Origin of the sequence: Peribacillus muralis, assembly GCF_001439925.1 — a bacterium.
Lineage (GTDB): Bacteria > Bacillota > Bacilli > Bacillales > DSM-1321 > Peribacillus > Peribacillus muralis.
This window is the reverse complement of record NZ_LMBV01000002.1, coordinates 249,405-451,070: the sequence shown is the minus strand read 5'-3', so window position 1 is coordinate 451,070 and position 201,666 is coordinate 249,405. Positions and strand designations below refer to the sequence as shown.

Here is a 201,666-nt window from a genome sequence, read left to right as displayed (position 1 = left end):
TTAATAGTGTGTGCTCACTTAAAATTTAACGTTGGCGCTTTGTTTTGTTCAGTTTTCAAAGAGCAATTTGTTGTCGTTTCTCTCAGAAGCGACCTCTATAATGTAACATAATGTGTCACGTTTCGTCAACAACTTTTTTAAATCTTTTTTTTCAACAACTTGTTAGTCGTTTGTGTTGCTGTCTTAGCGACAAGAAATAATATACCATGTACAAATAAGGTTTGCAATACGTTTTTATAACTTTTTTAAAAAAATGTTTTTCCCTTGTCCTCACCATCCTTTTTTCATCACTCCTGCCCATCTATCACCAAGCCAGCTCACTAGTTCCGCACGAAATGAAGCATATTTTCTAACTAACGCAAATAGACATATAAAGATATCTTTTTCCCATGAGGTGAACCAATGAATCTAACATTAATCGGATTACTCATTTCCTACATTATGGCCCTTTACTTATTCAGTACAGCTTTTTATGAAGCATTTAGGTTCAGCAAAGAAGAAGGCAAGGTGAATGGTACGACGTTTTTATTCAGCTTTACTTTCGCTTTGATTTTCACCAGAATCACCTGCTTGTTTCAACCTACCTAAATAAAGCAGTAAGTCGGTTCGACTTACTGCTTTTATACGGAGACTGGCGATTCTTTTTGAGCTTTGCTTTTCCTTTCATCTCTTAAGAAAATCATCAAACCGGCCAATATGACCGTACCCCCGAGAACCTGCGTCCAAAGTATCGGTTCATCTAATATGAAATAAGCGAGGATCGTGGCTCCAACCGGTTCGAGTAAGATTCCCATCGAAATCGTGGATGTGCTTAACCATTTTAATGACCAATTGAATAAAGAATGTCCCAATAAAGTAGGGAAAATGGCAAGTAAAATGAAATAAACCCAATCGGCAGTCGGATATGGCAAGAGCGGCTCTCCCTTGAAAATTACATATAGGAACAAAGTGGCCGCACTGATAGCATAGACGACAAATGTATATGTTATAGAAGATATGCGCTTTCTAACATTTTGTCCAAATAATAAATAACCGGTTACTAGCGCACATGCGATAAGCGAAAGAATGTCACCCCAGAGTGCCATGCCGCTGATTCTCAAATCTCCCCAGCTGATGACGAGACTTCCCGCTATCGCAATGATGCCGCTCAAGATCGCCTTCATTGAAAATCTTTCTTTGAAAAATAAGTACGCCCCTACAAAAGCGAATAAAGGCTGGAGGGTGACAAGCACCGTTGAACTCGCGACTGATGTGTAATTGAGTGATTCGAACCATAAAATAAAATGAAAAGCCAGGAAAACCCCTGATGCAACCGAATAAAGCCAATCCTTTTTCTCGATGAATGCCAGCTCATGGCGGTATTTCATCAAGAAAACCGGCAGCATGAAAAGAACGGTAAATAATAAACGGTAAAATGCTATGACACCCGATGGAGCGGTGGCTAACTTCACCAGGATGGCAGAAAACGAAACCGATGCCACCCCAATCGCCAACGCTGCATAGGGATTCACTCTTGGCATGTGCATCCACATTCCCTCCTTTCAATTTGAATTACCTCTCGACTATTCTACTATGTTAAAATCATTGGGGTAAGCTTTTTTGAAAAAAAGGTATATGGCATCATATAATCTTATTCTTCCATAATAGTTCGAAAGTGGTGAAACAACATGGAGTGGACATTCGACCCGCAATCAGAATTACAAATCCTTATTAAGTTGGGGATTTCAGCTCTCCTTGGACTCATTATCGGGCTAGAGCGAGAAATGAAACGAAAGCCCGTTGGCTTAAAAACGAGCCTGGTCATTTCCATCGTCAGCTGTTTACTGACGATCGTTTCCATGGAATCCGCTTATAAGTTCCCAGGGAGTGACGACGTAAACATTACGATGGACCCTTTACGTCTAGCCGCACAGATTGTTTCCGGAGTCGGCTTCATCGGAGCTGGCGTCATTCTCCGCCGTGACAATAACAGCATATCTGGTTTAACGACAGCAGCCATCATATGGGGAGCCGCCGGTATCGGAATTGCCGTTGGAGCCGGATTCTTTCTCGAAGCGATAGCCGGTGTCATCCTATTGATCATCAGTGTTGAATTAGTTCCCGCAATCGTTACATGGCTCGGACCGATGAAATTACGGCAAAAGGAAATCTTCCTGCAGCTCGTGGTGAAAGATAAAGAAGACATCGCCGTCGTCCTGAAAAAAATCAAAGACGAAAAAATATTCATAAAAAACCTTAGAATCAAAGATGTCGCAGAAGGCCACCATCTATTAACACTGAAGGTTTTGGTCGACAATAAAGTCAGGACCTCGGATGTATATTACACAGTCTCCACCCTTAAGGAAATAGCACGGGTTGAGATTGAAAATGCCTAATGTACTCCCTCAATCGTGTAGTGAATAAAAAAAAGGGGGGCGAAATCAACAAATTTCGCCCCCCTTTAACTATGAAAAGGGTTTTTTAAATGAATTTTCATTTCCGATATCAGCCTAGAAAGATAGCTCTGAAAATATCGACGCTTTTTTGCCATCAAGTTTTCTTTACTCTATTATGATGATAACTCTCTCCATTGCTTCACCATCACCGATATCATTCAGGATAAGTCGAAAAAATATTAGCTTAACCTGCTAAAATCCGACAAAGTCGGGAAGTATCTATCCGACCAAAATGGGATGAAACTTTATTTTTTTATGACTGCTTGGTCTCGTGAAAGTGAAAATATTCTTGTTACATTTGATAATGCATTTGATTTTGCAGATGAAGTCAATTCACTTACTATCCATAAATCACAAACATTCAGTGATTTGCCATGGAAATCTCTTGAAGAGGCTGACACTGTATTTACTCCATCTGCCTCCCCTATGTCTGGAGCTTACAGGGATCTTTATTTACGTGGCTTTGTTGGAGAAATGGCTCATTTTATAGACTGTTGCAAAAATAAAAGAAAACCAACTTCCAATGCAGCTGACAACGTTCATACAATGTCTCTTTGTGACCGTATTTTGTCTGAGTTAATATAAGCATTCTACAGAGAAATAATTAAAATCAAGAAGTTAGATATAAGTTTAGCTTTGACTATGCGTGAATACGTAGATAAAATTCCTATCGACCACAGTTTTAGAGAATTGCACTTTGACTGCTACATTGTACTGCAGGCGGTCCGTGAGCCTTCTCGGCTTTTTAGCCTGCGGGATTTTATCAAGTTTTCCTTAAAAAGTTTCTTTCCATCATTTTTTTAAAAAAAAGCTCATTCTTATATTGACTTTTCTTCAAAATCCGCTAAAATAATTATTGTACCTTAACACGGGGCATTAGCTCAGCTGGGAGAGCGCTACGCTGGCAGCGTAGAGGTCAGCGGTTCGATCCCGCTATGCTCCATATTTGAAAACCCTTGTGTAGCAAGGGTTTTTTTCTTTTTATAAACCACTGTCCCCCTAATATTTTCTTTGAAAATGTCCGTCTGGTCAGAATTTGGTCACACACGAAATTATTTAATAATTTCATCTAATTTACGAGCCACTTCTTCTTGCATTGATGGAAGAACGTGTGAATAGGTATCAAGTGTAACTTTTATGTTACTGTGTCCTAATCTTTCTGAGATGACTTTGACATGAACTCCATTGGAAAGAAGCAAGGTAGCATGTGTATGTCTTAAATCCTGGAAGCGGATTTCAGGAACATCAGCCATTTTGATCATCCTTTTAAAAGTCCTTCTAATATTTGCAGGATTAGGCGGTGTACCATGCTGAGTTCAAGCAACTAAATCAAAGTCTTGATAAATAGGGCCTAGGCATAGCTTTTCTTTCGAAACAGTTAATTTACGAGTTATAAGGACCTTTATAGACGACAAGGATAAATTTATTGTCTGTAGACTAGACTTGGTTTTAGCTCCGCTTAAAAATGTCTTACCGTCATGACTAAGAGTCTGTTTAATATTTAACAATCCTTTTTCCAAATTAATATCCTTCCTACGCAATCCAAGTATTTCACGTCGCATACCAGTTGTTAATGCAGGTAAATTTTATAAATCTATTTTCTTCCTCTTCATCCCATACATTCATTTCTTTCTTATTTGCCTTTGGCAATTTAATTTTTAATGTAGGATTTTTAGAATTAATTCAAAGTCCACCGCATGTTCCAGTGAATTTCTGATCACCTTGTATATCTTTTTTACTGTAGCACTACTTAATACCTCTTCACTCAAGCTATTGGTGAAAGATTGGAGCTGGATCGTAGTGAGCTTAGAAAAAGAGTAATTTCCTAATGCAGGTATAATTCTACCTTGAAGGTAGTATAAACTTTAGCTGTTTGTATACCTCTATTTTGCTTAGTTTTAAAACCATTGATCTACGTATTCTTTATATAGGGTATTTGATGGTTCAATGTAAGTACCTTTATTTAATTCATAGTTGATCTCAGCTAATGCCTTCTCTGCTTCCTTTTTAGTTTTAAAATTTCTCTGTTTCTTTTGCTTACGTTTACCGTTAATCCCCACGTCTACAACATAGTACCAACTTTTCCCGTCTTTCTTTACTGATCCCCTCATATAAAACTCTCCTCATAATAAAAATAAAAAGTGCTTAAACCGCTAAGCGGAATGAACACTTTTAGGAAGAGAGTGCTTTAAGTAACAGCACATCTCATATATTAAATCACTTACGAGATGTGACAGTTATGCAACTCTCACTGTATGAAATTGCCTGAAGAAACTAATTCATAAGCTTGACGTCGACCAACTCCTAACGTTTGAATATGGTCGTATGACGTTTTATTCTTTTTAAAGTCATGAATTAGCTCCTTGTATGTTCCGAGAACTGTTACTCCTGTAGCTAAACCAAGAACCGAGTCCTCTTTCTCTTTCACTTGCTTCAAAATGATTTCAGCTGCAAGCTTGCTCATTTCATGATAATACTTCGCTTCAATCAGCTTCATTTTCCATTACGGCATCTCTACAGCAAGCACATCCGCACTGCCTTGTTCCTGATAGCCCGTTTTTAGCAGTTTTACTTTAGCTCCCTCAGGCAAATTCGTAAAAATAACTGGTGTGATTGTTGACGCTGCATGCTTTTTAATATAGTCAAGATCAATCTTTAGAAGTGGCGTTCCCTTTTTCACAACTTGGCCTTCATCAGCAAGGGATGTAAAGCCTTCTCCGTTTAGGGAGACTGTTTCAAGGCCTACGTGAATTAAAAGCTCCAAGCCATCCTTTGACTTTAATCCTATTGCATGCTTGGTCGGAAAAACGCTCACAATTTCTCCATCAATAGGTGAAACGAGTGTATGATTAACAGGCACAATGGCAAATCCGTCTCCCATCATCTTTGAAGAAAAAACAGCATCCGGCACTTCTTCAAGAGGTTTTACCTCTCCTTCAAAGGGCATTACAAGTGAACATTCCTCAGAGATTGAGATTTCTCTCTCAGCTTCTTTTTCACCTTTCTCTTCAGCAGTATCTGCCGTATTGACCATTGCTTCTTTCGGAACACCGAAGAAATAAGTTAGAACAAATCCGCCTGCATAGCCAGCTAATAGTCCGACAATATATTTAAACCACATTCCGTCTGCTATCAAAGGAATCAATGCTACACCTGAAGGACCAATAGCAATCGAACCAATATTTCCGAAAATACCTACGATTGCACCGCCTATTCCTCCGCCAATACAGGCTGTGATAAATGGACGCCCAAGGGGCAGGATAACACCATAAATCAGAGGTTCGCCAATGCCAAGAATACCAACAGGCAGAGCACCTTTAATCAAATTAGTTAATTGAGTGTTCTTACGGCACTTGATCCAAAGTGCTAGAGTCGCACCGACTTGTCCAGCACCTGACATCGCAAGAATCGGCAGTAGCACTGTCATGCCTGAGATGTTAATCATCTCAATATGAATGGGAATTAATACTTGATGGAGTCCTAACATAACGAGTGGAAGAAAAGTTGTTCCAAGGACAAATCCTGCAAACGCACCTCCACGATCAAGTGTCCAATTAATAGCTCCAATCAGGTTGTCCGAAATCAGGCCGGCAAACGGCATGATGATAAAGATTGTTAACAGTCCAATAATTAAAAGAACAATAGTTGGCGTGACAATAATGTCAATGGCATCCGGAATCCATCTGCGCAGGAACTTCTCAACCATAGCCAGAAGATACACAGCGATTAAGACCCCAATAATTCCTCCCTGTCCTGGGGATAATGCTTCACCGGTAAAGATATTGGTGATTGGCACTTCCGGCGTCGCACCAGTCAAGAGTGTAACGCCTCCAATTACTCCGCCCAGTGCAGGTGTTGCGCCAAATTCTTTTGCTGCATTGATCCCAACATAAATGACCAGATAACTGAAAATCGCATTTTTAATAACATTTAATATCGTGACATATTGCTGCCATGTTTCTTCGGATAAGTTTCCAGCTGTAATATTGTTCGCAAGAATTGAAGCAATACCGGCAATCAGGCCAGCTCCGACAAATGCCGGGATCAGCGGAATGAAAATACTTCCGATTTTGCGGAGAAAAGTTTTAAAAGGCGTGCTGTTTTTCTTTTTCAACTCCTGCTTAATGTCAGCACCTTTTGCTTCATAATCAGATGCACTGCCTTGTCCTTTTGTTTCCTCAATCGCTGCACCGAACTGGTCAGCCACTTTTGTGACAACCCCTGGGCCAAGGATAATTTGATATGTTTCATCATCGACCACTCCGACTACTCCATCGACTTCTTTTAATTTCTGTTCGTTAATGTTCCCTCGATTCACTGGCGTTACTCGAAGGCGTGTCATACAGTTTGTATAAGAAGCAATGTTTGAACTGCCTCCAAGAGCCGTTAAGATTTCATCGGCCATTTTACGATACTTACTCATGACGTCTCCCCTCTCAGTTGCTTATTTTATGGCTTCTCTGATAAATCCTTGTGAAGCATTTAGTTTTTCTAATGCCTCTTCATAGGATAGATTGGTTAAAATCATTAGAATTGCAAGTTTAGAGTTATCCTTCGCTTTTACAAGATATTCTTTCGCTTTCTCATACGAGCAGGATGTTGCTTCCATCACTATGCGTTTTGCTCTTTCTTCGAGCTTCTTATTTGTCTGTTGAACGTCTACCATCAAGTTGCCATACACCTTTCCAACACCAACCATAGAGGCGGTTGAAAGCATATTGCAGATCAGTTTTTGTGAAGTGCCAGATTTTAAGCGTGTTGAGCCTGTCAGAACTTCTGGTCCATTGACTACTTCAATTGCTATTTCAGCTGCATTTCCCACTTCAGATCCCTTGTTGCAGCAAACAGCGATAGTATTTGCACCGATTGAATTTGCATACTCAAGCCCTCCAATAACATATGGAGTGCGGCCGCTTGCTGCAATTCCAACAACTACATCTTTACTTGTTAGCTGTATTTCCTTTAGGTCGTCTACCCCAAGCTCTTTTCTGTCTTCGGCTCCTTCAACGGCTTTTATAAATGCTTTCTCTCCGCCAGCAATCAGCCCGATCACTTCACCTGGGTCCGTTCCAAACGTGGGAGGGCACTCAACAGCATCAAGCAGCCCTATTCGTCCGCTTGTACCAGCACCCTGGTAAATCAGGCGGCCTCCCTGTTTTTTAGCCTGAATGATGGCATCCACCGCTTTTGCAATTGATGGAATCTCCACCCTCACAGCTTTAGCCACTTTCTCATCTTCTTCGTTCATTACTGTTAATAGCTCAGTTATAGACATCTCATCTAAGTTCATCGTTTTTTCATTACGAGTTTCGGTTGTTAAATGTTCAAGCATATGATCACCCTTATCTATGATTTAAAATCGGTTCCTGAAATCGTTCTCAAATAGAGAATAACACAATCTAAAATAAAATTTCAATAATTATAATATTTCACTAAAATTAAATTTCAGAATCTTACTTTGCCAAATAATACTCTTAGAATGGTTCTAAAGGAGTAATATTATTATTGGAAACATTTACATCGTTGGGTTATTATTTTCTCCTTTTTTTACTGACGAAAAGAATAAGCAGTGGCCGGAAAGAATTATTCCCACATCAAATTTAAAAGTTTTTCCACATTTTCTACTTCTGTTTTTAAGCTTTTAGCAAACAAGAAAGTAAGAAGGAGTTAGTAAATGTGTTGAATACTTCTCTCTTTATTCATTGACTACACCGGACATTGAAAGACCTTCCAAAAGACTAAAAAAACCTTCCTCGTAAGGAAAGCTCTGTATCTTGGTAAGCTATTATTACTTTTTTATTATTTGGCATACTATCTCAAAATCTTACTAATTCTCATTAAACCAGCGATTAATTTCTCATATTGGTCACAAGTGCGATATAAAGGCATTCGAGGACACCCTTGAAACTATGGGACAATTATATGCGCTACACTGGCAGCGGCGTAGAGGTCAGCGGTTCGATCCCGCTATGCCCCCTACATGAAAAACCTTTGAAATTCAAGGGTTTTTTTTCTTTTTATATACCTCTAAGTACCCGATAAAAGTCGCGGCAAGAAAGTGAAGCGATGTCAGTTATTCTTATCCAGGTGCCGCAGCATCTTAGAATATTGCGTTAGAAAGACGACTGGAGACCAAGTGGCCTTACCTCTGCCTCTCATTTTTTATAATCAGCAATCCCTTTTTATCTATAATGACATTACAATAAGAACGTTCGTTCCTTACCCAAACCTAAAAAATTAAGCTCAAGATTAAATGAGCTTAATGATTATGAGCAAATTCAAATTTAAAAAGTTTATCTACCCAGACTCTAGCTGGATAATGCATGACAAATTCCGGGTCACTATCCATTAATTTATTATAGGCGGTATTCTGTAAGCGATCCTCTGCTTCCCTCTCCGAAATGTTCAGCCTTCTTTGGACCTCTTGTACAACACGGGACGTATATCTAAGCTTCAACATGTCCTGGTTTACCTTCATTTTTCAACACCACCTTGTTATAATGAATATACTTTAAAAGCTTCAGGCGTATGAACCGAAAGCTGGTAATAGCCGTCATTGTTATCATGGTATTCTGTTAATTCCATAAGTCCATCTTGAACACTATACAACTTTCAAAGTATGCAAACGAAGTGCAGCTTCACCCGGAATTGCGTCGAATGATTCCTTAATGAAGAAAAAACCTACCCTGTTTAAGGAGTAGGCGCATTCATACAGTTACTTCGCGTCAGGCATTCTAGTAAAAAAAGGTGGGATAAGCTTCCCTAGTCTTCGAATTCCCTCGATCATTTCCTTCTTATCGGAGTAACTGAATGAGAGCCGCAGAAATTCGGTTCCTTCGTTTTGGTCCAAGAAAAAGTATTTCCCTGGAACATACGATACACCCTCAGCAAGGGCCTTTGATAATAAATCCGAAGTATCTACACCTGGGATTCTCACCCAAACAAAGTAGCCACCATCCGGTACATACCAGGAAACGGTTTCGGGAAGATATTGTTCCATCGAACGGATCAACGCAGTGCACTTGGCACGGTATATATCTTTTAGGCGCTGAAGTCGTTTCTCCAAATCGGTGTTTTCTAAGTATACAGCCATTGTACTTTGAGAGAATGGATGATCTAAATCTTTTTTAAACCACTCTAAAGCCTTGATGAATTCACTATCTCCTGCTATCCAGCCGATCCGCATTCCTGGCGCCACTACCTTCGATAATGAACCAACGTGGAGGACTCGCCCGCCTTCATCAATAGATTTTAATGGCACCGGATTTTTATCGAAGGATAATTCCCCGTATGCGTCATCCTCTAGAATGAGGAAATCAAACTCGATGGAAAGTTGCAATAATTGCTTCCGGCGCTCAGTGGTCATCGTCGTCCCGGTTGGATTTTGAAAGGTTGGGATCGTATATAGAAGTCGCGGGAGTGGGAGGCCTTTCCGTTTCCTTTCATCTAGCATTTCCTTTAATCGGTCTGTTTGGAGTCCTTGTTCATCTATAGGTATACTAATGATCTGTTTCGTATAATTTTGAAAAATCTCCAAGGCCTCCATATAGGTGGGGGATTCTACCACTACGACCGCTTGATCATCCAAGAGAATGCGGGCAATGAGATCTATCGCCTGACAAGCTCCTGATGTAATCAAAAGCTGTTCGTCCACCATGCACATTCCACGCACAGCCAGCCTTTTCAGAATTTGCTGTTTTAATTTCGTTATCCTTGGACTTCCGAGATAATGGAGCGGCAAATCGTGCTCCTCATCAAGAAGGCTTGCTACAGCTCCTTTAATCTCCTCGGCAGGAATCAGGGCCGGATCCGGATACCCTGAGCTCAAGCGAATGCAGCCATCTGGCAAATTTGACATCCACGCACCGGGCGGATCATTCTTAAGGGCCGCTTTACTATTTTCAGAATAAAAAGATTCAGCATTCACTTCAACCATACACCCTTCCATCAATAACCTTGATTGGTTTTCGTATTTTTATAGATTCAATCTTAAACCACTTCGCTTATGAAGACAGCAAATCCTCTTTTACTGTGGCAAATCAGCTTCAAGTAAATTTTATCGCCGGTGTAATGTGCGCTCTTTGAATTCACCTTCAATACTTTCTTTCGCTTTCCATACCATATAACTGCGAAACTATGCGTATATTTTTGTGAAAGTTGGACGAGACTGCTAGTAAATGAGAACTCTAGGAGGTTATCAAAATGTTCAGATTCGGAAAAGGAAAGCGCCGCAGTAAAGTAGGCAAATTAATCGATAAGCACGGATATTCACAAGAGGAGTTTGTAAGCGCGTCCGGAATATCACGCAATACGATAAGCAGAGTTTGTAGCGATCCCAAGTATGTACCTTCAGCGGGGGTTTTAAAGAAAATCATGAAGGCGGTCCGGGGTATAGATCCCCAAGCAAAGTCTGACGATTATTTTGATATTTAATGATTATGATAACGCAGAAGGCTCTTCATTAAAATCCCCCCAAAGCCAGCGGTTCGATCCCGCTATGCTCCATAACGGAAAAAACCCTGAAATTCCAGTTAGGGTTTTTTTTCATTTAAATCCCCCGCCTCTCTTCAAGCAGGGTCCATTTGTCGGTTAAGGACAAGAACTTCCGTATCTTCGCTGCACCTATTTTCGACTGAACATTTTCTTAATGAACTGGACCATAGGCGACACAATGGTTTCACGTATATTCGAGAGGACATAACCGATCAGCCCCATTATTATCAAAACCAATATTAAGCCTATTATCAATCCGGATGTTTCCCGAAGTTCTTCAAATACAGCTCCCATTCCTTATCCTCCCTCGCTTGCCGATGATGCGACATATTTTATCTTCTTCACCCATTCCTATTAATAAGGTTCATTATATCGTATTGGATGAATATGGTCGAGCAACCATTACCACTGCGCCTTTACGCCCCATATTCTAGCGTTTCACGAAAATTGAAAAATAAACCTCTTCCTCGATAAGATCCAATTAGATGAAAACCCTTTCATTTGTCCAAAACCGACAAATAGGAGACGGAATTATTGGTTTTTTCGAACATTGTGAATATTGTTGAAAAACCGTAAGCTTAATTCATGAATACATCTTCTTAGGGGGTGCGCTTTATATGGAAGCCATTACAAGGGACTTTTTCTTATTTTTATCTAAAAATAATATGCTAAATAATATTGCCAAGAAACGCGGAGGAAGTTTTGCTGCCGGAAAGATCATCGGCGGAACGGATTTCCGAAGCTCGATTAAATTCATTAAACAGCTTAATGATAGTGGCTTGTCGGTTACTGTCGATCATCTTGGGGAATTCGTTGATTCGAAGGAAGTGACTCAGGAAAGGACGGCAGAATGCATCGAAACCATTGAAATGATCAGCAGGGAAAAACTCGATTCACAGGTTTCCCTTAAGATGACTTCTTTGGGTCTTGATATCGATCATGAACTGGTTATCGAGAACATGACAAAAATTCTTGATACAGCCGAAAAGCATGGAGTGATGGTCACGATCGATATGGAGGATGAAGTTCGCTGTCAGGCGACCATCGATATTTTTAGGCAGTTCAAAGAAAAATACAACTGCATAAGTACTGTTTTGCAAGCATACTTATTCCGCACAGAGAAAGATTTGGATGACCTTGGCCAATATAAGCCTTTTCTGCGTCTCGTAAAAGGTGCCTACAAGGAATCTCCAGAAGTGGCATTTCCCGAAAAGAAAGATGTGGATGAAAACTATAAAAAGTTGATTAAGCAAAGTCTGCTTAATGGAAATTACACAGCCATCGCCTCACATGATGACAAAATCATCGAATATACAAAAGAACTGGCGAAAAGGCACAATATCCCTACTTCACAGTTTGAATTTCAAATGCTTTACGGCATGAGAAGCAAAACCCAGCACGAACTGGTCAAACAAGGCTACAAAATGCGCGTCTATGTACCATACGGTCTGGATTGGTATGGCTATTTCATGAGAAGGCTTGCTGAACGGCCATCGAACATTTCCTTTGCTTTCAAAGGAATGGTCAAAAGCTGACGTTAATTCAAACTTTTTAATTTAAAAAAATCCATGAAAAGGTGTGATGATCAATGATTTCATATAAACACGAACCATTTATCGATTTTACAAACGAGGAAAACAAAAAAGCTTATGAGGCAGCTCTGCAAACAGTTGAAGGTTACTTAGGGCAAGACTATCCCCTATACATCGGTGCCGAAAAGGTGACGACTGACGAGAAAATCGTTTCCTATAACCCTGCAGATAAAGAAGAAGTCATCGGCCGCGTATCAAAAGCGAACAAAGACCTTGCTGAACAAGCGATGCAGGAAGCCGTCACTGCTTTTGAAAGCTGGAAAAAAGTGAAGCCGGAAATCCGTGCTGACGTTTTATTCAAAGCCGCTGCCATCATTCGCAGACGCAAGCATGAATTCTCTGCTTTATTGACAAAAGAAGCAGGAAAACCTTGGAACGAGGCAGATGCAGATACGGCGGAAGCAATCGATTTCCTTGAATTTTATGCCCGTCAAATGCTGACGCTTAAAGATGGTGTGCCTGTTCAAAGCCGTCCGGGGGAATATAACCGTTATGATTACATTCCATTAGGGGTCGGCATCATCATTTCTCCTTGGAACTTCCCATTTGCGATCATGGCAGGTACAGCCGTTGCCGCTATCGTCACTGGTAACACCATTCTATTAAAACCAGCATCGACCACTCCAATTGTTGCTGCGAAATTCGTTGAAGTGATGCATGAAGCCGGACTTCCAGCAGGTGTGTTGAATTTCGTTCCAGGAAACGGAGCAGAAGTTGGCGACTACTTGGTGGATCATCCAAAAACACGTTTCATTTCCTTCACCGGTTCACGTGATGTAGGTCTGCGCATTTACAAACGTGCTTCAGAAGTGAACGAAGGCCAAATTTGGCTGAAGCGCGTCATTGCTGAAATGGGCGGAAAAGATACGATCGTCGTCGACAAAGAGGCAGATCTTGAATTGGCGGCTCAATCGATCGTCAAATCGGCTTTTGGCTTCTCAGGACAAAAATGTTCTGCTTGCTCACGTGCTGTCATCGTGGAAGATGTATATGATCAAGTATTAGATCGCGCTGTCGAGTTGACAAAACAACTTACAGTCGGTAATCCTGTTGAAAATCATTTCATGGGACCAGTCATCGACCAAGCAGCTTTTGACAAAATCATGAGCTATGTTGAAATCGGTAAAGAAGAAGGACGCATTCTGACTGGTGGAGAAGGAAATAGCTCTAAAGGCTACTTCGTTCAACCGACAATCGTTGCTGATGTCGACCCGAAAGCAAGGCTGATGCAAGAGGAAATCTTCGGACCAGTCGTCGCTTTTGCAAAAGCGAAGGACTTTACCGAAGCTCTTGAAATTGCCAACAACACTGAATACGGATTAACTGGTGCCGTCATTACGACAAATCGCCTGAACATGGAAAAAGCACGTGAAGAATTCCATGTAGGGAACCTGTATTTCAACAGAGGCTGTACGGGAGCAATCGTCGGCTACCAGCCATTCGGCGGGTTCAATATGTCAGGAACCGATTCAAAGGCAGGCGGACCGGACTACTTGCAGCTTCATATGCAAGCCAAAACAACTTCTGAAACGTTCTGATAACTGTTTCATAATGTGATTGAAAAAGAATGCCATCGTATTGCTGATGTATCTTCAACTATATGATACAATACAAAACGATGTAAAATGGAGGAAGTGACAAACAAGTTGCTTCCTCCTTTTTTCAAAAAAAGGTACGTTATCTATTTCATCCTGAAGGGAGTCTTCTTATGATCGATTTTTCATTAATACTTTCCATTAGCATTTATATGGCGGGCATGCTGTTAATCGGATATTTCGCCTACAAAAAAACCTCCAATCTAAATGACTACATGCTGGGAGACCGGGGTCTTGGCCCTGCTGTCACTGCATTAAGCGCTGGAGCTGCCGATATGAGCGGTTGGCTTCTAATGGGTATGCCTGGTGCCATGTTCGCAACAGGACTCAGCTCCATATGGATCGTAATCGGCCTGACGCTTGGTGCGTATGCAAACTGGTTATACGTGGCACCTAGATTAAGAACGTATACGGAAGTCGCTAACAATTCCATTACGATCCCTGCTTTCCTCGAAAATCGTTTTGGCGAAGGCTCACGGATCCTAAGGCTTATCTCGGCTTTAGTTATCCTAATATTCTTTACCTTTTACGTTTCTTCCGGAATGGTATCGGGTGGAGTCTTATTCCAGAGTACATTCGGCCTTGATTACCATGCTGGCCTCTGGATCTTAACAGGCGTGGTCGTGGCCTATACGTTATTCGGCGGATTCCTGGCGGTAAGCTGGACAGACTTTGTTCAAGGAATCATCATGGTCGTCGCCCTGGTACTTGTACCGATCGTTACCCTTTTCCATGTTGGCGGCTTCGGCCCTTCCATAGAAACACCGCGTTCCATTGATCCTGCCCTTTTAAATATTTTTACTGGAACGAGTCTTTTGGGGATCATCTCATTATTCGCATGGGGATTAGGGTATTTCGGACAGCCCCATATCATTGTCCGCTTTATGGCGATCAGTTCTGTTAAGGAAATAAAGAAAGCCCGTACCATCGGCATGAGCTGGATGATTTTTTCCACTATTGGTGCGATGCTTACTGGATTCATCGGAATAACGTATTATTCCCAGAACGGTCTCAAGCTAGATGATCCTGAAACGATTTTCATAGAGTTGGGTGAAATCCTTTTCCATCCATTCATTACCGGTTTCTTGATTTCAGCGATACTGGCAGCCGTCATGAGCACGATTTCTTCGCAGCTGTTAGTCACGGCCAGCTCTTTGACGGAGGATATATACAAAACCTTCTTCCGTCGTTCAGCTTCAGATAAAGAGCTTGTCTTCCTAGGAAGGCTTTCCGTACTGCTTATAGCCATCATCGCGCTTATTCTCTCTTGGGAGAAAAACGACACGATCCTTGGACTTGTCGGCTATGCATGGGCTGGCTTCGGATCTTCATTCGGTCCGCTTGTCTTACTCAGTCTCTGCTGGAAACGCATGACAAAATGGGGTGCTTTAGCTGGGATGGTCGTTGGTGCCGCGACTGTGATTTTCTGGTCGATGGCAGGCTTGTCCGATACGCTTTATGAAATGATTCCAGGTTTTGCCGCAAGCTTGATTGCCATCATCGTCGTCAGTCTGCTTACAGCTAAGCCATCTAAAGAAGTCGAACAGCAATTCGAACAATTCGAAAGAACGTTGAAAGAAAAATAAATTTCCTAATAAGGCCCGGCCCATGAAAACTTTTTCATGGACCGGGCCTTCTTTGCACTTTCCCCTATACACATCTTTGGTTTATAAGTATTATTAAGGTGTAATCCACTTCAAAAAACTGGGGGCCATATATGTCATTAGAAAAAATCCTGACTCTCACAAACATCAACGATATAACCGATATGGTCAGCACTTATTTAAAAAAACCTGTCGTCATCGAAAATGACCAATTTTTATTGCTGGCATATAGTTCATATTATATCGAACACTTCGACCAAGCCAATCGGCAAACGATCTTCACGAAGCATTGGCCGATCCCAATTCTGGAGAAATTCATGGATGAGGGAATTGTCGAGCAGCTTAAAACGCTGCAGCATCCATTCCGTGTCAAACAAATCGAGGAAATCGGCTTAAATCAAAGGGTGGTTGTAAGCGCTATCCATAAAGAGCAGGTTTTCGGGTTCATTTGGGTCCAGGAGACGGAAATGTTGCAGGAAGCCGATTTGCTATTTTTACATGAGGTTTCCCATCATATCGGCAAACTCCTCTATCAAAAAAAACAGTTGAATATGAAAAAAGACGAAGAAAAAAACGAGTTCTATCAAAAGGTCATTGATGAGGTCTATCAAACCGAAAATCAAATAAAATGGGAAGCCGCCAACATGGGGATCCTCATTCCGGAAACTTTCGTTGTGAATGTTTTTACCATCGCCCAATCCGATGCGGAGCTTTTGGATGAATTAACCGGTACAGTCAGCCTATTCGCCAATGCCTTGAACCTTTTTTCCCATGTATTCACAAACCAGATGAAGATCAATGTCATCATTGGCAGTAACGGGAAAGAAAAGGGCACGCTTGCTGATCACGCCCATGATTTCACGAAAACGGTGCTTTCGCAGTTCCATAACCATAGAATCTTCACTGGAATCGGTAATGAGTATTCAACCTTCCTTCAATTAAGCAAATCCTATCGGGAAGCGCTGGAAGTGATCAACGCAGCCAAGTTCATCGGTCACCCTGAACAGCTTCCCTTCGAATATAGCAAGCTTGGAATTTTCCGGTACCTGGAACTGATCTCCAATCATCATACGAAAACGAATTATATCAACAACGATTTACAAATTCTTCAGAAGAAGGACCAAGAAAGCCAAACCAAACTCCTTCAGACGCTGGAAATATATTTGCTGAACAATTGCCGGATCAAGCCGACAGCTGAGCAGCTCTACATTCATACCAACACCTTGAAATATAGACTGAATCAAATCGCCGATCTCACATCGATCGATTTTGACGACGTACATTCACGAATGCAGTTCTACATCGACTTACAGCTCATGAAGCAGAAAACATAGCTGGCCCCGTTATGCTACAAAACCCTTGCGACTCAAGGGTTTTTTTCGTTCGCAATTACCTAAGCACACCGATTTATTTGGGTAACAGCGAAAAAAAACAAGCATGATCGAAAGCAATAACAGAGACTGCAGCAAGTGTTTTTTCATTGTTGAAGCTTTAATTCCGCCTCATTAATTGCCCTGCTCATCGAATTCTCAGGTTGTTCCAGCATCCTCCCATGGCCTACAGCAAGTAAACCAGGTTTATAGCTTAGTAATTTCTTAGCACTTTCAAGCGCAATCCGTTTATTCCAAGTAGTAAGGGATGGGAAAGGAAATAAAGGCTTGATCACACCATTCACCGCAGTTCCCCCTCTCGTTTGCAGGGCATCGCCGACAATCAAGCTATGATTCCGAGTGTCGATAAGCGAAATCGAGCCAGGTGTATGCCCAGGGGAAAGAATAACTTCCAAAGAACCAATCCGGTCTCCCTCTTTTAGTAAGGAGTCAGGCTGAGTTTGTATATTTTTTGGAATTCCCCCACGGATTGGAGAGTTCGTTTCACTTTCCAGAAGTGTTGAATCGCCAGCAAGTAACGCCGCTTCCCTAATGGAAATGCTGACGTGCATATCGGGAAATACCTTCTTTAGCGTGTCAAGTGCACCAACATGATCATCATGCGCGTGAGTGATGATGATTCTTTTTATCGGTTTTCCAATGACTTGCGCCGCTTTCACTATGCTTTTCGTACTGTAAGGCAAGGCGGCATCTATTAATGTTAAGCTATCCTCTTCTTCAACAAAATAACAGTTCACAGGAAAAACACGTGGCATGAAGGATAATTGATATACTGTCCCCACCTTAGTCATTTTCATCTTTAAACAAACTCCTCCCGCAAAACTTCTATGTAACTAATACGATTAATCCCCTTCTAATATTCCTCGATGGAACAAACAAGACGCCAGCAACATCGCTGGCGTCTTGTTTTCATTTAGGTCACGATACTTTAATCGCACCACGTATTTCCTTTTCCAATTGATTGGTTCTTTCCACTTTCGTTGACTCCGACCATCCAAAATATCCAGCTATATAGTCGATCACGGCGCTCTTATGAGTTTGAACTAAATCGATATCGAATAAAAGGGTCCCTGTCCTGCGGAAGAAGAAGTCGACCGGCGTTGCAGCCATTTCATGATCACATGCATATTTCAGCTGTATGAACAATTTTTGCGGCAAGCTTGTTCCGCCATTTCCTTCGCTTTTTGCGATGTTGAATAACACAGGTGCGTTAGAACCGTACATGGCCAAGATTTCCTCGGAATCCTTGACAGCAAGCCCTGAATCCACTCCAACTTGAATATGTTGCTTAATATAGCTTGAGAAATTTCTCGATCCCCCAACATCGCCTCCGGAGATCGGCATGCCTTTCGTATTGCTGGCTGGGTAAGACTTAGTGAACTTCCCTGCCACAAGGTCAACCGTCGTTTTCGCCATTTTGCGATAGCCGGTCAATTTACCACCCGCTATCGTGATCAGTCCCGAATCGGACTCCCAAATTTCATCTTTCCGCGAAATTTCGGAAGGGTCCTTCCCTTCTTCAAGAATCAATGGTCGCACTCCGGCCCAGCTTGACTCGATATCGGTATCCGTTATATTCACTTCTGGAAACATATAATGAATGGACTCCAATAAATAGGCACGGTCTTTAGATGTAACGGTCGGCACTGCAGGATCACCATCATAAAAAGTGTCCGTAGTCCCTACATAAGCCTTGCCAGCTCTCGGAATGGCAAAGATCATCCGACCATCAGGTGTATCGAAATAAAGCGCCTGCTTCAAAGGGAATTTCGATTGATCGATGACCACATGAACACCCTTTGATAACTTAAGCGTTTTCCCTTTTTTCGATTGATCTTTTTCGCGGATTGAATCGACCCATGGCCCTGCTGCATTAATGACCTTATCTGCATATATTTCATAAGAGGTCCCTGATAGTAAATCGGAAACCTGGACGCCAGACACCTTTTTGTTTTCATATAACAATTTATCCACTCGCGTATAATTGATCGGCGTTGCCCCTTTATCAACTGCAGCCTTCATGACTTCAATCGTCAGGCGGGCATCATCGGTCCGGTATTCAACATAATATCCTCCGCCCTTTAGTCCTTCTTTCTTTACAAGCGGCTCACGAGCTAACGTTTCATCTATGGAAAGCATCTTCCTGCGTTCGGATTTTTTTACACCCGCCAGGAAGTCATATACACGGAGCCCAATCGAGGTACTGAACTTTCCAAATGTACCACCTTTGTGCATCGGCAGCAGCATCCACTCCGGCGTGGTCACATGCGGACCATTTTCATAGACGATTTCCCGCTCTTTTCCGACCTCAGCCACCATTTTTATTTCAAATTGCTTCAAATACCGCAAACCACCATGTACCAGCTTTGTCGAACGGCTCGAAGTACCTGCAGCAAAATCCTGCATCTCCACCAACGCCACCTTCATTCCACGGCTACTCGCATCCAAAGCGATGCCTGCGCCGGTAATCCCCCCACCAATCACCACTACATCATATTTATCCTTTTTCAAAAGACCGATCGTTTCTTCCCGATACTTATTTGAAAACTTCATGCCTAACTCCTCCTCTATCAGCTGTTTTACTACTATTTTTAGACGTTTATATGTCAGCTTGTGCTTTATCCCCGTGAATTCCGGCGCTTTATTCGTGAATTCGAGCACTTTATTCGTGAATTCGCGTACTTTATTCGTGAATTCGAGCGCTTTATTCGTGAATTCGAGCGCTTTATTCGTGAATTCGAGCACTTTATTCGTGAATTCGAGCGCTTTATTCGTGAATTCGCGCTGCACTCGTGCGTTTGCGCCTGTTACCCGCTAATTCGGACTGGTTATTCGTGAATTCGAGCACTTTATTCGTGAATCCGGGCGCTTTATTCGTGAATTCGAGTACTTTATTCGTGAAATCGGGCACTTTATTCGTGAAATCGGGCACTTTATTCGTGAATTGTTGAGTTGTATCCTTTATTTTTAATCAGTTCGTTTGTTTCAATAGTTTGTTCTTGGTCTAGCTATCGCATTCCATAATTTGGCTTTTAAGAAACAAAAAGAGACCACAAATGCACATTATCGATTTCACGATAACGCATTCATGGTCTCTCCTGTTCTCCGGCCGAGTTATTAACTTGTCTTGAGTATAACATACTCGATCACATTTTAGAAAGAGATTGCCTTGTTTTTTTATTTAAAGGCCATTGCTGCATGTACCGCTTTTTTCCAGCCTGCATATAATTCTTCGGTTACTTGTTCCTTCATATCCGGGTTAAAGGTTTTGTCTACCGCCCATTGCTTGGAGATTTCTTCTTGGTCTTTCCAGTATCCAACTGCAAGTCCAGCTAAATAGGCAGCTCCTAGTGCGGTCGTTTCGTTGATTGTTGGTCTTTCGACTGGCACTTGCAATAAGTCGCTTTGGAATTGCATTAAGAAGTCATTCTTGACCGCCCCGCCATCGACTCTCAATGTTTGTAGCTCGATGCCTGAATCGGCCTCCATGGCATCAAGGACATCTTTCGTTTGGTACGCCAAGGATTCAAGCGTGGCACGAATGAAATGTTCTTTGGATGTACCGCGCGTCAAGCCAAATACGGCTCCCCGTACTTCGCTGTCCCAATATGGAGTTCCAAGGCCTACAAAAGCCGGCACTACATATACTCCGTCCGTACTCTCGACTCGTTCCGCATAGGCCTCACTGTCTTTGGCATCATTCAGCATGCGCAGACCGTCGCGCAGCCATTGGATGGCTGATCCTGCTACGAATATACTTCCTTCCAGTGCATATTCAACCTTTCCGTTCAATCCCCATGCAAGCGTCGTCAATAGTCCGTGTTCGGATTTGACAGCCTTGGTTCCTGTATTCATGAGCATGAAGCAGCCTGTGCCATAGGTGTTTTTGGCCATCCCTTCATTGAAGCACGCTTGGCCAAACATGGCTGCCTGCTGGTCACCGGCCGCCCCTGCAATCGGAATCGATTGACCGAAGAAGTGATACTCGATCGTACGTGCATATTCTTCTGAAGAAGGTCTTACCTCCGGCAGCATCGATTTTGGAACGGTCAATATCTCCAGCAGTTCTTCATCCCATTTCAGTTCATGGATATTGTACATCAATGTCCGGGAGGCATTGGAATAGTCGGTTACGTGGGCCTTGCCTCCTGATAGCTTCCAAATCAGCCAGCTATCGATGGTGCCAAATAAAAGCTTGCCTTCATCCGCCCTTTGTCGTGCCCCTTCCACATTATCAAGAATCCATTTCACTTTTGTACCGGAAAAATAGGCATCGATCAACAATCCCGTTTTATCGCGGAATAGATCATTCAGTCCCTTTTCTTTCAATTCATCACAGATTTCGCTTGTTTGCCTCGACTGCCATACAATCGCATTATAAACAGGCACCCCTGTCTCCTTATCCCAAACGACTGCCGTTTCGCGCTGATTGGTGATGCCGATTCCAGCAACTTGCTCTGGGTTGACCCCCGATTCCGACAGCACTCCAGCAATGACCGCTAGGATCGATCCCCAAATCTCATTGGCATTATGCTCGACCCAGCCTGGTTTAGGAAAATGCTGAGTGAATTCCTTCTGGGAAGAATGGACGATTTCGCCCTTTTGGTTAAATAAAATCGCCCGTGAACTTGTCGTACCTTGATCTAAAGATAAAATATATTTTTCCATAGTGAATGTCCTCCCTTAAATTAACTAGCGATATTTTTGCTATCCAATTCATGTGACTGTTTTTTTCCAAATGTATACGCTAATGCCAATAATATCACGCTAACTCCCAGTACAGACCAAAATCCTACTGTTATATCCCCCAAAAAGATCGCGTTATAGCAAACGGCACCAAGTGAACCTCCAACGATCGGTCCAACGACCGGGATCCACGAATAGCCCCAATTCGAATTTCCTTTACCTGGTATCGGCAGCAAAAAGTGCGCGATGCGCGGTCCCAAATCGCGGGCCGGATTTATCGCATATCCTGTCGTACCCCCAAGTGACATCCCGATCACAACGATCAATAGACCGACAGCGAATGGGTTGAGACCCTCCGTGAAGTTATTGGCCCCTATGAATAATAAGCCAAGGATAAGGATGAATGTCCCGATCATTTCACTTAATAGATTTGAAAATGTATGCGGGATGGCAGGCGCTGTGGCAAACACACCAAGCTTCGCGCTTGGATCCTCAGTAGCCTTCCAATGTGGCAGATAATGCAAGAATACTAGAGCCGCACCCAAGATCGCTCCAATCATTTGAGCAGCGATATAAACTGGCACATCACTCCAAGCAACTTCTCCAATCATGGCAAACGCTACCGTGACCGCAGGGTTTAAATGGGCACCGCTTATCGAGCCCACTGCAAAAACGCCCATCGTTACCGCCAGTCCCCAGGCAATTGTAATAACGATCCAACCCGCGTCTTTAGCGTAAGAACCCTTCAAAGTCGAACCTGCTCCGATACCTGCACCGAATAAAATCAAAATCATGGTGCCTACTAATTCTCCCCAAAATGGTGTCATAGAAAAAACCTTCTTTCTTAATGAATAATAAAACTTGGTCACAAATAAAAGGAGATTCACAGCAGAACTATCCCCATAATAATATGAATAGCTCTGTTGTGAATCTCCCAGTCTCCGTCACGTATATTAACTTGTAATTACAATATACTAGGTTATGAAAACGCTGTCAAACTTTTTATGTTTTTATGCGTCCGAACCTCTCAGACGATATCCCATAACTCAGTTTTGGAAGTGGTAATCGCCGAAGCTCCTGCTTCCAAGGCGTTCAAAACTTCCTCCGAAGTCCGAATAAGACCGCCGGCAAAAATCGGTGTTTGCAACCGCTCCTTCACTTCCTTTATCATCCACGGCATGGCCCCCGGCAAAACTTCGATGTAATCCGGCTTGGTTTTCTGCACCAGCTTATAACTTTTCTCCAACGCATGTGAGTCTATTAAAAAAATTCGCTGGATGGCAATGATCCCTTTTTGCTTCGCTTTCAGAATAACGCTGGATTTGGTCGAAATCAGCCCATAGGGGTTATACTCCTGACAAATGAATTCTGTCGCGTACTCATCGCTTCTTATGCCGTGAATCAAGTCGACATGGTAAATCATCTTCTTATTATGCTGCTTGGCCATCATGCTGACATTTTTCAATTGCGAAATATGAAGATCAAGAAACACCCCTATTTCATAAGAGCTTTCGAGAAATCTTTCAAAATCCTTCATGCTTGCCGAGGCAGGCAAAATCTTCTGATCCATTCTTTTCCCCCTTTCCTAAAAAAATTCAAACTTTAAGATATTTAGTATATTTTAAAGAACTTGATTTATCAAACACATTTTCTTTGCCGAGTGATCATAAAGAAAGGTTCATTTTCATTCCGCCATCGACCATCTCAAATGATCGGATCGTGCCTATCGGGATTTTTTTCACGATGCTCCAGGCATTCAAATTCATTTTGATCATTCTATTTTCATATTCAAAAAAAGGCGGTCTATTAAATAGTTTTTGATTAATGAAGTTCTTATCAATCGGTTTCATTTCCGTTAATTCGAATGTAATCGTTCTTTTTTCCACATGAACCGGCCTTATGATGATCCGAAATGATACCTTTTTCTTGAACATCATTTTTTTCACCTCAATCGTTCCCCGAATCCTTATATCCCCCGGTGTGATCTCCACCTTAATATCATGCTCTTGTGCTTGCATTTTTATTATTTTCTCAAGCATGGCTGCCGTTAGCATGATCGGTATGCCCTTTCCAAAAAAAGTGGTTAAATCGAATGTACTCACCCAGGTTTCCTCCTCCAGAAATCCTCACATCGAACATCGGTTATAGCATATGCCGCGTCGGCTCATGAAGTTAACCGATCCCCGTCCTTTTTATAATCTCTATATTCTAAATCTTTCATCTTCAGCTCTTGACCTTTATAACAACTCCCTGTATAGTCGTAATTAATTTAATAGACAACTCTTATCCAGAGAGGTGGAGGGACTGGCCCTTTGATACCTCAGCAACAGACTTTCGATGTACTGTGCTAATTCCAGAAGTGTAATAGCTTGAAGATAAGAAGAGTACATGACTTTGTAGCCAACCCCTCTTCTTATTTTTAAGAAGAGGTTTTTTATTTTATAAAAGGAAAGAAGGAATGCAACATGTCAATCACCTTAACAAAGGCACCATTCAGGGCCGATCATGTCGGAAGTTTATTACGGCCGGAACGTCTGCATATTGCCAGAAAGCAATTCAGGGAAGGTACCCTTTCAGCAGAGCGTCTTCGTGAAATTGAAACCGAAGAAATCATTCGGATTGTCGATAAACAAATCGAAGTTGGATTAGAGGCCGTTACGGACGGAGAGTTCAGGCGCACATGGTGGCACTTTGACTTCCTCGAACATTTAAATGGCATCGAGGGATATGTCACTGAAAAAGGACTTACATTCGATGGGGTGGAAACGGAAAAATATAACGTTCGCAATACCGGCAAGGTTTCATTCAATCCTGAACATCCCTTCATTCGTGATTTCATTGAATTGAACAAGATCGTCAACGGACGTGCTGTTGCCAAGCAAACCATTCCAAGTCCGAATCAATTATTCGCAGCAGGCATTCATAATGAAGACATCTACCCTGATATCGAGGATTATGCAAAGGATATCATCAAAGCCTATCAGGATGCTTTGAAAGCCTTTTATGAAGCAGGTGTGCGTTACCTTCAATTGGATGATGTATATATCGCCAGACTTTCAGCTCCAGATTTCCAGTTCAAAGATGGAAAATATACGAGAAAACAATTAATAGATTTAGCACTTCGCGTCATGAATGGCGCATTGGAAGGCAAACCAGAAGACCTTGTCGTCACTACCCATCTATGTCGTGGAAACTACCAGTCGACATGGGCATTTGAAGGCAGCTATGCTCGTATCGCCCCAACATTATTGGCTAAAGAAAAAGTCGATGGATTCTTCTTGGAGTACGACGATCAACGCTCAGGGGACTTCAAACCATTGGAATACATCCCGAATGGCGGAGCCCGTGTCGTTCTAGGAGTCGTCACGTCAAAAAACGGTGAAATCGAAGACAAGGAAGCTGTTAAGGCACGCATTAAAGAAGCCTCGCACTTCGTTTCTCCCGAGCAACTATGCTTAAGCCCGCAATGCGGCTTCGCCTCCACCCATCACGGAAACAAGCTAACGGAAGAACAGCAATGGGAAAAGCTGAAATTCGTCGTTGATGTAGCAAAGGAAGTTTGGGGATGAACTTATCCATGATGAACCGTTGAGTAATTGATACAACAGACATATAAGTGCGATACTCTTTTACTAAAGGGTATCGCACTTTTCAGCTGAGCATGGAGACTGGAAGGGGGAATTCCCCACAGAAAAAGAACGAGCAACTTGCACGTTCCTTTTTACTTGCAGCTATCTTCATCATCCATCTTCTTAACTAAGATATCATCCGTCACCCTGTCCTCCAGTTTATTCCTTAAGGCCAAATGGGCAGCCTTCCCATCGCTGGGAGACCCGTCAGGAAAATACATCGGGAATAAAGAGAAAAACATAATATAGAAGGAAAAATAGATGAACTGATACCATATTACCGAGCTTTCGAGGATTTTCTGGAACACCAAGCTATATATGGCAAGCATACTGACTAAATTAAAAATGGCGCCCCCTAAATAAATGAGCATATTCGTCACTCGATTATCATGTTTCAATCCTTTGAATTCACAAGCTCCATTCCAGAAATAATATTTCCTTATCTCCATATTCCAAAGGGAGAAAAGTTTATTGCCACAACCGATCACGATTTTCTTTTCCGCACCGCCAAATATCGTAACGAAGAAGGCATGCCCGCTTAAATGAATGAGCGTAACGATAGGCATGATCAAAAAAAAGGAAAATAGAAATTTCATGATGTCATACAGACCAAACATAGTTAATCCACCCCCAAAGATTCCTTTTTCCGGACTGATTCCTTACATTTCTTACCCTTTCCAGATTACTTATGAACTAGAAATTTTTAACATCAGTGTTTTTATCATTCATCATGGGTTTAACGGCCATTTAGCACTTTTCAAACGTAATACGTTCTTCTGCGATTCATTTCGTCTTGCCTAATATTGGCGCATTCATCAACAAAAGGCTATCACCCTCCAATATTGGAAATGTGATAGCCTTGTTTAATTTTATTTTTCATGAAGTGTACGGAGGATTTCGGCGTTGTTTTGTCCTGGCTTACGTCCTGTATGTTTATAATCAGGGGTGAAAACGGATGATTTGATCGGACAGGCAATTTGTTTTTGAAGATTCCCTTGATCGTCAGGAACTTCGACAATCATCCCCCGTTGTTTCAATTGGGGGTGATCGGCCGCCTCGGCAAAGGTCAGCACTGGTTCTGCACAGGCATCGGAATCAGCGAATATCTTCTGCCATTGTTCAAAATCCTTTGCTAGGAACGCTTTTTGGAGGGCCTGTTTAAAGGCGACTCCGCTCGCTTTGTCGCTGGCCATGCTCATTTCATACAATTCCGGTATCCCGATTGCATCGCATAATGCTCTTTTAAATCTGGGCTCTAAGCTTCCAATCGAAAAATAACGTCCATCTTTCGTTTTGTAAAAGTCATAAAAAGATCCCCCGTTTAACATCAATTCCTCCGGTTCAAGCTCAAGCCCACCTTGTAAATGAAGCGGTGCGGATATCGCATTCATTGCGAAGCTGCAATCGGTCATGCTGATGTCGAGGGCTTGGCCGAATCCGGTTTTAGCCCTGTAGACGACGGCAGACAATATACCGATGACGGCATGCAGCGATCCTCCCGCAAGGTCGGCAATCTGGGTTCCGTTTTTTGCAGGGCCTTCCTTTTTCGTACCCGAGTAGCCTGATAGACCTGCGATCGAAAGGTAATTGATATCATGGCCCGCTCGGTCTTTATAGGGTCCGGTCTGTCCATATCCCGTGATCGAGCAGTAAATGACCTTCGGGTTGATTCGTTTTAAGGCCTCATACCCCAGTCCTAATCGTTCCATGACACCTGGCCGGAATTGCTCGACGACGATATCGTATTCCTGCACGAGTTTCTTGACGGATTCGATCGACTCAGGCTGTTTTAAATCAAGGGTAATCGATTTCTTCGATCTGTTAAGGTATTGATCGACTCCCCATGAATCGCCCGTTTCCGGTCTTTCCACCTTCAAAACGTCCGCCCCTAAATCCGCTAGCATCAACGTGGCAAAAGGGCCTGGCAGTAGCGTTGAAAAATCCAATACCTTTAAAGAATTCAATAAGGTCATCAGCTTCTCACATCCTTTTCTACCGGTTGGATACACTCAATCGGTTACAGTTTCATGTCCTCGTTCCTTTCCACAGCTGTATGGGTAAAGATTATGCTAATCATATATCATCCTTGCGTAAATTTGAATAAAATACCATCAGCAAACCAGACTCCGATAAATCCCCATTTATGAATATACTCAATTTCAAACCAAAGATCACATTTCGGAGTATTCCAAATATTACTAAAAGAATATCTGGAAATAACTTTTCTAAAAAAAGCCATTTTCCACCATTTTATTCCTTTAAATGTCAACTTTTTTACTTGTTTTCTCCATTTGATAAAATAAGGAACCGATGCAAAAATAAGGTATTCTCATGAAGGAGTTGAGTGTTATGAAAGGTAAGGTATTTTTAGGAACTGCACTATCCGTTGGTCTATTATTTTCTGCCATTCCCCATCAAGAAGCTTTAGCGGCAAAAAATGTGTTAAGTGTTGAGAAGTATAATAAGCACAAAGATTCGCTAGAATTCAAGTCTGGTAAACTGACAGATCCATCGAAGCAAACGGCAGAAGATATCATTCTTACCTTTTTTGATAAAAACACAAAATCTTACAAGCTAGAAAAACAAAAGGCGAAGGACTCCTTCATTATCCAGAAAGAAAGCAAAGATGAACTTGGCAATACCGTCGTCAGACTGCAACAAACCTTTAAAGGCGTGCCTGTCTGGAATTCTACACAAGCTGTATTGATTGACACAAAAGGTGTATTATCCGTCGTGTCCGGTACGGTTGAAGCCAATCTAAACACTAAATTGGGGAAAAAGGTTAAAAAAGGCATCAGTAAAACAGAAGCCATTAAAATAGCTGAAAAAGATCTTGGATTCACGCCTACCTACGACCACGCCCCAGAATCGGAGCTGTATGTATATTCGAGTGGCGATAAAGCCGATTACGTATACAAAGTGAACTTGAATTTCTTAAGTCCGGAACCCGGGAACCATAATTATTTCATTTCAGTCAAAACCGGAGAGATCCTGAATAAATTTAATACCCTTGATGAAGTGACCGGGACCAATTCTGTCGGAACGGGCACAGGGGTCTTAAATAATACCGTTTCATTGAACACGACCTTATCAGGCGGTAAATACTATTTACAGGACAATACACGCGGTCAAGGGATCTTCACTTATAATGCCAACAACAGGTCGAGATTGCCGGGCACACTTATGTCCAATACGACCAACGCTTTTACGACATCGACTGATAAAGCAGCCGTGGATGCTCATTTTTATGCCGGTAAAACCTATGATTATTACAAGTCGACTTTTGGACGGAACTCCTATGATGGATATGGGACAAGCCTGAAATCGACCGTCCATTATGGCTCGAGATACAATAATGCCTTCTGGGATGGCACCCAAATGGTTTACGGTGATGGAGACGGCACGACGTTCATCCCACTTTCCGGCGGTTTGGATGTCGTTGCACATGAGCTGACTCATGCCGTAACTTCCAGTGAATCCAATTTGACCTATCAAAATGAGTCAGGCGCTTTGAATGAAGCCATTTCTGACATTTTTGGTACAGTAGTAGAATTCAAGACACAAAGTTCCAAAGCCGATTATCTGATTGGCGAAGATATTTACACACCTAACACTGCTGGCGATGCACTTCGTTCCATGGCAAATCCAACATTGAATGGTGACCCAGACCATTATTCGAACCGTTATACCGGAACGGCTGACAACGGCGGTGTCCATACGAATAGCGGAATCATCAACAAAGCGGCTTACTTGCTGTCTGCAGGCGGCACTCACCGCGGCGTGACCGTATCAGGAATCGGCATTGATAAACTAGGGACAATCTTTTACCGGGCCAACACGATCTACCTAACTTCTTCGTCGACTTTTTCTCAAGCGAGAGCAGCAGTCGTACAAGCTGCCTCTGATTTATACGGTGCAACCAGCGCAGAAACGACCGCTGTCAAAAACGCCTTCACGGCAGTGGGCGTGAATTAAACAAACAAACCCTGTCAACAACCTAACCAACACCTCCCTAGCTTACCTTTAGCGGGAGGTGTTTTCGTATGTATCCAGGTAATGATATTCCGGCCGTTCCACTTCAAATTTCGAACTTCTGGCTCAGCAGGTAGAAAATGATTAATTCTCTAAAATAGTTGCTTTTCTTCCTATTAACTGTCAAGCTAAGATAATCTGGACTATAATGAAGAGAACAAGTAGGTGACGAATATGATTGAAGTTAAAACCTCCACACTCAGTGATGGTGAGTTCAATAGAGGCGTATTTGCAACACAGGACATTAAAAAAGGGGAGCTTTTGCATGAAGCACCTGTCATTGCTTACCCAAACGAGGAGCATGTTTTCATAGAGAAAACGCTGCTGGCTGATTATGCATTTGAGTATGGAATCAACCATACTGCCATGCTTTTAGGTTACGGTATGCTGTTTAACCATTCTTATACACCCAATGCCACGTATGACATTAACTTTAAGAATCACACGTTTGATTTCTTTGCTTACACCGATATTAAAGCAGGGGAAGAAATCTTGATTAATTATAATGGTGAAGTCGATAACGAGGATCCGCTATGGTTCAATAAAGAAGCAGACGATGAAGCCGAATGATCATGGCTCATGCATGAAAGCACTTGTGCTTTTGAAAGACCTGTTAAGGGTCCTCAAAAGTTACAAGTGCTTTTTCATTTTGATTATTTGCACCATGAATCTGATTTTGGCAAAAAAAAAACATTGAGGATTGCACCTATGACGGGCAATCCTCAATGGGGGTTTTCTCGATTACTGGGCAGATGCATTACTTGTTTTTGATTTTGTTATCGATTGGAGTTGGCTCTTGACCTTGTCAATCGTTTCTGGTGTAGCTAAGGATTTGATTTGACTCATGGTTTTTTCACGAGTTTTCTTATTGCGCATTAAATATGCGGCAGCTCCTATCACGACGGTTCCAATCACTTTGTTTGATGGCATTTGAGTTTCCTCCTTCATGTTAGTTATTATATAGCATTCCCTCTACCAGCAGATTTAAACAAAACTTGTAAGCTTTCCTTGCTATTTAGCCAATTCCAGGCTTTCAATATACTTTAAGCTCTCAGGACTTCTCACCACTTTTTCCGCTTGATTCGGATCAACTTTTGTATCGTTCATCGTGTAAAGCTTATACGTCAGGACCCTTTTCACAGATTGATCGATTCGCTCGATAGGAACCTTCCCCGCCTTTACGGCTTCAAGTAAGCCTTCATATACTTCAAGCTGATGGGCATATTCATGGCAGACAAGCAAAATATCAGCTCCAGCAAGGATTGCCTCCGTCCCCATATCTTTATATGAGAAATATTTGTTCACCGCCCCCATTTCCAAATCGTCCGTAATCACAAGTCCCCCGTAATGAAGCTTTCCTCGCAACAAGTCTTCTATGATGACCTTGGAGAGGCTTGCTGGTTTTTCTTTATCATAGGCGGGATATTTGATGTGGGTTACCATCACGAAGAAGTTTTGGTTATCCATTTCGCTTATGATTTTCTTGAACGGATAAATATCCGAATTCTCGAGATCGAGTTGGGTAGCTTCCACAGATGATGTTTCGACATGTGGGTCTATTTCGCTGCGCCCGTTACCCGGAAAGTGTTTCAACGCACCCGTTACCGAGGCATCATTCAAGCCCTGAATCGCCCTCTTTCCATATTCATAAGCCTTTTTAGGATCTTGTCCCACTGAACGTTTGTCGGTTTTCGATAAATCAAGTACAGGGGCAAAATTTATATTGATCCCCATCGAACTCAATTCTTTTCCATTCAGGTTAGCCACCTTGTACATGTCTTCGGAAGTTGCATATTGACCAAGGTTCTGTTGCGCAGGAAGCGGCGACACTCTTTCCTTCATCCGGATAATATCCCCGCCCTCCTGATCTACCGCCACCATGAGCGGAAGCGAAAGTGAATTTTGTTTGGCCGTTTGCTGAAGTGAATTGGATAACCTCGCCACTTGTTTTGGCGATTTCATATTGCGGTCAAAATAAATGACGCCACCTATATATTTTTTTTCAATGAGCTCGGTAATTTCACCGCTTCTTTCTGTTCCCTTGAATCCGACCATCATTAGCTGACCGACTTTTTCTTCAAGCGTCATGCTTTGGAGCATTTTTTCTATTTTTTCAGCGCTGCCCGTACTGGCGCCAACGCTTTCCTCTTTTTTGGTTTCGGACTGATTATCTTTTTGAAAAAACATGATAGCCATAACCGAGAGAAACACGATGAATAGCGCAACCATATACTTTTTCCCTTTCATTTATCCAAAAACTCCTGTCTACTTGATTTGATGCACACTACTCTACAGCTTGTTCATAAAGTGACCATTCTATATCAAACTAAGGTGGTTTTTTGCATAAAGCATCAGCGGCGTACCATACTATTTACATACACTCATGCAAAGGAGATACGCCCATGGACGGAATCTTGAGGAATTTAGCCGATACCTTCAGCTCTGCAGTCAATCATGCAAAGGAAAGAATTTCTGCCATTACTGGTTCAACCTCTGTTACGATCGGGGAATTGAGCCAACACATCATCAACCAGCCCGAAACGATACTAATCAAGAAAAACCTTTTAGGAATCCCTTTCTCTTTTTATCATTTGCAAAAAGAAGATGTTACGTATTATTTGGAAATGAAAAACTCACGAATTTTACAGCTGGATGTACAAGCACATGACCACACCATCGTGTCTTATAGATCTTACCGTGATAAGTCAGACCTCCCCGCAACCGTTAAATTCCCCAAAACCCTTTTATAGAAATAAAACTAAAAAAGCTGATACTTTGCAGACAAAAAAGTTCCGGAAGTCGCTTCCGGAACTCTTTTGTTTTTCCATTGGATTTCAATGAGCGGCACTAGCTAGCGATTTCCTTCATAATCGTAGGAGATAATTGTTGAGAGTGAAATTGAACCTGTATGCGACACTCCTGCGGGAACCGTCTCTGGATAAGGGAGCGATTGCAGTGCAATGGANACGGAAGGTGCGACACTCCTGCGGGAAATGCGCGTCTTCGTGAGACACCGCAGGCTAAAAGCCGAGGAGCGTCAAGGACCGCCTCTGGATAAGGGAGCGATTGCAGTGCAATGGAACGGTCGATGTTCAAATCCCCCAAAACTATGATCAATGAGGAGTCCATTTTGTTCTCAAGCACAGTGGAATGTAACGGAAGGCNGCGACACTCCTGCGGGAAATGCGCGTCTTCGTGAGACACCGCAGGCTAAAAGCCGAGGAGGCTCACGGACCGCCTCTGGATAAGGGAGCGACTGCAGTGGAATGGAACGATCGATGTTCAAATCCTCCAAACTTATACCATGGAGATTCTATCTTAGTTTTCATTCATTTACCTTTTTAATGATCGGTTTTGATTTTTTGCACTCAGCCGGTAACGCGAAATTTTTACACTTCGACATTAATATGGCGGCATTCATTTTTCTTGATGGCGTCAACTTTTCATATGGAATACCGATGGACATCTATATGGAATTCGCCTTATCCTACGTAAGGGTTTTATTTATCGCCGTCACTGCCATCTTGATCATAAGAAATATAGTCGATTAGGGAAAAGGAAAACAGCAATATATAAGGAAAATAAAAAACAAGAAAAACCTGGTGCTCAATGTGACATATAGGAATTATTTGGGTATATGATAGTAGAGAATGTGTGGAAAGGTGTGATTGGATGTCTGATAAATGGAATGGCGAAGAAATGGAGGATGTATCGAAGCAAATCATTGTGATTACTGGGGCCAATAGTGGACTTGGCTTCGAAACGGCTTTTGCCCTGGCCGGTAAGGGGGCAGAAATCATCCTTGCTGTCCGGAATCCTTCAAAGGGGGAAAAGGCGATCGATCGAATTTTCTCGGTCTATCCTAACGCGAACATCCGGGTCATGCAGCTGGATTTAAGCGATTTAAGCAGCATTCGGCATTTTGCTGATTCCTATAAGGAAAACTATGACTCCTTATCTGTCCTTATCAATAACGCAGGCGTGATGATCCCGCCCTACAGTAAAACGAAGGATGGCTTCGAGCTGCAATTCGGCATCAATCATCTCGGTCATTTCGCTTTGACAGGACTCCTTCTCCCGCGAATCCTTTCTACGCCGAAATCACGGGTGGTCACATTGAGCAGCTTGGCCGCCATCAACGGATTCATCGACTTTGAAAATCTAAATGGCGAGAACGGCTATAAACCAATGAAGTACTACGGTCAGAGCAAGCTCGCCAACCTCCTATTCGCCCGCGAGCTCCAGAACAAATTTAACCAGCATGGCGCAAGCCCGATTAGCGTAGCCTGTCACCCGGGACTTTCCCATACAAACCTCATGTCACGCGGATCTGGAAAACCGATCAATCGATTCGTCCATTATCTTTCAAAAACCATTACCCAACCGGCAAGCATGGGCGCACTTCCAACCCTGTATGCCGCAACGGAGCCTTCGTTAACAGGAGGCGAATATATTGGACCAGATGGCAAGAAGAGCAGAAAGGGCTTCCCTAAGCAAGACGATATCATCGATACTTTATATAATGAAGAAACATCGAAGAGATTATGGGACATATCGGAAACCTTGACAGAGGTCACCTATCATTTCACAAAAAGCGCGACGCCGAAATGAATTTCAAAAAAAAAGGGGGAGCAATAAGCTCCCTCTTTTCTCTGCGATCATTCAGCGTCAAAAATTTCGACTTTTTCCATTTTATCGCCATTTTTCATAGCTTTAGCCGTTTCAAGCCCGGAAGTCACTTTACCGAATACTGTGTGAACACCGTTAAGATGCGGTTGTGGTTCATGCACGATGAAGAATTGACTTGACCCAGTGTCTTTTCCGGCATGTGCCATCGATAAGCTGCCCGCCTCATGCTTGTGAGGGTTTCCTACTGTTTCACATTTGATTTGTGTGCCGCTTCCGCCTGCACCAGTACCTGTTGGATCTCCGCCTTGGCTTACGAATCCAGGGATGACACGGTGAAAGACCACGCCATTATAAAATCCTGTGTTGGCCAGGTTTTCGAAGTTTGCGACTGTGTTCGGTGCTTCGTTCGGGAAAAGATCGAATTCAATCTTTTCACCATTTTCCATTAATATGTATCCTTTTTTAGCCATGTAAAACATCTCCTTTAATATGAACTGAATCAATTCTTATAGTACCATTTTTCGAACGAGAAAGAAAAGCAGGCGCTACTATTTCGAACTGTCTCATTATACCTTTCGACGTTTTTTCTTTTATAATGAGGAAGATTGATGATAAAAGGGGGAACGAACCATGACACAACGATTCGATGCATTAGTCGTAAACAAGCTAGAGGATCAGTTTACCGTAAACATCCAGCAACTATCGATTGATGACCTGCCCAAAGGCGAAGTGCTCATCCGTGTCCATTATTCCGGGGTGAACTATAAAGATAGCCTTGCAAGCATTCCGAATGGAAACATTATCAGCAACTATCCGATCAGCCCAGGAATTGATATGGCAGGGGTCGTCGTTTCATCCGAAGACTCCAGATTCCAGGAAGGCGACGAGGTCATTGCCACCTCCTACGGAATTGGCGTTTCCCAATCAGGCGGCTATAGCCAATATGCCCGTGTTCCAGCAGAGTGGATCGTCCCGCTTCCTGATGGCCTTACAATGAAAGAGGCGATGATTATCGGGACGGCAGGCTTCACTGCAGCACTATCGGTTTTGCGCCTGGAAGAAAATAATCTGGCTCCTGATCAAGGAAGCGTCCTTGTTACCGGTGCGACCGGAGGCGTTGGCAGCTTTGCCGTCTCGATCCTTTCCAAGCTTGGTTATTCCGTGGAAGCGAGTACAGGAAAAGAATCGGAGCATGAATATCTGAAGAAAATCGGGGCGACGACGATCGTGTCTCGCAATGAGGTGTACGATGGCAAGCTGCGCTCACTTAGCAAACAGAAGTGGAGTGGTGCAGTAGATCCCGTCGGCGGTGAACCGTTAGCCTCCGTCCTTAGCCAAATCAAGTATGGCGGATCTGTAGCAGTCAGCGGATTGACGGCTGGTACCAACATTCCTGCCACTGTCTACCCTTTCATCCTGAGGGGTGTTAATTTACTAGGAATCGACTCGGTCAATTGCCCGATGGAAACAAGATTGAAAGTTTGGCATCGACTGGCAACCGATTTTAAATTCGCTCATCTGGAACAACTCATCCAGCAAGAAATTACCCTTAAAGAATTGCCTGAAGTACCCCCAACCCTTTTAAAAGGGGAAGCAAGAGGCAGAACGATCGTAAAGCTATAATCCAAAAAGTGACGCGGGCTTGCTCCTCGTCACTTTTCATGGTGAATTGATTAGGGTATGCAGAAGTATCGCAGTGGTCGGATAAATTATTCGCACGTTCGGTCGATTTAACTCCATCTTAGGTCGATTTATTCGCGTTTTAGGTCGAATTAACTCTGTGTTCGGTCGATTTATCTCCGTTCAGGTCGAATTGTTCGCATGTTCGGTCGATTTATCTCCGTTTAGGTCGAATTAACTCCGTGTTCGGACTGATTATTTTGCGCGGCGGACGGAATTGGGCTTATTTTCGTTATCCTATGCAGGAGAAACACAAAAAGGCCAAACCTCATAAGGTTCAGCCCCATCTCTAAAAGGTATTATAAATATTTTCACATTCATTAGCTGTTGGTTCATAAAAGCAATGAAGCTTAAAGCGGCCAACGAGAGGCTGATTATACCAGGTTGGCGGGCAATCTCCCTGAGGTCTGAAATACCAGAGGCTAAACTTCGAAGGCCATATTCTTTCACCATTTACACTCCGACGCGCAAGTCTTTTTTCCCTATCCCGTGCTCGCTGGTAAAAATACCCCTTCTGCACAGCCTCAAAGGCATGCTCCTGATAAACCATGTCCGGAATCGTCCTCAGTCCTTTGAAATCGGAGCAATTTGACCTAATCCGGTTGATCCCGACGTTCCCGATCATCAACATGCCTTGATCGCCCTCGCCCTCGCCTTCAGCCCTCAGCAATCTTGCCAGCAGAGCAATGTCGGCATCAGTGTGCTTAACGACGGTCATCCAATCACCTCCACTTATTTATCCTATGCCCAGGAGAGTGAAAGATGCTCCGATTTTAATAAAACCTTCATGTTCCGTACATGTCCTATCAACAATTCCCCCCTATACTTAAGGAAGGCTGGATAGCACGCGTGGCTATCATGGTATTTGGCGTAGGCGGGGCCAATACTTTTTCTCTACATAAAAAAACGGCATGAAATATGCCGTCTTCGATCTTACACGATTATTCCTTCGCTTCAAACGCCGCTTCAAATGCTAGAGATACCTTTTCGAACTCTTCGTCCGGTTCGATTTCGAGCAGTTCACCTTCGCCTTCGACACGGAAAAAGAAAATATCGATATCTTCCTCTGTATCTTCTTCAATATCTTCAAGCAAGCCTACTGCTACATATTCCGTTCCTTCCACATCCAATGACCCTAAAACCTCAACTTCATGAGACTCATCATTGTCATCAGTAAGTGTGAAAACCTCACCTTCACGAATGTTTCCCATACTACCTCTCCTCTCCTATCCATTCATAATGGAGTTGTGTCCATAGTATATCGACTATTCGATTCAGAAACAAATTTTTGCCCTAAAAAAAGAATATTTTTTTGTACTATTCATTGATGTACGAAAGAAAAATTTCAGTCCGGGTAATCACCCTGTTCCACCCATGAAGCCTTCATATTGTCGGAGACCGACCTAATAGCATGATTCAACAGCGTTGCCTTTCCGTCACAATGGTAACGGCATTACCTTGAAGTGTAGAAACCTTCCGTGTGCTTTTGTATAATTCTTTTTTCGATACCTATTTCATATGCTTATTCAGCCATTTTCCATTCTGAAGAATTTACTGTCTTTTGTTCAAAAGATTCAATCTCTCGCTGTTTCGCCATTTTAGAAACTTGTGACACGGACCACGTTACATTCCCAAATGCAATTATTGTCACGACCGAGATACCTAACACTTTTTTACAAAATATTTTCTTCAATGGTTACCCCCTGAGAAAAAGTAATGGAATGGAATGCTTCAAATATAAACCAACAGTGTTAAGCTAACACCAAGTAATTGTAAATGTAGCGCCTTATTTTTGTAGTTTGGATGTAAAAAAAGCTGATTGCATGTGCAACCAGCTTTTCTTTGCTTATTTATAGAACACTTTATCGACGTTGTATTTAGCTCGTAGTGAATTGATCATGTACGTTTCGTAAATTTCACGTTCCATTGGGTCTTCGACGATAAGGATGTCAATTTTTTTCACTTCATTACGGTGCTCTTTGATTGGAGAGACGTTATCTTCGAAGTGCTTTTTGACCCTTGGTCTTAGCTTACGGGCTTTCCCGACAAAAATCAGCTCGTCGCGTTCATTGTAAAACAAGATGATTCCGCCTTTATCACGGGGAATCAAATGGAAGTCGATAAATCCGAAAATTTCCGGAATGATTGCTTCGTCTCCTTCTATCACTTGTTTTCTTTGTTTAATGCTAATATCCGCTGCTGGGATTTCAATATTTATCATTAATTCACGTCCTCTATTTGTATAAGCTGAAACATTCAAACGGCTTCAACATTCCGTCTTCACGCCAGGCTCTTGGCTTAATTCTTAAAGGTAAATGGTATCATAATTTCGGACGAAAAGCCATGTATGCCGTTATAGGTCCAGAGTTCGTTGCTGTTTTATTTTACTTACCCTCGTTTATCCTGTGATAAAATATAAAGAAGAAGACTCGATAAGAGCCTCCTTCTTTGTCAGAAATATCTTTACCACCTGTGAGCCTTTGCGTTACTTCTTAGGATAATGTTTGTTTGCGATACTTCCGTATGGCCATTAACTTGAGACTTCGAACGCTTAGGTCTTGTCCAATTATGGTGAAACTTTTGAGAATGTGGATCTAAATGATCTTTATAGCTCATTCTGTGTCACCCCATCATTAGGATTTGGATATTTCAGCCGTGATAAAAAAGCTTTATCACTTGCTTAGTATTTGATTTTTGCACGGTTTCATACACCTTTTCCTTCAAAAACCGAACTCAACCAACTTCCCTTTTGCCAGGACTTTCCCTTCATCATTGACCGCATCACTTGTCATGAAGGAAATCTTCCTCACATCCGCTTTATTTATAATGAAACCTACGTTTCCGCTTTTCGAACTGTTACCGGCCATTTCGCCGTTAAGCTCTTCCAGATAAATGTCATCCTGCCATTGAAGATGTTCGCCGCTGTCTGTTTCAAGAAAAGCGACCGGGGAAAATTTGATTGTTTCAGCGTTCTTGTTTTTAATTGCAACCTCCACTTTTACGATGTCGAAATCTTCATCATGGGTATAGCCATGAAAGAAATCGATCATGCTGTAAGCCGGCGTAACATGCATGATCTTCATTTCTTTGACCGTTAGCTCGACTGGTCCAACATTAATGGTTTCATTCACTTTTTCATAGGACTTCAATGTTAATTCGCCTTTCGCATCCGAGACGTTCTCACCAATTTGGGTAAGCTTCAAATCATCAGGAAGTTGTGGATTCGGAACATAAACATCCTTCTTCACCGGTGGCGTGGCTGTCTCCTCCGTTTTTTCTTTTGCCGTCTTTTCTTCAAAGGCGGGTTGTGTATTAAGAGCACCAAATATGGTTAATATAAGGGCACCGATTATTAGCCTATTCATGGAACCCCTCCCTGAAATATCAGTTCTGTTTCTTTAATAGTTCGAAGATGATTTTCGCATGATCCGTATTATCGACCTGCCCGGCAAACCTTTCTTTATAAGGTCCGTAGGCATAGACAGGTACATCTTCACCCGTATGTCCTCCGGTGGTCCATGCCGTATTCGTCCGGTTATCGAATATTGCTTCTATCGCATTATCGATGTTCGTGACATTTTTAGTTTTGGCAGCTTCTGTTACCGATTTGATTTCATCATTAGTGAGCGTCATTTTATTTTGATTGATGGATTGCTTTAATGTCTTTTCAACATCGGCCCCTTTTATGATCGCATCCGCCATGAAGTCTGGTGTACGTTTGGCCGCTTTGATCGGTTCTCCGTACCAGTTATATATTCCCTTTGCACCGATCGAGAATCCTCCTGTTGAATGGTCTGCAGTAGCCACGACCAATGTATGTTTGTCTTTCTTCGCAAATTCTATCGCCGCTTTGTATGCTTTCTCAAAGTCCTCCATTTCACTCATGGCACCAACGATGTCATTATCATGTCCAGCCCAATCGACTTGACTGCCCTCGACCATCAGGAAAAATCCCTTCTTATTTTTATCTAAACGCTGAAGTGCTGAATTGGTCATGTCTTTCAAAGAAGGTGTTTCACTTGGGCGATCAATCATTTTCGGGAGTCCCTCGGAAGCGAACAAACCTAGCACCTGTTCATTTTTATCCTTGAGCATTTGTTTCTTATCCGTCACATAGCTATATCCGTCTTTTTTGAAGGCCTTGGCCAAATTGATGTCTGGCCGGACAAAATTGGATCTCCCGCCGCCTAATAGGACGTCGATTTTATGCTCTCCCTTGATCAGCTCATTATAATAATCATCTGCAATCGAATTCATGTTCTTCCGGCTTTCATCATGAGCGCCAAATGAAGCTGGTGTCGCATGAGTGATTTCGGAGGTGGCGACCAATCCAGTCGCTTTTCCTTTTTGCTTCGCTGCTTCGAGGACAGTCTTGACTTCGGATTTATCATTATCCACCGCAATCGCCGCGTTATAAGTCTTCACGCCGGAAGACATTGCCGTTGCGGCCGAAGCTGAATCCGTGATGTTTTGTGCAGCGTCTTCCGGGTATGTCATTTGCTGACCAACCAGGTATTTATCAAACTCTGTCCGTTCCGCCACCATCGTATTCGGATTATTTTTTAAATACCGGTAAGCGGACGTATAGGAAACACCCATCCCGTCGCCTATCATGAAAATGACATTCCTGATTTCCGGATCTTTATTCGACCTGTCCCTTGCCGAAGCAGGTTCTGGTGCAGAATATGTTAAACAACCAAATGCCAGTGCCGATGCCAGTGTAAACGGCAAAACCTTGTTCTTCCATGTACGATTCAAATGAATGACCTCCGATTAATGTTTGAATAGTTAATTAAAATATAGCGAAAAAAGATGAACACAGTGTCAAGTGTATGTAAAAATACGGTAGATTCATTGTGAAGACAAGGTAAATTCAGCCATCCACGGCGGCGCTCCAGTATCGCCGTGCAAAATGAGATCGTTCCATAAGAAAAAGGCGCCCCTTTTCAGGAGCGCCTTTTCCACTTACTTCTCACATCCACTCATCGTCCTTTTGCTTTCGGCTGTATATAGGCGTATAAATGGGACTGGTACAAAAGAGTACGAAACGTAAAATTTATAAATCCTTTTCTTATATTCAAAAACTTGTAAATTACTTAGTATTTTAAAAACAAAAAGGACACATATCAAAGTTAATATGCGTTCCTCTTACCTCAATTCTAGTTAACTTATAAAATAATCTTTATTAATGAGTTCGCTAAGCAGATAAACTGAAATGGAATATATCACGTCTCATTAGGTAAGTTACTGCAATAAATACATAGGCTACCCCAATACATATAAAAAACGTACCTGAACTCATAAATTCTGCTAACTTACCAAAGAAGAGAGCACCTATTGGCATAATACCAACACTAATTGAATATTGAGCTGAAAATACTTTACCTAATTTATTTGACGGAACGATTGATTGAATAATCGGGTGTGTTAGTATTTGAGTAACGCCTAAGAATATTGCTCCAATTAGCAAAACCAATAATATGGTATTTGAGTTAACAAAAAAGCTGGTTAATACCATCATTATCCCGAAGAAAAACGAACATAACACTAATTTTTGCCCTAAAATAAATTTACTCAATACTTTATGAGTAAACAGTGTTGCACCGATTAAAGTTCCTATAGCAATTGATGAATTTAGAAGACCGAGCATTATTGGACTATTCATATCACCAGCAATTTTTACAATAAATACATTAAAGCCTCCAAAAAAGAAGTTAACTATAGTTAAATTAATGGTTATGGTTAAAAGTGTTTTATTTTTTAGTATTTCCACAAAACCATCTCTATACTTATACCCGTTCTCTTCTTTACTTTCTTTTTTTTCTTTAACTTCTTCATATTTCATTTTATTAAAACTGAATATTGAAAGCGTAAATGAAAAAACGCTTATGGATAACAAAAATATTATTGAAAAATTTTTAATTAATAAACCAACTATAGCATTAAAAATATTATCAACGATATTGTATCCTACATTCATATAGGACTGTGCTTTTTCCAATTCTTTTTTTTGAACAATTCTTGGAATCAATGTATCTTGAACTGTATATGTATTCATCCCAAATAAGGAGGCAAAGAAAACAAAACAACAAATTATCAAAGGATTAAAACCGATAAATATATTGGTGATAATTCCAAGAACAGCTACTAATTGACCGCATTCTAAAAGGATCAGTAACCTTTTCTTATTGGTACGATCTATAATATCTCCCAATAAAAATGAAAAGATATTGGGTGAAAAATATGCTGCATTGAAAATTCCGACCCAAAATATAGAACCAGTTTGCGCCAACATGTACCATGACAGTACTACTAAATATATGCTATCCCCGGCATTACTAATTAATCTACCAGACCATAGATATTTAAAGTTATAATTATTTTTCAACATGTACATCACACATTTCCCCGAAATCCTCTAAATCTGGATAAGTTATGCTATCTATAATGTTTGAAAGTAGATTCATATTTATGTCTCCTTCAAGACTAGATTTAATATAATATCTATTAATTTCTAACAAAAGTGGATCAGACATAAACATATATGTTTTAAATGCAAGCAATTGTTTCTTAAAATCCACTAACCCGATTAATAACTCTTTTAACCTTAGCGGATTATCCAAGAATTTTTTTCTACTCTCCTGAGTGGTTTCTATTAAAAATAGTGTATAAAAACTTGTTTTAATTGATAAATCTAATGTATATCCCAAGTACAAATGATAGGGATTTAAAAATTCTCTCGATATAAGAGAATCGCTACTTTTCCCAAAAATAAATGATATAAATTTACATAGTACTAGTTGTTTTAGTGAAGAAATACCCATTGAATAGCAACCTATAATATAATTGTTCTTAATTTCCCACTTCGATTTGAAACTCGGCAGTATCACTGAATTTGCATTTTTTTCTTTCCTAAGTACACCATTTTTAAAATAAGCGATATTACATTGGCTAATAAGATCGTTAAATAATATAAGAATGGACTTCGTCTCAATTCTTTGCTCATATAAATCTAAGATATCTTCATTTGAAAAGTACGTTAAGGGCAGATACAGATACTTGTCTTCTTCTGTTAAATCTACATTATATACTTCTTGAAGAACTACTTTTTTTTCATCTTCTATCATTAATAAGTCCATCACATCAAATCTAACCGATTCAATAGCAGCTATAAGAGGAGAGAGTAGTTCAATTTCCGAACAGTAAATTTCAATAATACAGGATTCAGTAAAGGTTTCAGCATTAATAATAATACCTTTATCTTTAAATCTTCGTTCAATTAAATTTGTTATCTTTATTGAGAAGCAATGTTCGAATAGATGAAGTTGTTGGGTAGTAATAGTGCCCGTTTTTGTAAATGAAAAAGCGATATAATTAATCATAGAACTCCTTTATTAACCAAGCCATTTTCATCAATAGAATAAGAGAAGTGTTTATTCTGAATATTAAGTAAATCAATATGATTAACTTGTCCCAATTCTAAATAGCCTAGACCTGTTATAAAATAAAGTGCATAGAGTGCTGAAAAATTCCCTGAAATATTTGCTACTGGAGATATAATCGCATTATTCCATTTCCATTCATGAATATTTAAATTTACATTCTGTGTATCATAATTTTGCTCACTATTCTCTTTAAACATTTTGGTATAACTATACGATTCTTTAGTAAATAGTGCATTTGTTAATATAGTACTTGCATACCCGCCCAATACTCTCGGTACTCTAGTACGACATGTATACTCCTCTAAAATACTATTTATATTCATTGGCTTATCAATACAACATATTACTAAATCGAAACTTGATCCGATCACTAACAGATCATCTACAGTATCAATCTTTGTTTTCACTCCTATTACGTTTATAAAAGGATTAATATTATTTAGGTGATTCAACAGTGCATTCACTTTGTTTTCACCAACATCTTCAAATGTATATATTTGTCTGTTTAAATTAGAAAGCTCTACCTTATCGAAATCGACAAGAGTTATGTTACCAAAACCCATTCTAGCAAGACTTATTGCACAACTTCCTCCAGTTCCACCTGCTCCGAGTAGTAATATATTTGCAGATTTTAATTTATTTTGGACCTCCCAATAATTATAATATTTACCATTTACATCTATCCAAGCAAAAAAATTCAGATTTCTATCATAAAAAGATTCTTCTTCATTTGTAAAATCAAAGTTAGATGAAATATTTTCGTAAATAACTCCATAGGCACTCAAATCTTCTAATATTTCTATCGTCTCTGAATAGCTCAAATCATTTCTCAGAGCCAATTCTTCTATATCAGTATTACCATCTAGATCTTTTAGTAATTTTAGCAACCTTACAGGTTCATCAACAAAGATATCTCTAGCTACACCATATTGAAAACCTCCGACTTTAATTCCATTTTTTTCTTTATTTATAAAAGGTAGCAACATTGATTTGATTTTAGGAAATTGTAGTTTGAATTTTTTCATTATTATACTTTTATTGTTTCTTATAAAAAACGATGGAAATATAATAAATATATCTCCATCGAATTAAAATTAATGATTGTTTCCACGTAAAGATGCTGATACATTTTTACTAACAATCTTCTTAACTTTTGTGATTTTCATAAGAAACAACTCTCCTTTCGTAAGTGATAACTATACTTTACAACAGGGAGAAAAGCACAATGATATCTTTTCATATTTGACAATAATCTTTTTATTCTAATTTTTCTAATAATTTTTCCAGGTAATCTTCATGGTTTAATGCAGCAGAAGACGAATCTAGTTCTTTCATTATTAATATTGACTTTCGACAAAACATTTCTCCATTTTCTATCTCACCCATTTTAATTTTATATATCCCATTGAGAAATAATAGTTTATTCTTCTCAAAATAATAGTTATGATTAGCAATTAAATTTTCTAAAGTTGAAATAAAGTATAATGCTTCTGAAAGCTTGTCTCCTTCTATACAACACACTATTGTATTTAATATTATTCTTATTGATTCTGTCCTATTGTTCCTTAAATTGAGATAAAGCTGCGATCTTTTTAAAACTTCTTTAGATAAAGTGATAATTGCTTGTAGTGTTAATACCCCCATTGAATTTCCGAATATAACCATTTCGTAATATCCCCAACTATCATGTGCTAACAAGTAATTACTTAAAAAGTCTTTTTCATCTTCAGTTACTTTCTTATCACTGTCCAGATTATATAATAAAGCACCGATCATAATGGCATTACATCTATGAAAATCTAATCTACTAGTCTTCCATAATTCAATTTCCTTTTTTCTAAGATCAGTTAAAATTAATAAATTATTATTTTCATATGCAATCTTCATTTCATTTAACAACACTTCAAAATCAATACTTTTATAATTGTTTGCTATAAAAGAAAATTCCTCCAGCGTTATATTTAACTTTCCAAGTAAAGAATAAAAATTCGTTAGGGATATATCAGATTCTCCTCTTTCAAATTTTGATAGAAATGAAACACTAATATTTCCTTCTGCAATCTCTTTTAATGAGTAATTTTTTTCCTTTCTTAATTTCCTAAATAACCTTCCATACCTATTCATAAATTACTCCAATCTAAAACTTGAGTTTTTCATATATGAAAAAATATAGTTCTTTCGTCATACTTATATTACCATATTTTATAATAAAAGTAATGGAAGGGGTTGGAAAATAATGAAGAATGTTAAATGCAAACTTATTTATTTTATGTTAGGAATACTTACTATAATTGGAGCAGTAATTTTGACTTCACAAAAAATTTGTAGTTGCTATGATTCTGACATACAATATAAATAAGTATTATGAACCATAAAGCAAAACAGCCCTGCTTCCTTTCGAAACAGGGCTGTTTTATATCTTTTGTAATAGATGTTACCACTATATCGAAAGCAGTCACAACTGGAGCAACTGAAAACTGAAATTAACGATAACTTGAGGAGCGCCTTTTCCACTTACTTCTCTACCGTTAAACATTCCAAAGCCCGGGCTGCATTTTCCCTGGCAGCCTCGGTCGAATCAGCGGATGACAGGGCAACGGCGACCCTTCTCCCAATTTTGGTAACGGGTTTTCCGAAGATGCGCACCTCCGTATTCGGTACAGCCAATGCGTTCTCAACACCGACTATCGAATATTCCGATAACTCCTTGGACGCCTTTAATGGACGGCTTGCTCCTGGGGTGATCAGCTTGATTTCAGGGATGGGAAATCCTAGAATTGCTCGAACATGCAGGGCAAACTCGGATAAGTTCTGTGTCACTACTGTCACTAGTCCCGTATCATGCGGACGGGGGGATACTTCGCTGAAGTAGACTTTATCTCCGGAAAGGAAAAGCTCGACTCCGAATAGTCCGTATCCTCCAAGCTCATCTGTAATGGCAAGGGCGATCCGCTTTGCTTCGTTTATCAGTACTTCCGTCATATCATGCGGCTGCCACGATTCGATATAATCCCCACCCTGTTGAATGTGGCCGATGGGAGCACAATACATGGTTCCGTTTACGGCTCGAACGGTCAGCAGCGTGATTTCTGAATCAAAACGGATGAATTCTTCAATGATCACTCGTCCATTTTGAACCCGTCCGCCTTCCATCGCGATTTTCCAGCACTCCTCTAGGTCACCTTCTGTATAGCACACACTTTGCCCTTTCCCTGAGGAACTCATAAGCGGTTTTACGACATTCGGAAAGCCAATTTCCTTGGCGGCTTGGACAAATTCTTCATATGTATCAGCGAATTTGTAGGCGGCAGTAGGAAGTTTCAAGGTTTCGGAAGCAAGTCTCCTGATTCCTTCACGATCCATCGTTAATTTAGCTGCCCTCGCCGACGGAATGACGGTAAAGCCCTCTTCTTCCAGTTCAACTAATGCTGCTGTAGCGATGGCCTCGATTTCCGGGACGATCAAGTCCGGTTGTTCTTTTTCCACAATTGCCCTAAGTTGTGCAGCATCAAGCATATCGATGACATGACTGCGATGTGCAACCTGCATGGCTGGGGCATGCTCATAGCGGTCAACGGCAACTGTCTCCACCCCAAGCCGCTGTGCTTCAAGCAAAATCTCTTTCCCCAGTTCACCTGAGCCCAATAATAAAATCTTTTTGGATTTATACATTCAGCCTCTCCCCCTTCATAACCTCAAACACATTATATACGAACTATAATCGAATAAATATAAATATTTATTCGTATTTTAAATAAATACAGGCAATAAACACGATTTTAAAATGATTTCCGAAAGTATTTTAAAACCCACTTGACACATAAGAATAATAGTCTTATTCTTTTTTATACAAGGAAAATATATGCTGACTAGTCGACTGGTGGCTCTCTATTCATAACGGGTTTTTTCACAATGAGGGAGGCCTACACTATGCAAGAGGAAACGCATCGCCAATTACCTAGAATAGCTGACAATAAAAGATTGGAAGAAATGGAATACCTTAATCTTCCGGACCGGATGTTCTTCCATTGGTGTCAGCAGCAATATGCCCTGAATAGAGGGGTTTACAATACGATTGATAATTGGTTACATGAAAATGGGATCATCGACATTCTATGCCGGCGAATCAACCTTTTAGCTTTTCTGGAATACGCATCTGTCTCTGAAAATACGACTGGACGGGCGAAGTTGATTAAATTTGGCAAGGGAGGGCTAACGAAAAAGCTCCAGGATTTCATGGCTGCAATCTGACTCCAAGCTTTCCTCCTGTCGAAAGCTTGGAATGTCGAAATTTGCACTACGATTACTTTTGTAAATGTAAGCGCTTTCTATTATAATGAATATAGGTTGGATGGCATGCGTGGCCGTCAAAGTATGTGGCGTAGGTGGGGCCAATACTAGCGCTAAAGAGGTCAAACTTCTTTACCGTAAATCGATTAAGGTACCTTATAGCTGGGGCTGCATTTCCTGGACGAATGACGGAGGATGTCCGTTATTTTTTTAGGCTTCATAACGACTTGATCATGCAATCGATAAGTAAAGCTTTCCTTTACTTATTTTTTGCAGCAGCCCTTACCGTTTTAATTCAATAGAACTAAAGAGCTCTTCCCCATCGACTAGGAGTAGAGCGTTTTTGCTTGTTCAATCTTTACATATACAATCCTGCCAAGAAAATCCCAAGCGACTTTTGGTAAATTTCATCGAACTGTGATATAGGGAGCGGGTTCGTTCCTTTGCCAAGCTCAACGGTAAACCCGGGTTTCCTCCAGTCCTGAATGTACCAATCCTTATACCCTGCGTAACTATCGACGGATTTGACAGGCTCATAACCACTTACCCTCGCAAATTCATTGACGATCGTTTCAGACTCTGGCGGCTCCATATCTTCAAACCCCCAAAAAACGACCTCTCCTTGTGTATGGAATGCCAGTACTCTGGCAAAATCACGCTTTCGCGTTAAATTTGCCATTGAAATCGCTTCAGGCTCCGTTAGTGGCCCTTTTCCCGAATAATTTGCCGGACCTGGATCATTTACCATATTGCGAGCCTGTTCCATTTCCCACTTGGCAGGGAATTGGTCGTTCAGGTCGACACCATTGATATTCGCTTTCCAGCCAGAAAAATCCTCGCTGCCATTATTCCATTTCACGAGCTGTGCTCGCAAAGGCTCATTTGCCGGCGGTCCATTTTGCACCAATTCCACTCCGTCGGGGTTCACCATCGGGACGATCGATAGTAATGTTTGTTGGTAATATGGAAAAAGAGAAAGGCCGCGGATATCCGTTTGATTCGTGATTGCCAGTAAATAATCATTTAAAAAGGTCATGATTACAGGGGTCGTAATCCATTCATTCCCATGAAACGAACCATTATAATGAACTCGCTTCTCTCCCTGGCCGATCAACACTTCGGGGATATTCCTATTTAATGCCGTGTCACCAATCGGGGAGGTTTGAATAAAAGGGTAAATGCTTTTCAGCCGCCCAACATCGGTAAGCAATGTTTCATAGTCATATTTCTGACTCCCTTGAATGAGCCTCCACGTAATCCTTACTGGCACAAAGATCGTCTGGCCCACCTGCAGGGCATTCGGGTTGAGGCTAGGATTAACCATAAATAAGGCATCCAATGAGAGATTACGTGCTTTGGCAATTCCCCATAATGAATCTCCCTGCTTAATCTTATATGCCGTCGACGTGAAGCCGGGAATCTTGATTTTCTGACCGATCATGAGGGATTGTGGATCGATTCCTCCATTGGAATCAATGATCAGTTCGTAATGCACCTTAAATAGTTGGCTATAATACCACAAAGAGTCATTCTGCCGCACATAAACGTCCATACTGCACCTCCACTTACCCATATATGTATGCTCATTTACGTTGATTATGGCTAAGATCTCGCTGAAGAGGTTTCAAACGGCAGCATTGCTCCACCGTTCATCGTTTCGGACAAGCAATTCATCCGCAAGTAATCAGGCCATCCATCATCTTGGAAAAATTAAATTCGAACAAAAAAAAGCAGGCACCCATGGATGCCTGCTTGCACTTCGTTATTACACTTCTTGTGGTACGACCAAGCCTAAACCTTCTGCAATTCGTGTACCGTATTCTGGGTCGGCTTTGTAAAAATGACCGAGTTGACGAAGCTTGATTTCCTCCAATTCGACAGGCTTCATTGCGCCCACAATCGTTTCCACGAGGCGAGTTTTCTCTTCCGCACTCAATAGTCGGTATAAGTCGCCCGCCTGCGTGTAGTGATCATCGGAATTATGGCCAACCTGGGCAGCTTGCCCAGTAATCTCAAAAGGAGCGACTTTATTTTCCGTTGATTCCGTAGGTCCGCCAAAGCTATTCGGCTCATAATAAACGGAGCCCTTGCCGTTGTCATCGGGACGCATGAAGCCATCACGCTGGTAGTTGTTCGCTTCCACCTTCGGACGGTTAACCGGCAGATGGTTATGATTCGCTCCCACACGGTAACGATGAGCATCACCATAGGCGAATAGGCGTCCTTGTAGCATTTTGTCTGGGGAAGCTTCAATTCCTGGCACGAATGTTCCTGGAGAGAACGTCGCTTGCTCCACCTCTGCAAAATAGTTTTCAGGATTACGGTTCAATTCCATCCGGCCAAGCTCAATTAGCGGATAATCCTTCTGCGACCATACTTTCGTAACATCGAATGGGTCGAAACGGTATGTGTCGGCATCTTCCAAAGGCATGATCTGAACATATAGTTTCCATGCAGGGAAGTCCCCTTTTTCGATGCTGTTGAACAAGTCTTCCGTATGATAATCAGGGTTTTCTCCCGCTAGTTTTGCAGCTAACTCCACATCCAGGTTTTTGATTCCTTGCTCTGTTTTGAAGTGATATTTCACCCAAACGCCATTTCCTTCATCATTGACCCATTTAAATGTATGGCTACCGAACCCATGTGTATGGCGAAGTGTAGCCGGAATTCCCCTATCAGACATCAAGATCGTCACTTGGTGCAATGATTCTGGTGAATGTGACCAGAAATCCCAGACTGCCGTAGGGTTTTTCAAATGTGTTTTAGGATCTCTCTTTTGTGTATGGATGAAGTCAGGGAATTTAATCGCATCGCGAATAAAGAATACTGGCGTATTATTGCCGACGATATCGTAGTTTCCTTCTTCCGTGTAAAATTTAACGGCAAATCCGCGTGGGTCACGGACTGTATCAGCGGAGCCCAATTCACCGGCTACCGTGGAAAAACGAATAAATAAATCCGTTTTCTTGCCAACACCATTGAAAAGCTTAGCTTTCGTATACTGAGAAAGGTCGTTCGTCACCTCGAAAGTACCGAATGCGCCAGCACCTTTCGCATGAACTACACGTTCAGGTACACGCTCACGATTGAAGTGGGCCAGTTTTTCCAATAAGTGCACGTCTTGAATGAGTACAGGACCGCGTTGTCCAGCCGTAATTGAGTTCTGATTATCCCCAACTGGTGCGCCCCAGCTTGTTGTAAGATTTTTCTTATTCGTCATAATTGAACCACCTTTTCTTTACTATTTATGTATATAATGATAAAGCTTATCAGAAAAAAATCAATACTTATTTGTAATAATTTTAATATAATAATCATTTCATAGTATTCCCGACACAATAGCATGCTGGAAAGCGATTGGACTACCAGCGACAAAAAGAACCCTAATATGGTATACGCTCCCCCTACCTGAAATTCCTTCATTAATAACCGATTTAATTCACTCTCCATCCAATGGCATGGTAACCGAGAAGCAGCCGAACATCAATGAATGCTTTACTTAAGGCAGCAATACCTATTACAAACGAATTCATCGCCCTGTGACTTTAATGCAAAGTAATGCAGACAGCTCCAGCCTGTCCATTGTCCCTCAAAAGGCTCGGTCCCTTCCCCTTTCTTTACTGATGGATTTGGTGATATTCGGTTTGTGTTCACCTGGAAAATAAGATACTATTACGTTAAAATGTCCGGCCAATAAGACTAAGGGTGATATAGATGAATGAGCGGAAGCAACTTGTAGTTAAATACGCACACGAATTATTTATTGAAAAGGGATATCAAGCAACATCGATCCAGGATATTTTAGATTACAGCAGCATTTCCAAAGGAACGTTTTACAACTATTTTTCCTCTAAAGGTGAATTGCTTAAGGCAGTCTTCCTTTCCGCGCAAGAAAAATTGGAAAAGGAACGGAATGAACTGCTTATCGGGCAAAACCTTGCAGATATCGAAATATTCATCAAGCAATCCGAATTACAAATACACTCCAATAAAAGTAGTAAACTATTTTCTTTATATGAAGAAGTCATGATTTCCAATGACACAGAGCTTAAGAATTTCATAACCCATGTTAAGTTCCAATATATACATTGGCTCTCAAAACGGTTTCTAGACATATTCGGTGTCGAGAAGAAACCGTATATTTTGGACTGTGCCATCCTTTATTCTGGAATGATGCATCAAATGATTCATTTTAACGCCTTGGCCAGAGAGCCTGATTTCAACCCTACGGAAATCATTCGTTATTGTGTGAATAGGATTATCACGATTTTCGAAGATGTGAGCAGCTCCAACGTCCAGCTATTGGAGCCTGATCTTATTAAGCAATGGCTGCCTGACTGCTTCCATACACAGGAGGATTTTCATACAGCGCTCCTGCACTCTGCTAACGACCTAAAAAAGGTGATCTTTAAGCTTTGTCAGGAGAATGAAGCGGAACGGGTGAAAAACTTAAAATTGATCCATTTTATCCAGGAGGAAATTTTACAAAACGCTGACCCTCGAATCTTTCTCATCGACAGTGCGCTGCTGTCCCTAAGGACTGATCCAATGCTTAAGGAAACGGTGGAATTAAGTGAATTCGAAAAAATCATTGCCAATAATTAGATGGAAGGCGAAATCCGGGATTCCGATAGATTGATAGAACCCCTGTAGGCTCCTTTCCTGGAGTCTTTTGCTTTTTTTACGCTCCGTACCTCCTCATTTTTTTGTGACAATTCTGCAAACATATAACTGATATTGGCAGAATTTTAGTATAATGACTTGTAGAAAAAAGACTTCAGGAGGAGTTTTCATGAATATAATCATGCGTTTTCTTATCAACGGGTTGGTACTCCTCGTTATTGACTGGCTTCTCGACTCCATTACGATTAAATCTTACGGAACAGCGCTGCTCGCGGTCTTTATATTATCGATCATGAATTTGCTGGTTCGGCCCATTTTACAGCTTATTACCTTGCCGATTACCATCCTGACGTTCGGATTGTTTTCGTTCATCATCAATGCCTTCACATTTCAAATCACTTCCTACGTAGTCAGTGGATTTGTCATCCATTCCTTTTGGGGAGCTTTAATCGGGTCTTTGTTATTGAGTTTCATCCAAAGCCTGCTTATAAAAAAGAGTACAAAAAACCGTCAGTAGCTGCTGACGGTTTTTCGATTCCACAGCACAACAAGCTTCGATATTTCCCGGGCTATTCCCCTATATTCCGCACCCCTTCACTTGCTGTATTCTCTCATTTTTGACAAAGCATTCGACATGGGTCGTTTTTTTAAGGAACATAGTCTAAAAATTTAGAAAAATCACATAATTAAGTTTTGTTTAAATAACAATTAAAAGGGTTATTAGTATATTTTATAAGGTAATAATCTAGGGAGTTTCTTCTATGGTAAGCGTTTTCATATTTTTCTTTACAATCTATCTATTAAAATATATTATTTAGTTGTAATATTATGTGAAAAATCAATAAATGATATGTTAGCGGCCCTACTAGTGATAAAATGCTAGGTAGAGCAAATGAAACTCCAACATAGAAAAGGGGAAAAATATGCAAAACTCCAAAGAATCTCAACTGCACAGAGGGTTGGAAGAAAGACATATAGCCTTAATGTCTCTTGGCGCAGCCATTGGTGTCGGTCTATTTCTCGGCTCGGCATCTGCGATTAAATTGGCCGGTCCTGCCATAATCATATCGTATGCTATTGGCGGGCTTATGATCTATCTAATCATGCGGGCACTAGGGGAAATGGCGATAAAGAATCCTGTCGCAGGCTCTTTCAGCCGCTATGCGAGCGAATTTGTCGGCCCTCTTGCCGGATATATCACCGGATGGAATTACTGGTTCGTCTGGATTGCCACCTGTATGGCCGAAATTACGGCAGTCGGCATTTATATGCAATTCTGGTTCCCTGATACACCGCAATGGGCTTGGGCGTTAGCCGCACTTGCCATCATGACTTTAATTAACTTTCTTGCTGTAAAAGCTTACGGTGAATTGGAGTTTTGGTTTGCCCTAGTGAAAATCGTTACGATCATCCTTATGATCGTCCTTGGCTTCGGAATGATCTTATTCGGACTGGGAAATGGCGGGATCGCGGTTGGATTCGGCAACCTGGTTGAACATGGCGGATTTTTCCCTAATGGAATCTCCGGTGTCATCCTTTCGTTCCAAATGGTCATGTTCGCCTATCTCGGCATTGAAATGCTCGGAGTGACCGCGGGTGAAGTAAAGAACCCTGAAAAATCTTTAAAAAGAGCCATCGATACCGTTTTTTATCGCATTTTACTTTTTTACGTTTTAGCTCTTACCGTCATTCTCTCGATCACTCCGTGGGATCAAATGAATGGTAAAGACAGTCCATTCGTGATGATGTTCGACAAAATCGGAATACCGGGTGCAGCAGGAATCATTCAGTTCGTCGTTCTGACTGCGGCGCTATCATCATGTAACAGTGGTATCTTCAGTACGGGTAGGATGTTATTTAACTTAGCGCAGCAAGGTGAATCACCAAAAAGCTTCGAACGTACAACAAAATCGGGCGTTCCTGGCGTGGCCATTATCGTTTCGGCTGTCGTACTTCTTTTCGGTGTTTACCTGAACTATATGGAAGCAGAAAAAGTTTTCAGTTACGTTACAAGTGTCGCTACATTTGGTGCACTCTGGACCTGGGGTACCATCCTTGTCACCCAGATCATGTCAAGGCGGAAAATGAGTCCGGGGGAAAAACAAGGTTTATCTTACAAGATGCCTCTTTTCCCATTCACTTCTTATCTCACTCTAGCCTTTTTAGTGTTCGTGATGGTTGTACTCGGCTTTTCAGCAGACACCAGAATCGCTTTGATCGTTGGTCCGATTTGGATCATCCTGCTAGTAGTCTTGTATTATGTGACAGGCTTGCATAAACGAAAAAGATAAATGAAGTGAGAGTGCCCTATCAAGTTTGGGCACTCTCTTTTTTGTTACGCTTACTTTTCCCTTCTTCTTCTCATCACCCAGTGGACCAACAGACCCGCTATCCCTAAAATAATGAGGGTAGGCAGGTTTCCAATTATAAATACGATGATTCCAGAACCAGCTTTAAGCAAGAGATTCGCACTCGTTGCAAGCTGTTTTTTCGTTCGCTCCCATGTATTCAATTCCCCATTATCAATGCCCGGCACAATGATCATATCCTGTGTCATCGTGATGGTTATCGTCGAATATGAGGTCTGGTTATCAAGGTACTTTATTTGCCCGGTAAGCTGCTCTATTTCTTCTTGAACCGCGGCAAGATCGGATGATATTCTCAGCAGATCTTCTGTCTTTTTAGCTTCCTGCATAAAAGCAAGCAGCCTTTCCTCTACAGTTCTCTTCGACTTCAGTCTTGCTTTTAGATCCACATATTGCTCGGTTACATCCTGTCCGGTCACATTTCTTCCGACCACTTTTAAGGCTTCACTTTCGCTAAATGCAAGAAAGTCATGAAAACGGTCTTCAGGCACTCGTACCGTTATCGTTCCCTCCGTCCTTTCTTCATTTTCCCGATAAACATTGGATTCGATGACATACCCTCCGTATTCCTCCGCCTTATCCTCAATTTTCAGTTGTACCTTCTCCAGGTTCTTTACCTTCAATTCAAGCTGAGCTTGATGGATGACCCTCCTTTCATCCGTATTTTCTTCTTTTTCTGCGACTTTTTCTTCCGGCTTCTTATTGCTGGAAAAGGAAACGTCCATTTTACTGCTCGCTTTTTCATCTTCCGATTGGGACACTGAATCCTCATTTTCAATGCTGCTGCATGCCGCAAGCAAAAGGAATATGCTGAATATACACATCATTTTTTTACAATTCATCGCCAGTCCTCCTTTTCTTACTAGTACCGACGAGCGTTATGGAAAAAAGTTACACTCAGTTGTTTTTTCTATCTCAAGTCAAGAAGGGTATCGAGCTTTAAAGGAATCTCTAAACAAAAAAGAGGACGTCCCAACGTATGCCGGAACGCCCTCTCTTATCAGGATTTCGTGAGTAATCTCAATTACTTATTAATATTCGTAATTCGTCCCTCAATATCTGCTGTGATCTTTCCGCCCTTGAACGTTTCTTTCACATAGTTAACGAAAGCTTCTAGATCAGCGTGACCAAATACACGCTCTTTTCCTTTCAGGACGGTGTAGTTATCGCCGCCGCTTGCCATGAAGTCATTGACGGTCACCGTGTAGGTTTCGTCATCCTTAATCGGTGTCCCGTCGGCCTTCTTCAATGACGTAACACGTTCCGAGACTTGTTTGCTGAAGTCAGCTGTATAGCTCAGTCCTGATATTTGTAACGTTTTTGGAGCTCCTTCCACGATCCATTGCTGTTGAAGCAACGTTTTCACTTCCGCTCCGGTTAACTCAAGCTTAACCAATACATTGCCGAATGGCTGGATTTTCGCCAAATCGGAAAAAGTTACTTCACCCTTCGGAATGTCTGCACGAATTCCACCTGGATTCATGAACGCAAAATCGGAGTTCAAATCAGCCTTCATGGAATCGGCAATTAAATTCCCAAGTCCCGTTTCCTGTGTATAGGCATTCGTTCTTAAAATCTTCTCATCCGTTGTCCCAATTGGGGCCTTCAACTCTGGGAACATGTCTAAATAGTCGTTAATGAACTTTGTCGTTCCTGCATCAGCTGAGATGGTATCTTGTGTAACCGTCACAATTTCAGCCGACTTCTTGACAATTTCCTTCGTCGTCGGATCGATTTCCAAATCAACATCTTCGAAAGCAGTACCATAAGAATAGGCTTGTACAATCAATTTATTATCGACATAGTTGTTGACCTTTGCATGATTATCTCCAGCTAAGATCACATCAACTTCATCATCCACGGCTTTAGCAAGATCAGCCACTTCGCCTGTGATGACTCCGTCTTTTTCAGTGCCTGGGTCATGTGAGATGATGACGATCGATTTGACGCCTTTTTCCTTCAATTCAGCAACCGCCTTATTCACGGCAGGTGCCTGTTCGATGAACTCCACATTTTTAATGCCATCAGGGCTGACTTTTTGAGGTGTCGAATTAGTGACTACACCGATGAAGCCAATATCAACTCCACCGACGTTTTTTATAACATAAGGGTCCAAAATGGGTTTTTTCGTGTCTTTATATACAACATTGGCAACTACATATGGAAAATTCAATTTATCGAATACCACATCGGATGTAGGCGACTTTCCGCCATTGATTTGGGCCATCAGGGTTTCTACCCCTTTGTCGAATTCATGATTCCCGACGGTTCCGACATCGAATTTCATATTATTCAAAAACTGGAGTGTCGGTTTGTCCTGGACCAAAGAAGATACAGGGGCACTCGCGCCGACAGCATCGCCTGCCGATAGTAAAAGAGTATGTTCAGGGTTTTCAAGCTTACGCTGCTTTAGATGCGCTGCTAAATAATCGGCACGCCCTTGTTTGATGCCGCCAAAATCGGAGGTCGTGTCAAGCTGGCCGTGAAAATCATTGATCCCAAGCAATTGCACCTTAACGTTTTCTTTTCCAAGATTGAATTTGTAAATGCCAAAGCCTTTATCATCGTTTTTACCCGTATAAGTAATCGGGCTGTCTTCATGTAAGTAGTCCGCACCCTTTGGTGATGATGTGAAAGTAACATTCACATTCCCTGAAATAGGGGCAATCGACCAGTTTTTATCAGTGGTTGGATTGATCTCGCCCTCTTGGGCAATGTAATCCATCAAGATTTGGCGATTTTCATCCGCTGAGTCCACTACATATTCACTGCCCTTGACTCCCGGGAAGTTTCCTCCGCCCGAAGCACGGTAATTATTCGTCACGACGATGAAGTCCTGATTCGGATCAACTGGTTTGCCATTATATTTTAAATCGGCAACCCTGCTTGAATCCGATACTTTTGTGCCTTTTTCATCATAGCGCGGAGCTTTGGTGACATCGATCTGATACGTAACGCCGTCGATCACATCAAAATTATAAACGGCAAACTTTCCATTAAGCAATTCCTGCTCCTCGGTCTTGGCAGGATCAATTGTATTATATTTTCCGGCTGACATTTCGATCCATTCTTTTACAACGGATCCTTTGACCTTGATTGCCTTCAACGTATTATCATATAAATATAAATCGCCGGCGCTACGGATGGTCAAACCGCCTTGTTTGATTTCGGTGAACTCTTCAACTCCATTGCGGCCCGCTTTGAACGGCGCTCCTACAGAGAGAATCGGCAAGTCTTTGTATTCAGGACGATTGCTTTGAATGTATTTCTCTACATACCATTTTTGGGCGCTCGTCACGACTTGTACCGACGGATCGTCCTGCACAAGGGCGAAGTAGCTATGGATCGGAGCAGTAGTCGTTCCAATCGGGGTATTGACATACTTGATCGTTCCTTCGTGATCCTTCTTCACGGCTTTGACGACAGATGCATCTTCAGCCGCTTTTTTTCCTGTAACTTTGTCGTTGATTGCTCGAGTTGATGAACCCGATTGAACGATCTTCCATTTTCCTTTAATATTCTGAATATCAAGATCGATGATCCCTAGATTACTGCCGCCATATCCTGCTTGAACGGCCGGTACTCCATTTATGGTCCCTTTATTATTATCCACACCTTTTAAGACCTTACCTTGGCTATCTTTAAACAGGCTGTCCAATGATGCTTCATCTTTTGCCGGAAAAACTTTATGTGTATGCGAGAACGTGATCGCATCAATACCGGATACCTTACTTAATGAATAGATGACATCCTCGGTATTCTTAGTATCTCCACTGAAACCGGAATGTGTAAGCGCCACGATGACATCCGCGCCCTTTTTCTTCATTTCAGGTACGTATTTATTTGCAGTCGTGATGATCTCCTTAGTAATGACCTTACCTTCAAGATTCACTTTATCCCAATCCATGATTTGCGGCGGAGCAAATCCGATATAGCCTATCTTTACCGTTTTTTCATTTCCATTGATATCTTTTACCTTTTTGGAAACGATTTTATAAGGCGTATACTTATTTTTGTCATTTTTCGGATTATTATCTTTATCTTTCTGATAAATATTAGCATTCACATAAGGGAAGTTCGCATCATTGATGGCTTCGTCCAAATAAGATAACCCATAGTTGAACTCGTGATTGCCAAATGTGGCCATATCATAATCAAGCAGGTTCATCGCTTTATAGACAGGGTGTACCTCGCCTTTTTTCAATGGAGCTATCTTCGCTTTGTACGTACCTAGTGGTGTGCCTTGAATAAGGTCGCCATTATCCACTAATACACTATTTTTCACTTCTTTTCGTGCTTGTTTGATTAAAGTTGCCGTACGGGAAAAACCGACCACATCCGATGGGGCATCCTTATAATAATCATAGCTCATTAGATTCGTGTGTAAATCCGTCGTTTCCATGATCCTTAATTCAAATGGTGCATCTGAAACGGAGGTTGCCAAACTGTTGCCGAAGTTACTCGTATTGCCGTTATACTTGGAAACCACCGATACTTTAACCCAATCACCCGCTTTGTACGAGTTGAAGTACGCAGAGAATTTTTGAGCCGATTTAATATCCGTTTCAATGGCTGACTGTGAAATGACCTTCGTCCCACTCATTAACTGAAAGACAACGCTTTCGTATCCTTTATTGCCTTTTTTCGGTATGACAGTTACAGTTGCCTTGGTGCCTTTTCCATAGCTAATGGCAGGAGCCGATATGACAAATGGTTTAGATGCCGGTTTTTTATAATCCTCTTTGGCAAATGCCTCTCCCGGTACGGATATTGGAGCTGCAATCAGAGCTACAGCAACAATCGGGGCGAGCATTTTTTTCACTTGAATCTTGAACGACATACTTCACAACCCTTCTATTTTTATGAAATGCTAGAATAATATAACATGAATTTATTGATATCGTCGCTAAATTTACCATAATATTATGCATTTTCAATAAACGGGTTTTTTTCCCGCTTCATTTCTGTATCAATAGTACGATTTACCTTGGAATATGGATAAATCATTATCGAAACTCATTGAAACCTTAGGAAGAAAGTTTCCTTTATAAAAAAGCGGGTCCATACAAATGAACCAGCATGCTACAGCGTATCGTTCTTTTTTGAGTCTTACTTCAAGAACCTGTGGAGTTCCTATTAACATATAAAACGGGTAAAGCAAATTGCAATACCCGTTCTATATATAAGGCTGTTTTGACATACTTTGTTGTCTCGCAATCTAAATCGTTTCGTTTTTTTACGAGAAGAGCCCAAAATAAGCCTAAAAAGTCTATTAAACTGGCGGATACCGGTTCGATGCCCATCTCCCTCGACCAGATGGATAGCTGGCCTATATGGTGAATCTCGTGAGCGATCAGATGGCGCAATATCCTGCCTTTTTCTTATGTTCCCTCCATCCAAGATGGCTGGATCATTCTAAGCTCATCACCAATTCCATGAGAGCTCAAATAGTCCATAACCTCAGAATGATAACGGATCGATAAATCTACCACTTTATCGATCGTATCATAAGCGTCCAAATCGATCGGGACATCAGGCTTTCCTTGTATGGCCCTGATCCAGCTGCATTCGACATCAATGATATGGACGAGTGTCCTCAATATAGTGTCCATCCCCCCTGTGCGTTGCCGATTCAGCTCCTCAATCGGCAAGGATTGGCACCACTTGAACCACTCACTTCGCACCTGCCAGTTATAATTGAAGAAAGTCAACATCCATCCTTGCCCCCTAACAATGCCTACATCCCTTTGTATTGATAATAGTCCTGACGTTCGATCGTTTTGAATCCGCAAGATTCATAGAGTCTTAAAGCGTGCTCATTAGTCGCCTCGACTTCGAGAAAAATATCATATCCGTGTTGCGATTGTTCGGTTACGACCTTTTTTAGTACCTTTTTGCCAATTCCTTTCCCCTGGAATTCCGGGAAAATGGAAAAACCATAAATCCACGCTTCCCCCCCTGAGTGATCAACACGGATTTTCCCAACTGCTCTGCCATCCTTTTCGATCATCATTGTTTTCAACGTGTTCTCGTAAAGGATGCGCTGATAATATTCCCTCGCTTCTTTTTCTGTAAATTGGAAACAATGAATATCCAGCTGAACCTCCGTTTCTTCATCCTCTCTCTGTGAAGGGCGAACGACGACATCCTCATAATCTACCAGGGGGGTCTCGGACCATTTCATTTGAAATTCAGAAAAAGCAAGTTTGCACGGCAGCTGCGATAAGAAATGTTTTCCAGAAGAAGATTGAGCAGGCGAATTCAAGATAAGCAACTTATCTTTCCGTTTCCTGGCGCTTTCTATCGCCTCTTGAGCCAATTTCGTGAAAATTCCTTGCCTCCTAAAATCAGGATGTACCATACCGCACATTTCCACTTTATTTCCAAAATCGTAAAGGCCAAGAAAGCCAACAAGTTTTGATTCATCATAATGAAGAAAATCATTCTTATTCACACCAGTTCGACTCCGAAGTGTCTCCCAGTTCAGCTTTAATGAGAAATCCTCCCGTTCACATTCGTGTTGTAGGATTCGAATATCTTCCAGCTGTTTTTCATTCAACATTCCCACCTCCCTTTTTCATATTATCAGTTTATTACCAAATAATAAGAAAAACAGCACCCCTTTATGGGATGCCGCAAGTTTTTGTAAATTTTCTGGGAATGTTGTTTTTTTAAAAGTATTTTCACTTTAATTCATAAAACTAAAATCGTACAAGAGGAGGATTTCATATCTAATTCCATGGACGGATGAATTATTGTAGTAAAATGATTCCAATTGAGGATTATTTTTTACCTATTTTGTGTTATATTCCAAATAATGGTTCAAGTTTTTTTATTTGACTATTTAAAGGAGGGATGTTGATATTCAATCGACCTATTTCTTTATACCCGAACTCCGGATCCCTTTATTGAATAGAATCCGAAATTCGGTGTTTATCACCTGGCACATACGTCCTGAGGTTATCGTTTTTTCGTTTTATGAGCGGACTTTTTTAAGTTCTCTACGTCCGTTGTCAGTTCTTTTAATTGTTTACCGAAGCGGAAGAGCAAAAACATAGAAACGACGAATGGATAGCCAAATTCGCTAACTAATGAAACCCACATAGTAGCATCCTCAATCATCATCCTCTTCACCCCTTTTCTTTGTATCTGCTATCTAAAGTGAAACTTTTTAAGAAAAATCAATCTAGCACTATTGATTCATGGATAAAAGAACAAATGTTCTTATATAATTGATTTATTCCCCTTGCCTATCACTTTAATATTTAAAGGAGGGATAACAATGATGAACCCATTAACTTCTCATTTTTTTTCTCATTCATTGGAGTTTTTACAGCAACAGTATTCAGCTTTCTTTGAACAACCGATCATTCAAGTATTTTTACAAAACCCAGAGCATATGAAGATTCTCACCGAGACGCTTGACTCCCCTTCTTCTCACAACATATGTCATCTCAACGAGACTTTCAAAATTTTCTATTACAGGGCTAAGGTATATAAATACATGTGCTCCTTGATTTATTTTTTCTCGGTTGATTTTGATAAAAGGGTACGGAAGCAGCGGGAACGCTATCGAATGGTACTTGATGCGACCCCGAGCGATGCTGTCGGTATGATCGATCGAGTCGGCAATTACGATGTTCAGCTAGAAAAAATGGGGGAAACGAATGATCTATCCTCACATATCAGTGATGAAGAGATGATAAAAGCCTTGGAAAAGTTAACGGCCAAACAAAATCTCGTACTGACCATGGTCTTTTCTTATGGACTATCCAACAAGGAAATTGCAGCCTATTTCCATGAGTCACCGCAGAATATTTCAAGCATCCGCAAACAAGCACTGATGAAACTCCGCAAGCACTATATGGATGAGGTATATAACAGAAAGGAGAAAAGCCATTGTGGATAAAAAACTGTCAAAAGAGGAATTGGTGGACCTTATCGATTCTTTGAATCCTAAAATAAAAAAATCATTAAAAAACACAAACTATCAAGACCGAAATGACTTGGAACAAGAGATAAAACTTAAAATCATTGAATCCTATGAAAAAATCGCCGCTATCGAGGCACCTAATTTCGAGGAATTCCTTGCCCAATTCTTGACTAAGCAAAAATAATGAAAAAGAACCAAGTCCAATTCAAGCTGGACCTGGTTCTTTTTTTCTGATCATTTTGACGGTTTCAATGTCAGCTTGTCACCTTTTGGCTCATTCATTACCGTTTTGTGATAAGTCCCTTCTGCCCAATCGTCAAGCTGATCGTCGTACCATTCGCTTTTGACGTTACCTGATTGGCCAGGACCAACGAGATGATAGCCTTGATTCATGTCCGCTAGATCGATGACGAACCTCCAGGAGCCGCCATGATTAACGGTTCCGTCATCTAAAAATGCCGCTGCCTGCACGGTGACGCTGCTGCCGCCGACCGGAACCCCGCCGCCGCTGTTAAACAAATAATTTAACGGGGTGACACTCGATAACGGGTGATTGAACCTTACCTGATGATAGTTCCCCCATTCCCAATCAGCCATATCATTCCCCTGTGTTTCTTCCAATTCCGTTAACGTCTGCTGTAGCGACTTGGCAAGCACCTGCTCCAGACCGCCGCCATCTACAATCCAAGGACCCGGCTTACCGTCCAATCCACGTCGCAGCAGTTCATCAACTGCCGAACGCCTGCCATTAAAGAGGTTAAGGGTTTCCTCAGGTATTTCCTCCTTAAGCAGAACATCCCCTATTTTTTTCATCCAAACATTAAAAATCAGCGGTGCCGCTTCATCTACCGAATCAATATGATTCCATTTCTTCAATATCCTTAACGCCTCTACTTCCTGTTTGCCCGATGAGCCCTTAAATACCTCCAGGAATTGAGGAACAAACTCCTTGGCTTGAAGATTCACTTGATCCATCTGCAATGTTTGCATATCGTATGCCGTCAGCTTTTTATTGGCTTTCAAAAACTCCTGTATCCGCATCTGACGGTATGGCTGGGCCCAGTTATTGCTGATGTGGTAAGGATAATCATCTGAGATGACTTTATTATTCGCCGTCGATATGAATCCTTCCTTCGGGTTGATCGTTTTTGGAAGTTCATCAAACGGGATATAGCCTGTCCATTCATATTCATCCGTCCAGCCCGGAACAGGCAGCATACTATCACCTTTTCTCCGGATCGGGATTTTCCCGTTTGCCTTATAGGCAATGGTCCCATCAATGGAGGCAAAGACGAAATTCTGTGCCGGCGTTTCGAATTTCAATAGAGCTTTTTCGAAATCGTTCCAGTTTCCCGCTTTATTCATATTCAATACCGCTTCAAGCTCTGCGGACGGATCAAGTGCCGTCCACCTTAATGCAAGCACAGTATCTTTCCCGCTTTTGCCGGCAAACTCGGAGATGACCGGTCCATGACGTGTGACCGTCACCTTATAATCAAGCGTCTTACCATCCTTCACCTTAATCGGCTCGTCCACGATTTCAGCTTTTTCCCATGTATCCTTGAAGGCGAATTCACTTTCGTTTTTCGGGTTTCTCTTCTCAATGAACAAATCCTGAACATCCGGACCCGTATTGGTCACTCCCCATGCGACCTTTTCATTATGACCGAGGATGATGCCCGGAATTCCGGCAAAAATCACCCCGCTCACATTGACTGTCGGAGCCTCCAAATGCATTTGATACCAAACCGACGGTGTAGCCAACCCTAGATGCGGATCATCCGTCAATAGCGGCTTACCGGAATCCGTTTTGCTGCCCGATACGACCCAATTATTGCTGCCATTGAATTCATATGGAATAACGGCCGATGCAAAGCTTTTCTCAATATCCAGTTCCTCCTTACCAATGATATAAGGAGCATTCTTTGGATAATCCGGAAATAAATCATACGCCTTTTCCTTAGGGAACGTTTGCAGCAAATACTGTCTGAACGCCTGGTCCTCCCAGTTCCCGCCTAAATCAAAAGCCATATATTTACCGATGGTCAGCGAATCCACAGGTGTCCACGGCTCGGGTTCATATCCGAGCAAAGTGAACTCGACCGGCCATTTTCCATTCTCCTTCAGTTCATCGATATACTGATTGACCCCCTCGGCAAACACATCCAACGCTTCTTTCCCTTCGGATGTATATTCCGCGTAGGAGGCTTCAGCCGCCCGTCTCAGCCCAAGGGTGCGAAAATACTTATCATTTTTGACAGTTTTCTCACCAATCACCTCGCTCAATCTTCCTGACGCCTGACGCCTGCTTAAATCCATTTGAAATAAACGGTCTTGCGCTTGAATATACCCCTGAGCTAAATACAAATCATGCTCATTCGCAGCCTGGATATGCGGGACCCCACTGGAATCCCGCACCACCGTAACCGGTTTCAAAAGACCCGGCAGCGAAATTTCCCCCTTCGTTTCCGGCAACGATCGTGATAGAAATACATTCGCTGCAATCAGGACAGACAGCAAAAGAAAAATCAGGATTCCACCACTCCATAGTGCTCGCCTCCTCCACTTTCGCTTCGGCCTTTGCTGAGGTACGGCAACTTCCATCGACTCAACTCCCTCTCCCCTTAAAAACTCTCTTTCTTTCCACTTAAATATTCCGCGCCTCCCTCCATCTTTCCTACCAACCTCCGACAATTTGAACAGTTTTCTTGAAATTATGGAATTTGGGCTGTATAACTCGTGAGGTTGGGGCGCTTACTCGTGAGGTTGGACTGTTTACTCGTGAATTGGGCGGTTTATTCGTGAGTTTGAGCGGTTTATTCGTGAATTGGGCGGTTTATTCGTGAGTTTGAGCGGTTTATTCGTGAATTTCGGTACTTTATTCGTGAGTTTGGCGACTTTATTCATGAATTTCGGTACTTTACTCGTGAATTGGGCGGTTACTCGTGAGTTTGAGCGGTTTACTCGTGAATTGGGCGGTTTATTCGTGAGTTTGGGCGGTTTATTCGTGAATTTCGGTACTTTATTCGTGAGTTTGGCGACTTTATTCGTGAATTTGGCCTGTTTACTCGTGAATTTGGCGGTTACTCGTGAATTTGGCGCTTACTCGTGAGTTTGAGCGGTTTACTCGTGAGTTTGAACGGTTTACTCGCGAATTTGGGCGGTTTATTCGTGAGTTTGAGCGGTTTATTCGTGAATTTCGGTACTTTATTCGTGAGTTTGGACTGTTTACTCGTGAATTCGGCGTTTACTCGTGAGTTTGGGCGGTTTACTCGCGAATTCGGCGCTTACTCGTGAGTTTGAGCGGTTTATTCGTGAATTCGGCGACTTTATTCGTGAATTTCGGTACTTTACTCGTGAATTGGGCGTTTACTCGTGAGTTTGAGCGGTTTACTCGTGAATTCGGGCGGTTTACTCGTGAATTCGGCGTTTACTCGTGAGTTTGAGCGGTTTACTCGTGAATTCGGCGTTTACTCGTGAATTTGAGCGGTTTACTCGTGAATTGGGCGGTTTACTCGTGAGTTTGAGCGGTTTATTCGTGAATTTCGGTACTTTATTCGTGAGTTTGGTCTGTTTATTCGTGAGTTTGAGCGGTTTATTCGTGAATTCGGCACTCTCATGATTCGGCCTTTTTCTTGTGGGTTGTATCTGCATTGGAGAAGCACCGATACGATGTATCGGTGCTTTAGTTTAGCTATTGGTCTGTATGTATTGAATGACTTGATTTACATCATCTGTATAAAGGAGGGACTTATCAAAGTCATGGGCCGCCTTTGTCTCTGCTTCCATGTAGTCCATCGGGGAGAGGAATCCGAAGAGTCTCTTCCATTTATTGTTTTTTTGGAGTAGCTTTCTTTCTTTTTTTATATCTTCTGGTATGAATTCATTGATGATGAAGCATGGGTCGGAATATACCGGGTGCTGAAAACGTTCATTTAGGCTTTGCAATTTTTCCCGGTCCCATTTCACCCGAATCAGATCCGATATGACCGATACATTTTGGATTGAGTCGCGGATGCGCTTTGATAACACATCATATTCTTCATCCTCCAGTCCGTGATCTGTCATGATTCCTATACAATACCATTTTTGATATGGTTCATCCAAATTCTCATTTTTCTTGGAAAACATTGTTCATCCACCTTTCTTTGATGCTCTAAAAAAAAGATACCCTAACTAGGATATCTCCATCATAGTGGCTGAAGGGCCAGACCTCTTTGCTTAAAGATAAATTCCATGGCCTGCGCAAATGATAGAAAGGCTTTTACGTGATTGGCAAAGTCTAGTTTGACAATCCGTTTCACCACATCGGGGGTGAAGCCGACGACCATCGTTTCCGTTCCCATCAACGACAGGGCCCCCACTAATTGCTCAAGCAGGAAAAGCATATTGCTCTCCTTCGTAAACGTAATCCCGGAGAAATCGATAATCAGGACTTCTGCGTGTAAATTGGCACATTTTTGCAGGAGCCTCGATTGCATCGATTCCATTCTCCAGTCATCAACGCGTCCGATCATCGGGAAGAGCAGCACGTCCTTTAATACGGTCTGAACGATTGGAGTCGCCAACTCCTCCATGACTTCTTGGTTTTCCTTTATTTTTTGCAGTGATTCATTTGCTACAGTGGCCATTTGTTTATAATGGTTGACATAGCTTATGCTGATACAGTGAATGTATTGGTCGAGGATTGAATCGATTATCGAACTTGCCTTCAGTAATATTTCAATGGAGTAGTACCTGTTGCTTACCTCTTCTTCAATGAAGCTCCAAAAAAGGTTACGGAGCAGTTGGGCTTCCTCAATGCATTTATCTAAAGTTATTCCCATATCCACGATGCGCTTTCCGATTATCATGCCGGTAGCTTTCATACTCGACATTGCTTGTTCCTTACCATGAATTAACGCATCAGCGTGAATTTGAATGAGCTGTGATCTTACTTGTTTACTCGTTTCAAGGTCATAGCGTGAATCCTCTTCGTCAAACAATTCAATATGCTCCACTAATATGTTTTTGAATTTTTCAATTTTTTCGCCGATCATTCTTAATTGTTCCATTTCGACCTCCCTTACAGGGCTTTTATCACATTTTAACAAATAATTAATGGTTTGTGATATAAAATCCTTCTATTACCAATATGATAAGAGACGTTTACCCCATTCACAAAAAGGGTATTATGTTATATGACTTGGAGGGATACGATGAAAAAGAATGAAAAAGACTTTGAATCTGAAAACATGAGCGATTTAGTCGAACTCATAAACAGTAAAAATAACAGCCGCAGGATTTTGGATGTACTACGGCGTAATAAAAAAGATAAAACGAAAAACAAAGATAAAAAATGAAAAACCCAGTCCACTTGGCTGGGTTTCAGTTTGTAGTATTTTCTGCATGAACATGAGATAAACGTCGTTCCTTTTCACTGCAGGCACTTAGCTTTCCAAGAGGCGGTCCGCCCTCGGCGCTTGCCTGCGGGGTCTCCCGTGACGCGCATTTCCCGCAGGAGTCTCGCACCCTCCGTTTTAACATTTGGATTGGCAACAGTTTAAGAAAGCTTTTTCGCGGAGCGTTGCATTCCACTTCACTCATAGCTGCTTCTAATCCACTAATAAATCAAATAGGTCTCGGAATAAAACCCAGTCCATTTGGCCTGGGTTTTCGTCTTATCTTTTTCTCCGAATTTCCTTCACATGGTTTCCTTCAGTAGTAATGTAGACCGTTTCACCGATTTTATAGTTTAAATAACGGTCACAATCTATTTCCAACGTTTCCCCATTGTTGAATTTCATTGCACAATTGGAGCCCTCTTCGGTTTCCGACACAGCAATGATTTCGTTCGTCTTAAAACCGACCGCCTTGCCATCGGAGAAATGGGGATAGTATTTTTCGACGATCTCCACTTTTGCCAATCTGCCCGGACTTGTTAAGTATACAATGAATAATATAATTAAAACGGCTAACAACCCAATGAGAATTACAGCTTTTCGTTTCACTCTATCTATTACCCTCTTCTCTAATCAATCTATTATTCTCTATCCTTTTTCACTAGATTATATTCAGCAGCCTGAAAATCATGTTATATTTTTGACCTTTTCAACCTTAATGACACAAAAAGCAGCAAGCACGATGAGGATGGATACCGCCGAGATGACCCCGACCCATCCGAACTTCATCAGAAATAAACCGCCTGATGCCCCCACTACACTGGACCCTGCATAGTAAAACAGCAGATATAAAGAGGATGCTTGTGCTTTTTCGTTTTTTTCGGCTAACCTTCCGATCCAGCTGCTGGCAATGGAGTGGGCTCCAAAAAAACCGAATGTAAACAGGGCCAGGCCGATTATTTTCAGCAGCAGTGGTGACACTAAGGTTAAGAGCGCCCCCAGCAGCATGATTGCGATTCCGGAAAGAAGGACGCCCTTCCGACCATATTGATCGGCGAGCCTCCCCATCCAGGTGGAACTGAATGTCCCGACCAGATAGATGATGAAAATGAAGCCGATTAATGTCTGTGATAAATTATAGGGCGGTCCCATTAATGGTATACCCACAAAATTATAAACGGTAACAAACGATCCCATCAATAGGAAAGCCATACTGAATAAGAGGACTAGCCTGCCATTCCTTAAGTTATTGATTAAGGAGGCTTTGATCCTCGACAATGACACTTTATTGTGACTGGCATGCTTGGAAGCGGGAAGCATCCGCCAGAAGAACAGGCTAATGAGCAAGCTTAGGGCTCCAAGGCTGCCAATTGCTATATTCCATGAGAAATGATCGGTCAGCACCCCGACAATCAGCCTGCCGGCCAATCCGCCGATGCTAGAGCCGCTCACATAAATCCCCATCACATAACCTAAGCTTTTCGGATGGAATTCTTCATTGATGTAGGCCATCGCAATTGCCGGGAAACCAGCGAGTACAGCACCTTGAATCGCCCGTATAGTGATCAGGATGTATAAGTCATCGTGGATGAAGCTCACGCATATCGATAATATGGCAGATAGCGAGAGCGCTGTCGCCATTATTTTTTTCCGATCGATATTTTCCGAGAAAAAGGAAACGAGCAATAAACAGATCGCCAGAGCCCCTGTCGCGAATGATAAGGACAGGCTTGCCATTGCAGGGGAGACGCCGAATTGTTTGGCGAACACCGGAATGACAGGCTGCGTACTATATAAATCGGCAAACGTTACAAAACTACCAAGAAATAAAGCCAAGATTGTCATCTTGAATGATTTTCCACCAGGCTCGATATAATTCACTTTCATTCAGACCCTTCACGATTAAACTTTCCCCCTATGTTAATACGAACGGCATCTGTTGTCTATTTTGCCGCATACAGCCTTCCGCTTCATGATAAAAAACCCTTCACTGCAAGGAGTGAAGGGTTTTTTCGTCGTATTGCGCTTAACCTCTTGCATACTCGCTCTTTTTTAGGAGCCAGTAAACGGGCATGCCGATAACGAGAATGATCAATGAGTACAGGGCATCAAGCGGAGTATCGATTAATGTGCTTACGACAATATATAGTGCACCAACAATCGCTACAATAGGAATGATTGGGTATAGCGGAACTTTATATGTTTTTGCATGCGGATCTCTTTTACGCAGGATGAAGACTGCAAAGAAAGCTAATCCATAAAAACAGAAAACGGAGAAAATCGCCATATTCGTAAGTTTGTCAGGGTTTGTCACAACCATCATGATGATGGAGATGATCACTTGTAATATCGTCGCATTGATAGGCGTCTTGAACCTTGGCGATATTTTCCCGATTTGCTTATGTCCAGGCATCATTTTATCGTTCGCCATCGCCAAGGTAATGCGCGGGAAGGTCAGGAGCTTCCCATTCAAGCAACCGAATATGGATATCAGAATTCCGATTGCAATCAATTTCCCGCCCAATTCACCAAATAGCATCGTTGCCGCAACATTCGCAGCATTCGTACCATGTTCGACGACACCGTCTGGCCCCAACACATGAAGCATGGCAAGGTTTACAGCCAAGTATGCGACCATGACCACAAGGATGCCCGTAATGATCGCGCGCGGTAACGTTTTTTGCGGGTTTTTCATCTCCCCTGCCATGAAGCCGACGTTCATCCAGCCATCATACGCCCAAAGGGTAGCCAAGATCGCTCCAGCCATACTGACTTTCATTGTACTTTCACTTGCTATATTGAATACTGGCATATCCCCTTGGATAATGCCGAAAACGGCGATGAAAATGATCGGAATCAGTTTGCCGACGGTCGATAATGTTTGGATGATACCGCCGTACTTCGTCCCGAGCAGATTCATGGCTGCCAAGAAAACGATCGTTATGATTCCAATCGCGAGCGTATAGTCAGAAGATATATTGAAAATTCCTGACAACAATAACCCGAAATATAAACTGAGGGCTCCCATGACAGCAGGGCCATACACCAATGTTTGCACCCAGCCGCAGAGGAATCCCCAAACTTTTCCGTACACTTCCTCAAGGTAAACATATAAGCCACCCGTTTTAGGAATGCGAGTGCTCACTTCTGCAATCGTCAAACCGCTTGCCAGGGTAATGAGACCGCCTATCAACCAAGCTAATAAGGCCATGGTTGAATTGCCGCTTAACTCAAGCACGTCTCCAGGTTTCATGAAAATACCAGAGCCGATAACCGTTCCAACTACTATAGATGTTCCAACCCAAAAGCCAATCGTTTTTTTCAACTGGTCATTCCCCATTTTGTCCTCCCCTTGTGTACACTTGTATTTTTATATACTAAAATTATATCATAGAAATTATTTAAGAATAGTTTATGGAATAGTATGAATTTTATATCAATACGATGAATACCTTGATATCACTACACCGAAAGCGTTTTTTCGTCAAAATATTTTTTTTGCTACCCGTGCTTATATCACATCTAAATCCGAATATTTTTTTACTTAAGAAAGAATAATGAGTTATTTTTGCAATAAAAACGAATTAAAAAACAACAAACCCTTAAATCATTCGTTAAGTATCATTTGAACACAAAAAAATCCACCCCTATCAAACAGGGTGGATCGCATTCTCTTTTCACGCTTAATTTCGTATTACCAAATAATGAATAATAAAATTACAGCCAAAACGATCCGATAGATGGCGAATGGAGTCAATTTCACTTTATTGATTAAAATCAAGAAAAAGCGAATACAGAATAAAGCAAAGATAAAAGCACTGATGAAGCCTGCGATGAAGAATGGCAGTACTTCAGGAGTGAAAGAGTCCCAATACTTGACGATTTTCAACAGACTGGCACCTGCCATGATCGGCACTGCCATGATGAACGTGAAATCGGAAGCGGCCCGATAGCTCATCCCTAATAGCACACCGCCTGAAATCGTCGATCCTGAACGGGAAAACCCTGGCCATAGTGATAGACATTGGATCAACCCGACTCCAAGTGCTTGTTTGTACGTAATTTGGTCAACCGTCTCGGCAGTCAGCTTTGGATGGAATTTATCCGCAGCGATCATCAAGAACGCACCAAGGAACAACCCGACGATGACTGTCTTTATCGTAAATAAGTTATCATCGATGTAATCTTCGAATAAAAGACCAAAAACGCCCGCCGGAAGCAATCCGACGAATACCTGCAATAGGTTAAGCTTTGCGCCGTTCCCAGCAGATGTGCCTTTCAGCTTCTTTAGACCGAGCAAGTCCATGAACCGCCCCCAGAAGAGCACGACCACGGCGAGTATCGATCCGAGCTGGATGACCACCTTGAAGGCGTTGGCCACTTCACTCCCAAAAAGTTCTTTTGAATTCAGCCATAAATCATCGACGATAATCATATGCCCTGTAGACGATACAGGCGCAAACTCAGTTAGTCCTTCTACAAGACCAAGGACAATTGCGACAAAAATTTCCCACATATTCATTTTATTCACCTCTTATTTCGAACACCTATTTATGGAAATACCATATGTATTGTACTCGTTGTTTAAAATATTGTCTAATAAACATTGCTGAAACATTTCAAGGGTAAGGGTATGATGGTTCTAACTAAGTTTAAAGGGGATGTGATGTTTTTGCAAAACATAAAAATTTTCGCCCATCGAGGATCCAAAGGAACGCACCCGGAAAATACGATGGCCGCCTTTCAAAAGGCTGCTGAAATAGGTGCCGAAGGAATTGAGTTCGATGTCCATCTTAGTGCTGATGGAGAATTGGTCATCATCCATGATGAAACCCTCGATCGAACTACCTCCCTTACCGGGTATGTAAAAGATCATTCGGCCCAACAGCTGAAAACGGGGGATGCCGGGGTCAAGTTCTCCAGGGAATTCCTCGGGGAGCGAATTCCTTTTTTGGGGGAAGTTTTTGAATGGGCCAAGGATAATCGCTTATGGATGAACGTCGAAATTAAAACGGATAAACTGGCCTATGAAGGAATCGAACAGAAGATTATCGATGCCATTCGTCATCATGAGATGGAACATCGGGTGATCCTCTCTTCCTTTAACCATCAATCGATCGAAAAGGTGAAGCTGCTCGCTCCAGATCTTGAGCGAGCTCTATTGTTCGAGGGGCTTCCAGAAAACTTGGAGCAAATTTTGCGTGATAAGCAAGAATCCGGTTTTCATCCGGATAAAGACAGCCTGACTGAATCGGTAAATGAACTCGCCAAAACACTCGGATATAAAATCCGGCCGTGGGTTGCTAATGATGAGGCGGATATCATCAAGTTAGCAGAGATGGGTGTTGACGTAATCATGACGGATTTTCCGGAAAAGGCCCTCAAGGCATTAAAGGCTTGGCAGTCGAACGGCTGAACAAAGCGAAAGAGAAGGAGCCGTTGCCCCTTCTCTTTTCTAGCCATGATATTCAGTTAATTAGCGAGAATAGTTTGAACCACCTAATTGTTGTTCAGCCATTTGAACCAAACGTTTAGTGATTTCTCCACCAACGGAACCGTTAGCGCGAGCAGTAGTATCGGCACCTAAATTCACGCCAAATTCACTTGCGATTTCATATTTCATTTGTTGTAGAGCTTGCTCTGCGCCAGCTACTACTAGTTGATTGCTGCTGTTGTTGTTTGCCATGTGTTTTCACCTCCTACTAATATTAATTAGCATTTTGAGCTTAAATTATTATTGCCAATTTATTGAATTATTTTTTGATTGGGATTCTTCATTCCAAAGCTACTTATCATGATTTTCTTTCGATGCTCATAAACTGTTAGGAAAACTTTCAGTAGGAGGGAAAGAAATTGCAAATACATGTGGTTAGGCCAGGCCAGACGTTATTTGGCATCGCCCAGACGTACAGCGTATCCGTCGATCGGCTCGTGGAATCCAATAAAATCCCTAACCCAAATAATCTTGTTACGGGGCAGGCCCTTGTCATTCCAATCGTCGGCAGCTACTATTTCGTGCAGCCGGGTGATAGTCTTTATTCCATTTCGAAAAAGGTTGATGTCCCTTTTCAAGAATTGGCAAATATAAACGGCATTCCTGAAGGTCAGTCCCTCGCGGTTGGATACCGTCTCTATATTCCGGCACGCCAAAAACGGACTGCCGAATTCAACGGATATGTCGAGCCAAGGGGTACGACGGTTGCACCGGCCCTTGAAACGGCAGCAAGGGAAGCTGCGCCCTATTTAACCTATTTGGCTCCATTCAGCTTCCAGGCGCTTCGTGACGGTTCCTTGAAGGAGCCATTGCTCAATAATTTCCCGGCGATCGCCAGAGAAAATAAAAACGTCCTGATGATGGTGATCACGAATCAGGAAAATGACCAATTCAGCGATGAACTCGGGCAAATCATCTTAACGAACACTTCCGTTCAAAATAAGTTCTTGAACAACATCGTTGCGACTGCAAAGAAATATGGATTTAGGGATATTCACTTTGACTTTGAATATCTACGGCCAACAGATAAAGAAGCTTATAATCAATTTCTCCGAAAAGCGAAGGAACGTTTCAAGAAGGAGGGCTGGTTCATTTCGACGGCGCTGGCCCCGAAAACAAGTGCCGATCAAAAAGGGCGCTGGTATGAGGCACATGATTATAAGGCACATGGTGAAATCGTCGACTTTGTGATCATCATGACATATGAATGGGGATATAGCGGAGGACCGGCAATGGCCGTGTCACCGATTGGACCCGTTCGCGAGGTGCTGGAATATGCCATCACCGAGATGCCTGCCAACAAAATCCTGATGGGCCAAAATCTTTATGGATATGATTGGACCCTGCCCTTTGTACAGGGAACCACAGCAAGGGCCGTAAGCCCACAGCAGGCCATCCAGCTTGCTGCCGAAAATGACGTATCCATCGAATATGATGAAACCGCACAGGCCCCGCACTTCAATTATACCGATATTGAAGATAGGCAGCATGAGGTATGGTTTGAAGATGCCCGATCGATACAGGCCAAATTCGATTTAATCAAGGAATTGAATCTCAGAGGGATGAGCTATTGGAAACTAGGACTATCCTTCCCACAGAACTGGCTGCTCATCAGCGATAATTTCAACGTACGCAGAAGAGTGTGAGAGCGGCACGAGCTTTTTGGAATAATGGCAAAGGAACCGGCATATAATCCAAGAGCGAGCATGAAGTCCAGGTTTCAGGATATGTGACTCAGACATAAAAGCCTTCCGGCGCTTTCCGGCGCTTTCCGGAAGGCTTTTATCGTGATTCAAAGTTTTCCGCCCACGCCTTATGAGCAAAGTCTTTCTTGTCCATACTAAGGGGAACAGCTTAAGGGGTGTGAAAAACATGATTAGAATCCCATTCAGTACCACCGTTCCTAGATTCCCGCGCTTCATCAGATTACTTTCCATTATCGGCTTATTTTTACTTTCATTCGGGATATTGATTCACCTTGTCGAGCCCAATACCTTCCCCACCTTGCTCGATGGCATCTGGTGGGCGATCGTGACGATGTCAACGGTAGGCTACGGCGATTACACCCCCGTAACCAATCTTGGCAAAATCATTGGCATCGTACTCATTTTGTCAGGTGCCGGCCTGATCACCTCTTATTTTGCCCACATTGCAAAAATGTCCATTTCCACCGAACAGCAATTCCTTACAGGGAAGAAGGACTTCAACGGCGGCGGACATATCATCATTGTAGGCTGGAATGGCCGCTCTAAAAGAATCATCGAAAACATTCATGATACCTTGCATCGTCAGTCCATAGTCCTTATTGATGATACGCTCCAAAAGCATCCGCTTCCAAGGACGAATATCCACTTCGTACACGGAAAAGCGACATTGGACTCCGTTCTGAAGAAAGCGAATATAAAGCAGGCAATACGTGTTCTTATCACCGCTGACCTTAATCAAGACGAACTGCAAACGGATATGTTCTCGATATTATCGTTATTGGCCGTCAAAGGGCTGAACCCGGACGTATATTGTCTTGTCGAGATATTAACTCAAGAGCAAAAGGAAAATGCTTTACGCGCTGGTGCGGACGGAATCGTCGAAACGAATAAATTTGCGAGTGAATATATGCAGGAGGCTCTATCAAAAGGAATCGTCGGGGAAGACGAGGAGCAAAATGAAATGAAGGGATTGAAAATCAAACAGCTGCCCATTCAGGCGGACTGGGCAGAAAAGACGTTCAAGCATTTAAGCATCGAGCTATTTGAACAAAATATATGGGTGATCGGCATCATATCGGGAGGCGAGACCTTCATCAAGCCCCCTGCAGATACGATCGTACATCGCCATGACGCCCTGCTCATTCTTGGTGATTAAGGTAATATCAGCTTTTCCAAATCACGGACAAGCGATTTCCCATAAGAGATATAATTTTCCGGAAATTCCGCATCCGGATCCTCAGGCTCGGCGAACTGATTGAAGGACGCCGAAAGGTTACCAATATTCCCTTCATCATCGATGCCGTCCTCGTACTTATGGGATAGCAAAAATGGCTGTAAAAGCTCGACCGTTACACCATCTTTATCGAGTGAACCATCAATGGCCTTGAAGGGGACACGCAAGAATTGGTATCCATCACTGTCGTCCATTTTATAATCGAAAGAGCCGTGGTCATAGTCCCATCCACCCCCTATTACATAGCCCTCCGGTTTTAGCTTCGTCTCCAGGTCGAACAAACCGAATGTTTTCCCTTCCAACTCAGAAGAAATTTTGATCATGGTAAAAAACCTCTTTCGCTAATTTTCTATTAGCATAACCAAAAGGCCTTTAAAAAAACCTGAAATGTATTATTCTTCCTGCGATTGCCCTTAGCCCGCATCACGGCCTTACTACAATATAAAAAAGGCATCAAGCTGAGATGACACACATCCCGCTTGATACCTTTTTTTTGTTATAAGCGCTTTTCCAGCTCCGCTTTTTTCTCTTCAAAACCAGGCTTGCCCAACAGCGCAAACATATTCACTTTATACGCTTCCACACCAGGCTGATCGAATGGATTGACGCCGAGCAGGTAACCGCTCATGGCACATGCCTTCTCGAAGAAGTATACGAGGTAGCCGAACGTATACGCATCAAGTTTTGGAACCGTGACGATAAGGTTTGGAACGCCGCCGTCCGTATGAGCTAACAGCGTGCCTTCGAATGCTTTATTGTTGACGAACTGCACCGTTTCACCTGATAGATAATTCAGGCCATCCAAGTCATTTTCCGCTTCCTCGATTACAATTTCATGACGGGCATCCTCTACTTTGATGACCGTTTCAAAAAGATCACGACGGCCTTCTTGGACATATTGCCCTAATGAATGCAGGTCAGTCGAAAAATTGGCTGACGAAGGGAAAATCCCTTTTTGATCTTTTCCTTCACTTTCTCCGAATAATTGCTTCCACCACTCAGAGAAGTATTGCAGACCTGGCTCATAGTTGATCAGCATTTCGATCGTTTTTCCTTTATTGTAAAGGACGTTACGAACTGCGGCGTATTGGTATGCCTGATTGTCAGCTAGCTCGGAAGAACTGAAGTCTTTCCTGGCACTCTCGGCACCTTCCATGATTTGATCGATATCTGCCCCGCTGACCGCGATTGGCAGTAAGCCAACTGCCGTTAAAACCGAGTACCGTCCGCCCACATCATCGGGAATGACGAAAGTTTCGAAGCCTTCCTCGTTTGCCACCGTTTTTAATGCGCCCCTTTCTTTATCAGTGGTCGCATAAATCCGGCTTTTCGCTTCTTCGACGCCATATTTTTGTTCAAGAAGTTTCCGGAAGATCCTGAAAGCTAGTGCAGGTTCAGTCGTCGTACCTGATTTAGAGATAACATTGATCGAGAAATCGCGATTATCCAATAGGTCCATTAAGTCTTTCATATATGTAGAGCTTATGTTGTTGCCTACAAAAAGAACTTGCGGTGTTTTTCTTTTGTCAGAAGGCAATATGTTATAAAAGCTATGTTGCAGCATCTCGACCGCTGCGCGAGCTCCCAAGTATGAGCCACCGATTCCGATCACCAGCAATACTTCAGAATCTTCCTTGATTTTCGCTGCCGCCTTTTTGATCCTTGAGAATTCTTCTTTATCATAGTTGGCAGGTAAATCGATCCAGCCAAGATATTCATGTCCTGCCCCGGTTTGTTCGTGCAGGGAATGGTGTGCCACTTTTACGGCATCCTGTAAGTAGGTTATTTCATGCTCCCCGAAAAACGGCAGGGCTTTTGAATAATCGAAACGAATATGAGCCATGTAAATTCCTCCTCGAATTGTAGGTTTCCTTTTCACTTTATCTGATGTATTTCTCATAATCAAGAAATGGATAAAGCAATTGGCGAATTATCCCGATTAATTTACACTCCCACCTTAAAAAGGTGGGAGCTGGAACTGGAACACTTCGCTTGTTTACAATGAAGCGCGTAATATCGCAAGGACATCTTCACGGTTCAGGATTTTGAATCGGCCAAAGTCCCCTCTGCTCATCGCTTTATCTGCCATGACTTCCAATTGAGAGTCGTCAATGTCATAATCCGAAAGCTTGGTCGGCGCCCCTAAGCTGCTCCAAAACGCACGAAGTCTTTCAATACCTTCGAGGGCCGCTTCCTCATCCGTTTTTCCTTCAGGGTCGACATCGAACACTCGAACTGCAACCTGTTTAAAGCGCGAGACATTTTCATGAAGCACATGCTTCATCCAATTCGGGAACAAAATGGCCAAGCCGCCTGCATGCGGGATGTCATAAACAGCCGAAACGGCATGTTCAATATTATGTGTCGCCCAATCACCAAAGTAACCGACTCCAAGCGAACCATTCAAGGCTATATTTCCTGAATAAAGGATGGTAGCCCGGTGCTCATAATCCTCGAGGTCATCCAATAGCTTAGGTGCCGTTTCCATCACCGTCAATAACAACGATTCACAGAAGCGGTCCTGAAGCGGTGCATGCGTTTCAGGATGGAAATACGTTTCGAACACATGTGACATCATATCGACCATTCCGTATACCGTTTGGTCCCTTGGAACTGAAAAAGTGTTTTCAGGGTCTAAAATCGAGAATTGCGGGAATACCAATGGACTGCCCCAGCCGTATTTCTCTTTCGTTTCCCAGTTTGTTATAACAGATCCCGAATTTGCCTCGGAGCCGGTTGCAGCTAACGTCAGCACCGTTCCAAATGGCAGGGCCGCCTCGACCGGTGCCTTTTTGATGACGAGATCCCATGGGTCTCCAGCATATTTAGCACCTGCTACAATCGCCTTTGTCGCGTCAATGACGCTTCCGCCGCCAACAGCAAGAACAAAGTCGATATGATGCTCCTTACAAAGATCCACACCTTTACGGACTGTAGAGATGCGCGGATTCGGTTCGACTCCGGAAAGTTCGTGCACCTCTGCATCAATTTCCTTCAAAGCCTCGATCACGTTTTCATATAAGCCATTTTTCTTTATGCTGCCTCCGCCGTATACAAGTAAAACTTTATTGCCATATGAAGGTATTTCCGATTTTAAGCTATCAAGCTGATTCTTCCCAAAAATTACTTTAGTGGGATTTTTATAAGTGAAATTTTCCAATGGATATCTCTCCTTTTATGACACATCACCTTCTCTTGTGAACAGCAATCATCCACTTCGGCAATGGCAAGTTTTTTTCTTTCTCCATTATGACCATTGTTCCATATAAATACAAAAAATACGTCTGGAACTTTTGTAACGATGTATATTTACATGATGAAAAAGCATGATAAATAAAGAACGAACTTATTTTTAAAAAAGGAGGCTATACAATGAGTGGAATACAAAGAACGGCACTTGTTCTTACAATAATAGGTGCAATAAATTGGGGATTAATAGGTTTTTTCCAATTTGATTTAGTTGCATCCATCTTCGGCGGACAAGATTCCGCATTGGCCCGTATCGTTTATGGACTAGTTGGAATTGCTGGTCTGGTTAATCTTGGTCTTCTCTTTAAACCAAGTCCTGAAATCTCCCGGGAACCTGAAACAAAACCGACTCGTTGAAAGTCATAAGTTCCTGAACATATAATAAAGCTGGGCCAAGGATTCATCCTTGGCCCAGCTTTATTGGTATGAATATAAAAAAACCGGAAGATCAAAGATCTACCGGTTTTAAAGGCTTATTTTTTAATTAAGTCTTCGCGTTGAGATTGTTCGATCCACTCTTGAAGTTTGTCTTTCAACGAGTTGAAACCTTCAGTAGATTCGATGTGAGAAGTTGCTTTAACAGATGCTTGGCGTTTTTTCGGAGCTTTTTTCGGAGCTTCAGTACGCTCAGGAGCTTCTTCTGTAGCACGGATCGATAAGCCGATTTTTCCAGCAGCTGAATCAATGGAAAGTACTTTAACTTTCACTTCATCGCCAACTTTTAAATGTTCGTTAATATCTTTAACGAATCCGTGAGTAATTTCAGAAATATGAACTAAACCTTGAGTTGAATCATCTAGAGCAACAAAAGCACCGTATGGTTGAATACCAGTAACTTTACCAGTAACTACCGCACCAATTTCGAATTTTTCAGACATGGTAACACTCCTATTTTATATATATTTTTTCGTCTTTTCACGCAATAAAAAATTATATCACATAATTGGTAAATAATCAAAGTTAAGTATACCATACTTTTTGGGATTTTACTCATAAAAAATGTTCGTTTTTTGGAAATAATAATTAATGATATAAAATCGTTATATATAACTTATCCTAATCAGCTGCAAATAACCTTGCCTTCAATCTTCATCCGGTTTAAATTATCACCATCAGAACGCATGCGAAAACGATATAACGGAAAGACGCGGTATTTTCTTGTTCTTCCAACAGAGTTATCTATGGAAAATTATCTGAGGCGATCAGGCTGACTTTCCATCCCTTCTTTTGATTATTCCTTTCATTTCGATATTGTCCGCACTCGTTTCACAAAACCTACATATTCCGTTACTTTTCTTAAGTTATAATATGGTAAAATAACAACATGAAGTAAAATTTCCAAATAAAGGAGTGCCTATCCATGTCAAATATCGCAAACAACATCCGACAATACCGAGAAGAACATAATCTCACTCAGCAGGAATTGGCTTTGAAATTAAGAATCGGCACGAAAAAGATTGAAAAATATGAATCTGGTGAATCGGTCCCGGATACCCAAGCGATTCTTCGGCTTTCCACCGTCCTTGATATTCCTGCCTCAGAATTTTTGAATGATGGACCTGCCGGGAATGCAGCTGGCGTTGATGAAGACATCAAAAAGCTGATTGAAGAAATCGGCACCAAAAAGGCTGAACTCATCCTAAGGGCTGCCAAGGATTTTAGCGAAGAACAAATTCTGAAAGTTATGCATACTTTATATAATACACAAGCTTAAATTCAAAATTTGTCATAGTATGTGTATTTTTTTTTAACTTGCTGGATATACTATGATTAACACTTTCTATGTTAATCCATTAGATTAACTCTTTTTTCTAATTCCCCCTATGGAAAGGGATCCGGCTGCATAATGCCGGATCCCTATTTTTTGTTTATTTACAATGGTTGTTCATGAAACGTTCCATTCTCTTCAGCGCTTCTTGAAGTTGCTCCATCGAGGATGCATAGGAACAGCGGATATGACCTTCACCGCTTTTGCCGAACACATCTCCCGGCACAACGGCCACAAGTTCCTCCGTCAAAAGTCTTTCGGCAAATTCCATCGAAGTCATCCCGGTCTTCTCAATGGAGGGAAAGGCATAAAACGCCCCGCCGGGATTATGGCAATCCAGCCCCATTTCGTTAAATGATTTTACGATATAATTTCTTCTTCTCCGATAACTGCGACGCATATCTTCCACATCCTGCATTCCGTGCTTCAAGGCTTCCAATGCAGCATGCTGTGCCATCGTCGGGGCACACATCATCGCATATTGGTGAAGCTTGAGCATCGCTTCAGAAATTTCCTTAGGGGCACAAACGAATCCAAGACGCCATCCCGTCATCGCAAATCCTTTCGAAAATCCATTGATGACAATCGTCCTCTCAAGCATGCCGTCAATGGCGGCGAAAGAAGTGAACTGCTCATCATAAGCAAGCTCGGCATAAATTTCATCAGAAATGACCAGCAAGTCATGCTTTTTGACGATCTCAGCAAGCATCACCAGTTCTTCCTGTCCTAATTGTGTCCCGGTAGGATTATTAGGGGAACAGATTAAAACGGCCTTCGTCTTTGGCGTAATCGCCGCTTCGAGTTGCTCGGGAGTCAACTTGAAATCATCGGCCCTTGAGGTTTGGACAGTGACCGGGATTCCTCCTGCCATCGTGACCAATGGGGCATATGCCACAAAGCATGGTTCGACCACGATAACTTCTTCACCTGGGTTCAAGATGGTCCTCAAGGTAATGTCGAGCGCCTGGCTTGCTCCAACCGTAACGATGATTTGATCCTCAGGTCTATATGAAACATGGAACTGCTTCTCCATATACCCACTGATTTCCGCCCTTAACTCATATAAACCGGCATTGGCCGTATAAGAAGTGAATCCCTCCTCCAGGGAGTTGATTGCCGCCTCCCTTACTGCCCAGGATGTGACGAAATCCGGTTCACCAACACCAAGCGAGACGACACCCTCCAGATTGGCTGCCAGGTCAAAAAAACGGCGGATACCTGATGGTCTAAGGTCAGCAATCGTCCTTGAAACATAACTCGTTTTTATCATGGTGACACCACTATCCGCTTATCTTCTTCCGTTTGATCGAAAATGGTTCCATCATGCTTATACTTTTTCATGATGAAATGGGTCGTCGTGGAAATAACGGAATCAAGCGTCGAAAGCTTTTCGGAAACGAAGTTAGCCACTTCATTCATTGAGCGTCCCTCGACAATAACGGAAAGATCATAGGCCCCTGACATCAAATACACAGATTGCACTTCTTTGAATTTGTAAATCCTTTTAGCAACCTCATCGAAACCGACGCCGCGTTTTGGTGTAACTTTCACATCGATCATCGCCGTCACACCATGATATTCATCTACCTTTGCCCAATTGATGACGGTTGAATAACGGACGATGACACGCATATCTTCTAATTTTTTCAATGTAACCTCAATGTCCGCTTCTGATAAATCAGTCATTTTAGCCAGATCCTTCAAATCAATCCGGCTGTTATTTTCAATGATTCTCAAGACTTCCAATTCCTCTTCATTTAAGTGCATTGGAAAACCCCCTTATAAAATTCTCTATTGTAGACGTGATGGAGCTGGCTGGCAGATAAGTCTCACGAATTATTAGACTTTTTCGCAAACCTATATGACAATAAAAATTAATAAGACCCATTCTGTCAGGATAAACTGACACTATTATATCAAATTGGTTGGCCACCTGTTATAGCAATTGTTCTTTTTGATGCGGTTTATGAAATTTTCTGTTATGCAACAGTATCCCTTTTTTTAAATAGTAAGGTTATTATGGAATTTTATCCGTTGCCAATAACGGAGGAAAGAGGACCGATATGGAACATCATACAATTCAAGGCAGGGAACGGGTGGATAATATCGATATCTATTTTGAATATAGCCAAATCGATGATTCATTCCCCACCCTCGTATTGCTTCACGGGTTTTTATCATCCAGCTTCAGCTTCCGCAAATTAGTGCCCCACTTGATCAAGGAATTCAATGTCATCTCTTTGGACCTTCCTCCATTCGGGCAAAGCGGAAAAGATTATCGATATACGTATTCCTTTCGGAACATCGCCAAATCCGTTGTGCATTTTTTAGCCAAAAAAAACATCAACAAATTCACTATCATCGGACATTCCATGGGCGGGCAGGTCTCCCTGCAACTCATCAAATCGCATCCTGACTTAGTTGAACACGCGATTCTCCTTGCCGGATCAGGCTATCAGCCAAGCTATTCGGAAAAAATGAAATTGGTCAGCTACCTGCCTTTCTTTTCTTTCGGAATAAAAGGGTATTTACAGCGATCAGGCATTGAAAAAAACTTGAAAAATGTTGTCCATGACCCCAACCTGATAGACGATGAAATGAGGCAAGGCTATCTAGGACCATTCATAAAGAAGCATGATATTTTCCGAGCTTTGGGGAGGATGCTCCGGGATAAGGAAGTCGATCTGCTCAAGGAAGACCTCAATCAGATCCTTACACCTTGCCTGCTGCTTTGGGGAAGGCATGATCGTGTCGTACCGTTAGAGATTGGCCAAAGACTGAATGATGATCTGCCCAACTCCGAACTTATCGTACTTGAGGACTCCGGGCACCTGCTTCCTGAGGAAAGACCGGCAGAAATATATCAATTAATCAAAGGATTTTTAGAAACGGCCAGCCCAGCTTATAAACGTAAAGAACTTACTCTCGATTAACCTGGACATTTTCGCGAGTAAACCGCCAAAAACCAACGTAAAAAAGGTGCCCCTAAGTTATGGGTACACCCTTTTTGGTCTTTAGAAAGAACAGCTAGCATCATTTTTTATAATGAGCAGCTTTTGTGCAACTTCCAGGCATTTTTCCATATGAACGGATTCATCGAACGCGAACTCGTAAATGGATTGTATTTTTTCCGCCAGCTCCTGTGGGCTATCTATATCGCGGATTGCTACGACTGTATCGGCAATTTCCGGCTCATATAGGTCCCCTCCGATTCGAAAAGGGTCCCACTGCTGTAAAACGGCAACCAAGGCTAGATTCATTTGCTGTGTATCCATACTAATCACCTGCTCGATATATTCAGAGACATGATAATATAGTATCATAATGACAGCCTTTTCGCTAAGACGACAAAACTTTATTCGGTGGTGGATATTTTGAACAAATCAATTTTTGAAGAACATTATAACAGGGAAAATACGGGATCCGCTAAATGGGACAAGAACTCGCTAAAATCATTGTTTGGAAGCGGGGATGTACTGCCAATGTGGGTTGCCGATATGGATTTCCCAGCTCCTGAAGGCATTCAAAAAGCGTTGATCGAGCGCTTGAATCATCCTATATTCGGTTACACGGTTCCTGCGGATACGGTTTTTACCGAAATTCAAAACTGGCTGAAACAACGGCACTCCTGGCAAATTGACAAGGAGTGGATCTCATTCAGCTCTGGTGTCGTTTCGGCCATCGGCACGACGATCCAGGCATTTACGAGTCCCGGTGACAAAATATTGCTGCAATCACCTGTCTATACACCATTTTTTGATATGATCAAAAATAATGACCGGGAAGTGGTCAATAGTCCCCTGCTCCTTGAGGACGGCAGCTTTACGATCGATTTCACCGATTTTGAAGACAAGCTGAAAAGCGGAGTGAAGCTATTCCTTTTTTGCAGTCCGCACAACCCGGGCGGTCGTGTCTGGACAAAGGACGAACTGCTGCGAATCGGGGAACTATGTGAAAAATATGATGTAATCATTGTCAGTGATGAAATTCACGCCGACTTGTATCTTTCTACATCGAGACATTATCCGATTGGATCGCTATCAAAAAAATTAGCAGACTTGACCGTGACGTTAATGGCCCCAAGCAAAACATTCAATATCGCCGGGATGCAGGCATCATTCCTGATCACAAGCAACGAGCAATTGCAGTTGCAATTACAAAAGGCTCAGGCGAAACTAGCCTTCCATGGCCTCAACATTTTAGCACTGACGGCTATGGAGGCCGCATATCGTGAAGGCTTGCAATGGCTGACGGATATGATCAGTTACATTGAGGAAAATATCAAGTTGGCAGAGGAATTCATTGCTGCAGAAATTCCGGCACTGCATGTGATGCACCCGGATGCATCCTACCTTTTATGGATAGACTGCCGTGACCTCGGTTTGACTGACATCGAGATCAAGGACCGATTGATCCATCAAGGGAAGCTCGCATTGGAGCCAGGGTCGAAATATGGACCAGGCGGTGAAGGCTTCGTCCGCATGAATCTAGGTTGTTCACGCGCGACGCTGCAAGAAGGACTAAAACGGTTAAAAATTGCTTTTTCATAATAATAACAAGAGTGCCCCATTAGCCAATAACCTGTAGCCATTCTACATCTGTAGAATGGCTTTTTCTTATTTCTTTATATAAAAATAGCTGTTGTAACCCCTTCCAAACCGAACTTAACCCTTAAAAAGATTGAGTCCGGTTTGGCATCAGACTTCTCTTTAAATTGATCGGTTTGTGATTATAATTTATTTTAGCGGATGCAGTTCCCTTCCCTGGTTTTCTACCCATTCAGAGATACTAATTACCTTTAAATTATAGTGCCATAATAACGCTAACCTCTTTAATTCTTTACCAAGATCCTGTCACGAATTTTTTTGAAACTTTTTATTTTACTAATCCGTAACCAAGCCAAAAATCCTAAACCACCCCCAAGAGTATTCAAGATTAAATCGTCTACATCAAATGAACGATTGAATATAAAGCCAAAGGAACTTAATATTGGCTGCAATATTTCTATTGCCAAACTAGTATAAAGCACGATAATAACAGCTTTTTGCACACGCTTAACCTGATATAATATTCCTAAATATACCCCTAAAGGAAACAATAGTATCAAATTATAAAAATATAGTTTAATTGAATTCAGAAGAAACCAAGTACCTCTGACATTTTCGCTATACAAATCACCTATGAAATTAAAAGGGATGAACTGAAGTGTAATATTGCTAGTTTGAGGGGGTATGAAAATAGCACCTATGGTAAGATCCGATACAACAATTAAGTAAAGGATAAAACTGTAGAATAATACTCTATGGAATAAATTTTTAAATTGATTTCTTTTGAAATCAATCAGCAAATAAATAATTAGTCCTATACACCCTATTATAGTCAAGATAGGAAATGTATAAATCCTCATATAATTCCCTCCTATATAAAAACATTCTTAGAGTTTCAACCGATATCCTTTACTCACTTTTTACAATATCACTATGCAATAGTCCTGTATTTTTTTCTATATTTTAGTAAAAAAACTTTTTTATAGGTAATAAGTATTCATTTAACTATAATGTTAATATTCCAATTAATTTCCTAATAAGTATTTCTTTTATGTAATGCCTATACATTCTGAAGAAAAAAAACCTCCTTCACCGCCATTAATAATCTTTGCTAATATTGTTTAAGTAGTTCAGTGGTATATTTGAAAAGATTGTGCAACATTAAAAAGGGCTTGCCCTAAAAGTCATCTTTCGACTTTTGGACAAGCCCTTCTTTTTACTTCTTATCTTCCTCCACATATGGATCATGCTCATATTGAGGCAAATCCCCAAAGGGGGTTTGGATATTTTCTTCAAAAAGCTCTTCCTTCAGTTCTTGGTACTGGGAGTTGGGATAGACGGTTATGTCCTTACCGTATATATCGACGCCTACGAAGTTTTCATAATCCTCGACATACCCGATATTCTCGTCGGATTCGATATACATATCTTCGTAATCGCTTGGCGGATAAGCAAAATCGGAGGGCGTTTCGGATGTTCCAAAAGAAGCCACTTCCTGCCACGAATCCTCGGCATCGAACGCGACGGATTCTTTTCGTCCATCAAGATTAAATCGTCCGAACGGAGGCCCGAGCACTTCTTCCTCGATTGGACGATTGTCCGACGTTTCCCTTGATGGGGTATGCTCGACACAAAATGTCGTGGTCGGGATGGCATTCAGTCGTTCAAGAGGAATCTCCTTCGAACACACCTCGCATTTACCATACTCCCCTGCCTCAATTGCAGTAAGCGCTCTTTCTATATCATGTATTTCATCGCGATAATGCTCTGAAAGCGCCAAATCTTTTTCCCGCTCATATAATTCCGTTCCTTGATCGCCAGGATGATTATCATAACTCGATAACTCGCCAGTCGAATCTTCCATGCTTCTTCTTAAGTCGAAGTCACCTGAGTCATGTAAACGCTCTTTCAACTGCTGCTTCGTTTGCTGCAATTGCTGTTGAAAGCCTTTTAGCTGCTGATTGGAAAGCATGTGCAACATCCTTTCAAAATTGTTCTCCTTCTAGTATTTCTCTCTTCCCGCCATTCCATAAAGGTATTTTTTTCCTTGAGAATAAAATAAATCAGCTAACAAAAGCTAACGAGGAAATATCAATTTCTAGGGGGCCTTTCATTGTATTTTTATAAAGAAGATTTAATCAATATGATTGTTCCTGATAAGCCAGATCCGAGTGCGGCCAAAGTCCTTCAGGAAGCGCTCGGCGGGCAATTCGGTGAAATGCGGACGATGATGCAATATTCATTCCAAAGCGCCAACTTCCGCGGCAATGCTAAACAATATCGTGATTTAATCCGTGGTGTTTTCTTGGAGGAACTGAGCCATGTTGAACTTGTCCAATCAACGATCAACCAGTTGCTCAATGATGCAGGCGGGAATATGCCCGGAAATTCCGGTATGGATGGTGCACCGTTGGATGATGTCATCAAGGGAGGCGCTAACCCGCACCATTTCATCATGGGAGCTAAGGCGTCCCTGCCCGTCGATGCCGGGGGTAATCCTTGGACAGGCTCATATGTTTACGATCATGGTAATATCGTGGCGAACCTGTTGAATAATGTCGTTCTTGAATCGACGGGTGTTTTGCAAAAATCTCGGATATATGAAATGAGCTCCAATAAATCATTGCGTGAAACAATCGCCTTTTTAATGGTGCGCGACAATGCCCACCAAAATGCGTTTGCCAAGGCATTGGAAACACTTGGGGTCAGTTGGGGTAAGATCTTTCCTATACCGAATTATGATTTGAATAAATACCCTGAATGCCGCAAATACGTGGATTTAGGCTATCATAATGCCCAATTCAACTTCAGGCTCGACCAAACTCGTATCAGTGAAATTTTCCAAGGGGAAACACCGAGCCGTAATGGCGGACAGCTTACAGTCACCGAGCCTCCAAATGGCTATCCTGTTCCGGAAATGCCAGATATGCCAAATGAGCATAGTCCTGGATTGAGTGATTTGAACAATTAAAAAAAGAAGGCGGACACATCATATCGTGTCCCGCCTCCTTTTTAGTTATTGATATATTTTTCAAAAACATATCCGAAATCTTTTACATGGTATTTTTTCCGGCTGTCCATCAACCATTCAAAAGCTGCAGCGTTAATTTCCTTAAAGCCTGCGGCCATTTGGTTTCCTTCAGTCCGAACTTGATTCAAAGTGGAAGAAGCAAGGTTGACACTTTGCTGGGCATATTGGAGGGCAAACTCATTCTCGTGACATATTTCCGATATTTTTACGAGTGATTTGAACAAATCTTTTAATTCTTCAATGAATTTTTTATGGACATCAATCGAGAAAATTTTGCTACCGATCGAAAATTTAATTTCCGCATCCAAATCCACGGTACCTGCCGTTTCAAGGGTCACGTTCGAAATATGATACTGGCTATAGCTATATCTCGTAAGCGTGCGTTTTTTACTAATGGCACTTGTCCCGTCCAAATGGATGAAGGCCTGATTCGTGAAACAGTACTCATCCGTTTTTGACTTAATCAGGAAATAAATTTTTTCATCATCTTCATGCATGATATAGTCATCTGCATCGACCTTGTCATAGTCGGCAGGACTGATCACACTTCCAATATCACTAAGACCAAGAGCATCGGCCGCAATCTTCTTAAACATTTAAATTCCTCCTTTAGTAACCACTAGTTAAATTCTACCATATTATATATATTTATCTAGTACAATCTCATCTCTGATCGGAATTCCATCAACACTGTAAAATGGAATCTCGGGTTTGATCTTCCGGGATTCATCCACTGCATTTCTAACGATTTCCGAGAAGGCATACCCACGCTTTTGAAAAAACTTCAAAGCCTGTAAATTATCGTTCGTTGTTATCGCCTCAATCGTATGGCAATGTTTCTCCTTAGCGATATTCTCGATCACATAAAGCAACGATGAGCCCACACCTTGATTCTCATGTACACTATTCAAAGAAATGATTTGACATACGTGATCGGTCACCTTGTAAGTTCCCAATCCCAAAATTTCTTCATCCTCGTCCATTACCCCAAAACCCTCAAGTTCCGCATAATGAAATATGCCCCCTGACAAAACGACTTGGGTCGTCTCCAAGTGGTGAATGAAAAACCTTTTAACCGTATCTGCCGCAATCATCCTTTTCGCTACGATTTGCATTACAATTTACGCCCCCAAAATATCTTTCTCTGCTTCTAGTATAAAATGCTTATGCTGATAAGGGAACTTTTAATACTCATTCGGAATACTGACGCCCATCTATTAGGACATCACATCCCCTGCTTTATTGGCGATCAAGTACGCGTATCGTCCTTTAAGCGCTGGTTCCTCTTCGTGACTTCATCCTCGAATTGCTTCGTCTTCATCTCTTCTTTTTTTGAATAGTTCATAATGGCCCTCATCGTAAAAACGGCGGCAACCAAAAAGATGAAGCAAGTGATGCCAGCCGGGATATACTCACTCTTGTCTTCCGGAAAATAAAGAAACAACCCTAATAAAGCATGATTGAGAAAGTCCATCCGCTACATCCTCCCTGATAGAGATATAAACTGCCTTCTCCCATTATATCAATTTCCAGAACAATCCACTAGTCAACCGAATTCGCTAAAAAGTCAAGTAAGAATGAAGCACCATAGCCTCCCTTCCTCTCACTATTGGCTATACGTCGCTCAGTTTAAGTTTTGTAATCTTCCTATAGATTCTTTATCGTAAAATCATTCACATTCAAAGGACGAATTATTTACGAGTTAGGTCGAATTATCTGCGTTCAGGTCGAATTATCCGACTACAGGTTGAATTTAGATTGAACCCATGTCTGGCACATAAAAAACGAGAGGCTGCTTGGCCTCTCGCTTCATTTTAATTTATAAAATGGTGATTCCTTTAATGACTACGTCCACAGCTGGCTTGTCTTGTGCGACGGTCTCTACGTTGGCAATCGTATCAACGATGTCCATGCCTTCGACGACTTGTCCAAAAACGGAATGCTTATGGTCAAGCCACGGTGTGCCGCCTTGTTCCATATAAACGTTGATGATTTCCTCAGGATAACCGGCTTGTTTCATTTGCTCACCCATCCTGCTGTCCACATGCTGTGCTTGTACGACGAAGAATTGGCTGCCGTTCGTTCCCGGGCCTGCATTTGCCATGGAAAGAGCTCCTCGCAAATTGAATAATTGCATCGAGAACTCGTCCTCGAATGGTGCTCCCCAAATGCTTTCTCCGCCCATTCCAGTTCCTGTTGGATCTCCGCCTTGAAGCATGAAATCCTTGATGACACGGTGGAAGATGATTCCTTCGTAGTAACCGTTTTCAGCATGTGTCAAGAAATTTTCCACTGTCTTTGGAGCCAGTTCAGGGAAAAGTTTGATTTTAATATCGCCCATCGTCGTTTGCATGATGACCGCTTTTTCATTTTCCAACACTTCATTTGTTAATTGTGGAAAGTTTGTCATGGGATATACCCTCTTTCTTTTTTAAATAAAATGGTTGATAACTCCATTTTTTTGCTCTTCATTTGTACACTTTACACGATTTTAATTAAAAAAGCATCTTTGCGAAATTGAGCAACTTCGCTGTGAAAAATCGTTGTTCTTATGTATGATGAAGAAAGTTAAAAGAAAGGTGGTAGGGGAAATGTCTGAACAGGATTTTAAAATCGGCGATAAGGTAACCGCGATATATAAAACAGGAAAATACATTGGGGAAGTCACCGATCTCAGGCCTGCTGCATATCTTGTTAAAGTGTTGGCTGTGATGAAGCATCCCATGCAGGGGGACCTTCATAACCCGAAGCAAACGGAAGTTTCCATGTTCCATCAACGGCGTGCTCTAGCATTCCGGGAGCAAACTAACGTGCCTAAGAATATGGTCAGGATCTTTGATGGGGAAATTCCAGAGTATAAGGAATCCTTAAGCGAAGCTGTTGAAAAAATGAAACACACGTTAAGCGAAGCCGATACGGAGTGGAATGACAAAAGCTTACGGCTGCTTGAAGATCTAGCGGCGGATTATTTTAAATAAAGCATGATAAAAGCCAAATCAGTACAATATGATTTGGCTTTTATAACGCTAAATGATTCAATACCTTGGATAAATCAATGCGATCGCCAATCGTGGTCGGTTCATGATTCTGCATATAGCTCTTATCCTTTTCCACCAGCTTAAAAATATTGTATGTGGTGATCGCGTCATCAAGCGCCCTGTGATGCTTGCCTGTCCCTTCTTTCCCATAGGCCTGTACAGCCTTCCAAAGTCCGGTTTGATTTTGATCGCCGAAGAAACGTTTATACTCCAAGCATAGATCTGTCTGTTTTCCTGAGAAAGGAAATTCCAACCCTGATTTTTGACAGTTCTGGCGGAGAACTTTCATGTCCATATTCCCCCAAGTCACAATTGTCGTTGGATGCTGCTCGTCTATCTTCTTCAATAAAGAAACGAGCTCCTCAAATGAAATCCCCCGGTCCACCTGGTCTTGGGTTATATTCAAGAATTTCTTGCATCTGCCCGTTAAGGCTGGAAATTTCAATGGGTTAACAAAAGAAGAAAACTGCTCCTGAATCGTTTCGTTCATGACGGATACTAAACCGACCTCAATGATTTCCGGATAAAATCCAACAGGATTCGCTTTGCCCTCCGGCATCGTAAATTCAAAATCAATGAATACATATTGCTGTTGTTCGTCCATTTTTTTAAGACCCCCCTTTTTCTTCCTGACATTATCGTATAAACATAAATTGGTTTTCTTTTCTACGAAATTATTATAACAGAAAATTCAGGAAGTTATTTCATGAGTTGTCCAACATTCAACCCCTATATATGAAGTCAATCCTAAATTCCTCCAAAAACCTTTATTGTCTCCCTGAATTGGATTATGATGGGTGTATGAACCGAAAGTACCATCCTATTGCTTATATTGTCCCAAAAACATACTACAAATATATTAGTTAGGAAGTTGAACTATGCGCACGTATCTTGGTTATATCACGATTTTCCTCTTAGTTCCTGTATTGATTTCATTCATTTTTCTTTCTTATCAAGAGTGGACATCGGCCCAATCTCCTTATCATGTGCTCGATGAGCGGATTCCGCTTGATTCAATCGAATTGGCTCAAACAAGTTACATGACGGCTGCCAATGGAAAAGTGATCAGCCAGCTTTCCGATGGTGGAAAAAGAACTTACCTAAAACTTGAGGATATCCCTCTTTTCCTGGAAAATTTGTTCATCGTTTCCGAAGATCAAAAATTCTATGAACATGGCGGTGTAGACTTGTCCGGCATAAGCAGGGCGCTTTTTATCAATTCTCAACATAATACAATCGAACAAGGCGGCAGCACGATTACCCAGCAACTTGCCAGGAATGTATTTCTGACCCATGATAAGACGTATAACCGAAAGCTTAGTGAACTTCTTTATGCCTATCAGTTAGAGCGAAAGAAATCCAAAGCGGAAATCATGGAGCTATATTTGAATGCCATTTATTTCAGTAATGGAGCTTACGGAATTGAAGCTGCTTCCCAGCTTTATTTCAGTAAACCGACCGGGGATTTATCCAAGGCGGAACTTGCCTTCCTGGCAGCGATCCCAAATAATCCGGAACACTATAATCCTCTTAAACATTATGATGAAACGAAAAAGCGGCAAGAGAGGTTACTGAAACAAATGGTAGCCGAAGGCAATTTAGAACAGTTGGAGTATGATAAGCTTATCAAACATACGATTCGATTGAACTTGTCCACCTCGGTCGAGCTATATCCCGATTATGTGACGTATGTTCATCACGAATTGAAAAACCTGGTGGCAACCTCCGAAGGTCTCACAAGAACTTTGCAAAGTTCTGATAAGTCTGTACGTCAGCAGGCGGAAGCCGAGCTCGATAAACGAGTCGAAAAGCTAATGCATTCCGGTGTAACCATTCATACCGCACTTGATACGAAGCTGCAAACCCAGTCAAAGACTGCCCTGCAAGCGAAAGTCGGTGTTAACGGTATCGAAGGAGCGATAGTGGTTATACAGCATCATACGCACGAGCTTGTCTCTTTGATTGGGGGAAAAGATTATAAAATAAATTCTTTCAATCGAGCATACCAAAGCTACAGACAGCCAGGATCGGCCATCAAGCCCCTTCTTGACTATGCTCCCTACCTTGAGGAGACAGGTGCTGACATCAATCAGCTCGTTAGCGGAGCAAGTTATTGCAGCAATAGCTATTGCCCTAAGAATTATAGCGGTGACAGCTACGGGATGGTTTCATTAAAGTCTGCCTTTGCTCAGTCCTATAACACACCTGCTATAAGGCTTTTTGAAAAAACGGGCATAAAAAAGAGCTTTGAGCATCTGGATGCCTTTGACTTTAAAATGGTTACCAAAAAAGATCACCATTTTAGTTCGGCAATAGGCGGCTTCGAATATGGCATGAGTCCCCTTGAACTGACAAATGCCTATACCTCCTTCCATGATGGAAACTACCAACCTGCGCGGGCGATCATTAAAGTCACCGACAAAGAAGGTAAAACCCTTTATAGCTGGAACGACAAGTCCAAGAAGGTATGGAGCAAAAGCACCGTAGGCAAGATGCGGCAGCTTCTCCATGAAGTAACCTTAACCGGAACGGGACGCAAAGCCTACTTTCCTATAGAATATATCGGTGGCAAAACCGGGACGACCAATGATGTAAAAGACATGTGGTTTGTCGGCCAAACCGCAAACTACACGTCAGGCGTCTGGATCGGCAAGGACAAACCAGCCAACCTACAGGCCATTTATTCCCGCTCACCGCATCTTTTGATATGGAAAGACATCAACCAAACTGCCGAGCAATAAAAATAAGCTAACGAAACCTTGCGATATCAAGAGTGACTAACGACAAGAAGACTAAGAGCCAAATCCATCTGTACCGGGGGGTGGGTTAAACAAGTGAATATGAAGCCTGAGGAAGAATGCTTAACGGACTAAAGGGTTGTATGCAAAGTGGAATGCAACGCTCTTCTCACCAAAAAAAGAAGGTGCCATCATGGGCACCTTCTTTTTTATGGCTAGATGGGCAGGCTTGCAATAACGCTGTTGTAAAGCTTCAATCCAGCATAGGCGACGATTGAAATCAAGGCGCTCCATACGAATACTGGAAAGAAAACCAACCCGATTAACCTCGATAGGTTCAGGCTCGGGCTTAATTTATTGACGAAATAAATCAAAGCCACGACATTCGTTGCGATGAAGATCGCTCCAAGCCCAATGATGAACTGAACACTGAACAATGAACACGCCGCGCCAATGACATATATGACCGAGCCCCTTCTTACACTGTTCAAGGCTTTCCCTTCCGAATCCTTGGAAAAGAATAACAACGATAGCTCCATTACAGTGTCAGAGATCAGCTTCAATGCGGCAAAAACCATAAAAAACAGGAGAAGCAATACGATCAGCAGCGCCAGCTTTATGCCGGTTGCAGAAAAAAACTCCAGCATACCTTGGTAGATCCCCAAATTCCCGAACAACTTGAGCATTTGCATCTCCCCATATATGGCAAAGGAAAGACTAAACAATAGGATTGATATGATAGGAAAGTAGCTTAGTAAATAAGTGTTTTTCATGTTTTCTCCATCCATGATTCTTTTATCCTATATTATGCAAGATAAACCATGATTTCACAATAAATTCCCTCTTAATAAACGTTTAAAATAATTTTTTGTGAGCGTTTGAGGCTCCTTTTCTACCTATATATAAATCTTCATAGTAATGGGCCATCTCTGTTCCTAAAGCCATGCAGCGCCCCAAAAATTGCGTTATACTTTTAAGCAAGACAAGTATTCAATAAAAAAAATGCATCATCAACGAAGATTTCTTGGCGTCTAGTTTTGCGTAAATAAAAGCATAATAAGACGAATGACTTCGTTAAAAAGGGGGGAGTTTATGTCTTTGCTTCATCTGGCGGTGTTCGCACCGTTTTTATTAGCTCTTTTTGTGCCAATCTTATATAAGCTATTTCGACAAATCCATACAGGATGGTTTGTACTCATATTACCCGTTCTCCTTTTTACCTATTTTTCGAGGTTCATCCCGTTGACCAAGCAGGGAGATGTCATCACGGAAAGGGCTGCATGGATTCCTTCTCTCGATATCACTGTAGATTTTTATGTGGACGGACTAGGGCTTCTGTTCGCCTTGCTCATTACCGGCATAGGTTCACTCGTCGTTCTCTATTCCGTTTTCTACCTATCAAAGGAGAAGGAAAAGCTGAATCAGTTTTACGTCTTCCTTTTGCTCTTCATGGGTTCGATGCTTGGCGTCGTCCTTTCGGATAATCTGATTGTTCTTTATTCCTTTTGGGAATTCACCAGTCTCTCCTCCTTTTTATTGATTGGATATTGGAATGAAAGGGAGCGTTCACGTTACGGGGCCCAGAAATCCTTGCTGATTACGGTGTTCGGGGGACTAAGCCTGCTTGGAGGGATCATTCTGCTGTCCATCATGGGCAACACCTTCAGCATCCGTGAATTGATATCACAAAGTGGACAGCTTATCGATCATTCGCTCTTCACTCCTGCACTATTGCTCGTCCTGCTTGGAGCATTCACTAAATCGGCTCAATTCCCATTCCATATTTGGCTTCCTGATGCAATGGAGGCTCCGACACCCGTCAGTGCCTATCTTCATTCGGCAACGATGGTCAAGGCAGGACTATATTTAGTCGCCCGATTAAGCCCTGTTTTTGCCGAATCGGGGTTATGGCTCTGGCTCGTTTCGATTACCGGATTGATCACTCTGTTCTGGGGCTCATACTCGGCAATCAAGCAGACCGACTTAAAAGCGATTCTCGCTTTTTCCACCATCAGTCAGCTCGGATTGATCATGTCGCTGTTGGGTCTGGGCGCGGCAGCTCTTCATTATGAATCGATGGGGGAAACTATATACTTGGCAGCCACGGTTGCAGCTGTATTTCACTTAATCAATCACGCCACCTTTAAGGGCAGCCTGTTCATGGTTGCCGGCATCATCGATCATGAAACCGGGACCCGCGATATCAAAAAGCTTGGCGGATTGATGCAGGTGATGCCGATCACCTTCACCGTGGCCATCATCGGCGCCTTTTCAATGGCAGGCCTTCCTCCATTCAATGGTTTCTTAAGTAAGGAAATGTTCTTGGCCAGCATGGTGAGTGTATTGGAGCTGGACATCTTCAACATGGACACATGGGGAGTACTGTTCCCTGTCATTGCCTGGGTTGCAAGTGTGTTCACTTTTATCTATAGCATGATCGTCGTGCTCAAACCGTTTACAGGCAAACTTTCGTTAAAGCTACTGGACAGGAAGCCGCACGAGGCCCCGATTGGGATGCTGTTATCCCCGATCATCCTTGCTTCTTTGGTCATCGTTTTTGGTATTTTTCCAAACTTGCTATCTTCATCAATCATTAAACCTGCGGTCGCCAGCATACAGCCAAGCTTGGTCGGGCCGGATTTCCAAGTTCATATTGCCTTTTGGCATGGACCCGAACCTGAAGTGTGGATGACCATCGGCATCATAGTATTGGGCGTTCTTTTATACAAAACGCTTTCGAAGTGGCAGGGAATCACTATGTGGGTTCCTGATCGTATATCCTTGAATTCTTTGTATGACAACGGATTAAGGGGTCTTGAACGATCGTCCTCCTTCGTGATGAAATGTTTAATGACAGGTTCCCTGCGAACATATCTGTTATCGGTATTCCTATTTTTCATTCTTTCACTAGGCTTTACGATTTATTGGAAGGATGCCTTTACATTGGATACAAAACATTTTGCCCCGATCGGTTTTTACGAGCTACTATTAGCTGGCGTCATCGTGGCTGCCGCGATTGCGATTTTGTTTGCCAAGTCACGCTTAACTTCAATCATCATTTTGGGAGCAGTCGGATACGCGATTTCCTTGTTTTTCGTCTTACTGCGCGCTCCGGATTTAGCACTGACCCAGCTAGTCATTGAAACGATTTCCGTATCGCTGTTTTTGCTTTGCTTCTTCCACCTGCCCTTATTGGCCAGCAGAAAGGAAGAACGAATGACGTTCAGGCTGAATAACGCCATGATATCCATTGGGGTAGGCGTCATCGTGACGTTGATCGCCTTATCGGCACATAGCAATAAACTTTTTGATAGCATATCAAGCTATTACCTGGAAAACGCATATAAGGAGGCCGGCGGGAAAAACGTCGTAAACGTCATTCTCGTTGACTTCCGCGGACTTGATACAATGTTTGAGATCACTGTCCTTTCCATTGCCGCACTCGGGATTTTTGCAATGATCAAATTGCGGCTGACAAGGAGGAAAGATCAATCATGAAGCAAAACGACCTGATTCTTCAAACGGTTACGAAGGTCGCCGCTTTCGTTATCCTGCTATTTGCGGTAGCCATCTTCCTAGGCGGGCATTATTCGCCAGGCGGCGGGTTTGTCGGAGGCTTGATGACTTCAGCTGCGATTGTGCTGCTGCTGCTCGCCTTCGATTTGAAGACCGTCACCGCGATTCTGCCGATTGATTATAAGGTATTGATCGGTTCAGGCTTGCTCATATCAAGCCTAACGGTTGCAGGCGGGCTATTGTTCGGCGTGCCGCTCATGACCCATGCCTACCGTTATATCGATTTGCCTATCCTTGGGCATATCTCACTTCATACGGCCGTGCTTTTTGATCTCGGTGTTTATCTTGTGGTTGTTGGTGTTACGATGACCATTATTCAAACGATAGGGGAGAGTGAATAATGGAACTATTAATGGCCATTGTCATAGGAATTTTATTCATGTGCGCGACTTACTTAATGCTTTCAAAAAGCATGTTAAGAATTATAATCGGTACAGGGCTACTCAGTCACGGCGCCCACCTGTTGATCTTGACGATGGGCGGTTTGAAAGGCGGCTCCGTTCCATTGCTGAGTGATGAAACTGCATCCTATGTGGATCCGCTTCCGCAAGCGCTCATCTTAACGGCAATCGTCATCAGCTTCGGTGTGACGTCCTTTCTGCTGGTGCTCGCTTACCGCTCCTACCAGGAGCTCGGAACGGATGATATGGAAGAAATGAGAGGTACGGAAACGAATGAATAACCTAACCTTCCTGCCTGTTTTATGGCCGCTTTTCACAGGCATCCTTCTCATTTTCATTGCCAAAAGAATCAAGCTCCAACGATGGGTTTCACTTTTTTCTTCACTTATTGGAATCGTACTATCCATGTATCTAGTATTCTCGGTACATTCCCAGGGGATTTTGACTTTAGGTGTCGGCAGCTGGGAGGCACCTTTCGGGATCGTGATTGTTGCAGACATGCTTGCCTCCCTGCTGGTCCTGACGACGAATATCATCGGGTTGGCCATATTGCTTTACTCGTTCCACTCGATAGGTATAGAACGGGAAAGGCACTATTATTATCCCGTTTTTCAATTTTTATTGATTGGTGTGAATGGTGCCTTCCTTACGGGCGACCTTTTCAATCTTTTCGTCTTTTTCGAAGTGATGCTGATGGCTTCTTATGTGCTGCTGGTACTGGGGGGGACGAAAATCCAGCTGAGGGAATCGTTGAAGTATATCATCGTCAACGTGCTCTCCTCCTCCTTTTTCGTCATCATGGTCGCGTATCTCTATTCAGTGCTGGGAACATTGAATATGGCGCAGATCAGCCAAAGGATAGCAGAGGTGAACCAGCCTGCCATCCTCTCGGTAATAGCCATTGGTTTCTTGATCGTATTCGGTTTGAAGGGAGCCATTTTCCCGCTCTTTCAATGGCTGCCTGGATCTTATTATGCTCCGCCGATACCCGTGATGGCACTTTTCGGTGCGTTGCTGACCAAGGTCGGAATCTACTCGATTTTCCGTACCTATACGCTCATGTTTTACCATGACCAAGGCTACACCCATACCTTCCTGGCCTGGCTTGCACTCTTGACCATCCTCATCGGCGTCATTGGGGCGATTGCCTATTGGGATATAAAGAAAATCATCATTTACAACATCATCATCGCTGTCGGTGTCATCATTTTCGGCATCTCCGTGATGAATGAGCAGGCATTATCAGGCTCGATTTTATATCTCATCCATGACATGCTGATCAAGGCTGCACTCTTCCTTCTGATCGGGATCATGATCAAACTTTGCGGCTCGGATGATTTAAGGCAAATGGGAGGCTTGATCAAGCAATATCCCGCCCTTGCCTGGACCTTTTTCATAGCGGCGATTTCCTTGGCAGGAATCCCGCCTTTCAGTGGCTTTGCCGGCAAGCTTCTAATTCTCCAAGGAGCCGGAGAATCAGGCAACTTCCTTGGAATGGCCATCGTCTTGCTATCAAGCTTGATGGTTCTGTATTCCGTGATGAAGATTTTCATGTATGGCTTCTGGGGCACACCTAAAGCTGGTTATCGCTCGGCTGCCGTTCCGGTCAATAAGATGCTTATTCCGGCTGTAATCCTCGTTGCCATTTCCGTCTTATTTGGAGTCGCAACGGAATTCATGTACCCATTCATTTCTCAAGCTGTCGAAACATTATTAAATCCGGATATTTATATCAAAGCGGTTTTAAAGGAGTAATGCCTGATGTCATTCCAAATATTACTGAATGTGGTCCTTGCAGTTACCTGGATGTTTTTAAAAAATGAGTTTGATGGAAGCACGTTTATCATCGGATATGTATTGGGGCTTTGCATCATGTTCGTCTTCCGCCATTTTTTCAAGGACAGCTTCTACCTGAATCGGGTGAACGCCGTCATCCGCTTACTGCTCATATTCGCAAGGGAGCTCATCTCTTCCAACATTAGCGTCCTCAAGGTCGTATTGAAGCCGAAGCTGGATATGCGGCCTGGTATATTCGCCTTCGAAACCGTGCTGACGAAGGATTGGGAAATAACGATTCTCTCGAATTTAATTACCTTGACACCAGGGACGCTTGTCGTAGAAGTATCGGCAGATAATCGGATTCTTTATATCCATGCGATGGATATCGCCGAAAAAGCCGAAGCTGTAGACAGCATTAAACATACATTTGAAAAGGCAATCATGGAGGTGAGCAAATAATGTTCGATCTAGTACTGAAAATATCCTTGCTTGGTGCATCCCTTTCCATGGTTGGGTTTCTCTATCGTTTAATCATCGGTCCCTCCGTACCTGATCGAGTCGTCGCACTCGATGCAATCGGAATCAATCTGATCGCAATCGTGGCGCTTGCCTCCATTGTGATGGATACTAGCGCTTATCTGGAAGCGATTCTGCTGCTCGGTATCCTATCCTTCATCGGGACGGTCGCTTTCGCCAAATTCATTGAAAAAGGAGAGATCATTGAAGATGACCGCAATCGTTGAAATCTTATCCTCCTTATTCCTTTTGATGGGTGTGTTCCTCTTTTTAGTCTCTGCTTTCGGCATCATCCGCTTGCCTGATGTCTATACAAGGAATCACGCAGCCTCAAAGAGCTCGACGCTTGGGATACTGTTCATCCTGATCGGCACCTTGTTATTCTTTTATCATCAACATGGCCATGTTGATTCCCGGATTGTGCTCGCCATCATCTTTATCTTCATGACAAGTCCCGTCGCTGGACATTTGATCAATCGCTCTGCTTATCATTCAGGTGTGAAAATGTGGGATCGAAGTGTCCAGGATGATTTGAAAAAAAGCCGGTGACCACTGCAAAAGGGCTGCCCTGAATACAGGAGCAGCCCTCAGCCGTAGGCAAACTCGAATATATGGGAGTTTGCCTATGGCTTTTTATTACGTTTTAACTTATGGACGTAAGCCTCACCAGTTGCAGTCTACTTCAGCACTCGTTTAATCCTTTAAAAATACTGAATCGCCCAGCCGGATCTCACCTGTTCGCAAGACAGAAGCATATACGCCAAAGTGGTTGTTTCTTTCCTTGACGACCGTTTTTAACAATGAGGGATCTCTATGGGAGTCGTTCGGGTCTATCGTTATGATCATGCAGCGTTCGCAATGCCTTTTGATCTCCAATTCGACCTCATCGCCTAATATAATCCGACTACCGAACCAACTCTCTTCCAGAAAGGGCGTTTTGTTCACTAAAGATAGCACTAAATTATGCCTGAACCTCCTGCCATCCACTTCGTTTCCCCAAAGCCTCGTCAATTCACCTATGGAGGCATCACTCACAAGCAATATATTTTCTTCCTCAATCGCCCCAAACGGAATATGGGAAGGAGGATAAACAACGGCTTCGGCCTCCCGCTTCAGCAATTGGTCCATCTCCTCCCGGAAGGCTGATTCGCCCCATGTCAGCACTTTTCCGTTCGGTGCCTTCACCTTCAGTTCAGGATAGGCGTTCAAGGCTTCGGGACCGGAAAAGAAAGCTTGATATCGTACCATTTCAGGAACCTGGGTTATCGTGATGAATTTTCCCTGCTTATCCTTAAAGGCATGACTGCGATCTCCATATACCCCATAATCCATCACCTGCGTTTTTTGCACTTGTTCACCCGTGAATGATTTTACCGGATATCGGGTGATTTCCTGTATAGAACCAACAAGCATGAAAAAACTCCTTTGCAAACATTGTAGCGCCATTAAATCGATCGCCCCAGAATCCAACCGGAGTATGTTTAACGTTCGTTCAAAGCAAATATTTTCTTCTTCACTTCGGTAAATCGATAATAGCTAATGTACAGCGGGAAATGCAGATAAGCTGATCCTCTTCATCCCGGATCTTCACATCCCATACCATCGTTGTCCTCCCGCGGTGAATTATATTCCCTTCTGCAGTAACCATACCAGAGCGAACTCCCCTTACATGATTGGCATTGATTTCAAGTCCGACCACAGCCTGCTTCGTCTTATCGACAAGCTGCATTCCCCCAGCGCTTGCTACCGATTCCGCAAGGGCAACGGATGCTCCCCCATGCAATAAACCATAAGGCTGCCTCGTTCGTTCATCCACTGGCATCGTGGCTATGATTTTCCCCTCACCGTATTCTTTCATTTCGATTCCAAGCGTGCCTATCAACGAGTTATCCATATTGAATTCCATCCCAATTCCCCACCTTTTTTTGATTTCCTTCAGCTAAATCATATCATTAAAAGACCCATAAATGAATCACCATTCATAATTCTGCAAATAAAAAGGATGACTCGAATTATCGGCCATCCTCTTCGTTCATTTGGAAATCAGCTTCTTCAATTCATACCAGCTTGTAAGTCTCGGCATATCCAATTCCTTGTTATAGGAATTGTCGATTGCATACACCTTCGTGGGAATATCCACCAAGGTTTCCAGGACAGCCGGTTTATCATCGAAATAATAATCCAGCTCCAGCTGATTGATCGTATCGATTTTTTCATGATCCTTCATGCCGCAGAAAAAATGGTCATCCTTAACCGGAAAGCCATTCTCGATCATCCAGTTTTTCGTCCGTTCACCATGCTCGGCCTTTCTGGCGGTGATGTAATATATCTCATGACCGTTTTTTTCAAGCTCCTGCAGCGCTTCCACTGCCCCCTCGAAGGCAGGACACGATGAATAATATACTTCCTCCGCAAGACTATTCCACATCTTGCCTCCAGACTCCTTATCAAGTCCAAAAACATCATGGATCTCGATCGTTTTTAAAGCTTTGAATTCCGCTATCTCTACGTTTTTATTAAGCTTTTCATTATAGAGATGGAACGCAAATTCCCGCAAATTAATTAAGGTATCATCAATATCGAACCCGAATTTCATTTCATTCACTCCTATTCAAACATAAGCAACAAACTGTGATGCGAAGGATATCTCCTTGTCCACCTGAATGGCCTGCAATCTTTCTATTTCGGCCCTTCTCTTTGGTTCGGCGATTTTTAGACCATGGAATTCAGTATCCTCATGCATGATGCATTCCTTGATAAGATCGGCTAATAAATCGGCATCTTTCATGGCGCAATTTAGCCCGAACGCGCCAGTAGGTGTCATCGTGTGGGCCGCATCGCCCAATAAAGCCACTCCATCCTTGGTCCACGTTTCGCAATGGCTGCTGTGAACATCCAATAATATGAAATCATTCCATGATTGGATGTTTTCATTGGCGCTGTTGATTAACTCAGGAAAAGCCAGCAGCAGTTTTTCGATGAAGGGCCGAAAAGGCTGTTTTCGTAATTGGGGAAAAGAGCCGTGCTCTATATTCCAGCCAATTTGGATCGAGCCCCCTGCCTGAGTGAAAAGGGCAACTTGGGAATCATTGACCAATGCCATCTTGATTGAAGGCTGCCATCCTTTTGGAGCCGGGATTTTTGCCCATAATAAATCATAGCCGTGATTTTTTATCACCGCTCGTATCTCCGCTTTTTTTCTGACCGTGGAAAATCGTCCGTCGGCCCCAATGATCAATGAACTTTCAACAATCATGCCCTTGCCATCTTTTCGGACCTTGACACCGGTAAACCGACCTGTTTCATTCCGAATCAAGTCCGTAACCCTGGCATTCAGCATCAATCGAAAACAGTCCAGCTTTTTTGCTTCAGCCAATATAGCGGTAAGCAAATGATTTTGAGGAACATGTATCCCAACATGATCTACAGGCCATTTCGGAACGATCCGTTTAAAAAGCCGTCCCTCATGCCAATATTCAACTTGGTCCATCCTTAGCAAGCCGAGCCTTTCCACACTCTCGAATAAACCGTGCTTATTAAGGATGTCCTCGCCTTCCTCGTTCAGGAACTCTCCCCTGAATTCCCTCGCCACTTCAGAATGCCTTTCAAGCAGGACGACCGATATGTCCTGTTTGGCCAAAAGGTAGGCTAATAGCGCTCCCCCTGGCCCAGAACCAACTATGCATACATCTGTTTTAACCAGCATCCTTCTTCACCTGTTGTTTATTATCATTTCGGGTATGCGGTGATGCGGATGTCTTCTCCAAACGTATCCACGTTTGAGAAGGCTACATCCAGCGCTTCATCCATCGTATCCACATCAAGTCCAGTAAATGGCGTTAGCGAATTTCTCCCGCCCAATAGTTTAGGAGCTACGTAAATCAAGAATTTATCGATGAGCCCTGCTCTTAGGAAAGAGGCATTGACTTCACTTCCACCCTCTAGCAAGACATCCGTAATTCCCTTTTTATACAGCTCCTCCATCAATGCACGTAAATCCAGACCGTCATCATGTTTTTGGACAAAAATGAATTCGATCCCTTTTTTGCTTAGAAGGTCCACTTTATCCTTGGAAGCATGTTCCTGTGTGACGATTATCGTTTTCGCTTCTGTTGCTTCCACAACATTGGCCTCCAAAGGAACACGCAGTTCACTATCCAAGATGATCCGGACCGGATTTTTGCCTCCGCCTTCCGGAAGTCTTGTCGTTAGTGATGGATCATCGGCCAATACCGTCCCGATGCCGACGAGAATCGCATCAACCTCGTTACGCAGCAAATGTACGGAATGACGTGATTCTTCTCCAGTTATCCATTTCGAATGGCCCGTATGTGTAGCAAGTTTTCCATCGAGCGTCATCGCAAGCTTCGAGATGACGAATGGACGATTTTTCGTCATATTGTGAATGAAGCGTTCATTCAAACGTTGCGCTTCTTTTTCCAAAACGCCAACTTCCACTTCAATGCCTGCATCCTTTAAGATTGCGATTCCTCTTCCCGCGACTTCCGGGTTTGGATCTTGAGTAGCCACGACAACACGATGGACGCCTGATTCTTTTACTAAATTTGCACAAGGAGGGGTTTTTCCATAATGAGAACACGGCTCCAGCGTCACGTAAAGCGTTGCACCCGCTGCATATTCACCTGCCATTTTGAATGCATGGACTTCAGCATGCGGTTCACCCGCCTTACGGTGAATTCCTGTCCCAGCTATCACACCGTCCTTGACGATGACTGCCCCCACCACTGGATTCGGGTTCGTCTTTCCTTTAGCACTGGCTGCCATATCCAGGGCCAGCTTCATATAATATTGATCATCATTCATACGTCTAAGCTCTCCTTATACGATCAAAGTTGGCTTTTGTTCGGGAATATGTCCAGACTTCTTAACCTTAGTGTCCAAATAGAAGCTATTATCTTTCGTGAGACCGCCCCAAAGCGGGATATGATCCTTTGCCGCAAGTCCATGCTTCATCAGGGCATCCAGCTTTTTCGGGTTATTCGTAATTAAAGTCACCGGAAGATCGCGCAACTCCTGCAACACACGGATTGCCCCTTCGTACGATCGAGTATCGTCTTCAAATCCTAATGCCTCGTTCGCTTCGACTGTGTCATAGCCTTCCTGTTGAAGCAGATAGGCTAGAGATTTGGAGAATAGGCCAATCCCTCTTCCTTCATGGTCTGCCAAGTAAAAAATGGCGCCGCACCCATGCTCGGCAATCATCTTCATCGATTGGTGGAGCTGATAGCCGCAATCACACCGTTTGCTGCCAAAAATATCACCTGTATGGCAAATGCTATGCATACGGACAAGTGCATTCTCGGACTTTTTGAAATCGCCATATACCAATACGGAGGATTGTTGTCCAAAAGCCAGGTTGGCATCCGCAAGCGATTCAAGCACCGCTTCCTTGTCATTATCCGCACCATCCAACTCAAGCCATGTATACCATTGGAAAACTGCGGAGAAATCTCCTTGTTCAACAGGGAGGTTTACGGGACCCACCAAGCATATTTCGGCTTTTCCTGGCGTTTTAAGGATAGTCATTTTATCTATTAAAAGGTCTTTTGTTTTCTGGTTTATCTTCATGTTAACATCACCTATTTTTTCATTTATAGTGTGCATACTCCTTACTTTAGGTAAGTAAGTATATTACTATCCACTATACCTGTCAATGAAGCAGTTTACAAATAATAGTGTGTCTTTTCCGGAAAGTAGTCTTCTTTGAGTCGCTATCATATCGCACGACCTTCTTACATAGTGTAACGTATAAAGAATGCAGGTCTAAAGACAGACTTAAGGAAAGGAAGGAATATTAATGGAAAATCACCCTTATTTCCCCTTCGAGCGGATTGGCCATGACCTAGGACGAAGAATGCCGCCATTCTCGGCGACCAATCCCGATTTATTGGTTAAATCGGCAAAGACCTCGCAGTCCTTATTGCTTGATGTACAAAAAGTCATGGATATCCTCGCCACATCCAAGCCTTTCGCAAACGGGTTGATGACCGCTGCCCAAGCATCAGAAAAGAACCTCGTGGCAGATATGATCCGGAAAATCGGCATTAAAAACGAACCTGATATCACGTATAACCCTGATGGGATCCGTTTTGATTTCCATCCGAAAACAGGGGAAATCAATAGTCATATCATCGTCAGCCTGAAATGGAGGGACAGTTGAATAGAACAAAAACCCCGAAGCCTATGTGTCGGCTTCGGGGTTTTTTCGTTCATTTCTTTTCGAAGGTTTCAACTAATAGTGCAAGCGTCCGAGCCATGACACCTGTCGCCCCGACCGTGCATAATGCAGAGCTGCTTGCGGTTGTCGATGTTCCGGCAATATCAAGATGGACCCATGGAGTCTCATCGGCAAATTCACCGATGAAGGCCCCGCCCATGATGGCATGTCCGGCCCCGCCAGGTGAATTGTTCAAATCCGCTATTTTACTATTGCGTACCCGTTCTTTGTCCTTTTCAGTAATCGGCAGCCGCCACATAGGCTCGCCCGCCTCCTCCGAAGCTTTTTGGACCTGCTCATAGAATTCAACGTCATTGGTCATTGCACCCGTCATATCCATACCTAACGCCGTTATGACCCCGCCTGTTAACGTCGCTACATCGATCAAGTATTCTGCACCATGATGTTTCGCGTATGTCATCGCATCAGCCAAAACAAGCCGTCCTTCGGCATCGGTATTCAATATTTCGATCGTTTTCCCGCTCATCGCAGTGATCACATCATCCGGCTTGAAAGCCTCGCCGCTGATCATATTATCAGTGGAAGGAATGACGGCCACGACATTTTGGTCCGGCCCCAATTCGCCGATAATCTCCATTGCTCCCAAAACGGCTGCAGCACCGCCCATATCCGTCTTCATTCCAACGATACCCGCCTTCGTTTTCAATGAATAACCACCCGTATCGAACGTGATGCCCTTACCGACCAAGCCGATAACATCTTTCCAATCTTCTTTTCCTTGATACTTCAAAACGATCATTTTCGGTGGCTCGACCGAACCTTGGTTGACGGCAAGAAGTGCCCCCATTCCCAACTTGAGCATATCTTCCTTTTCAAGGATCTCCACTTCAAAGCCATAGCGTTCACCCAAAGCGGATGAATATTCCGCCAAATCGGTGGAAGTCAGCAAGTTCCCTGGTGTGTTGACCAATGTCCTTGCCGAGTTCGTCGCCCTTCCAAAAATTCTGCCTACATGAAGTGCCGCCCCTACCTCGCCTTTATCCGCATCACTATAAACCGTAATCGCTTCAATATTCTTTTCGACCTGGTTCGATTTCTGCTTGTATCCAGCAAATTTATAGGAAGCAAGTTCGAAGGCCTCCGCGAATGCATGCGCAACGTCCAGGGCGTCCAGGGTTTCAGTCGTGAATGTATCCAGTGCGATCGACAGCGTCGTCAGCTTGGATTCCGAAATCGTTTTACGCGCTTTACCCAATGCTTCGCGAAGCGTTTCAAAGGTAAGCTCTTTTTCCTTGCCCAGACCTACAAAAACCAATCTCTTTACACCTAATTTGCCTAATGTATGTATTTTAACCACTGACTTCTTCTTGGAAGAGATTTCCCCGGCTTTCACTAACTCCGTTAGCTGGCCGCCTAATTGCTCATCGGCTTCCTTCCCTATGCCTGTGAATTTAATCGGTCTGTCGAACACCCCTAGGACCAGGCATTCATCAATCATATTTATATTCAAGGAATCTTTAACTGTGAACATATGCTATCTCCTCCATTCGATTATCCTCATTATAACGAAATCTTCTAAAGTTTTCGATAAAGGCCGTTGATATTAATATTATAAAGGTTATTGTTTAGAAAAGGCGACTTTAGAGTAATAGTATAAGAAAGATCATCTTTTATCCTTATCCAGCAGGGAATCGACAAGACTGGATGGAACTAATTAAGTACGTACCGGATAAGTCCGTGTATGCACAGCCCCTATATAGTTACTCATAATTTAGAAAGTAGGCGGATAATTTTGGATTTTTTTCTCAACTTCCCTTTAATCGCAGCATTGATTGCCATTTTCTTTGCTCAATTCATCAAAGTGCCCATCCATTTCATCGCGTTTCGTAAAGTTAATTGGGCCCTTATTAATTCGACGGGCGGGATGCCAAGCTCCCACTCAGCAGCCGTATCAGCACTCACTGTTGCAGTAGGAATTGAAACGGGCATGGATTCACCTGTATTCGCGGTTGCCGCGATCTTTGCCGTCATCACGATGTTCGATGCAACAGGTGTAAGGAGGCAGGCAGGAGAACAGGCCGCCGTCTTGAATCGACTCGTTACCGATTTCAATACATTTGTCGAGCAAGCAAAAAACTGGCAAAAAAAAGCCGATAAGCAAAAACAACAACAATTAAAGGAACTGTTGGGGCATAAGCCAATTGAGGTTTTCTTCGGAGCCTTGACCGGTGTATTCATTGCACTCGTGCTTCACTTTTTCATCTTTCAAGGGTAGGTGGTACATTTGAAAATAATCTCTCTTTGCCCCAGTAATACGGAGCTATGCACATATCTAGGAATCGAAGATAAGCTAATCGCAATCGACGACTACTCCGATTGGCCTGAATCCATCCAGCATCTTCCTAAAGTCGGTCCGGATTTATCGATTGATATCGATCATGTCGAATCATTGAAGCCTGATTTAGTGCTAGCTTCACTAAGTGTACCCGGCATGGAAAAAAATATTGAAGCATTAAAAGAACGGAACCTTCCGCATATTATCTTCAACCCGCAATCACTAGAAGATATCGCACTGGATATGCTGAGTTTGGGAGAGGCTACGGGCTTTATGAATGAGGCAGAAAAACAGGCTGCCAAATTCAGGCGGACCATCCTGCGTTATCAAGACGTCGCCAACACAATCGAAACGAAGCCTTCCCTTTATTGGGAGTGGTGGCCAAATCCCTTATTCAGCCCAGGCGGGGTAAACTGGTTATCCGAAATCAGCCGCCTGGCGGGTGGATATAATCTTTTTGAACAAGTAAACATGGCCAGTATCCAAGTCACGATTGAAGATGTCCTTGAAAAGGACCCCGACCACATTTGCCTAGCATGGGTCGGTGTCCCTTTACGCAAAGTGAACCCGGAATTGGTCAAGAAACGAAAAGGGTGGAACGATATGAAGGCAGTACGCACCAACAACATCCATATCATGGAAGAACCCTTATTCTGTCGTCCTTCCCCGCGTTTACTGGATGGATTGTCCAAGTTGGCCAGGACCCTTCATCCAAAAGCCTACAATCACATAGTAGAATAACACGCAAAAAGCTGCCTGCTATAGGCAGCTTCGCGGTATATGATCACATGTAAGGACAGTTGAATCTTGCTTCGTCCACCGCTCCATCAAAACGCAAAGGATGACACATGCTTGTTCAACACTTGTTCAGTGATTTTATCCTTGAATACCTGCTTGATCTTCGTTTCATTCAATTTGTTCAGTTGTTCCTCGGACAACTCTCCGTTCCCTTTTTGGACAACATAAACCTCAAGGGTTTTCTTACCCCAATTATCATACACATCCTGTACGGTTTCATAATATAGGTCAAGGTGATTCCCTTTGATTGCTCCACCCTTGTCGGCTACGACTCCATAGCCATAGCCAGGAATCCAAAGGATGGTTCCGAGCGGGAAAACGGCAAGATCCGCCGCTATGGTGGAAAACACATCCCGTTTCACCTTCACTCCTGAATACGTAACGCCATAAGATGGGCTTTCGGGGTACTTTCCAGTTGATTCATATCCTGCTGTATATCCTGTAGCCAATACTTCATGCTTCGGGTATTTCAAGAACTCCATCGCTTCCTCTATCGTCTCTGGCCCATTACTCATGGGTTCGGATGACACCAGCTTCCCTCTTTGGTTGGTTTTATATTGGAAACCAACTGGGTCAACTTCAGATGTCGCCCCAAAAACATGGTTGAAGGTCGAGTTGATGGCCAAGATAAATAATATGATAATAGCAACCCTCAAAAATAATGTTTTACATATCTTCATATGTATTCATTTCACTCCTCTCACAAGGATATTTGTTCCCTTTCCAGAGAGAAAGTATTCATAAACATGCTAAAACAACCTTTTTTCCATACAAAAAAGGACCGTCCATGAAGACGATCCACCTCGATCAAAACATTTGATATCCTTTTTTTCTTAACGTTCTAATAACCACACCAGCTAAAACAGCCCCGAACAGCCCACTTGATAAAATGATGATATCTGCCGTATGCAAGGATGTGAGATTCGTCCCAAGGCTTGAGAGCGACATTCCCGGGTTTCGGAAATATTCAATAAGCTTCGTTTCATTGACAATGACGATGAAGACGATGGGAAATAAGATGACCATGATCCACGATGAACGAAAGAGCATATTCAACAAAAAGCCGATTCCGAAAAACAATATGAAAAATAAGAGTATTGAGATAATTAAAACGGGCAATGGCATGTTATTCTTGACCCTCCTTAAAAGCGACACCTTTAGTTTACTGAAAAAATAATTGCCGCGTCAACGACTTGATGCCAAATAATGCCGAAGAAAAGATATTTACCCAATTCACAGAAATAATTTATACGATGTATAACCAAATTGATCGCCCGGATTCAAACCGTCAAGCATCGTCTGCATCCTTTCCTTTTTAAAAGCTAACAGCTGCTCCAATAATAAAGACTGCTTTCCCTCCTGCATCAATAATTCGGGATCATAAAATTTAGCTTCATACAATTCATCCAATTGAGCGGTAACCTCAAAGCTGAGCGGTTTAAGTACAAACACCAGCATATTATCACTTATCTCCCCTTTGATGACCCCGCTTCTCACCCCTATCATACCTTCGATTTCCGCATGAATGCCCGTTTCCTCCAACACTTCCCTTACAACGGCCTCATCAACGGTTTCATCGTTTTTGACAAAACCAGCCGGAAGCGACCATTGCCCTTTCAACCCGCCATACCTTTTGTTCACGACGAGCCATTCACCTTCATCGGATACCACAAGGCCAGACACTGCCAGCCAAACATTTTTGCACCGTTCCACCAAACTCCACTTCCCTATCTTCATTTTAAGCTATGTTAAACCAACCACCCGATGCCATTGCCCAGGCCTTACCCATGAACTTCCACCCAAGCTTCATGTCCCACCCACTGATGACTGCCAATAAAAAGCCATTCAGAGACGATCCCCAAATGGCTTTAGTTTATATGACCTGACAATCAAAGGATGTTGAACTTACCTTTTTTAGCGACCAAGGAAGGCCCGCCAATCATTAACAAAGCTCTATTATCCACCATTTTCTTCAAAAAGGATGCGGTCTTGCCCGTAACCTTCTTACCGAATACAACACCAATTGCATTGTCATCACCAAGTGAACATACCGTTCCTTTGTTTTCGAAAGTAAACGTTTCAAGGTCACCTTCATTACGGACCAACTTAGTCAGGTTCTTCGCAATGACCTCTCCTTGTTGCATGGCGATTTGTGCAGTTGGTGGATAGGGACGATTGATTTCTTCGTTGATGATCAAAGCACAATCACCCACGATGAAAATATCTTCATGCCCTGGTGCACGCATGTCAAGGTTCACCTTAATACGCCCGCGCATTGCTTCGAATCCGGAAGCCTCGATCACGGAGTTTCCGCGTACTCCTGCTGCCCAAACGACGGTTCCCGCTTTGATTTCTTCCACTTCATCTTCGCCTTTTGACACGATGATGCCTTCAGGCGTCGCCCCCTTGATCGGAGTGCCGATTTTGAACTCCACACCTTTTTTCTCAAGGTACGAAACGGCATAATCCACCAATTCCGGATCAAAACCAGGAAGGACGGCTGGTGCGGCCTCTACACAGTACATGCGGACCTTCTGGAAATCAATGTCGTATTCTTTGCAAAGACCAGGGACGCGATTTGCTAATTCCCCAAGGAATTCGATGCCGGTAAATCCGGCCCCTCCGACAACGATTGTCAAGCGGTCCTCATTCTTCTCTGCCTCGGAGCTGTACGTAGCGAATTGCAATTGAATATGGTCACGGATTTCACGTGCAGTGTTCACGTTGGAAATAGAGAATGCGTACTCCTTCAGCCCTTGGATTCCAAATGTTTCCGATTCAGGTCCAAGCCCAATCACAAGGTAATCATAGGGTATTTCGCCATTTTCAAGAATGACCTTTTTGTCATCCGTCTTCACTTCCGAAACAGAATCTTGGATGAACTTAACTTTGCTGCCATTAATGACACTTTTGATCGGATAGCGAACACGATCATGATGAAGCGTTCCAGCAGATGCTTCATGCAGCCATGTAGTTTCATAGTGATAATCATTTTTGTTGACTAGTACGATTTCTGCTTCATTGTGCCCCAATGCCTTCTGCAGGCGAGTGACGGTCATCAATCCACCATAACCTGCCCCTAAAACAACGATAGTTGGCTTTTTCAAAAGTAATCTTCCACCTTTACGATATTTTCTTGACCGTAACTAAAATCTATTTTCTATTTTTATTAATCTTGATTATAAAAAGCGCCATTAATCATTTGTGACTAATTTCACGTACCCCTTCACACCTGTAATAAAATGATGTATAAGTAAATATTAGTATTTTTCGATATTTTTTTCAAGTAGCAAACCCGGACATTTACTTTTCTTCTCTCCCCTGAAACGGAACGTCACGATTATAGTCAAAACTTTCAAACTTTTTCTAAGCATTCCCCGTTTTTTCAAAGATCATCTATGGTAAAATAAGAGAATAAATTTCAGCAAACCTAGTATATCGGAGGGATAACGTTGGAAGTGAATGAAAAAGTATATGATATCACCATCATAGGCGGAGGGCCTGTTGGATTATTCACTGCCTTTTATGGCGGAATGAGGCAAGCATCCGTAAAAATCATTGAGAGCCTACCGCAATTAGGCGGACAATTGTCAGCCCTTTATCCTGAGAAATACATTTATGATATTGCTGGTTTCCCTAAAGTGCGCGCACAGGAGCTAGTGAATAATTTAAAAGAACAAATGGCCAAGTTCGAACAGACCGTTGTCCTGGAGCAAGCCGTTCAAGAACTGGAAAAGCAAGCCGATGGAGTTTTTAAGTTAACGACAGATAAAGAAATCCATTATTCCAAAACCATCATCATCACAGCTGGCAATGGTGCATTTCAGCCTCGCCGCATCGAAATTGATGATGCAAAAAAATATGAAAGCAGCAACCTTCATTATTTCATCGACGATCTCAATCATTTTGCAGGCAAAAAAGTCGCCGTATTTGGAGGCGGGGATTCCGCGGTGGATTGGGCCCTCATGCTGGAGCCGATCGCCGATAAGGTGAGCATCATTCATAGAAGAGATAAGTTCCGCGCCCATGAACATAGCGTGGAAAACCTTAAAAATTCCAAGGTTGAAATAATGACCCCATACATACCCTCAGATTTGATTGGCACTGAAGGGCAGATCCACACGGTTGCCATCAAGGATACTAAAGGTGAAGATACAAAAACGCTGGATGTAGAAGCAGTAATCGTCAACTACGGGTTCATTTCTTCCCTCGGCCCGATCAAAAATTGGGGTCTTGATATCCAGAAAAACAGCATCTTGGTCAATTCCAAAATGGAAACGAATATTCCTGGCATATATGCTGCCGGTGATATCGCAACATATGACGGCAAAGTTAAATTGATCGCAAGCGGCTTTGGCGAAGCGCCCACTGCCGTCAATCACGCTAAGCAATACATCGACCCAAAAGCAAAGGTCCAACCCATGCACAGTTCCTCCATGTTTTAATAAGCGCAAAACAATCCAAAAGGTTTCGGAATGGCCTTCCTTCCGAAACCTTTTTTATTGGATTTAAATTATAACTTCAGAATTATTCACCCAGACTGAAATGCGCCCAAACTCCAAACCTTCCAAAACTGTGGACAATTCAAATTCCACCATCATTTTCATGCAGAGTTGGCACTGAAACGGAACGGCCGAAGTCCATTTCCTCCAAATCTGTAGACAATCGGAACTCTATCTTAATGTTATCCCCAATCACAACCTTGTGGATAACATTCTTTCCGTTAGTTGTCCACAAGTGCTTAACGTCAAACTGTAAAGGGTAAAGAATAAGAGAAGATCAGAAAGGAGAATGCACATATATGAATATTTTAATTGCAGGAGCTAACGGGACTACCGGAAGGATGACCATTGAGGAATTATCAAAAAATCCGCAAATGACTGTATACGGAATGATCCGGAAAGAAGAACAGGCTAAAACGATAAAAGAACTTGGCGGGCATCCTGTTCTGGCAGATTTAGAAGGAAATGTGGATAAAGCAGTGGATAACATGGATGCAATTATCTTCGCAGCAGGTTCAGGACCAAAAACGGGTCCGGATAAAACGACGGCTGTGGATAAACTGGGAGCCATTAAATTGGTTGATGCCGCCAAGAAGAAAGGAATTGACCGTTTTGTGATGCTAAGCTCCGTCGGTTCTGATAATCCGAAACAAGCTCAAGGCGGGATGCGCCATTACCTCGAAGCAAAACATGATGCCGATGAACATTTAAAAGAAAGCGGACTGACATACACGATTGTCCGCCCAGTTGCCTTAACCAATGAACAAGCTGTAGGCAAAATCTTTGCAGAACAAAAAGTGGACCATACCGATAAATCGATTTCAAGAGCCGATGTCGCCTCCGTTCTGGCCCAGTCTGTCACAGAGAAAAGCACGTTCAATAAAACATTCGAGATTTTAACCGGTACATTGCCCATCAAAGAAGCACTGAACAGTATTTAAGGTAGCAAGTAAACATGAAATGAAATAGAATAGACAGTAGACAAATTCGTAAAAACCGAGTTTGTCTACTGATTTTTCTTATAAAAACGCTCCAGTCGTTTCAGTTGGGGTACCTTTTTCGACCTTACTCTCACTTTTTTCGTCCGTTCTGGATGAGAACTTTCCGAACCCTTTTACCTAAAAACTAAAGGGGGGCACTAGTTAAAGTGCCCCCCTTTTTTTGAAGTAATAGAGTATTTTAGCAATTCTCTGGCGTACCGGCGTTCTTGGCCGTTTTGAAGGATGATCCGCAGCCGCATGACGCGATGGCATTCGGGTTTTCGATCGTGAAGCCCCCGCCCATCATCGTCTGTTTATAATCAATGACTGTACCATTCAATATATCAGCATCCCCGTTATCGACAAGGATCTTAATTTCAAACTGTTCCAGTTGAGAATCTTTTTCTCCTGGCTCTTCTTCAAAACCCATTCCGTAGGATAAACCGCTGCAGCCTCCGCCTTTAACAGCCACCCTTAAAAAGGAACCTTCTTCACCATTTTGTTTCATCATTTCTTTTATCTGAAAAGCAGCAGCTTCCGTTATTTGAACAACATCACTCACAATAAACCCCTCCTTGAGATAAACTAATTCTCCTTATAGTATATACCAAAGAATTTCCTATGCTCAATCTTCCAGCCTGAAAAAAAAACAGATGCTACCACATCCATGTTACCAATGTTAGTTTAAACCTAACTCACGATAGGTTCAATTACCTAAGTACACAGACTTATCCATCAATACGTACAGGCCCGCCAATTATTGCGCTGCTTTAAACGTTATGATGGGGCAGGCATACTTCACGCTCAGGTTGAATTAGCCTTCGGGTTTGTTGAATTATCCTCCCACAGGTCGAATTAGCCTTTGAGTTGGTCGAATTATTCCAGATCAGGTCGAATTATCCTTTGAATAGGTTGAATTATTCCAACTCAGGTCGAATTATCCTTTAAATTGAATAGAAAACTGCAAAAAAAACGAGTCGAGCGCTCAATTCGCGAGTAAATCAGCCAAATTGACTTCGTTTCACACTGCAGTGCAATGAAACGTCCATTAAAGATACTATAGCAATGGAGGTTCCATCTTCGTTTTCAAAGCAAAGTGGAATGAAACGGTCTACGTACAGACCTCCAAGATTGAGGAAAAACAGGATTCCACATTCGTTTTCACACTGCAGTGCAATGAAACGGTCTACGTAAATTGAGGGAGATCAGGCATGCAAAGTGGATCAAAACCTACAAAAACTGCAGACAAACTCCAAGAGTTTGTCTGCAGCCTGTCCTGCTGAGCCGCTGATGAATCGTGCTTTTACATTTCGAATTCATCAATGAACTTATATATATTTTTAACTAATTCATCTGTTGTGTCACCGGAAACCACTTCGCCGTTCACGAGCGCATATAAGTTACTGGAACATTTACCGCAATATCCCAGGCAACCATACTCAATGATGTCCAAGTTCGGATCTCGTTCCAATCTTTCTAAAGCCTCTTGGGCGCCACTGGCCAGATTGCTTACACAAAATTCAATAATCGGATACATTGCTTCACCTCACCGTTACTAACAATCCATCTTATTACTTTTCCCATTTGCAGTCAATATTTACGCATAAAAAATGAGCCGTTTTTAAGATATCGGTTGTGATTTCCTTATATATTCGTTATACTTTTGTCGGGGTATGTAAAAAAGAGGGTATATATATTTAATAAAACTTTAAAGGGTTCATTTGGGAGATTCTAGAGTTTTTCTCAATTGAAACGATTATAAAATTTTTCAAAAGAGATCTAAATAAAGGGGAAAAAATCATATGAAGAATTTAGTCATACTTGGTGGTGGGTATGGTGGTATGCGCATGCTGCAGAGATTGCTGCCTAATCAGCTTCCTGAAAATGTGAGCATCACGCTTATTGACCGTAATCCTTATCACTGCTTAAAAACGGAATATTATGCTTTAGCGGCAGGCACCATTCCTGATCAGCACATCCGTGTTGCATTTCCTGAACATCCTCGCTTGAAGAACGTATACGGTGAAGTACTTTCCATCGATATGGAAAACAAACAAGTCATTATCGAAAATCAAGAACCTGTCGTTTATGATGATTTAGTCATTGGCCTTGGCTGTGAAGATAAATACCACAATATTCCTGGTGCAGACACACATACGTATAGTATCCAAACAATTGATAAATCTCGCCGCACCTATTCAGCATTGAATAATTTGGGTGCAGGTGCAACCGTTTCGATCGTGGGTGGCGGCCTTAGTGGTGTCGAGCTAGCCAGTGAATTGATTGAAAGCCGTTCTGATTTGAACGTTAAGTTATTTGACCGTGGTCCGCATATTTTATCTGCTTTCCCGGAAAGGTTAAGCACGTTTGTGGAGTCATGGTTCGATAAACATACAATTGATATCGTTCATCATTCAAATATTACTAAAGTTGAACCAAACCTGCTTTACAATGGCGACGAAGCAGTCCAAAGTGACGTAATCGTTTGGACTGCTGGAATTCAGCCAAGTAAAATCATCCGTGATATGGATATTGAAAAGGATCGTCAAGGAAGAGCAGTCTTGACTCCTCAGCATTTCCTTCCAACTAATGATAGCATCTTTGTTGTCGGCGACTGTGCAAGCCTGCCACATGCACCAAGTGCTCAATTAGCGGAATCTCAAGCGGAGCAAATTGTCCAAGTCCTTGTGAAGAAATGGGCAAATGAACCACTTCCGGAGAGTTTCCCTGCCATGAAGCTTAAAGGGACATTAGGTTCTCTTGGTAAGAAGCAAGGTTTTGGTCTTGTTGCAAATCGTCCGATCACTGGGAGAGTGGCGCGGCTCATGAAATCAGGCATCCTCTGGATGTATAAATACCATAACGGTTGATTTTATATTACCGATTACCATAAACTGGCCCATGAGCTGCGTGCAGCTCTCTTCTTGGGTCAGTTTTTCTTATTTCTTCCATTATATATTACAATTGTCCTTTATATCCATATCTCTCTAACGTTTCTACCACTTTTTTCAGACGTACATTTCCTTCGGCGATGATTTCATCCTCAATGAGGACAAGCGGATAAAATAAATCTTCCTCGATCATCTTTGCGGCAAAGGTTTTTTGCTTCAGCTTTTCTGGTGGGTTGTACATATCGACATAGGAAATCTTGAAGCTCTGCTCAGGAAACTTCCTCTTTAAAGCGGCTTCGAGCCATTCACAGGTATCTTTTGAAGATGGAAGATTTACACAGCTCGCACAAATTTGTTCCGCTCCATATACCTCTATTTCAATCTCTTTCAATAGCATACTTATCCTCCCATGGTTCGATTACTTTTTGTGATCATTCACCTGTTTCCCTCTTACTTATATAATATAGATTATATTTCCGCAAAGTTACAGTTGGATTTTTTACTTTCTTCGCATTATAATATGATTAGGAAAGGAGTCGATTGCAATGTCTAACCAAACAATGGAAGTCCAAGTTCAAGAAGTTCTAGATAAGCTTCGTCCGTTTCTTCTTCGTGATGGCGGTGACTGTGAACTAGTTGACGTAGAAGATGGAATTGTAAAATTACGATTACTGGGAGCTTGCGGAAGCTGTCCAAGTTCGACCATTACGCTAAAAGCAGGGATTGAACGCGCTCTTCTTGAAGAAGTTCCTGGTGTAGTGGAAGTTGAACAAGTTTTCTAATATCCCTTTAAATAAGCTCCACCAACATGCAGGCAGTGACTTTACCTGGACTGTTTTAGAAAATAAAGCTGACTCGGCTTTTGCCTATCAAGTTGATTGATACGGCTTGACACGGGTCAGCTTTTTTTGGTCACACTTTTACGTAAAGTTTCTGCTCACGACTACAAAAATTCCAAGCCTTTTTTTTCTTGCTCCGATAAGATAGCCGCATGGCTACCATCATTATCGATTTCCAACTCTTTCACAACAAATTGCGGAAATTCCCTCTTCAATGCCGTGAGTACAGCCGTTGATTTATCTATGGAGGTTATGCTTAAAACAGTCGGTCCTGCACCGCTTAGCGCTGTCCCAAACCCGCCTTCTTGAAGGACAATCTCTTCTATACGTGCTAAATGAGGAACCAGCTCCGCTCGATAGGGCTGATGGAAACGATCGCTTTGCATCATTTCACCAACAAGCTTCCAATCCTTCGTCAGGACAGCGGCAAGTAAGACATTGGCTGCCGCACTTCCACCTATCGCATCTTGATAAGGCAGAGAAGCGGGAAGCACATTTCTTGAATCCTCGGTCAGCAATTCGAAATCGGGAATGACCGCAATCACCTTTACTCCCTCGATTGGAAACGAAACGACATCCGTTCTTCGTTCTGTATGCAGACCCACAACCAAGCCGCCATAAACGGATGCGCCTGCATTATCGGGATGTCCTTCAAAAAGGGATGCTTGCCGATTCTTTTCGTCATCGGTTAAATCGAGTTCACCGGCGATGTTCGCTAATTCGATGCCAGCTACAATGGCAGAGGCACTGCTTCCAAGACCTCTTGCCAATGGAATTTCGCTGGAGACGAAAAGTCGGCAAGGAGATAATTCCTTTCCATAATAAGCCGCCGTCTTTTTGGCAATTTGGACGATATAATTACGATCATCTCTTGGAAAAACGGACATTTCCTCTGAAAGTGGAATGACTTCCCACTGATCTGATAAAGATCCGTGCAACTCCAAGTAAAGTCCTAGCGCAAGACCGATGGAATCGAATCCTGGTCCTAAGTTGGCCGTACTGGCTGGGACACGGATCAAGAACATCTCGGAATCAGCACTCATGCCTGTTTCACACCTTGCAGATGTTCTAAAATGACTTCTTCATCCATTGGCAGCAATGTCGGTTGAATCGTGCTTGTATCGACTGCCACATTCGGATCCTTCAACCCATTCCCTGTCAGGACGGCAACGATTTTACTTCCTTTTTTGATTTCACCGCTTTTTAACTGTTTATAAATCCCCGCTATCGAAGCGCACGACGCCGGCTCTGCAAAGACGCCTTCTTTTTTAGCTAGGAAGTGATAGGCTTCAAGAATTTCTTCGTCTGTGACTTCATCGATTTTACCTCTCGATTCATCCGCTGCTTCGACCGCGAAGTTCCAGCTTGCCGGATTACCAATTCTGATCGCTGTTGCAATCGTTTCGGGATTTTCAATAACCGCATTCCGGACAATGGCCGCTGAGCCTTCCGCTTCAAAGCCCCTCATTTCAGGTAGGCCCGTTTGTTTTGCATCATTATATTCCTTAAAGCCTTTCCAGTACGCCGTAATATTCCCTGCATTCCCGACTGGAAGCGCCAATATATCCGGTGCTGAACCAAGCGCGTCACAAATTTCGAAAGCTGCCGTCTTCTGTCCTTCGATTCGGTACGGGTTGACCGAATTCACAAGCGTAATCGGTGATTTCTCACTAAGAGAACGGACGATTTTTAGAGCGTGGTCGAAGTTTCCTTCAATCGAGATGATTTCCGCTCCGTACATAACGGCCTGGGCAAGCTTGCCCATCGCTATTTTCCCCTCTGGAATGACCACGATGCAGCGCAGGTTGGCACGAGCGGCATAAGCGGCTGCAGCGGCTGACGTATTGCCAGTAGAGGCACAGATGATCGTATCGCTGCCAGCCTCGATCGCTTTGGCTACAGCCATGACCATTCCCCGGTCCTTAAACGAACCCGTCGGATTGGCTCCTTCATATTTTACATGCAGGTCAATTCCCCACTCTTCGGATAAACGATTCAGTCTTATCAAAGGAGTATTGCCCTCCAATAGGGATAGTGCAGGTGTGTTTTCATTGACAGGTAAAAATTCTTTATATGTGCTTATAAGTCCTTGCCAACTCATTTAATGTCCTCTCCTTCAACTCGGTAAGTGCTCTTCACTTCTCTTACCATCTTGTAATCATGTAATTTCTGTTTTATTTGTTCAAATGCAGCCAATGTGGCGATATGGGTAACCAATACGATTTCGGAAGATTCTTTTTCTTCCAGCGGCAATTGAAGGATTTTATCGAACCCTACTCCATGCTCGGCAAATAAATTGGTGATCCTCGCCAAAACGCCCACTTCATCCTGAACATGCAACCGGATGAAGAACTTCGCGAAAATCTCTGTGGCATCTTTTAATTGTTTCGGGTACTGTGGTGAAACGGCACTGCGCCCATTTACGCCAAGCCTCATATTCTTGATGACCGTCACCATATCAGAGACGACGGCAGTTGCAGTCGGCAGGCTGCCCGCTCCCGGTCCGTAAAACATCGTTTCACCGACAGCCTCCCCATATACGTAAACCGCATTATATTCGTTGTTTACCGATGCCAATGGGTGTGCTTCCGGTAGAAGTGCAGGTTGAACGCTGACTTCGACCCTATCGCCTGCCCTGGACGCGACGCCAATCAGTTTCATTGTATAGCCAAGCTTTTTACTATATCTCAAATCTTCTTCGGAAATCTCGGTAATCCCTTGTACCTCGACATCATTCAAGCCGATATTCATCGAAAATCCAAGGGTTGATAATATCGCCATTTTACGGGCAGCATCCAATCCCCCAACATCTGCCGTCGGATCGGCTTCAGCAAATCCGAGCTCCTGTGCTTCCTTTAAGACGTCATCATATGCTCTGCCTTCTTTACTCATTTTCGTTAAGATGAAATTGGTCGTACCATTGACAATACCCATCATTTTCGTGATCCGGTCCGAAGATAACCCGTCTACAAGACCGCGTAAAATTGGAATTCCTCCGGCAACACTTGCTTCATAGAATAAGTCACATTGATTCTCAGTAGCCAATTCCAGAAGTTCCGGTCCATATAAAGCCATTAAGTCTTTATTGGCCGTGACGATATGCTTTTTATTTTTTATTGCTTCTATTAGATAGCTCCGTGTTTCTTCAATCCCACCCATCACTTCAATCACAACATCAATATCGGGATTGGAAAGGATATCCTCGGGATTGTCCGTTAACTTTCCTCTTTCAACATCGACAAGACGCTCCTTCGTCATGTCTTTGACGAGTATCTTCTTAATGGAAATCGAACAGCCCACTTGATGCATGAGCTTGTCCTGATGGCTTTCAATGATTTGTACGACTCCTGAACCGACTGTACCTAGCCCCAATAATCCGATTGAGATAGCTTTCATGTTTGGTTTCCCCCTCAAAACTGTTTATCTGAAAAAAACATTTGTATTTGTATAGTAGACATTATAAGTTTAATTCATATAATTATCAATAGTCAGAAAAGATTGATACACGAATTTCTTTTATCCTTCCCTTGAAAGAGTAAGAATGGATAACCCTTATTTTTTTATGGGAAAACCGGTAGAAGCTGATTACTTAACAGACTTTAATGATTGATTTGTCCCCATTATGATATGAGGTTTTTGTGCGGGATCGAGCCATTTCAGTAAACTTATGACGTTCTTCTCGGCAGTTGCCATGCATCCTGCAGTCGGCATCGTTTCCCCTCTCCATATATGAAGGAAGATTGCACTGCCTTTTCCTTTTATGATCGGATTAGTATTATAATTGATGACCGCCCCATACTTATAGAGTTCATGGTTCATCCTTTCGAAGGACTTCCATTTAGCGGCAGGGTTGCCCTTATATGTTTTCCATTTGTTATAATCCTCGGATGTTTGATCATCGATCCAATAGTCATATATGGTCGTTTTCTTATAGCCCATCTTTACACCGTCAGGCTTCGTTTCGCTTCCAAATGCCGTTCCGAACGAGTAAATTCCTACCGGAGATTTACCATCGCCCTCTTTTTTATTGACCGTAAAGCCGTTCTTCCCAATGACTCCATCCATCTTCTTCAAAAAGCGTCGCCACTCCCCGCTTTTCTTTTCATACAGGATGACTGTAACCTTCGTATCACTCATCGACTTCCCCGTCACCGATACAACCTGGTTGACACCTTTTCTCGTATCGAATTTCTTCAGCAAGGCTTGTTCCTCAGAGCTGAAGACCTCCTTTGCAGCCGTCATGCTGATATAGGCGGTCTTTTTCGCGTGACAAACTTTATACCAGTTTCCGGTCCGGCCACTAACCGATACTTCATCATTTTTCTTATATGTTTTTAACGTTTTACTTGCAGCGGAAGCCCCTTCTTTCACATCAGCAGTCGCCTTCATGACGATTCTGAATTGTGACGCTTCACATCCTGTTTTCGTTTCAGCCTGCGCAGGCGTGGCCCCTTGAAGACCGAACAGGAATATAAGGGCGGCCATTATCATCTTTTTCATCGACTCTTCCTTTCTCATCTTGGTTGAATTCACGGATAAAATCAAACTATTCAAAAAAATCTTGTTATCATCATAACATAGACAATCTGGATGAATCATATTTCTTTACGTTTTTAGCTAAATCCAATCAATTTTTGGCAATTCATATTGTTTGGCCGGCACTTGGGCCAAATCATAAAAGTGTTTGAGGAAGGATTCATATTGCTGGGAAGATTTCGTGATTTGGGCAATTTTATCTTCAAGCTCATTCGATCTTGTTTCCGTCGTTTTGGAGAAATACTCTTCGACAGTTTCGAAATAATGAATCGGAAATAACATTCGCGAATATAACAACCGGGCGGAAAAACTAGAGAACGGCTCGATAGCCTGATATTCTTGAAAAAAGCGGCCGATAGCACGCTGATGCGTGTGCACATTCTGAAAATAGTGTTCCCTCACCCATTCTGCGACATCCCTTGTCCCGTGGTCGAATACCCAATCAAACGGATTCTTCATCCATTTATTACTTTTCCACGTATCATGCAAAAACCGTTCGTAACAAACCGTTCCACTATCGACAATTTGCGGCGTATCATCAATTTCCGTGTCGACTAAATATTGAATCGCATTTTCACCTAGCACCATATAATAGGGAAAGGTTTCTATAAACAACTTTTCAAACTGGTTATTAGGATGGGCGGTCAGCTTATCCTTCCAAATCCGTTCCAGTTGATCGATCCTTTGTTCCCAAAGTTCTTTCCATTTACCAATTCTCGAGCAGGCAGAAATCGTTTCATTAATAGTTCTCCCACGCTGATGGAATCTTGCCAGACGTCTTCCTGGATTGAAGTTTTTCGGGCCATCCAAAGCTTGATTGCCAAGAAGGATAAATAACTGTTCATCGGCTTCCGAAACATAACTGCCATGATTGGCCAAGACGAAGGCGGAAACGTGACGATCTCCTTGGGAAATCAGATGTTGCGACATTTTATGGCGCTCGACCAATTCCTCCTGCTCCACATTCTCGATCGGAACGATGCTGTAAAGCATATCTCCTGAACGAAAACTCGGAAACCTGCTATCGGCCTCTTCGCGCTCTACTTGGATTCCGTAATTAGTAAAAATGATTTCTTCTATCATGGAATGGCTCCCTTCATTAAATGGATATAATAGAAATAACGGACATCATATACTTATATATATGTGGAATAACCCGTTTTCTGAATGATTATCGAAACCTTTTGGAAAAACGAAGCACTTCATGGATTTTCACAATAAGCAATCAAACGATCTGCACTAGAACTTATCCCTAAAAATATAGAGAAATGGGTGATCACATGGCTAATATCGAACAATCAATGTCCGAAAAAACAGCTCGGAGATGGCTGAGTGAACGAGGAGTTAGATTGGAGGATATCGCTGAGCTTGTCATGTATTTACAATCTAGCTATCATGAAAATCTCCAAATGGCCGATTGCCTTCATAATGTCGAACGGGTTCTCTCAAAACGCGAGGTCCAAAATGCCATCCTGACCGGCATCCAGTTGGATATACTGGCTGAGAAAAAATTACTCGAGGAGCCTTTGCAGAGCATCATCGAAATAGATGAAGGCCTATATGGAGTCGATGAAATATTGGCCTTATCGATTGTCAACGTTTACGGATCGATCGGTTTTACCAATTATGGGTTCATCGATAAACAAAAACCTGGCATCTTAAAAGATTTGAATGATAAAAGCACAGGTAAGGTCAACACCTTTTTAGATGATATCGTCGGGGCGATTGCCGCTGCCGCTTCAAGCCGGCTTGCCCATCGTACCGAAAATGTAGAATAAAGCCGTTGATGCGGCAACAAAAAAACCAGGGCTGCTAAGGGCAGACCTGGTTTTTATTCATTCGAAGTGCCATTGGTCAAGCGTGTTGACTACATAGGTTGGCTGCTGCTTATACTGCTTCAGGCGTTCTGCAGTCGTTACCCCGGTATGGACAAGCAAGGTATCGATGCCTGCATTGATGCCAGCCATGATATCGGTATCATAGTTATCGCCGACCATGATCGTATCTTCTTTAGGAACCCCTAAAACTTGGAGCGCTTGCTCGACGATGACCGATTCAGGTTTACCGATGAAAATCGGCTGTACTTGAGTCGAAACGGAAACAACGGATGTTAAAGCACCATTCCCAGGCAAAAGGCCTTGCTCGGTAGGAATGGCAATATCCCCGTTGGTTGAAATGAAGACAGCGCCATTCCGGACTGCCAGGCAGGCCTTTGACAGCTTTTCATAATTAACACCACGGTCAATGCCCATCACCAGGAAGTCTGGATGCTCTTCCACCAGCTTCATTCCTTTGTCCTTAAGAGCCTCGATGATGCCTTCTTCACCCACTACATAGACGGATGCATCTTTTTTTTGTTCGGCTATGTAATTGGCAGTCGCCATGCTTGTCGTGAAAACTTGCTCATCTTCCGTGGCAATTCCGATGCTCCTCAGTTTATCGGCTACCTGTGCCGGGGTCCGGGACGAATTATTCGTTACGAATAAATAAGGGATATCCCTCTTCCTTAAGTCATGTATAAACCCAGCCGCCTCCGCGATTTGTTCAGTCCCGCGATACATGGTACCATCTAAGTCAATTAAATATCCTTTATACGACTTCATTTAGTTCGCCTTCCTAACGCTGCTAGTTTTTAAAAGCTGATACAGGTCCCAATTCGTTTGTTAAATAGTCCCTCACTGAATTCGGGAATGACTTGAATGCCTCGATGTTTTCCTTGAATACGGAATGCAGCTCTTGGTGATCGACTTCGATGAAATCCTGAACCAGCATTTTTCTTAGCGGCAACGCCTTTTTGAATTGCATCGCCTTATCCTCGACAATGACCTTTTCATCATGGAGAATATCGATAATATCATCATAGCTGCCTGGATCGCGCATGATGAACCCATCAATGATCGCATTTCCCGCATCTAGCACGGAATCGATGGATGTATGTATGAGCCTTTCTGCGATAAGCTCCGAATGGTCTCCATCCCAATTATCTAGCCCTTCAAAAAGTCCAAGCTGCTTTTCAAGAAAAACTAATAGTTGTTCAATCTTGTGACGGTCTACAAAGTACATGTTTTACAGATCCTTTCTGATCTAAGATGATATGGGAATACAATCTAAAATTGAATGGCAAGCCTTGGCATATCCTATGCCAAACCAGCCTTATTCCTTGATGATACCATAGCTTCTCCCACACTCTCAATTCCTTCAGCTGCAGCAAGCGACCCTTTCCTTTAATGAATGGCCCAATAACCCTTTTACTACCGCCATGATGGTACCCTTTGTATGGTTTACTTCAACCCCTTAATTGATGCTGGACATCTCGCACGTCATAATCTAAAATGACTGTTCCCCTATTAAAGTCGCTTTGTTATGATGTAATTACAAATAACTAAAAAGGGAGTGATACTAATGGAAGATCGTTTTTATTTATACAACGATGTCGTTGATTCTAAAACCCGGTTCATCAGTTTCATGGGAGAGGAATCAAGATATGATTTGGCGATCACGACAACCGATCGCTTTTATGGGAAAAAGCTTGTGTTGAATATGCAAAGTAACCGTTTCGCCATCATTGGGCCGGATGATTTGGAAGAAGAAGGCTACCTTGAGCATGCCTTTCAGTTGTCACAAGCGGAGGCGGAGGAACTCAATCACTTTTTAATGGAAATTGTCTAAACGGCTGAAGTTTACTTTCTAAACGGGGAATCCTACTGAATGTACGATTACATGAGGGGGGGATTACCTTGGACAAAGAAAAGTATCATGATTTCTCCAATGTCGAAAAGCAGCGGGATTATTTAATCCCTGAAGAATTTCCCGAAGGACCTTTTGGATCACCGATAGCAAAGGATGCACCAGTTGAGAATAAAGATACACCATGGCAGGAAGGGCAACGATACCAAAGTGCCTTCAATTATGAAAATAAATCGCTGCACGAAGACTTGCCACGAAAATACCCTGGTGCTCATCCGACACATGATGATCCGGAAAAAGATGAACAGCCTCCTTACAAAGGGTATGGAAGCTCTTGATTCGGATGGCCAGAGCATTTCTGGCCTTTTTTATTTCTTGACTTTCTTCACGACGAAATAGGGGCAGCCAAAATTACAGTATTCATATAAATATTCACTAAGAGTGCTGATTTTCGTGTCAAAGGTCGCTTTCTGATTCGTATCATCAAAAAATCCCCGCAGCCTTAATTGGCCATAACCCCAATCTCCGACAATATAATCATATTTGGTTAAGATCTCACTGTACCTGGCTTTAAAGGCATCTTCGTTATAGCCTTCCCTTTCATCCTCAATTATTTCATAGGTCATGTTATTGATGGTAATCATTGCTTTCACCTCTCATTCATACATACTTTCCTTAAATTATAACTGATTCCCCATCAATTACTAAGCGAAAAATAGAGAAATATGTTCATCCTAAAGTTATGGGGGTGTTATTGATGAAAAAAACAATCATGACGTTAGGTTTAGGCACGATCATTGCACTAACCGGATGCTCTGACAAACAAGAGCAGGGGCTCGGCGTAAAGAATCATGCAAACAACCCGACAAACGTAAATAATCCTACTAAGTACTATGACGAGGATTATCGTAATCATGATAACAAGAGTGATGATTTCGGCTTTACCCGGACAAATAAGACGACCACGAATGGACGTAATGTTTCCAATAAAACCGCTTCCATTGATCGTGAACAACTATCCGATGTCATTTCCAAACTGAGCGTACAGATCCCAAATGTAAATGATGTATCCACCCTCGTGACTGACGAGGAAGTACTGGTCGTTTATGAAACTGATGCCAAGGATAGAACGGATACCGCAGACCAAGTGAAGCGCACTGCCATGTCCGTCGTCCCTCGTTATTATCATGTATATGTAAGTGATGATCCAACCCTCGCCCAAAATGTCGAGAATTTCGCTACATTGAAATCAGGCAGCCGAGGCATTGACTATACGATTGAACAGACCATCAAAAGCATGCTCAAGTCTCCACAAGGATATAAAATGAGTGACGTGGAAAATGAAAACGGTGAAATGGTCAACGACAAGAAAGATCATCACGATAACATCAGGCAAAAAATGGACAATCTCTAACTTCCATAAAATGAAAGGACCGAATCCGCTTCGGTCCTTTCGTTCGTTCTATTTCAATAATTCCTCGCCTTTGCTTTGCCTATTCTTTGCGGCTGCGTTGACCTGTTCATCCGCATGATAGGAAGAACGGACAAGCGGACCGGATTCACAGTGGCTGAAACCTTTTTCCAAAGCGCGGTCTTTTAATTCAGAAAACTCCTCGGGCGTGTAATATTTAAGAACCTTTAAGTGTTTTTTGGTCGGCTGCAAATATTGGCCGATCGTCATGATATCGACATTATTAGCCCTCAGGTCATCCATCGTTTCAAGGATTTCCTCCCGTGTTTCACCTAGACCGACCATCAAGCTCGATTTTGTCGGGATTTCCGGATACAATTCCTTGGCCCGTCTTAACAGCTCCAATGAACGTTCGTATTTAGCCTGAGCCCGGACACGGTCGGATAAGCTTCTGACAGTCTCTATATTATGGTTGAGAATATCTGGCTTGGCATCCATCAAAATTTTAATATTTTCATGCACCCCACCCATATCGGATGGCAATACCTCAATTGAAGTAAATGGATTTTTACGGCGGATGGCACGGACCGTCTCAGCAAAAACTTCAGCGCCCCCATCCTTTAAATCATCACGGGCAACAGCCGTTATGACCACATGCTTTAGATTCATCAATACAACGGAGTCTGCGACGCGCTCAGGTTCAGCCCAGTCCAGTTCATTGGGACGTCCAGTCGTAACCGCACAAAAACGGCAAGCCCTTGTACAAATTTCACCTAAGATCATGAAGGTCGCCGTTCTTCGTACAGCCCAACATTCATGAATATTCGGGCATTTCGCTTCTTCACAGACCGTATGAAGATTTTTCTCACGCATCATATTTTTTAAACCTAGGTAATTTTCATTAGTATTCAGCTTTATTTTTAACCAATCTGGTTTTCGAAGAATTTCTTTATTTGTAGAAGACACGGAAATGTCACTCCATTCTATAGAAATTAACACACCCTACTTTAACAATAATAATGCATTTATACAAGTTCTACATTGATTCCCATTATTTATTTTTCATGTTTGAAGCCAAATCAGCAAAACTATAAAAGATGGACGGACTGATGTTTTTATAAATACGATTGTGTCCTGAAAGGAGCTGCCCGTTGAAAAGAATATTCCTTTATATCTTAGCTAGTCTGTTTATTTTGAATGAACCTAGCCACGTGGCCAATGCGGCTGTCGAAATCCCTGACGCATACGCAGGGAGATTGGAGCTATATAAAAATATGGAGGCAACCCTCCAGATCCCTTGGTATTATCTCGCTGGTGCCGATCAATATGAGCATAGCATAAGGCTTGCCCGGCCGGATTTGGAGCCTGCAAAGGGGTTGATAGGAATCAATATCGAGCCTTCAAAATGGACAGGCGCCCTTAACCCCAACATAAATGATGTGAACCCGCTCACGATTACCTTTTTTGACGGCTTGGGCGAGGACGGAAATGGTGATGGCAAGGCCGATATCATGAATGATACAGATCGTTTATATGCGTTCTCAAAGCAACTCCGCTCTTACGGGACCGATGAAGATAATATCCGGATCGGCCTTTGGAATTATTATAAGCGGGACAAAGCCGTCAGCATCATCATCGGCAATGCCGAAATCTATAAGAAATATGGCCGCTTGGATTTACAGGAGAAAGCATTCCCGGTTCCGGTTCGGACTCATTATACGTATTTGAATACATGGGGAAGCGCTCGCGGCTGGGGAGGCAGAAGAATTCATGAAGGCACGGACATCTTTGCGGATTATAGCCTTCCGGTTCGATCGACGAGCTATGGGATCATTGAGATGAAGGGCTGGAACAAATTCGGCGGATGGCGGATAGGGATACGGGATTTAAATAATACGTATCATTATTTTGCCCATTTAAGCGGGTTTACCGACGGTTTGAAGGTTGGACATATTGTCGAGCCCGGACAAGTCATCGGAGGAGTGGGCAGTACAGGATACGGCCCTCCAGGAACATCCGGTAAATTCCCTCCACATCTGCATTATGGAATGTATAAAGACAACGGCCGTACAGAATGGAGCTTTGACCCTTACCCTTACTTAAAAATGTGGGAAAGGAAGGATTTAGCCAAAAAGCAAAACTAGGCGGCGTGGAATTTCCCGCTGCTTTTTTTTGATTCGAACATATTCCCCTGAAGCTGATGCATAGGTATTAGTAAAGGGGGCTAAAGCGTGTTCCGAAAAAGATTTCGCCCAATGAAATTCCGAAAAAAGGGGCCTCTCCCCACCCGTAAAGTATTTCTTTATTCATTCATCCTTTTCATCATTTCAAGCATCATGACACTTTGGTACGTTGATAAGGAAATCGAGCCTATTATCATGAGTGTAGCCGAATATGAGATCAAACGGATTGCCACGGAAACGATCCATGAATCGGTCGATGAGAATATCTCCAAAATCGATATGAAAGAAATCATCACCAACAATGAGGCTGGCAAGGGCACCAGTTCTTCCTATAGCTTCAATCCAGTCATATACAGCAAATTGCGCGCTAACATTACAAACGATATTCAAAAGAAGCTTGGCATCAAACAAGGCAACCCCTTTAAAACGGGTTCAGCGAAACTAAATGATGAACAATATAAAAGTGTGGTCTATTATATACCGTTAGGCGTCGTAACCGGAAATAACCTCCTTTCCAATTATGGACCGGAAATCCCAGTGAAAATGTCAGTGATTGGCAATGTTGAATCGGATTTGAGGACAAAACTGACGAACGCAGGCATTAACAATGTTTATTATGAATTGATTGTTGATTTTGATGTGAACATTCAAATCGTCATTCCCTCTTTCACTAAAGAGACCAAGGTAAGCCAGGAAGTGACAGTCGGCAGCTTATTGATCGAAGGTGATGTGCCAAGTTATTTCAGTAATGGCAATGGAGCCGTCGCTCCTGCCATCATGAAGGAAAACAAGGAATGAAAAAGCCAGCTTATCCTGAAGTAAAATGTACCCTATAGAATGGACACTTTTAAGAGTCTATCTTGTAGGGTACTTTTGTCTATAATTAGAAAAACGCTACGGAGTGAATTATGTCTGAGTGAATACGAAGATGGAAACCCTATCGCCCACTTGTTGGAGGTTTTGGACTTCGTTCATTCCATTTCACTTTGCGTGATAAAGAAGATAAGATCTCTAATTGCCTATAGTTTTGATGACTTGTACCTAGACTGTTCCATTGCACTGCAGGCGCTCCCTTTCCGCGGGCGATCCATGAGCCTCCTCAGCTTTCAGCCTGCGGGGTCTCACGTAAACCGCATTTCCCGCAGGAGTGTCGCACCTTCCGTTCCATTCCACTCTGTGTGAATACGAAGATAGAAAAATGGGATCCCAATTGTCCGTATGCAGGCGAGACACCGCCTCAAATGCTATGCAAAGCCCAAATTGGCGAGTAAAATCACGAAACTCGCGTGTAAATGTGCCAAATTCGCGAGTAACGCAAGAAATTGACGAGAAGCGGCTCCGATTGGATGTGAAAAACGCGATTTTTATGAGAAACCGCCTCAAATTGGATGCAAAGGATAAACTCTCGAGTAACTGTGTACCTCAGATTGTTTCATTCAACTCTGTATTGATACGTGGATAGGACTACATGTCTACAGTTTGGAGTGTCTGTACATCGACCATTCCCTTCCACTGCACTGTGCATAAAGGGTGGGAAATACAAAGTTTTAGTATGATGGAACCCCAAAAATGCCGTCTGCAAAATGCAGACAGCGTGTCCTTAAAATTGTTATAGGGTTAGGCCGTTTCTTGTATATTTAAGCATTTCATGATCAGTAAATTCAGGTTTTTATTGAGGTCCACCTCATATGGCTCTTTTATCTTTTCCCCATTTTCCTCAAGGATTCTTATCATGGGCCGGTCTCCTATCCCTTCATTTTGAGCGGATACGACCCCTTTTCTCCCATCATTCAGCTCAACCGATAGACCGTTTGGGTAGATGGCAACGGCTCTGCGGAAAGCTTCAATGATCGTATTATCGAATTTTTTCCCGGCTCCGGCATAAAGGATCTCCAACCCTTCATGCGGCAGCAGCGCTTTGCGGTAAACCCGATTTGACGTAACTGCGTCAAACACATCGGCGACGGCAATGATTTTACCATAATAATGAATTTCGTCCCCTTTTATGCCACGTGGATAGCCTGACCCGTCCAACCTTTCATGGTGCTGGTAGGCACAATTGGCAACGATAAGTGAGATGGTATGGATATTCTTGATGAGGTGGAATCCGTAATCGGCATGCTTCTGGATTTGTTCGAATTCCTGCTCCGTTAGCTTCCCGGGTTTACGAAGGATATCCAGGGGGACGAGCATTTTACCGACATCATGCAGGATTGCTCCCAAACCAAGTGTCTCCAAATTCTTTTCATTTATATTCAATTCCATCCCGATTGCCAGTGTGTATAAGGTCACATTAAAGGAATGGGTAAAGATATAATCATCGTATGTATAGACATCCGCCAGTAATGTCATCAATTCTTTATTGCTTTTCAGCTCTTTCATGATGCTGCGGACCAACTGAGTGAACTTGACGTTAGCCTGTTCTATCGTGAACGATGCATCCAGGTTGATTTTGTTCTTCATATTCTGGAACGTGGATTCAATCGTAGTAATGGCTTCTCTCCTAAGCTTCCCGGAAACTGGTGGCATTGGAATAATGTCCTCCGTCCTTGAATCTTGAATATAGACAAAGGGAACATTCAAGGAAACCAGTCGATCGATCATTTTCTGTGTTAATGTTAAACCTTCGCGCAATAAGATATGTCCCCGCTCATTATGAATGTTTTTTCCGAGCCTGGCTCCAGGGCTTAAAGACTTTGTAATAGCTAGCCTCATACTTGTACTCCATTTCCCCATTCAAGATTTATATATCAAAACCGTTTCTTCCTTTATAAGGATTATCGGAAAATATTTTCATAAATGAATCCGTTTAAAAATATTTATTGAAAAATATCCGGGAAAATAGCTGAAATAAAACAAAGGCCCCCTTCTGGATAAAAGAAAGCCCGCCTTTTCAGATCATTTTGATTAATGCCTCTTTGCCTGCCATTCCGGGATAGATGCCCATTGCCTCAGCTTCCCACGTAACCGATTCAAGCGGTGCATCCAAAAGCTCTTCAATCGACTTGACACCGGTGGCCCTGCCTGCAAGGATTTTACGATCACTTAATTTTTCATTGAGCAGCCCCACATCTAACGCACCGCACATTATATACCCTTTTTCGGACGCCACGGCAAGCAAATTCGTTTTCGGAAGTCGGACAGAAATGGCCAAGAATGTATGACTATCTAGTATTATTGGTATCATGCTAATCAAATGATTTCGCCCCTCTCTTCCCCATAGTTTATGAAAAAAGGGCGAAACCGTGAGTTAGCTTTTCGCTTCTTTATATATTCTTTTCAGTTTCCATAATAAGATATCCCGTAGGAATTCGGGTAATAGGTACTCTTTGCGATTGGAGCGCTGAATACTCGGAAAGAAGTGGCCAAATGTGAACATATCAGGTATTGCCAGTTTATAGGACTTGTCAGCGTCTAATTTCTCGCCATTTATCAAGATCGCTTTAACGACCCCGTTCTCCATTTCCTCGAATCCAATTTGATCATAATGCATGACTCCCATGATTTTGCCCCGGAAACCGAAGCCTTTCACCTGGATATGAGGCCACTCCTCATCCCGCGATTGCATGAGGATTTCTTTTAATTCATTCCCATTCACTTCAACGATACACGGATTGATCGGGTGCGGACATATTCGGTGAATATCACCTTTCGTGACTGATCCCTTCGGCAAGCCATCAAGCAGGAGCCCGGCATTTAAAAAGCTGCAATCAGCCTTACTCCATTCCCTTAACGCCTCCCCGAGGATTTTCGTAAGGGTGCTCACTTTGAACCAATCATTTTCCAGCGCTTCCGGTAAGTCCACCACTACCTCGTTAAGCGTTTGGGCACCCGTCTTGTAGATATCTTCAATCCATGAACGTTCAGCCTCGATTTCCGAAAAATCATTGGTATCATAAAGCATGGCAGTCTGTTTGGATATTCGCTTGTCACGATCGATGGTCATTTCTACCTGTCCAACATAAAAACCATATTTTCCGGCACCGCATAGGAGCACATCATTTACCAGCCTCCCATGGTGAAGGATATGATGGGTATGTGCGCCAAGGATGACATCAATCTGCGGAAAGTCCTCTGCCATCCTTTCATCATCGTTGATGCCAAGGTGTGAGAGGATGATGATAACGTCTGCCTTGTTCTTGATCGCTTCAAGCTGTTTCTTTAACTCCTCGAATGGTTCAGTCAGTTCCCAGTCCATCGCAGAGTAAAACTTTTGAAAAAAGGCCGTCAATCCTATCAGCGCAATCCTCGTGCCTTTTGCCGTTGTATGTATCCAATATGGCAGCGCCCAATCCGGACGTTCATGATCCCTGTAATAAATGTTCGCTGCCAGGACCTTGAATTTTGCATGATCATATAAGGAATCCAATGCTTCATGTGGTAAAGTGATTCCTTCATTATTGCCGATAGTCACGTATTGATAGCCCGCTTCATTGAGCAGTTCAATATTTCCTTTCCCCAAGGTGCCCTCAGTATAAGGGTGCCACCGGTCGACATGATCTCCAATATCCAATATGATCGCTTCTTCCCCCGTTTCTTGATGAAGTTGTTTTCTTTCTTTAAGAAACTTATCAATACGAGGCCAATTTTCAAAATGACTATGAAGGTCATTGGTGTGATATAAATGAATGATTTCTGACATCATCTTTCCTCCTCGCTTATCCGGTAATCCCTTGGTAAATAAGTCGTAACCCAATGATTATCAGCACTATTTTCAACATATTCTCCAGCGATGCGCTCTTAAGCCGCGTATTAATCCATACCCCCAATTTCGCACCGAACCATGCTCCCGGAATCAGGGCTAAAGCATATGGCCAATTTACATTGCCGAGCGAAATATGTGTAATCGAATTCGTGATGGAAGACAGGAATACCATGAACATGGATGTTGCCACCGCCATATGCGGCGGAAAAAAGAAGATCAGCATCATGACGGGAACCATCAAGGCGCCACCGCCTATTCCGAATAAACCGGAGCAAAATCCCACGACAAGTGAAATCAATACCGCTAGTAACGGATGATATCCATATGTAAAGGCATGTCCACTTTCATTTTTATACGTTTTTACGATTTTACCTTTCCCAGGCTTGAAGACCATCGGCTTCAAGCGGTTTTTCACCAATAACACGATGGCCATGAAAACCATGAACATTCCAAAATATAAGGAAAAGGCTTCGATATTCAGGCTTTTATTCACATAGGCGCCAATTATACCGCCGGGTGCACTGCCTATGACAAAGATTAAGCCGGCCCTATAATCGACCACCTTATGCTTTACAAACGCTAAAGTGGAAGATAAACCGGTAAAAATCATGATCACGGTTGAAACACCGACCGCAACTTGGGGTGTCAGTTCATCAATTATATGCGTCGATGTTCCAAAATACAAAAGGGAAGGCACAATGATGATGCCACCCCCTAGACCGACCAGAGAGCCGATTGATCCCGCTATTAATCCAATACCTACCAATACTAACCACACCATGTACAAATCCGCCTTTACCTTGTTGTAAGTCAAGCATTCTTAGCTAGCTTGTCTATCATCTTCATTAATTATATATCGCCGCTTAAAACAAACCAAGCTGCTTAGGAGCAAGCCCCTCATATTCTATGTCAAGCAGTTCGATCAATTGCTTGGCATTATCCGCTGCGTCTCCGCCAGAGTTATTATTGAAAAGGACATATACATCCTTGCATTGCTTTTCCAACTTTCTGATATTCGCCACCCAATCAGTCAATTCCCGATGATTATATCGGTATAAATACCTGACCTCCCGCCAATTATCCCCCGCTTGCTTCTTCTGCCAACCATGCAGATTGCGGCCATGAAACCGTATCAAGGTTTTATCTTTATCAGTGGCATGCAGGACGACAGGAACCGAGCCCTCCCCAGCCTGCGGCTCATCACATATCGTGTGAATCCAGCCTTCCTTTTCGATAAATTCCAAAGTTTGCTCGATCATGCCGGGTCTGTACCAGCTTTGATTCCGAAATTCTATCGCAACTGGCATATCGCCCATCTCGAGCTTGCACCAGCGTAAGTAATCGACATTCTCCCGCTTACAGTCAAACCATGGTGGAAATTGAAACAAGACCATCGCGAGCTTACCTGCCGTATCATAAGCTTCGAGAGAATCACGAAAGGCCTTGAACATGTCCTTTTTACTTTCAAATGGAATTTCCCCACGCTGATGTCCCGTCATCCCCTGATACGCTTTAACGACAAATTGAAAGGATGCAGGCGTCTCGGACACCCACTTTTCACTATTGCGCTTTGGCTGAACCGCATAAAACGAGGCATCCACCTCCACAACAGGAAAATGGGCCCCATACTCCTTCAGTTTATCACGCTGAGGCACGCCGCCATCATACAAACGATCATGATCGCCCCAGCCAGTCACACCAACATAAATCATCTGTACCATCACTCCTCCTTGGACAAACTTCCGATCCTATATTTTACCCCCTTAAAGACGCAATAATCTTGGCTTATGCCGACTACCTTCACTTTAAAAACTAAAGAACCTGCCAAGTCTCCCCGGCAGGCTTTCGTATGAATGGTTATGCTCTATCACCTTACAGGCACCCGATCATTCTCCGATGGAGCCTTCCATTTCGAACTTGATCGATTGAAGCTGTCAATCTTTTAAGTCCTTATTTTTTAGTTTAATGATAATACTCTTTTCAGATCGCATCAAGTTTTATGAATCAAGGTCCGGATTGCACAATTTTAAAATTAACAAGCTTCATCCTAGCATATTGTATTTAACTAAATTCTCCAGATAGAATTTAAAATAATAATCATCTATATTCTCTTCAAACTCTGCCGTTCCATGGAACAACTTTGCCCCCACTATTAATGAATTAAGATATCCATCCAGATAATCACATCTAGCTTTCACCTTACTTTCAGAAACATACCGTCCATCTTTACTTTCAAGAACAATATCGATTCTCCTGCCTTCATGTTCATCGATAATCATTTGATTATAATTATAATCGAGCCAGTTTTTTTTCCTTTTACTTTTTTTAAGTGGATGGCGTCGATTGTCCTGCCGTTGTTCTTCATGAAATTTTAACTCATGAGGCAGGAAGACTTTTTTCAACACTTCACTATCACATATTTTGAGGCAAAGAAATATCTTCTCATAATCAAAATGCTCGTCCCTTGGCAGATCAAGAATTTCCTCTTTACTGACCTGCCTTGAACTTTCGCTTCACCCTAGTTACGATCTCTTCTTTATTAAAAACCAAACTTTGTTTATTTTTTAAGTACTTCTTATAAATCTCCTCGTAATTAAAATTCATAATACCCCCCCATTATTTAACAGGTCCCCCATAAAAAGCATGAGCATTTGGCGTTTTATATAGACATGATATAGCAGGGTTATTTTTTAAAAAACACATTCTCATCTTAACCGCCAACTCACGCGTTCTATAATTTTAGTTTAAATTTTTCACAGGAAGCAATCAATATACTTTCTCCAGAAATAAAACAAATAAAAAGGAGACGAACTTTAAAGTCCGTCTCCTCACTAAAGGTAATCTGAATCGGCACAAGATCGCACGCTTCAAGATCCTTGTATTTAATTTACCCGATGGAGCCTTCCATTTCGAACTTGATCAGACGGTTCATTTCAACCGCATATTCCATTGGAAGTTCTTTTGTAAATGGCTCGATGAAGCCCATTACGATCATTTCAGTTGCTTCTTGTTCGGAGATTCCGCGGCTCATCAGGTAGAACAATTGCTCTTCTGATACTTTGGATACCTTCGCTTCATGTTCAAGAGAAATGTTATCGTTCAAAATTTCATTATAAGGAATCGTATCGGATGTAGATTGATTATCCATGATTAATGTATCACACTCAATGTTGGAACGAGCTCCATCCGCTTTACGTCCGAAGTGAACGATACCGCGGTATGTTACTTTTCCGCCTTGTTTAGAAATTGATTTTGATACGATCGTTGAAGATGTATTTGGCGCAAGGTGAATCATTTTTGCTCCTGCATCTTGGTGTTGACCTTTTCCAGCGATAGCGATCGATAATGTCATACCCCGGGCGCCTTCACCTTTTAAGATGACTGCAGGATATTTCATTGTCAATTTGGAACCGATGTTACCATCAATCCATTCCATTGTTGCGTTAGCATCACAAACCGCACGTTTCGTAACCAAGTTAAACACATTGTTTGCCCAGTTTTGAATCGTCGTGTAGCGGCAGTAAGCATCTTTCTTGATGACGATTTCAACAACCGCACTATGAAGGGAGTTCGTCGTGTAGACAGGTGCTGTACAACCTTCTACATAGTGAACGGATGCGCCTTCATCAACAATGATTAGCGTACGTTCGAATTGACCCATGTTTTCAGAGTTGATTCGGAAATAAGCTTGAAGCGGAGTATCCACTTTAACGCCTTTTGGTACATAGATGAAAGATCCACCTGACCATACTGCTGAATTCAACGCCGAAAACTTGTTATCAGTAGGCGGAATCGTTTTACCGAAATGCTCACGGAAGATATCTTCATTTTCACGAAGGGCCGAGTCCGTATCTTTAAACACGATACCCATATCTTCCAATTCCACTTTCATGCTGTGGTAAACCACTTCTGATTCATATTGAGCAGATACGCCAGCAAGATATTTTTGCTCAGCTTCAGGAATTCCCAATTTATCGAAAGTCTGTTTGATTTCGTCAGGAACTTCATCCCACGATTTCTCTGATTTCTCTGATGGCTTAACATAGTAAGTGATTTCATCAAAGTTCAAGCTTTGCATGTCGCCGCCCCATTGTGGCATTGGCATGTTGTAAAAATGCTCCAATGATTTCAAGCGGAAGTCGAGCATCCATTGCGGTTCATCCTTCATTCGAGAAATTTCTTCCACGATTTCTTTCGTTAGACCGCGCTTTGAACGGAAGATGGAAACATCTTTATCCGCAAAGCCATATTTATAATCGCCGATATCAGGCATTTTCTTTGCCATAGCTCGTATTCCTCCATTTCAAATGGCTGAATTACAACAGCTCATTTTCAGTTAATTATTCCTTCAATCCCTTTTCCATGGCTTTCCAAGCTAGGGTCGCACACTTGATTCGGGCAGGGAATTTGGAAACACCTTGTAGGGCTTCAATATCCCCAAGGTCCATTTCATCGTCATATTCTTTTCCTTGGATCATTAAAGAAAAAGTCTCGGACATCGCTAGAGCCGTATCAACGTCTTTGCCCTTAATCGCTTGAGTCATCATCGAAGCCGAACTCATCGATATCGAGCAACCATCACCATCGAATTTAACATCGCGAACTATGCCATCTTCAATCTTCATCGTTAAACGAATCCGATCGCCGCAAGTTGGATTGTTCATATCGATCGTCATGCTGCCATCCTCTAGCATGCCCTTATTACGTGGTTTCTTATAATGATCCATAATGACTTGACGGTAAAGTGTATCTAGGTTATCAAAAGACATTGCTGAAATACTCCTTCGTTTTAACAAGCCCGGACACAAGCTTATCAATATCTTCTTCCGTGTTATAGAGATAGAAACTTGCTCTTGCTGTCGATGACACGTCAAGCCATTTCATCAATGGCTGTGCGCAGTGATGACCGGCACGGACAGCAATTCCATCTGCATCTAGAACGGTAGCGACATCATGTGGATGTACGTCATTAATATTAAAGGTAACTACCCCGGCACGCTTTTCTCCATCTTTTGGACCGTAAATGGTCAATCCTTCAACTGCAGACATTTTCTCAATTGCATAAGACGCGAGTTTATGTTCATGCCGTTCAATATGATCCAAACCGATTTCTTCGAGGAAATCGATGGCGGCGCCTAGGCCGATGGCTCCGGCAATGATCGGGGTTCCGCCTTCGAATTTCCACGGAAGTTCCTTCCATGTAGACTCTTGAAGACCTACAAAATCAATCATCTCACCGCCGAATTCAATCGGCTCCATTTTTTCAAGAAGGTTTTTCTTGCCATATAATACGCCGATCCCAGTCGGTCCGACCATTTTATGCCCTGAGAAGGCGAAGAAATCACAATCCAAATCACGAACATCCACTTTTAGATGCGGCGAGCTTTGGGCCCCGTCCACTACCATAACGGCATCGTGTTCATGAGCAATTTTTGCGATTTCCTTCACAGGATTGATGACACCTAAAACATTCGAAACCTGCATGATCGAAACGATTTTCGTTGCATCCGTAATGGTAGCCCTCACATCATCAAGGGAAATCGTGCCATCCTCTTGAAGTGGAATATACTTCAGCACAGCGCCTTTTTCTTTGGCAAGCTGCTGCCACGGAATGATATTACTATGATGCTCCATGTAAGAGATGACGATTTCGTCACCCTCTTTTACATGAGCTCCACCGTAACTTCTTGCTACAGTATTTAAAGAAGTCGTCGTACCTCTCGTAAAGATGATTTCTTCTGTAGAAGAAGCATTAATGAATTTACGCACCTTTTCACGTGCACCTTCATACGCATCCGTAGCTTTTGTTCCAAGTGTATGCACCCCGCGGTGAACATTCGAGTTGTAGCCGCGGTAATATTGCTCCATCGCTTCAATCACTACAGCCGGTTTTTGAGAGGTTGCAGCACTATCCAAATAAACTAATGGCTGACCGTTGACTTCTTGATCTAATATCGGAAAAAGCTTACGAATTTCGTATGGATTCATTACTGTACTTTCCTTTCAATGACCGCAACTAATTGTTTTCTAACTCCTTCAATTGGAAGCTGCTTAACAACAGGGGCCAAGAATCCGTGAATGACAAGTCTTTCTGCTTCTTTCTTTGTAATACCACGGCTCATTAAATAATACAGTTGAAGCGGGTCAACACGACCGACAGAAGCGGCATGGCCAGCTGTTACATCATCTTCTTCAATTAAAAGGATAGGGTTCGCATCTCCGCGTGCTTTTTCGCTCAGCATCAGTACCCGTGATTCCTGCTCGGCATTGGACTTTGTAGCACCATGCTCAATTTTGCCAATTCCATTGAAAATCGTGGAGGCACTATCCTTCACGACGCCGTGCTTAAGGATGTGTCCCTCGGATCGTTGGCCGTAATGAATGATGGCAGTGGTGAAGTTTTGCTTTTGCTCCCCGCGTCCTACTACGACTGATTTGGTATCCCCGTGTGAGCCATCGCCCATTAGGTATGTTATATTATCCGTAATCGTATTACCGTCATTCATAAGACCAAGGGCAAATTCAATATGTGCATCACGTGCTGCCACGCCACGGCGGTTAACATAAGTCGTAAAGCCTTTTGACAGGGTATCGACCGCTCCGTATTCCACTTTCGCATTTGCATTGGCAAATACCTCGGTTACGATATTGGCAATCCCTTCATTAGATTCAACACTCGAGAAATAGTTCTCTACATATGTTACCGAGCTATTATCTTCGGCGACGATCAATACATGGTTGAAAAGTGTAGCATCTGGATCATCCAATAAGAATACCGCTTGGATCGGCTCTTTGATCTCTACATTTTTCGGAACATAAAGGAATGCTCCTCCGTTGACTAATGCAGCATGCAATGCCGTCAAACGATGTTCATCTATTTTAACGCCGTCTTTCATGAAATATTTTTGCACGAGGTCAGAATGATCACGAGCCGCCGTGAAAATATCAGTGAAAATGACGCCTTGTTCCTTCACGCTAGCAGACAAGTTGATATGTGCCGGTGTGTTGTTACGTTGAATGTATAAGTTACCATTTTCTTCAATGATGGATTTGATTTCTTCCGGAACCTCAGCCAATGAAGCAAAAGCCTCACTTTGAACCGAATGGGTCTTGAAGGAAGTAAAGTTCCATTTGTCGATTTTCGTTTTATCCGGCTTTGGCATCGGAAGCTCTTCCAGTTGCGAAAACGCTTGGATCCGAAGCTCTGAAAGCCAGGCTGGCTCATTATTTTTAGTTGAATAAGAGCTGATATCCTCTTGTTCAAACGGTAATTTCGTTTCTGTAGTCATTGCAAATCCTCCTACTTACGCTTCTTCGCCAACAGTTTCGTCTTCAATGCCCAATTCTTGTTTGATCCAATCATAACCTTCCGCTTCCAAACGGGCAGCAAGTTCAGGACCACCTGATTTTACGACGCGTCCTTGCATCATTACGTGTACATAATCAGGAGTGATGTAATTTAATAGACGTTGATAGTGAGTGATGATCAAGCAGCCAAAGTCTTCTCCGCGCATTTCGTTGATTCCTTTTGAAACGACTTTAAGTGCATCGATATCAAGTCCTGAATCAATTTCATCCAAAATTGCAATTTTAGGTTGAATCATCATTAATTGAAGAATCTCGTTACGTTTTTTCTCTCCGCCGGAGAATCCTTCATTTAAATAACGTTGAGCCATATCTTCGTCCATTTCAAGGAATTCCATTTTTTGATCCATTTGACGGATGAATTTCATCAATGAAATTTCGTCGCCTTCTTCACGGCGTGCGTTGATCGAAGAACGCAAGAAGTCAGCGTTTGTAACACCACTGATTTCACTTGGGTATTGCATCGCAAGGAATAGGCCGACACGAGCGCGTTCGTCGACTTCCATTTCCAAAACATCTTCACCATCGAATGATATGCTTCCGCTAGTTACTTCATACTTAGGGTGACCCATGATCGCAGATGATAAAGTGGATTTACCCGTTCCATTTGGTCCCATGATCGCATGGATTTCTCCACCTTTAACTTCAAGGTTTACCCCTTTTAAAATCTCTTTACCTTCAATTGATACGTGAAGATCTTTAATCGTTAATGTAGAAGCTGACATAATAATACCTCCGTGAACTAATTCCTATTTTATTACCAGAAAGTAAAATTTACTTTCTCTGCTATATTCTTGGCAAAAAGCATTCTCACTTTATTCTCATTCCAATTTTATAACAAATCCAAACTAGAATCAACTAATATAGAGCAGGTTACCACTTCTTGCATGGTGAAAATGTTGAAAACTTGTCCTTTTCTTAGGATACTAACAGTTATAGCCCATTTCCAGCAAAATAAGACTTCTTTTACCCGTTGGTTAAAATTATCTTATTATTCGGTGAATCTTCATTCTTACTAATATATGAACGTTCCGCTTCTAAAAGAAAAAATCGGTCTGTCAGGCATTATGTAAGTTACCCCAATAAGGAAACCCTTATTTTCTGGACCACTTATCATTTTACCTCTACAGACCGATCTTTTAAAGAATTCTTTTTATATGCCTAGCCGTGAATTTTGCGTTGTAGGTCCAGGACCATTTTGTTGCACCTTTCATGTTCCCTATCTCGTTGTTTCTCGACCTCGATACGGAGGTCTAAGTTTCTACTGTACTCACTGTAGCCAATCCCATGTGAAGACTGCATCGCCTTTTCCATTTCGCTTGTTACATGTAAATCTAGAGTATTGATAGTGAACCATCCTTTCAATTTGTGTAACATTTTATTTCTTTCATTATTCCTTTACCCTTCACTTTCATGATTAAACATAAAAAGTAAATACAGTTTTGGAGGAGTTGTACATCGTCCGTTCATTGCACCGCGGGCGGTCGGGGAGAGAGAAACGGCCTCAAATTCGATGCAAAAACCAAATTCGCGAGTAAATGGTCCAAATTCACGAATAAAACGGCTAAATTCACGAGTAAAAGCCAGAAACTCACGAATAAATTTATCAAATTCACGAATAAACCTCCAAAATGGTGAAGTAAAGCAGTGATTATACGAAGAAACCGGGCAGAATTCGCGAGTAACGCAAGAAATTGGCGAGAAACGGCCTCAAATTCAATGCAAAGCCTAAATTCGTGAGTGAAATTTCGCCTAATCAAAAAAGGCTTCGGAATGAGACCATTCCGAAACCTTTTTGTTTACAACCTAATTCTATCAGGCCGTCATTCTTGAATCATTTTTCAGCTGGTACAACCGCACCTTTGTATTTCTCAAGGATGAAGTCTTTAATTTCTTTGGAGTGCAATACTTCAACAAGCGTCTTGATCGCTTTTTTGTTTTCATCGCCTTTGTTTACAGCGATGACATTCACATATGGCGATTCGGATTTTTCAATTGCAATTGAATCTTTCAATGGATTCAATCCGGCGTCGATGGCGTAGTTGGAGTTGATCAACACGGCATCGCCTTCGCCGCTTTCATAGATTTTTGGAAGTAATGCCGCTTCATATTCAGCATCGAATGTAAGGTTTTTCTTATTTTCGACGATGTCTTTCGTTGTAGCAGTCGTTTTATCGACGCCCTCTTTCAACTTGATTATGCCATTATTTTCCAATAGAGATAACGCACGCCCGTGGTCAGCAACGGAGCTGCTTAGAATGATTTTTGCTCCTTTCGGAAGCTTATCGATGCTTTTATATTTTTGTGAATATAAACCGATCGGCTCGATATGAATAGCACCCGCATTGACGAAGTCATATCCATTTTCTTTAATTGCCGACTCTAAGAATGGTAGATGCTGAAAGTAGTTCGCATCCAATTCCTTATCATTTAACGCCTTATTCGGTAAAACGTAGTCCTGGAATGTCTTGATTTCCAAATCAATTCCTTTTTCTTTAAGAAGCGGTTTCGCTTCCTCAAGGATTTCTGCATGCGGAACATTGGATGCCCCTACGACTAATTTTTCCGATTCTTTTTTTGTATCACTGCTGCTTTTGTCCTTATCGCTTCCGCAAGCTGCCAAAGCGATCGATAACACTAAAATCAACGCAAACCCTAAAAACTTCTTCATCTTATTCATCTCCCTTTATCTTTTGTCCAATTTGGATGTAATCACATCTCCAATAATTTGAATTACGAAGACGATAATTAGAATAACGATAGTCGCTACTAGCGTAACGTCATTTTGACTTCTTTGATAGCCTTCCAGATAGGCCAAATTTCCAAGCCCGCCTGCACCGATGACCCCTGCCATTGCGGTATAGCCGACTAATGCAATCGATGTTACCGTAATCCCTGAAACGAGAGCAGGCATCGACTCTGGAAGAAGCACCTTCCAAATGATCGTACTCGTTTTTGCCCCCATCGATTTAGCGGCTTCGATTACCCCTTTATCGATTTCACGAAGACCGATCTCGACCATTCGTGCATAAAACGGTGCCGCACCGATAATAAGTGCCGGCAGCGCCGCATTCTCTCCGATCATGGAACCGACTAGCGCTTTTGTGAAAGGAATGAGCAGTACGATCAAAATAATAAATGGAATCGACCGGAATATATTGACCACCGCACTGATGATCCCGTTCACGGTCCGATTTTGCCACATATTCCCTTTACCTGTTAAGAATAGGAACAACCCTAATAGTATGCCAATAAAAAAGGTGGCCACTACCGAGATGCTTGTCATATACAGTGTTTCTTTTGTTGCCTCAATCATTTTTTCCCAATCCACATTCGGCAATAATACTTCAAGCATGAGTAATCACCTCCACGCCTACCTGTTGTGCTTTAATGAATTCGATTGCGCGGAGCATTTCATCCTCTGTACCATCAAGGTGAATGAACAATGTTCCATATGAGCCGCTTCTAGTTTGTGATATTTTACCTTGAACGATATTGACATCCAACTCGAAGTTACGCACGAGCTTGGTAATCAACGGGCTTTCTGCATGATCGCCAACGAAAGTCAATTGAATCACTTTTCCTCCAGGAAAACGTTCGAACAGGTGATCCATCGTTTCCTTCGTTTCTTCCGGTTCGGTCACCTGCTGCACGAAACGCTTCGTCATCTCTTCCCGAGGATTCCTGAACACATCAAGGACTGGTCCTTGTTCAACGACCTGGCCATTTTCCATCACGGCCACACGATGACAGATTTTACGGATCACATGCATCTCATGTGTGATCAAGACAATCGTTAACCCGAGACGCTGATTGATATCAACGAGTAATTCGAGTATGGAGTCAGTGGTCTGTGGGTCTAGAGCGGAAGTCGCTTCATCACACAGCAGCACTTTCGGATCATTGGCAAGAGCTCTTGCGATTCCAACCCTTTGCTTTTGTCCGCCGCTTAATTGCGAAGGATATGCGTTTTCCCTGCCTTCAAGTCCGACCAGTTTGATCAATTCATTGACACGCTTCATACGTTCAGGTTTTGCAACCCCTGCAATCTCCAACGGAAAGGAGATATTATCCTGAACGGTCCTCGACCATAATAAATTGAAATGCTGAAAAATCATGCTGATTTCTTGACGGGCCTTACGAAGCTTAGCCCCTTTAATTTTGGAGATTTCCTTATCTGCGACGACAACGGATCCCTCAGTCGGTGTCTCCAAGCCATTGAGCATTCTGATCAATGTACTTTTCCCTGCCCCACTGTAACCAATGATACCGAAAATCTCGCCTTTATTTATTTCAATGTTAACGTTATTTACAGCCCTGATCGTCTCACTGTTATTTTTTCCTGTCCGAAACAGCTTACTGACTTTGGTCAATGTAATCATTCTTGCTCACCTCTTTTATCCTATAAAACCTATGAACTTAGTTGTTTTCTCTACATAATTCAGCTTTTAGCCGCACATGCTTATGGTTTTCCTAATTGAAAAATAAAAAAACCTTTCTGCATGAGCAGAAAGGCAGGTAAAAAAGCTGGCCTTTCTCTCATCTTCCAAAGTGGTTACACTTTGTGTGAATTGGCACCTTTCCAAGGAAAATCTCCTTGTCGGTTGCCGGGTTTCATCGGGCACATCCCTCCACCTCTCTTGATAAGAGCTAATATATAGAATATTTTGTTCATCATTAGGTTCATTAGTATGGAGAAATTTTATCACAGATAAAAAGGGAGTGCAATGTATATTATTTCTAGACCAATTCTTAAACCGTTTTGGATGTCAACGAAACGATGCTCGTCGCTTTTTCAATTGCCTGCTCCAAGTCTTCTATTAAATCTTCTACATTTTCTATTCCGATGGATAGCCGGACTTGATCGGCACTTACGCCAGCTTTTTCCAGACCTGCATCATTCAGTTGTTGATGAGTGGTGCTTGCAGGATGGATGATTAAACTCTTCGCATCTCCCACATTCGCAACATGCGACCATAATTCAACCGAATTGATGAGCCTCGCCCCTGCTTCGCGACCACCTTTTATACCAAAGGTCACTACGGCTCCAGCTCCTTTAGGCAAATACTTATCCGTAAGCGCCTTATCCGGGTGATCCTCAATGGCGGGATGAGATACCCATTTCACCGCGGGATGATTCTTCAAGTATTGAATGACGGACTTGGTGTTCGAAAGATGTTCTTTCATCCTTACATGCAGCGTTTCAAGACCAAGCGTAAACTGGAAAGCACTTTGGGCACTTAGCGCTGGACCTAAATCACGAAGCAATTGCACCCGGGCTTTTGTAATGAAGGCAGCCGGACCTACTGCCTCGGCATATACCAGGCCGTCGTAGCTTGGATCAGGCTCCGTAAAGCCAGGATAGTTCGGCGAATTCCAGTCGAACTTGCCTCCATCCACGATGACGCCGCCCAATGTCGTTCCATTTCCCAAAAGCCATTTCGTAGCTGAATGGATGACTATATCCGCCCCAAAATCTATCGGTCTGCAAAGATATGGCGTAGCGAAGGTGTTATCGATGATCAATGGGATATGAGCTTCATGAGCGATCTTTGCTACCGCTTCGATATCGAGGACCCGCAAACTCGGATTTCCTATCGTTTCAGCGAATATCGCCCTCGTTCTTGGCGTAATCGCCTTTTTAAAATTATCAGGGTCATCAGGAGAAACGAATTTCACTTTGATTCCGTATTTAGGAAGGGTGTTTTCGAACAGATTATACGTACCTCCATACAAGGTAGAGGCCGAAACGATTTCATCGCCTGCACCCGCAATGTTCAGGATTGACAGGGAAATGGCAGCCATTCCGCTTGCAGTTGCCAATCCGCCGATGCCGCCTTCCAATAAAGCCATTCTCTCCTCGAACACACTGACCGTGGGATTATGGAGCCTCGTATATATATATCCAGGCTCCTTTAAGCCGAATAAATCCGCTGCATGGTCGGTGTCTTTGAACAAGTATGCATTACTTTGATATATAGGAACCGAACGGGCTCCAGTCTCATCAGCCTTCAGGCCGCCATGAACACTCAATGTTTCGAAACGCAACTTTTTATCTGACATATGCTTTCTCCTCTTCTTCTATGGATTTAATTGAAAATTAAAGCAGCCTGGGAAATGTTCTTAACCTAAACAAAAAAACCACTTCCACAAGAAGAGGCTTTCATCCACACCTCATCTTCCAGAGTCAAAATACTCTGCTGGAATTAGCACCGTATATATATGTATACCGGTTGCCGGGCTTCGTCGGGCCAGTCCCTCCGCCACTCTTGATAAGAACTATTAAATTAAAACTTACTTTGCTTCATTCAAAATATATCATTTTACCATTATTCAGTCAATTAATTTTTAGAATATTCTTTGTTTTTCGTGCAAAGCGACAGCTAAAAAACCAATCCCCTTCCGATTGGTTTCTTAACTGATCTCCTTAAGCAAGCCATACAGATATGGTACGGATTGAAAGGCATATATTTTTGTATGCAGCTGTCCTCCCTTGAAAAGCAATAAACAAGGGACACTTTCGATTTCATACGATTGTGCCATCGTTTGGACATAGTTCATATTCATTTTGCCTGCCATCATTTCCGGGAATAATTGCAAAGATATCGTCAGCATCTTGGAGGCAACCTGACAGGTGCCGCATAAGGGCGTATATAAATATAAACAAAAGGTCTCTCCGTTTTCAATAGCAAGCTTGCACGCTTCTTCATTCCATTCCTGCATCACTTAGTCGTTCACCCTTTAACTTAAAAATTTCGTCTTAACTTTCATGTTGGCGGCTAAAAGCACAGTTGCGATATGATGCTCCGGCGAGCTTTCCACTTCTTTGTACATTTTATTAATGTACAGGTGGTTCGCCTCCGGCATTTCCCTTCGAAATTGCTTTCGCAGCTTTTCTCCTGACTCATCTGCGTCAAAAAGGAGATAAACATCACGGTCCAACAATTCATCCACCAATTCATCGAGCTTGGTTATTGAAATGGTCCCATTCGTACATCGTATTTCGACATCTTCATTTATAACGGAGGCAACCTTTTTTCTGTCGGAACTGCCTTCTACAATGATCACCTTATCGAATTCGCCGCATTCCATGTCATCACTCCATCTCACGAATTATGTGGACAACTGCCAGGTACAAAAGGAAAAAGAGAGCAGACCCTATTCAGGGGCCCCTCTCCTTCGTTTTACCCGTTAATTAAGCTCTCATATTCTTCCGCACTCATTAGTTCTTCAACATCACTGCTGTTTGTTGGTTCAACCACGATCATCCATGCTTTTTCGAAAGGAGATTCATTGACATATTCAGGGTTGTCACTTAATTCATCGTTCACTTCGACAACCTTGCCGCTGATCGGCGCATAAAGCTCGGAAACGGTCTTAACCGATTCAACACTTCCAAATGGCTCGTTGGCTTTAAGCTCGTCACCGATTTCAGGAAGCTCGACGAAAACGATGTCACCAAGCTCCGATTGGGCAAAAGCCGTTATCCCGATGCGCACTGTCCCATCTTCCGTTTTGACCCATTCATGTTCTTTCGTGTAACGAAGTTCTTTTGGTGTTGTTGTCATTATTATTCCCTCCATATGTACAGCTTGTATTTACTACTACATTATAAGATAGAAATATTGTTTACGTAAGGAATTAACCAAATTTTTGTATAATTTTAGTTCCAGACCTGTTCGAATTGCTCTTCTTTGAAGCCCACAGTCACTTTGGTACCATCCGTAACAATCGGCCTTTTCAGAAGCATTCCATCAGTCGCCAATATATCGAGCATTTCGGCTTCAGTAGCTTTTTTAAGCTTGTCCTTCAAGCCCAGCTCCCGATATTTTTGACCGCTAATATTGAAGAACTTCTTCAACTCTAACCCGCTCGTTTTATACAGTTGTTCGATTTCAGTTCGAGAAGGCGGATTTTCCGCTATATGGATCGCTTCATATTGCAGTTCATGATTATCCAACCACTTCTTCGCATTGCGGCATGTGCCGCATTTTGGGTACCAATATAATATTAAGCCCATCGTTTCACCACCTATCAATAGAATACCCGTTTTCACCAAGCAATACAACGAAATGACTTTCAATTCCCAACCCGTTTTGAACAAAGAAAATAAAGGGAAGCCCATTGCGGGCATTCCCTTTATTGAACCCATTCTTTTCACTTATAGTGCGTATTTCTCCATTTCAATTACCTTTACGGAAGCTTCACGTTTTTTCGCAATGACATTGATTGGGGTATGTCTAGTCAACTTGCGAAGCGAAGAAAGCATGATGCGAAGAGTATCACCAGTTTCTACGGCAATTAACGTTTCCTTTGCATGCTGTTCAAGTTCATTGAATGCTTCTTGAACGAAAATTTCAGTGTAAAGGACCTTTTGTTTGTTCTTTTCCAAGCCTGTAGCCGCAATCGCTTTTTCCGTACGTAATACGACCGACTCTGCAGCATACGCAAGCGATGCGATGTCAGCAATGTTGGAGAGGATTTCTTGTTCTTGATCAAGATTTTTGCCGAATTTCTGTGCAGCAAGGCCAGCTGCCAAAATACCGATTTTCTTGGCATTTCTAACGAGCATTTTTTCTTGTGCCAAAGTCTCATCGCCAGGTTCTTCCGGCATCATCATCATTAATTCCTCTTGCAGTCCTTGAGCCTTTTGAAGAAGCGGCAATTCCCCTTTAAGAGCCTTTTTCAGGAATGTTCCCGGTACAAGTAGGCGATTGATTTCATTTGTACCTTCGAAGATCCGGTTAATGCGGGAATCACGATACGCTTTTTCAATTTCGTACTCCTGCATGAAGCCATAACCGCCGTGTAGCTGTACGCCTTCGTCCGTTACGTAATCCAATACTTCGGAAGCGAAGAATTTGTTCAATGAACATTCAATCGCATATTCTGCAACCGCAGCCGCCATTGATTTGCCATCTTTCACTTGCTCGTCCGTCAGCTTGCTTTGTCTTTGTTCATAAAGACCGACCGTACGGTAGACCGAGCTCTCCGCTGCATAAATCTTGGCAGCCATCGTTGCAAGCTTCTCCTTCGTCAAGTTAAAATCGGAAATCTTCGTTTTGAACTGTTGACGTTGATTCGTATAGGCAGCTGTAATTTCAAGAGCGCGTTTTGATCCGCCGACAGCACCCACACCTAATTTATAACGGCCAATATTCAAGATATTGAAAGCGATGACATGCCCTTTTCCGGCTACACCCAAAAGATTTTCAACCGGTACATGAACATCTTCCAGGATTAAAGTACGTGTAGATGAGCTTTTGATGCCCATTTTCTTCTCTTCGGCACCAGTGGACACACCCTTATATTCGCGCTCGACAATGAAGGCGGAGAATTGTTCGCCATCGATTTTTGCGTATACTACGAATACATCTGCAAAGCCTGCATTAGTAATCCACTGCTTCTCACCATTTAAAATATAGTGTGTGCCTTCAGCATTCAATTTCGCTGTCGTTTTCGCTCCTAAAGCATCCGATCCCGAGCTTGGCTCCGTTAAAGCATATGCGGCAATTTTCTCACCAGTTGCCAGTAAAGGCAGATATTTTTTCTTTTGATCTTCATTACCGAATAATACGATTGGCAAAGATCCGATTCCTACATGTGCACCATGCGTAATGCCGAAGCCACCTGAAAGAGCCATTTTTTCCGTAATTAACGCAGAACTGATTTTATCAAGCCCCAACCCGCTGTATTCCTCAGGAACGTCAGCACCCAGTAAACCAATTTGGCCTGCATCCTTCAGTAATTTTACCGAACGGTCGAATTCATGGTTTTCAATATGTTCAACTTGCGGCAAAATTTCATTCAAAACGAAATCTTCCGTAGTTTTGGCAATCATTTTGTGCTCATCTGAATAATCTTCAGGTGTAAACACTTGATCATACGTAATATCTTCTACTAAAAAAGCTCCACCTTTTATAAGGTTTTCTGTTGTTTGATTGGACATGTTATTTCCTCCTAAATGATTTATGATCATGGAACCCGCCGGAAGCATCTGAAAGCTTTCGGAAGGATGGAATTACGCTAATAATTCAAAGACTCCAGCAGCACCCATACCGCCGCCGATACACATTGTCACGACTCCGAATTGCTGGTTTCTGCGCTTCATTTCATGTAGAAGGCTTAATGTCAATTTGGCTCCCGAACAGCCAAGCGGATGTCCTAAGGCAATCGCTCCACCATTCACATTAACAATCTCTTCATTCAATCCCAGCTCACGAATGATCTGGATCGATTGAGAAGCGAAGGCTTCATTCAATTCAAATAAACCAATGTCGGATAGCTCAAGACCTGCTAGTTTCAAAGCTTTCGGAATGGCAGCGATCGGACCGATCCCCATTATTTCGGGCGGTACCCCTGCCACTGCAAAGGAACGGAATTTTCCAATCGGCTTCATCCCCAATGAAGAAGCCTTTTCCCCATCCATGACCATGACCGCGGCAGCTCCATCACTCGTTTGCGATGAATTCCCTGCAGTGACGGATCCCGTAACGGAGAATGCAGGTCTTAGTTTATTGAGAATTTCCGCTGTCGTTCCAGCACGGACACCCTCGTCCTGTGCAAATGTGAATGATTTTTCCTTTAATTTAAGATCAGGCCCAACTGAGCGAAGGGTTACATCAACCGGTACGATTTCATCGGTAAACTTTCCTTCGGCAATGGCCTTGGCCGCCCTTTGATGACTTCTTACGGCAAACGCATCTTGATCATTACGGGAAATGCCGTATTTTTTTGCAACGGCTTCAGCCGTGTGGCCCATTCCCATATAATATTCCGGGGCGGTCTCCGCAAGCTGCGCATTCGGACGTGTCACATGGCCCATCATCGGCACAAGACTCATCGACTCTGCACCGCCGGCAATGACTGTATCACTTTGGCCAAGCATGATTCTCTCCGCTCCATACGCAATGCTTTGAAGTCCGCTTGAACAATAACGATTGATGGTTATGGCCGGTACTGTGTAAGGCAATCCTGCCAACGCGCCAATGTTACGCGCCATGTTCAGACCTTGCTCGGCCTCGGGCATCGCACAACCGATGATCAAATCATCGATGTTCCCTTCATAATTCCCTGCACGTTTTAACGTTTCCTTTACAACCAGTGCCCCTAAATCATCAGGACGAACATTAGCAAGAGAACCTTTCTTCGCTCTTCCTACCGGAGTCCTTGCTCCAGCAACTATTACCGCTTCTTTCATGAGGATCCCCCTAACTCATTTTTAAGCTATTAATCCATTAAGCTTCTTTTTTGATTTCACCATCTATTTCAGTACTTCATCAATTACGGAGTGGTTTACCTTTAACGAGCATGTGCTGCATCCTTGCTTGGGATTTCGGAGTCGATATCAGTTTCAGGAACGCTTGTTTCTCAAGATTCAAGATATACTGTTCATCCACTTCCGTTCCATATGGAAGTTTGCCTCCGGAAAGGACGTATGCAAGCTCTTTTGCTATGACAAGATCATGTTCGGATAAGAATCCGGAAAGGCGCATCGATTCCGCCCCCAATAGAAGTGCGGCATATCCCGTTTCGCCCACGACCGGAATCTTCGTGCGGACTGGAGCGGTATACCCTTGTTCATGCATGGAAAGTACTGCCTGCTTTGCATCATAAAGCTGATGGTCCGCATTCACGCTGATTCCATCAGAAGAGTTTAGGAAATTGTTCCCCCGTGCCTCCTCAGCGGATGTCGAAACTTTTGCCATCGCGACCGTTTCAAAAACTTGGTTGGCCACTTTCTGCAAGTCAAAGTCGACGCCCTTTGGCATATTCTTCAATGTCTTCACGTAAAGCTCCTTCGTTCCGCCACCGCCTGGGATCAACCCGACACCAGCCTCGACAAGACCCATATATGTTTCTGTCGTTGCCTGGATGCGTGCAGCAGGAAGCGATACTTCGGCACCGCCGCCAAGAGTCATATTGAACGGAGCCACCACTACAGGAACGGCACTGTATTTAATTTTCAGCATGGCCTTCTGGAATTGGCTGATGACCATATCCAGTTCAAAAATATTGTCATCTTGGGCTTCCATCAGCATCATCGCAATATTGGCGCCGACACAGAAGTTTTTGCCTTGATTTCCGATTACCAAGCCTTTAAAATTCGCTTCCGCTTCATCGACTGCCGCATTGATCATTTGCATGATATCGAGACCGATTGCATTATTCGGGGATGTGAATTCCAGAAGAGCAACCCCATCGCCGATATCAATCAAGCTTGCACCGCTGTTTTTCTTGATTACGCCCTTTTGCTTCTTGATCGCTTTAAGATTGATCACTTTAGGGTTTTCGACAAGCTCTTTATATTCACCATTATCATAGTAATGCTTGATGCCATTTTCCTCTTTATAGAAAGACGTGAATCCCTTGGCAAGCATTTCCTTCACCCATTGTGGGACTGTTATGCCTTCAGCTTCCATGCGGGCTACCGACTTATCTACACCGATCGCATCCCATGTTTCAAAAGGACCCGTGGACCATCCGAAGCCCCATTTCATCGCTTGATCGATCGCCACGATATCATCGGCGATGTCGCCAAGCAGTTGCGCAGAGTACACAAGCGCAGGATTCAGCACGTTCCAAAGCAATTGGCCGGCACGGTCATCACTATAAACAAGCGCTTTCATTTTGTTTGCCAAGCCCTTGGCCTGTTTAGCAATTTCAGTGGAAGGCGTCTTTAGTTTCTTTCGTGCTTCATATTCAAGAGAGTCGGGATTCAATTCAAGGATTTCCTTGCCTTTTTTCAAGAAGAAGCCTTGACCCGACTTGCTTCCAAGCCATCCCTTTTCCAGCATTTCATTCATGAATGCAGGAATGTTGAAAACTTCTTTTTCTTCTCCATCCACTTGGTCATACACGTTTTTCGCAACATGTGAAAAAGTATCCAAGCCTACTACATCGAGTGTCCGGAAAGTCGCGCTAGTTGCTCTTCCGATTAACGGACCGGTTACTGAATCGACCTCGCCAACACTGTAGCCGCCTTTTTGCATTTCCCGAAGAGTGACCAGCAAGCCGTATGTGCCAATCCGGTTTGCGATGAAGTTTGGTGTATCCTTGGCTTCGACGACTCCTTTTCCGAGTACATTCTCGCCAAATTGTTTCATATATTCAAGCACTTCTGGAGAAGTTGCTTTAGTAGGTATGATTTCCAGCAATTTTAAGTAGCGTGGCGGATTGAAGAAATGGGTTCCAAGGAAATGTTTTTGGAAGTCCTCTGAACGTCCTTCTTTCATCGCCTCGATTGAAATTCCAGATGTATTCGATGAAATGATGCTTCCTGGTTTACGATGCTGATCAACCTTTGCAAAGACACTTTTCTTCACTTCCAGTTTCTCTACGACCACTTCGATAACCCAATCGACATCCTTCAAACGGCTTAAATCATCTTCGAGGTTTCCCGCCTCGATTAGCGCAAGATTACCCTTTGCCGATAACGGTGCCGGTTTTTGTTTTAAAAGCTTAGTAATCGCATTCTGGCTGATGCGGTTACGTACTTGTTTATGTTCTAGTGTTAAACCCTTTTTCTTTTCATCCTCAGTAAGTTCACGAGGTACAATATCCAATAATAAAGTCGGAATGCCGATGTTAGCAAGGTGTGCAGCGATCCCTGATCCCATAACTCCTGACCCTAGAACAGCAGCCTTTCGTATTTGTCGAACCAAGTTTATATCCCCCTTACGCAATGTATTGAATGAATGCTCATTCATTTTTAATCTAAAAAATTTTGAATATTTTTTCTTATTACTAATATAGAATATATTTGGAAATTCCGCAATGATTAAACAGGAAAAAAAATATTTTTTTACACAATTTCCTTTGTTTAATTCCCCTCGGTTCAGTAGAAAATAATCGGGCAGGAGGTGACTTATATAATGAAGCGTAAAGATAATCCTTCCAAAGCGGCTGTAAGTGCAGCAAGCGTCAAAGGCAATGCCGGCCCAGGCCGTGAACGTCAACATGGGATCAATAAAGTGAACAGCCAGAACAACCAATTCAAAAAATGAATGTTTTATTTGAGCAGCCGTCCCTTATCCGGGGCGGCTTTCTATTTCTTGAATAGTCCTTTTACCACGAAAGCGATATTGGCAGGTCTCTCCGCAAGGCGGCGCATGAAATATCCATACCAATCCGTACCATATGGAACATAGACCCTTACCTTGTATCCTTCTTTGACGAGTTCAATCTGCTTTTCATTACGGATGCCATATAACATCTGAAATTCAAATGAATCACCTGAGATTCCTTCGTCTTTCACCAGTTCCTTCGTATAATCGATGATTTTATCATCATGTGTGGCAACCGCTGTGTAATTTCCATTCAATACATGCTGCTTGATGATTTGCTTGAAATTATCATCGACAGCTTTTTTCTCGGCAAAAGCCACTTCCCCTGATTCTTTATAGGCTCCCTTAACAAGCCTTAAATTCGGATGAAGCTCATCCAGTTCAGCAATATCTTTTTCCGAGCGATACAGATAAGCCTGAATGACAGTCCCCACTTCATTATATTCAGCTCTTAAGGTTTTGAACACATCCAAAGTCGGCTGACAACGCGGAAAATCCTCCATATCAAGAGTCACAAACACCTGATGGACTTTAGCCTCTTCCAAAATCCTCCGCATATTATCCATGACGACCCGCTCCGACACATCCAAGCCCATCGAGGTCAACTTCAAGGAAAGCTGTGAATCGAGATTATTTCTGCCAATCATGCGAATCGCTTCTATACACTGATCTGCCATCTTCCTTGCTTCTTGTTCATCCTCAATGAATTCACCTAAATAATCAATGGTTACAGCAAGCCCCATCCTGTTTAAATCCGTAATGACCTTACACGCCATCTCCAAAGTCTCTCCGGCAACGAAACGGGATGCCCCAAACCGAAGTCCATATTTCTTCGCCGCCCTCGTCATGCCTTTATTCTTGGACAAAAATAAAAATAGATTCTTCAACATTTGCTCCATCTGCTTCCCCTCCAAATATTTTTTTGGAAAATAGATGCACAAGCTTATTTTATCATTTGATTAAATTTTCAGATCTTTACAAGCAGGAATATAATATGTCCGTTAGGGAAAATTAAAGGCGTTTAATGAACATTTAAAGGAGGCAGAATGATGGAACAGCAAAATTCTTTTAACAGCCAACAACAGTCCACAGGCTTCATGAAGCAGCCGCCGGAAATGGTATCGGTAAAAGACAGCTTATACTTGAGCGATATGCTTTCATGGAATCTCAATGCAATCAAAAAAGCTCATTTTTTTGCCACGCAATGTAAAGATCCGCAAATCATCGACGCATTAAATCGCTGCGGCCTCATGCATCAGCGTCATTACGATACGATCTTGAATCACTTGGACCCAAACCAAACTCAGAGTCAACAACAATTCCAATAAAGGAGGGTTCTTGATGCCCAATCAAAACAAAATCCAAAATCCAGAAACTCCCGTGGCAAAAACCCCGCAAATGAACGATAGGGACTTTATAAATGATATGCTCACTACGGAAAAATACTTCTGTAACTCCTTATCGGTTGCCTTGCACGAAATGAGTAACCAAGCGTTATACCAGGACATTTTCTCCATTTCAAAAGAAAACCAGGAAATGCAGCGCGAGCTCTATAACCTAATGTTCGAAAAAGGCTGGTACGGATTAGAAAAAGCGCAAACTGACAGCTTAAGCCAATCCTATCAGCAATTCTCAGGATATAAAAGCCAATTCCCATACGGCTCCAACATTCAATAAACACCCTTGCAGGAGCTGGTCTCAGCTCCTTTTGCCTTTTTACAAACAAAGCCTTCCCTAACTTTGTCCATGTTTTGAGGCAATTCCGAAACTTACGAGTAAAACCGCCAAACTCACGAATAAACTCCTCGATTTCACGAATAAAACCGCCAAACTCACGAATAAACTCCTCGATTTCACGAATAAAACCACTAAACTCACGAATAAACGTCCGGAGCTCGTAAATAAAGCAACATTTGGTGGCGCATACGCTCTAATTTCGTCCAGGATGCTTGTAATTCATACCGATAACGCCAAAAACTAGTGGCAATTCCCAAATTTGCGAGTAAAACCGCCAAACTCACGAATAAACGTTTTGGACCTCGTAAATAAAGCAACATTCGGTGGCGCATACGCTCCAATTTCGTTCAAAATGCTTTCGGTTCATACTGATAACGCCAATAATTAGCGGCAAATCCCAAATTTGCGAGTAAAACCGCCAAACTCACGAATAAACTCCCTGATTTCACGAATAAACGTTCCGGAGCTCGTAAATAAAGCAACATTCGGTGGCGCACACGATCCAAATTCGTTCAATATGCTTGCAATTCAAATCGATCATGCCAAAAATTAGCGGCAATTCCGCTTGTATAAGTTATGAGTCTCCTCACTTTTTTAGCCATAGAAAAACACCCTTCAATAAAAAGGGTGCGTGTGTTTAGATATCGGTTGAAAACATGTACTTCTTATAGTGATATCGAATGCTGAATATCAAGCCCATGGCCATCATGTTACCCATTAGCGAGCTTCCCCCGTAGCTGATGAATGGAAGCGGGATGCCTGTAATCGGCAATAGGCCAACTGTCATGCCGATGTTTTGGAAGACGTGAAACGTCAGCATGCTTATGACACCAACACAAATATATGTATAGAAGTTATTTTTCGTATCCATTCCCGTTTTAGTGATGTGATATATCAATAGGAAAAACAGGGAAATGATGATGCTTGACCCGATGAAACCAAATTCTTCACCGATGATACTGAAAATGAAATCGGAATGGCTCTCGGGCAAATATACTTCCCGCGAGCCTACGCCCTTACCAGTAGTCTGGCCCGAGCCGATGGCCAATAAGGACTTCGTTAATTGAAACCCTTCCGCGCTTGAATAATTATATGGATCGAGCCAAGAGTAAATCCGGCCAAACTGATACGTTTTTACCTTTAAGTATTTTTCCAGGATCTCCGGCTTCCAAAGAACAAAGTAGAGGATCGTGGAGGCGACGACAAGTCCTCCAGACACGATAGGCAATAGGATTTTCCAGGATATCCCTGATATGAAAATCATGCCGAGCATGATGGACATGATGACAAGTCCTGTACCCAAATCGGGCTGTTGCATGATTAACATGAGCGGCGCGCCCGTCACAATGCCGATTTTAATGAGCAGCCATAAGTCCGTTTGAATGGTTTTCAAGGTGTTCTTCAGATGATGGTTCGAGATGACATTCGCCAAGGCTAAAATCAGGAAAACCTTCATGAATTCCGAGGGCTGAATCGAACCGAGTCCTGGAATGATGAACCAGCTTTTTGCACCATTTCGTTCTGGGACGATGCTTTCTGGCATGATGATCAGCAAAAACAGTAAAAACAATCCAAATCCATAAGCATACCAGGATATTTTTTTTAACTGATCTGAATCAAGCGTGATAAAACCTAAGACGATTCCAATTCCTACTATATACCAAAAAATTTGTTTAATTAAGAAGTTTTCCGTGTACTGTCCAGTCGTTTGGGCACTGTAGATCGCTAAGCAGCTTCCAACGCATAATAACAGCAATATCGTGACCAAAGAAAAATCGATACGAGATGAAAATTTATTCTGTTCTTCCATACTTAACTCTCCCTTAAAAAGGCTCCTGCTCATACTTCTTCAAATACACTTATTCATTATACTTTAAACTAATAAAATCACAACTATATCGAAGAATAGATTTCAGGCTCAAATCAAGTAATCCGCACGGAGCCTATCAGCTGGGGAAATTAAGATTGCATGACCTTCGACTTTCTTCGTTTCAGGAACCTGCTCACCAATCCATGGTTTGGGGAAAAGAGAAAGGTCAACCCGAATAATATAGCGGCCGATCCCACCATGCAGCCGGATATGGACGCATCCATTATGGTAGCTGAATAGTAGCCCGTGACGGAGCTTAACACTCCGACCACGATACTGACCACAATCATTCCGCTTAAACGATCTGACAAAAGATATGCCGTCGCCGCAGGGATGATGAGCATACCCACCACTAAAATCGAACCTACACTATCAAATGAAGCTACGGTGGTCAATGAAATGAGGCTCATCAATAAGTAATGAAACAATAAGACAGGAATCCCCATTGCAGCCGCAAGTGCCGGGTCGAAGGAGACAAGCTTAAACTGTTTGAAGAAAAGGAAAAGCAGGAAGAGGTTCAGGATGAAGCAAGCTCCGACTATCCAAACGGCCTTTGGACCGGCCTCGATTCCGCCAATTGTCATCGTGTTCCAGGGAGTATAAGCAATTTCGCCATAAAGGACATGCTCCAAATCAAAGTCTATTTGTTGTGTATACAAGCTCACCAGCACGATTCCCGTTGCAAAAAGGGAGGTGAAGACGATGCCGATTGCAGCGTCGGATTGAACGCCGGACGATTGGAAAAGCTGGATCAGGAATACTGTAAGCAACCCTAGCGCCGCTGCCCCTATCAGCATGGGGACCGAGTCACGGGTCCCGGTTATTAAAAAGGCCAAGACGATACCAGGTAACACGGAATGACTGATGGCATCCCCTATTAATGTCATTTTCCTCACGATCAAAAAACAACCTAGAACGCTGCAGGAACTCGCTACCAATGCTCCGACTAACATAATCCAAAAATCATTCATGATGTATGTCTCCCTTTCCTTTTATCCTGTTCGAGGGAATAATTCTTTTTCAAAGATACCCTTCTCCACACAGATGAAAGCACTCCACGTTTAGGTGCAAAAAGCATGGAAAAGAAAAACCATACTGTCGCCGATAAAACGATCAGCGGTCCTGTTGGCAAATCATTCACGGACGTACTGATCAATGTACCTGACACACCACTCAGCATTCCGAATATACCGGACAGGATGACCATGACATGCAGCCGTTCTGTCCAGTATCTCGCAGAAACCGCAGGCGTGATCAGTAGAGATGCCATCAATACGACACCGACGGCTTGAATACCGATTACGACAGCTGCCACGATCAGCATCATGATGAAATAATCGAGGATGCCGACCGGAAGTCCCATCCCCTTGGCAAAACCCGGGTCAAAGGAAAGCAACTTGAATTCTTTGAAAAATAATGTACAAGTGAAAATGAGTACAAAGGAAACCGTCATCATCATATATACATCCGACATGACCATTGACGCCGTCTGCCCGAATAGAAACGTATCCAGGCCACTCTGGTTTCCATATTCACTTTGCTGGATTTGCGTAAGCATGACGATTCCGAAACCAAAGAAGGAAGATAAAACAATTCCCAAGGCCGCATCCTGCTTGATCTTACTGTATCTCGTGAGCACGCTGATCAAGAATACAGCCACTAAACCTGCCAGCGCCGCTCCAATTAGAAAGAAGGAAGTGGACTTCACCCCGGTTAAGATAAAAGCGACGCAAATTCCCGGTAACGCTGCATGCGCGAGCGTGTCGCCAAGCAAGGACTGCTTTCTGAGGTAGGCAAAACTGCCGATGACCCCACTGCTTAATCCGAGGAACATCGTCCCGAGCAAGATCCACCTTGTATTTGGGTCTGAAATGATATCCAGTATATTCATCGTGTACACCTCATTTTAATAAAAGGCCGGACTTCGTGTCTGATAATATCGCCAAGCGGCCTCCGTAGGTTTCCTGCAAGTATTCAGGAATGAATACTTCTTCTGTCGGACCTATTTTCATGACCTTTTTGTTCAGTAGCATCGTCCAGTCGAAATATTCCTTAACGGTCGATAAATCATGGTGCACAACAAGAACGGTCTTGCCTTTTTCCTTCAGTTCCATCAGCAATTGGATGATCGCCTTCTCGGTTGCTGCATCCACGCCAACGAACGGTTCATCCATAAAATATATATCCGCTTCCTGGGCCAATGCACGAGCCAGGAAAATCCGTTGCTGCTGTCCGCCCGATAGCTGACTGATCTGGCGATTCGCGTAATCCACCATCCCCACCTTATCCAAGCATTCCATCGCCTTCAGCCTTTCAGCCTTGCCCGGTCGCTTCAGCCAGCCAAGGTGGCCGTATCTGCCCATCATCACGACATCGAGCGCGTTGGTTGGAAAATCCCAATCCACCGATTCCCGCTGCGGCACATAGCCGATGCTCTTCCTCATCGATTTATACGTAGATCCCTTTATTGTGATTTCCCCCGATATCTTCGGAATCAATTCGAGTATGCCTTTTATCAAGGTCGACTTCCCTGCTCCATTGGGGCCTATGATACCGATTAAGTTCCCTTCCGGCACCTCGAATGAGACTTCTTCGACAACCGGTTTCTTATGATATGCAATCGTTAAATTCTCGACCTTCAAAGCCACTTCCATTTGTTCTCCCCCTTATTTCAAAGCATGGACGATCGTGTCTGTATTATGACGGACCATCCCGATATATGTTCCTTCCTCAGTCCCTTTTTCCCCCATCGCATCAGAGAATAATTCACCGCCGATTTTCACCTCGTGCCCCTGCTTCCCAGCTCCTTGAATGACAGCCTCGATAGCCTTTTTCGGCACGCTCGACTCTATGAAAATCGCTTTTATTTTGTTTTCCACAAGATATTTCCGCATATCCGTCACATCTTTTGATCCATATTCCGATAATGTATTGACCCCTTGAAGCCCTCTAACATCCAAGCCATATGACTCGCCGTAGTAACCGAACGCATCATGTGCTGTAACGAGCACCCGTTGGTCTTCCGGGATTTTGTTTATTTCAGCTTGAACATATTGATCAAGTTCCTTCAACTGCAACACATACTCTTCGTAATTATGAAGAAATTCCGCTTCATGATCTGGATCATTCGCGACTAGCTCCATCTTCACTGACTCCGCCGCAACGATCCAGAGCTTTACATCGAACCATACGTGCGGATCATGTTCCTTTGCACTCACTTTACGAAGTTGTTCCTCCTTGAAATCCTCCGTTACGGCAATGGTCGGTTTATCCTTGCCCATCATCTCAAAGATATCCGTCATTTTCCCTTCAAGATGCATACCGTTATAAAAAATCATATCAGCCGAATCCAGTGTCTTCACATCGCCCTGCGTCGCTTTATATAGATGAGGGTCGACTCCAGGTCCCATTAAACTGGTAACCTCGACATGTTTACCGCCGATATTCTCAACCAAATCCCCAATCATTCCCGTTGTTGCAACGACATTCAGCTTGCCGTTATCCTTTTCGGCCGCATCATTGCCGCATCCCGTTAAAATCAGCAATGCAGCAAGCACTCCCCCAATGGATTTTAGAAAACCCATCCCTATCCCCTCCTTTTTCATCTCTCTAACCAATTGTATTTTTTACATTGTCGTACATGCTAAAAAGTTTCCTCTACACAACTTATTTTATACTATACACAATCTTTTAAAAGAAGTGCAACTTTTTTTCTAACAATTGAAAAAACACACAGCAAAAAAAACTGTCCGAAAACCCCTACTACAGAGCTTTCGGACAGTTAGTTATTTCTATTGTTTGTAAAAAAAAAACGTAACGATGATGTTCTATTTATATTGTGGAGTAGTTATGGTGAATATAAACTATCGGAGTTTTTTCACGAGTAAACGCGGAGAAGTACCGGTCATTTTTCCGGCTTCAAAGATATTGCCAAGTAAGCCAATCCCAATTCGATACCGCAAAGTGCGATCAGGCAGATTAAAGTTTGGACCATCATGTTTTCCCCCTCAATTAAGACTTACACCAATCTTAAAGGATGAAACCCATACCAGAACAAGAACCATTCCGTAAAAATTTCCAGTAGCCTTCGTCCGCTTCCTTGCTCTGAAACTGGTTTCATACGGTACAATATAAAAAAAAGAAAAACGGTGAATCTCATGACAAATATTAAAGAAATTGCCCAATTTGCGGGTGTCTCCGTCTCTACTGTGTCTCGTGTATTGAATAATCATCCGTATGTAAGCCCTGATAAAAGAGAAAGCGTCTTACAAGCCATCGACCGCTTGAATTATTCTAGAAATATCAATGCCATTCATCTTTCGAAGGGCAAAACGAATCTTCTCGGCATTATCATTCCGTTCACCAATCATCCCTATTACGGGGCAATCGTGCACGGAATAACGAAGCAGGCTAACGCAATAGGCTGCCATATCGTCATCTTTGAAACCCATTATGAAAGAGAAAAAGAGATCCAGGCTTTGAATATGCTGCAAATGAAGCAACTTGATGGCATTATCGTTTGCTCACGGATTTCGGAAATGAAAGTCCTCTTGAATTATCAAACATACGGCCCGATTATCTTATGTGAGGATACAGCTCAGGCTGAATTATCATCCATCAGCATCGACCATTATGCCGCTTTTTCCTGTGCACTTGAATACGTGATCGCCAAAGGATATAAGAAGATTGGGTACAGCCTCGGCCGTAAAAAAAGCAGAAACAGTTTTCTTCGAGCCAAGGCCTTCAACGACATCATGAAAAAACATCAGCTTATAAACAATCCAGAATGGCTATTCGAGGGCAGTTACCATATTAAGGACGGTGTCACTTTGTTTCAGGAATGGAATTCACTGCAAAACAAACCGGAGGCAATCATCATCACAAATGATGACACGGCTGCCGGCTTCATCCTTACCGCCAATAAATGCGGCATAAAAGTGCCTGAAGATGTAGCCATCTTAGGCTTCAATAATGATAGCCTCAGTGAACTACTCGATATCTCGACGATTTCCTTGCCGCTGGAGTGGATTGGAAAAATGGCAGTCGAGCTATTTGAGAAACCTGAAGTCATCAAGCATGTGAAGCTGGACTACACCCTTATTAAAAGAAAGAGTGTTTAATGCTGTAGTAGGAAAAAACCACCACCTAAATTAACCATTGCTATATCTTTGAGATTATTTTATAATTTCGATATAGTAAAGTTTACTCATTCACTAGCATTCTATTAACATGCTTGAGTAAAAAAAAAAATCGTACGGCGCCTTCTAATAGAGACGCAACGATTCATTCAAATTGAATACTTCCTCATTTACCGATGAGTTAGAGGCTGCAGCTTACAAAAGTATTACGGACGAGATTCTGGAAAATTTACGACTCCGTTAGAAAGGGTAAGTTGCCGAAGTTAGGGTATATTCCAAGTATATTCTCGCTGGCGGTGTTGCCGAACAGGAACATCACTGTCACGTTTTTTTCTAAAAGCGTGGGGAGCTATCTTCGGAAGGATAAACGGGTTTATTATAAACAGCCGTCGATCTTTTTCGACTGCTGTTTTTTTGTTTTTTCCGTATCCTTCCAATTAAAAAGGAGTGTAACATCAATTGGCAAACTCACAAACAACTTCAAGTCCTACTGAATTGAAAAGGACCCTGAAAGCGCGGCACTTAATGATGATTTCATTAGGTGGAACGATTGGAACAGGTTTATTTTTAGCAAGCGGCGGTGCCATCCACTCGGCTGGTCCCGGCGGTGCCCTGGTGGCGTATGCCGTCATCGGCGTCATGGTTTATTACTTAATGACAAGTCTCGCAGAAATGGCAGCATTCATGCCAGTGGCCGGTTCGTTCCGTGTCTATGCATCCAAGTTCGTCGATCCATCCTTCGGTTTTGCCATCGGATGGAACTACTGGTATAACTGGGCAATCACCATTGCCGCCGAGTTGGCAGCCGTTGTCTTGATCATGAAATTCTGGTTTCCTGATACACCATCCTTCATTTGGAGCGCCATTGCACTAATCACAATGTTCCTTATCAATTACATGTCGGTTAAAGGTTTTGGCGAAGCAGAATTCTGGTTTGCGATGATCAAGGTCGTGACAGTGGTAATTTTCCTAATCACAGGTGTTCTGATCATTCTTGGAATCATGGGTGGGAAGGATCCAATCGGTTTTTCCAACTTCACGATGGGAGAAGGTCCCTTCAACGGAGGCTTCTTTACGATTCTAGGCGTATTCATGGCCGCCGGTTTTTCATTCCAAGGAACGGAATTGCTTGGAGTGACGGCCGGTGAAAGCGAAGACCCGGAAAAAAATATCCCAAAAGCGATCAGGTCGGTTTTCTGGCGCATTATCTTATTCTACATTCTTGCCATTTTTGTAATTGGCATGATCATTCCGTTTACGGATTCACGTCTGCTGAGTGAGGATGTTGCCGTCAGTCCTTTCACGCTTGTATTCGAGCGTGCCGGTCTAGCCTTTGCCGCCTCCATCATGAACGCCATTATTTTGTCATCAGTGCTCTCTGCCGGTAACTCTGGCATGTATGCCTCAACCCGTATGCTCTGGGACTTGGCACGTGATGGGAAAGCGCCGAAGTTCCTTGGCAAGTTGGATAAACGTGGAGTTCCGGTAAACGCACTTATCGTCACTGCTTTGGTTGGCTGTCTTGCATTCCTCGCTTCATTTTTCGGGGATGGCGTCGTGTATATCTGGTTATTGAATGCTTCTGGTATGGCCGGCTTCGTCACATGGGTCGGGATTGCGATCGCCCACTATCGGTTCCGCAAAGCCTATACCGCTCAAGGGCTTGACTTGAATGCACTGCCATACAGGGCCAAGGGCTTCCCATTCGGCCCCATCTTCGCACTTGTCCTATGCATCATCATTATCATTGGCCAAGGCTACCAAGCTTTCTCAAGCGACGGGATCGACTGGAATTCGATGTTCGTGTCCTACATCGGCTTGATTTTATTCTTCGTCCTATGGTTCGGGTATAAATGGAAGCATAAAACGAAAATCATTCCGCTTGAAGAATGTGATCTTAAAACGAAATAATTCACAAAAAGGACCTAGTCTCCTCCAGTTAAGGAGACTAGGTCCTTTCATCATTTATGATCAGGGTAATCACCGATGAGCCTTCTCGCGCCTAACCGTGAATGGACCTCCAAGGACCATCCATTACTCTAAGTATGAAAGCAGGTATCTCATCAATATCTTATATTATTCAACGATCCCCGTTTGAACCAATTCAATATCCAAATTCACATCAATGGGCATATGAGGATACTCCTTCTCCCAATGCTTTCGGTTGAAGTTTCTAGTTTTACTTTTAGCGAAATCTCCCAGGGCAATCGGATCTATATTGTTTTCCTGAAACATGGTCACCATCTCATCCAACTTTTTACCGAGGATGCGTTCCGCTTTAGCCTCTATTTTGTTCACGTCGACCGGTTTACTTAAGTCATACCCTTGAACTTCGAGCAGACTCGCTTTTATTTTCACATCAATCCTGACCTTGGGGTCTTGATTTGCTGAGGTTATATCATAATGTACACGTGATTTGATGTTACTGATATCTGTAGAATTCTTATCACTCCATTTAATTTCATAACTCCCAAGTTTAAAATTTTCATTAAGCACTTTGTATAAAAAGCCATCCTCATAAGGTATATATTTATCAATATACTTGTCCTTTTTAAACAAAGCGATTCCTTTTATCCGTATACGTCCATCCGCTACCTCCATTAAAGGCAGAGTCGGATCGATTCCTTTACCATGACAAGCATATAAGTACGTATGCAAATCGACCTGAGGCAAATTAGTCCTAATATTTTGTTTAATCAACTCATTGACTTGAACCCCTGGGGTCTTGATTAACTTCGTCTCCATTTTAACAAGATCCTCCGCTTTTCCATGAACGATTGCTAAATACAGATCCCTTCCGACGATTGGATCACGCCGGTATGTATCTACGTAATCATTCAGCCCTTTACGCGCCAATATATCACCATAGAAAATGACAGTAAGTCGCCCGCCGACAACAGGAAATGGTGTTTCTGCATTTTCCTGCTGTCGAGCGGCCTTAACATCATGGGAGACCGCTTCATATACTTCTTTTTTAATATTTCCTTCTTTTCCTGGCTGAGGAACGCTGACAACGACCGTACCTTTGATTTTATTGTCACCGACATCATCATAACCAACGATTTCCGCAATTAAAATATCTTCTAAAATTTGTTTTTCCACACCGCACGCTGTCAAAAAGAAGCAGCCTAATGCAATCAAAAGCATTTTGACTTTCATGGTTTATGACTCCTTACTTTATAGACAATCGACTGCCAAATGAATATGAAGGGAATGTATAAAAAAATGATAAAAAAGCCTATCCGGGAAACAAGCGTATTGAACCAATAGATCTCATTGTGGGTATCCAAGAGAAGACCAGACACTAATATGACAGATAAGATGAACACAACCATCTTTTTTTGCTTCACTCCAAATACTCTTTTCATTGTTCTGCTTGCCGCCCAGACCCCTAGGCATATATTTGGTAACACCTTGAACAGCCATAAGGTGATACCTACATATTCGAACCTTTCAACGAATGGGAGATCGACAACTTTCCAAAATGTCAAAGTTGCCCATATCAAGCCTTTCAGCTGTTCTTGATGATAATAGGCTGTTGATACTATCATCGAAACTAAATAGATCGACATTGTAAAAAGGACACCGAACTGTGCCCATTTTTGAGAAAGTTCACGCTTTTTTATGAACGGATAATAAATCAGCAGCAATTCAAAACCAACATAATTCAAAGTCATTTTCTTACAAGCCACCATAATCTCCAAAAAGGAATGATCAAGTACAGGACCTAAATTTCCAAAGTGAGCGTGCTTCAATGGAAAAAAAATCAAAAGGAATAATGGCGCCACAATGACAAGTCCGATCAAGCTAAAACCGGTAAGCACCCTAAACCCTCCCGTAACAAAGCTATACACGAGAACGAGAATGATGGTCAGCAGCATCAGGACGTTGATCCCAGGGAACATCCAAACCTGAATGACTTCTATATAAGTCCTGATTATAGTGATGGAAATAATGATAAAGTAGAGTATGAATAGAATGTTGAAAGTATTTCCTATCCATTTACCAAACAAATCTTGATGGATGGCGACCAAATCAAACGTATTTGGACCCCGGCCTAAAAGCTTGTAGCACATCCAAATAAAAGCATTTATGATTAATCCTGAAATTATGACTGATATCCAAGCGTCATGCCCGGCCTCTTTCGCTATGACCTGTTCAAATCCTAAAATCCCCACTCCGATCTGCATGCCAGGCATGAGGAAAAAAACAAAAAATGCTGATATTTGTTTCGTTTCATTTGGCTTTACTTCCATACCTTTTCACCGCTTTCTTCGCCTTATTCATCGATATCACTTTGGGTGTTTTGAGTTTCTGCCTTTTTCTTTATCCGTATAGGATTTTCCGTTCGCAAAAACCTTGGCCGTTTTATTTGCTTTGAAAAAGGCAGGCGAATTAAGCTATCTTTAAAGTCATCAAATCGCATCGGGTAAAGCGGCTCCATATATGGGCTTCCGAGTGACTTCAACTTCAATAAATGACATAAAATGAATGCACTGCATAAAGCTAATCCAAACAAACCGTATAATTGGGCCGCCAGCAGAAAAGGGAAACGGATCAGGCGAATCGTATTACTGATTTGGTAAATCGGCATCGTAAAAGAGGCAAGAGCTGCCAGGGCAACGAGCATTAACAAGACATTGCTGACAAACCCCGCTTCCACTGCAGCCGTACCAATGACGATACCGCCTACAATACCGATGGTGGAGCCAACCTTGGCAGGAAGCCTGACTGCAGCTTCCCTCAGAAGTTCAATCGTTCCTTCAAGCACGATCGCCTCCAAAATCGGCGGAAAAGGGATCACTCCCCTTGATGATATTAATAAAGGCAAAAGATTGGTCGGGATCACCTGATAATGATAGGTAATCACGGCAACATACAGTGGCGATGAGAAAATGGAAAATAAAACGGCGAAAAGACGGATCAACCGAAACGATGTACCAAGGTTCCAAATTTGAAAATAATCTTCAAATGATGAAAAGAACGAAATGATGGTGTTGGGACCTACCAATGCATGAGGCGATCCATCAAGCATGATCCCTATTTTCCCTTCAGATAATACCGAAGCCAGGTGATCAGGCCGCTCTGTATCAATCAACTGTGGAAACATCGAATTACGATTATCCGTGATCATCTGTCCCACAAACGAAATATCGACGATCGTGTCATATTCTATATCACCGATTCTTTGCGTGACTGTATCAACAATCTGTTGATTAACGATGCCATCTATATAGAGCACGACTAACCTTGTTTGCGAGATGCTCCCTACCCGGAATTCCTTCGCCTGCAAATCAGGGATAGGTAACCGATTGCGGATCAGGTTCAAATTCGTATCAAGCGATTCAACAAAGGCTTCCTTGGGACCTGCGACCGTATATTCAGACTCGGGTATGGAGGTTTTCCTTTTCACATCTAGAGCACATGGTATCAGCAAGCAAGTTTCATCACCTGTTTTGTACTGAATCATGATTGACCCTGACAATATTAACCTTTGAATGACCTTAATATCCTTTGTCTCTTTTATATCTTCCATCGTGATGTCGCCTTTTAATTGTTGAAGTGGCTTTTTTTGATGAGTAGAGAGGACAGCCAATACTTGTTCATGAACCTGTTGAGCATTAACTAATGAATTAAAGTAGGAAATGGTATAGCCATCTTCATCCGGGAATTGAAAGGTGAGGAAGTCCTTGGATGCTTCGAACTTTTTAAACAAATCCTGAAAATCATTAGACGTACATTGAGAAGCTGCTGCGTCCTTTCCCTTCATGCCCTTAAAAAATCTCACTATACTCACCTGCCACCTAGTATTAAGTTCACCCAATTATTGTAACCACTCTCTTTAATGTTACTCACGACTAACCGCTACTGAAAAAGCTGCTTGATTAAGAAAAAGGCCTAACTGGATAACATGCTTTAAGAAGCATGAAGTCCCAGATAGGCCATTGTGTATGACTTATATTACCTTGAGCTTGGGAAAATTCGAGTTACAAGCTCACGGAATTCATCAGCGAATCCTGCAACAGGTTTTCCATTTTGAATGTCATTCGCATACCCATCCATTCTTTGAACAAAGTCTGGATTCGTCGACACATAAACCTTATCGACTGATGAATCGGCTCCTCTTACGGCATCTGCCACTTTGTCCTTCAGGTCATTCGAGATGTCTTTAGCTCCGCCGTCATTCAGTACAGCCGCTACATAGGCATGATGATCCGTCACAATGACCCTGGCGCTCTTTACGTCCTTCAGCGCCTCGACGCGATTGGAGATATCATCGGATACCCTCATATCGTTTACATCATTAACATTATTATTATTTTGCATGTTATTCACATTTTGCCTAGTGTCGCTAACATTCATCGGATTTTGATAATTATTATCGTTCGTACGATTCATGCCAAGATTCTCATTGGCTCCTTCTTTATCATTGGTATTACAACCCGTTATCACCAATGCCACCATCGCACTTGATATTATCGCTTTATAATTCATCCTTACACCCCTCTCGAAAAAGTTTAACGTTACTATTTGCAAGGAGGGGCTAAATTATGCAGAAAAACTGACTGATGGAGAGTGTTAATTTAAATTAAACCGTTTCATTGCACTGCAGGCGCTCCCTTTCCGCGGGCGGTCTTTGAGCCTCCTCGGCTTTCAGCCTGCGGGGTCTCACGTAGACACGCATTTCCCGCAGGAGTGTCGCCGCCTTCCGTTTCATTCCACTTTGTATTGATACGTAGATAGAACTCTCATGCCTACAGTATGGGAGGATTAGGCTTATATCTTTTCAGTCCCCTTTGCGTGAAAAATGAAGATAGACTTCCATTGCCCATAGTTTTGGAGGATTTGTACTTAGTCCGTTCCAATACACTTTGAATTAGTTATATTAACCTATTCCCTTAAATTGGAACAAAAAAAGACACCGTCTGCAAAATACAGACAGCATCTCCTTTAAGTTGCTTTTCCCATTCTTTCTTCCACTCGTGAAAGTGATAAAGGGTTACCCATCACTTCTTTTTCGAATGCTGAGCTTATCGCCTTTTATCGTATACCATATATTCTTGAATGGTTCCGGTGTTTGTTTTGCGGCATCGACTGTATATTGGACAGCCTCTTTTTTATACTGAACATCTTCAGTGATTTCCTTTTGTGTCATGGAGAGTTGGTCCGTCTCGGATTTGATTTGATCCGTTTTTGCTTGAATGCGCGTTACCGTTTCATTCACATTTTCGATTGTCGGCTTCGAATCCTTGAAGGTTTTGAAAGCAAAAAAAGCTAAATAAATAAGGGCTCCGATAAAGAGGGCAAGACTGATATAAACAATGACCACCTATGATTCCTCCTTCTTACTTTTATCTCTACTATACCCTTAATCCTAGGCAGAAAACGATTTACGATGTATTTTCTTGTATGCCTGGTCATATTATGAAAAGAAAAAGGAGGAATGGACATGAATCAGATGCCGCTACTAAAAGCCTGCCTTAAAGCTGGGGTGGACTTCATTAGACATATAACCATCCAGCAGGCTGCCGCAATAGCAGGAATCATCTTTTTGATCATTCATCCAGAAATTTTAAGTCCGATTTGGATAACCCTTGCAGCCTCCGTCCTCGTATTGATCCTGCTTTGACGCATGTTCATAAACACCGCTATCAGGAAAAATCCCACTGGCTGCCGTAAGCAACATAACGACCTTCAGCCAGTTAAAAGCTTAGGAGCCAAAAGATAACCACGCAAAAAAGTTTAATCAAACGATTGATTAAACAGAAATTTGCCTTACATAGCAGCTTTCCCCCCAACCATTCCCCATTTAAAAGTTCGTAAAAGTGAATTCTTACGAACGTCCATTTTGAATTTTGTTTAAAATAAATCCCAATTCCGTCATTCGTATACTTTGAAATTATTTTCATACCCCTCCCCTTTTTCCTACAATATTCTCAGATGAGATTAAGACGGATATACCACTAATAGATACAATATAGGTATCAAAAACAAATGGTGTTAACAATTTTATAAAAAATGCAGGCTAAATGAACCATTCCCCAATTAAATATATTATCCTATTTTGTCGATATACGCTGGCAGCTTCCGTACTGCGTTGAATTTCCCCAAATAGTAAATGGAAAATTATAAAAATTGTGTATAATGAAGCTATATTATGTATTTTCAAGGAGGAATCTTATTCATGGATCCGCTTATTCAACAGTTCAGGGATTTGCCCACAACGGCCATTTCGGATGTTATGGGGGGGATGAGCAATCTCGATTCAGCAATTAAGCCTTTGGATGAAGGATACCGTTTTGCTGGACGGGCTTTGACGGTACGGGTGCCTGTCGGGGATAATTCGGCCGTTTTAAAGGCGATCGGAGAGGCAAACCCTGGAGATATTATAGTCGTTGATTGCAAAGGGGATACATACCGGGCGATCGCGGGAGACTTTGTTGTCGGCATGATGCAGACGATGGAAATTGGTGCGCTTGTAGTGGATGGGGTCATTCGTGATCTTAAGGCGATTAAAGACCTGAAGTTCCCTGTATTCTGTAAAGGGAGTACCGTTGCCTCAAGTGGCAAGGCAGGGGTTGGAGAAACGAATGTCCCGATTTCCTGTGGCGGGGTTTCTGTATTTCCTGGTGATATCATCGTTGGGGATGTAGACGGGGTCGTGGTCGTTCCCCAAGCCAGGGGAAAAGAAATCCTCTTACAGGCAGAAGATAAAATCATAAAGGATGAACAACGGGCCGAAAAGTATGCAGGCAAGCCTGAAGAAATAAGAAAGTATATAGCGATGATGAGTAATAAAGCATGATATCGACATAAAAAAACAGGCAGGATGCGATGGCTTCCTGCCTGTTTTTTGTACTGCTTTATTTATCGGTTACGGGTTCTTTTGATTCATCTGGTTCATATGTGTAATCATAATCAGCTGGGTCAATCTTTTTAAAGCCATTCGGCGTGTAGAAACGGAGTAAATCCCCGTTCACGACCTGGTCGGATAAATTGAGCATCGTTTCGACTCTCTTTTTATTATTGAGAATGTCTTGATTTTCCTCGACCAATTCGCCTGTTTTCGTATCATAGTATTTCCCTTTGATGGAAGTGACATTTGGTGTTACGAAGTCACCATTCCTGAAAGGTACTACTTGGTTATGATCCTTGGACAATAAATCAGAACCGAATTGTACGTATTCCTTGGATTCAACTCCTAGTAGATGCAATAAAGTAGGGAGAAGGTCAATTTGACCACCGTATTGGTGCATTTCCCCGCCTTTGACTCCTGGAGCATGAATCAATAATGGTACACGCTGTAATTGGGCATTCTCAAATGCGCCAACTTCCTTACCAAGCACTTGTGACATGGCATCCGTATGGTTTTCGGAAATGCCATAGTGATCACCATACATCACGATTACGGAATTATCATATAGGCCTGATTTCTTCAGATAAACGAAGAACTCTCTTAGTGCTTCATCGGCATAGCGAGCAGTTTGGAAGTAATTATCAACCGATGCATCGCCAGTATTTAGCTTGCCGATTGTCGCTTTTTCCTGATCCATCGCATATGGGAAGTGATGGGAAACCGTTATGAATTTTGAATAGAAAGGCTGTTTAAGCGTTTCTAACATCGGAATTGATTCCTTGAAGAAAGGCTTATCCATCAAACCGTAACTAAGCACTTCTTCTTTGTTTTCCATATTATAATGGTTTGCATCGAAGAACTGATTGAAGCCTAGAGATTTATACATCTTATCCCGGTTCCAGAAGGATTTATAATTACCATGGAAAACGGCAGAAGTATACCCTTTTTGCCCCAAAATGGCTGGTGCCGCTTGATACGTATTTTGGGCTTGGGTTGTGAACGCCGCCCCCTGTGGTAAACCGAACAGGGAATTTTCAAGCATGAATTCAGCATCCGCTGTTTTCCCCTGACCTACTTGATGGAAGAAATTATCAAAGTACATGAAATCTGAATTATCATGTGCCAGTGAGTTTAAAAATGGAGTTACTTCTTCTCCATTCAATTTATAATCGATCAGGAAATTCTGCATTGACTCCAAATGCAGGTAGATGACGTTCTTACCTTCAGCTTTGCCAAAATACTTAGGATTCGGTTCAGCGCTTGTTGCCTTCGTATAGTTGACGACCTCTGCGATATCCGTACTATTTGCAGTTGCACGCTGAGCGTATGTTTTAGTATTTTGAACAGCATCATAGACCGTATAGTTATACATGCCCAAATATTTGACAATATAGTTGCGGTCGAATGTTCTTGATAGTAATTGCGGACGATCCTTTTCAGCAAGTCCTAAATTGATGGCGAAAATCGCTAGTCCCGCCAGATAAACCATTGCGATCGTACGGCGTTTGAGCCTGAAGTCTTCCACTTTAAACTTTTTGAACCTGTACAGAACGATCAACAGGACCGTATCAATAAAGTAAAATACATCATGTCCTTTAAATAGTGCCCAAACACTTGGGCCCAAGTCCCCTGCATTTTGAACTTGCGTCAAAGTTGGCAACGTGATGAAATCAGTGAATGAACGGTAATATACGATATTGAAGAACAACCATAAAGACATCAATAAGTTTAGCCTGATGATCCATTTAAACGATTTTTTGCCCTTCGCCAATAGTGCCAAGCCGAAGAATAAAACGGCTGAACTAATCGGGTTTATGAAAAGCAGGAACTGTTGCAGGCCGTTTTCAAGACCTAAGTTAAATTCGATCCGATATCCAATATATGTTTTTATCCAAAACAGAACTACTGCAATAAAGAAAAAGCCTAGTATGTTATTTGCAAATAAATGCCGGCTTTTTTTAAGAAAATTATTCATGCTTTCACCTCTATTAATCTAGTGGTTTATTTATATAAATTTTTACATACTGATCGAGACGGAAAATCGCAGAACTTATGATAGCATCCTTTCACTCAGATAGTCAAGGTTATGACAAACCACTTTTTGTCAAATCCAATTGCTATCTTTTTAGAACACTTCTTTAGCTTATGAACAAGCCTTAGAAAAAATAACAGCGTTTCACCCGTCATGAATAGTTCAGCACAACTATAACAAATATATAAGATTCCCTGGTCATATTCCAATAAATATCACCGTAACTTTTTCAGGGAGTTTGGATGACTGTCACAATTCCGTTTCACTCCTTCAGGCTTTTACTATTATAAACGACTCTTTATAAAAACACCAGTACATTACAAAATATGTAAAGATACAAATCTTTTGTTTTTGAATATCATTAGATTGTCCATGCTTATCTTTCCCGATGAATCGACAGATGAAAATCTACTTGGCCATTAACCGAGGCATCGCTTCCCCCTGCCTTTTAATTCTATTTTGGAGCAATCAGCGCCATATCCATCTGTTTTTCATCTCTGTCTTTGTTAAGAAGTTGTACCATTGTTTAACAAATGTCCTAAAAGCTTTTTTCTTTGCCCTTCGCCTCATTTCGACATCATGCTAGAAAAGATCAATTCGCTTAACTTTTTATTATATAAAGCATAAATGTCACCAAAATTTCACGAATCACTTTTTCAACCCATCATAGGGTTGATTTACCAACCTGCCTGGATTTATGCAAGAAAGGTACATACATCGGTTATCTTTTCATTTTTACATTATAATAGGAAGAAACTTTTTTTTCACAGCCATTTACGTATGCATAAACCTTGTCCATTCGCCCAATTCGGATGGTAATGACCGTATGTTTCCCTTCTACGATACATGTAATTCCTCCATCTCCTTCATTAAATATATATAATCTCATTCAGATTTATTAATAAAATAAAAAAAAACCTGCCCTCAATCGAGGACAGGACAGCTATTATTTACTTAATGCCTTCAGAAATTTCTTTTACCATCTCTTCAACCGATTCCAGTCCGCCTCCGGATAGGTACCAGTAGTTAGGGTCAAGATAAATGATATGATCTTCTTTAAATGCTTTCGTATTTTTCACGATATCATTTTCCACCGTTTCTTTTGCGGCAGCGCCATCACCGACAACTGCATCTCTGTCCACAACGAATAAGTAGTCCGGATCCTTTTCTGCAATATATTCGAAAGAAACGCTTTGACCATGTGTAGATACTTCCAATTTATCATCGACAGCAGGTACTCCGAATACATCATGGATGATTCCGAATCTCGAATCCGGGCCGTATGCACTTACTTTACCTCCGTTTGCAAGTACGATTAAGCCTTTTTTGTCAGCTGGAACATTTTCTTTCAACGCATCAATGTTTTCTTCGACAGTTGCCAGTTCTTTAGCTGCTTCGTCTTCTTTACTGAAGATTTTGCCCAAAAGCGTTACATTTTCTTTAAAGGATTCCATATACTTTGTTGTATCAACACCTACGTAGACTGTAGGGGCAATTTTGCTTAGTTCTTTATATGCTTCTGATTGACGACCTGAAATCAGGATTAGGTCCGGAGCCAGTTCATTGATTTTTTCGAAGTCAGGTTCCTTTAACCCGCCTGCATTCTCCGTTTTGCCTTCATATTTAGAAAGGTATTTCGGAAGTCCATCATGAGGGACAGCCGCTACTTCCACACCTAATTTATCAAGTGTATCAAGGGCCCCCATATCGAATACCACAACTTTTTTAGGGTTGATTTTCACTTTCGTTTCGCCTAATTGGTGCTTAACCGTAATTTCTTCGTTTTTAGCAGTTTCCTTTTTCGCACCTGATTCTTCTTTTTCCTTATCTGATCCACAAGCTACAGCCACTACAGCAAGCATGGCAATTAAAAGCAATACTGATAATTTCTTTATCATTTTGGTCACCTCGAAAAATTTTTTTTATTTAAAATTACAAATCGAATCCTCGCCATCCGAAAATCACCATCGCCATTTCTCCCTGAAAACAGGAGTCAGCTATAATCTTGGGCGCCCGCCAACTCCATACAGCCAAAGAAATGTGCGAAGTGCTCCTGGAACGGCTGCGATTACTAAGTAATTGAAAACCAATTGGATGGGTACTTACGTAAAGTACACGCAAATCTTCTTGTCGTTAATGGTTTGGATTTCAATGTCCATATCGTAGATTTCCTTCAATACAACGGAATCGATGACTTGTTCGGTAGGTCCATTATGAACGACCTTCCCGTCCTTCAATGCGACGATATAGTCTGAATAGCAGGAAGCAAAATTAATATCATGGATGACGATGATGACCGTCTTTCCCAGGTCATCTGCCAATCGCCTTAACACCTTCATGATTTGGACGGAATGCTTCATATCCAAATTGTTCAAAGGTTCGTCAAGAAGGACATACTCCGTGTTCTGTGCGATTACCATGGCAATGAATGCCCGTTGCTGCTGCCCGCCGCTAAGCTGGTCAAGGAATTTTTCCTGCATGTCGGCAAGCTCCATATATTCAATCGCTTCATCGACATAGCTCCAATCCTCTTTCGTCAGTTTTCCTTGTGAATAAGGGAACCGGCCAAAGGCGACGAGTTCACGAATCGTTAAACGGATATTGATATGGTTCGCCTGCTTTAAGATGGCGATTTTCTTCGCAAGCTCATTGCTTTTGAATTTCACCATATCCTTACCATCAATCAGGACTTCTCCTGAATCCCGGGTAATGAGCCGGCTGATCATCGAAAGGACGGTACTTTTCCCCGCTCCATTGGGACCGATGAAGGAGGTGATTTTCCCTTTCACAATTTCAAGGGAAACGTCCTCGACAACCGTCTTATTATTATATTTTTTGAATAAATTCCTCACTTCTACCATGATTTATTCTCCTTTAATAGAAGATAGATGAAATAAACTCCGCCAATGAAGTTAATGATGACACTTAAGGTGGTGGAAAACGTAAAGATCCTCTCTACGATGAATTGACCGCCGACCAAGGCAATCACACTGATCAGCATCGCCCCCGGGATGATATGTTTATGCTGATACGATTTAATGAATTGATAAGCCACATTGGCTACAAGCAATCCGAGGAACGTGATTGGGCCGATCAGGGCGGTAGAAATGGAGATCAAGATCGTAACTGCGATCAAAACCCGTTTTGTGACAAAATCATAATCGACACCTAAGTTTACGGCTTGGTCCCTCCCGAGGGACATGACGTCCAAATACTTCAAAAATCTCATGAAATAGATCATTACCGCTATCATGAGGATGATGGCTAAGGTTAACAGGTCGGTATTGACATTATTGAAGCTGGCAAACATTTTATTTTGGATGATCTGAAATTCATTCGGGTCAATCAGCACTTGCATGAATGAAGACATACTGCCGAATAGTGTCCCGAAGATGATACCGATAAGCAATAAGAAGTAAATATTGCGGTTCTTCTTGAACATGAACTTGAACAGCAAACTGGAAAATATAAGCATCGCAGTCAGCGTCACCAGGAAATTGAGATTTTTATTCAGTATCAGAATATGCGTTGAACCGAAGAGGAAAATCACTCCCGTTTGAATCAGCATGTACATGGAGTCCAATCCCAAAATGCTTGGTGTCAGGATTTTATTATTCGTGACCGTCTGGAATATCACGGTTGAAAAGGCGATCGCACAGCCTACGACGATGATGGCGATGATTTTTATGATTCTTCTCGGAAGTGCATAATCCCAATTCGGACCAAGATCCCAAAAGATATACCCTGCCGTCAAAATCGCTGCAAGGACGGCTAACATCATGATTCTACGTTTATTATTCATATGCCTTTCTCCTCATTATCAGATAGATGAATACGGCGCTTCCTATCACACCCACCACAAGACCGATCGGGATTTCAAATGGATATATGATAATCCTGCCGAGGATATCGCAGATCAATAGGAAAACGGCCCCTAGCAATGCTGTATGAGAAAGACTCTTTTTCAAATCATCACCAAGATAGAGGGATACAATATTCGGTACGATCAATCCTATGAAAGGTATGGTCCCCACCGTCAGCAAAACGACTGTCGAGGATAAGGCCACGATGACCAAGCCGAAATTGACGACGAATTTATAATTGAGTCCCAGGTTGATGGCAAATTCCTCACCCATACCTGCCACAGTGAATTTATTGGCAAAGAAGTAGGCGAGAATGACCAACGGGATACTAACATAGATAAGTTCGTACCTACCCGACATGATCATCGAGAAGTCACCATTCATCCAAGTGTTGAGGCTTTGGATCAAGTCATATTTATAAGCGAAGAATGTCGAGATCGAACCGACGATATTGCCAAACATCAGCCCAACCAATGGAATGAAAATCGTATCCTTGTATTTCACTTGATCAAGTATTTTCATGAACAAGAAGGTCCCTGCCAAAGCGAATAGGAAAGCGAATGCCATTTTCTCGATAAGGGCGGCTGAGGGAAAAATGATAAGGGCAAGTAAAAGGCCAAGCCTTGCAGAATCCATGGTTCCTGCAGTCGTCGGAGATACAAACTTATTGCGGCTCAACTGCTGCATGATCAGTCCGCTTATGCTCATCACCACTCCGGCAATGATTATCGTCACCATTCTAGGAAAACGGCTTTGAACCATGATTTGCACTTTATCGTCGGTTAAGTCCAATAAATCGAGGGGGCTGATATCCTTCACGCCAATGAATAATGAAGTAAAGGACAAAATGACTAAAGCAATAACTAAATATCTTATTTTCATCTACATTTCCTACTCTTCCTTATCTCAGTAAAGACAGCGATAATATTTTTAATTAAAAATATATGAATAAAGACTATTAATCAGTCTCTTATTCACCGTTGATCCATAGGGGCATGATATGTATGATAATGATTTTCATTATCAACTTCATCCTTATTCTATCACTTCTTGGATATGTGTCAATATATACAAAGCAATTACTTATATTAATTAATGCTAGTTCTATTGTAATGAATTTGGATAATCCATCCATGCAATTGTCTTGTGGACGTGATAAAATCAAAATAACAAAAATTTACTCTTCTAATGAAAGAAGCGATAAGATGAAAACCTTCCTTTCCAAAATATTCACCAAAAAGGATAAAGTCCAGATTGAATTTTGCCAAAATAATCTTGACCGCTTCCTTAAGGAACAAACAGTTGCTGATTTCGGGACGTTTTTAGCTAATCCAAGGATTCAATATAAGGAATATGAATGCTTAAGCGAATGTAAGCTTTGTCAGGATACGCCCTACGCAAAAGTGAACAACCAGATTATGCGTGGGAAGGATTCACATGACCTTTTGAAACAATTGCAGGAAGCTCTAAAATAAATGCGGATCAAGCAAAGAGCTGATCCGCATTTTTTTGTTTCCCCAAACGGCTTAGAAGCTAACAATCCTTACTGGGCTACAAGCCATGGAACCTCTTCTATTAATCTAGTAGATACTTCCTGTTTTTTACCAATCCTCTCTTTTATACTATATAACTAGTGAAAAATATGATAATTTATGGAAAAAGATAAACGAGGAGGACCTCCATGAAAAAAATCATTCCAACCATTTTATCAGCCGTCACTTTAGGTCTTGTCACTGGCTTGCCTGGCCAAAATCCGATTGCCGAGGCAGAAGAATTCACCCCTTATTATGGAAATGGGCCAAGCTATATTCAACCTGATAATCTCTCCCACCTTTTCCCTGAACCTGCTGCATCTTTCAAGACCCCTGCCTTTAAGAAAGACAAGATCTCCTTTACAAGCCAAGAAGAAATGATGGGCTATATCAAGTCCCTCTCCCGTAAAAATAAGAACATCCATATCAAGACGATAGGAAAATCCACAGAGGGACGCGACATCCCGATGCTGCTTTTCAGCAAGAATTCAAAAAACCCGCGAAAGGATAACGATAAACCATTGATTTGGATCCAAGGTCAAATTCATGGGAATGAACCCGCCGCAGGTGAATCAACTCTAGTCCTTGCCCAATGGCTGGCAGAAGGCACGCTTGGTGACGTCCTCGAGAAAGTGAATGTAGCCATCGTTCCGCGCGTCAATCCAGATGGCTCTTACTACTTCAAGCGATATACCGCAAATGACATGGATGCGAATCGCGATTATTTAAAAGTCGAGTACCCTGAAGTGCAGAAGATCCATCAGGCTATCAATGATTATCAGCCTGAAGTCATTCTTGATGTACATGAATATACAGTCAATCCCGCTCCCCTTAATAAGGTAGGCTCAAAAGGATCGATTTCTTCCTATGATCTACTCATCTCCTCGGCCAAGAATTTAAATATTCCGGAGCCGCTTCGGAAAGCTTCCGATGAGCTGCTTTTACCGGATGTTTTTAAAGCCTTGAATAAAGAAAAGCTCTCCTATCATGATTACTATACCCTCGATACTTCTGACACAGGAGTCCTTACGGCGACTGAAGGGAGCACGGAAGCAAGGATCGGCAGAAACGCCCTCGGCTTGAAAAATACGATGACCTATTTAATTGAAACCAGGGGAATCAATATCGCCAGGACGGATTTTAAACGGCGGGTTTTTGCCCAAGCGACGGCACAGGCCTCATTCATTAAAACGGCCGCTGAAAATGCAAGTAGCGTAAAAAAAGTGGTGAAGCAGGCAGAACATGAGGTCGTCAAGAAAGGAAGAAATGCTAATGATAAGGACAAGATCGTCATTAGCAGCGAGAATAAGTTAGTCAGAAATCAAAGGCTGGCAGTAGTCGATTTAGCGAAAGCCAAATTGGTTCAAACCCCTATCGATTGGCTCGATTCGACCGATGCTTATGCTACCCTTGTCAGAAATCGCCCGACAGCCTACATCCTGCCAGCTGAATATAAAGAGATTGCCAAAAAACTTCAGCTATTGGGTGTACAGGTGAAAACATTGAAAAAACCGATGAGAATATCAGTTGAAGGCTATAAAGTCAAAGATGTAAAGATATCTCCGGAACTGGAAAGCGGACATAGCACAAGAAAAGTCGCAACCGACATAACAGCGAAGAAACGCGATTTCCCAAAAGGGAGCTATGTATTCGACATGGCCCAGGTTAATGCCAACTTCATCTCCCTTGCTCTCGAGCCAGAAGGGATCGACAGTTATGTGACATTCAATTTCATCCCTGCTGAAAAAGGGAAGGAACTCCCGATTTACCGCTATATGCAGCAATCTTCGTTACCAGCTAAATGATTCAGCTTGGTTCATAAAAACACGCTTTGGCAGCTTACATCGCCAAGGCGTTTTTGTTTTACCATCCACGATTTGATTTTGCGAATGCTATGGAGACTTCTGAATATATATATACGAAAAAGTGTTTTTTGAGGAGGGGAACATCTTTGAGCCAAAAAGTACAAAGGGAAATGGACCGCCTTATTCATTGCTTGAAACGGGACCAATCCGCTGATGGCTCGTGGAATTATCCGTTTGATACCGGGATAACCGCAGATGCCTATATGATTATCTTATTAAAAATTCTCGATATGGAAGACCCTCCGCTTATAGAGGCTTTAGTCAACCGAATTGAAAGCAGGCAAACCGAAAACGGCTCATGGAAGCTTTTCCAAGATGAGGTCGACGGTAATGTTACAGTGACGATCGAGGCTTACTATGGACTTCTTTATAGCGGCCTCCGAACTATGCATGATCCCAATATGAGGAAAGCGAAACAATTCATTCTGTCCAAGGGTGGAATCAAACAAGCCAAAGCGTTAACCAAAATGATGCTAACGGTCACCGGACAATATAAATGGCCGCTCCTTTTCCCCATTCCTCTAGAAGCTGTCTTACTGCCGCCAACCTTTTTCGTCAGCATTTATGATCTTTCCGTATATGGGCGGGTCAACATGATCCCCATCCTGTTGCTTGGTCATAAAAGGTTTCAGATCAAGCCCCCGAACGCTCCCAGTTTAAAAGATTTGTTCCTGACGAGGGAGGAAAGATCCGAGGAACACGTATGGGAGGAATATCGTACCGGTGAATATCGCTCATTCTTTTCCAAGATTGAAAATGGAATCAAAACGTTAATTGGTTTTCCCGATTATTTACATTCCTTGGCCTTGGATTCAACGAAACGGTTTATGCTCGACAGACTTGAACCGGACGGAACGCTATATAATTATTTCGGTTCCACCTTCTTCATGATCTTCGCACTCCTATCCCTTGGCTATTCAAAAAATGATCCGGTGATCGTTAAGGCAGTGGCCGGCTTGAAGGGGATGGCCTGTTCCGTCGATGGACAGACGCATATCCAGTTTACGACGCCCCATGTCTGGAATACCTCCTTGATCAGCTACGCGCTTCAAGAAGCAGGTATCCCTGTTGAAGATGAGACCGTTAGCGCCGCCAACCATTATTTGCTGTCGCGCCAGCATTATATGTATGGAGATTGGTTGATTCATAATCCTGATGCCATACCGGGAGGCTGGGGGTTTTCGGATTTGAATACGATGAACCCGGATGTGGATGATACGACCGCCACACTGCGGGCGCTCGCTAATCAAATTCATCAAGCAAATGCTAACCGGGATAGTTGGCAGCGCGGTGTCTCCTTCACCCTTTCCATGCAAAATGACGATGGCGGCTTTCCTGCCTTCGAGCGGAATAATGACCATAAATGGCTCCAGCTTCTGCCGCTGGAAGGCTCCAAATATCTTCTTACCGACCCTTCGACCGCTGATTTGACGGGAAGAACACTTGAATTCCTCGGAAATTATACAAACATGAAAAAGCCAGAGGAAGTCAGCAAAAGAGCGATTGACTGGCTATTGCAAGACCAGAAGCGTGATGGTTCCTGGTATGGGCGTTGGGGAATCTGCTATCTATATGGCACATGGTCTGCCCTCACTGGCCTGAAGGCTTCTGGGCAATCCAGTGAACATCCGTCCATCCGAAAAGCTGTGGCTTGGTTGATGGCTATCCAAAATGAAGATGGCGGCTGGGGTGAATCCTGCTACAGCGACATCAAGGAACGATACACTCCTTTAGGTGCCAGTACTCTTACCCATTCAGCCTGGGCAGTGGATGCGTTGATATCGGTATCCGAAGAGCCGACAGCGGAAATAGAAAAAGGCATTGCCTATTTAATCCGCTCAGGTGAAACTGGCAGTTGGACCGATCATTATCCTGCGGGCCAGGCAATGGCTGATTTTTTGTATATCCATTATCACAGCTATCGCTATATCTATCCGCTTTTGGCCTTAAGTCATTACAAAAACAAATTCCTGGAAGCTTGATCTTCCCTGCTGCATTTTTTTCTTAATGATGAATATGTGGATGACCTGTGGAAAAGGGTGACATAACCTAAAAATGTTATCCACAATCCAGGGTTATCCACATCTTTTTGTCCAAAACATAACGAAAAGCGACAATTTTGTTGATTAATCCATGACAAATCGGTGCGTAACTCTTTTTTCAAATCTTTTTTTTGCCCGACATGTGGATAGTTTGGGGATGACTGATTCTTTTTACGTGAAAATGGTATCCAGTTTATCGCTATAAAATTCAATCGCCTTTGCATAAGATTGAATGCCGGGATCATTCGAGGTTTCCGCAATGATTTTCAATAAAGATTCCATCGCGAGATTGTGCTGACCCAAATTATAAAACGCCATTGCCCTGAATACCAATAACGCCTTATCGTCAGGAAACTTTTCAATCCCCGCCTCCAATGTCCGTTCTGCTTGCGCGTATTTCCCGATGGTGCGATATGTACTTCCCAATCCTAGGTAAGCGCCCTTTGCTTCCTCATCCGGCAATCCCAACCCGATAGCCGCTTCATAGTGAGACACCGCCTCCACCTCAAGCCCGAGAATATCCAAGCTCCAGGCACATTGATACTGGATGACTGCATCCTGGGGATATCGCTTCGCCAGCTCCTGCAAAATTTGCTTCGATTGTTCAAATTCTTTGTTTGCTCTTAAGGACAGCGCCCTCTCTAAACTTTCCATCAAGCATTCCTCCATTGAATGAAAGTACCTACAGACCCCTCATTCGATAGGCACACCAGCATTTCCTGCTTCATGCTTCTAGAAAGGAATGAATTGTTCCAGTCATGACATTGTCGTTGATTTCCATTCTGCTTGAAACGAAGGTGGAATTCCGATTGCCCACAGTTTAGGCTGGTTTATATCTTAAACCGTTTCATTGCACTTAGATGCTCGCTTATCCAGATGCGGTCGGCCCTCAGCGCACTTACGCCTACTTGGCTTCGGTGGACGAGTATTTTCTCATCCAGAGTTTCACGCCTTGCTGTTTCAACCAACCTTGCATAGAGAAATAAGCTGAAAGTAAAAACCATAAAAAGGAAAAAGACATCTCCAGAGTCGTAGGAGATGTCTTTTTAAGGCGGCAATCGGGATTGAACCGATGATGGAGGTTTTGCAGACCTGTGCCTTACCACTTGGCTATGCCGCCATATCAGCATAAAAATAATAAATGATGGGACCTTACATTTATATTATGTACCTTAATCATTAATGTGAATAAAAGATTCAAATAGGACTCCTTTTTTACAGTTAGAAATGAACAAGGAAAAACTGATTAATTATAGTGATGCCAAATGAAGAACGTCACTTACAAAAAAACAGCTAGTATGCCATTCGATTTTAAACCTGAATATGAATGGAAAACCGCTGAAACCTATGGATGGGTTGAATTATCCCCGAACAGGTCGAATTATCCTTAGTGTTGGATAGAAAACAGTAAAAAAAGGAGTTGAGCACTCAATTCGCGAGTAAAACAGCCAAATTGGCAAATAAAGTGCTCAAATTCGCGAGTAAAGCAGCGAAACTTCGTTTTCATACAAAGTGGAATGAAACGGAAGGCAACGAGACTCCTGCGGGAAATGCGCGTCAACGTGAGACACCGCAGGCTCACGGACCGAGGAGGATCACGGACCGCCTCTGGAAAGCTAAGTGCCTGCAGTGCAATGAAACGGTCTAAGTACTGATCCTCCAAAACAATTGGCAATGAAAACCTTAATAACAGTCAGTGAACATAAAAAAACTTCGGAATGGAACCATTCCGAAGTTTTTAGATCTAAGAACTGCAAGAATAACTATATGAATCAATCATCCAACTCAGTTTTCAATACGTCTCCCGTCATTGCATCGACTACTACATCAGATTCTTTTTTACCTTGCTTAATCTCCAATTCATAGACAAGGCCGCCATTTTCCGAATCCAGTTCCGCATCCGTCACTTGGCCAGCCACCTTTTTCAAGGCAATCTTTTCAGCTTCAGCCATGCTAACTTTCGCTTTTTCCACCGCTTGCTGCGTGCTCATATCTTCATCTTCATCATCATCCGTCTCCTGAGAAAGAATCTCTCCTTTTTCAGCATCGACGTCCACGTCTTGATAGCCATCTTTCGTTTTAACGGTCATTTCATAGGTCATTGGCTGATCCCAATCCTTCTCGAAATGAGTAACCTCCCCGCCTAGCTCATCCGAAATCATCTTGACGGCTTCATCCTCGGGTAGTGCACCTTTGTTGACTGCGTATACCGCCGTTCCGGCGGCGCCCCCAAATAGCAATACCGTAGCTGCGGACACCGTCATTATTATCTTTTTCTTTTGAATGATACCTTCCTTTATCGTGCTCAACTGTTTTTTCATGAATGATTTCCTCCTTTAATTTGTTACTTTAAGGATAACCATCCTTCATGAAACGAGCATGAGGGCTAGATTAGAATTTGATGAGAAAGGATGATGGTCACCTCTGTCCCCTCCCCAAGCTCGCTTTGGATGCCCAATTTGCCGTCTAATGACTCGACTAGCGATTGAGCGATGGAAAGTCCGAGACCGTTGCCTCCGGTTTTCCTTGCTCTCGACGAATCTACGCGATAGAAACGTTCGAATACATGCGGGAGATGTTCTGGTGATATTCCAGGGCCCTGGTCTTTCACGCTGATGAAAATTTCATCCATCTGACGTGTTATCTTGATCTGTATACCGGAATCACTGTATTTCATCGCATTGTCTAAGAGAATGATCAGCACCTGTTCAAGCTTACCTGATATGGTCTTTGCATATATTTCCTTAGCCTCGGATTGCAGCTCTATGTCACGATTGCCCGTTCGTCTAAACGTTTGGGCAATTTGTTCACAAAAAGAGATAAGCTCGATTTTTTCCTCGTTATCAGCTGGGTCCGACTGGGAAGCTGCCTGAAGCAAATGCTCCGTCAGCTTTTTCATCCGGATGGCCTCATGATGGATTGCCTCCACCGCTTCTTCTTGAATCGCCGCATCCTTCATGCCCCAGCGTTTCAATAACGAGGAGTAGCTTTCAATGACCGTGATTGGCGTTTTCAATTCATGTGAAGCATCCGATAGGAATTGCTGCTGTTGGTCATAATTTCGCTCAAGCCTTCCGATCATCCTATTGAATGATTCACCCATTACCTGCAGCTCGTCCTTGGATTGACCTGCTAGCGGTATCCGTTTAAATTCACCGCTTTTTTCGATATCCAACATCGTTCCGCTCATGACCGAGATCGGTCTAAGAATCAGCTTGGCCAGCCACTTGCCTGCCAGAACCGATAACAGAATCACAAATAGGGAAGCCCCGCCCAATACGAGCGCAAGTGTCGATAAATGATCAATGAGGGTATCCTGCGGCTGGGTGATCTCGATCATCCCTAGCTTCTTCCCTTCATCCGGATAAGGATGGCAGTATGTCAGGACATACTCCCCGTCAACCTTGGTAAAATCGTATCCTTTTTCGCTTACGGACTGAACCGCTAGCCCCTGGAGGTCCTCTTCATCTGCAAACGACTTCACCAAGCTTCCGTCGGTGCCGAATATACGCACCATCCCATCATCTGGCGTATAAGCCTCCAATAAAGCGGCATCACCTGCTATCAACCCACTCTCCTGGATTTTTTCTTCAATCAACGAAGCTTGATCTTCAAGCACATCCTCTTCCCTTTCAACGGATATCCAAAGAAAAGCAAATAAAACGATAACGCTCAACAAGATGAGCATGATGCTTAAAAAAAGGCTGGAATACAATTGAATTTTCGCAGAAATTTTCATAAAGGCTCCTTCAAGCTATAGCCCACACCGCGATACGTATGTATGAGCTGCAAATCAAAGGGATAATCTACTTTTTTGCGTAAATACCTGATATACACGTCAACCACATTCGTATCGCCTACGAAGTCATATCCCCACACATGGGAAAGGATTTGATCCCTTGACAGCACTTGATTTTTATTTTGCAAAAGATACACAAGCAAATCGAATTCGCGGGAAGTGAGCTCGATCTTTTTACCCTGCCTTAAAATATCCCTGGTGCCAACGTTCAATTTCAGATCATAAACCGTAAGTTCATCCGCATTTCCTTCTGCCTGACCCTTTTGGACATTTGTACGAAAACAAGCGCGGATTCGGGCCAGCAGCTCTTCGATTTCAAACGGTTTTGTCACGTAATCATTCGCTCCATGGTCAAGTCCATTCACTTTGTCCGGGACGGCATCCCTTGCCGTTAACAGGATGACTGGCGTGGAGGCATTTTTCTTCCGATAACGCCTAAGCACTTCGATGCCATTAAGCTCGGGCAGCATCACATCCAATAAGATTAAGTCCCACTCTTCACTTTCCGCTTTTTCCAAGCCTGTTTTTCCGTTAAAAGCCGATTCCGTCCGATATCCTTCATAATTAAGTTCCAGCTGCAGTACCCTTGCAATTTTTTCTTCATCTTCTATAATTAAAATCCTTTTATCCATAAATACGACCACCTCCCCCTTAGTGTACTGAAGAAAAATGAAAATATCATGAGAATTCTTATGAAAAGGTATTAAAAAGGACCGGATGTAAACACATCCGACCCTTTATTTGCCCACCCAGTGTTGATTGATGAATTCGTCACGTCCCGATTTCGCTCGATCGGCCTTATACTCTTCTTTGTTTTTCTTATGGTAGCCTTGATGATAGTCCTCGGCAGGATAAAAGGTTTGAGCCGGAAGAATTTCGGTCACGATCGGTTTAGTGAACTTACCGCTCGCTGCTACCTTCTCCTTCGCTTCAACGGCCCGTTTCTCTTGAGCCTCATCATGAAAGAAGATAGCCGTCCGATATTGGCTCCCCCTGTCATGGAACTGACCGCCGTCATCGGTTGGATCAATTTGCTGCCAATACAGTTCAAGCAGTCTTTCATAAGGAAATAGTTGAGGATCGAACGTGATTTCCACGACCTCATAATGTCCCGTGGTTCCCGTCTTCACTTCCTCATAAGTCGGGTTTTCAATAAGTCCTCCCGCATAACCGGATACGATTCCTCCAATTCCTGGTTGTTCCTCAAATGGTGTTACCATGCACCAAAAACAGCCTCCAGCAAATGTCGCTTTTTGCATATCGATCATCTCCTTTCCTGTATGTGATAAAAATCAATATACCATATTCCAATTCCGACACTATGCTATTTTGTTTCGAAGACGTCAATTGGAACATCCTATCAATCTTTTGACCAGCCCTTTTCCTTGAATCTTACAATCGCTTCAACCCGATTGCTTACATCCAGCTTGTCAAGGATGACCGATATATAATTACGAACGGTTCCATTCGTTAAATAAAGCTGACTGGCGATTTCCTTCGTATTCTTACCATCCGCAATCAATTTGAGCACCTGACTTTCACGTTCAGTCAGTGGGTTTTCCTCCTCAAACGCCATATCCACCAGCTCTGGGGCATAAATGCGCCGACCATCCATGATGACGCGGATGGAATTCGCCAGTTCCTCACTTGGACTATCCTTCAACAAATATCCACCTACCTCGGCCTTTCTCGCCCTTTCGAAATACCCTGGTCGCGCAAACGTGGTCAAGATGATGACCTTGCATTGAATGCCCTCATTCTTGATTTCCTCCGCCACATCCAGTCCGGTTTTAACTGGCATCTCAATATCCGTAATGCATATATCCGGCTTTAAACGTTTGACGAGATTCATGGCTTCTTCCCCATTGCTCGCTTTTCCGACAACCTCCATATCCTCTTCCAAATCGAGGATGGAACCTAGCGCACCGAGCAGCATCCGCTGGTCTTCGGCAATTACGATTGAAATCAATGCTCATCCCACCTATCCATTATTTTTTATGGCATTCGGAACCTTGATATACAGTGTCGTTCCTTCTGTCGATTGAATATCCAGGCTGCCATTCACGAATTCAAGCCTTTCCTTCATTCCTTGAAGTCCATTGCCTTTAAAAAACTCCGATTTATGTGAAAGGCCGACGCCGTTATCTACCACTTTAATCATTACGCCTGTTTGTAATTCCTCTATCACGATATTGCAGGAATCGGCACGGCTATGTTTGACGATATTGGTCACGGCTTCCTTCAAGCACATGCTTAAAACCGTCTCAACAAGCAATGGGGTATCCTGCAAATCGGTGTTACCCTCCAAATTGAATTCAATCTGTGCCGCCTTCAATATTTGCTTGACCCGGATGATTTCGTCACTTAGCTTGGCTCCGCGCATTTCCGATACCATTTCACGCACTTCCTTGAGCGCCGTCCTCGCCGTTTGGCGGACATCCCTGATTTCTTTCTTGGCCGAATCCGGATTTAAATCGATCAATTTCCCGGCAAGGTCACTTTTCAAGCCAATCAAGGAAAGCTTTTGTCCAAGTGTATCATGTAAATCCCGGGCAATCCGCTGCCGTTCCTCCATCTTGCCCAGCTCGGATATCCGTTTATTTGCATCTTCCAATTGCTCTTCCAGCCTATCCCGTTTATTACGATTATACGTATTGAATGGAAGAAGGATCACGCCCACTACACAAATGAGCATAAAGGGAAACTGCGAAAAGAAGGTAGGGTCCTTCATGATGAAGCCAATATTGACCGACACGATGGTCGCTAAAAGCTGGATGGAATATAGAACGAAAAAGCCGATCTTATTTTGAACATTTCCGATAAAAAATGCCAAAAAAAGTGAAAAGTAAATGTAGCTGAAAAAAATGGTCATCGAAATCGATATGATGATTTGGATCGCTGTCCACACGTATACGGGCCATCCCTTTGACACGAATGAGAGACCGTATGAAATGAAAAACAAAATGATCATGACGATCCCAAAGATAACCTCCAGCATCGATGAAGATTTGAAGATGAAATAAAAAGGAAGGATACAAAATATGATCCAGACATAAGGGCTTAAACCCGTATTCTTCGGAAAGATATGATACCAACTATGCATGGCTCCGCCTCTAATTCTTTTATTTCTAGTATATACTAAGTGGTTTCAGCAAAAAACCATCCAATGGAAATCGAATGGTTTTTTGCCGAGGTATTTACTTCTCTTGAAGACTTGGACGTTTATTATTGAGTTCCACCTTTGGCTTTGCTTCCTTAAGACGCTGCTTGATCTCCTTGAAGCCAACAAACGTCTTGTTTTCCCCGTCATAAAGGCGGAAGCGAAGCGACTTCAAGCTCGATCCAAGGGTGATCGTCGTTGCCTGCTGCAAAGGCAGGGTGGAATCATGGACTTTTTCCAAATTGTAATTCGGCACTCTTGGACTAAGGTGATGCACGTGATGGAAACCGATATTACCGGTCACCCATTGCAGTACTTTAGGTAGCTTATAATATGAACTCCCATCAATGGCTGCCTTGACGTAATCCCATTCTTTTTCCTCCTCGAAATAAGAATCTTCAAACTGATGCTGAACATAAAACAACCAAATGCCCAGTGCTCCCGCTATGAACAGGATCGGTGCTTGAATCATCAGAAATGCCTGCCAGCCGATTGCCACGCATAATAGTCCATAAATCACCACGATGGCCGCATTTGTCAAATACGTATTCATGCGTTCTTTCTTTCTTGCGCCTTTTACATTCAGGCGATTCGAGACGAGGAACAGATAAAACGGCCCTAAACCAAACATGACGATCGGGTTTCGATATAAACGGTAAGCTAGACGTCCCCAAAAGGAGGCGGCTGCATATTCATCAACGGTCATGACCCAAATATCACCTGTACCGCGTTTGTTTAAATTACTGCTGGTGGCATGATGGATGGAGTGGCTATGCTTCCATTGTTCATACGGAAATAATGTGACGATGCCGCTGATCGTGCCGAGGATATTATTCGCCTTCCTGCTTTTAAAGAACGATTGGTGGCAGCAATCATGAAATATGATGAAAATCCTGATTACGAACCCTGAAGCAAGGATCGAGAACGCAAGAGTCAGCCAATAGGAAATGGATAAGCTCTGATACGCTAAAAACCACAACAGGAAAAATGGCGGAAATGTATTCATCAGCTGCTTCACACTTGATTTAGTATTGGATTTTTCAAAAGGGGCCACATCTTTTCGCAGTTGTTTTTGATTATGGTTACTCATGACTTCCTCCTCTTAATTAGATATATGAAGTGTTTCTCTTATTTCAAGTATAGGAATAATCAAGGATCGACTGTAGTCATAAACGTCAATGAGCTTGGATGACGATTGTCATATCCTTGTCTACCCTCTCACTTTTCTCATATATTTTTTCCCGTTTCATCATTTTTACACGTAAAAAACGGGTTCGCTGCTAGCAAACCCGTTATTATTATCCCTGCTAGAATAACAGCTTCGATAAATAGACGACCAACGTTACCGTTATGCTGCTGAATAAGGTGGACATCAGGACGGCCTGTGCCGCATACTCCGGGTGATTGTCATACTCCAAGGCGAATAATGCGCTGTTTCTTGATGCCGGAAATGAGCTTGCGATAAATAACCCTTGGGCAACAGTCCCTTCCAGGCCCAGCATGAGAATGATCAGGAAGGCGATGGATGGAGAAAGGATTAACCTGCCAACCAAGCTAAGGATAAGCGGAAGCGGGAAATGCGCTATTTTCAAGTAGGCGCTTTGTGCACCCAGGGTAATCAGGGCTATGGCTATGAATGCACTGGCGATATTCTCGATAGGTGTCCATAAAAATAGCGGAATTTTGAAAGAAACTGCCTGAAACAGAAACCCGACAAGTAAAGCATAAATGATAGGATTTTTCAAAAATTCACGAATGGCTCCCTTTGCACTTTTTGTATGTACAGAAACGGAATTCATCAATCCATACGTGTAGGTCAACAGGTTTTGAAAAATGATCACGATCACTTGAATCGACAAACCCAGGGCATTTCCATGAAAAACCATCTGGCTGACGGGCAGTCCGAAATTGGCTGAGTTATTTAAGACCACACTATTTTTAAACGTGGCAGAGAGACTTTGATCAAACCTGGCCAGTTTGGCAGTCACGGTACACACGATGATAAGACATAGTGCCTGCAGCGCGAGGAAGCTAAATATTTGGACGACCATCTCCCCGCCGATATTGCTTTGATAAATATTGACAAAGCTAATGGCCGGCATGAGCAGGAAGTGGTTCAATTTGGATAACGTATTCATATCAAGCTTGAATTTACGATGAAGAATGGCCCCTGCCCCTATCAGGAAAAAGACCGGCACAATGACATTCAATACAATTACAATCAGGACATTCACATGACTTCCTCTCCATTCCCTGCTGATTGGTACCTTCCTCCTATCATAATCCCGTGTAAGCCATAATTATAATACCAATATATTATCGTTAACGATTCAAAAATGGAATGACAAAAAAGCGCAGAAATTTCTGCGCTTCCCTTATAGATCTCTCATGAAATCAACGCCCTCGACAAAGCGGACAAATTCGTTGACCAGCTTAAATTCCAGCGACTTTTCATGATATAACATCCATGTATTGCGAATAAGCGGATTTCCTTGCCCATCCCTCAGGTCCAATTGCCGAAGGGTTCGGTCGTGCTCCAATAAAACACTTGGCAGGATTCCATACCCCAGCCCATTTTTGACCATTTCCTTGCAAGTATCCCCTTTGTCCACCTCCATCCCAACTAAAGGTGGACCTTGAAAATTATTTCTCCACCAATCATCGATCATAGCTTTTAGCAGTGCATCGGTTTTGTAATCGATTCTCGGCAATGAGGGCAGGTCCCCGACTGCGACTTTTTCCTTGGACGCAATGCAAATCGTCTCTTCAAAAAGGTGATGCTTCGCGCCTGACCACTGGTAATCGCCCCGAACGATCCCGACGTGGACTTCTTCCTTATAAATGAGGTTCAGTACTTCATTGCTCCAGCCTGTAGTCACATGGAAATCCACCAACGGATATCGCTCACGAAACATTTTCAGCAATCCGGGCAGCTTATGCAGCGTAATGTAATTGGAAACTCCCAGCCGTAATGTACCACTGATTTCCTGTCCCATATTGAACGCCGTCTCTTTGATTTCCCGCAGCCTGATCAGCATCTCCTCAGCACAGTTCGCCAAGTATTCCCCTTGAGGAGTGAACTGCACGCCCCTTGCTCCCCGCTCCACAATCTTCAAATGAAACTCCTTCTCCATTTGCTGGATCCGTTTCGTTAAAGAAGGCTGGGAGATATATAAACTTTGCGCCGTTTTCGTAATATTCTTCTGTTCATGCAATACCTTTAAAATATGCCAGTCTCTTTCATTCATAGTGCTCCCCCCGATACGTTTATCTCGATGATCCAGTTTTTCCACTTCATCCGGAAGATTTCACGGAGTTCTTGCCTGCTATATATCTCTATCATAAATGACCAAGCAAAAAAAACGAAAGGTATTTTGGAAACGATAGCTTCTGTGCAAGATTGTATCTTTTTGTAAATAAAGGTATACTATCAGTGATGAAAGCAGGTTTTGCTTTCTTTTTCATCATCCATAAGCTTTGCTATTAAACTATTCCACCATGACATACACCATCGTTTTTAGAGGCGGAGGTATGATCATGGTGGTTTTTTTGTGTGGTTTTTTGCTAAAAAGGGGGAAATATCATGAGCAATTCGATTAGCACATTTAAAATCAATGGATTGGCTTATACGGCAAAAACCGGAGAAACGATACTGGAGGTTATTAATCAAAATGGGCTGGCCCATCCCCAGATTTGTTATGTCCCTGAGGTCGATCCGATCCAAACCTGTGACACTTGCATTGTCGAGGTCGATGGGAACCTCGTACGGTCATGTTCGACTGTGGCAGTGAGCGGGATGAATATCGCCTTGGATTCAAGCAAGGCGAAAGAAGCCCAAACCGAGGCAATGGACCGGATCCTGGAAAATCACTCATTATACTGTACCGTATGTGATAACAATAACGGTAATTGCAAACTTCATAACACGGCAGAATTGATGAAAATCGAACACCAAAAATATCCTTACACACCGAAAGTGAAACCGGCTGATGTCGATATGTCTCATCCATTTTACCGCTATGATGCCAATCAATGCATTGCCTGCGGTCAATGTGTCGAAGTGTGCCAAAACCTTCAGGTCAACGAGACGCTATCCATCGATTGGGCAGCAGATCGCCCACGGGTCATTTGGGATGAAGGAACTGAAATCAACAACTCATCATGTGTAGGCTGCGGACAGTGCGTAACGATTTGTCCGTGTAATGCATTAATGGAGAAATCCATGCTCGGCGAGGCTGGGTTCATGTCAGGTATAAAAAACGATTTGCTCGAACCAATGATTGACCTTGTCAAAGAAGTGGAGCCTGGGTACAGCGGGATTTTTGCCCTTTCGGAAATCGAGGCGGCAATGCGTGAGAAACGGACGAAGAAAACAAAAACGGTCTGTACATTCTGCGGGGTTGGCTGCTCATTCGAGGTTTGGACAAAGGGTCGGAAAATCCTTAAAATCCAACCGACTCATGAAGCCCCCGTTAATGCGATTTCCACTTGTGTCAAAGGGAAATTCGGCTGGGATTTCGTAAACTCCGAGAAACGTTTGACTAAGCCCCTGATTCGGAAAAATGGCAAATTCGTCGAATCAAGCTGGGAAGAAGCATTGGATTTGATTGCCTCACGGCTAGGTTCGATCAAACAACAGCACGGCGGTAATTCCGTAGGCTTCATTTCTTCCTCGAAGATTACGAATGAAGAAAACTATGTCATTCAAAAGCTGGCACGGCAAGTCTTCGAGACGAATAACGTCGACAATTGCTCTCGCTATTGTCAATCACCGGCTACAGACGGATTGTTCCGTACGGTTGGAATGGGTGGAGATGCCGGAACGATCAAGGATATCGCTTCGGCAGGTCTTGTCATCATCGTCGGGGCGAATCCGGCTGAAGGGCATCCCGTACTGGCGACACGCGTGAAGCGCGCCCATAAGCTACACGGCCAAAAACTCATCGTAGCGGATATCAGGAAGAATGAAATGGCGGAGCGTTCCGACCTTCACATCAGCCCTAAGCAAGGTACCGACCAGGTCTGGTTGATGGCAATTACAAAATATAGTATCGACCAAGGCTGGCATGATCAGGAATTCATTAATGAAAATGTGAATTTCTTCGACGATTATAAAGAAGTACTTGAGAAATACACCCTCGAATATGCGGAAATGCACACAGGACTGCCAAAAGAAGCTTTGATGCAAATAGCTGAAATGATCCGTGATGCCGATGGGACCTGCATTTTATGGGGGATGGGTGTAACCCAAAACACTGGAGGCTCCGATACGTCGGCTGCCATTTCCAACCTGCTACTGGCTACAGGAAACTACCGCCGCAAAGGAGCTGGAGCTTATCCGCTTCGCGGCCATAACAATGTACAAGGCGCTTGCGATATGGGGACGCTCCCGACATGGCTTCCCGGATACCAGCATATTTCCGATGACGCGGCACGCGCCAAATTCGAAAAAGCTTACGGTGTAACAATTGATGGCAAACCAGGCATGAACCATATCGAAATGCTTCACGCCATTGAAAAAGGCGACATGAAAGCGATGTACCTTGTCGGTGAAGATATGGCACTTGTCGATTCTGATGCCAATCACGTCCATGAAGTATTATCAAGCCTGGATTTCTTCGTGGTTCAAGATATTTTCCTTTCCAGAACCGCACAATATGCTGATGTTGTATTACCCGGAGCTCCCTCTCTTGAAAAAGATGGAACGTTCACCAATACGGAGCGGCGTGTTCAGCGTCTATACCAAGCACTGCCCACTTTAGGAGAAGCTAAAGCGGATTGGTGGATCACCCAGGAGATCGCCAAGCGTTTGGGAACGGATTGGAACTATAATCACCCTAGTGAAATCTATGCGGAAATGGCAAGCCTTTCGCCAATATTCAGTCAAGCCAATTACCGTGTGCTCGAAGGCTGGAACAGCTTCCTCTGGGGCAGCCATGACGGAGACAGCACGCCGCTTCTTTATGTGGATGGCTTTAACTTTCCCGATAAGAAAGCCCGTTTTGCGCTATCTGATTGGGTGGAACCTGCTCAGTTCCCAGCGGAATTTGATCTTCATATTAACAACGGGCGCATGCTGGAGCATTTCCATGAAGGAAATATGACGAATAAATCGATTGGTATTCAATCTAAAGTTCCTGACATTTTCGTTGAGATGTCACCAAAGCTGGCTAGTGAGCGGAAAGTCAGTGATGGTGGACTCGTCCGCTTAGTATCACCGTTCGGAGCCGTTAAATTAAAGGTGCTGATCACGGACAGGGTAAAAAACAATGAGCTATTTTTACCGATGAATTCCGTCGATAAAGACTCTGCCATCAACTTCCTGACCGGCCCCATTTATGATCGGCGTACAAGCACGCCCGCTTACAAACAAACGATGGTCCGCATGGAAGTGTTACGCGCAAGCGGAGATACCCCGCTACCGGATACAAATCCACGGAATAAAAAAAGACATCCGCAAAATGGTGTCGAGGTTGAGCGGAAGTGGGCCCGTCCAGGGTATGTTCATTTAACGGAAAAATAGACAAGGAGGGTGATGTTCATGGCAGCTCCCATTACGGAAATCCACAATCCGCTGACGGAGGAAGAAGAGAAGCTCCAAAAACTAGAAGAACTAAAAACACTGATCGCCAATCATGAGGATGCCTTACACAATATGTTTAAAATCGTCAATCAACTGAATGACACCGGAGTATTCGAAGCTGCGACCTCCATGCTTCAAGGAAAAGAACAAATTGCAAAAATCGCCCTTGAACAAGTGACAAAACCGCCTGTCACAAACCTGATCAATACCCTGATGGGGGCAACAGGTGCCTTGATGAACACCGATGCCGCACAATCGACGAAACTGCTGAACAGTGCACTCGCAGGAATCGAAGAAGGAAACAAGTTCCTCCAAAGCGAAAAGAAAATCGGCGTACTCGATTTAATGAAAACATTGAATGATCCCGACATAAACCGGGCGATCGGTTTTGGTGTTAACTTCTTGAAAGGAATGGGCAAGGAATTGAAGGAATAGGATCGGAGCAAAGACTTAAGAGAAGTTTATTCTTCTTTTGAGTCTTTGTTTTGTAGTGGATTGGGAAATTTAAACGTAGCTGCGAGGATAGTGAATATTGAAAAATGATTGAAGATGAGTTCATGATCACTCATCAAAAAACAGGCTGTACACCCTCCCCTTATTCACACCACTGCTTGTCAGATTCAATGATTGCAGGACTCGCGTTGCAGTGGATGCGGAAGGAATGTTCAAAAAATCCCGCAGCTGCCGATTCGTGATAGTCGGACCGATTAAATAAAAATAATCTCGTAAAGCTTGAATATGTGCATCCTTACTGGCTAGGCCGCATTGATTGCAAATCCATGTACCTTGTCTCCTAAATAACTGGTGACTGTTACAATTGTCGCAAACCATCCCTTTTATTAGATCACTTCCGGTAAGTTTGTACCGTTCAAGAATGGAAAAATCGGCCTCGATATGCTGTTTATTAATGACGCGAACAGCCTTCTTTAACGTTTTATCATCTAATATGGTTTTTGTCATGGATTTTTCAAGTTGCTTAATTTTAGCGGAAAGCGCATCCCGATGGATGACTTTGTCGTGAAGCCTGCGGTTTTCAGGAGAGGTACGAATGATGGTTTGGGGATTACTGATGACAATCAATGAAAGAATCGGAAGTGCTGGAAAGCCATATTCCAAAAACCAATTCTGCAACTGTGATTCCTGGCGGCTGACTTGAATGAGAGGATCCGGAAACGCCGACTCTACTCCATCTTTCGTTCGGATGAGCTGATTGAAATGATGATCAAAATAGATCATGCCCGTTATATTCTTCACTTCAATAATAAGGGCGAATTTCTTCGTCACGATCAAGGTATCCATTTGAAAAAAACGGGATTGGTCCTGCAGCCGTAAATCGTGGAAGATGAAATGACTTTTCGGTTCTAAAAAGCTTAATGGAAAGTCAATGGAACACTCCCCTTTATAGCCCGCTTCCCTTTTTTTGAGATCATTTATGATGGAGGACATTTTAGGATGATTAGATGGAAGCCTGCGCGCCAAAATACGTAATTTGAGGATGGTAAGCGGTACTTTTCGTTGTTTTACAATCAATATTCATCACTCCAATCTATATTTCTCCCAACATGATTCGACAACTGCAAGGAATATCCCTTCAAATGACAGTTAATCTGCGAATTTTTCTACGAATTTGGTACCTTTATCTGCGAATTCATCATTTTATCTGCGAATTCGGTGATTTATCTACAATTATGGACCTTTTATCTGCAAATTCAGCGATTTATCTACGATTCTGGACCTTTTATCTACGAATTCGGCGATTTATCGATTTTTCGACAAAAAAGGGATCCGCAACAGGTCCACATTATATAGT

General features: G+C 42.6%; 194 protein-coding genes, 2 tRNA genes, 3 pseudogenes and 4 riboswitches. Of the genes and pseudogenes, 65 read left to right on the top strand and 134 right to left on the bottom strand.

Going from position 1 to position 201,666, the window contains the following annotated elements:
- Positions 1-402 precede the first annotated feature (402 nt).
- Positions 403-588, top strand: coding sequence for a hypothetical protein (locus ASU00_RS04520; protein WP_057912234.1), 186 nt, complete (start codon positions 403-405; stop codon positions 586-588).
- A 32-nt stretch (positions 589-620) separates the two neighbouring features.
- Here ASU00_RS04520 and ASU00_RS04515 read toward each other — a convergent pair whose 3' ends face one another.
- Positions 621-1,526, bottom strand: a complete 906-nt coding sequence (locus ASU00_RS04515; RefSeq protein ID WP_057912233.1) for a DMT family transporter — start codon at positions 1,524-1,526, stop codon at positions 621-623.
- 141 nt (positions 1,527-1,667) lie between these two features.
- Here ASU00_RS04515 and ASU00_RS04510 point away from each other — a divergent pair, with 141 nt between their 5' ends.
- From ASU00_RS04510 to ASU00_RS04500, 3 genes and pseudogenes are all read left to right on the top strand, one after another.
- Positions 1,668-2,375, top strand: a complete 708-nt coding sequence (locus tag ASU00_RS04510; RefSeq protein ID WP_057912232.1) for an MgtC/SapB family protein — start codon at positions 1,668-1,670, stop codon at positions 2,373-2,375.
- A 294-nt stretch (positions 2,376-2,669) separates the two neighbouring features.
- Positions 2,670-3,020: pseudogene (locus tag ASU00_RS04505) on the top strand (Gfo/Idh/MocA family protein); the annotation flags it as partial.
- A 285-nt stretch (positions 3,021-3,305) separates the two neighbouring features.
- Positions 3,306-3,378: transfer RNA gene (locus tag ASU00_RS04500), tRNA-Ala, on the top strand.
- A 109-nt stretch (positions 3,379-3,487) separates the two neighbouring features.
- On the opposite strand, the pseudogene ASU00_RS27065 reads toward ASU00_RS04500, so the two are convergent.
- The 6 genes and pseudogenes from ASU00_RS27065 to ASU00_RS04465 form a co-directional block, all read right to left on the bottom strand.
- Positions 3,488-4,546, bottom strand: a pseudogene (locus tag ASU00_RS27065) (site-specific integrase).
- A 137-nt stretch (positions 4,547-4,683) separates the two neighbouring features.
- Entirely contained in the window at positions 4,684-4,932 is a 249-nt protein-coding gene (locus ASU00_RS04485) for a sugar phosphate isomerase family (protein WP_057912230.1), read from the bottom strand.
- A gap of 6 nt (positions 4,933-4,938) precedes the next feature.
- Entirely contained in the window at positions 4,939-6,858 is a 1,920-nt protein-coding gene (locus ASU00_RS04480) for a glucose PTS transporter subunit IIA (protein WP_057912229.1), read from the bottom strand.
- A 21-nt stretch (positions 6,859-6,879) separates the two neighbouring features.
- Positions 6,880-7,767, bottom strand: a complete 888-nt coding sequence (murQ, locus tag ASU00_RS04475) for an N-acetylmuramic acid 6-phosphate etherase (protein ID WP_057912228.1) — start codon at positions 7,765-7,767, stop codon at positions 6,880-6,882.
- A 927-nt stretch (positions 7,768-8,694) separates the two neighbouring features.
- A complete protein-coding gene (locus ASU00_RS04470; protein WP_057912227.1) occupies positions 8,695-8,913 on the bottom strand; it encodes a hypothetical protein in 219 nt (72 codons plus the stop codon).
- Positions 8,914-9,150: 237 nt separating this feature from the next.
- The gene (locus tag ASU00_RS04465; protein ID WP_057912265.1) at positions 9,151-10,362 is read right to left on the bottom strand and encodes an aminotransferase-like domain-containing protein; all 1,212 of its coding nucleotides are present in this window, start codon (positions 10,360-10,362) and stop codon (positions 9,151-9,153) included.
- A 275-nt stretch (positions 10,363-10,637) separates the two neighbouring features.
- On the opposite strand from ASU00_RS04465, the gene ASU00_RS04460 reads away from it, so the two are divergent.
- Positions 10,638-10,868, top strand: coding sequence for a helix-turn-helix domain-containing protein (locus tag ASU00_RS04460; RefSeq protein ID WP_057912226.1), 231 nt, complete (start codon positions 10,638-10,640; stop codon positions 10,866-10,868).
- Between the two features lie 189 nt (positions 10,869-11,057).
- On the opposite strand, the gene ASU00_RS25310 is transcribed toward ASU00_RS04460, so the two are convergent.
- The gene (locus tag ASU00_RS25310; protein WP_161809692.1) at positions 11,058-11,222 is read right to left on the bottom strand and encodes a hypothetical protein; all 165 of its coding nucleotides are present in this window, start codon (positions 11,220-11,222) and stop codon (positions 11,058-11,060) included.
- Between the two features lie 323 nt (positions 11,223-11,545).
- On the opposite strand from ASU00_RS25310, the gene ASU00_RS04455 reads away from it, so the two are divergent.
- The 4 genes from ASU00_RS04455 (at position 11,546) to ASU00_RS04440 (ending at position 17,053) form a co-directional block, all read left to right on the top strand.
- Positions 11,546-12,463: a proline dehydrogenase family protein gene (locus ASU00_RS04455; protein ID WP_057912225.1), complete on the top strand. Its 918-nt coding sequence runs from the start codon at positions 11,546-11,548 to the stop codon at positions 12,461-12,463.
- A 53-nt stretch (positions 12,464-12,516) separates the two neighbouring features.
- Positions 12,517-14,058 carry an L-glutamate gamma-semialdehyde dehydrogenase gene (gene pruA, locus ASU00_RS04450; protein WP_057912224.1) on the top strand — a complete coding sequence of 514 codons (1,542 nt, stop codon included), beginning with the start codon at positions 12,517-12,519 and terminating at the stop codon, positions 14,056-14,058.
- Positions 14,059-14,228: 170 nt separating this feature from the next.
- Positions 14,229-15,701, top strand: coding sequence for a sodium/proline symporter PutP (putP, locus tag ASU00_RS04445; protein ID WP_161809691.1), 1,473 nt, complete (start codon positions 14,229-14,231; stop codon positions 15,699-15,701).
- Positions 15,702-15,832: 131 nt separating this feature from the next.
- On the top strand, positions 15,833-17,053 hold the full coding sequence (locus tag ASU00_RS04440; protein ID WP_057912223.1) for a PucR family transcriptional regulator: 1,221 nt from the start codon (positions 15,833-15,835) through the stop codon (positions 17,051-17,053).
- Positions 17,054-17,196: 143 nt separating this feature from the next.
- Here ASU00_RS04440 and ASU00_RS04435 read toward each other — a convergent pair whose 3' ends face one another.
- From ASU00_RS04435 to ASU00_RS04410, 6 genes are all read right to left on the bottom strand, one after another.
- Positions 17,197-17,907 (bottom strand): MBL fold metallo-hydrolase, encoded by a 711-nt coding sequence (locus ASU00_RS04435; protein ID WP_057912222.1) that lies wholly within the window; start codon positions 17,905-17,907, stop codon positions 17,197-17,199.
- Positions 17,908-18,028: 121 nt separating this feature from the next.
- A complete protein-coding gene (locus ASU00_RS04430) occupies positions 18,029-19,663 on the bottom strand; it encodes a glycerol-3-phosphate dehydrogenase/oxidase (protein WP_057912263.1) in 1,635 nt (544 codons plus the stop codon).
- A 624-nt stretch (positions 19,664-20,287) separates the two neighbouring features.
- Positions 20,288-21,778 carry a glycerol kinase GlpK gene (glpK, locus tag ASU00_RS04425; protein WP_057912221.1) on the bottom strand — a complete coding sequence of 497 codons (1,491 nt, stop codon included), beginning with the start codon at positions 21,776-21,778 and terminating at the stop codon, positions 20,288-20,290.
- A gap of 20 nt (positions 21,779-21,798) precedes the next feature.
- Entirely contained in the window at positions 21,799-22,623 is an 825-nt protein-coding gene (locus tag ASU00_RS04420; protein ID WP_057912220.1) for an MIP/aquaporin family protein, read from the bottom strand.
- Positions 22,624-22,823: 200 nt separating this feature from the next.
- The gene (locus ASU00_RS04415) at positions 22,824-23,366 is read right to left on the bottom strand and encodes a glycerol-3-phosphate responsive antiterminator (protein WP_057912219.1); all 543 of its coding nucleotides are present in this window, start codon (positions 23,364-23,366) and stop codon (positions 22,824-22,826) included.
- Between the two features lie 94 nt (positions 23,367-23,460).
- Entirely contained in the window at positions 23,461-23,898 is a 438-nt protein-coding gene (locus ASU00_RS04410) for a hypothetical protein (protein ID WP_057912218.1), read from the bottom strand.
- 178 nt (positions 23,899-24,076) lie between these two features.
- Positions 24,077-24,178: riboswitch (SAM riboswitch) on the top strand.
- Positions 24,179-24,261: 83 nt separating this feature from the next.
- Here ASU00_RS04410 and ASU00_RS04405 point away from each other — a divergent pair.
- A complete protein-coding gene (locus ASU00_RS04405) occupies positions 24,262-25,365 on the top strand; it encodes a 5-methyltetrahydropteroyltriglutamate--homocysteine S-methyltransferase (RefSeq protein WP_057912217.1) in 1,104 nt (367 codons plus the stop codon).
- 152 nt (positions 25,366-25,517) lie between these two features.
- Here ASU00_RS04405 and ASU00_RS04400 read toward each other — a convergent pair whose 3' ends face one another.
- Positions 25,518-26,042 carry a hypothetical protein gene (locus ASU00_RS04400; protein WP_201786265.1) on the bottom strand — a complete coding sequence of 175 codons (525 nt, stop codon included), beginning with the start codon at positions 26,040-26,042 and terminating at the stop codon, positions 25,518-25,520.
- Between the two features lie 252 nt (positions 26,043-26,294).
- Positions 26,295-27,398, bottom strand: a complete 1,104-nt coding sequence (locus ASU00_RS04395; RefSeq protein WP_057912216.1) for a CaiB/BaiF CoA transferase family protein — start codon at positions 27,396-27,398, stop codon at positions 26,295-26,297.
- A 376-nt stretch (positions 27,399-27,774) separates the two neighbouring features.
- On the opposite strand from ASU00_RS04395, the gene ASU00_RS04385 reads away from it, so the two are divergent.
- Positions 27,775-29,400: a M4 family metallopeptidase gene (locus tag ASU00_RS04385; RefSeq protein ID WP_057912214.1), complete on the top strand. Its 1,626-nt coding sequence runs from the start codon at positions 27,775-27,777 to the stop codon at positions 29,398-29,400.
- 231 nt (positions 29,401-29,631) lie between these two features.
- On the top strand, positions 29,632-30,027 hold the full coding sequence (locus ASU00_RS04380; protein WP_082630146.1) for an SET domain-containing protein: 396 nt from the start codon (positions 29,632-29,634) through the stop codon (positions 30,025-30,027).
- Positions 30,028-30,198: 171 nt separating this feature from the next.
- Here ASU00_RS04380 and ASU00_RS04375 read toward each other — a convergent pair whose 3' ends face one another.
- Together ASU00_RS04375 and ASU00_RS04370 are read right to left on the bottom strand one after the other, a co-directional pair.
- A complete protein-coding gene (locus tag ASU00_RS04375) occupies positions 30,199-30,387 on the bottom strand; it encodes a hypothetical protein (RefSeq protein ID WP_057912212.1) in 189 nt (62 codons plus the stop codon).
- An 81-nt stretch (positions 30,388-30,468) separates the two neighbouring features.
- Positions 30,469-31,704 (bottom strand): glycoside hydrolase family 3 protein, encoded by a 1,236-nt coding sequence (locus ASU00_RS04370; protein WP_082630133.1) that lies wholly within the window; start codon positions 31,702-31,704, stop codon positions 30,469-30,471.
- A gap of 155 nt (positions 31,705-31,859) precedes the next feature.
- On the opposite strand from ASU00_RS04370, the gene ASU00_RS04365 reads away from it, so the two are divergent.
- The gene (locus ASU00_RS04365; RefSeq protein ID WP_057912211.1) at positions 31,860-32,207 is read left to right on the top strand and encodes a hypothetical protein; all 348 of its coding nucleotides are present in this window, start codon (positions 31,860-31,862) and stop codon (positions 32,205-32,207) included.
- Between the two features lie 922 nt (positions 32,208-33,129).
- On the top strand, positions 33,130-34,068 hold the full coding sequence (locus tag ASU00_RS04355; protein WP_057912209.1) for an oxidoreductase: 939 nt from the start codon (positions 33,130-33,132) through the stop codon (positions 34,066-34,068).
- Positions 34,069-34,115: 47 nt separating this feature from the next.
- Here ASU00_RS04355 and ASU00_RS04350 read toward each other — a convergent pair whose 3' ends face one another.
- Positions 34,116-34,556, bottom strand: coding sequence for a peptidylprolyl isomerase (locus ASU00_RS04350; protein WP_057912208.1), 441 nt, complete (start codon positions 34,554-34,556; stop codon positions 34,116-34,118).
- Between the two features lie 160 nt (positions 34,557-34,716).
- Here ASU00_RS04350 and ASU00_RS04345 point away from each other — a divergent pair, with 160 nt between their 5' ends.
- Positions 34,717-35,709: an NADPH:quinone oxidoreductase family protein gene (locus tag ASU00_RS04345; protein ID WP_057912207.1), complete on the top strand. Its 993-nt coding sequence runs from the start codon at positions 34,717-34,719 to the stop codon at positions 35,707-35,709.
- Between the two features lie 346 nt (positions 35,710-36,055).
- Here the strand turns inward: ASU00_RS04345 and ASU00_RS04340 are convergent, their stop codons facing one another.
- From ASU00_RS04340 to purT, 12 genes are all read right to left on the bottom strand, one after another.
- On the bottom strand, positions 36,056-36,484 hold the full coding sequence (locus ASU00_RS04340) for a cell wall hydrolase (RefSeq protein WP_057912206.1): 429 nt from the start codon (positions 36,482-36,484) through the stop codon (positions 36,056-36,058).
- A 223-nt stretch (positions 36,485-36,707) separates the two neighbouring features.
- Positions 36,708-36,977, bottom strand: a complete 270-nt coding sequence (locus ASU00_RS04335; RefSeq protein ID WP_057912205.1) for a DUF1292 domain-containing protein — start codon at positions 36,975-36,977, stop codon at positions 36,708-36,710.
- 311 nt (positions 36,978-37,288) lie between these two features.
- Positions 37,289-37,459 carry a hypothetical protein gene (locus tag ASU00_RS25305; protein WP_161809690.1) on the bottom strand — a complete coding sequence of 57 codons (171 nt, stop codon included), beginning with the start codon at positions 37,457-37,459 and terminating at the stop codon, positions 37,289-37,291.
- Positions 37,460-37,612: 153 nt separating this feature from the next.
- A complete protein-coding gene (locus tag ASU00_RS04330) occupies positions 37,613-37,987 on the bottom strand; it encodes a nucleotide excision repair endonuclease (RefSeq protein ID WP_057912204.1) in 375 nt (124 codons plus the stop codon).
- Between the two features lie 242 nt (positions 37,988-38,229).
- Positions 38,230-38,382, bottom strand: a complete 153-nt coding sequence (locus ASU00_RS24330) for a YpzG family protein (RefSeq protein ID WP_081092541.1) — start codon at positions 38,380-38,382, stop codon at positions 38,230-38,232.
- A gap of 104 nt (positions 38,383-38,486) precedes the next feature.
- On the bottom strand, positions 38,487-39,131 hold the full coding sequence (locus tag ASU00_RS04325) for a DUF4352 domain-containing protein (RefSeq protein ID WP_057912203.1): 645 nt from the start codon (positions 39,129-39,131) through the stop codon (positions 38,487-38,489).
- A 19-nt stretch (positions 39,132-39,150) separates the two neighbouring features.
- On the bottom strand, positions 39,151-40,524 hold the full coding sequence (locus ASU00_RS04320; RefSeq protein WP_152983677.1) for an alkaline phosphatase: 1,374 nt from the start codon (positions 40,522-40,524) through the stop codon (positions 39,151-39,153).
- 439 nt (positions 40,525-40,963) lie between these two features.
- Positions 40,964-42,157, bottom strand: coding sequence for an MFS transporter (locus ASU00_RS04315; RefSeq protein WP_161809689.1), 1,194 nt, complete (start codon positions 42,155-42,157; stop codon positions 40,964-40,966).
- Positions 42,144-43,148 carry a hypothetical protein gene (locus tag ASU00_RS04310; RefSeq protein ID WP_057912200.1) on the bottom strand — a complete coding sequence of 335 codons (1,005 nt, stop codon included), beginning with the start codon at positions 43,146-43,148 and terminating at the stop codon, positions 42,144-42,146. Before ASU00_RS04310 ends, ASU00_RS04315 begins: the two co-directional genes overlap by 14 nt.
- The gene (locus ASU00_RS04305) at positions 43,145-44,236 is read right to left on the bottom strand and encodes a HesA/MoeB/ThiF family protein (protein ID WP_057912199.1); all 1,092 of its coding nucleotides are present in this window, start codon (positions 44,234-44,236) and stop codon (positions 43,145-43,147) included. Before ASU00_RS04305 ends, ASU00_RS04310 begins: the two co-directional genes overlap by 4 nt.
- Before the next feature lie 232 nt (positions 44,237-44,468).
- On the bottom strand, positions 44,469-45,335 hold the full coding sequence (locus ASU00_RS04300) for a helix-turn-helix domain-containing protein (protein ID WP_057912198.1): 867 nt from the start codon (positions 45,333-45,335) through the stop codon (positions 44,469-44,471).
- Positions 45,336-45,725: 390 nt separating this feature from the next.
- Positions 45,726-46,883 carry a phosphoribosylglycinamide formyltransferase 2 gene (purT, locus tag ASU00_RS04295; RefSeq protein WP_057912197.1) on the bottom strand — a complete coding sequence of 386 codons (1,158 nt, stop codon included), beginning with the start codon at positions 46,881-46,883 and terminating at the stop codon, positions 45,726-45,728.
- Positions 46,884-47,141: 258 nt separating this feature from the next.
- Here purT and ASU00_RS04290 point away from each other — a divergent pair, with 258 nt between their 5' ends.
- Positions 47,142-47,462, top strand: coding sequence for a hypothetical protein (locus tag ASU00_RS04290; RefSeq protein WP_413783505.1), 321 nt, complete (start codon positions 47,142-47,144; stop codon positions 47,460-47,462).
- A 397-nt stretch (positions 47,463-47,859) separates the two neighbouring features.
- On the opposite strand, the gene ASU00_RS04285 is transcribed toward ASU00_RS04290, so the two are convergent.
- Complete coding sequence (locus tag ASU00_RS04285) at positions 47,860-49,053, bottom strand: M14 family metallopeptidase (protein WP_057912196.1); 1,194 nt, start codon at positions 49,051-49,053, stop codon at positions 47,860-47,862.
- A 213-nt stretch (positions 49,054-49,266) separates the two neighbouring features.
- Positions 49,267-50,721 carry a catalase KatA gene (gene katA / locus ASU00_RS04280; protein ID WP_057912195.1) on the bottom strand — a complete coding sequence of 485 codons (1,455 nt, stop codon included), beginning with the start codon at positions 50,719-50,721 and terminating at the stop codon, positions 49,267-49,269.
- Positions 50,722-51,215: 494 nt separating this feature from the next.
- On the opposite strand from katA, the gene ASU00_RS04270 reads away from it, so the two are divergent.
- The 3 genes from ASU00_RS04270 to ASU00_RS04260 all read left to right on the top strand — a co-directional run bounded on the left by ASU00_RS04270 (position 51,216) and on the right by ASU00_RS04260 (position 54,415).
- Positions 51,216-52,106 carry a TetR/AcrR family transcriptional regulator gene (locus ASU00_RS04270; RefSeq protein WP_057912193.1) on the top strand — a complete coding sequence of 297 codons (891 nt, stop codon included), beginning with the start codon at positions 51,216-51,218 and terminating at the stop codon, positions 52,104-52,106.
- Between the two features lie 187 nt (positions 52,107-52,293).
- Positions 52,294-52,641, top strand: a complete 348-nt coding sequence (locus ASU00_RS04265) for a phage holin family protein (protein ID WP_057912192.1) — start codon at positions 52,294-52,296, stop codon at positions 52,639-52,641.
- Between the two features lie 406 nt (positions 52,642-53,047).
- The gene (locus ASU00_RS04260; protein WP_057912191.1) at positions 53,048-54,415 is read left to right on the top strand and encodes an amino acid permease; all 1,368 of its coding nucleotides are present in this window, start codon (positions 53,048-53,050) and stop codon (positions 54,413-54,415) included.
- Between the two features lie 50 nt (positions 54,416-54,465).
- Here ASU00_RS04260 and ASU00_RS04255 read toward each other — a convergent pair whose 3' ends face one another.
- From ASU00_RS04255 to ASU00_RS24325, 5 genes and pseudogenes are all read right to left on the bottom strand, one after another.
- A complete protein-coding gene (locus ASU00_RS04255; protein ID WP_057912190.1) occupies positions 54,466-55,332 on the bottom strand; it encodes a DUF4349 domain-containing protein in 867 nt (288 codons plus the stop codon).
- A gap of 182 nt (positions 55,333-55,514) precedes the next feature.
- Positions 55,515-59,330 carry a bifunctional 2',3'-cyclic-nucleotide 2'-phosphodiesterase/3'-nucleotidase gene (locus ASU00_RS04250; RefSeq protein WP_057912189.1) on the bottom strand — a complete coding sequence of 1,272 codons (3,816 nt, stop codon included), beginning with the start codon at positions 59,328-59,330 and terminating at the stop codon, positions 55,515-55,517.
- A 430-nt stretch (positions 59,331-59,760) separates the two neighbouring features.
- Positions 59,761-60,204, bottom strand: a pseudogene (locus ASU00_RS04245) (DinB family protein); the annotation flags it as partial.
- Between the two features lie 23 nt (positions 60,205-60,227).
- On the bottom strand, positions 60,228-61,052 hold the full coding sequence (locus ASU00_RS04240) for a GNAT family N-acetyltransferase (RefSeq protein WP_057912188.1): 825 nt from the start codon (positions 61,050-61,052) through the stop codon (positions 60,228-60,230).
- 398 nt (positions 61,053-61,450) lie between these two features.
- On the bottom strand, positions 61,451-61,615 hold the full coding sequence (locus tag ASU00_RS24325) for a YvrJ family protein (RefSeq protein ID WP_081088496.1): 165 nt from the start codon (positions 61,613-61,615) through the stop codon (positions 61,451-61,453).
- 157 nt (positions 61,616-61,772) lie between these two features.
- Between ASU00_RS24325 and ASU00_RS04235 the strand changes: the two genes are divergently transcribed.
- Together ASU00_RS04235 and ASU00_RS04230 are read left to right on the top strand one after the other, a co-directional pair.
- The gene (locus tag ASU00_RS04235) at positions 61,773-62,399 is read left to right on the top strand and encodes a sigma-70 family RNA polymerase sigma factor (protein WP_057912187.1); all 627 of its coding nucleotides are present in this window, start codon (positions 61,773-61,775) and stop codon (positions 62,397-62,399) included.
- Positions 62,392-62,607: a hypothetical protein gene (locus ASU00_RS04230; protein WP_057912186.1), complete on the top strand. Its 216-nt coding sequence runs from the start codon at positions 62,392-62,394 to the stop codon at positions 62,605-62,607. Before ASU00_RS04235 ends, ASU00_RS04230 begins: the two co-directional genes overlap by 8 nt.
- 50 nt (positions 62,608-62,657) lie before the next feature.
- Here ASU00_RS04230 and ASU00_RS04225 read toward each other — a convergent pair whose 3' ends face one another.
- Complete coding sequence (locus ASU00_RS04225) at positions 62,658-65,027, bottom strand: penicillin acylase family protein (protein WP_057912185.1); 2,370 nt, start codon at positions 65,025-65,027, stop codon at positions 62,658-62,660.
- Between the two features lie 238 nt (positions 65,028-65,265).
- Between ASU00_RS04225 and ASU00_RS04220 the strand changes: the two genes are divergently transcribed.
- Entirely contained in the window at positions 65,266-65,535 is a 270-nt protein-coding gene (locus tag ASU00_RS04220) for a hypothetical protein (protein WP_057912184.1), read from the top strand.
- 578 nt (positions 65,536-66,113) lie between these two features.
- On the opposite strand, the gene ASU00_RS04215 is transcribed toward ASU00_RS04220, so the two are convergent.
- A complete protein-coding gene (locus ASU00_RS04215; RefSeq protein ID WP_057912183.1) occupies positions 66,114-66,554 on the bottom strand; it encodes a hypothetical protein in 441 nt (146 codons plus the stop codon).
- Between the two features lie 59 nt (positions 66,555-66,613).
- Positions 66,614-67,477 (bottom strand): STAS domain-containing protein, encoded by an 864-nt coding sequence (locus ASU00_RS04210; RefSeq protein ID WP_057912182.1) that lies wholly within the window; start codon positions 67,475-67,477, stop codon positions 66,614-66,616.
- 144 nt (positions 67,478-67,621) lie between these two features.
- On the opposite strand from ASU00_RS04210, the gene ASU00_RS25300 reads away from it, so the two are divergent.
- A complete protein-coding gene (locus ASU00_RS25300; RefSeq protein ID WP_161809688.1) occupies positions 67,622-67,765 on the top strand; it encodes a hypothetical protein in 144 nt (47 codons plus the stop codon).
- A gap of 318 nt (positions 67,766-68,083) precedes the next feature.
- Here ASU00_RS25300 and ASU00_RS04205 read toward each other — a convergent pair whose 3' ends face one another.
- The 4 genes from ASU00_RS04205 to ASU00_RS04190 all read right to left on the bottom strand — a co-directional run bounded on the left by ASU00_RS04205 (position 68,084) and on the right by ASU00_RS04190 (position 72,326).
- Complete coding sequence (locus tag ASU00_RS04205) at positions 68,084-68,413, bottom strand: hypothetical protein (RefSeq protein WP_057912181.1); 330 nt, start codon at positions 68,411-68,413, stop codon at positions 68,084-68,086.
- Between the two features lie 78 nt (positions 68,414-68,491).
- The gene (locus ASU00_RS04200) at positions 68,492-69,691 is read right to left on the bottom strand and encodes an MFS transporter (protein WP_330219517.1); all 1,200 of its coding nucleotides are present in this window, start codon (positions 69,689-69,691) and stop codon (positions 68,492-68,494) included.
- 139 nt (positions 69,692-69,830) lie between these two features.
- Positions 69,831-71,144, bottom strand: coding sequence for an APC family permease (locus tag ASU00_RS04195; RefSeq protein WP_057912180.1), 1,314 nt, complete (start codon positions 71,142-71,144; stop codon positions 69,831-69,833).
- A 354-nt stretch (positions 71,145-71,498) separates the two neighbouring features.
- Entirely contained in the window at positions 71,499-72,326 is an 828-nt protein-coding gene (locus ASU00_RS04190; protein ID WP_330219516.1) for an undecaprenyl-diphosphate phosphatase, read from the bottom strand.
- A gap of 150 nt (positions 72,327-72,476) precedes the next feature.
- On the opposite strand from ASU00_RS04190, the gene ASU00_RS04185 reads away from it, so the two are divergent.
- Positions 72,477-73,220 carry a glycerophosphodiester phosphodiesterase gene (locus ASU00_RS04185; RefSeq protein ID WP_161809687.1) on the top strand — a complete coding sequence of 248 codons (744 nt, stop codon included), beginning with the start codon at positions 72,477-72,479 and terminating at the stop codon, positions 73,218-73,220.
- 60 nt (positions 73,221-73,280) lie between these two features.
- On the opposite strand, the gene ASU00_RS04180 is transcribed toward ASU00_RS04185, so the two are convergent.
- Positions 73,281-73,490 (bottom strand): alpha/beta-type small acid-soluble spore protein, encoded by a 210-nt coding sequence (locus tag ASU00_RS04180; protein WP_057912178.1) that lies wholly within the window; start codon positions 73,488-73,490, stop codon positions 73,281-73,283.
- 167 nt (positions 73,491-73,657) lie between these two features.
- Between ASU00_RS04180 and ASU00_RS04175 the strand changes: the two genes are divergently transcribed.
- Both ASU00_RS04175 and ASU00_RS04170 read left to right on the top strand, forming a co-directional pair.
- Complete coding sequence (locus ASU00_RS04175) at positions 73,658-74,944, top strand: glycoside hydrolase family 18 protein (RefSeq protein WP_057912177.1); 1,287 nt, start codon at positions 73,658-73,660, stop codon at positions 74,942-74,944.
- 226 nt (positions 74,945-75,170) lie between these two features.
- Positions 75,171-76,160, top strand: coding sequence for a potassium channel family protein (locus ASU00_RS04170; protein ID WP_057912176.1), 990 nt, complete (start codon positions 75,171-75,173; stop codon positions 76,158-76,160).
- Here ASU00_RS04170 and ASU00_RS04165 read toward each other — a convergent pair.
- From ASU00_RS04165 to ASU00_RS04155, 3 genes are all read right to left on the bottom strand, one after another.
- Positions 76,157-76,561 (bottom strand): YugN-like family protein, encoded by a 405-nt coding sequence (locus ASU00_RS04165; protein WP_057912175.1) that lies wholly within the window; start codon positions 76,559-76,561, stop codon positions 76,157-76,159. The two genes, ASU00_RS04170 and ASU00_RS04165, sit on opposite strands and share 4 nt — an antisense overlap.
- A gap of 173 nt (positions 76,562-76,734) precedes the next feature.
- Positions 76,735-78,081 (bottom strand): glucose-6-phosphate isomerase, encoded by a 1,347-nt coding sequence (locus ASU00_RS04160; protein WP_057912174.1) that lies wholly within the window; start codon positions 78,079-78,081, stop codon positions 76,735-76,737.
- A gap of 153 nt (positions 78,082-78,234) precedes the next feature.
- Complete coding sequence (locus tag ASU00_RS04155) at positions 78,235-79,398, bottom strand: iron-containing alcohol dehydrogenase (protein WP_057912173.1); 1,164 nt, start codon at positions 79,396-79,398, stop codon at positions 78,235-78,237.
- A gap of 212 nt (positions 79,399-79,610) precedes the next feature.
- On the opposite strand from ASU00_RS04155, the gene ASU00_RS04150 reads away from it, so the two are divergent.
- Positions 79,611-79,844, top strand: coding sequence for a DUF378 domain-containing protein (locus ASU00_RS04150; protein ID WP_057912172.1), 234 nt, complete (start codon positions 79,611-79,613; stop codon positions 79,842-79,844).
- A 116-nt stretch (positions 79,845-79,960) separates the two neighbouring features.
- On the opposite strand, the gene yugI is transcribed toward ASU00_RS04150, so the two are convergent.
- Positions 79,961-80,365 carry a S1 domain-containing post-transcriptional regulator GSP13 gene (gene yugI / locus ASU00_RS04145; RefSeq protein ID WP_057912171.1) on the bottom strand — a complete coding sequence of 135 codons (405 nt, stop codon included), beginning with the start codon at positions 80,363-80,365 and terminating at the stop codon, positions 79,961-79,963.
- 482 nt (positions 80,366-80,847) lie between these two features.
- Here yugI and ASU00_RS04140 point away from each other — a divergent pair, with 482 nt between their 5' ends.
- The gene (locus ASU00_RS04140) at positions 80,848-81,201 is read left to right on the top strand and encodes a helix-turn-helix domain-containing protein (RefSeq protein ID WP_057912170.1); all 354 of its coding nucleotides are present in this window, start codon (positions 80,848-80,850) and stop codon (positions 81,199-81,201) included.
- A 154-nt stretch (positions 81,202-81,355) separates the two neighbouring features.
- On the opposite strand, the gene ASU00_RS04135 is transcribed toward ASU00_RS04140, so the two are convergent.
- Together ASU00_RS04135 and ASU00_RS04130 are read right to left on the bottom strand one after the other, a co-directional pair.
- Positions 81,356-82,525: an aminotransferase gene (locus tag ASU00_RS04135; protein ID WP_057912169.1), complete on the bottom strand. Its 1,170-nt coding sequence runs from the start codon at positions 82,523-82,525 to the stop codon at positions 81,356-81,358.
- Positions 82,522-83,022: an Lrp/AsnC family transcriptional regulator gene (locus tag ASU00_RS04130; RefSeq protein ID WP_057912168.1), complete on the bottom strand. Its 501-nt coding sequence runs from the start codon at positions 83,020-83,022 to the stop codon at positions 82,522-82,524. Before ASU00_RS04130 ends, ASU00_RS04135 begins: the two co-directional genes overlap by 4 nt.
- Before the next feature lie 296 nt (positions 83,023-83,318).
- Here ASU00_RS04130 and ASU00_RS04125 point away from each other — a divergent pair, with 296 nt between their 5' ends.
- On the top strand, positions 83,319-84,188 hold the full coding sequence (locus tag ASU00_RS04125) for an alpha/beta fold hydrolase (protein ID WP_057912167.1): 870 nt from the start codon (positions 83,319-83,321) through the stop codon (positions 84,186-84,188).
- A gap of 81 nt (positions 84,189-84,269) precedes the next feature.
- Here ASU00_RS04125 and ASU00_RS04120 read toward each other — a convergent pair whose 3' ends face one another.
- Entirely contained in the window at positions 84,270-84,530 is a 261-nt protein-coding gene (locus ASU00_RS04120; protein ID WP_057912166.1) for a DUF1871 family protein, read from the bottom strand.
- 99 nt (positions 84,531-84,629) lie between these two features.
- Between ASU00_RS04120 and ASU00_RS04115 the strand changes: the two genes are divergently transcribed.
- Positions 84,630-85,805, top strand: a complete 1,176-nt coding sequence (locus ASU00_RS04115; protein ID WP_057912165.1) for a MalY/PatB family protein — start codon at positions 84,630-84,632, stop codon at positions 85,803-85,805.
- 281 nt (positions 85,806-86,086) lie between these two features.
- Here the strand turns inward: ASU00_RS04115 and ASU00_RS04110 are convergent, their stop codons facing one another.
- The gene (locus tag ASU00_RS04110; RefSeq protein ID WP_057912164.1) at positions 86,087-86,662 is read right to left on the bottom strand and encodes a VanZ family protein; all 576 of its coding nucleotides are present in this window, start codon (positions 86,660-86,662) and stop codon (positions 86,087-86,089) included.
- Between the two features lie 356 nt (positions 86,663-87,018).
- Positions 87,019-87,774, bottom strand: a complete 756-nt coding sequence (locus ASU00_RS04105) for a TraR/DksA C4-type zinc finger protein (protein WP_057912163.1) — start codon at positions 87,772-87,774, stop codon at positions 87,019-87,021.
- A gap of 141 nt (positions 87,775-87,915) precedes the next feature.
- Here ASU00_RS04105 and ASU00_RS04100 point away from each other — a divergent pair, with 141 nt between their 5' ends.
- Complete coding sequence (locus ASU00_RS04100) at positions 87,916-88,773, top strand: manganese catalase family protein (protein WP_057912162.1); 858 nt, start codon at positions 87,916-87,918, stop codon at positions 88,771-88,773.
- 41 nt (positions 88,774-88,814) lie between these two features.
- Here ASU00_RS04100 and ASU00_RS04095 read toward each other — a convergent pair whose 3' ends face one another.
- The 4 genes from ASU00_RS04095 to ASU00_RS04080 form a co-directional block, all read right to left on the bottom strand.
- Positions 88,815-89,429 (bottom strand): PH domain-containing protein, encoded by a 615-nt coding sequence (locus ASU00_RS04095; protein ID WP_057912161.1) that lies wholly within the window; start codon positions 89,427-89,429, stop codon positions 88,815-88,817.
- 42 nt (positions 89,430-89,471) lie between these two features.
- Positions 89,472-89,948, bottom strand: coding sequence for a GNAT family N-acetyltransferase (locus ASU00_RS04090; RefSeq protein WP_057912160.1), 477 nt, complete (start codon positions 89,946-89,948; stop codon positions 89,472-89,474).
- A 134-nt stretch (positions 89,949-90,082) separates the two neighbouring features.
- A complete protein-coding gene (locus ASU00_RS04085) occupies positions 90,083-90,307 on the bottom strand; it encodes a hypothetical protein (protein WP_057912159.1) in 225 nt (74 codons plus the stop codon).
- Positions 90,308-90,652: 345 nt separating this feature from the next.
- Positions 90,653-91,243, bottom strand: a complete 591-nt coding sequence (locus ASU00_RS04080; protein ID WP_057912158.1) for a peptidylprolyl isomerase — start codon at positions 91,241-91,243, stop codon at positions 90,653-90,655.
- 181 nt (positions 91,244-91,424) lie between these two features.
- On the opposite strand from ASU00_RS04080, the gene kapB reads away from it, so the two are divergent.
- Positions 91,425-91,811, top strand: a complete 387-nt coding sequence (kapB, locus tag ASU00_RS04075; protein WP_057912157.1) for a kinase-associated lipoprotein KapB — start codon at positions 91,425-91,427, stop codon at positions 91,809-91,811.
- Between the two features lie 40 nt (positions 91,812-91,851).
- On the opposite strand, the gene kapD is transcribed toward kapB, so the two are convergent.
- A complete protein-coding gene (gene kapD / locus ASU00_RS04070; protein ID WP_057912156.1) occupies positions 91,852-92,475 on the bottom strand; it encodes a 3'-5' exonuclease KapD in 624 nt (207 codons plus the stop codon).
- A 274-nt stretch (positions 92,476-92,749) separates the two neighbouring features.
- On the opposite strand from kapD, the gene ASU00_RS04065 reads away from it, so the two are divergent.
- Positions 92,750-94,612, top strand: a complete 1,863-nt coding sequence (locus tag ASU00_RS04065) for a transglycosylase domain-containing protein (protein WP_057912155.1) — start codon at positions 92,750-92,752, stop codon at positions 94,610-94,612.
- 212 nt (positions 94,613-94,824) lie between these two features.
- Here ASU00_RS04065 and ASU00_RS04060 read toward each other — a convergent pair whose 3' ends face one another.
- Positions 94,825-95,295 carry a DUF5366 family protein gene (locus ASU00_RS04060; RefSeq protein WP_330219515.1) on the bottom strand — a complete coding sequence of 157 codons (471 nt, stop codon included), beginning with the start codon at positions 95,293-95,295 and terminating at the stop codon, positions 94,825-94,827.
- 406 nt (positions 95,296-95,701) lie between these two features.
- Here ASU00_RS04060 and ASU00_RS04055 point away from each other — a divergent pair, with 406 nt between their 5' ends.
- Genes ASU00_RS04055 through mnhG form a run of 7 tightly spaced genes read left to right on the top strand, consistent with a single transcriptional unit; the run spans position 95,702 to position 101,430 of the window.
- Positions 95,702-98,107: a Na+/H+ antiporter subunit A gene (locus ASU00_RS04055; protein WP_057912154.1), complete on the top strand. Its 2,406-nt coding sequence runs from the start codon at positions 95,702-95,704 to the stop codon at positions 98,105-98,107.
- Entirely contained in the window at positions 98,104-98,526 is a 423-nt protein-coding gene (locus tag ASU00_RS04050; protein WP_057912153.1) for a Na(+)/H(+) antiporter subunit B, read from the top strand. The genes ASU00_RS04055 and ASU00_RS04050 overlap by 4 nt, the downstream gene beginning before the upstream one ends.
- Complete coding sequence (locus ASU00_RS04045; protein ID WP_057912152.1) at positions 98,526-98,867, top strand: Na(+)/H(+) antiporter subunit C; 342 nt, start codon at positions 98,526-98,528, stop codon at positions 98,865-98,867. The genes ASU00_RS04050 and ASU00_RS04045 overlap by 1 nt, the downstream gene beginning before the upstream one ends.
- On the top strand, positions 98,860-100,341 hold the full coding sequence (locus tag ASU00_RS04040; protein ID WP_057912151.1) for a Na+/H+ antiporter subunit D: 1,482 nt from the start codon (positions 98,860-98,862) through the stop codon (positions 100,339-100,341). The genes ASU00_RS04045 and ASU00_RS04040 overlap by 8 nt, the downstream gene beginning before the upstream one ends.
- Positions 100,342-100,347: 6 nt before the next feature.
- A complete protein-coding gene (locus ASU00_RS04035; RefSeq protein ID WP_057912150.1) occupies positions 100,348-100,824 on the top strand; it encodes a Na+/H+ antiporter subunit E in 477 nt (158 codons plus the stop codon).
- 47 nt (positions 100,825-100,871) lie between these two features.
- The gene (locus tag ASU00_RS04030) at positions 100,872-101,108 is read left to right on the top strand and encodes a Na(+)/H(+) antiporter subunit F1 (protein WP_377364206.1); all 237 of its coding nucleotides are present in this window, start codon (positions 100,872-100,874) and stop codon (positions 101,106-101,108) included.
- Complete coding sequence (gene mnhG, locus ASU00_RS04025; protein WP_057912148.1) at positions 101,092-101,430, top strand: monovalent cation/H(+) antiporter subunit G; 339 nt, start codon at positions 101,092-101,094, stop codon at positions 101,428-101,430. The genes ASU00_RS04030 and mnhG overlap by 17 nt, the downstream gene beginning before the upstream one ends.
- Positions 101,431-101,574: 144 nt before the next feature.
- Here mnhG and ASU00_RS04020 read toward each other — a convergent pair whose 3' ends face one another.
- The 6 genes from ASU00_RS04020 to ASU00_RS03995 form a co-directional block, all read right to left on the bottom strand.
- Positions 101,575-102,294 carry an MOSC domain-containing protein gene (locus ASU00_RS04020; protein ID WP_057912147.1) on the bottom strand — a complete coding sequence of 240 codons (720 nt, stop codon included), beginning with the start codon at positions 102,292-102,294 and terminating at the stop codon, positions 101,575-101,577.
- A 100-nt stretch (positions 102,295-102,394) separates the two neighbouring features.
- Positions 102,395-102,787 carry a hotdog fold thioesterase gene (locus ASU00_RS04015; RefSeq protein ID WP_057912146.1) on the bottom strand — a complete coding sequence of 131 codons (393 nt, stop codon included), beginning with the start codon at positions 102,785-102,787 and terminating at the stop codon, positions 102,395-102,397.
- A 126-nt stretch (positions 102,788-102,913) separates the two neighbouring features.
- Positions 102,914-103,477, bottom strand: a complete 564-nt coding sequence (locus ASU00_RS04010; protein ID WP_057912145.1) for a 5' nucleotidase, NT5C type — start codon at positions 103,475-103,477, stop codon at positions 102,914-102,916.
- A 15-nt stretch (positions 103,478-103,492) separates the two neighbouring features.
- Entirely contained in the window at positions 103,493-104,587 is a 1,095-nt protein-coding gene (locus tag ASU00_RS04005) for an FAD-dependent monooxygenase (RefSeq protein ID WP_057912144.1), read from the bottom strand.
- A 23-nt stretch (positions 104,588-104,610) separates the two neighbouring features.
- On the bottom strand, positions 104,611-105,705 hold the full coding sequence (gene ribD / locus ASU00_RS04000; RefSeq protein ID WP_057912143.1) for a bifunctional diaminohydroxyphosphoribosylaminopyrimidine deaminase/5-amino-6-(5-phosphoribosylamino)uracil reductase RibD: 1,095 nt from the start codon (positions 105,703-105,705) through the stop codon (positions 104,611-104,613).
- 15 nt (positions 105,706-105,720) lie between these two features.
- Positions 105,721-106,470, bottom strand: a complete 750-nt coding sequence (locus tag ASU00_RS03995; protein ID WP_057912142.1) for a GTP cyclohydrolase II — start codon at positions 106,468-106,470, stop codon at positions 105,721-105,723.
- A gap of 229 nt (positions 106,471-106,699) precedes the next feature.
- On the opposite strand from ASU00_RS03995, the gene ASU00_RS03990 reads away from it, so the two are divergent.
- Positions 106,700-107,062: a hypothetical protein gene (locus ASU00_RS03990; protein ID WP_057912141.1), complete on the top strand. Its 363-nt coding sequence runs from the start codon at positions 106,700-106,702 to the stop codon at positions 107,060-107,062.
- Between the two features lie 49 nt (positions 107,063-107,111).
- Here the strand turns inward: ASU00_RS03990 and ASU00_RS03985 are convergent, their stop codons facing one another.
- Positions 107,112-108,611, bottom strand: coding sequence for a leucyl aminopeptidase (locus ASU00_RS03985; protein ID WP_057912140.1), 1,500 nt, complete (start codon positions 108,609-108,611; stop codon positions 107,112-107,114).
- 261 nt (positions 108,612-108,872) lie between these two features.
- Between ASU00_RS03985 and ASU00_RS03980 the strand changes: the two genes are divergently transcribed.
- Together ASU00_RS03980 and ASU00_RS03975 are read left to right on the top strand one after the other, a co-directional pair.
- Positions 108,873-109,355, top strand: coding sequence for a divergent PAP2 family protein (locus ASU00_RS03980; protein WP_057912139.1), 483 nt, complete (start codon positions 108,873-108,875; stop codon positions 109,353-109,355).
- On the top strand, positions 109,356-110,156 hold the full coding sequence (locus ASU00_RS03975; RefSeq protein ID WP_413783504.1) for a cobalamin-binding protein: 801 nt from the start codon (positions 109,356-109,358) through the stop codon (positions 110,154-110,156).
- 86 nt (positions 110,157-110,242) lie between these two features.
- Here the strand turns inward: ASU00_RS03975 and ASU00_RS03970 are convergent, their stop codons facing one another.
- The 4 genes from ASU00_RS03970 to ASU00_RS03955 all read right to left on the bottom strand — a co-directional run bounded on the left by ASU00_RS03970 (position 110,243) and on the right by ASU00_RS03955 (position 113,320).
- The gene (locus tag ASU00_RS03970) at positions 110,243-110,893 is read right to left on the bottom strand and encodes a 3D domain-containing protein (protein WP_057912137.1); all 651 of its coding nucleotides are present in this window, start codon (positions 110,891-110,893) and stop codon (positions 110,243-110,245) included.
- A gap of 127 nt (positions 110,894-111,020) precedes the next feature.
- Positions 111,021-111,338: a YuiB family protein gene (locus tag ASU00_RS03965; RefSeq protein ID WP_057912136.1), complete on the bottom strand. Its 318-nt coding sequence runs from the start codon at positions 111,336-111,338 to the stop codon at positions 111,021-111,023.
- Between the two features lie 108 nt (positions 111,339-111,446).
- Positions 111,447-111,950 carry an NUDIX domain-containing protein gene (locus tag ASU00_RS03960; protein ID WP_057912135.1) on the bottom strand — a complete coding sequence of 168 codons (504 nt, stop codon included), beginning with the start codon at positions 111,948-111,950 and terminating at the stop codon, positions 111,447-111,449.
- 152 nt (positions 111,951-112,102) lie between these two features.
- Positions 112,103-113,320 (bottom strand): NAD(P)/FAD-dependent oxidoreductase, encoded by a 1,218-nt coding sequence (locus tag ASU00_RS03955; protein ID WP_057912134.1) that lies wholly within the window; start codon positions 113,318-113,320, stop codon positions 112,103-112,105.
- 345 nt (positions 113,321-113,665) lie between these two features.
- On the opposite strand from ASU00_RS03955, the gene ASU00_RS03950 reads away from it, so the two are divergent.
- Together ASU00_RS03950 and ASU00_RS03945 are read left to right on the top strand one after the other, a co-directional pair.
- A complete protein-coding gene (locus ASU00_RS03950) occupies positions 113,666-114,658 on the top strand; it encodes an NAD(P)/FAD-dependent oxidoreductase (RefSeq protein WP_057912133.1) in 993 nt (330 codons plus the stop codon).
- A gap of 356 nt (positions 114,659-115,014) precedes the next feature.
- A complete protein-coding gene (locus tag ASU00_RS03945; RefSeq protein ID WP_057912132.1) occupies positions 115,015-115,656 on the top strand; it encodes an SDR family oxidoreductase in 642 nt (213 codons plus the stop codon).
- Positions 115,657-115,894: 238 nt separating this feature from the next.
- Here ASU00_RS03945 and ASU00_RS03940 read toward each other — a convergent pair whose 3' ends face one another.
- Together ASU00_RS03940 and ASU00_RS03935 are read right to left on the bottom strand one after the other, a co-directional pair.
- Positions 115,895-116,257 carry a HesB/IscA family protein gene (locus tag ASU00_RS03940; protein WP_057912131.1) on the bottom strand — a complete coding sequence of 121 codons (363 nt, stop codon included), beginning with the start codon at positions 116,255-116,257 and terminating at the stop codon, positions 115,895-115,897.
- 741 nt (positions 116,258-116,998) lie between these two features.
- Positions 116,999-117,232, bottom strand: coding sequence for a YuzB family protein (locus ASU00_RS03935; protein WP_057912130.1), 234 nt, complete (start codon positions 117,230-117,232; stop codon positions 116,999-117,001).
- Positions 117,233-117,497: 265 nt separating this feature from the next.
- Between ASU00_RS03935 and ASU00_RS03930 the strand changes: the two genes are divergently transcribed.
- Positions 117,498-118,565 carry an NAD(P)/FAD-dependent oxidoreductase gene (locus ASU00_RS03930; protein ID WP_057912129.1) on the top strand — a complete coding sequence of 356 codons (1,068 nt, stop codon included), beginning with the start codon at positions 117,498-117,500 and terminating at the stop codon, positions 118,563-118,565.
- 88 nt (positions 118,566-118,653) lie between these two features.
- On the opposite strand, the gene ASU00_RS03925 is transcribed toward ASU00_RS03930, so the two are convergent.
- Entirely contained in the window at positions 118,654-118,983 is a 330-nt protein-coding gene (locus ASU00_RS03925) for a YuzD family protein (RefSeq protein ID WP_057912128.1), read from the bottom strand.
- Between the two features lie 148 nt (positions 118,984-119,131).
- Between ASU00_RS03925 and ASU00_RS03920 the strand changes: the two genes are divergently transcribed.
- The gene (locus ASU00_RS03920) at positions 119,132-119,368 is read left to right on the top strand and encodes a NifU family protein (RefSeq protein WP_057912127.1); all 237 of its coding nucleotides are present in this window, start codon (positions 119,132-119,134) and stop codon (positions 119,366-119,368) included.
- A gap of 161 nt (positions 119,369-119,529) precedes the next feature.
- Here ASU00_RS03920 and thrB read toward each other — a convergent pair whose 3' ends face one another.
- The 5 genes from thrB to yutH all read right to left on the bottom strand — a co-directional run bounded on the left by thrB (position 119,530) and on the right by yutH (position 125,044).
- Complete coding sequence (thrB, locus tag ASU00_RS03915) at positions 119,530-120,468, bottom strand: homoserine kinase (protein ID WP_057912126.1); 939 nt, start codon at positions 120,466-120,468, stop codon at positions 119,530-119,532.
- Positions 120,465-121,526, bottom strand: coding sequence for a threonine synthase (gene thrC, locus ASU00_RS03910; protein ID WP_057912125.1), 1,062 nt, complete (start codon positions 121,524-121,526; stop codon positions 120,465-120,467). The genes thrB and thrC overlap by 4 nt, the downstream gene beginning before the upstream one ends.
- Entirely contained in the window at positions 121,523-122,821 is a 1,299-nt protein-coding gene (locus tag ASU00_RS03905) for a homoserine dehydrogenase (protein ID WP_057912124.1), read from the bottom strand. Before ASU00_RS03905 ends, thrC begins: the two co-directional genes overlap by 4 nt.
- Before the next feature lie 189 nt (positions 122,822-123,010).
- On the bottom strand, positions 123,011-123,925 hold the full coding sequence (locus ASU00_RS25990; RefSeq protein WP_236712578.1) for a L,D-transpeptidase family protein: 915 nt from the start codon (positions 123,923-123,925) through the stop codon (positions 123,011-123,013).
- A gap of 117 nt (positions 123,926-124,042) precedes the next feature.
- Positions 124,043-125,044: a spore coat putative kinase YutH gene (gene yutH / locus ASU00_RS03895; RefSeq protein ID WP_057912123.1), complete on the bottom strand. Its 1,002-nt coding sequence runs from the start codon at positions 125,042-125,044 to the stop codon at positions 124,043-124,045.
- Between the two features lie 197 nt (positions 125,045-125,241).
- Between yutH and ASU00_RS03890 the strand changes: the two genes are divergently transcribed.
- Positions 125,242-125,739 carry a phosphatidylglycerophosphatase A family protein gene (locus ASU00_RS03890; RefSeq protein WP_057912122.1) on the top strand — a complete coding sequence of 166 codons (498 nt, stop codon included), beginning with the start codon at positions 125,242-125,244 and terminating at the stop codon, positions 125,737-125,739.
- 57 nt (positions 125,740-125,796) lie between these two features.
- Here ASU00_RS03890 and ASU00_RS03885 read toward each other — a convergent pair whose 3' ends face one another.
- Both ASU00_RS03885 and ASU00_RS03880 read right to left on the bottom strand, forming a co-directional pair.
- Positions 125,797-126,564 (bottom strand): TIGR01457 family HAD-type hydrolase, encoded by a 768-nt coding sequence (locus ASU00_RS03885; RefSeq protein ID WP_057912121.1) that lies wholly within the window; start codon positions 126,562-126,564, stop codon positions 125,797-125,799.
- Between the two features lie 22 nt (positions 126,565-126,586).
- Positions 126,587-127,024: a DUF86 domain-containing protein gene (locus ASU00_RS03880; RefSeq protein ID WP_057912120.1), complete on the bottom strand. Its 438-nt coding sequence runs from the start codon at positions 127,022-127,024 to the stop codon at positions 126,587-126,589.
- 339 nt (positions 127,025-127,363) lie between these two features.
- On the opposite strand from ASU00_RS03880, the gene ASU00_RS03875 reads away from it, so the two are divergent.
- Both ASU00_RS03875 and ASU00_RS03870 read left to right on the top strand, forming a co-directional pair.
- Positions 127,364-127,630, top strand: coding sequence for a DUF3055 domain-containing protein (locus tag ASU00_RS03875; protein WP_057912119.1), 267 nt, complete (start codon positions 127,364-127,366; stop codon positions 127,628-127,630).
- Positions 127,631-127,698: 68 nt separating this feature from the next.
- The gene (locus ASU00_RS03870; RefSeq protein ID WP_057912118.1) at positions 127,699-127,986 is read left to right on the top strand and encodes a hypothetical protein; all 288 of its coding nucleotides are present in this window, start codon (positions 127,699-127,701) and stop codon (positions 127,984-127,986) included.
- A gap of 30 nt (positions 127,987-128,016) precedes the next feature.
- Here ASU00_RS03870 and ASU00_RS03865 read toward each other — a convergent pair whose 3' ends face one another.
- On the bottom strand, positions 128,017-128,292 hold the full coding sequence (locus ASU00_RS03865) for a YutD family protein (protein ID WP_057912117.1): 276 nt from the start codon (positions 128,290-128,292) through the stop codon (positions 128,017-128,019).
- A 113-nt stretch (positions 128,293-128,405) separates the two neighbouring features.
- On the opposite strand from ASU00_RS03865, the gene ASU00_RS03860 reads away from it, so the two are divergent.
- Complete coding sequence (locus ASU00_RS03860) at positions 128,406-129,062, top strand: YhcN/YlaJ family sporulation lipoprotein (protein ID WP_057912116.1); 657 nt, start codon at positions 128,406-128,408, stop codon at positions 129,060-129,062.
- 48 nt (positions 129,063-129,110) lie between these two features.
- On the opposite strand, the gene lipA is transcribed toward ASU00_RS03860, so the two are convergent.
- Positions 129,111-130,025: a lipoyl synthase gene (gene lipA / locus ASU00_RS03855; RefSeq protein ID WP_057912115.1), complete on the bottom strand. Its 915-nt coding sequence runs from the start codon at positions 130,023-130,025 to the stop codon at positions 129,111-129,113.
- 185 nt (positions 130,026-130,210) lie between these two features.
- Here lipA and ASU00_RS03850 point away from each other — a divergent pair, with 185 nt between their 5' ends.
- Together ASU00_RS03850 and yunB are read left to right on the top strand one after the other, a co-directional pair.
- Complete coding sequence (locus ASU00_RS03850) at positions 130,211-131,203, top strand: M23 family metallopeptidase (protein ID WP_057912114.1); 993 nt, start codon at positions 130,211-130,213, stop codon at positions 131,201-131,203.
- Between the two features lie 87 nt (positions 131,204-131,290).
- Positions 131,291-132,040, top strand: a complete 750-nt coding sequence (gene yunB, locus ASU00_RS03845; RefSeq protein WP_057912113.1) for a sporulation protein YunB — start codon at positions 131,291-131,293, stop codon at positions 132,038-132,040.
- Between the two features lie 819 nt (positions 132,041-132,859).
- Here yunB and ASU00_RS03840 read toward each other — a convergent pair.
- The 22 genes from ASU00_RS03840 to ASU00_RS03730 all read right to left on the bottom strand — a co-directional run bounded on the left by ASU00_RS03840 (position 132,860) and on the right by ASU00_RS03730 (position 157,021).
- The gene (locus ASU00_RS03840) at positions 132,860-133,957 is read right to left on the bottom strand and encodes an HD-GYP domain-containing protein (RefSeq protein WP_057912112.1); all 1,098 of its coding nucleotides are present in this window, start codon (positions 133,955-133,957) and stop codon (positions 132,860-132,862) included.
- A gap of 178 nt (positions 133,958-134,135) precedes the next feature.
- Positions 134,136-134,429 (bottom strand): YunC family protein, encoded by a 294-nt coding sequence (locus tag ASU00_RS03835; protein ID WP_377364188.1) that lies wholly within the window; start codon positions 134,427-134,429, stop codon positions 134,136-134,138.
- A 63-nt stretch (positions 134,430-134,492) separates the two neighbouring features.
- Positions 134,493-135,884, bottom strand: coding sequence for a bifunctional metallophosphatase/5'-nucleotidase (locus ASU00_RS03830; protein ID WP_057912110.1), 1,392 nt, complete (start codon positions 135,882-135,884; stop codon positions 134,493-134,495).
- A gap of 16 nt (positions 135,885-135,900) precedes the next feature.
- Positions 135,901-136,728, bottom strand: coding sequence for a sulfite exporter TauE/SafE family protein (locus tag ASU00_RS03825; protein ID WP_057912109.1), 828 nt, complete (start codon positions 136,726-136,728; stop codon positions 135,901-135,903).
- A gap of 82 nt (positions 136,729-136,810) precedes the next feature.
- On the bottom strand, positions 136,811-137,659 hold the full coding sequence (locus ASU00_RS03820; protein ID WP_057912256.1) for a DUF72 domain-containing protein: 849 nt from the start codon (positions 137,657-137,659) through the stop codon (positions 136,811-136,813).
- 330 nt (positions 137,660-137,989) lie between these two features.
- Positions 137,990-138,352, bottom strand: a complete 363-nt coding sequence (locus ASU00_RS03815) for a hypothetical protein (RefSeq protein ID WP_057912108.1) — start codon at positions 138,350-138,352, stop codon at positions 137,990-137,992.
- A gap of 482 nt (positions 138,353-138,834) precedes the next feature.
- Positions 138,835-140,232: a Fe-S cluster assembly protein SufB gene (sufB, locus tag ASU00_RS03810; protein WP_057912107.1), complete on the bottom strand. Its 1,398-nt coding sequence runs from the start codon at positions 140,230-140,232 to the stop codon at positions 138,835-138,837.
- Between the two features lie 55 nt (positions 140,233-140,287).
- The gene (gene sufU, locus ASU00_RS03805; RefSeq protein WP_057912106.1) at positions 140,288-140,716 is read right to left on the bottom strand and encodes a Fe-S cluster assembly sulfur transfer protein SufU; all 429 of its coding nucleotides are present in this window, start codon (positions 140,714-140,716) and stop codon (positions 140,288-140,290) included.
- The gene (locus ASU00_RS03800) at positions 140,706-141,935 is read right to left on the bottom strand and encodes a cysteine desulfurase (RefSeq protein WP_057912105.1); all 1,230 of its coding nucleotides are present in this window, start codon (positions 141,933-141,935) and stop codon (positions 140,706-140,708) included. Before ASU00_RS03800 ends, sufU begins: the two co-directional genes overlap by 11 nt.
- The gene (gene sufD / locus ASU00_RS03795; protein WP_057912104.1) at positions 141,935-143,236 is read right to left on the bottom strand and encodes a Fe-S cluster assembly protein SufD; all 1,302 of its coding nucleotides are present in this window, start codon (positions 143,234-143,236) and stop codon (positions 141,935-141,937) included. Before sufD ends, ASU00_RS03800 begins: the two co-directional genes overlap by 1 nt.
- A gap of 15 nt (positions 143,237-143,251) precedes the next feature.
- Positions 143,252-144,037, bottom strand: coding sequence for a Fe-S cluster assembly ATPase SufC (sufC, locus tag ASU00_RS03790; protein ID WP_057912103.1), 786 nt, complete (start codon positions 144,035-144,037; stop codon positions 143,252-143,254).
- A 1,109-nt stretch (positions 144,038-145,146) separates the two neighbouring features.
- Complete coding sequence (locus tag ASU00_RS03780) at positions 145,147-145,983, bottom strand: MetQ/NlpA family ABC transporter substrate-binding protein (RefSeq protein ID WP_057912101.1); 837 nt, start codon at positions 145,981-145,983, stop codon at positions 145,147-145,149.
- A 15-nt stretch (positions 145,984-145,998) separates the two neighbouring features.
- Positions 145,999-146,667, bottom strand: a complete 669-nt coding sequence (locus ASU00_RS03775) for a methionine ABC transporter permease (protein ID WP_057912100.1) — start codon at positions 146,665-146,667, stop codon at positions 145,999-146,001.
- Complete coding sequence (locus ASU00_RS03770) at positions 146,660-147,694, bottom strand: methionine ABC transporter ATP-binding protein (protein ID WP_057912099.1); 1,035 nt, start codon at positions 147,692-147,694, stop codon at positions 146,660-146,662. The genes ASU00_RS03775 and ASU00_RS03770 overlap by 8 nt, the downstream gene beginning before the upstream one ends.
- Before the next feature lie 154 nt (positions 147,695-147,848).
- Positions 147,849-147,962: riboswitch (SAM riboswitch) on the bottom strand.
- A 102-nt stretch (positions 147,963-148,064) separates the two neighbouring features.
- Positions 148,065-149,375 (bottom strand): O-acetylhomoserine aminocarboxypropyltransferase/cysteine synthase family protein, encoded by a 1,311-nt coding sequence (locus tag ASU00_RS03765; RefSeq protein WP_057912098.1) that lies wholly within the window; start codon positions 149,373-149,375, stop codon positions 148,065-148,067.
- A 108-nt stretch (positions 149,376-149,483) separates the two neighbouring features.
- Positions 149,484-149,591: riboswitch (SAM riboswitch) on the bottom strand.
- 135 nt (positions 149,592-149,726) lie between these two features.
- Positions 149,727-150,035, bottom strand: a complete 309-nt coding sequence (locus tag ASU00_RS03760) for a thioredoxin family protein (protein WP_057912255.1) — start codon at positions 150,033-150,035, stop codon at positions 149,727-149,729.
- Between the two features lie 18 nt (positions 150,036-150,053).
- A complete protein-coding gene (locus tag ASU00_RS03755; protein ID WP_057912097.1) occupies positions 150,054-150,404 on the bottom strand; it encodes a toprim domain-containing protein in 351 nt (116 codons plus the stop codon).
- A 92-nt stretch (positions 150,405-150,496) separates the two neighbouring features.
- Complete coding sequence (gene gcvH / locus ASU00_RS03750) at positions 150,497-150,880, bottom strand: glycine cleavage system protein GcvH (protein ID WP_057912096.1); 384 nt, start codon at positions 150,878-150,880, stop codon at positions 150,497-150,499.
- A 95-nt stretch (positions 150,881-150,975) separates the two neighbouring features.
- Positions 150,976-151,332, bottom strand: coding sequence for an arsenate reductase family protein (locus ASU00_RS03745; RefSeq protein WP_057912254.1), 357 nt, complete (start codon positions 151,330-151,332; stop codon positions 150,976-150,978).
- A 141-nt stretch (positions 151,333-151,473) separates the two neighbouring features.
- Complete coding sequence (locus ASU00_RS03740; protein ID WP_057912095.1) at positions 151,474-153,261, bottom strand: acyl-CoA dehydrogenase family protein; 1,788 nt, start codon at positions 153,259-153,261, stop codon at positions 151,474-151,476.
- A gap of 72 nt (positions 153,262-153,333) precedes the next feature.
- Positions 153,334-154,512 (bottom strand): acetyl-CoA C-acetyltransferase, encoded by a 1,179-nt coding sequence (locus ASU00_RS03735; RefSeq protein WP_057912094.1) that lies wholly within the window; start codon positions 154,510-154,512, stop codon positions 153,334-153,336.
- Between the two features lie 79 nt (positions 154,513-154,591).
- Positions 154,592-157,021, bottom strand: coding sequence for a 3-hydroxyacyl-CoA dehydrogenase/enoyl-CoA hydratase family protein (locus ASU00_RS03730; protein WP_057912093.1), 2,430 nt, complete (start codon positions 157,019-157,021; stop codon positions 154,592-154,594).
- Between the two features lie 162 nt (positions 157,022-157,183).
- Between ASU00_RS03730 and ASU00_RS24320 the strand changes: the two genes are divergently transcribed.
- The gene (locus ASU00_RS24320; protein WP_082630140.1) at positions 157,184-157,318 is read left to right on the top strand and encodes a YuzL family protein; all 135 of its coding nucleotides are present in this window, start codon (positions 157,184-157,186) and stop codon (positions 157,316-157,318) included.
- Positions 157,319-157,359: 41 nt separating this feature from the next.
- Here the strand turns inward: ASU00_RS24320 and ASU00_RS03725 are convergent, their stop codons facing one another.
- Positions 157,360-158,277 (bottom strand): proline dehydrogenase family protein, encoded by a 918-nt coding sequence (locus ASU00_RS03725; protein WP_057912092.1) that lies wholly within the window; start codon positions 158,275-158,277, stop codon positions 157,360-157,362.
- 150 nt (positions 158,278-158,427) lie between these two features.
- On the opposite strand from ASU00_RS03725, the gene ASU00_RS03720 reads away from it, so the two are divergent.
- Positions 158,428-158,706 carry a hypothetical protein gene (locus tag ASU00_RS03720; protein WP_169792902.1) on the top strand — a complete coding sequence of 93 codons (279 nt, stop codon included), beginning with the start codon at positions 158,428-158,430 and terminating at the stop codon, positions 158,704-158,706.
- Positions 158,707-158,719: 13 nt separating this feature from the next.
- Positions 158,720-159,055, top strand: coding sequence for a spore coat protein (locus ASU00_RS03715; protein WP_057912090.1), 336 nt, complete (start codon positions 158,720-158,722; stop codon positions 159,053-159,055).
- A 697-nt stretch (positions 159,056-159,752) separates the two neighbouring features.
- On the opposite strand, the gene ASU00_RS03710 is transcribed toward ASU00_RS03715, so the two are convergent.
- The 5 genes from ASU00_RS03710 to ASU00_RS03690 form a co-directional block, all read right to left on the bottom strand.
- The gene (locus ASU00_RS03710) at positions 159,753-160,925 is read right to left on the bottom strand and encodes an FtsW/RodA/SpoVE family cell cycle protein (protein ID WP_057912089.1); all 1,173 of its coding nucleotides are present in this window, start codon (positions 160,923-160,925) and stop codon (positions 159,753-159,755) included.
- Positions 160,926-161,074: 149 nt separating this feature from the next.
- Positions 161,075-161,956, bottom strand: coding sequence for a metal ABC transporter permease (locus tag ASU00_RS03705; protein WP_057912088.1), 882 nt, complete (start codon positions 161,954-161,956; stop codon positions 161,075-161,077).
- Positions 161,953-162,876 carry a metal ABC transporter permease gene (locus ASU00_RS03700; protein ID WP_057912087.1) on the bottom strand — a complete coding sequence of 308 codons (924 nt, stop codon included), beginning with the start codon at positions 162,874-162,876 and terminating at the stop codon, positions 161,953-161,955. Before ASU00_RS03700 ends, ASU00_RS03705 begins: the two co-directional genes overlap by 4 nt.
- 10 nt (positions 162,877-162,886) lie before the next feature.
- Positions 162,887-163,639: a metal ABC transporter ATP-binding protein gene (locus ASU00_RS03695; RefSeq protein ID WP_057912086.1), complete on the bottom strand. Its 753-nt coding sequence runs from the start codon at positions 163,637-163,639 to the stop codon at positions 162,887-162,889.
- Positions 163,640-163,651: 12 nt separating this feature from the next.
- The gene (locus ASU00_RS03690; RefSeq protein WP_201786264.1) at positions 163,652-164,569 is read right to left on the bottom strand and encodes a metal ABC transporter solute-binding protein, Zn/Mn family; all 918 of its coding nucleotides are present in this window, start codon (positions 164,567-164,569) and stop codon (positions 163,652-163,654) included.
- 573 nt (positions 164,570-165,142) lie between these two features.
- Between ASU00_RS03690 and ASU00_RS03685 the strand changes: the two genes are divergently transcribed.
- Together ASU00_RS03685 and ASU00_RS03680 are read left to right on the top strand one after the other, a co-directional pair.
- On the top strand, positions 165,143-166,105 hold the full coding sequence (locus ASU00_RS03685) for a LacI family DNA-binding transcriptional regulator (RefSeq protein ID WP_057912084.1): 963 nt from the start codon (positions 165,143-165,145) through the stop codon (positions 166,103-166,105).
- 192 nt (positions 166,106-166,297) lie between these two features.
- Positions 166,298-166,483, top strand: a riboswitch (Lysine riboswitch).
- A gap of 99 nt (positions 166,484-166,582) precedes the next feature.
- Positions 166,583-168,034, top strand: a complete 1,452-nt coding sequence (locus ASU00_RS03680) for an amino acid permease (RefSeq protein WP_057912083.1) — start codon at positions 166,583-166,585, stop codon at positions 168,032-168,034.
- A 165-nt stretch (positions 168,035-168,199) separates the two neighbouring features.
- On the opposite strand, the gene ASU00_RS03675 is transcribed toward ASU00_RS03680, so the two are convergent.
- The 5 genes from ASU00_RS03675 to ASU00_RS03655 form a co-directional block, all read right to left on the bottom strand.
- The gene (locus ASU00_RS03675) at positions 168,200-169,282 is read right to left on the bottom strand and encodes a Ger(x)C family spore germination protein (RefSeq protein ID WP_057912082.1); all 1,083 of its coding nucleotides are present in this window, start codon (positions 169,280-169,282) and stop codon (positions 168,200-168,202) included.
- Positions 169,279-170,379 (bottom strand): GerAB/ArcD/ProY family transporter, encoded by a 1,101-nt coding sequence (locus tag ASU00_RS03670; RefSeq protein ID WP_057912081.1) that lies wholly within the window; start codon positions 170,377-170,379, stop codon positions 169,279-169,281. Before ASU00_RS03670 ends, ASU00_RS03675 begins: the two co-directional genes overlap by 4 nt.
- Positions 170,380-170,402: 23 nt before the next feature.
- Positions 170,403-171,911 (bottom strand): spore germination protein, encoded by a 1,509-nt coding sequence (locus tag ASU00_RS03665; RefSeq protein WP_236712577.1) that lies wholly within the window; start codon positions 171,909-171,911, stop codon positions 170,403-170,405.
- 173 nt (positions 171,912-172,084) lie between these two features.
- Positions 172,085-172,618, bottom strand: a complete 534-nt coding sequence (locus tag ASU00_RS03660) for a YhcN/YlaJ family sporulation lipoprotein (protein ID WP_057912080.1) — start codon at positions 172,616-172,618, stop codon at positions 172,085-172,087.
- 505 nt (positions 172,619-173,123) lie between these two features.
- Positions 173,124-173,453, bottom strand: a complete 330-nt coding sequence (locus tag ASU00_RS03655) for a DUF948 domain-containing protein (RefSeq protein ID WP_057912079.1) — start codon at positions 173,451-173,453, stop codon at positions 173,124-173,126.
- Positions 173,454-173,573: 120 nt separating this feature from the next.
- Here ASU00_RS03655 and ASU00_RS03650 point away from each other — a divergent pair, with 120 nt between their 5' ends.
- Both ASU00_RS03650 and ASU00_RS03640 read left to right on the top strand, forming a co-directional pair.
- Positions 173,574-173,753, top strand: a complete 180-nt coding sequence (locus ASU00_RS03650) for a hypothetical protein (protein WP_057912078.1) — start codon at positions 173,574-173,576, stop codon at positions 173,751-173,753.
- A 555-nt stretch (positions 173,754-174,308) separates the two neighbouring features.
- Positions 174,309-174,929, top strand: a complete 621-nt coding sequence (locus ASU00_RS03640) for an RraA family protein (RefSeq protein WP_057912076.1) — start codon at positions 174,309-174,311, stop codon at positions 174,927-174,929.
- A 58-nt stretch (positions 174,930-174,987) separates the two neighbouring features.
- Here the strand turns inward: ASU00_RS03640 and ASU00_RS03635 are convergent, their stop codons facing one another.
- The 5 genes from ASU00_RS03635 to ASU00_RS03615 all read right to left on the bottom strand — a co-directional run bounded on the left by ASU00_RS03635 (position 174,988) and on the right by ASU00_RS03615 (position 181,757).
- Entirely contained in the window at positions 174,988-176,955 is a 1,968-nt protein-coding gene (locus ASU00_RS03635) for an LTA synthase family protein (protein WP_057912075.1), read from the bottom strand.
- 1,007 nt (positions 176,956-177,962) lie between these two features.
- Positions 177,963-178,907, bottom strand: coding sequence for a siderophore ABC transporter substrate-binding protein (locus tag ASU00_RS03630; protein WP_201786268.1), 945 nt, complete (start codon positions 178,905-178,907; stop codon positions 177,963-177,965).
- A 207-nt stretch (positions 178,908-179,114) separates the two neighbouring features.
- Positions 179,115-179,873, bottom strand: a complete 759-nt coding sequence (locus ASU00_RS03625) for an iron ABC transporter ATP-binding protein (RefSeq protein ID WP_057912073.1) — start codon at positions 179,871-179,873, stop codon at positions 179,115-179,117.
- Positions 179,867-180,814, bottom strand: coding sequence for an iron chelate uptake ABC transporter family permease subunit (locus ASU00_RS03620; protein WP_057912072.1), 948 nt, complete (start codon positions 180,812-180,814; stop codon positions 179,867-179,869). The genes ASU00_RS03625 and ASU00_RS03620 overlap by 7 nt, the downstream gene beginning before the upstream one ends.
- Positions 180,807-181,757: an ABC transporter permease gene (locus ASU00_RS03615; RefSeq protein WP_057912071.1), complete on the bottom strand. Its 951-nt coding sequence runs from the start codon at positions 181,755-181,757 to the stop codon at positions 180,807-180,809. Before ASU00_RS03615 ends, ASU00_RS03620 begins: the two co-directional genes overlap by 8 nt.
- Before the next feature lie 122 nt (positions 181,758-181,879).
- Between ASU00_RS03615 and ASU00_RS03610 the strand changes: the two genes are divergently transcribed.
- The 3 genes from ASU00_RS03610 (at position 181,880) to shc (ending at position 186,254) form a co-directional block, all read left to right on the top strand.
- Positions 181,880-182,350, top strand: coding sequence for a DUF1450 domain-containing protein (locus ASU00_RS03610; protein ID WP_057912070.1), 471 nt, complete (start codon positions 181,880-181,882; stop codon positions 182,348-182,350).
- A 206-nt stretch (positions 182,351-182,556) separates the two neighbouring features.
- Positions 182,557-184,212 (top strand): M14 family metallopeptidase, encoded by a 1,656-nt coding sequence (locus ASU00_RS03605; protein ID WP_057912069.1) that lies wholly within the window; start codon positions 182,557-182,559, stop codon positions 184,210-184,212.
- A 146-nt stretch (positions 184,213-184,358) separates the two neighbouring features.
- Positions 184,359-186,254, top strand: a complete 1,896-nt coding sequence (gene shc / locus ASU00_RS03600) for a squalene--hopene cyclase (RefSeq protein ID WP_330219514.1) — start codon at positions 184,359-184,361, stop codon at positions 186,252-186,254.
- A 231-nt stretch (positions 186,255-186,485) separates the two neighbouring features.
- Here shc and ASU00_RS03595 read toward each other — a convergent pair whose 3' ends face one another.
- From ASU00_RS03595 to ASU00_RS03540, 11 genes are all read right to left on the bottom strand, one after another.
- The gene (locus tag ASU00_RS03595; protein WP_330219513.1) at positions 186,486-186,968 is read right to left on the bottom strand and encodes a tetratricopeptide repeat protein; all 483 of its coding nucleotides are present in this window, start codon (positions 186,966-186,968) and stop codon (positions 186,486-186,488) included.
- Positions 186,969-187,363: 395 nt separating this feature from the next.
- Positions 187,364-187,434: transfer RNA gene (locus ASU00_RS03590), tRNA-Cys, on the bottom strand.
- Positions 187,435-188,086: 652 nt separating this feature from the next.
- Complete coding sequence (locus ASU00_RS03580; protein ID WP_057912066.1) at positions 188,087-188,635, bottom strand: PepSY domain-containing protein; 549 nt, start codon at positions 188,633-188,635, stop codon at positions 188,087-188,089.
- Positions 188,636-188,700: 65 nt separating this feature from the next.
- The gene (locus ASU00_RS03575) at positions 188,701-190,053 is read right to left on the bottom strand and encodes a sensor histidine kinase (RefSeq protein ID WP_057912065.1); all 1,353 of its coding nucleotides are present in this window, start codon (positions 190,051-190,053) and stop codon (positions 188,701-188,703) included.
- A complete protein-coding gene (locus ASU00_RS03570) occupies positions 190,050-190,745 on the bottom strand; it encodes a response regulator transcription factor (RefSeq protein ID WP_057912064.1) in 696 nt (231 codons plus the stop codon). The genes ASU00_RS03575 and ASU00_RS03570 overlap by 4 nt, the downstream gene beginning before the upstream one ends.
- Positions 190,746-190,850: 105 nt before the next feature.
- Positions 190,851-191,372 (bottom strand): peptide-methionine (S)-S-oxide reductase MsrA, encoded by a 522-nt coding sequence (gene msrA, locus ASU00_RS03565; protein ID WP_057912063.1) that lies wholly within the window; start codon positions 191,370-191,372, stop codon positions 190,851-190,853.
- A 101-nt stretch (positions 191,373-191,473) separates the two neighbouring features.
- Positions 191,474-192,082 (bottom strand): response regulator transcription factor, encoded by a 609-nt coding sequence (locus tag ASU00_RS03560; RefSeq protein WP_057912062.1) that lies wholly within the window; start codon positions 192,080-192,082, stop codon positions 191,474-191,476.
- A 12-nt stretch (positions 192,083-192,094) separates the two neighbouring features.
- A complete protein-coding gene (locus ASU00_RS03555) occupies positions 192,095-193,216 on the bottom strand; it encodes a sensor histidine kinase (protein ID WP_057912061.1) in 1,122 nt (373 codons plus the stop codon).
- 94 nt (positions 193,217-193,310) lie between these two features.
- Positions 193,311-194,363 carry a Delta(5) desaturase DesA gene (desA, locus tag ASU00_RS03550; RefSeq protein ID WP_057912060.1) on the bottom strand — a complete coding sequence of 351 codons (1,053 nt, stop codon included), beginning with the start codon at positions 194,361-194,363 and terminating at the stop codon, positions 193,311-193,313.
- A gap of 217 nt (positions 194,364-194,580) precedes the next feature.
- Positions 194,581-195,507 carry an AEC family transporter gene (locus ASU00_RS03545; RefSeq protein ID WP_057912059.1) on the bottom strand — a complete coding sequence of 309 codons (927 nt, stop codon included), beginning with the start codon at positions 195,505-195,507 and terminating at the stop codon, positions 194,581-194,583.
- Positions 195,508-195,648: 141 nt separating this feature from the next.
- Positions 195,649-196,521: a LysR family transcriptional regulator gene (locus ASU00_RS03540; RefSeq protein ID WP_057912058.1), complete on the bottom strand. Its 873-nt coding sequence runs from the start codon at positions 196,519-196,521 to the stop codon at positions 195,649-195,651.
- Between the two features lie 335 nt (positions 196,522-196,856).
- On the opposite strand from ASU00_RS03540, the gene fdhF reads away from it, so the two are divergent.
- Positions 196,857-199,796, top strand: coding sequence for a formate dehydrogenase subunit alpha (gene fdhF / locus ASU00_RS03535; protein ID WP_057912057.1), 2,940 nt, complete (start codon positions 196,857-196,859; stop codon positions 199,794-199,796).
- An 18-nt stretch (positions 199,797-199,814) separates the two neighbouring features.
- On the top strand, positions 199,815-200,291 hold the full coding sequence (locus ASU00_RS03530) for a helical membrane plugin domain-containing protein (protein WP_057912056.1): 477 nt from the start codon (positions 199,815-199,817) through the stop codon (positions 200,289-200,291).
- Positions 200,292-200,417: 126 nt separating this feature from the next.
- On the opposite strand, the gene ASU00_RS03525 is transcribed toward ASU00_RS03530, so the two are convergent.
- Positions 200,418-201,386: an NERD domain-containing protein gene (locus tag ASU00_RS03525; protein WP_057912055.1), complete on the bottom strand. Its 969-nt coding sequence runs from the start codon at positions 201,384-201,386 to the stop codon at positions 200,418-200,420.
- Between the last annotated feature and the right edge of the window lie 280 nt (positions 201,387-201,666).

Excerpts from the sequence above, each read along its gene's own strand:
- ASU00_RS24325 (WP_081088496.1), bottom strand. The coding sequence starts at position 61,615 with ATGATGATTGAGGATGCTACTATGTGGGTTTCATTAGTTAGCGAATTT.
- ASU00_RS03735 (WP_057912094.1), bottom strand. The coding sequence starts at position 154,512 with ATGAAAGAAGCGGTAATAGTTGCTGGAGCAAGGACTCCGGTAGGAAGA.
- sufD (WP_057912104.1), bottom strand. The coding sequence starts at position 143,236 with ATGACTACAGAAACGAAATTACCGTTTGAACAAGAGGATATCAGCTCT.
- ASU00_RS03605 (WP_057912069.1), top strand. The coding sequence starts at position 182,557 with ATGAAAAAAATCATTCCAACCATTTTATCAGCCGTCACTTTAGGTCTT.
- fdhF (WP_057912057.1), top strand. The coding sequence starts at position 196,857 with ATGAGCAATTCGATTAGCACATTTAAAATCAATGGATTGGCTTATACG.
- yutH (WP_057912123.1), bottom strand. The coding sequence starts at position 125,044 with ATGATAGAAGAAATCATTTTTACTAATTACGGAATCCAAGTAGAGCGC.
- ASU00_RS03875 (WP_057912119.1), top strand. The coding sequence starts at position 127,364 with ATGGAAGATCGTTTTTATTTATACAACGATGTCGTTGATTCTAAAACC.
- ASU00_RS25990 (WP_236712578.1), bottom strand. The coding sequence starts at position 123,925 with ATGAAAAAGATGATAATGGCCGCCCTTATATTCCTGTTCGGTCTTCAA.
- ASU00_RS03580 (WP_057912066.1), bottom strand. The coding sequence starts at position 188,635 with ATGAAAAAACAGTTGAGCACGATAAAGGAAGGTATCATTCAAAAGAAA.
- ASU00_RS03690 (WP_201786264.1), bottom strand. The coding sequence starts at position 164,569 with ATGGGTTTTCTAAAATCCATTGGGGGAGTGCTTGCTGCATTGCTGATT.
- mnhG (WP_057912148.1), top strand. The coding sequence starts at position 101,092 with ATGACCGCAATCGTTGAAATCTTATCCTCCTTATTCCTTTTGATGGGT.
- ASU00_RS04065 (WP_057912155.1), top strand. The coding sequence starts at position 92,750 with ATGCGCACGTATCTTGGTTATATCACGATTTTCCTCTTAGTTCCTGTA.
- ASU00_RS04095 (WP_057912161.1), bottom strand. The coding sequence starts at position 89,429 with ATGTTTAAGAAGATTGCGGCCGATGCTCTTGGTCTTAGTGATATTGGA.
- ASU00_RS04235 (WP_057912187.1), top strand. The coding sequence starts at position 61,773 with ATGATGAACCCATTAACTTCTCATTTTTTTTCTCATTCATTGGAGTTT.
- ASU00_RS04305 (WP_057912199.1), bottom strand. The coding sequence starts at position 44,236 with ATGAAAAAATTCAAACTACAATTTCCTAAAATCAAATCAATGTTGCTA.
- ASU00_RS04520 (WP_057912234.1), top strand. The coding sequence starts at position 403 with ATGAATCTAACATTAATCGGATTACTCATTTCCTACATTATGGCCCTT.
- ASU00_RS03800 (WP_057912105.1), bottom strand. The coding sequence starts at position 141,935 with ATGAATCCATACGAAATTCGTAAGCTTTTTCCGATATTAGATCAAGAA.
- ASU00_RS04040 (WP_057912151.1), top strand. The coding sequence starts at position 98,860 with ATGAATAACCTAACCTTCCTGCCTGTTTTATGGCCGCTTTTCACAGGC.
- ASU00_RS03930 (WP_057912129.1), top strand. The coding sequence starts at position 117,498 with ATGAAGAATTTAGTCATACTTGGTGGTGGGTATGGTGGTATGCGCATG.
- gcvH (WP_057912096.1), bottom strand. The coding sequence starts at position 150,880 with ATGACAACAACACCAAAAGAACTTCGTTACACGAAAGAACATGAATGG.
- ASU00_RS04030 (WP_377364206.1), top strand. The coding sequence starts at position 100,872 with ATGGTTGGGTTTCTCTATCGTTTAATCATCGGTCCCTCCGTACCTGAT.
- ASU00_RS03695 (WP_057912086.1), bottom strand. The coding sequence starts at position 163,639 with ATGGAAGTGGCTTTGAAGGTCGAGAATTTAACGATTGCATATCATAAG.
- ASU00_RS03905 (WP_057912124.1), bottom strand. The coding sequence starts at position 122,821 with ATGAAAGCTATCTCAATCGGATTATTGGGGCTAGGTACAGTCGGTTCA.
- ASU00_RS03960 (WP_057912135.1), bottom strand. The coding sequence starts at position 111,950 with ATGAAGATAGGGAAGTGGAGTTTGGTGGAACGGTGCAAAAATGTTTGG.
- sufC (WP_057912103.1), bottom strand. The coding sequence starts at position 144,037 with ATGTCAGCTTCTACATTAACGATTAAAGATCTTCACGTATCAATTGAA.
- ASU00_RS04270 (WP_057912193.1), top strand. The coding sequence starts at position 51,216 with ATGAATGAGCGGAAGCAACTTGTAGTTAAATACGCACACGAATTATTT.
- ASU00_RS04470 (WP_057912227.1), bottom strand. The coding sequence starts at position 8,913 with ATGAAGGTAAACCAGGACATGTTGAAGCTTAGATATACGTCCCGTGTT.
- ribD (WP_057912143.1), bottom strand. The coding sequence starts at position 105,705 with ATGAATGATGATCAATATTATATGAAGCTGGCCCTGGATATGGCAGCC.
- kapD (WP_057912156.1), bottom strand. The coding sequence starts at position 92,475 with ATGGACGAACAACAGCAATATGTATTCATTGATTTTGAATTTACGATG.
- sufB (WP_057912107.1), bottom strand. The coding sequence starts at position 140,232 with ATGGCAAAGAAAATGCCTGATATCGGCGATTATAAATATGGCTTTGCG.
- ASU00_RS03625 (WP_057912073.1), bottom strand. The coding sequence starts at position 179,873 with ATGGTAGAAGTGAGGAATTTATTCAAAAAATATAATAATAAGACGGTT.
- ASU00_RS04435 (WP_057912222.1), bottom strand. The coding sequence starts at position 17,907 with ATGAAAATGACTAAGGTGGGGACAGTATATCAATTATCCTTCATGCCA.
- ASU00_RS04380 (WP_082630146.1), top strand. The coding sequence starts at position 29,632 with ATGATTGAAGTTAAAACCTCCACACTCAGTGATGGTGAGTTCAATAGA.
- ASU00_RS04105 (WP_057912163.1), bottom strand. The coding sequence starts at position 87,774 with ATGCTTTCCAATCAGCAGCTAAAAGGCTTTCAACAGCAATTGCAGCAA.
- ASU00_RS04385 (WP_057912214.1), top strand. The coding sequence starts at position 27,775 with ATGAAAGGTAAGGTATTTTTAGGAACTGCACTATCCGTTGGTCTATTA.
- ASU00_RS04515 (WP_057912233.1), bottom strand. The coding sequence starts at position 1,526 with ATGCACATGCCAAGAGTGAATCCCTATGCAGCGTTGGCGATTGGGGTG.
- ASU00_RS04415 (WP_057912219.1), bottom strand. The coding sequence starts at position 23,366 with ATGGATCAGAAGATTTTGCCTGCCTCGGCAAGCATGAAGGATTTTGAA.
- ASU00_RS03995 (WP_057912142.1), bottom strand. The coding sequence starts at position 106,470 with ATGAAGATAAACCAGAAAACAAAAGACCTTTTAATAGATAAAATGACT.
- ASU00_RS03825 (WP_057912109.1), bottom strand. The coding sequence starts at position 136,728 with ATGGTGTGGTTAGTATTGGTAGGTATTGGATTAATAGCGGGATCAATC.
- ASU00_RS03775 (WP_057912100.1), bottom strand. The coding sequence starts at position 146,667 with ATGCTTGAAGTATTATTGCCGAATGTGGATTGGGAAAAAATGATTGAG.
- thrC (WP_057912125.1), bottom strand. The coding sequence starts at position 121,526 with ATGAGTTGGCAAGGACTTATAAGCACATATAAAGAATTTTTACCTGTC.
- ASU00_RS04455 (WP_057912225.1), top strand. The coding sequence starts at position 11,546 with ATGGAAGCCATTACAAGGGACTTTTTCTTATTTTTATCTAAAAATAAT.
- ASU00_RS03740 (WP_057912095.1), bottom strand. The coding sequence starts at position 153,261 with ATGTCCAATCAAACAACAGAAAACCTTATAAAAGGTGGAGCTTTTTTA.
- ASU00_RS04140 (WP_057912170.1), top strand. The coding sequence starts at position 80,848 with ATGTCAAATATCGCAAACAACATCCGACAATACCGAGAAGAACATAAT.
- ASU00_RS03835 (WP_377364188.1), bottom strand. The coding sequence starts at position 134,429 with ATGATACCAATAATACTAGATAGTCATACATTCTTGGCCATTTCTGTC.
- ASU00_RS04430 (WP_057912263.1), bottom strand. The coding sequence starts at position 19,663 with ATGAAGTTTTCAAATAAGTATCGGGAAGAAACGATCGGTCTTTTGAAA.
- ASU00_RS04180 (WP_057912178.1), bottom strand. The coding sequence starts at position 73,490 with ATGGCAAACAACAACAGCAGCAATCAACTAGTAGTAGCTGGCGCAGAG.
- ASU00_RS03575 (WP_057912065.1), bottom strand. The coding sequence starts at position 190,053 with ATGAAAATTTCTGCGAAAATTCAATTGTATTCCAGCCTTTTTTTAAGC.
- ASU00_RS03705 (WP_057912088.1), bottom strand. The coding sequence starts at position 161,956 with ATGAATGATTTTTGGATTATGTTAGTCGGAGCATTGGTAGCGAGTTCC.
- ASU00_RS03745 (WP_057912254.1), bottom strand. The coding sequence starts at position 151,332 with ATGGGCTTAATATTATATTGGTACCCAAAATGCGGCACATGCCGCAAT.
- ASU00_RS04060 (WP_330219515.1), bottom strand. The coding sequence starts at position 95,295 with ATGCTCAAGTTGTTCGGGAATTTGGGGATCTACCAAGGTATGCTGGAG.
- murQ (WP_057912228.1), bottom strand. The coding sequence starts at position 7,767 with ATGCTTGAACATTTAACAACCGAAACTCGTAATGAAAAAACGATGAAC.
- pruA (WP_057912224.1), top strand. The coding sequence starts at position 12,517 with ATGATTTCATATAAACACGAACCATTTATCGATTTTACAAACGAGGAA.
- ASU00_RS04340 (WP_057912206.1), bottom strand. The coding sequence starts at position 36,484 with ATGACCGTCGTTAAGCACACTGATGCCGACATTGCTCTGCTGGCAAGA.
- ASU00_RS04035 (WP_057912150.1), top strand. The coding sequence starts at position 100,348 with ATGTCATTCCAAATATTACTGAATGTGGTCCTTGCAGTTACCTGGATG.
- ASU00_RS04315 (WP_161809689.1), bottom strand. The coding sequence starts at position 42,157 with ATGTTGAAAAATAATTATAACTTTAAATATCTATGGTCTGGTAGATTA.
- ASU00_RS03770 (WP_057912099.1), bottom strand. The coding sequence starts at position 147,694 with ATGATTACATTGACCAAAGTCAGTAAGCTGTTTCGGACAGGAAAAAAT.
- ASU00_RS03945 (WP_057912132.1), top strand. The coding sequence starts at position 115,015 with ATGAATATTTTAATTGCAGGAGCTAACGGGACTACCGGAAGGATGACC.
- desA (WP_057912060.1), bottom strand. The coding sequence starts at position 194,363 with ATGAGTAACCATAATCAAAAACAACTGCGAAAAGATGTGGCCCCTTTT.
- ASU00_RS03650 (WP_057912078.1), top strand. The coding sequence starts at position 173,574 with ATGAATCAGATGCCGCTACTAAAAGCCTGCCTTAAAGCTGGGGTGGAC.
- ASU00_RS03540 (WP_057912058.1), bottom strand. The coding sequence starts at position 196,521 with ATGAATGAAAGAGACTGGCATATTTTAAAGGTATTGCATGAACAGAAG.
- ASU00_RS03935 (WP_057912130.1), bottom strand. The coding sequence starts at position 117,232 with ATGTATCCGATTATTGAATTTTGTGTAAGCAATCTGGCCAGTGGCGCC.
- ASU00_RS04125 (WP_057912167.1), top strand. The coding sequence starts at position 83,319 with ATGGAACATCATACAATTCAAGGCAGGGAACGGGTGGATAATATCGAT.
- ASU00_RS04250 (WP_057912189.1), bottom strand. The coding sequence starts at position 59,330 with ATGTCGTTCAAGATTCAAGTGAAAAAAATGCTCGCCCCGATTGTTGCT.
- ASU00_RS04355 (WP_057912209.1), top strand. The coding sequence starts at position 33,130 with ATGTCTGATAAATGGAATGGCGAAGAAATGGAGGATGTATCGAAGCAA.
- ASU00_RS04330 (WP_057912204.1), bottom strand. The coding sequence starts at position 37,987 with ATGATAAATATTGAAATCCCAGCAGCGGATATTAGCATTAAACAAAGA.
- ASU00_RS03530 (WP_057912056.1), top strand. The coding sequence starts at position 199,815 with ATGGCAGCTCCCATTACGGAAATCCACAATCCGCTGACGGAGGAAGAA.
- ASU00_RS03700 (WP_057912087.1), bottom strand. The coding sequence starts at position 162,876 with ATGAATATACTGGATATCATTTCAGACCCAAATACAAGGTGGATCTTG.
- ASU00_RS03710 (WP_057912089.1), bottom strand. The coding sequence starts at position 160,925 with ATGGAAGAACAGAATAAATTTTCATCTCGTATCGATTTTTCTTTGGTC.
- kapB (WP_057912157.1), top strand. The coding sequence starts at position 91,425 with ATGTCTGAACAGGATTTTAAAATCGGCGATAAGGTAACCGCGATATAT.
- ASU00_RS03990 (WP_057912141.1), top strand. The coding sequence starts at position 106,700 with ATGGAAAATCACCCTTATTTCCCCTTCGAGCGGATTGGCCATGACCTA.
- ASU00_RS04010 (WP_057912145.1), bottom strand. The coding sequence starts at position 103,477 with ATGAAATTCGGGTTCGATATTGATGATACCTTAATTAATTTGCGGGAA.
- glpK (WP_057912221.1), bottom strand. The coding sequence starts at position 21,778 with ATGGAAAAATATATTTTATCTTTAGATCAAGGTACGACAAGTTCACGG.
- ASU00_RS04510 (WP_057912232.1), top strand. The coding sequence starts at position 1,668 with ATGGAGTGGACATTCGACCCGCAATCAGAATTACAAATCCTTATTAAG.
- ASU00_RS03595 (WP_330219513.1), bottom strand. The coding sequence starts at position 186,968 with ATGGAAAGTTTAGAGAGGGCGCTGTCCTTAAGAGCAAACAAAGAATTT.
- ASU00_RS03660 (WP_057912080.1), bottom strand. The coding sequence starts at position 172,618 with ATGAATTATAAAGCGATAATATCAAGTGCGATGGTGGCATTGGTGATA.
- ASU00_RS03925 (WP_057912128.1), bottom strand. The coding sequence starts at position 118,983 with ATGCTATTGAAAGAGATTGAAATAGAGGTATATGGAGCGGAACAAATT.
- ASU00_RS03725 (WP_057912092.1), bottom strand. The coding sequence starts at position 158,277 with ATGGAGCAAATGTTGAAGAATCTATTTTTATTTTTGTCCAAGAATAAA.
- ASU00_RS04460 (WP_057912226.1), top strand. The coding sequence starts at position 10,638 with ATGTTCAGATTCGGAAAAGGAAAGCGCCGCAGTAAAGTAGGCAAATTA.
- ASU00_RS04090 (WP_057912160.1), bottom strand. The coding sequence starts at position 89,948 with ATGCAAATCGTAGCGAAAAGGATGATTGCGGCAGATACGGTTAAAAGG.
- ASU00_RS03965 (WP_057912136.1), bottom strand. The coding sequence starts at position 111,338 with ATGCCATTGCCCGTTTTAATTATCTCAATACTCTTATTTTTCATATTG.
- ASU00_RS25300 (WP_161809688.1), top strand. The coding sequence starts at position 67,622 with ATGAAAAAGAATGAAAAAGACTTTGAATCTGAAAACATGAGCGATTTA.
- ASU00_RS25310 (WP_161809692.1), bottom strand. The coding sequence starts at position 11,222 with ATGGGAGCTGTATTTGAAGAACTTCGGGAAACATCCGGATTGATAATA.
- ASU00_RS04080 (WP_057912158.1), bottom strand. The coding sequence starts at position 91,243 with ATGACAAACTTTCCACAATTAACAAATGAAGTGTTGGAAAATGAAAAA.
- msrA (WP_057912063.1), bottom strand. The coding sequence starts at position 191,372 with ATGCAAAAAGCGACATTTGCTGGAGGCTGTTTTTGGTGCATGGTAACA.
- ASU00_RS04005 (WP_057912144.1), bottom strand. The coding sequence starts at position 104,587 with ATGCTGGTTAAAACAGATGTATGCATAGTTGGTTCTGGGCCAGGGGGA.
- ASU00_RS04290 (WP_413783505.1), top strand. The coding sequence starts at position 47,142 with ATGCAAGAGGAAACGCATCGCCAATTACCTAGAATAGCTGACAATAAA.
- ASU00_RS04420 (WP_057912220.1), bottom strand. The coding sequence starts at position 22,623 with ATGACACCATTTTGGGGAGAATTAGTAGGCACCATGATTTTGATTTTA.
- ASU00_RS04485 (WP_057912230.1), bottom strand. The coding sequence starts at position 4,932 with ATGAAGCTGATTGAAGCGAAGTATTATCATGAAATGAGCAAGCTTGCA.
- ASU00_RS24330 (WP_081092541.1), bottom strand. The coding sequence starts at position 38,382 with ATGAGCTATAAAGATCATTTAGATCCACATTCTCAAAAGTTTCACCAT.
- ASU00_RS03820 (WP_057912256.1), bottom strand. The coding sequence starts at position 137,659 with ATGATTTATGTTGGTGTGACTGGCTGGGGCGATCATGATCGTTTGTAT.
- ASU00_RS04195 (WP_057912180.1), bottom strand. The coding sequence starts at position 71,144 with ATGGGGAATGACCAGTTGAAAAAAACGATTGGCTTTTGGGTTGGAACA.
- ASU00_RS03860 (WP_057912116.1), top strand. The coding sequence starts at position 128,406 with ATGAAAAAAACAATCATGACGTTAGGTTTAGGCACGATCATTGCACTA.
- ASU00_RS04335 (WP_057912205.1), bottom strand. The coding sequence starts at position 36,977 with ATGGGAAACATTCGTGAAGGTGAGGTTTTCACACTTACTGATGACAAT.
- ASU00_RS04265 (WP_057912192.1), top strand. The coding sequence starts at position 52,294 with ATGAATATAATCATGCGTTTTCTTATCAACGGGTTGGTACTCCTCGTT.
- ASU00_RS03880 (WP_057912120.1), bottom strand. The coding sequence starts at position 127,024 with ATGTACTTTGTAGACCGTCACAAGATTGAACAACTATTAGTTTTTCTT.
- ASU00_RS04200 (WP_330219517.1), bottom strand. The coding sequence starts at position 69,691 with ATGAAAGTGAATTATATCGAGCCTGGTGGAAAATCATTCAAGATGACA.
- ASU00_RS03970 (WP_057912137.1), bottom strand. The coding sequence starts at position 110,893 with ATGAAGATATGTAAAACATTATTTTTGAGGGTTGCTATTATCATATTA.
- sufU (WP_057912106.1), bottom strand. The coding sequence starts at position 140,716 with ATGTCTTTTGATAACCTAGATACACTTTACCGTCAAGTCATTATGGAT.
- ASU00_RS04085 (WP_057912159.1), bottom strand. The coding sequence starts at position 90,307 with ATGGACTTTCTCAATCATGCTTTATTAGGGTTGTTTCTTTATTTTCCG.
- ASU00_RS04110 (WP_057912164.1), bottom strand. The coding sequence starts at position 86,662 with ATGAGGATTTATACATTTCCTATCTTGACTATAATAGGGTGTATAGGA.
- ASU00_RS04120 (WP_057912166.1), bottom strand. The coding sequence starts at position 84,530 with ATGGATACACAGCAAATGAATCTAGCCTTGGTTGCCGTTTTACAGCAG.
- ASU00_RS04345 (WP_057912207.1), top strand. The coding sequence starts at position 34,717 with ATGACACAACGATTCGATGCATTAGTCGTAAACAAGCTAGAGGATCAG.
- ASU00_RS04240 (WP_057912188.1), bottom strand. The coding sequence starts at position 61,052 with ATGTTGAATGAAAAACAGCTGGAAGATATTCGAATCCTACAACACGAA.
- putP (WP_161809691.1), top strand. The coding sequence starts at position 14,229 with ATGATCGATTTTTCATTAATACTTTCCATTAGCATTTATATGGCGGGC.
- ASU00_RS03765 (WP_057912098.1), bottom strand. The coding sequence starts at position 149,375 with ATGTCAGATAAAAAGTTGCGTTTCGAAACATTGAGTGTTCATGGCGGC.
- ASU00_RS04045 (WP_057912152.1), top strand. The coding sequence starts at position 98,526 with ATGGAACTATTAATGGCCATTGTCATAGGAATTTTATTCATGTGCGCG.
- ASU00_RS04165 (WP_057912175.1), bottom strand. The coding sequence starts at position 76,561 with ATGATCAAAATTTCTTCTGAGTTGGAAGGGAAAACATTCGGTTTGTTC.
- ASU00_RS03920 (WP_057912127.1), top strand. The coding sequence starts at position 119,132 with ATGTCTAACCAAACAATGGAAGTCCAAGTTCAAGAAGTTCTAGATAAG.
- thrB (WP_057912126.1), bottom strand. The coding sequence starts at position 120,468 with ATGAGTGCTGATTCCGAGATGTTCTTGATCCGTGTCCCAGCCAGTACG.
- ASU00_RS03760 (WP_057912255.1), bottom strand. The coding sequence starts at position 150,035 with ATGCAGGAATGGAATGAAGAAGCGTGCAAGCTTGCTATTGAAAACGGA.
- ASU00_RS04050 (WP_057912153.1), top strand. The coding sequence starts at position 98,104 with ATGAAGCAAAACGACCTGATTCTTCAAACGGTTACGAAGGTCGCCGCT.
- ASU00_RS04020 (WP_057912147.1), bottom strand. The coding sequence starts at position 102,294 with ATGCTTGTTGGTTCTATACAGGAAATCACCCGATATCCGGTAAAATCA.
- ASU00_RS04285 (WP_057912196.1), bottom strand. The coding sequence starts at position 49,053 with ATGGACGTTTATGTGCGGCAGAATGACTCTTTGTGGTATTATAGCCAA.
- ASU00_RS04405 (WP_057912217.1), top strand. The coding sequence starts at position 24,262 with ATGTCAATCACCTTAACAAAGGCACCATTCAGGGCCGATCATGTCGGA.
- yugI (WP_057912171.1), bottom strand. The coding sequence starts at position 80,365 with ATGTCTGAAAAATTCGAAATTGGTGCGGTAGTTACTGGTAAAGTTACT.
- ASU00_RS04440 (WP_057912223.1), top strand. The coding sequence starts at position 15,833 with ATGTCATTAGAAAAAATCCTGACTCTCACAAACATCAACGATATAACC.
- ASU00_RS04365 (WP_057912211.1), top strand. The coding sequence starts at position 31,860 with ATGGACGGAATCTTGAGGAATTTAGCCGATACCTTCAGCTCTGCAGTC.
- ASU00_RS03840 (WP_057912112.1), bottom strand. The coding sequence starts at position 133,957 with ATGAGGCTAGCTATTACAAAGTCTTTAAGCCCTGGAGCCAGGCTCGGA.
- ASU00_RS04370 (WP_082630133.1), bottom strand. The coding sequence starts at position 31,704 with ATGAAAGGGAAAAAGTATATGGTTGCGCTATTCATCGTGTTTCTCTCG.
- ASU00_RS03720 (WP_169792902.1), top strand. The coding sequence starts at position 158,428 with ATGGAACAGCAAAATTCTTTTAACAGCCAACAACAGTCCACAGGCTTC.
- ASU00_RS04300 (WP_057912198.1), bottom strand. The coding sequence starts at position 45,335 with ATGAATAGGTATGGAAGGTTATTTAGGAAATTAAGAAAGGAAAAAAAT.
- ASU00_RS03610 (WP_057912070.1), top strand. The coding sequence starts at position 181,880 with ATGATAATGATTTTCATTATCAACTTCATCCTTATTCTATCACTTCTT.
- ASU00_RS04225 (WP_057912185.1), bottom strand. The coding sequence starts at position 65,027 with ATGGAAGTTGCCGTACCTCAGCAAAGGCCGAAGCGAAAGTGGAGGAGG.
- ASU00_RS03780 (WP_057912101.1), bottom strand. The coding sequence starts at position 145,983 with ATGAAGAAGTTTTTAGGGTTTGCGTTGATTTTAGTGTTATCGATCGCT.
- ASU00_RS03640 (WP_057912076.1), top strand. The coding sequence starts at position 174,309 with ATGGATCCGCTTATTCAACAGTTCAGGGATTTGCCCACAACGGCCATT.
- ASU00_RS04400 (WP_201786265.1), bottom strand. The coding sequence starts at position 26,042 with ATGTTTGGTCTGTATGACATCATGAAATTTCTATTTTCCTTTTTTTTG.
- ASU00_RS03985 (WP_057912140.1), bottom strand. The coding sequence starts at position 108,611 with ATGTTCACAGTTAAAGATTCCTTGAATATAAATATGATTGATGAATGC.
- ASU00_RS03685 (WP_057912084.1), top strand. The coding sequence starts at position 165,143 with ATGACAAATATTAAAGAAATTGCCCAATTTGCGGGTGTCTCCGTCTCT.
- ASU00_RS04480 (WP_057912229.1), bottom strand. The coding sequence starts at position 6,858 with ATGAGTAAGTATCGTAAAATGGCCGATGAAATCTTAACGGCTCTTGGA.
- ASU00_RS04395 (WP_057912216.1), bottom strand. The coding sequence starts at position 27,398 with ATGACCTTATTGAATTCTTTAAAGGTATTGGATTTTTCAACGCTACTG.
- ASU00_RS03885 (WP_057912121.1), bottom strand. The coding sequence starts at position 126,564 with ATGAAGTCGTATAAAGGATATTTAATTGACTTAGATGGTACCATGTAT.
- ASU00_RS04055 (WP_057912154.1), top strand. The coding sequence starts at position 95,702 with ATGTCTTTGCTTCATCTGGCGGTGTTCGCACCGTTTTTATTAGCTCTT.
- ASU00_RS04310 (WP_057912200.1), bottom strand. The coding sequence starts at position 43,148 with ATGATTAATTATATCGCTTTTTCATTTACAAAAACGGGCACTATTACT.
- ASU00_RS04160 (WP_057912174.1), bottom strand. The coding sequence starts at position 78,081 with ATGGCTCATATTCGTTTCGATTATTCAAAAGCCCTGCCGTTTTTCGGG.
- ASU00_RS04375 (WP_057912212.1), bottom strand. The coding sequence starts at position 30,387 with ATGCCATCAAACAAAGTGATTGGAACCGTCGTGATAGGAGCTGCCGCA.
- ASU00_RS04170 (WP_057912176.1), top strand. The coding sequence starts at position 75,171 with ATGATTAGAATCCCATTCAGTACCACCGTTCCTAGATTCCCGCGCTTC.
- ASU00_RS03570 (WP_057912064.1), bottom strand. The coding sequence starts at position 190,745 with ATGGATAAAAGGATTTTAATTATAGAAGATGAAGAAAAAATTGCAAGG.
- ASU00_RS04015 (WP_057912146.1), bottom strand. The coding sequence starts at position 102,787 with ATGGAATTCAATATGGATAACTCGTTGATAGGCACGCTTGGAATCGAA.
- ASU00_RS03555 (WP_057912061.1), bottom strand. The coding sequence starts at position 193,216 with ATGCATAGTTGGTATCATATCTTTCCGAAGAATACGGGTTTAAGCCCT.
- ASU00_RS04325 (WP_057912203.1), bottom strand. The coding sequence starts at position 39,131 with ATGAATAGGCTAATAATCGGTGCCCTTATATTAACCATATTTGGTGCT.
- ASU00_RS04350 (WP_057912208.1), bottom strand. The coding sequence starts at position 34,556 with ATGGCTAAAAAAGGATACATATTAATGGAAAATGGTGAAAAGATTGAA.
- ASU00_RS04150 (WP_057912172.1), top strand. The coding sequence starts at position 79,611 with ATGAGTGGAATACAAAGAACGGCACTTGTTCTTACAATAATAGGTGCA.
- ASU00_RS03730 (WP_057912093.1), bottom strand. The coding sequence starts at position 157,021 with ATGAATGAGCATTCATTCAATACATTGCGTAAGGGGGATATAAACTTG.
- ASU00_RS03670 (WP_057912081.1), bottom strand. The coding sequence starts at position 170,379 with ATGGAAGTAAAGCCAAATGAAACGAAACAAATATCAGCATTTTTTGTT.
- ASU00_RS03865 (WP_057912117.1), bottom strand. The coding sequence starts at position 128,292 with ATGATTACCATCAATAACATGACCTATGAAATAATTGAGGATGAAAGG.
- ASU00_RS03675 (WP_057912082.1), bottom strand. The coding sequence starts at position 169,282 with ATGAAAGTCAAAATGCTTTTGATTGCATTAGGCTGCTTCTTTTTGACA.
- ASU00_RS04260 (WP_057912191.1), top strand. The coding sequence starts at position 53,048 with ATGCAAAACTCCAAAGAATCTCAACTGCACAGAGGGTTGGAAGAAAGA.
- ASU00_RS03890 (WP_057912122.1), top strand. The coding sequence starts at position 125,242 with ATGGCTAATATCGAACAATCAATGTCCGAAAAAACAGCTCGGAGATGG.
- ASU00_RS04255 (WP_057912190.1), bottom strand. The coding sequence starts at position 55,332 with ATGAATTGTAAAAAAATGATGTGTATATTCAGCATATTCCTTTTGCTT.
- katA (WP_057912195.1), bottom strand. The coding sequence starts at position 50,721 with ATGACGAATAAGAAAAATCTTACAACAAGCTGGGGCGCACCAGTTGGG.
- ASU00_RS03830 (WP_057912110.1), bottom strand. The coding sequence starts at position 135,884 with ATGTCAGAAATCATTCATTTATATCACACCAATGACCTTCATAGTCAT.
- ASU00_RS03615 (WP_057912071.1), bottom strand. The coding sequence starts at position 181,757 with ATGAAAATAAGATATTTAGTTATTGCTTTAGTCATTTTGTCCTTTACT.
- ASU00_RS04215 (WP_057912183.1), bottom strand. The coding sequence starts at position 66,554 with ATGTTTTCCAAGAAAAATGAGAATTTGGATGAACCATATCAAAAATGG.
- purT (WP_057912197.1), bottom strand. The coding sequence starts at position 46,883 with ATGTATAAATCCAAAAAGATTTTATTATTGGGCTCAGGTGAACTGGGG.
- ASU00_RS04130 (WP_057912168.1), bottom strand. The coding sequence starts at position 83,022 with ATGCACTTAAATGAAGAGGAATTGGAAGTCTTGAGAATCATTGAAAAT.
- ASU00_RS04210 (WP_057912182.1), bottom strand. The coding sequence starts at position 67,477 with ATGGAACAATTAAGAATGATCGGCGAAAAAATTGAAAAATTCAAAAAC.
- ASU00_RS04190 (WP_330219516.1), bottom strand. The coding sequence starts at position 72,326 with ATGAATATGTGGGAAATTTTTGTCGCAATTGTCCTTGGTCTTGTAGAA.
- ASU00_RS03755 (WP_057912097.1), bottom strand. The coding sequence starts at position 150,404 with ATGGAATGCGGCGAATTCGATAAGGTGATCATTGTAGAAGGCAGTTCC.
- ASU00_RS03635 (WP_057912075.1), bottom strand. The coding sequence starts at position 176,955 with ATGAATAATTTTCTTAAAAAAAGCCGGCATTTATTTGCAAATAACATA.
- ASU00_RS03715 (WP_057912090.1), top strand. The coding sequence starts at position 158,720 with ATGCCCAATCAAAACAAAATCCAAAATCCAGAAACTCCCGTGGCAAAA.
- ASU00_RS03620 (WP_057912072.1), bottom strand. The coding sequence starts at position 180,814 with ATGAATAATAAACGTAGAATCATGATGTTAGCCGTCCTTGCAGCGATT.
- ASU00_RS04135 (WP_057912169.1), bottom strand. The coding sequence starts at position 82,525 with ATGATAAAAACGAGTTATGTTTCAAGGACGATTGCTGACCTTAGACCA.